Genomic DNA, 228,120 nt, shown 5'->3' on the forward strand with positions numbered 1-228,120 from the left:
TGAAAGCCTTTGCAATAGCAATCCCACTTGATGCAGCGATCCCTTGAATATTAAGAGTCATTATTCTCCTAATCCTTCGTTTTTCATAGTTTCTTCGATAGCTGCTAGTGCTTGAGCTGCATCATCACCATTTGCAGTGATTTTAATTTCTGCGTTTTGTTGAATGCCTAAAGACATAACGCCCATGATTGATTTTAAGTTAACGTTTTTTCCGTTATACTCTAAGTTAATGTCAGAACCAAATTTGCTTGCAGTGTTTACAAGTAGAGTTGCTGGACGTGCATGAATTCCTGAGTCGCTTGTTACTTTAAAGATTTTTTCCATGATAATTTATCTCCTTTAAATTACAGTTTTTTTTAGTTGTATAGACGTGAGTACTACATCATCTATTGTATATAATAGGCGATGTTCGGTCAACCACATCGCCTATTATAATTATAAACATTTTGCGTCAAATTCCTACTGAATGTCAATAATAGCGTTTTCGCCCTTCTTAACATTTCCATCTTTTTTCAATTCGACTTGTTGCCCTTGTTGTAAATTTGTAAATACAATTGGCGTAATAATAGATGGTGCATTTTCTTTTATGAATGTAAGATCTACTTTTAATAATGGTTGTCCTTGTTTCACTTTGTCGCCTTGTGCTACAAGTGCCTCAAATCCTTCACCATTTAATTTTACAGTATCAATACCAAAGTGAATTAATATCTCTTTTCCACCCTCAGATTGAATACCAATCGCATGCTTTGTAGGGAATACATTGACGATCTCACCATTAACTGGAGAAACTACTGTTCCTTCTGTTGGCTCGATTGCAAATCCGTCTCCCATCATTTTTCCTGAGAATACTTGATCAGGTACTTCTGTAATCGGTAAGATTTTCCCTTCAATTGGTGATACGATTGTTTCATTTTCATCAACTTTTTGAGGAGTTTCTTCTACCTTTACAGGCTCTTCTTTTTCAACATGAGGTGTACGGCCTGACATAATATCATGAATTTGTGATTTTAATGTGTCAGATTTTGGTCCGAAAATAGCTTGAATGTTATTTCCAACTTCAAGTACACCAGCCGCTCCAAGTTCTTTTAAGCGGTCTTTGTTTACATTCTTTTGTTCGTTAACTTGAACACGTAAACGAGTAATACAAGCATCTAAAGAAGCAATGTTTTCTTTACCACCAAGTGCTACTAATACTTCTCGAGGAAGTTCACCTGCTTCTGTTTTTCCTGCGCCGTCATTCGCATTTGCTACTTCACGACCAGGTGTTTTTAAATTCCATTTACGGATTGCAAAGCGGAATCCGAAGTAGTAAATAACTGCTAGTACAAGACCAACAATAATTACCCACCACCATGCTGTACGGCCTGGTAATACACCGAATAACATAAAGTCGATTAAACCACCAGAGAATGTCATACCAATTTTAACACCTAAAATTTGCATTGTCATAAATGATAGACCAGCAAATACAGCGTGAATTCCGAATAATACTGGTGCTACGAATAAGAATGAAAATTCAAGTGGTTCTGTAATACCTGTTAAGAAAGATGTTAATGCAGCAGAACCTAAAATACCAGCTGCTAATTTTTTATTTTCTGGACGTGCTTCATGGTACATTGCTAAAGCTGCTGCTGGAAGACCGAACATCATGAACGGATACTTACCAGTTGTAAATGTACCTGCTGTTAATTCTACACCATCTTTTAACTGTGCCATAAAGATTTTTTGGTCACCGCGGATTAATTCGCCAGCCGCATTTGTGTACTGACCAAATTCGAACCAGAACGGTGAATAGAAAATGTGATGTAATCCAAATGGAATTAATGAACGTTCAATTAAACCAAAAATAAATGCTGCTAACGTTCTATTCGCATCAATCATTTGATGTGAGAACGTATTTAAGCCACCTTGAATGTATGGCCAAATGAAGCACATGATAATACCTACTACTAAAGAGAATGTTGCAGTTGCGATCGGTACGAAACGCTTACCTGCAAAGAAACCTAGGTATGAAGGTAATTCAATATTGAAGTATTTATTATAGCAATATGCCGCTACTATACCGACGATAATACCACCAAATACTCCTGTTTGTAGCGTTGGAATTCCTAATACATTCGCATATGCTGGATCTGCAAATCCAATTTTCACTGGGTCTGCTCCAGAACTTGTTACTTTTACTAACTTATCTACTTCTAAGAACACACTCATCGTTTTGTTCATAATTAGGTAGCCAACGAATGCTGCTAAACCAGCTACTCCGTCTCCACCTGCTAAACCAATTGCTACCCCAACTGCGAATAATAATGCAAGGTTAGCGAAAATAATATCACCAGATTGTTCCATAATTTTTGCAACCATTACGAACCAATCTGCTTTTAAAGCAGGAATAACATTTGTTAACTGTGGATTTTGAAATGCATTACCAAATCCAAGTAAAATACCTGCTGCCGGTAAAATCGCTACTGGAAGCATTAACGCTTTCCCGACTTTTTGAAGAACACCAAAGATCTTCTTAAACATGGAAACCCTTCCTCTCTTATCTATATTGATACCTTCCGACAAACGCCAAAAAGGCATGAGGAAAAAAAGATAGAACGATAGCTATACAAAGGGTAGTATATCCCTTTCTCTAGCTTACATTCCTGGCTTTTCTCCACTCATGCCTGATCGAATCAGTAACACGTGTCAAAAATAGGTTTACGTATAAGTTCACTATAATTAAGGCAAACGTTTTCGTTACTTACCTTAATGTGTTTGTCGAAATTTGTATAACTTTGCAATAGTTATTATACATAACTATTGTAAGCGATTCAATGATTTTTTTTAACGTTTTCATTTTAGACAAAAATATATGTCTTTTTACACATGCTCCGCTTTCACTAATCGTTGCAAGTGCATTGTTAAATAAATACTTTCAGCTTCATATACAGGCAATTGCAATTCTTTTTGCATGACCTTAACCAGCTTCCAGGCTAAATTATAACAGACGGGATATTCTGCCTTTAATAAATCAGCAAAGCTTTGTGATTCCTCAACTTTTTCTCCCTTTTTCACCCGTTCAATAGCATATTGTAAATGACGAATAAGGCGCAAATAGTGAATACTTTCTTGGTCTAATGTAATTTGTAAGCTTGTTTCAATTAAAGATACAAGTTGTGCAATGAGACGGGAGTTTTGATTAACTGAAGATAAATCTGAATTTGTAAGTGAACTGTAAATATGGAGTGCAATAAAACCAATTTCTCCTTCTGGCAATGTAATTTGCAAACGAGAATTTAAAAGGTCTACAACACCTTCAGCAATTTCGTATTCTTCTGGATATAGCATTTTCGTTTCAACCAGAAAAGGATTATCTATTGTAAGTCCTTGTTTTAACCGCTTAACTGCAAAAGAAATATGATCTGTTAAAGCGATGTGAATATGTTCATTTAATGGCGATTTTGCCTTTTCTTGAATGTAGAACATAATGTCATTCATTAATTCAATTAATTTTTCACTCACATGCGGCACTAACAGTTTGTATTGTTCTCGATCACGTTCATTTTTTAAAACAAACATTTTTTCAATTTGTACTTGCTCCAATACATCTTTCGCTTTTTTTCCAAATCCAATTCCTTTACCAATCACTACTACTTCCTCGTGTTCAGGATGGCTAGCAATGATGACATTATTATTTAAAACTTTTTTAATTTCTAGATAATTACTCATATAACACCACCCTCGTACTTAAATAGCCTGCTTTTATGTTACAGAATATTCTTCTTTGTCGTCAATGTAAAACATCTACCATTTAATAAAAATTCATTTTTTAGACATGTTTGTATATGATGCGTATAATGTAAGGGCAACTGTACATAGAAAGGAGATTGCAACATGATTAAAATGTTTGTAAGTGATATTGATGGAACAATGATGCAACACGGAGGTTTTATCGACGAACAAGATATTATCGCTTTGCGCAGCTTAGCTGAACAAAATGTAATTCTTTGTTTCGCTTCTGGAAGACTTGATAATGAAATTGCAGACTTAATGAGAGCGGTTAATACAAATTTCCATCGCATTAGTGTAAATGGTGTTTTTGTATATACACATGAAAATAAGAAGCTATTATCTGCAACTTTCGATTCCAGCATTCTTCCAGATTTGTTAGCTATGACAAATGAAGACCCTTATTTCCGTTATGTAAGTGATGAACATAGCTACTACATTGAAGAAAAAACACCGTTTATTCATGAACTTGAACAACAAGTAACGATGACTTCTGTTGAAGAACCTAATCTATTACAGAAAATTGATGATACAATTTTTCCAAATAAAATTTCTGTCGGTGGAACGAAGGAAAGCTTACAACTCCTTCAGAAAAAAATTGATGAAAAATTTCATGGGAAAGTTAGCACCTTCATTTCAGCAGAACAATGTTTAGATGTAATGCCACCTAATATTAGTAAAGGTTCTGCTATTTCTATTTTATTAAAAGAATTTCAAATACAACCAGAGGAAATTGCTTGCATAGGGGATTCTTATAATGATATTCCAATGTTCTCTTTAACTCCTCACAGTTTTGCTATGTCTCAAGCAGATGACGCAGTAAAAGAGCACGCTCACTATGTAGTAAATACGGTTAAAGATGCTGTTAACCACGTAATTACTCATAATAAAAATACGACTCACTCCTTATAAGGATGAGTCGTATTTTTATTTCTTTACATGTTAAACACTTTAAAATTTACTGTACTTTACAAACTGAAATATATTATTTGTTACGTGCGATGTTTGTAATAAATTTATAACGATCCCCACGATAAATACATTTCACATACTCTAACGGTATCTCACCTTCTGAATATGACCATTGGCGCATTACAAGCACAGGCGCCTTTTTAGGAATATGCAGATGTTCAGCTTCATTATCCGTTGCAATGGAAGCTTCAATTGATTGAGTAGCGCTAACAAGCTTAAAGCCCAGTTTTTTCTCTAAATGTTCATATAAAGATTGTTGCAATATTTCTTCGTTAATATCTTTTACAAGAGCTGGCGACAAATATGTCGTCTCAAAAGCAATCGGTTCATCATCAGCTAAGCGAATACGCCTCACTTCATAAACCGACTCCCCCTCCTGTATTCTCAACCGGTCTGCTATTTTCGCAGTAGCTGGAACTAGGCGGAAACTAAGTAATTGACTACTTGGGTTCATCCCGCGAGAAATCATATCTTCTGTGAATCCCGTCATTCCTTGCAATTTTTGTTCCACTTTCGGAAGTTGGACAAACGTTCCAATTCCACGTTTCCGATATAAATAGCCTTGTTCCACTAAATTATTAATCGCCTGTCTGATTGTCATACGACTCACTTCGAACTTATCACAAAGTTCATTCTCAGATGGGATTTTGTCTCCCGGCTTCCATTCGCCGTCCTCAATTAGCTGTTTCACCCACTCTTGAATCTGATAATAGATCGGAAATGGTGAATACTTGTCGATGTTCATCAGCAATCGCCTCACTGCATAAAGATAGAGCTTCTTGATCAGCGATTACGGTTACATTCGGATGACGTTGTAAAACTGTAGCAGGACACGCTTCACTATATTCACCTTGCAATAACTCTTTAAGTGCTTCTGCCTTTTTAGGCCCCATAGCAACAAGTAGGATTTGTTTTGCTTTCATAATGCTTCCAATTCCCATTGTAATCGCATGAGTTGGCACATCTTCTTCTTTTTCGAAGAAACGAAGGTTTGCTTGGCGTGTAGATTCTGTTAATTCAACAATGTTAGTTGGAGAATTAAATGCTGTTCCTGGCTCGTTAAATCCGATGTGACCGTTTTCACCGATTCCAAGAATCTGTAGGTCAACTGGGTTAGCAGCTAGAATGCTCTCGTAACGTGTGCACTCTTCCTCTAAATCACTTGCCATCCCGTTTGGTACATAAGTTTGTTTAAATGGAAGATAATCAAACAACTGTTCTTGCATGAAATAGTGATAGCTGTTTTTATCTTCGTGTGGTAAATTTACGTACTCATCTAAGTTTACAGTGGTTGCATGACTTGTATCAAGTTTATTTTTTCGCATTTCTGCATAAATACCTAATGGAGAGCTTCCTGTAGCCATTCCTAATGTTGGATTTTCTTTTGATTTTACAACTTCTTCAATTAATTTATAACCTGCTTCTGCTAATTCTTCTGGAGTTTTTACAACAAGAATATTCATTTAATTACTTCCCTTCCTTCATATGAATTCCTAAACGAACGGTATCATATACATGTAAATTTTCAGTCATCACAACAAAGTCTGCATCTTTCCCTACCGCTAACGCACCTTTATTATTTAATCCAAACTCTTCTGCCTGGTTAACTGATGTCATACGTACTGCGTCTTCGATTGAACATCCTGTAAATTCAATTACATTTCGGAAAGCTTGATCCATTTTTAGAATACTACCAGCTAACGTTCCATCTTCTAATCGAGCACTACCATCTTTTACATGTACTGGCTGTCCGCCAAGTTCATATAATCCATCTTCAAGACCTTTTGCTCGCATTGCGTCAGTAATGACACTTACTTTTTTCGGTCCTTTTAATTTATATGCTAATTTCACCATATCAGGGTGAATATGAATGCCATCTGTAATTACTTCAACCATTACATCTGGATTTAATAACACATGACCAACAACTCCTGGTTCACGGTGATGTAATCCACGCATTTGATTGTACAAATGTGTTGCATGTGTAATGTTTCTATTTTTTAGTTGCGCATCAATTGCATCTGTATGCCCCATTGTGCCAACAACACCAGTTTCAGCAAGATACTGGTCAAACTCTAATGCTCCTTCTTCCTCTGGTGCATATGTTACTAACTTAATTAAATTACCGCTTGCTTCCTGCCATTGTTTAAACTGTTCAATATTCGCAGGAACGATATGTTCTAGTGGTTGTGCACCTGCACGTTTTTTTGAAACATACGGTCCTTCTAAATGAATATATTCGAAATGTGCTCCTTTTTCTTTCGCTTCCTTTGCAGCACTTAGTGCCGCTTCTATCGCTTCTGGAGCTTGTGTCATTGTTGTCGGGAAGTAAGTTGTAACCCCTTCTTTTAACATTTCTTTACCTAGAGTTACTAATCCATCGCTATTTGCATCCATCGCATCAATATCGTATCCACCATGAATATGAACATCGATCATACCTGGAATTACAATCTTCCCTGTAGCATCAATAACAGTTTCATCTTCTTGTGGTACATATTGAGCCATCAAACCAATTTCTTTAATTGTTTCTGCGTAACGAATAAATCCGTTTTCCACTACTTCTTGACCTGTGTAAATTTTGGCATTGATGACAATTTGCGTTTTCATTTTCATCGACCCTTTCCCATAAACTTTCCTACTTGTTCTTATTACCTTATTCGCCTAATTCTATCTTAATATACGCACGAGTAGTTGTCTATACATTCTAATGAAATTTCCATTTTGTTTAACGAAACATATATTATAATTACGTCTCTCGTAATTATAATATATGTTATTCATTTTTTCCAAAAAGGGACGGTCTCCATCTCTAATGTATGAATTACTTCAATAATGGCATTAATCCACTAGACCCTATCATAATATGTTCCCCATCTGTATTCACTTCTACAGTGCGTTTATTTGTTCCATATATCATTATACCGTGCCGTTTCAATCTCCTTACTACACTTTGGTGAGGATGGCCATACGGATTGCTACTCCCATACGAAAGAATAGCGAACTGTGGTTCTACTTTTTTTATAAACGTTTCACTTGTTGAAGTATATGAGCCATGATGCCCAACTTTTAATATATCTGCATGTACATCAAATTGCTTTAATATCTCATGTTCCGTCCGTACATCAGCATCGCCCATCAATAAAAAGTCAGCCTTTCCATATCGAACCTTTAAAACAATTGAGGATTCATTATTTTCATCTTTCGATTTCCCATTGTTTAATACCTGTATAGAAACATGTGGATCTAGCGGTATATATTGTCCTTCCTTTACCGAAACAAAAGGTATTCCCCTTTTCTTAATATTATTTCGATACGTATGATATGTAAAAGAGCTATATGTTTTTCCACTATCTAGTATAAGTGAGACCGGCATTTGCTCTACAATCGGAATTAGTCCACCAATATGATCCATATCAGGATGCGTACTGACAATAACATCTAAATGGTTTATCCCTTTTTCGATTAGTTTTTGAATAATAACCTCTCCTGCTTCATAAGGTCCTCCATCAATTAACATTGTTTGTCCATTTGGCAATACAATAAGTGTTGCATCACCTTGTCCAACTTTTAAAAAGTTCACTTGCATTTTACTAAGATGTTGCCGCTGCATATGTAAAGGAGACGTAGCATGAATAGACATCATATATCTTTTAGCCGAGGTACTATTTAAAGAAAAACATAATAAAACAGAAATTAACAACAAAATACTTCGTATACCCTTCATAACTCGTCTCCTTTTTTTTCACTTAGTATGGCACGGGATATAATTGATATACAAAAAAAGCTTAGCAAAATGCTAAGCTTTTATTTTGATATTTCTTGTAAAGAACCGAAGAATAAATCTGCTTCATTCATTTGTTCACTCTCTTCAGAAAGTAGCGGTAAATCATCTAATGTTTTCAATCCAAATGTGTCCAAAAATTCTTTTGTCGTTCCATATAAAATAGGACGCCCTGGACCTTCTGCTCGGCCAGTTTCTTTTATAAGTAAGTGTGAAACTAACGTTTGTAGTGCCTTGTCCGTTTTTACCCCTCGAATCTCTTCCATTTCTGTCCTTGTAATCGGTTGACGATATGCAACGATCGCTAACGTTTCAAGAGCAGCTTGAGAGAGTGAGGCAGCTGTTGGGATATCTATTAATTTCTGATAGTACGAAGCATGTTCTTTCTTTGTAGCAAAGCGATATACTTTTGCATATTGTACAATTTGCAAACCGCGATGTGCACCTTCATATTCTTTTTGCATTTCTTCTAAAATATCTATTACTTCATTCACTTCAATTTCAAGAACTTTCGCTATTTGTTCTGGATAAATCCCTTCATCACCAGAAACAAACAAAAGCCCTTCAATGATTGATTTTTGTTCTTTTCTATCCATTGTCCGAGCTCCTTCCTCCTATTTTCTCATTAAAAATACACATCAAAAAACCGAATCACAATCAATGCGTTCGGTTCAATATTTCTTTTCTTGTTCCAAACGATTCATTAAAACGTAACATGAGATAAACTGTTTCTCTATCCCATTTCCCATACAAGCTCTATGCGGATTTATTAGAACTCGATACAAAAATTTCATCAAAATTATGTTCTTGCTCAATGCTAATTTGTTGTTTTTTCATAAGCTCAAGAACCGCTAAAAATGTTACAACCATTATTTCACGTTCTTCATCAGCAAACAAATCATAAAAACTTTGACGGCCACCTTTTATTTCTAACTGTTTTAGAATATCAGTCATTCTTTGTTCAATTGGTATTTCTTGACGAGTAACTCGTGCTGTTACAGGTTTCTTTGCTTTTTTACGGCGCATTAATTTTTGAAATGCCGCTAGCATATCATATAACGTAACATCAAGAGGTAAGCTTGTCTCCTCTTCTTGTTGCAACGATGTAAAATCAATTGGCGGACGTGTATATAGCTGTGCTCTTTCTTGTTCTCTTTCTTTTAACTCAGTAGCAACTTGCTTATATTTCTTATATTCAATTAACCTCTCCATCAATTCTTGACGAGGGTCATCTATAAAGTCATCACCATTATCAAGTACATCTTCTTCATGTTTCGGCAACAACATTTTACTTTTAATTTGCAATAACGTTGCAGCCATTACTAAATACTCACTTGCAACATCTAATTGTAGTTCTTTCATCGTATGGACATAAGACAAATATTGTTCTGTAATATCCGCTACAGGAATATTATATATATCAATTTCATAACGATGTATTAAATGTAACAATAGATCTAAAGGCCCTTCAAAAGCCTCTACTTTAAAATTATACTGCACAAAGCATCCCACCACATTTTTTCTATAACAACATAAGTATAGAGCATACTCATGTTCTATCCAACCTTTTTAAGAAATTTAATTAAAAATAGACCTATGCCTATGTCATCATGCCCACAGCTTCATATGATAACAGTGTAGTAAGAACAATGTAGGAGGTCAAAAAACTATGGGTCACGTTGATTGCGGTTTTAGCGGTGGGTTCGCATTACTTGTTGTACTGTTTATTTTACTAATTATTGTAGGGGCAGCTTGCTTCTGCTAACATGAACAATAAACGACTAGGGAAAATCCCCTAGTCGTTTATTGTTCATATTTCTATGATACACTTGTATTTATAACCGTTAGATAGGGGCGAAAAATATGTATCCTACCGAATACATACAATTTTTAATTCATTTTCACGGAGACTATGACTATTTTGAATGTCACGAAATATTGGAAGAGTATTGGAAAACCAAACCGAGAGGAAATCGTGATGATTACTTAGTCGGTCTCATTCAAGTGGCAGTTTCTTTATACCACCAAAGACGCACTAACTGGAATGGCGCCACAAAGATGATGAAAAGTGCAATCACAATTTTAGAAAAAAACAGTGCACTTTTACAACGTTTAGGAATCAATCAAACGCAACTTCTACCCTTACTCAATGAAAGAGTGCAATCTATACAAAAAAAAGAAAGTTTTGTACCGTTATTTTTACCATTATCGGACACATCATTGGAAAAGAAATGTATGCAGTTATGTCAGAAACAAAACCTTCCGTGGAAAGATATGAACGCTACTCCTAGTGAATATATCCTACACAAGCACACATTACGTGATCGAACAGAAGTCATCACTGAACGCAAAGAACAATTACAAAAAAGAAAGCAGAGATAATAAACTACTTATCCCTGCTTTCATGAATGTATATTTTGTTCAAGCCCTTTACACTTTTCGCAAAAACTTGCTGTTTGCTCATTTCCGCAAATTGTAAACTCAAGAAATTTGCTCTTTAACTCTTGAACCATCATCGTCCCAATTCCCATATGACGATGAGACGGGTTCACACTCAAATGCTGAATTTCTAATACTTGATTCTCTTTTTTTACAATCCCCATTATTCCAACAAAATCTTCATTTTGCTTCCACAAATACAATTGCCAATCCTCTTTCGCTTCATACTCTTTCATTGTCAATTGTAATGTTTTCACATCTTTTTCAGTTGGCATAAACGAAAGAAGCCCCATTGCAATTTTTTCATAACTTTTTTTAAAACGAATTAACATAACCCTTATCCCTTCTTACAAAAGTTACAAACTATGAATCCCCTCAATCACTCTTTTCATATCACATTCATTTTACAATATTTTCAACAGAGTGAGAAGAGCCTAAAACAACTTGATAATCATACAAAGCGAAAAGAAGAAAGTCAAATATATGTTTCAGTACTATTTCTTTCTAAGTAGATTTAAAAAAAGACAATGCTATATGATAGTTAAAAGTAACATCCGCTACTCATTACCGCTTCATTATTAGTCACCATAGAGCAACTTAATTCTAGCAAAATTAATATAATAAAAAATGTTTATTGAAACATATAATCTAGTGTATTCTATGTAATTTGTTAAAAGTTTGTTCTCATAAGTCATATATTTTAGCAACAATTACAGTACAGTTTGTATCATGTACTGTAAAGAAAATACTCATTCCTATTTAAAAAATAAAAAAGAGAGCAAAAGCTCCCTTTTTCCATAACTTACTCTTCCCAAACTTTAACTTCTTTCATTACATCGCCTTGACGCATGTTTAATACTGTTTCAATACCGCTTGTCGCTTTACCAAATACAGTATGTACGCCATCTAAATGCGGTTGTGGCTCATGAACAACAAAGAATTGGCTACCACCTGTGTTACGGCCAGCATGTGCCATAGAAAGTGATCCTACAAGGTGTCTATGAGGATTTCCATCAGTCTCACATGGGATAGAGTAACCTGGGCCACCTGCACCTGTTCCTGTTGGGTCTCCACCTTGGCTTACGAAGCCAGGAATAACGCGGTGGAATGTCACACCATCATAAAATCCTTGCTCTGCTAATTTTTTAAAGTTTTCTACTGTTTTCGGTGCTTCTTCTGGGAAAAATTCCAATTCGATTTTTTCACCATTTTCCATTAATATGTATCCTAAAGTTTTCATATGTATATGTCTCCTTTCAAGTATCTCAGCACTATATTACCACATTCATGACTAGAAACAAAAAAGAATCCGACAATCTACATACTTCTTTTTCGAAATGTGGACAAAGCTAGGTGACAAATAAGAAATATATACTATAATAACTGTGTTGCCCGAAAATTTTAGAAAGAGAAAGGGAGCGATTTTTCGTGAAAACGAAATTACTAGCTCTGCTATTAGCTGTAACGGTATTTATGATGCCAACAGCTTCATTTGCAGACATCATTGAGGGAGAATCAATTGTTACACTAGGAGAAAACTTATCTGAACAACAAAAACAAGATCTGTTAAAAGAAATGAAAGCACCGAAAGATGCTACAATTATTACTGTGTCTAATGCGGAAGAACATAAATTTCTAGAAGGAATTGTTCCAAAAGCACAAATTGGTACGCGAGCAATTTCCTCTTCTATGATTACATACACAAAGCCAGGATCTGGTCTCATTGTACGTTCAAAAAACATTAATTCAATAACAGATGCAATGTACACAAACGCACTTATTACAGCAGGTGTGAAAGATGCAGAGATTCAAATTACTGCACCATTTAAAGTTTCAGGAACTGCTGCTTTAACAGGTTTAATGAAGGCCTATGAAACAACATCGAACAAAGCAATTCCTGAGGAAGTAAAAAAAGTAGCCAATGAAGAAATGGTGCAAACGGCCCAGCTCGGCGATAAAATTGGTGAAGAAAAAGCAGTTCAACTTGTTGCAAAAATTAAAGAAGAGATTGCAAAAGAGCAGCCAAAAACAACGGAAGATTTACGTTCATTAATTAAAAAAATTGCTGATCAACTCGGCATTACATTAACGGATGAACAGTTGGATAACTTAGTAGCGTTATTTGATAAAATGAAAAATCTTAATATCGATTGGAATCAAGTTGGCAGTCAGTTAAATAAAGCAAAAGAACACGTTTCTGCCTTTTTAGGGTCTGAAGAAGGGCAAAGTTTCCTAGATAAAGTTAAAGATTTCTTCTCAAGTATCATTGATTTTGTTAAATCTTTATTCAAGTAAAAAGAAGCTCGTCAGTGACGAGCTTCTTTTTTATACAAGTAACGGTAATTTCATAACAGCTTCTTCAACCGAACGAACAACATGATTTGCTTTCTCCTTCACATATGGATGAGCATGATGAAGAGTAAATGAATGCGGGGTTACTTCAAACATTGAAATGTCATTAAAAGAATCTCCAATGCAGGCAACTTCATTTGCTTCAATTTTTAAATGTTCCATTAGTCGCCTTAAAGCACTCCCCTTACTTACACCCCTTGGCATAATATCAACATAACGTTTACCTGATATAAAAACTTCCGCTTCACTGTGAAACGTATTTCGTAACTCTTGATCTAATACTACAATTTTCTCTTCTTCTCCAAATACAAATAATTTCGCTGGATGTACAGTCTTACCAAATTCTTCTTCTAACGCTTCTATTTCAGCAATATGTACCCCCATATACTCTTCAAAAGTATGATGATTTTCATTTTTTCTTTTTGTATATCGCTGCTCATTTGCACAAACAATATCTGCTAGTCCTTTGTTATGTATATATCGATATATTTCCTGGGCAACACTATCTTCAAAACTTGATTCATGAAATATTTTACCGTCCGGCAGTAACATTGTCGCCCCATTTAAACCTGTTGTGTAATACGGGAATGAAAACTTTTTTACGACTTCATCAATTCGGTGAGTAAAGCGGCCAGAGGCAAAACAAATATTTGTCCCTTTTTCAGCTAGCCAACAAAGTGCACGTTCATCTTCTTTTTGCATATCATTCACATTGTAAACGAGCGTGTCATCTAAATCACTTACAAATAATTTAATCATGTCCTCTTCCCCTTTCATACACAATATCTACTCTAAGTGTACACAAAAAATGTTTGGTTTTTGTTAAAAAAAAATAAATTTTCAATAAAAAAATAAACGGGAGCATAATCCCGTTTATTTTTGTCTTCTTACATTTTGAGGTCGCACAATACTAGGACGCACTTTTAAACTAGACATAGTTGGTCGGAGTAAAATTTTCGTTAACGCGCCCCAATCAAATGGTAGAAACGGCCATAAATACGGTGTTTGTAAACTTTTTATAGACGTTAAAAATAAAATCAATATCGTCATTCCAATTACAAACCCTATCTCATGGAAGAGACCTGTTAAAATAATTACAAACAATTTCCCAACCTTATTTCCTAGTCCTAATTCATAGCTCGGTGTTGCATATGCCCCAATCATCGAAACAGCTACATATAAAATAACTTCTGGTACAAACAACCCTACATCAATGGCAATTTGACCAATTAATATAGCAGAAATTAACCCCGCCGCAGACGATAACGACGTCGGAGTGTGAATGGCAGCCATTCTTAAAAACTCAAGTCCGACCTCTGCCATTAACACTTGTAATAAAATTGGTAAATGCGTCATCTTAGTCGGTCCAATAAAAGCAAGATTCGGTGGCAAAAGAGTTGGATCAAATACAAATACTAACCAAAATGGTAATAAAAATAACGAGAAAATAACACCTAAAAAACGTACCCAACGTAAAAATGTACCTACAGCTGGATTTTGTCTAAATTCTTCTGCATGCTGTAAATGGTGGAAATATGTTGTTGGAGTGATCATAGCACTTGGTGATGTATCAACAAGTACTAACACATGTCCTTCTAACAAATGGTTCGCTGCTACATCTGGCCTTTCTGTGTAGCGAATAAGCGGGAATGGATTATAACCTTGTTTGACTACAAATTCTTCCACCGTTTTATCCGCCATCGTAATCCCATCTACTTCAATATTATTTAATTCTTGTTTTATAATCTTCACTAAATCTGGATTTGCAACATCTTGTACATATGTAATACAAATATCGGTTTGTGATCTATCCCCTACTCGAACCATTTCATTTCGAAGACGTGGGTCGCGGATCCTTCTACGGATTAACGCTGTATTTACAACAATATTTTCAACAAAACCATCCCTTGCACCACGTACTACCTTTTCTGTATCTGGTTCTGTCGGTGTCCGCCCCGGATAACTACGAACATCAATTGCAAAAGCTTCCGTTTCACCTTCCACAAATATAACAATAAGCCCTGATAATACTTGGAGCATTACTTCATCCATCGTTTTTACTTTACTTACTTGTTGATGAATTAAACGATTCTCTAAAAGCTTTACTGTATCTTCTTCTACATCCCTTATTTCATTTGTATCCACCGCTTCTTCTAAAATAGGGATAATATAATTCGTATCACAAAGTCCATTTACAAATAACACACCAATTTCTTTGTTTAAAATTTGAAATTTACGAATACCAACATCATATGTGACACCCAATCCAACAGTTTGCTTTAAGTAATTTTCATTATCACTTAAAAAAGACGAAATCGGGATATTCACTTTTTTAGGCTTCGTCATAAAACCCACTCCTTTCCAAAATTAATTGAATTGCTTTTCTAGTAATAGGTGATCCTCGCTCCCATTCATCATTTCCACACATCTTGCCAATATCACCGACCCCCACAATGACTGGAACATTCAAATCATCTAAACAATAAATCGTATCCCCACTAATCCTGCCAATTTCACCATCTGGAAGTCCAAATTTATCAACACCGTATTCTGTTAAATTCCCATTCCGATCTACGCTTACATCTACACGCGCCCATTCCCAATGATGTGTATTAGATGCTACCGCTAAAATACCAAGTACATCAATTTGTTTATGTGTGGCTACATATTTTAAAGCCTTTTCACCAGATCCTTCTCCAATAAATCCACTGTCATCAAACATGACAAATACAGGGTCATATGGCGTTTGCATAATAAGCTCAACAACTTTCTTCCCTGTCAATTTGGTTGGATTACTTTGCGATGCTGAAATACACCTGCCCCCAAATTCCTTTGTTAACAGCTCAATTGTCCGCTTTGCATATTCATCTCCATCTGTTACCAAAACAACCCTTCGTCTCATTTGATTTATCCTTTCGGTTTACATATAAGTGCTACAAAAAATGAAAATAATATAGCTGCGGAAATGCCCGCAGACGTTAAACTAAACATGCCGATACCAATTCCTAAATACCCATGTTTTTCCGCCGCATGCATTGCTCCGTGTAATAGTGAATGTCCAAAACTTGTAATAGGGACTGTTGCTCCAGCACCTGAAAATTTTATAAGCTTATCATACAATCCGAATCCGTCTAAAATGGCTCCGACAACTACAAAACTTGCCATTAAATGGGCCGGTGTTAACTTTGCAAAATCTAACAATACTTGTCCAATTACACAAATCGCTCCTCCTACAAGAAATGCATATACAAAATCCACAATTCACTCTCCTTTAACTCTTTCAAACACAACACCATGCGCAATTGTTGGAATCGTTTCCTTTTGTTGCATCATCATTGGGCTCAATAAAGCCCCCGTTGCAACGACAAAAATGCGTTGTAAATTCCCTTTTTGCATTTCACGTAATAAGTGGCCGTATGTGACAACAGCGGAACAAGCACAACCACTGCCACCTGCAAACACTTCTTCTTGATTTGAATCATAAATCATTAATCCACAATCATTGTATATATGCCCAAGGTCATAACCTTCCTCAAGTAAAAGTTGTTTTGCAATTGGTGTCCCAACAGCCGATAAATCACCAGTAACAATCAAATCATAATCAGCTGCGCTTCTTCCTAAATCTTCAAAATGCTGTTGGATTGTATGAGCAGCAGCTGGTGCCATTGCCGATCCCATATCTAAAGGGTTCATAATTCCTAAATCTTGCACTTTTCCAATCGTAGCTGCCGTAATTTTAATTGCACTTTTTTCTTTGCTAATTAATATGGACCCTGCACCTGTAACAGTTGAATTTGCGGTTTCTGGCTTTTGTCCCCCATACTCTGTTGGATAACGAAATTGCCTTTCAGCCGTTGCATTATGACTACTCACCGTAGCTAAGACACGATTCGCAAATCCACCGTCTATAAATGCTGATCCAACTGCTAAAGTTTCCATTGACGTCGCACAAGCGCTAAACATTCCTAAAAAAGGAATCCCCCACTGACGCGCAACATAATTCGCTGTCACTGTTTGATTTAATAAATCGCCCGCTAAAAAGAAATCAATTTGTGATGTTTTTATATTCCCTTTTTGCACTGCTTGTTGCATTGAGTCTGACATTAATTTTCGTTCAGCAAGTTCCCAGTTTTCCTCTCCACAATGCAAGTCATTATATGAAATATCAAAATATTTTCCAAGAGGGCCTTCAGCTTCTTTCGGACCGACAGCAGTACCCGTTGCATTTACGTAAATATCATTTTGAAATACCCACGTTTGTTTTCCTGTCAACCTCATACTCGCCCCTCCTTTAAGACATAAAAATTTTAAAAGTATATCTTATTAATCCGATAATATATGCTCCAACAACGCCAAACACGATAACACTTCCTGCAAGCTTAAACATGTTTGTAGCAATCCCTAGAACAATCCCCTCACTCTTATGTTCTAGCGCAGCGCTCGCCATAGAATTTGCAAATCCTGTAACTGGTACTGCCGATCCTGCTCCAGCAAATTGACCGATTTTATCATATACACCACATCCTGTTAAAATCGCCGACAATAAAACAAGAGTTGCAACTGTCGGATTTCCTGCCTCTTGTTCACTAAAGTGAAAATAATGTATATAAAATTTCATCAATATTTCTCCGACTGTACAAATGAGCCCACCTACAAGAAATGCCTTCACACAATTTAGTAAATAGTTTGGCTTTGGATGGTACTCCTTCACTTTATTTATGTAATCATCTTTCAGTTTTCGGTTTGTCATTTATATATTGCCTCCTACTTTACGAAATAAATCCAGTGAAACAATGAGCCTATTACTTTGCCAAGTACAAGAGCAACGAGTAAAACAACAATTTTCCCCTCTACCCCGACTCGTTTCGCTAAAATAGGTAAAACATTTAATACTTCCGTTAATGCCGCAGCAAGCATTCCAATGAATGTACCACAAAATAAACCTAATATTACAAGCCAATATTGCGATGTTTGAAATGTAATGTTTTTCAAACTACACCAAGCCCCAGTTAAAGTTCCCGCAATGACAGCCCACTCAAAATATTGAATATGCTTTCCACTTCTCGTTAATTGAGCTAAACGAGGGATTATACCAAGTACAGCCAAAAAGGCAACATATCCGCTACCTACTGCAATCCCGCCAGCTAAACCAATTAATATAACAAACCCACATTCAATCATCGGCAAGCTGTTTCGTGTTATCCTTGTTTTCATTAACAATTACATATTGATCAAGCGACTGTTGATATTGAAACATCTCAACTTCTAACGGACTCGGCTCTTCATTAATTCGCTTTTGAAATACATGATTAAAAAATAAAACCATACCTAATCCAAGACCTACTGAATAGGGAACTTGAAATAATAGTGGTTGCTCCTTAAACTCTCCAGTAATCATGTAATATAACCGCTGGTGTACTTGTTGCATACTTACATCCTCATGGAAATAAATGATCGCAAGGGCCGCCCCAATGAACAACAACAACCATACAAGCCCAAAGAAAATTGGGGGCACTTTCTTTTTTTCATATATAATTTCAACAAGAGTTTGTCCAGAACCTAGTAAATTAATTTGTACATGAGATGCTTTTTGTTGAATAATTTCAATTACTTTCATAACATCAATTACAACATGCGTCTTATCATGTGCTGTTACGTTGTAAACTATTTCATTTTGTAAAGACTCAACTACAAAAGAATCTCCTGCAAGTTGAGCGACATCACTCAGCTTTATTTCATACGCAGGAGAAATTTTTAAACGATTGCGCATTTTAATATAAATCGTTCCTTCCAATTTTCATTCACCCCTTCACTCTTCCTCGTAGTTGTAGTATGGTTATTGAATTTTTTTCTAATACAATTTTTTCATAAAAAAACATCTGTACCGTTTCGGTACAGATGTTTTTAGCTTATGCCTTTTTCTTAAATAAATTTGCGATACTTAATGCAAGTCCTCCCCAAATGACTACGATACCAATAACCATCATCATGATCGCTGATCCACTCATCATGAAACACCTCGATCTTTCCATTCTTTTTCAAGCTGGGCAGAATCTGAATGTATTTGTGCATTCCATTTTTTCAAACCAATGACTAGTGCGACTAGAAGGAATGCTGCCGCTATCGACCAACCATATGTTACAACAAATTCCGTCGGATAATCTCCGTAGTTCTTTTTAATATTTTGGATTACACCATCAATTAACATATACCCTAATATGAGTGGAGTAATAACGAGTAAACTAACTCTCCAAAACGTTCCTAATTTTATATCAGATACAAAGTTAGCATGATTTTGGTAAATAGGTAGACGGCGCAAGATAAGACCTATCGTAACCACTTCAGCTAGTGCAATTGTAATTAATCCAAAATTATTAGCGAAATAATCAACAACATCTAGAAACATAAGCCCACCACGTGTTGCAAAAACAAGAGAAACTAACACGAGAAGTGTTCCCATAATTCCAATCGTCTTTTGACGACTCAAACTAAATTTTTCAGATACAGCCGCAAAGCATACTTCCGCAAGTGAAATGAGTGATGTAATTCCAGCAACAGTTAACGATAAGAAAAATAATACTCCAAATAACGGTGACATCGGTAATTCATTAATAATTTGTGGGAATACTACAAACGCAAGCCCTACGCCAGCACTCGCAACTTTATCAACTGGTACCCCCATGTTATTTGCCATAAATCCAAGAGCAGCAAAAACTCCAATTCCAGCTAATAATTCAAATCCTGAATTTGCAAACCCTGTAATAAAAGCATTATTTGTTGTATCTGAGTTTTTCGGTAAATAACTAGAATACGTAATCATAATTCCGAATGCTAGAGATAAACTAAAGAAAATTTGTCCATAAGCAGCAAGCCATACTTTCCCATCAAAAATACGACTCCAGTCTGGTTTAAAGAATGCATCTAACCCTTGCATCGCACCTTCCATCGTCACTGCACGAACAACGATAATTAAAAACATAACAACTAATAAAGGAATAAAAATGCGGTTAACAACTTCGATTCCTTTTTTAACGCCTTTGAATGCAACGCCAAGCACAATAATCCAAACGAGAGCTAACGGAATTAATACTTCTGGCACAAGCCCCCCAAATTGCCCTGGTTTATCTGCAACATGTAAATATTCTTTAAATAAAAATGATTGCGTGTCTTTCCCCCACGCTCCAGTAATTGCAAAATACGTATACGAAATAGACCAAGCGATAATTACTGCATAATATGTTGAAACGATAAACGTTACACACATTTGCCACCATCCAATAAATTCAGCACGTGGATGAATACGGAAGAATGTAAGTGGTGCAGAACCACGATGACGATGCCCAAGAGCGAATTCGAATGCTAGCAATGAAATACCAGTCGTTAATAATGCAAATAAGTACGGTAAAAAGAATGCACCTCCTCCATTTTCATACGCTGTATAAGGAAAACGCCATATGTTTCCTAATCCAACGGCTGAGCCGACCGCTGCGAAAATAAATCCAGCCCTCGTTCCCCATTGTTGCCTCGTTTCCATGTTTCCTTCCCCCTTTATGACAAGTTCATACTTGGATTATATTTTAAATTAACTAAATTATCAATAAATTCTGTTAATTTTTGCGAAAATTAACAACTCCCTCCTATTAAAGTCATAAAAAAATCGAATAGACAGTTATTCATCTATTCGATCTTTCATCTGTTTTAATATTTTCTTTTCAAGTCTTGAAACTTGTACTTGCGAAATACCTATGCGCTCTGCTACTTCTGATTGGGTTTGATCTTTATAATAGCGCAAATATACAATAAGACGTTCTCGTTCATCTAATTCTCTAATTGCTTCTTTTAAAGCTATTTTATCAAACCATTTCGTTTCAGATTGATCTGCAATTTGATCTAAAATAGTAATAGGGTCTCCATCATTTTCATACACGGTTTCATGTATCGATGAAGGAGGACGACTCGCTTCTTGCGCCAGAACAACTTCTTCAGGCGTTAGTTCTAGCGCCTCTGCTACTTCATTAATCGTTGGAGCCCTTCCGAATTCTTTCGAAAGCTCGTCTCTCATCTTTCGAATTTTGTTGCCTGTTTCTTTTAAAGATCTACTTACTTTCACTGATCCATCGTCACGTAAAAATCGTTGAATTTCTCCAATAATCATTGGAACTGCATATGTTGAAAATTTCACGTCGAAAGATAAATCAAATTTATCTACCGATTTTAAGAGCCCAATACATCCAATTTGAAATAGATCGTCTGGTTCGTATCCTCGATTCAAAAAACGCTGTACAACCGACCATACTAGACGCATATTACTTTGAACAATCGTATCTCTTGCTTGTTGATCTCCACCTTGACTTTTTTGAATTAACGCTTTTAGCTCGTGGTCCTTTAACTGAGGTTTCTTCTTCTCATTTTTGACCTCTATGTCCATAGGCTATTCTCCTTAATTGCATAGAGCGTTACTATTTGATAAGTATTTTGTCAAATGGATTGTTGTCCCGAAAGATTCGTTTGAAATAACTTCTACTTCATCCATAAAATTTTCCATGATAGTAAATCCCATTCCGGAACGCTCTAATTCAGGTTTAGTTGTAAAAAGGGGTTGTCTTGCCTCATCTAAATTAAAAATGCCAATCCCTTCATCTCGAATCGTGAGTTTCACCATTGCCTCTTCCAAAATTACAGAAATATAAACAGTACCTTCTGCATTTCCTTCGTATCCATGAATAATTGCATTTGTAACCGCTTCTGACACAACAGTTTTAATCTCCGTTAGCTCATCCATCGTTGGATCTAGTTGCGCAATGAATGCTGCCACTGTAACGCGAGCGAATGATTCATTTTGACTTAATGCTGAAAATTGAAGGTTCATTTCATTTCTCATTTATGCCACCCCCAACGTCGCGAGCGCGTGCGCTTCACTTTCTTCTAAGCGAACAATTTTGAATAAGCCCGACATTTCAAATAAACGCTTAACAGGCGGTGAAATTGCACAAACAACCATTTCTCCACCTAATCCCTTTACATGCTTATATCGGCCTAATATCACACCTAAACCAGAACTATCCATAAACGATAAGTTCTCTAGGCTCAAAACAATGTGATGAACACCATGTGTCTCAATCATATCTGTCACTTTCGTTCGCAACTCTTCAGCAGTATGATGATCTAATTCACCCGCTAGTCTCACACATAGGACGTCACGTTTTACTTCTAATTGCATGGAAAGACTCACACGATTTCCTCCTTATGCTCAAACTTTACTCATTTACATACATAAAGATTTTCGTGATACAACATAAGAATCCTTCCTACTGACAAAAGAAGAACTATTTCGCCATAAAGTGAAACCATTCAACAATTATTTACTTACATACGAATAGAAAAGCGGCAAAATGTTTGCCGCTATTTTGATGTTGAAAACATCCCAAAACTTCTTTTAAATAACTCCCACCAGCTTGCTGCAGCAACATCTTCTTTTGCTACGATTGTTTGTTTTAATAAAACCTCTTTATCTTTTTTAATAACAAGCGTGCCAAGTGCATCACCTTTTTTAATCGGTGCTTTCACTTTCTTTTCAGCAATTACTTCTTGCTTTACTTTGTCCATATTTTCGCCCTTCTTCATAAGAAGAGACACATTATCTGATGCAACTAAATCTACTTTTTCTTTTTTACCTTTTCCTACTTGTACAGTCTTAATTTTTTCACCGCGCGTATACATTTTCTTCGTCATATATTGACCAAATGCATAATCAAGAAGCTTCGTCACTTGATTGTTCCGTTCTTTAGATGTAGGTGCTCCCATAACAACTGAAATAACACGCATGCCATTTTTTTCAGCCGATGCTGTTAAGCAATATTTTGCTTCTGTTGTAAAGCCCGTTTTTACACCATCTACTCCAGGATAAAAACGCACTAACTTATTCGTATTGACGAGCCAAAACTTCTTATCCGTATCTTCTCGTAAGTAATCTTCGTATTTACCTGTGTATTTGCGAATAAGTGGATACTTCATCAATTCTCTCGCCATTATAGCCATATCATTTGCTGTAGAATAATGATCTTTAGCCGGGAGACCTGTCGGGTTTTGAAAATGTGTATTTTTCAACCCTAAATCTTTCGCTTTTTTGTTCATCATATTTACAAATCCTTCTTCTGAACCAGCGATATGCTCTGCTACTGCAACAGATGCATCATTTCCAGATGCAATGGCAATACCTTTTAGCATTTCATTTACGGTCATCTCTTCCCCAGGTTCTAAAAAGATTTGTGATCCACCCATTGAAGCTGCATGTTCACTTGCTCTAACTTTATCGTTTAGTTTTAGTTTTCCTTTTTCAACTTGTTCCATAATTAATAGCATTGTCATAATCTTTGTCATACTAGCAGGTGGTAACTTTTCATTCGGATTTTTATCAAATAAAACTTTACCTGTATCTTGCTCAATTACGATTGCTGACGATGCTTGCTCCGCTAACTTCGGCGCGGTTTCTTCTGTTTTCTCCTGCTTCGTTTTCTCAGATTGTGCAAAACTAACTGAAGTACCAGAAAGCAATAACATGAAACAAACAAGTATTCCAAAAACTCGCTTCATGACTAACCCTCCATTCTATATCAGACCTATTTTTTCCAATTTATTATTTTTTAATACCATATTCTTCTATTTTTTTCAGTTGACAAACACATTCATACCCTATATTGTATTAAGTGTATTACGCATAGTAGTACACTTAATACATATGAGGAAGGAGACATTGCTCTTGCATATTCAACTTGATCCAAGAAGCAACACTCCGATATGGGAACAAATTGTTCAAAATATAAAAGAACTCGTATTAAAAAACATGTTAGCTCCAAGTGATAAACTTCCTTCTGTACGCGAGCTCGCTTCATTACTTGTTATAAATCCAAATACAGTGAGTAAAGCGTATCAAGAATTAGAGCGACAAGGGATTATTGAAACGTTACGAGGAAAAGGAACATTTGTATCTCAATCGATTACCCCAACATTAGACGAAAGGAAAATCGCTATGGTTGAAAAGCAATTTCATCAATTATTACTAGAAGCCTCTTATCTTGGGATTACGAAAGATAAAATTCATGATTGGATAGATTCATACTATAAAGAGATTGGAGGAAATATGGATGCTGAAAGTGACAAGTTTGAAGAAAACAATTGATAATCAAACGATTTTAGACGATGTTTCTTTCACATTACAAAAAGGTAGTATCGTCGGATTACTCGGAAGAAACGGTGCGGGGAAAACAACTTTATTACGAACGATGATCGGCATTTTAGACCCAGATGAAGGCACGGTTACATATGAAGATACAGATATTCATATGCATCCTGAAATGAAACAAAAGGTCGTATATGTCCCAGATTCTACTAACATACTGAACGGATATACAGTAAAAAAAATCGTGAAATTTTATAAAGCAGTTTATACAGCATTTGATGAATCATATTTCTACGAACTGCTTGAACTTTTTAACTTACCAAACAAGCGGATTCGTAGTTACTCAAAAGGAATGAAAGCGCTGCTTGCGATCATTTTAGCCGTTGCTACAAAAGCAGAGTATATCATTTTAGATGAACCGACAAATGGGCTCGATCCTATCGTTAAAAGACAGATTTTGCAGTTTCTCGTTGGAGAAGTTGCAGAAAAAGAGATTACCATTTTCATCTCAACTCATCATTTAGATGAAGTGGAACAAATTGCAGATACAATCATTATGTTAAAAGGCCATACCGTGGCATCTATTACTTCACTTGATGATGCAAAATCACGATTTGCAAAAATACAAGTAGCTTATGAACGGTCATTACCTCAAAAACTAGAAAACTTAAGCAATATTAAAATATTAAATCAAACAGGAAAAGTATTTACGATTTTAATCGAAGGAAATGTTGCTACAACGCTTGAAAAGTTTTATAAAGAGCAACCAATACTTATTGAAGAGTTAACAATGTCACTTGAAGATGTCTTCGTTACGATACTTGAGGAGGATGGGTATGTTTCATAAGGCACTATGGATGTGGAATTGGAAACGCGGGAAATATGCTGTATTACTCTTTTTCTTGAGTACACTTTATCTTTTATCTTTCGGATACTATAAAGCAGCTCAGCAGCAACTTGCTAATTATTATGAACTCTCAGAAAAGGGGACTTTCTATTACTATTATGCTTTTTTGTCAAATACAGGTAATAGTTTTTGGCTAACTATTCTTATTATTTGTTTAGCTTGTCTATTAATAGGTTGGGAACGTAGCAACCAATCTATTACCCTACTTATGGAAATGCCATTTACAAGAAAAGATATTTTCTTCTCTAAATGGGCTTTCGGTTCACTATGGATTATAGGGTCTCTCCTTGTAAACTGGATCCTTATGTACATTATTTATAGAACAACCATTCATTTTGAGTATCAAACATTCAGTCCATTTCATCGATACTTTCTTTATGCAATTGTTTCTTATGTTGCAGTCTATACAGCTGCATTATGTATCGGTACTTTTACTGGGAGCATTGTTTCACAAATCGCTTTTTGTATTCCATGGCTACTAATGGGACTTACATTTACTCCATTATCGTACAATTTTACAATAAACCATTTACAGGCTACAGATACTACAAATACCAACTTGTATCACCAGCTTGATGAAATCAATCGAAAAACAAATATAGTTGCACCAATATATAATTTCGCGATCTATTACCAATATAATCCTGAATCGCGCAAAAAAGAAAATGACCCAACTACTTTAAGAGATCCAGCATCTTATACGTATTATTCGGCTAAATCAGTGTTAGTCCCTATTTTGTATACAATATTTTACTTACTACTTGGCTCATTTTTATATACACGATCGCCTAATGAAAACACTCAAAAGATATTTATTTTCCAAAAACATTTACGAATATGGATATGGGGAACAACCATTTACTTTGCATTACTAGGTGGCTATAAAATAAATCAATTTAGTTTCTTATTTAACTACTATATCGGTTTGTTTCTCGCTGGAATCATTACTTATATTGTATTATCACGCCTAACAAATTATAAAGTTTTTTAAAGGAGAGATCCTATGTTTCAAAAAGCACTATGGCTAAGAACGTATCAACAAAGTAAATATGTTTTATGGCTCTTTTGGTTCGTTAGCTTATACAATTTGTCATACAAATACTATTTGGCATCGATTGAACAACAATACCTTCTAAAGATGCAAAAAGAAGGGGAATATGTATATCATTACAATTTTGGTTTATTACTTATGGACCCTGTCATCTTTCAAGGTGGTGCACTTATCATTCTAGCCTGTACGTTAATAGGTTGGGAAAGGCAAAATAACTCCATCGATTTTCTTTGGTCTATGCCTTTTAAACGTTCACACCTTTTTATGACAAAATGGTTGTTTGGTATTTGTAACATTGTAGCAGCTGTTAGTATAAACTGGGGACTATTTGCTATTATGAAAAAGTTAACTTTTCATAATAAATATCAAGTATTTTCCCCATTCCATTCTTATTTTATATACATGTTAATTGTATTAATTGCTATTTATACACTTGCCTTATGTATAGGGACAATAACTGGGAATCTTATCTCGCAAGGACTTCTCACTGCAGCTATATTCATATTCCCATTATTACTTCCAACACTTATCTCAGGAGTCATCGCTGTCCACTCAAATATTGACTTTCATGAGAACAATGGCAATATGCATCGGGTTATGGAAAACATGCGGATTTCTGGTCCGGCAGAAAATTTTACTATTCGCTTTGATTACGATCCACAAAGTTCTTATATTGATGATAATGGAGTGCGTCATAACGAACCCAACTTTACAAAAATCCCTTCAGCAAAATTATTGATTGCACCTATTATATATATCATTATTTTGTTACCACTCAGTTTATATTTATATGTTCGTTCAGTCAACGAGCGAAATGGAAGTTTCTTACTATATCCGAAGTTTCAAAACATAGTTATGAGCCTTGCTATTTTCTTTATAGGAATAGTTGGTGGTTTAGTCTTGGGGAGAGACAAATCATTACTGAATTTTTACATTGGATTTTTCGTGACGAGCATAATTACCTACTTCCTTCTACCTAAAATATTAAAATGGAAAGTCTCTTGGAATTTCAAATAAAATAACCTCCTCTTCTTGAGGAGGTTATTTCACATTCTCTCTTCTTTTCCCATACTCTTTTTCTTGCTTCGTTCCAAATCCGTCACCATTTGCTACGATTTGATCTGTTGGAGCAACTATACTTTCAGCAATTCTCCATTCTCCCCCTTGTTGAATAAACACTTGCATAAAATAATTCATTCCATTTAACTGATACGGATTTTCTTTTTTCACTTCATAACGAGCTGCAACATAATACACTTGAACATTTTCAGCCTCAAACTTAGCAATATATTGTGATAATCTCGGGATGTACTGTGATGCTTTCTGAAGTGGAAGTTGTTTTACTTTTACAAGAGAAGACTTTGTCACATTGCTTATCGTATCTTCATGCCGCATGTTATCACTATGATGAAATAAAATGGCATTCTGCATAGAACGAATCCATAGTTTTGAATATAAAACAGGTTGCTTATTTGAAATATGTTGTAATTCTTTTTGAACGACATGAATTGGCGTTGCGGCATCCACGAACTTATTAAAGCAGAACATACTTCCAATCATAATGAAAAGCGTAAAAATACGTTTCATAATTTTTCACTCCGATTCTTTTTAATTAAAGTATTGGAGTTTCAAAATATTTTTATTCAAAAGAAAAAGGATAGGAAAGCTTTCGCTTCCTATCCTCATTTATTATAATACGCGGCCAAATAATTCTAATACCATTTCTATTTCTTGGTCGCTCCAACCTTTAAATCTCTCTTTATAGTATTCCTTACGCACAGCTTCAAGTTTTTCAGTTACTTCTCTTCCGTGTTCTGTAATTTCTAAGTACACGATACGACGGTCTGAATTTGAACGCTTTCTTTCTACAAACCCTTTTCGTACGAGACGATCTGTAACAGCTGTAATATGACTGGAGGTTACGTTTACTTCACTCGCAATTTGCGAAGCCATCTGTGGACTGTTTAAAAATAACGCACGTAATACAGAAAATTCATTATATGGCATATGTTCTGCAAAGCGTGTATTAATATCATTTTGTAATAAACGTATCATCTTTCGAAATGATGCGGATAAATCTAAAATCAGTGTTTCTCTTTTTTCGTTCACTAGCCTCGTCCCTTTTTTATCATATTTACACATATTATAATCTATAAATACCTATGTTGTATATGCTTTCTTTCCTCAACATTCTCATTTATGTAACTTTTTTCATATAAATTTCTTTTTTGTTCACACATATACATATAAAAAGGATGGTGATGGAAAATGCAGGGTGGAATGAATCCTTATTTACACAACGTACGCACAGCTAATACTGGTAAAGAAGCGACTATTACTGTACAAGGTGAAGGTGTTGTCAAAGCGAAACCAAATGTTGTTCTATTAACACTTGGCATTCGAACTGATAGTAAAAATGTGAAACAAGCGCAAGAAGAAAATGCAGTACAATCAAAACAATTGCTGGATGCACTTAAACAGCTTGGTATTGCTGATAAAGATATAGAAACGATTTCTTATACGATCACTCCTCAATACGAGTATGTAAATGATAAAGCGTTACTACAAGGATATCGTGTGGAACATTTGTATGAAATTACCGTTTTAAATGTACAAAAAGCAGGGGAAGTATATGATATAGCCGTTTCAAATGGAGCAAACGTAGCAAAAGGTTTACGTTTTCGAATATCTCATCCAAATAAATATTATGAGCAAGCTCTTATTCAGGCTCTGCATCAAGCGGTAGAAAAAGCTCGTGCTATTGCGAGTACATACAATTTAAATATTAATCCTGTCCCCCTCTCACTCGTTGAAGAATCTGCTCAATTACCACGGGAGATTGCTTCCTATGCTACTTTGCATGCACAAACAGCTCCACCTATTCAATCGGGAGAATTAGAAATCATTTCAACTATACGGGCTATTTTTACGTATTTATAAATAATTTCGTTTATAAGTAAACGTTATCATTTTCGTTGTTGTAAAAACATGATGTTCTGATATAATAAAGGACGGTGAGCTCTTACAAAAGAGATATCACGGGTGGGAGAGGGATATGAAAAAGAAGGTTTAACATGAAAGGAATACTTGAAAGAACATTTAAATTAGGCTTACACGAAACATCACCAAAACAAGAAGTTTTAGCTGGAGTTACGTCATTTTTCACAATCGTATATATTATGATTGTAAATGCGTCAATCTTATCGGATGCCGGCATTCCACTTGAAGCTGGAATTTTAGCAACTGTTTTCAGTTCATTTGTCGGATGTCTGCTCATGGCATTTTGGGCAAATGCACCTGCTATTCTTGTCCCAGGTATGGGTGTAAATGCATTCTTCACGTACACAGCTGTGCATACGCTCGGTTTAACTTGGCAAGAAGCATTAGCAGCTGTCTTTATCTCTGGTATTATTTTTGCAATTGCTGCGTTTACACCAATTGCTCGCGTGCTTTCAGTATCGATTCCAAAGTCATTAAAGGAAGCTATTACTGTCGGTATCGGATTGTTTTTAGCATTTATCGGATTGCAAAAAGGTGGTTTAGTCGTTTCGAATCCAAATACTGCTGTTGCAATGGGGAAATTAAGTAATCCTGTCGTTCTTGCGACATTGCTTACTCTTATCGTTGCACTTGTATTATTTATTCGTAACGTACGTGGAAACTTTTTATGGACGATTGCAATAGGAACTGGTATTGCATGGCTATTTGGTCTTGTTGATACGAGTCAAATGGGAAATAGTTCATTCTCATTCGCTAATTACGGCGATGTGTTTGGAGCTATGTCATTTGGGAAACTTTCTTCCTTACCGTTTTGGATTGCAACATTCTCCTTAAGCATGGTGCTTATTTTTGAGAACATGGGACTTCTGCACGGTTTATTAGAAGATGACCGCAAATTCCCACGTGCTTACCAAGCCAATGCGATTTCAGCAATGACATGTGGTCTATTTGGCACAAGTCCTACCGTTTCAACAGTAGAGAGTGCCGCAGGTATTACAGCAGGCGGAAAGACAGGTCTGACGTCTATCGTTACTGGGATGTTATTCTTTGCATCACTGTTCGCTCTTCCGTTTGTCAAATTAATTCCTGATAGTGCCATTGCACCAATCTTAATTATTATTGGCGGTCTGATGATTACAAGCATTCAACAAATTCCTCTGAACGACTTTTCAGAAGGATTTCCAGCGTTTTTAATTATCGTTATGATCCCGCTCACATATAGTATCGCTGATGGCATTGCGTTCGGATTTATTGCTTACCCTATCTTAAAAGTTGCACTTGGAAAGCGTAAAGAAGTCGCACCATCTATGTATATCGTTACATGCCTATTCTTAGCCATGTTTGTATTACATGCTATTGGTTAAATAAAAAAACACCGAGGTGAATACCTCGGTGTTTTTTTATTTAAACCATCCTTTTTTATAAAACCAGGCCATCATTCCGCCACCAATTAACGCCATTAACAACAAACAAATAAAATAACTATACTTCCCACCAAGCTCTGGCATATGTGAAAAGTTCATTCCATATACTCCTGCAATAAATGTTAGTGGCATGAAAATAGTAGAGAAAACAGTTAATGTTTTCATAATGTTATTCATATGATGTGAGTTTAATGAAAAGTAGCTATCCCGAATATCTGCCGTCAACTCTCGGCTCGCTTCAATCATTTCAGTTAATTTAAGCAAATGGTCATGTATATCTTTAAAGTAAATCTCATGATCACTTATGCCGTAAAAACGAGTTGAATTTAAAATACGATACAATAAATCACGCATCGGAATAATTGTCCGCCTTAGCTTAGATAAATCCGCACGTATATCAAATACCTCTTCTAACACGCTTCCTGCTGTCTCACCCGTTAAATTATCATCAATCGCATTTAAATGGTCTTCAATGTAATAAACAGGTGCGAAATAGTCATCTACAATTTGGTCAATAATTGTATGTGCCACATGCAAAGGACCTTTCTTAATACGTTTTTTTTCGCCAAGTGTTTTCCATACTCTTTCGATTGCATTGTTATGAGAAAAATGGAAAGAAACAATATAACGATCACTAATAAATAAATCGATTTCATGCGGTTCTAATCCATCCTCACCAAATCCATGGAGAACTAAAAAATTATATCCATCATAAAAATCAACCTTTGGCCTCTGTACATATTCTATACAGTCTTCAATTGCAAGGGGATGGAACTTAAAATGGTCTTGCAAAATATATGTATACTCTTCTTTCGTTGGCTTATATAAATCTAGCCAATACCATACAATATGGTCTTTCGTTGTTTCTTCTAGCGAAACGTCATATAATACTTCATCTGTTTTTGTTACTGCACATATTCTAATCATAATTTCACCCATTATTATTATAAACAAAAAATAGTAAAAAAAGCCAAGGAGAAATCTCCTCAGCCTTTTTTTATCCCATATTAACGTACAGTAAGACCCCTACCTCAACATTCAGCGAAAGCAAAGAAGTTAGGTCTGGGATCAACTGCTCATAAACGCCCGGTTAGTGAAGGGTAATAATCAGTGGGGATAAAGCCCACGCTGATTAAAGTTTCACTTTATTACTTCGTTACAATTCCGTGTACTAAAGTTGGTGCATCTACGTGTTCTTTAGAGATTTTCATGTTCTCATAAATTTTCGCTTTTACATCTTCAACATTTTCACGGTTTGCGTAAATCGTAACAAGGGAGTCACCTTTTTTCACGCTATCCCCTACTTTTTTACGAAGCATTAAGCCAACTGCTAAATCAATTTCAGATTCTTTCGTTGCACGTCCTGCTCCTAAAAGCATTGCTGCTGTTCCGATTTCATCTGCAACGATTTCCGATACATAACCGTCTTCTTTCGCTTCTACTTCAATTTTAAATTGTGCTTGTGGCAATTTAGAAGGATCATCAACAACAGATGCATCTCCGCCTTGTGCTGATAAAAACGTTTTAAAAGATTCTAACGCTTTACCGTTGTTCATCACTTCAATTAACTTTTCACGCGCATCTTCTAAAGATGAAGCTTGCCCAGCAAGGTATACCATTTGACTTCCAAGTGTTAAACATAACTCTTCTAAATCTTTCGGTCCCTTACCTTGTAATGTATCAATTGCTTCTTGTACTTCTAATGCGTTACCAATAGCCTCACCAAGTGGTTGACTCATATCAGAAATAACAGCCATCGTATTACGGCCAACGTTATTACCGATACGTACCATTGCTTCTGCTAAACGTTTTGCATCTTCATCTGTTTTCATAAATGCACCTGCTCCAGTTTTCACATCAAGAACAATTGCATCTGCACCAGCAGCAATTTTTTTACTCATAATCGAGCTTGCAATAAGCGGAATTGAGTTTACTGTTGCTGTTACATCACGAAGTGCATACAATTTTTTATCAGCAGGTGTTAAGTTTCCACTTTGACCGATAACAGCAATTTTATTTTCATTTACAAGACGCATGAATTCATCATTTTCAATTTCCACATGGAATCCTGGAACTGCTTCTAATTTATCAATTGTGCCACCAGTATGTCCTAAACCACGCCCAGACATTTTCGCAACTGGTACACCTAAAGCAGCTACTAATGGACCTAATACAAGTGTCGTTGTATCACCAACTCCACCTGTTGAATGCTTATCTACTTTTACCCCTTCAATGGCTGATAAGTCAATTGTATCACCGCTATTTACCATTGCCATCGTTAAATCTGCACGTTCTTGATCATTCATATCTTGGAAGAAAATTGCCATTGCAAGTGAACTTACTTGATAATCAGGAATATCACCATTTGTATATCCTTCAACAATAAAGTTAATTTCTTCTGTCGTTAATGCTTGTCCATCACGTTTTTTTGCAATTAGGTCCACCATTCTCATTGTGAGGTCACCCCTTCATTTGTTTTACGATAGCTTTTACTAATGCTAAGAAGTTTGCTTTGACACGTTCTGTCGTTTCAATTACTTCATCATGGTGAAGTGGCTGATCTAAAATACCAGCTGCCATGTTTGAAATACAAGAAATACCTAGTACTTTCATACCAGCATGACGAGCTACAATTACTTCAGGTACTGTTGACATACCAACTGCATCTCCACCAAGTGTACGAAGCATACGAATTTCAGCAGGTGTTTCATATACAGGACCTGTCATTCCAACGTATACACCTTCTTGTACTTTAATGTTTAAGTCTGCTGCAACTTGTTTCGCCATTTCGCGAAGTTCTGTCGTATATGATGTAGACATATCAGGGAAACGTACACCCATTTCAGAATCATTTGGTCCGATTAATGGATTCGTACCCATGAAGTTAATGTGATCTGAAATTAACATAAGGTCACCTGGCTCGAACGATGTATTTACACCACCAGCCGCGTTCGTTACAACAACAGTTTCTACACCTAACTCTTTCATAACACGAACTGGGAATGTTACTTTTTGCATGTCATATCCTTCGTAGAAATGGAAACGTCCTTGCATTGCTACTACTGTTACACCTTGAAGTGTACCGAATACTAATTGACCTGCATGTCCTTCTACAGTTGATACTGGGAATTCAGGAATTTCGCTGTAAGGCACTGTTACCGCATTTTCGATTTCATCTGCTAATACGCCTAGTCCAGATCCAAGGATTAGTCCTACTTGTGGTGTTTCTTGAAATTTCTCTTTTAAGTATGAAGCTGATTTTGTAATAAGTTCACGATTCATTTGTTTATCCCCCTATTTCTTTAGCTCGTTTAAGAAGCTTGTTCCGTATTCTGGCATTTTCACACCGAAGTTTTCTGCTACAGTTGCACCAATATCAGCAAATGTTTGACGAAGTGGTAATTCTTGTCCGCCTTCTTTCATGCTTGGGCTATATGCTAATAACGGTACATATTCACGTGTATGATCAGTACCAGGATGTACTGGATCATTACCATGGTCTGCTGTAATTAATAATAAATCATCTTCTTTTAGTTTTTCGAATACTTCTGGAAGACGTGCATCATATTCTTGCAGTGCTTCTCCATATCCTTGTGGATCACGGCGGTGACCAAATAATGCATCAAAGTCAACTAAGTTTAAGAAGCTAAGACCTGTAAAGTCCATGTTTAATGTATCTACAAGCTTATCCATTCCATCCATATTAGACTTCGTACGAAGTGATTCCGTTACCCCTTCACCATCATAAATATCAGAGATTTTACCGATAGCAATAACATCATAATCGCTATCTTTTAATTCATTCATTACTGTGCGACCAAATGGCTTTAATGCATAGTCATGACGATTTGGTGTACGTGTGAATTTCCCTGGTTCTCCAACGAATGGACGAGCGATAACACGACCTACCATGTACTTCTCATCTAGTGTTAATTCACGTGCAATTTTGCAAATTTCATATAACTCATCAAGTGGTACTACTTCTTCGTGTGCTGCAATTTGTAGTACGCTATCTGCAGAAGTGTAAACAATTAAAGAGCCTGTTTCCATTTGCTCTTGACCAAGTTCATCAAGAATCTCAGTTCCAGAAGCTGGCTTATTACCGATAATTTTACGGCCTGTTTTTTCTTCTAATTCATCAAGTAATTCTTTCGGGAATCCTTCAGGGAACACTTGGAATGGTGTATCAATGTAAAGGCCCATGATTTCCCAGTGTCCTGTCATTGTATCTTTACCAGTAGATTTTTCTTGCATCTTTGTGTAATATCCAAGTGGTTTCTCTACTTTAGAAATACCTTTCATTTCACGAATGTTACCAAGACCTAATTTCACCATGTTTGGCATTTGTAATCCATTCATATGTTCAGCAATGTGACCAATTGTGTCAGAACCTAGATCACCAAATTGTTCAGCATCTGGTGCTTCACCGATTCCTACAGAGTCCATTACGACTAGGAATATACGTTTATATTTATTCATAACTGCGACCTCCTATAAGTTCAGTTCTACTTCTTGTAGTATGTTCAAAACGCTATAAAGTGAAACTGTTATTCATAAGAATTCTCTTTCCTTCTCATTGTCAAACAGTACTTCTTTAAATCATTCTCTAACCTATTTCGTTTTACTTGAAACGACTCAAAAACATTTCTAGTTTTTTCTAAGTCAGATGTCAGACATCTGATATTGATATCATAACATGTTTACGCTTTCTTTTTAATACATTTTCGTAGAATTTCTTATTTTATTCACACTTCTATTGTAATCCATTCGGCGAAGAAGTGCTAATTATTTTATGATTTATTTCTTCATATAAAAATAAAAAGTAGCTCTAAAGAGCTACTTTTTATTTTACTTCTACTGTTTCTTCTTTATGTTCATGCAGTTCGCCTTTTCTTACATGTACTTTCACTTTGTAAGCACCGTTTTCTTTGAAAGTATGTTTACTTTCATACTCTCCTTTATTCCCTTCTTTTGCTGGAATAAATTCGTGCTTTTCAACGCCATCTTTCCAAATCTCAAGTTGCACTTCAGCACCAGTTAACGCTTCTTCTTTTTGCTTTAAATGAACTTTCATCGTTGATTCAGCATTTGCTTTTATGTCACCAGCCATAAGATGAATCATTGTGTCACTTTTATGATCACCATGTGCCTCTTCTTTTTTCGCATCTTCTACTTTTGCGTTTCCTACAGCGACTTTTACTTCTGGCATTACATGCATTTCACGTGCATTTGTATGAGCGATAATATGATATACGCCATCCGTTTCGAATGTTTTCTCTACTGCATAAACACCTTTTCCTTTATGCTTACCATTTAACATCTCGTGTTTTTCGTCACCAGTTTTCCAAATTTCAAACTTTACGTCATCAGCATCTGTTACTTTTTCTTTTCCTTGTGTAACAAGTGCTTGTACTTCTGTTTTTTCACCTGGTTTAATTTCTTTCGGATTTGTTTGGACTGCTACTTTTACAGCTTCAAGTTTCTGTTCTTTTTTCGGTTCTTCTTTGTTTGTATTACAGCCAGCCAACGCTAGCATCGCGATAAATAAAGTTATAATCAGTTTTTTCATCATCATTTCCTCCTTTATACTTTATCCCGCATTAACGGGCAGTAAGACTCCCACCTCAAAATTCCGCTGAAGCAAAGAAGTTAGGTGGTAGATCAACTGCCCGTAAAAGCCCGATTGGTTCAACTAATAATCAGTGGGAATGAACAAAAACCCCACTGATTAAAGTTTCACTTTATTTAGTATAGAGGAAATACATTGTAATATTCCAGTCTTCTGCTGAAAACAATATACGAAATGTTTGTGAAGTTTCTGTGAAACGGCTTACTCTTCTTAATCTATGAAAAAAGAGCATAGTAACTATGCTCTCGGATGAAACTGTTTATATACATCTTTTAATCTAGCTTTTGAAACGTGCGTATAAATTTGCGTCGTTGAAATATCTGCATGTCCAAGCATTTCTTGTACAGCACGTAAATCTGCCCCATTTTCTAATAAATGCGTAGCAAAAGAATGACGTAACGTATGAGGTGTAAGTTCTTTTTCAATATTCGCTTCTTTCGCTAATCGTTTTAATATTTTCCAAAAACCTTGCCTTGATAATCGATTACCGTGATGGTTTAAAAATAGTGCATCTACTACTTTTTTACCCATCAATTCTCTTCTTCCTTTTTCAATGTACTTTTGAATCGCTTCTGTCGCTAAACTTCCTAATGGAATAATTCTTTCTTTATTCCCTTTCCCAATGCAGCGAACAAATCCCATCGTTAAATGTACATCTTCTAAATTTAAAGCAATTAATTCTGAAACACGAAGTCCTGTTGCATACAATAACTCTAGCATTGCCTTATCACGAATCCCAAAAGCACTTGTCATTTTTGGTGTCTGCAGTAACGCCTCTACTTCATCGATTGATAATACTTTTGGTAACTTTCGTTCTCCTTGCGGCGTTTCGATATGTACTGATGGGTCGTGCTCTACCGCTCTTTCACGAAGTAAAAATTGGTGAAATGAACGAATTGATGCAATATGACGTGCTAATGTTTTCGAAGATTTTCCGTTTTCTTTTAAATACTGCAAAAAGTTAACAATATGCAAACGTGTCACTTCATGAAAGGTTTTCATCTGTTCTACATTTTGCAAATACTTTACATAGCTTTTTAAATCACGTTCATAAGATACTACTGTATTTTTCGCTAATCCCTTTTCGACAATCATATAATGAATAAAATCTTTTAATTGATCTTCCAATCTACACTACTCCCCATTTTCATAGAAAAACATCATTCTATTTACGAAAGCATCCTTTGCCGGTTCTTCATTCCCTGATACTTTTTCTACAGTCTCTTCTTTTGGCTTTTCATAACGATGATAGCTTTCGTATTCTTCATTTATCCATAGTATAGCGAAATAAAACAAAATCGTACAACTTGTAAATAATAAAAATACTTTTATTCCATCAAAAGTTAATTTTAAAGCTCGGCGCATTGTAAATTCCTCCAAAATATAAGTTATTACAACATATGCCAAGCTTTCACCAATTTATACCTTATTCAAATAAAAAACCTCTTCCTAGATAAATAGGAAAAGGTTATTTTTCATCCGTTTCATTTTCTTGACAGTTTTTACAAATCCCATGGAATGTTAAACGATGATCTTTCACCTTAAAGCTCCAATCTCGTTCTACTTTCCTTTCCACTTCACCAAGTAAATCTTCTTGTATTTCTTGTACAGCACCACATTGTGTACAAATCAAATGATGGTGGAAACGCTGCGCACCTTCTTGGCGTAAGTCATAGCGTGAAACACCGTCTCCGAAGTTAATCTTATCGACAACTTTTAACTCAGATAATAACTCTAAAGTTCGATAGACGGTTGCTAATCCGATCTCTGGCGACTTTTCTTTTACAAGGAGGTAAACATCTTCTGCGCTTAAATGATCTTCTTCATTTTCTAGCAGCACACGAACTGTTGCTTCACGTTGCGGTGTTAATTTATAGCTCGCTGCATGTAATTGCTTCTTAATTCGTTCAATTCTTTCTTCCATTCGGTACTACTCCCTCCTCGCCACTCTTACACCATTATATCAGAAGAAGGGCTTCTGTCAAAAGAAAAACAATAAAAACAAATTGATAATTATTCTCAAAAAATATTTATTTTTTGTTAATAGCCTCAACAACTTCTTTCATTAAAACTGGTGATGCATATGCTTCAACGCTAGAAGCAAGAGCTAACACCACTCCGATCACTAGAAAGAAGCATGTATAACGAATTAATAATGGTAATAGTGGCTCGGTTATTTTCCTAATAAACTGATGCCTAATCATACGTAAGGAAAAGCTTGCAGCAATTGTTGTCATAACGAGAAAGACTGGAATGATAATTAAATTTTGCGGCAATACAGATACAAATGCTAATAATAATCCATTCCATCCGTGCTGACTTACTAAAAAACCTACTGTAAATCCAACAACTACTCCTTTTACAAATAATAAAATAAAAATGAGGGGCAACCCAATAATTGAAATCCCTAAAATCCAAATAAAGCCGATATATTTTAATTGCGAAAAGTAACTTTCTCGAAACATTTCGCCTGCAATAGCAAATTCTCCTTTAGAAACTTGTCCAAAAAAACGTTGTAAATAAAATGATAAATCTTGCTTTTGATTCATTTGTAAACTATTCACAAGAATAGCTCCAAATATTACTCCCATCAATAATAAAACAGCATTAAATATATATAATGAAGAGTTTTCCTGTATGTGAGACATTACGCGGTTTTGCCAAGTTTTTCGCCACATTTTTCTTCCCTCCGTTCACACTCTTACTAAAAATGTATGAAAGAAAGAAAAAAAGTATGACGAATTAACATTGAAATTCCGCTCTACTTTGCTAAACTAAAAAGTAGAGAATAGGAGGGATTTCTCTTGAAACCATTATTATTAGATTTTCCAACATTATTTCAAACTGAACGCTTACAAGTTCGCAAGCCGTTTCCAGGTGATGGTGCAGAAGTATATGAAGCAATCCAAGCTTCTCTAGAAGACTTAGTACCATGGATGCCAATTGACGCTGAAACAGAAGAGAGTGCTGAAGAAATCGTTCGTAACGCTCACGGGCAGTTTTTACTTCGTGAAACACTTGATTTTCACTTATACGATAAAGTATCCGGTACATTCATCGGAGCTATTACGCTCAAGCCTGAAAACTGGGATATTCCAAAGTTTTCACTTCATTTTTGGCTCCATAGTGCTTATACAAAACAAGGCTATATGACTGAAGCTGTTAAAGGTGCCATTCAATTTGCCTTTGATAAGCTAGGTGCTAGAAGGATTGAAATTCGTACTGATGCAACAAATGCCAATGCATGTAACTTAGCAGAACGTTTAGAATTTATTCTAGAAGGTACAATGGAAAATGATTTCCTTGCGCCAGATGGTAGCTTACGTGATGCACGTGTATATGCAAAAATCAATTAAAAAACACTCGCCTTTGGCGAGTGTTTTATTTTTGTAATTGTAAATATTGCACAGCGAACATCGTCTTCGCATCATGGATACGAAGGTCTTTCATAAGATCAATCGCTTCTTCTAATGATACTTCCATTAATTCCACAAACTCATCTTCATCTAAAGCTGCTTTATTTTCTTTTTTTGTCAAACCTGTCGCTTTATATACATATAAAATTTCATCTGCAAATCCTGGAGATGTATAGAAAGAAGTAATGAGCTCCATATTTTCACATACATATCCTGTTTCTTCTTCTAATTCACGAACTGCTGTCACCTCTGGCTTTTCCCCAGGTTCTAATTTCCCAGCAGGAATTTCAATAATCGCCTTCTCAAGCGCTTTACGGTACTGCTCAACAAGCACAATTTTCCCCTCATCAGTAATAGCAATAATAGCAACTGCACCAGGGTGATTTACGATTTCACGTTTACTCATTTCTCCATTTGGTAATACTACATCATCAACACGAACTTTTATAACTCTACCATCAAAAATCGGCTCAGTTTTTACCGTTCTCTCTGCAAGATTACTCATACTATTTCATCTCCCTGTTCTATTTCCTATTCTTTCTTCATACATTTTACCACATTGAAAGGAGCGTGATAGAAATGAAAGTTTATATTTTACCAAATCGCATCACGTTAGTCGGCAAAGCATGGCAAATTCGCCATAAACTAAAACAATATGGCAAAGAGTATACAACCGTACAAGAGTGGATTACAGCGAATAAAAAGTAAACGTTTGTCAACCTCTTTTCCCTTTCGTACAATAAAGGAAAGGAGGTTGACTTATGAAAAAACGTCAATTAGGAAACTCAGATTTATTTGTGACAGAAATGGGACTTGGCTGTATGTCTCTCGGCACATCTGAAACAGAAGCTATGCGCATTATCGATGAAGCAATCGATTTAGGAATCAATTTTTTTGACACAGCGGATTTATATGATTATGGATTAAACGAAGAATTTGTTGGAAAAGCATTGAAGGGAAAACGAGACCAAATTGTTCTTACAACAAAGGTTGGAAATCGATGGACAGAAGAAAAAAACGGCTGGGCTTGGGACCCTTCTAAAGCCTACATAAAAGCCGAAGTAAAAGAAAGTTTACGTAGACTTCAAACTGATTATATTGACCTTTATCAACTTCATGGCGGAACGCTGGAAGATCCGATAGATGAAACTATTGAAGCTTTTGAAGAATTGAAAAAAGAAGGTATTATTCGCCATTACGGTATTTCTTCTATACGTCCAAATGTCATCCGTGAGTATGCAAAACGCTCAAATATCGTTAGTGTACTAATGGAATATAGCCTTTTAAATCGTCGTCCAGAAGAATGGTTCTCACTTCTTAATGAACACCAAATTAGTGTCATTGCCCGCGGACCACTTGCGAAAGGGATTTTAACTGACAACAATGCAAGAAAGATAGAAAGAGTAAAAGAAAAGGACTATCTCTCTTATTCTTACGATGAATTAAACACTACACTCGGGAGTGTAAAAGAAGTTATCGGAGAAAAATCTTTAACAGGAACAGCTATTCACTATTGCTTACATAACGAAACTGTTGCAGCTGTTATACCTGGTGCAAGCTCTATTCAACAATTACAGATAAATGTACACGCTTGCCAACAGTTACCTGTAACAAAAGAAGAATATATACAACTTCAAAAAATCGTTAAGCATGATTCATATGCCTTGCACCGTTAAAATATCGATTTACTGATAAAAACAGATGACTGCCCCCAACATTAAACATTAGGAGGCAGTCTTTTTTATAACGTATCATATTTGTCCGGATTCGTTCCTACATGTAAATTGCGATTTAACGTATTAATTTGATTCATCTCTTCTTCAGTTAATGAGAAATCAAAGATAGTAAAATTCGCCTGAATACGAGATGGTGTCACAGATTTAGGAATCGTTACTATCCCACTTTGAATATCCCATCGTAATATAACTTGTGCGGGTGTTTTTTCATATTTGTTAGCAATCCCCTGAATAATTGGGTGCTCGAATACTTCGCCGCCCCTCATTAACGGACTCCACGCTTCCATTTGAATTTGCTCGCCTTCACAGAAATTACGCAATTCAAATTGTGTTAACATGGGGTGAAGTTCCACTTGGTTTACCATAGGCTTCACTTTACAATTTGGTAATAACAGTTCTAAATGATGTTTATGAAAATTAGAAACACCAATCGCGCGTACTTTACCTTCTTCATACAATTTTTCTAAAGCTCGGTACGTTTCAATATACTTCCCTCTAATTGGCCAGTGGATTAAATATAAATCTACATAGTCCATCTGTAATTTCTTTAAGCTGTTTTCAAATGCTTCGAGTGTCTCCTCGTATCCTTGATCGTCGTTCCAAACTTTTGTTGTAATAAATATGTCTTCTCTCGGAATTCCTGATTCACGAACTGCCTCACCGACACCGCTTTCATTTTCATATACAGCTGCTGTATCAATCGAACGGTATCCAACTTCTAACGCTGTTTTTACTGCTTGCTTTACTTCGTCGCCTTCTTTCGCTTTATAGACGCCTAGACCAATCATCGGCATTTTCACGCCATTATGAAGTGTAGTTGTTGGAATATGCACAGTCGTTCTCCCTTTCATTGTTACATTTTATAAACCACTACTTTATTTCAACAAGATTCATCCAAAAAGTCAAAATATACGTATAGTTGACATAATAATTTTATACACTAAAAATACGAACTCAATTATTTACGTTTCCTTTTCTCCATTCTTTTGCTTTTTCATCAATATTACGTACAAACTCGTTTTTCCCTTCCGTATATAACGTGCCATCATATGTATATTTTTCGGCTAATTCTCTCTTTAAAACTGCATACGCCTTTGCTTCTTCACAATGCGCCATCATATAATCACGAAACGCTAAATGCCTTACTATCTCAGGATTTCCTTTTTCAAACACGTGTAAGTGATACGAGCGTTTTTCCTCCGTTCCATGAATAAAATAACGGCGTCTTGAAATACCATTTTCTCCTTTTACGATGTAACCAAGCTCTTTAAATCTTTCATTCCAACGATCTACACGATCGATACTTTCTACCTCCATAATCATATCGATAATAGGTTTAGCTGCTAGTCCTGGCACTGATGTACTGCCAATATGATGAATCTCCACTGTTTCTGGCAGCACAGACTTCAATCTTTCGGCTTCCATTTGAAATTTTTCAATCCAATGATTTTCATATGGTACGACTACAATTTTTCTCATTTTAACTCCCCTTTTCTTACAAGCTCGTCAAAAAAATGACCAGCGATATACACTGATCATTTTCGTTATTATTTAAAGTCTTTCCAAGTAAGATTACTTTCACTTAACAGTTCTTCAAATGATTTATTCTTTTCACGTTCTTTTTGCTCTTGACGCTTTCTTTCCAGTTCTGCTGCCTCTTTTTTCTCTTCTCTCACTTGCAACTCTTTCTTCTTATTCTTTAATTGCTGCATAAGTGAATCATTTAATTGATCACCTAATGTAAGTGATTCTTTCTTCGGTTGGTTCATTTGAGATTGTCTTTGCACTTGCCTTTGTTTCTTTTTCTTCATACCGCTCACCTTTTACTTTTTTCTCCATTATAGAGGATACATGCTGAAATCGACAATAAAAAAGGTTCATTACTCTATTATTCATTATTTGTAAATTTGTTAATTTTAAAAAAAAACTAAATTTTTATATAGATATAATCCTATGAATCTATTAAAATTATGTCGTATGATGTCAGATTATAAAAAAAGGAGAAATGAATTATGTGGAAAAAAATTATTCCCGCTGTCGCAGTTTTAAGCACCATTACTTTTTCAAGTGTATTCGCCGCTCCCCCATCTCAGACTCCAGCCGAACAAAACCGTTACATAGACGTACAAATGCTTGGCATTAATGATTTCCATGGACAACTAGATACTGTTAAAAAAATTAATAATAAAGAAGCCGGTGGCGCTGATTACTTAGCCACTTATTTAAAAGAACGTAAAAAACAAAACCCTAATACACTTCTCGTACATGCTGGCGATATTGTCGGAGCTAGTCCACCAGTTTCAGCATTGTTACAAGACGAACCAACGATTGAATTTTTAAATGACTTAAAATTTGATGTAGGTACAATCGGAAACCATGAATTTGATGAAGGCATCGATGAAATGAAACGACTCATTTACGGTGGTTACCACGAAAAAACAGGGAATTTCAAAGGAGCAAACTTCCCTTATGTCGCTGCAAACTTCTATAACAAATCAACTGGTCGCTTATTCTTACCACCATTTACTGTAAAAATGGTAGATGGTGTTCCTGTAGGATTCATCGGTGTCGTTACAACTGATACACCAAATGTCGTTATGCCTACTATGCTTAAAAATGTACAGATCACTGACGAAGTGGAAGCGATTAATAAATCAACGCAACAATTAAAGCGTCTCGGTGTTAAATCCATCGTCGTCCTTGCACATGTTGGCGGAACGACAGATGAGTCTGGTATAACAAATGGCGACCTTAACCGAATTGCAAATGAAGCTGATCCAGAAGTTGATGTTATTTTCGGTGGGCATAGTCATACGTATGTAAATGGTACTGTTAATAATAAACTTATCGTACAAGCGAACTCTTACGGGATGGCTTTCTCAGACGTAGATGTAACAATTGACCGTAAAACAAAAGATATCGTAAAGAAAAAAGCTGAAGTTGTTACAACATACCATGAAGGTGTCGAACCTGATAAACAAGTAAAACAAAAGTTAGATCAATATAAAGAAAAAATCGCACCTCTTGTAAATGAAGTAGTCGGAAAATCTACAGCACCTATTGACCGTAAACAAAACGATGCTGGTGAATCTACACTTGGAAATTTAGTTGCCGATGCACAGCGCCAAACGATGCAAACTCAAATCGCACTTATGAATCCTGGTGGGATTCGTAATGACTTAGACGCTGGTGATATTACATGGGGCGAATTGTACGGCATTCAACCTTTTGGAAATCAGTTAATTAAAGCAGATTTAACAGGTCAAGATATTCGTGATATTTTAAATCAACAATGGCAAAAAGGAACAACGAGAATGCTGCAAATTTCAGGTATTCAATATACTTGGGATGCAAGCAAACCAAACGGTGAAAAGGTTACGAATATACGCTTAACAAATGGAGAAGAATTATCTCCATCTAAAACGTATAGCGTAGTTGCAAATGCTTTCTTAGCTTCTGGTGGTGATGGATTCGTATCATTTAAAAATGGTAAAAATGCAGAGACTGGTCCAAATGACTTTGAAGCACTAGTCGATTATGTAAAGCAAGTAAAAGAGCCAATTCAACCAACTATTGATGGTAGAATTCAAAAAATAAATTAAGTACGCTCGAAATAAGCACTCTGTACTTTTCATTGCAAAGGATATGCACTTATCCTTTATTCTAGCCGTAATATACATGAAACAAAGAAAAGGATACTCGTTCTTATAATGAACACAGTATCCTTTTCTTCAATTATCAAAATGTGATGTGTTGTTAAAGTCATATTGCTGTAAAAATTGTTGTAATGCCTCTTCTACAAGTTTAGATTTTTGAATCCCTTTTGATTCTGATATGATGTCTAATCTTGCTAATATTTCTTTATTAATAGAGAAGGTACGTTTCTTTTTTTCTGTACTTTTACTCATAATTGGTGCACTTACTTCTTCTCTCTTTCTTAATAATTCATAAATGCTTTGTAATTGCTCATAAATTAATACTTGATAATCTGTTTTCGCATATTGAAGGGCGGTCGCTTCTTGGAGTTGTAAGTGACGTGGTTCTTCTCCATCTCCTACAAAAATACGTTTCTTCCGTTCTCCATCATACTCGTATCCAATCCACCTTAATTTCTTCGATAATGTATACGGACTTATTTCAAGGCGCTTTGCTATAATAGCGATGGATTCACGCCTATTTAAACAATCTATAATTTCTCCAATCGTCACAATTTCCCCTCCTCCCATGTTGAAATGACACTAGCATGGTATGTTACAATGATTTTCTAACAGTATATGCAAAATAAATAGCCTGTGCGATTCATACGATTTCAGAAAAGGAGGTTTTCAATATGCTTTTTCGTAGCTGTACCCCACAGTTCTATAATGAAAATAAACAACTCATTCCTAATAGTATTGCTACGATGGAAAGCGTTATGATTAACAACCGAAAACAATTCCTCCTCATGCGTGGTCAAAACGTAGAACAGCCTATTTTATTATGCTGTCACGGCGGACCTGGCATGGCACAAATCGGATTTATTCGCCATTTCCAAAAAGAATTAGAGAAGCACTTTATCGTTATTAATTGGGATCAACGCGGGGCAGGTAAATCCTTTTCAATGAAAGATTTCGGAGCAAATTTCACAATCGAACAATTCGTTTCCGATGCAAAAGAAGTGATTCAATATGTACTTAAAAGGTTCAACAAACAAAAACTATTTCTCGCTGGTCATTCTTGGGGAAGTATTATTGGGCTTAACATAGCACATCAATATCCAAAATATATCGAGGCTTACATCGGTATAGGGCAAATTGTACATATGAAACAAAATGAAGAATTGCTATATCAACATTTAATTCATTCTGCCAAAAAACATGATCATAAAAAAGCATTAGCTTCCCTTTTAAAATTAGGCAAACCACCATTTTTAGATACGAGACGTCTTATTATTCAAAGAAAGTGGCTTGGCACATTTGGAGGCGCAATCCAAAACGGATCTTCCTTTTCTTTCATACGAAAAGGTTTCTTTTCTCCTGAGTATACGCTATTAGATTGGTTCAAGTTTCTCGCAGGAAATTTAAAATCTGGCGTTTTATGGGAAGAAATGCTGACAATCGATTTTTTTTCGTCTATTTCAAGTTTATCTATTCCGGTATATTTTTGTTCTGGTCGCTATGATTATCAAACTCCGTATGCACTCGTTCAAGAATATTGTGATGTTATTGAAGCACCCATAAAGAAAATGATTTGGTTTCCAAATTCAGCACATTCTCCTGATCTAGAAGAACCAGAACTATTTGCTAATTCTTTACAATCCATCAAACAAGAGCTATCTTTTCATCATTAAATACAAAAGGCTCTTTTACATTTCATAGAAAACATTTTATAATAATATGTCGCAAGTATTATGTATAAATATAGCAAACTGCTTCATATTCACTTGCCTTAACAGAATAAAAATTAGGGAGATTATATCTATTATGAACGCTGTACTCGTCGCAGTAGCAGTCATGCTATTGCTTAGTTTGTTACGTGTCCAAGTCATTGTCGCCATTATTATTGGAGCTCTAACAGGCGGACTTATCGGCGGACTCGGTATTTCAGAAACAATTAACACTTTTACAACTGGTCTTGGAAACAGTGCCCCTATCGCATTAAGCTATGCAATGCTTGGCGGTTTCGCTATTTCTCTTTCTAAAACAGGACTTCCAGATGCCATGATTCAAACCGCATTAAAATGGATTGGCAACGAACAAGACACAAAAAAACAAGTTTATTCTAAAATACTGATTTTATTCATCATTTTAACAATGGCTTGTTTCTCACAAAATGTTATCCCTGTTCATATCGCTTTCATCCCAATCTTAATTCCTGCACTTTTAAAAGTATTAAACGAGCTGAAAGTAGATCGTAGACTTGTCACATGTATTATTACATTCGGGTTAATTACACCTTATATGTGGATCCCTGCAGGATTCGGAAAAATTTATCATGACGTATTGCAAACAAGTGCTGCCCAAAGCGGCCTTACATTTGATGTCGCGCTTATCCCAAAAGCGATGACTATTCCAGCAATCGGAATGATTATCGGATTATGTGTAGCGGTATTCATTACGTACCGAAAACCTCGTACATATGAAACAGAACAAATTCATACCGCCGAAAGTGAAATCGTTCCCTATACAAAGCGAAGCATCACTTTCGGATTATTATCTATCACAGCTACATTAACTGTTCAATTAGCAACAGAATCAATGATTTTCGGTGCCTTGGCGGGGATTATTGTCTTATCAATTAGTGGTAGTCTCCCCCTTAAAGAAGCAGATGCAATATTAACAAGTGGAATGCGTATGATGTCCTTTATCGGATTTGTTATGATTTCTGCCGCTGGATTTGGCGCTGTTCTTCGAAAAACAGGACATGTTGAATCACTTGTGCAAACGAGTGCACATTTCATCGGAAATAACAAACCGCTTGCTGCATTTCTTATGCTCGTTATCGGACTTCTCGTTACGATGGGAATTGGTTCATCCTTTTCAACCATCCCTATCTTAACAACAATTTTTGTACCCCTTTGCATTCAGCTTGGATTTAGTCCAATGGCTACAATTGCAATTATCGGTACAGCAGGAGCGCTAGGTGATGCAGGATCTCCAGCATCTGATAGTACACTTGGACCAACATCAGGTTTAAACGCTGACGGTCAACACCATCATATATGGGATACATGTGTACCGACTTTTCTGCATTATAATATACCGTTACTTATATTTGGCTTTATTGCCGCAATTACATTGTAAAAGGTGCGTATAAAACGCACCTTTTACTTTTTCATTTTCCCTTTTAATTGTTGAAAAGCTATTTTCGCTTCTTCTTCGACGTAATTTTCAATTGCTGGTAGTGATGGACCTATCCATTCACTCTCGATACTCCCATTCGGTCCAATAATTTTTAATTTTTCTGGTATATGTATATTTAGAAATTTGGCTGCTCGAATTAACTCGGTAGCAACCTTATCACTTGAAGCTACAATTCCATCTATATACGGATGAGTTTGCAATAATGTAATAAACTGTTTATTCGTATACCTTTGTACACATGCTTCTCGATAAGAGATCCCTTCATCCCAAACAGCGTCTAAAAATCCTGATATACGCTCTTCCATTTCTTCACTTTCTTCCCCCTCACCGAAATAAGCAAGAAAGTGACATGCTTTCTCTTTTAATAAAGAAACAGCCCTCTGTCCACTTTCATAATGATTTGTAAGAGGTTGTTTTTCCTCCATCACAACAAATGGGAATTCGATTTTCCCTAGACTTTTAAAAACTGATTTTGTCAAAATAACACCTGCAACGTTATTTTGCTTCAACATATGTATGTATCTATCTTTATTCTCTATATTACAAACGATTATTTGATAGCCTTCTTTATATGCTATTTCCTCAATACAATGTAGCAAAGTGATGTTTAATGGGTTACATAAATTCTCTACAAGTAATGCAATGATTGTTGAATTCTCTTTAAATAATGGCTTTGCTGCACTGTTTGGCCTATAACGTAATTCCTCAATTGCTTCCTTTACTTGTTTTACTGTTTCGTCATGAACGTATCCTTTTTCATTAATAACTCGTGAAACGGTTGCGACTGAAACACCTGCCAATTTTGCAACATCACGTATAGTTGCCACATCGTCACCCCTTAATATGGTAATAGATTACAATTTTAAGGTAACTTAAATTACAGTATTCGTCAAGATTAATAACTTATATTTCTGAAAATTGTTACATCATTTCAATAAACGATACTCCATCTGAATTTCATGTAAAATCGGGATATTATCATATCCAATGCGCGGAATTTCTTGCTTTATTTTTCGCGCCTCTTCTACTGCATTTACATATAAATTTGTCATCATGAAATTACGTTTTTGATAAAAGCGTAACGCGTTCATATTATCATTTGTTGTAATGAGCCAAACTCCTTGGCACTGTGCTTCTTGAGCAACTTGCAATACGCAATCCACAAGCTTCGTCCCGATCCCCTTCCTTTCTTGAAAACTATCTAACGATACAATTTCACACAAATTCCCAGTCACTTCATACGTTATAATTCCGATTATTCTGTCATCTAAAAACGCAACAAATCCTGGTAGCTCTTCTAACTGATGCCCCTTACCACGCGAAACCATCAATGAGCTCCCCCAGTTTTCACACATGAACATTCGGATTTTTTCTTTCATTGTTGATGTAATTTTTTTTATATGCACCATTTCCTATTTCTCTCCTTTTCTATCCTTGTGATACAATGTAAGTGTATCACATGTAACGGTATTTGGAGGATGAGGTAAAGTATGAAACGTTTTTTTGCAGCATTGTTTACTATACTAGGTGCGATAACTGCCCTTGGGATTTTCTTTACAAATAAAGTGATGTACTTGAAGAAAAAAACAGAGGAAGAAGTTCTAGAAAGAGAATCGAAAAAACATTTTCGTATAGAAGATTTTGACGCTCTTCATAAAGAAGAAATTCATATCCCTTCGCAATTCGGATATGATCTTCATGGATATTACATTCCTGCAGGTCATTCCAACAAGTTTATGGTTTTTTGTCACGGCGTAACTGTAAACAAAATGAACTCTGTAAAATATGCAAACTTATTTTTAAGCAGAGGATTTAATGTCCTTATTTATGATCATCGTCGTCATGGTAAAACCGGAGGAAAAACAACAAGCTATGGATACTATGAAAAACATGATTTAAAATCAGTAGTTGACTGGCTAAAAAGTCGTTTTGGCACAAATATAATACTCGGTATTCATGGTGAATCTATGGGCGCTGCAACACTACTTCAATACGCAGGACTTGTAGAAGATGGTGCTGATTTCTATATTGCAGATTGTCCTTTTTCTGATTTCTATGGGCAATTACAGCACCGCTTAAAGGTTGAATTCCATTTACCCAAATGGCCTTTATTACCATTAGCAAATGCTTTTTTAAAAGTTCGTGACGGGTATACAATTCGTGAAGTTTCACCAATCGACTGTATAAAAAACATTAACAATCCCGTTCTCTTTATTCATAGTAAAGATGACGATTATATTTTAGCCGATATGACAAAAGCTCTATATGAAGCAAAAGAAAATAATAAACAACTTTATATTGCAGAACACGGTGCACACGCTTGCTCTTATAACGAAAATAAAGAGGAGTATGAAGCAGCTCTTGATCAATTTTTGAACACATACGTAAAAGAAACAAAAAACAGGCTTGCATAAGCCTGTTTTTTTCATTGTGATAAAACGTCTGTAACTTGTTCCATGTTTTCAGAAATCCATTGCACAGCTTCATCTAGCGTTGGAAATTCTGTCGTTTGAAACGTTACCTCATCTTGAAGTAACCAAACATCCTTCGCTTCTTGTCCTACACCGGCAATCGACCAGTGCAATAAACTATATGGATGATTATCATTCAAAAATGATGCCCACGTGCGCTCATTTGCAATATTTCGTAATGTAAGTAATTGTTTATCCATCTTTCGTCACCTTACTCTAGTCAGTTATAAAAAACATTATAACACTCTCTTCTCTCCCAAAGAAAGTGCTCTTTTTATCCCGCGTTAACGGGCAGTGAGACTCCCATCTCAAAATTCAGCTGAAGCAAAGAAGTTAGGCGGGAGATTAACTGCCCGTAATCGCCCGATTGGTGAAGGCTAATAATCAGTGGAATGAACCCCCTCCACTAATTAAAGTTTCACTTTATATTGTCAAGTGCTTCCCTTGATTATATGATGAAATTAAGCGTTTGGGAAGGAGGGATAGCGTTGGCAAAAGTACAAATTAAAGTAAATGATAATGGCTCTTTTCGCGTTACAGGGGACGTGGAATTAGTCGACTCACAAGGGAATGTATTCCCAGCAAAACCAGCATTTTCTTTATGCCGTTGTGGTTTATCAAAAAATATGCCTTATTGCGATGCTTCGCATAAAGGTAAATTCGAATCTGTTGTTAGAGCACCAGAGGCAAAGTAATTTCGTATGTGACATGCACATTTTTTGTGCATGTTTTTTCTTTTAATCAAAGTCTGGATATTCCTTTTCCTAACAACATTTCTAACACTTTTGTCTCCATTTCAATCTCCATGTATTTTCACACAATTCTTCACATTCAAATATTTTTTGCTAGCCTTTTTTCTTTTTTGTGCTATAATTTGACCAAACAGCATCCTTCGGGGTCGGGTGAAATTCCCAACCGGCGGTGATGAAGTGAAAACTTCTAAGTCCGTGACCCGTTTTCAACTCGAAAACGGTGGATCTAGTGAAACTCTAGGGCCGACAGTATAGTCTGGATGGGAGAAGGATATGTTTCTAGTTTTTTATATAGTGAATACACTTTTATTTCAGTATGCATATTTTTATACATTCATTTTGAATTTATATATATGTTTAGTTTTCTATACTCATTTTTTATACTGAAATAAAAAAGAGACAACTAGCGTTTAAAAAATTCGATATTTTGCTAGGTTTTTTCCTTATGCAAAAATATCAATCATCGCTAGGTTTCTTTCCTGTACTTTCGTATTCGAACTATAATTCTAGAAATCACGTCTCCCAAACCCCAAGGATATTAAATCCTTGGGGTTTTTTGATTTTTTTAGGAGAGGTGAAGAGAATGACTGATCAAGAATATATGAGGATTGCCTTGCAATTAGCTAAGGGGACATCAGGACAAACGAGTCCGAATCCTATGGTTGGTGCTGTTGTTGTAAAAGATGGAAACATCGTCGGAATGGGCGCTCATTTATGTGCTGGTGAAGAACACGCGGAAGTTCATGCCCTTCATATGGCTGGTGAGAAAGCCAAAAACGCTACCGTCTATGTAACACTTGAGCCGTGTAGCCACTTTGGAAAAACACCACCTTGCTGTGAATTACTCATCGAAAAGGGAGTTAAGCGCATTGTCATTGCTACCCTTGATTGCAACCCGCTCGTTTCTGGTAATGGAAAAAAGAAATTAGAAGAGGCAGGAATCGAAGTAACTACGGGTGTTCTTGAAACGGAAGCAGTTTTATTAAATCGCTACTTTTTTCACTACATGAAAACGAAACGCCCATTTGTCACGATAAAGACCGCGATGAGCTTAGATGGCAAAACAGCCACTGTAACTGGTGAAAGTAAGTGGATTACTGGTGCAGAAGCACGCGCTGACGTTCACCAATATCGCCATACACATGATGCAATTCTTGTTGGAGTGAATACAGTTATAGCCGACAATCCACATTTAACAACAAGAATTCCAAATGGCGGGAAACATTCTATTCGCGTTATTTTAGATACCCATTTACGAACGCCACCATCTTCTCATGTCATAACAGATACTTTAGCACCGACATGGATTATTGTAGGTAAGGATGTAAATAAAGAGAAAATAGCTTCTTATGAATCTAAAAATATAGCGATATTCCAAATGAAAACGAAGCAAATTGAAATTCAAGATGTTTTAGATCTACTCGGTGAAAAACAAATCCTGTCTCTCTTCATCGAAGGTGGACAAACTGTTCATGCAAGTTTCTTACAAACAAACAATTTCAATGAAATTGTAACCTATATAAGCCCGAAATTAATTGGCGGGAAAGGTGCTCCTACTCTTTTTGGAGGAAACGGTTTTTCAAAATTACAAGATTCGCTTTCCTTGAAAATTCAAGAGATGAAACAAATTGGCGATGATATCAAAATTGTTGCGACTGCCCGAAATGAGGTGACGAAATGTTTACAGGAATTGTAGAAGAATTAGGAACGATCACAAACATGCAACAAAGCGGAGAAGCGATGAAATTAACGATCCATGCAAATGAAATTTTATCTGATGTCCATTTAGGTGATAGTATCGCGGTTAACGGGATTTGCTTAACTGTAACGAGCTTTACAACTACTTCATTTACAGTTGATGCAATGCCTGAAACGATGAAATCAACATCACTTCGCCTGCTTAAATCACACTCTAAAGTAAATTTAGAGCGAGCCATGGCTGCAAACGGGCGCTTTGGTGGACATTTCGTTTCAGGACATATCGATGGCATCGGGACAATTTTAACTAAAAAACAACATTACAATGCCGTCTATTACAAAATAGCAATTTCCGATGAATTGCTACGCTATTGTTTGCATAAAGGATCCGTTGCTGTTGATGGAACGAGTTTAACGATATTTGATATAGACGAATCTTCCATAACAATTTCACTCATCCCACACACAGTAAGCGAATCTGTCATCGGAGAAAAGAATGCCGGAGATATCGTAAACATTGAGTGTGACATGATTGGTAAATATATCGAACACTTTATTTCTAAACCTGTAAAACGAACGGGGTCAATGTCCGAAAGCTTTTTACAAGAAAACGGATTTCTATAAGGGGGAAACATAATGTTTCATCATATTGAAGAAGCTCTAGAAGATTTAAAACAAGGAAAAGTCGTTATCGTATGCGACGATGAAAACCGAGAAAATGAAGGCGATTTTATCGCTTTAGCAGAGTATATTACGCCAGAAACAATTAATTTTATGATTACACATGGTCGCGGCCTCGTTTGCGTACCGATTACGGAAGGGTACGCAGAGCGCCTACAATTAGAACCAATGGTATCTCATAATACAGATTCACATCATACTGCGTTTACAGTGAGCATTGATCATGTTTCTACAACAACAGGGATTAGCGCTCACGAACGTGCAACTACGATACAAGAATTGTTAAACCCTGCATCTAAAGGTGCTGATTTCAATCGACCTGGACATATCTTTCCATTAATCGCAAAAGAAGGCGGTGTCCTTCGCCGTTCAGGTCATACAGAAGCTGCTGTCGATTTAGCAAAACTTTGCGGAGCAGAACCTGCTGGAGTCATTTGCGAGATTATTAATGAGGACGGTACGATGGCACGTGTACCTGATTTACTACAGTGCGCAAAACAATTTGATATAAAAATGATTACGATAGAAGATTTAATTGTTTATCGCCGCCATCATGAAACACTTGTGACAAGAGAAGTGGAAATTACCTTACCTACAGATTTCGGTACTTTCCAAGCAATTGGCTATTCTAACTCATTAGATACGAAAGAACATATTGCGCTCATAAAAGGTGATATTTCAACAGGTGAACCGGTGCTTGTACGTGTTCATTCTGAATGTTTAACAGGAGATGTATTCGGTTCATGTCGCTGTGATTGCGGACCACAACTCCATGCAGCACTTGCTCAAATTGAGCGTGAAGGAAAAGGTGTTCTTCTTTATATGAGACAAGAAGGACGAGGCATCGGGCTTCTTAATAAGCTTCGCGCTTATAAATTGCAGGAAGAAGGATTCGATACTGTAGAAGCAAATGAAAAACTCGGCTTCCCTGCTGACCTTCGTGATTATGGTATCGGCGCTCAAATATTAAAAGATTTAGGCTTACAAAGTTTACGATTATTAACGAATAATCCAAGAAAAATTGCTGGCTTACAAGGTTACGATTTAGAAATAGTCGAGCGTGTACCGTTGCAAATGCCAACAAAAGAAGAGAATAAAACATATTTACAAACGAAAGTAAACAAATTAGGACATTTATTAAACTTATAATCAAAGGAGAGATTTATTATGGTATTCGAAGGTCATTTAGTTGGTACAGGATTAAAAGTTGGGGTTGTTGTTGGACGTTTTAATGAATTTATTACAAGTAAATTACTTGGCGGCGCTTTAGACGGATTAAAACGTCACGGCGTAGAAGAAAATGATATTGATGTCGCTTGGGTTCCTGGTGCATTTGAAATTCCTTTAATCGCTAAAAAGATGGCCAGTAGCGGAAAGTATGATGCTGTTATTACTTTAGGTACTGTAATCCGTGGAGCTACTACACATTACGATTACGTTTGTAATGAAGTAGCAAAAGGTGTTGCATCTTTATCACTACAAACTGACATCCCTGTTATTTTCGGTGTATTAACGACAGAAACAATTGAACAAGCGATTGAACGTGCAGGTACGAAAGCTGGTAATAAAGGATATGAATCAGCCGTTGCTGCCATTGAAATGGCTCACTTATCAAAACAATGGGCATAAAAAAAGAGGCTGCGGCCTCTTTTTATTTTTTCGCTTTTTTTCGTACATCTTTTATTAATTCATTCATCGTTTTTCCTTCTGTCTTTATACGAAGTGCTTGCGCTGTTCTCCATACATTCTCTCTTTTTTTCGCTTCTTCTATAATAGTAATTTCTTTTCGTACTTCCTTTAAATCTTTCCCTTCCGTTTTCAATCCAAAATGTTCAGCTTTCGTTCGAAAATGTTGTTCAATTCTTTGTTGCATCTCTTTTTGTTCAGGATTTTCAGCGGCCTTAACTGGATCAGTACTTATTGCTTTTATTAAAATTAGACAGGTCATAATCGCTAATATGTATTTGTGCATGTAAAATCCTCCAACCCAATATAAAATACATATTTACTATGTACAACTAGGGCTTGGAAAATTCGTCCGCAAAAATTCTTTTTCTCACTCAAAACCCATTCGTATTAAGTGATAATAGCCTTTTATTACATTTTATTTACAAAAAAAGCAAACTCTTTTACAAGTTTGCTTTTTCCTCTATCTTATAGTGCACATTCCTCAATCTCAAATCCTAAATCTTCAATCATACCCCAGTCTGCAGTTGGCTCTTGTCCAGCTGTCGTTAAGTAATCCCCGACAAAAATAGAGTTTGCTGCAAATAAGCCGAGTGGCTGTACAGAACGTAAATTAATTTCGCGACCTCCTGAAATACGAATTTCTTTTGTTGGGTTTACGAAACGCATCATCGCCAATACTTTTAAACATTCTACAGGTGTTAACTCTTTTTGTCCTTCAAGCGGTGTGCCCTTTACAGCAACGAGGAAATTACACGGAATAGAATCTGCATCTATACGTTGTAATTCAAATGCTATTTCAGCACGTTCTTCAATTGTTTCTCCCATTCCAAAAATCGCCCCAGAGCATGGTGAAATACCAGCTTGTTTCGCTTTTTGAACCGTATCAACACGATCGTCATACGTATGAGTTGAGCAAATGCTTTCATAATTGTTTTCATGTGTATTTAAGTTGTGGTTATAACGATGAACACCAGCTTCTGCTAAGCGTCCTGCTTGATCTTCGTTTAAGAAACCTAAACAGCAACAAATCTTCAAATCTGTCGTTTCACGAATTTCCTTCACAGCCCCAATTACGTGATTTACTTCTTTATCTGTCGGGCGACGGCCAGATGCTACAATACAATATGTACCCGCTTTACGGCGAATTGCTTCATGTGCTCCTTCTACAATCTTCTCCTGCGTTAACCATGCATATTTATCAATTGGTGCTTCTGAAATAATAGACTGTGAACAATACCCACAATCTTCAGGACATAAGCCAGATTTCGTATTAATAATCATATTCAATTTTATTTTCTTACCAAAATGATGATGACGAATGATGTAGGCTGCATTCATAATTTCTAAAACTTCTGTATCATCAGCTTCTAATATTGCTATTGCATCTTCTTTCGTAATCATTTTCTCTTCTACTACGTCGTATGCAAGTTTTTTCCAATCCCTTTTTGTTTGTACTTGTTTCATTTCATCTCTTCCCCTCTTTTGTTATATACGTAAATAAAGCATGATACGTTGCCATTATCCCTTCATTTCCCGTGAAGTCTCTTTCGTATATACGAAGCATCGCACGAAAGAGTGAGGGACTTTGGCAATATGATTCTTCATTACTATTGGTCGCTCCTACTTTTCGAATAGAATGCAGAAACTCTCTAACTTCTGCAAAACTCTCTATGTAACATGTTTCAGAAACATGTACATCCCCTGTTTCTATCTTGCATATATGGCGTAACTGATCTTTCGAATAAAAACGTTGACCTATCGCTATTTCATTTCGTATATTTTTTTCTTCTTTCGCCCTCCGAAACGAATTGTGAAGCTCTTGAAAAGTTTCTTGTCCAAACGTTGAAAAGAGTAGTATCCCATCTGTAGACAAATGATGAAATAGATTTCTAATCACTTGTTTTAAATCATTTAGCCATTGAAATGTAGCATTTGAAATAATGACATCATATGATTCTTCTAATCGTAATCGTTCGATATCTTCACAGTGAAACGTTACATTTTTTACATTTTGTCTAGTTTTCGCAACCGCAATCATACTTTCAGCAAAATCAATAGCTGTAATATGCGCTTTCGGAAATAAGTTTGATAATTTCTCTGTGACATAACCTGTCCCGCATCCAAGTTCTAAAATACGTATCGATGATGTTTCACTGTATCGCCGATTCAATACAGAAAGTAACGAATGGGCCATCTTTTTTTGTACATTTGCATATTGATCGTAAGATACGGCTGCCACGTTAAACCGTTTTTGCAGTAACGTTTTGTTGATCATGTCGTATCCCCTCTACAAATTGAATTACCTCATTTGCACAATATTCTAAATTCATTATACATAATGCGTGTCCTGCCTCACTTACTACCTTGAGTGTTACATTTGTATTGTCCGCCATACTATGAGCAGCAGACAATGGACATATTACATCCTGCTCTCCATGAATAAGTAGTATAGGTGCTTGAATTTCTTTCAGCTCTCCTCTCATATCTGTTTCTATTAAATAATCCAAACCTAATTGTAAAGACTGAATAGAATCCCCTTTAAAATGTTTTACAATATCTTCAAAACATTTATTCTCTTTCAGCTCATCTTTCGTAAACATATTTTCATAGAACCGCTTGAGCGTATCTTCTTTCTTTCTCACCAAATTCTTTTTCAGCCGTTCTACATGCAAAGAATTCCATCCACTTGTATAGTCACTCGTATTTGTAAATTTAGCAGTACCACCAATTAATACGATACCTTTCGCCTTAATCTTTTTATAGGCTTGAATTGCCGCTAAAGCTCCTAATGACCATCCAACTAAAATTACATTTTCATCATGCGCTACATCTATTATTCGTTCCGCAAACTCGCCTATCTCTTTCACGTTACGCCAATCTATGCATTGAACAGGATATTCTTTGAAATACGGAAGTACTAAATCCCAAACATTTTCTTCCATTCCCCATCCAGGGATAAAAATAATCTTTAGCTCTTTCATACGAAAAGCTCCTCTTCTTTCGCAATGTGAATAATTTGATCAATGGCCCATTTTAAATCAGCTATTGTATGTTGTGACGTAACAGCAAAACGGACCCGGGAACTATTAATTGGAACCGTCGGTGGACGAATTGCAATTGCTGCGATGTCTACCTCTTGTAATCTTTTACTAAACCGTAAAGCATTTTCATTTGAACCGACTACAATCGGTACAATATGAGTTGAGCTATTCCCAATATCAAAACCTGCTTCTCGTAAATGGGTTCTGAAATATGCACCATTCGCTATAAGACTCTCTCTTCTTTCGTTATCTTCTTTCACAATTTCAATTGCTTTTCGTATCGCCCCTAATATTCCTGGTGGTAAGGCTGTAGTAAAAATAAAGCTTCTCATCATATTTCGTAAATACTCTATATAAATTGCATCGCCTGTCAAATACGCACCATAGCACCCTAAAGCTTTACTAAACGTCCCCATATGTATATCAATTTTTTGAGCAATGTCTTTTTCTATATGAGATAACCCAGCTCCATCGATTCCATATATTCCACTCGCATGCGCTTCATCAACTATAATGATTGCCCCGTATTTCTCCTTAAGCTGCACTAATTCTCTCAAGTATGCAGTATCACCATCCATACTAAAAACAGTATCAGTTACGATTAATTTCCTCTTTTCAGGTGACGCTATTTTCAATAACTTCTCTAAATGATCCAAATCATTATGACGATACCTTTTATGTTCTGCGCCGCTTAATATAATTCCATCAACAATACTTGCGTGATTTAATTTATCACTAAACACAATATCGTGACGACAGGCTAAAGCAGATATAGCACCTACATTTGCTGTATATCCACTATTTACAATTAGTGCTCTTTCAGTACCTTTCCAGTTGCATACACTTCTCTCAACCTCTTCATACAATGGATAATTTCCTACAACGAGGCGAGAGGCAGTCGCACCAGTTCCATATTTTTTTGTACACGCAATAGCAGCTTCTTTTAATCTTTCATCCCCAGCTAATCCTAAATAATTATTTGATGCTAAATTTAACAACCTTTTTTTATCTCGAATAAGCCACGTCTCTTCTGCTTGCTCTGTTACATGCAAATTACGATACTGTCCTTGCTCATGTAATTGTTGTAATTTAGATTGAAGATGTGTGCGCCACGTTTGATTCATTTTGAATGAACTCCTCTAATTTTGAAATCATAATATGTTCTTTTGCTGATTCCAATAATTTTTCCCTAGTAAATTCACCTTCAAGAAATGGTAATAAACCTAAAACTGGTACTCCACTTAACCCCTCAATCATTTCTTTATTTTCTTGCACTCTTTCTTTGTCACATTCTTTACAACTAGACAAAATTACACCTGCTACTGTTAAACCGTGTGCCTGTGCATAAGAAATTGTTAAGACAGTATGATTTACTGTCCCTAGCGTAGGGCGAGCTACTATAATAAGAGGCAACTGTAATTGTTTTGCGAAATCAATTACTAAACTATCTTCAGTATATGGGACTGCAAGCCCGCCTGCCCCTTCGACAAATACGCTATTAAACTCTTTTAATAGTTCTTCATAGTGCCTCATAATGTCTTTTAACTTTACGACTCTTCCAGCTCTTTTCATCGCAAGTCTCGGAGCAAGCGGTTCTTCAATGGAATAAGGACAAATTTCATCTTCTTTTGTCGGTACACCCGATAATGCTTTTAATCTTGCTGCATCTCCCTCAGGGTTTGATGCAACATGTCCACTTTGCAACGGTTTATATACCCCTACGTTATATCCCAACTCTCTATATACACCTGCTAACGCACCTGCAACCACAGTTTTTCCAACTTCAGTATCTGTTGCTGTTATGAAAAAACCGCTCATTCTTCTCCCTCCGTAACATCTGAGATTGCTTTATATAAAATGCGTAACATATCATCTATCTCATCAATTGTAGAAGCAAGAGGAGGCATAAATACAATCGTGTTACCGAGCGGTCGTAAAATCATGCCAAGATCTCTTGAGCGTTTACATACTTGCACACCGACTCTTTCTGTCCATTCAAACGATTCTTTCGTTTCCTTATTCTTCACTAGTTCAATACCAATCATTAACCCGCACTGACGAATATCACCTACATGTTTATATGCAAAGAGCGCTTCTAATTGCTTGGCTACATATTCTGTTTTACGTGCAACATCTTCTATTAAATTTGTTTTTTCATATAATTCTAGATTCGCAATTGCTACTGCACACCCTAACGGATTACCTGTGTAACTATGACCATGGAAAAATGATTTTTGTTCCTCATATTCTCCTAAGAAGGCATTATATATTTCGTCTGTCGTTACCGTAACTGCAACCGGTAAATAACCACCTGTTAAACCTTTCCCAGCGGTTAAAATGTCTGGCGTCACATTTTCATGTTCACATGCAAACATTTTTCCAGTGCGCCCAAATCCCGTTGCTACTTCATCCGTAATAAATAAAACATTATATGTTGTACATAAATCCCTTAGCCCTTTTAAATATCCTTTCGGCATTGTAATCATACCGCCAGCACCTTGCATTAAAGGTTCTACAATAATAGCTGCAATTTCTTCATGTTTTTCTTTCAGCATTTCTTCCATTTCTTCTAAATGTTTTTTTACAATTTGTTCCTTATTATCTCCATAAGGAGAACGATATGTATATGGATACGGCATTTTAATTGCTTCAAATAAGAGTGAACTATACACTTGGTGAAACAAGTCTATTGCTCCTACTGAAACAGCACCAATCGTATCACCGTGATATGCTTCTTTTAATGTAACAAATCTTTGTTTTCTCGGTTTCCCTTTATGTTGCCAATATTGGAAAGCCATCTTAATTGCAATTTCAACAGCTGTAGAACCAGAGTCTGAATAGAACACCTTCTTCAATCCTTCTGGTACAACCTCAATAATTTTTTCTGCTAATAAAATTGATGGAACGTTAGCAAGTCCTAACATAGTAGAATGAGCAATTTTATTTAATTGCTCACGAATTGCTTCATCTAATTCTGGCACTTGATGTCCGTGAACATTCAGCCAAATAGATGAAACCCCATCCCAATATTCATTTCCATTTACATCGTATAGCTTTCTTCCCTCTCCACGTTCAATAATGACAGGATCTTCTTCTAAATAACCTTTCATTTGTGTAAATGGGTGCCATACGTAAGCTTTATTTTTCTCTGATAATTCTTCATATGTATAAGATGATTTTTCAGTCGTATTACTATTCACAGTCACAATTGTCACCCCTAATGTTAACTAGTTTATAGATATAGTTAACATTAAATCCAAAAGACTGTCAATTATTTTTAAATTAAACAGTTCTTAAAAAAGAACAACTTATCATACGATAAGTTGTTCTACTTTCCATGCTGTATCTTTCCGATTTCTAAAATAATCTCTTCATCTTTTTTTCCTTCTGTATCAATTCCCAGTTGTTTTGCATGCTCAATTAATAAATCATGACGCTTCTCAAATCTAGCTGTGTTTACTTCTTTCGTAATTTCCTCTTTTGTTTTCTCATCAGTAGAAACTCCTAGTTTCGCAGCTGCTTTTTCCATCGACTTCTTCTCTTCCGTTTCTTTCACTTTCTTCACTTCTGATTGCTGGATTTGCTTTTGCTTCACCTGCTCTGATTCAGCTGCAAAAGCTGTGTAAATTCCAGCACTTCCGCCAATGACTAGTAAGGTGGTAAAAAGAATTAGTTTTTTCTTCACTCTTTTCTCCCCTTTCGAATTCATTATAACGCACATCTTTCAATGTTAAAACCTATCTCCTTTATTTCCCTAAAAAAATATTACACATTTTTATTGACATGTATGATGAATATATGATAAAAATTTAACTAACATCATATGAATCGGCGTTGATAGGATTTAGTAGTATTTCGATTTCTGATTTCAGAGAGCTGGTGGTCGGTGCGAACCAGTACAGAGCGAATTATGAATTACCCCCTGGAGCTTCTTTTACGAAACGTAAGGAGTAGTGAAAGACGGTTATAGACCGTTATGTCTAAAGAGTGGTGAAACGACACTGTTTCACAATTTAGGGTGGTACCGCGAATTTTTCGTCCCTGCATATATTGCAGGGGCGTTTTTTATTTTATTAACGCATATCATACGACCCTTTATTTTGTGATACATTCATTTTACAAGCTAGGGTGGTACCGCGATTTCTTCGTCCCTGCATAATTATATGCAGGGACGTTTTTTTATCCAATCATTTCCGTATCATATAGAAGTATTAACAAATTACCGGTAATTTGTCAAAAAATTCTAAAATTTAAAAGGAAATATACAATATTGGCGAATTTTATATAAAAAAGACTATTCTCGATTAATTAGGAGGGGAAAACAATGGTTTCAAAAATTGAATCTGTTCTTTTAACAATTTTTATCTTTTTCTGTATTGGTTTTAGTGTTATTCAATTAGAAGTTTCACCGCATATCCCGATTTTATTCGGTATCGTTATTTTATTAGCGTTTGGGTTTATGAAAAAAATCTCTTGGTCTACTATGGAAAAAGGGATGATCAGTAGTATTTCAGCGGGGATTCCATCTATTTTTATTTTCTTACTTGTAGGCGTATTAATTAGTGTATGGATCGCAGCTGGAACAATTCCAACTTTAATGGTATACGGCTTCCAACTTGTATCTCCGAAAATTTTCGTTCCAACTGTTTTTGTTGTTTGTGCGATTGTTGGAACGAGTATCGGTAGTGCATTTACAACTGCTGCAACTGTAGGACTTGCCTTTATGGGCATGGGTAGTGCTCTTGGATACGATCCAGCGCTTATCGCTGGTGCAATTATTTCTGGTGCATTCTTTGGGGATAAAATGTCTCCTTTATCTGATACAACAAACTTAGCTCCTGCTGTAACCGGTGTAGATTTATTTGAACATATTCGTAACATGCTTTGGACGACAGTTCCAGCTTTCATTATTGCTTTTATTGCATATTTCATTTTAGGCAGTGGATCTGGAGGCAATGTTGATTTCACATCCTTTATTAGCACGTTAGAAAAAAATGCAACAATTTCTATCGTTACACTTATTCCAATTTTATTACTGTTCCTATTCGCATTCAAAAAGGTTCCAGCAGTTCCAACATTACTTGCTGGAATCGTAGTAGGAATCATTATTCTCTTTATTTTCAAACCTAGTACATCTCTAACTGATTTAATGAAAATTATGCAGGACGGTTATGTTTCTAAAACTGGTATAAAAGATATTGATAGCTTATTATCTCGCGGCGGTTTACAAAGTATGATGATGTCCGTTGCCCTTATTTTCCTAGCTCTTTGCATGGGAGGATTACTACAAGGAATGGGTATTATCGCGCAGCTGATGAATATCATCTCTAGCTTTGTTAAAAATAGTACACGCTTAATTATTTCTACTGCTTCAACTGCAATTGGTGTAAACTTCTTACTTGGTGAACAGTACTTATCCATCGTTTTAACAGGACAAGCATTTGCTAATAAATACGATGAAGTCGGTTTAGAACGTCGTAATTTATCACGAGTACTAGAAGATGCTGGTACAGTAATTAATCCACTCGTACCATGGGGTGTAAGTGGCGTATTCTTAACAAACGTCCTTAGCGTTCCAACATTCGATTACCTGCCATACGCAATCTTCTGTTTAGCTTGTCCAGTTGTAACCATTATCGTCGGCTTTACTGGATTCGGTCTTTCATGGAAAAAAGAAAAAGCAGTACCAGTTTCATAATATACAAGTAAAAAAAGGATTACCGATTGCGGTAATCCTTTTTTTATACAACACTTTACTATCTATTTGCTTTCTTTCTTCTAAATAACATAAGTAATCCCGCTCCAACAAATGCAAGACCCGCTCCAATTGTAGAAGCAACACTTGCACCTGTTTTCGGTAAATCACGTTCATCTTTGTCAGCTTCTTTATTTTCACTTACAGTTGTCGTTGTTTCTTTTGTATTTTGATCATCTGTTGTAGTTTGTCCAGATCCTGCATTGTTTCCACTATTACCTTCATTTGTTGGTGGTGTCGTTGGATTCCCTCCATTATTACCTTCACCTGTTGGTGGTGTCGTTGGATTCCCTCCATTATTGCCTTCACCTGTTGGTGGTGTCGTTGGATTTCCTCCATTATTACCTTCACCTGTTGGTGGTGTTGTTGGTTTTTCTCCACCATCGTTCTTCTTCGTTATATCAATTGCATATTTAGCAAATTCATTTTCAGATGGTCCAACATATGATATTTTCCCATCTTTCTTTATATACTTTTGTGCATTTGGTGAAGAATCGAATGTTGTATTTAATTTATCTGCAACAATCGGCTTAAATGTCCAGTTTTGATCGGCTGCTGGATTAATAACTGGTGTTTCTTGCATATACTTCACAATGATTTGACGTGTTTCATCTTGTGATTGGTATACAACTTCCCCTTTACTTACACCTGGGAACGTTTGGCTACTTCCACGATAGTTATTTGTAGCGACGATAAATTCTTGATTGTCAGCTACTGGCTTACCTTCATACGTCATATTTACAATACGATTCGCATTCGCATTTTCCTTTATAACTTTTCCATCTTTATCATATTTTGCTGGTTGCGTCACATCAATTTCGTATTTTAAACCATCTAAAATATCAAAGTTATATGTAGGATAGCCTATATTTACTAACGGCTGTTCTTTCGTTTCCTTTGGATCAATTTTATTAAACTGACCTGCAGACATTTCAAGCCATTCTTTCACTTGTGCCCCATTTACTTTTACAGCATATAAAGTATTTGGATATACGTATAAATCTGCAACGTTTTTAATTGCTAACGTTCCAGCTGGAATATCCGTATAATATGTAGCACCGTTTCGGCCACCTGCTTTAAATGGTGCGCCTGCAGATAAAACTGGTATTCCTTTATATTTACTATATTGTCCATTTTCAGCAAACAACTTTTCGACATACCATTTTTGGGCATTTGTCACAAGTTGCACAGAAGGATCATCTTGTACTAATGAGAAATAACTATTAATTGGCGCTGTCGTTTTTCCTACAGCTGTATTCACATAATCAATTGTCGCTTGATGATCATCTTTAATTTCATTAACTAAATTTTGATCAGGTCCTACATTACCTTCATTATTAACAATCGGACGAAGTTGTGGCTTCGATTGCTCTTTTTGTACTTCCCATTTTCCGCTTACCTTTTTCAATTGCATATCAATAATACCTAAGTTACTTCCAAACACACCAGGCATTACAACTGGAACACCATTAAATACATCCTTCACTTCAGTATGTGAATGTCCCATTAATACTGCATCTACACCAGTAACTTCTGTTAAATAATACGATGCGTTTTCCATGCCAACGTTGTATCCACTCTTATCAACACCAGAATGCGCTAGTGCAACGATAACATCTGCACCTTCCGCTTTCATTTTCGGCACCATTTTCTTCGCTGTTTCAACTATATCTTTCGCTTTAACTTTTCCTTCTAAATTTGCTTTATCCCAGTTCATAACTTGAGGTGGAACAAATCCCATTACCCCAATTTTCACCTTCTGTTTTTGACCTGATTCATCTTCTACTTCTTTTTCAAAAATATGATATGGTTTAAAGTAATTTTGGTCGTTCTCTTCATTATTATCTTTATCATCTTTATAGACGTTCGAGTTAATAACCGGGAACTTTGTTTTACTAATCACTTTGTTTAAATAATCTAAACCATAGTTAAATTCATGATTCCCAAGAGAGATGACGTCATACTTCATTAAATTCATTACACGATATAATGGATGTGTATAACTAGGATCCACAGGATTTTTCGGATCGTTTATTTTATTCGCTACATAATCTCCAAGCGGTGTCCCTTGTAATGCATCCCCATCATCAAATAGGACAGAGTTCTTCGCTTCTTCACGTGCTTTATTAACAAGTGTTGCCGTTTGCACGAGACCTACTTTATTATCTGTTTTCGTTTGATAATAATCGTAATTCATTAAGTTAACGTGAATATCTGATGTTTCTAGAATTCGTAAGTTAACTGTACTCTCCCCAGTATTCTCATCCGCATGAGCTGTTGTTGGCAGTACTTGCGGCGCTATTACACCTATAGCAAGAGTTGCTCCAGCTAGCATTTTTTTTGACTTTTTCACAAAAAATCCCCCTTATACAATTACCAGAAATAATGAAATGAATCCCTATCGGTCCATAATCACATACCTTTTTTCTTCTATTAGAGACACGATTTTCATTTCATCCTGCGCTAACGAGTAGTCCCCTTAAACGCTCGATTGATGAAGACTAACAATTAACGGGAGATAAAGCTCCCACTAAGTAGCATTTCACCTTATCTGACATTATCATATATAAAACTCTTTCGTATCGTCAATATTTTTTGACAAACTTCAACAAATTTTCTGTAAAGTTATTGTAAACTTTTCATAAACATATAATATGCCCTTACATTGCTAATATTGCTGAATATGATACAATTACCAATTACAAGGAGGATGAATTTATGAAAAAAGTCATCTTAATAGTTGTTTGTCTCCTCCTTCTAATCATTTCTTATTCTAATTTTGAAAAGAACGATGAGACAAAACAAAACGAACCTGAAGACAAAACAGAGAAAACCTCTGCTCCAAGTTGGATTGATAAGCAAACAAACGACTCCTTTTATCACCTCGTATTAGGTGATTCACTCGCTAAAGGATATGGATCGACACAAGGTGGATTTGCTGAATTAGCTTCCAGACAAATAGAAGCACAAATTCATAAACCAATTACAGTAGAAAATCTTGGGATAAACGGCCTTACTACAGATCGTCTCGCTAAAAAAGTTCAATCAGAAGATGTAAAGCAAAAAATTAGAGCTGCAAATATAATTACGATTAATATTGGAGGAAATAATTTATTTCGCTTAAATCGTGATGTCGGTGTTATAGATGGTATTAAAATGTTAAATAAAGAAAAAGCTCATTTTGAAGCGGATATAAAAACTATTGTAAAGACAGTTCGAGATCAAAATCCGAACGCTTTACTCATTCTCTCAGAACTCTATAACCCGTTACAACTCGATGACTCCATCGCAAGTTATGCAGACATGTTTTTAGACGGATGGAATGAATCCGTTTATTCCATTTCAAAAGCAAATCAACCGTCTATCGTTTTACCAATTCGTAAATTAATATCGAATGATAAAAAAGATTTACTATTTGACCAAGTGCACCCAAATGATAACGGCTATGCGATTATTGCTAATACATTTACAAAGCAAGTGTTATCCTACAAATATTAAAGCTGCTGTGAAACAATTCTATTTTTATACCATGTCTTTTTTGTTACAATGAAAGTGGAAGGGGGCCTTTATATGGAATCACGCGAGTGGGAACGTATTGTTGATCATCTTCTTTCGCTAGTGCCTCTTTTTTATCGCAAATTTATGCTTCCTGGAGAATTTTCTTCTCAAAGACATATGCCGCCATCACATACACAAGTATTACTACTTTTGCATGAAAATGGCACATTAGCAGTTTCCGAAATCGGCAAGCGGCTAGCGATTTCAAGGCCTAACATGACACCTCTATTAAACAAACTTATTCAAGAGGAACTAATAGAGCGTCATTATAGCGAAAAAGATCGACGGGTCATTTTAATTTCTCTAACAGCTGAAGGGAAATTATTAGTAAATCAGTATCAGCAATTCATTTTAGACAAACTAAAAGAAAATTTCCAAACATTATCTGAGGAAGAGCGCGAAAAGCTCATTCAATCTCTTCAAACCATTCAAAATTTAATTTTGAAAACAAACGCATAAAGCTGCTTCTAAATAGAAGCAGCTTTATGATTCATAATAATTACCGTAGTATACATTTGAATATGGCCATGTCGTTAAATATGGTTTTTGGTCTTGCGTAGGTTGTTGTGGTGGTATTTGTGGCAATTGCTGAAATTGTTGCTGTTGATACACTCCAACTTGCTGTCTCATATCATTTACCGGATAATAATTTGTATATGGGTATACTTGAGGTACATAGTAATAATACATCCATTCTCTCCCCCTTTTTCTTAAACATATTCAAAGGAGAAAATGAATGTGCCATTCTTTATATTTGTACAAGTGGTTCTCTCACTTTTTTCTTTCTGTTCTTCAAACGTAACTTACGATTCTTTTCATATAAATAATGCACTACGAAATATGAAACTACACCGAACACAACTCCTAAAATCGTCATTCCAATTAATACATATACTTCACTCTGTAATAAGCTCTTTAACATCGTAAAAATGTGACTTGAAAACAAGTCCGATATCGTAAATGGTTCATGATGTATTTGTTGTACATGAAATGGATAAATCATTTTCCCTAGCGCATACGCAAGCGGAAATAAAAACACTGGGAGAAACGATATTTTCCCAATAATATTGCCAATAACTGCAGCAGGAAATGATCCTTTTGCTAATCGAACGATTGGATAAAATATTACATATACGAGCGATGCTGTATAAATTACTAACATTTCTAAACCAAAACCAATAGCAAAACCTAACGACACTTTCTTTGCTCCTTCTGGCGATCGAAGCAACTTATAATATTGAAACTTTAATATTCTCCACATCCGCTGAAAAAACGAATATGTTTGCTTAGTTGTTTTCACTCTCATCATCTCTTTAACTATATTTTATATGTAGTATGTCCTTACACGCACTGAATAACAAATTTAGTTTTCTCTTTCTATTATAAATGATATAAAAATGATTAACCAAATATACATCCGACATTTTAATATAAAAAACCTTCCTTTTAGGAAGGTTCTTCTACATTATTAAATAAACTTACTAATAATGCTTTTTGAGCATGTAATCGATTACCAGCTTGCTCAAAAACGATAGACTGTGGTCCATCAATAATTTCTCCTGTTACTTCTTCTTCACGATGAGCAGGTAAACAGTGTAAGAAACGATATGTTTGCTTTGCATGCATAACAAGTTCTTTATTGATTTGATAAGGTTGAAATAAAGTATATTTCTCTTCTTCTCCATCTTGCCCCATACTCATCCAAACATCAGTATAAATAAAATCTGCTTCCTGTACCGCTAATTCAGGATTATGCAAAATTTCAATTTCAGCGCCTGTTTCTTTAGCAATCGCTAACGCTTTTTTAACAATTTCCTCATTCGGTTCATACCCTACGGGTGTTGCCACAGTCATATTCATTCCGACTTTTGCACTCGCTAACAGTAACGAATGACACACATTATTCCCATCACCTACATAAGCCAATTTAATTCCTTTAAATGTATTCACTTCTTCATATATCGTCATTAAATCTGCTAATGCTTGACAAGGATGATGATCATCCGTTAATCCATTAATAACAGGAATGCTCGATTCTTTTGCCAACTCTTCTACATCCGCGTGTGAGAATGTACGTATCATAATCCCATCAATATAATGAGACAGTACTTTCGCAGTATCAGAAACGGTCTCTCCTCTTCCGATTTGCATCTCCTTCCCACTTAAAAACATTCCATGTCCTCCGAGCTGTACCATTCCTGCTTCAAAAGATACACGAGTACGAGTTGAATGTTTATCAAAGATAAGCCCTAATATTTTACCTTGTAATAAAGGCTCTTGCTTATTCTTTTTTAAATATATAGCGAACTCAATTAAAGAAATAATTTCTTCTTTCGTTAATTCTTCTAGTGTTAAAAGATCTTTCGTATTTAATTTCGGTACTTGTACAGTTGACATGAAATTTCCCCCTTATATGATTGATACGTTTTTTGTACAAACTACTTTTTTTATCATATATACTGCCTGTTCTAACTCTTCATTCGTTACAATGAGTGGCGGTAATAGTCTTATGACATTCGGCCCTGCTTGTAATACGAGTAGCCCGTCTTTTTCAAGTTGTTCTATAAAATTTGAAACTTCATGCTTATATTCGATTCCAATCATAAGCCCCTTGCCACGAATATTTTGAATACATTCGACATGACATAACTCTTCTTGCAATCTCTTTAATACGTATTCGCCCTTTTCCTGTACGTCTTTTAAAAAGGATGGTTCCTTGCTTACCTGTAACACTTCTTTCGCAGCAGTCATCGCAATATAATTCCCTCCAAAAGTTGAACCGTGTGATCCCGCATTAAAAGAAGAGCCCAGTTCTTTCCTACCAATTACTGCTCCAACGGGAATACCATTTCCAAGAGCCTTAGCGATAGTAACGATATCAGGTTTTATTCCCATTTGTTCGTAAGCGAATAGTGTTCCGGTTCTTCCTATACCCGTTTGTACTTCGTCTATAATAAATAGAGAACCGTACTTATTACATAATATTTCGATTTCTTTCAAAAAAAACGAATCAGCTAGTATGACTCCGCCCTCTCCTTGAACAACTTCTATCATTACTGCCGCAACTTCTTCATTCATTACTTCCTCTAATGCTTGTATATCGTTAAAAGGGATATGTAAAAAAGACGGAAGTAGTGGACCAAACCCTTCTTTCACCTTATCTTGACCTGTTGCACTCATCGTTCCAAATGTTCTACCGTGAAAAGACTGCTCACATGTTACGACTAGAGATTTTCCAGTATGCTTACGAGCTAGCTTTAAAGCTGCTTCATTCGCCTCTGCCCCGCTATTACAAAAAAACACATAATCTAATGCTGTATTTTCTGTTACTAACAATGCAACCTCTTCTTGTAAGGAGTTTGTAAATAAATTCGATATATGCCATATGTCTCCAAGTTGCTTTTCAACCGCCTTTACAACAGTAGGATGACAATGTCCTAAATTACATACTCCAATACCGGAAGTGAAATCTACATATTGCTTACCATGTTTATCAATAACTTTCGTTCCATTCCCCTTTACAAACTCAACGTTTCTTCTTCCATACGTTTGAAAAAGATGACTCGTCATACAATACTCACGCCTTTCGTTACCGTCGTTCCGATACACTCGCCTGTGACCTCAGTAAAATCCTTTGTACCATTCACAATACTTACCTTTTGTACTCCCATTTTTAATGATGTAAGTGCCGCCTGTACTTTCGGAATCATCCCGCCTGTAATAACACCTTTTTCTATAAAAGTTGCAATTTCAGACTCATCTGTTTTCTTTACCAATTTCCCTTCATGTAATATCCCATCTACATCTGTAATGAAAATAAGTTCTTTTGCGGATAGCGCATCCGCAATCCCAGCTGCAGCAGTATCCGCATTTATGTTATACACCTCATTACCATTTATTCCGATTGGGGCAATAACAGGAATATAATTCATATCTATTAATTTTTTTAATAAGGTTGTTTCTACATAACTTACCTCTCCTACATATCCTATTTCTTCGCTGACAGGTTGAACTTGAAGTAAATTACCGTCACACCCTGAAAGCCCTACGGCCAGTAAATTATGCTTTTGTAAATTCATTACAAACTTTTTATTTGTACTACCACATAGCACCATTTGAACAACATCCATCACTTCTTTTGGTGTTACTCGTAATCCATCTCTTTTTTCCACTTTGATATGACACTCTTTTAATTTGGCATCAATTTCTGGGCCACCACCATGGACAATCACTACCTTATACTTCTGTTGCAATTTCTTTATACAATCAAAAAACACATCATTTAATTGATCCAACATGCTACCGCCGCATTTAATTACGATATAATCACTCATCTTCTCTCTCCTTATGTACGATAACAAGCGTTTATTTTTACATAATCATAACTTAAGTCGCATCCCCAAGCTGATCCGGTCTCTTTTCCTACATGTAAATACACATCAATAATAATTTCATGTTCTTTTAATTTCTTTTTCATTTCCTCTTCAGAAAATATTTGAGGTTCACTATTTTTTAGCACAACGATAGATTGAAGAGTAATATCAATTGTATTTGGATTAATCGTTACTTCACTTTGTCCAATACTGCTAATAATTCGCCCCCAATTTGGGTCTTCACCGTGTATTGCGGTTTTCACAAGACTTGAACCAACTATTTGCTTTGCAATTTTCTTTGCCTCTTCACTCGCTTTAGCCCCTAGCACATTTACTTCTATTAACTTCGTAGCACCTTCACCATCTTGTGCAATTTTTTTTGCTAAATCTTCACATACCTTCTGTAAAGTAAATACGAAAGTTTCCCAGTCTGTGTGTTCCATATTGATTGGTTTCGTTTCCGACAATCCACTTGCCATAACGATGACCATATCATTTGTAGAAGTATCTCCATCTACCGTAATTTGGTTAAATGTATGATTCGTAATTTGTGATAATGCTGTTTGCAATACTTCATGCTCTATATTGGCATCTGTTGTAATAAAACTAAGCATCGTTGCCATATTCGGATGAATCATTCCTGAACCTTTAGCAACACCAGCGATAGTCACTTCTTTTCCATCAATAATCATCTCATAACAAGTTTCTTTCGTTATAAGATCCGTCGTTAAAATTGCTTCACAAAAAGAATGAGCTTCACTTACCTCTTTTGTCGGTATAAGAGATGTAACTCCCTTGCGGATGCTATCCATCGGTAAAGGTACTCCAATTACACCAGTTGAACCGACCGCAACGTAATTTTCTTTTACACCAAAGTGTTCTGCCCCTAATGTTCGTATCTCGTAAGCATCTTGTAGCCCTTTCATTCCTGTACAAGCATTTGCATTTCCGCTATTAACGATAATTGCTTGTAATTTCCCTTCAGTTGCTATACTATCTTTCGTTACTTGCAGGGGTGCTGCTTGTATTTGATTTGTTGTATAAACAGCGGCGCACGATGCTGGTACGTCACAAACGATTGCACCTAAATCCTTTTTCTCCTTTTTCAAACCATTGCTAGTACCGATTGCCGAAAAGCCTTTCGGCGTTACAATTGAACCACTTTCTAATTTTGTAATAGACGCTACTTTAATCATCATGTCCCCCTTATGGATAAAGCGGCATATGCTGTAAACCTGTTGTCTCTTCCAATCCCGCTAATACATTTGCGTTTTGAATCGCTTGCCCAGCCGCACCTTTCATCATATTGTCTATAACAGAAACGACCGTAACTCTTTCTGTTCTTTCATCGTAAGCTACCCCAATATCACAATAATTTGAGCCCCTTACTTCTTTCGGACTTGGAAATTCTCCATGAGAGCGAACTCGAACGAAAGCTGAGTATTCATACGTTTCTTCATACAATTTTTGAAGCTGCTCTATTTTCATTTCCTTTTTCACTTTCGCATAAAGTGTAATCATAATCCCCCGTGATATCGGTATTAAATGTGTACTAAACGTGATTGGCTTCATTTCACTATTCCACTCTGCAAGCATTTGCTCAATCTCAGGAATATGCTGATGCTGATTAACTTTATAAATGTGTAAGTTATCATATAACTCAGGAAAGTGAGCCATTGTTGTTGGCGTTTTGCCCGCTCCAGATACTCCTGATTTCGCATCAATAATAATGGAATCTTCTTCAATTATGCCGCTACGCATTAACGGCGCTATCGCTAATAATACAGCTGTAGCAAAACATCCTGGGTTTGCAATTAAATCTGCATTTTGAACCTCAGACCTTTTCCATTCACTTAGCCCATATACTGCTTTCCTAAGAATTTCTTCTTGTGCAGCTGGCCTTTTATACCACAGTTCATATGATGAGGGATCTATCATACGAAAGTCTCCAGATAGGTCAATTACTTTTAAACCTACCTGTAATAATTTTGGAGTTAATTCTGCCGATACACCTGCTGGGGTTGCTAAAAATACAATTTCTGCTTCCTTCTCTATTTCCTCCACATCAATTTCTTGTAACGTATGGACAAGGATATTTCGAAAATGTGGATATACATTCGCTATACACTCACCAACTTGCGAAAAAGAATGGAGAGATGATATCGAAAAATACGGATGCTGCTCTAATAACCGAATTAATTCAATACCTCCATATCCAGTTGCTCCAATAATTGCGACTTTCATAAGTTCCTCCTCATATTGATTCTTTAGATTAAGTATGATTATAATATTGTATATTTATAGAGTCAATTAAATATTTATAAATTTTTAAAAATAAAAAAACTTAATTTTACTAGAAAAACAATATACTCAACCGAATTTTTATACAATAATAGTGCATGGTAGTTTTTTCATTTCACTTCAAGTACAATAAAACAATACATACGTACATACAGGCGGAGAAAAATATGAACGAAAAGTTAATTGAGAAAATGATTATAAAAAGTTTTCAGCAATATCAATGCAATCCTGTATCAAAAGAGGATCAGGAAATGTTAGTAAAACATATTCAAATGATTATTCATTCGAATAATCAAATTGACGTATACGAGGCAATTGAGGATACCGTTTACGATTATGTGACTGGAAAATAAAAAAAATAGGAGATTTCCATATGGAAATCTCCTATTTTTTACTTAATGATTTTCCTGCTACACGTTCAAATAAACCAGGGAATAACGCATAGAGCTTAGGCCCCATTCCCATCCACTTCGGCAAATTCACTTCACGTTTTTTCGTTTGCATCGCCTTTACGATTTGTTCTGCTACATATGTTGGTTTTAACATGTAACGTCCCATATTTTTTACATATGTACCAGATTGATCAGCTATTTCAAAAAAGTTCGTATCTATCGGTCCTGGGTTAATTGCTGTTACATAAATATCTGTATTCGATAATTCCATGCGCAAACTATTCGTAAACCCTAATACGGCATGTTTCGTTGCTGCATACGCACTCGATTTCGGAGTTGCAATTTTCCCAGCAAGTGAAGCTATATTAATTATATGTCCTTCATTTCTTTTTACCATATAAGGTAATACCGCTTTCGTACAAGCTACTAGTCCAAATACATTTACTTGGAACATATCCTTTACTTCATCCATTGATGCCTCTTCAAACGTTTTAAAAATACCAAAACCCGCATTGTTTACCAATATATCAATACGTCCCACTTCTTGTAATACCTTTGAAAAAACAGACTGTACTTTCGTCTCTTCACTTACGTCTAATACATAATAATAGCAAGGCGTATTATAAGTTTTTTTTATTTTGTCTGCTAACGCTTGTAGTTTCTCCTCTGTTCGAGCCATTAATACTGGAATCGCTCCCTGCTCTGCAACTTGCATTGCAACTTGCTCTCCAATTCCACTAGAAGCGCCTGTAATGACGATTACTTTTTCTTGTAAGCGTCCTGTCATTGCTGTCACCTACTTTGCATAATAAATCAATTGTTGCGAAGATTCATCAATCATCACTTGTTGATTATATGCTAAAAAGTCTAATTGTCCAACAGTTTCGGAGATAGTAAGCGGCAATTGTTCTTTATATAATACTGGAAATAGCTTCACACATACTTCAAATGCTGTCATCGGTTTTTCCTTTAATAACTCAAGTACTTTAAATGCACGTGTTTCTTGCTTTTGTAACCTCGTTTCAATAAGTTGTTTCACATTTAGAACATCTTCCCCATGCCCTGATAAAATACGTGAAATATTCATTTCACTTAAACGTTTTAACGTTTGATTGTATTGTAGCAATGGACGTGCTCTTTCCGTTTGCCCTTCATATGGTGGTTCTAATATTGGATTTGAAGAAATATGACTAATGAGAGCATCCCCACCAATTAATATCCCATCGGATTCTCTATATAAAGAAATATGAGTAGAAGCATGGCCTGGGGTTTCAATTACTGTAAACCCAGGTAAAGAATCAATACGATCCCCCTCTCTCACAGTATGTGTTAACGATCTATTACAAGAATATTTAAGTGTCCTTGTCGTCAATAATGCCTCGTCATTCAAAAATGCTGCTGGAACACCGAACTGCAAGGCTGTCTCTCTAAAAAACTCATGATACCGCTTTAAAAACTCTGGATTTTGCGTGATCCACGGCTCATTCCAAGGGTGTCCAATAATATTCGTTTTCTCAGAAAATATATTTAAAAGTCCACAATGATCCGCATGATGATGCGTAATCACTACCGTTTCAATATCTTCTATCGTATAACCTAATGCACCTAATTGACTTTCTAACGCATTTTTTGCCTCTTCTGTATTCGTCCCTGTATCAATTAATGTTAATGTCTCCCCCTCAACTAAAAACACATTCACAGTCTCAACTGCAAATGGCACAGGAATCTCCATTCGGTGAATCGCCGTCATGCTTAGCCCCCCTGACTCTTTCCGGTTCAAAAATGAATACTTCTTCAGTTTACAACTTCTACATAAATTTGTCATTATTTTCAGATAAAAAGAGGTGTTTTCTATAAAAAACCGAATGTATGTACATTTATAAGTATTTCTAACCAAGTTTAAAGGAGGAACATCATGTCTATTCAAAACATATCCTTTCTCGGTGCAGGCTCTATTGCCGAAGCGATTATTGGTGGATTGTTACACGCAAATGTAGTTAAAGGAGAACAAATTACCGTAAGTAATCGTTCTAACGAGACAAGGTTACAAGAGCTACATACAAAATATGGTGTCAAAGGTACGCATAACAAAAAAGAACTACTTGCTAATACAAATATTCTTTTTCTAGCAATGAAACCAAAGGATGTTGCAGAAGCGCTTACCCCTCTTAAAGAATATATAAATAAGGATTTGCTTATTATTTCGCTATTAGCAGGTGTTTCTACTCACTCGATTAGAAACCTACTTCAAAAAAACGTTCCGATCATTCGTGCAATGCCAAATACATCTGCCGCTATTTTAAAATCAGCTACCGCTATTTCGCCTTCAAAACATACAACAGCGGAACATATTCAAACTGCAAAATCTTTATTTGAAACGGTCGGTCTCGTCTCTGTTGTAGAGGAAGAAGATATGCATGCTGTCACTGCATTGTCTGGAAGTGGACCAGCTTATATTTATTACGTAGTAGAGGCGATGGAAGACGCCGCAAAAAAAATTGGTTTAAAAGAAGATGTTGCAAAATCGCTTATTCTTCAGACGATGATTGGTGCTGCTGAAATGCTAAAAGCAAGCGAAAAACACCCTTCTGTTTTGCGAAAGGAAATTACATCTCCTGGCGGAACTACCGAAGCAGGCATTGAAGTATTACAGGAAAATAAATTTCAACAAGCACTCGTTTCTTGTATTACACAGGCAACGAAACGATCACATGATCTTGGAAAAACATTAGAACAACTCACAAAAGAAAAATAAAAATGGAGCTCAATCTTACTTGAGCTCCATTTTTTATCATCATATACTTTTAGTTATTACTCTTTCCAAAAATCTCTTCTTGTAGACGACGACCTGTCGGTGTTGCTGCAAGCCCGCCTTCAGCTGTTTCACGAAGTGCTACTGGCATCGTTTGTCCGATTCTAAACATTGCCTCAATCACTTCATCACATGGAATTGTACTCGTTACACCAGCTAATGATAAATCCGCTGAAATCATCGCATTTGAAGCACCCGCTGCATTACGCTTTACACAAGGTACTTCTACAAGTCCTGCAACAGGATCGCACACTAAACCAAGCATATTCTTTAATGAAATTGCCATCGCTGTAGCTGCTTGATCTGGTGTTCCACCAGCCATCTCAACTGCTGCTGCCGCTGCCATTCCACTTGCTGAACCAACTTCTGCTTGGCATCCTCCTGCCGCACCAGAAATACAAGCATTATTCGCAACTACCATACCGAAAGCTCCTGCTGTAAATAAAAATTCAATCATTTCTTCACGTGTAGGTTGTAATTTTTCTTTCAGTGCAAACAGTACACCTGGCACTGTTCCAGCAGAACCTGCTGTTGGTGTTGCACAAATAATCCCCATCGCCGCGTTTACTTCATTTGTTGCAACAGCTTTACTCACTGCGTCCAAAATCGTATCTCCAGATAAGCCTTTTCCGCTCTTCATATACGCTTGAACTTTTACAGCATCACCGCCAGTTAAACCAGTTGGTGATTTCACGCCGCGAATACCACGTTCTACTGCTTGTTCCATCACGACTAAGTTCTTTTCCATACCAGCAATTACTTCTTCACGTGAAATATGTCTTGTTTCCATTTCACATTGAATCATAATTTCTGCGATTTTTACATTTTGTTCTTTAGCTTGCGCCACTAGTTCCGCTGCGTTCCGAAACATGGTGTGTCCCCCCTGCAATTAATCCATAATAGTTACTTGACAAATATTTTGTTGCCCTTTTATTTCTTCAATCACTTCATCTGCTAACAATTCATCTGTTTCAATGACCATAAGCGCTCTTCTTCCTTTTTCTTTACGAGAAACGCTCATTGTACTAATGTTAATCTCGTGTTTCGCAAGAATGGAAGCTACAGCTGCGATAGCACCAAAGCGATCGTTATTTACAATAAGTAGTGCTGGACTCGTGCCTGTTAATTGAAGATCGAATCCGTTTAATTCTACAACTTCAATTTTACCGCCACCAATTGAGCAAGCAACAACTTCAATTTCCTCTTCACCTTTATACAGACGAATTTTCGCTGTATTTGGATGCGGAGCATTTGCATCTTCTTCAATGAATTCCACTTCAATCCCGCGTTCTTTTGCAATATCTAACGCACTTGGAATACGTAAATCATCTGTTTCAAATCCAAGTATTCCACCGATTAGCGCTACATCCGTACCGTGACCACGGTATGTTTTTGCAAATGAACCATATAATGAAATGCTAACTCTCTCTGGCTCATGACGAAACAGCTGACGAGCAACTTGCCCCATTCTTGCCGCGCCTGCTGTATGTGAACTTGATGGACCAATCATAACCGGACCAATAATATCAAACACTGAGCGGTACTTCATCATAACTCCCCCTAAACCTCTATGAAAAAAATTTATTCTACTATTTTATTAAGCTGCCACATTTGTTGCTGTTCCAGTTCTACCACGAATTTGTTCCGCTGTACGAATTGGATAGTTTTTGAATAAAATGAACCAATATCCTGAAATAATACCAGATACCATAATACATAAGAAATATAGCATTACTTTCATTTAAAACGATATAAGATAACCAGCAATAAATCCTGGTAGCAATCCAAAGTTTAACACAGAAGCCATTGCAAGCATAGCATAAACAGGTGATATAACCATTGTTAATACAACTAAATTTGCACCCGCTACTCAACCTAGACTACCTGCTGATGTTCTGAACTCTTTTAAAGAGTGGTATACCAATTAAATCCCCACCAACTTATTATTAAAAAAGCTTCTACTAAACCACTTGCAACAGCTACACTAGCTAATCATACCGTTTAGCTAAAAAGTAAAAAAGACTTAGTACAAATAATGATATCTTTCCTATTATAATCTCCATATTACTCTCTCATGTTTTAGTCAACTTCACTTGTTACGACAATGACTAATATGCATGTGACTTATAATAAATTGTAATCTGCCCTCATTATAGCTTGTTTTTTATAAAACGCTTACTTTTGTTGAATTTTAAAAGTTCTGAATAAAAGTCCCTTTCTGCTATTTGTATTACTTGTATGTCATCTGACTTATATAACAGTTTTTCTAAATAATCATTATTACGTATTTTTATCCTATATATTCAAACCATTCTAAGTTTCTGTATCATCCAAGTTTAAGTATAAAATAATAACAGTTTTATTTTTAAAATTTTTTAGACATAAAAAAATGGTAACCTAATGTTACCATTTTTCCAAAAATCATTATTTTTCTACTGGAAATGATTTTAAATCTGTCGCTATTTCTGTATTAGGAAATAACTCTCGTGCCTCTTTCAATAATTCCTTATATGTATCTCCTTGATAACGAGAACTAATGTGAGTTAATATTAATCGTTTCGCATTTGCATGAAGTGCAATGCTCGCAGCTTGCTTAGATGTGGAATGAAAATAATCATGCGCTTGTTGTTCATCGTCTGCCGCAAAAGTTGCTTCATGAACAAGTACATCAGCATTTTGTGCTAGCTCTCTACTCGCTTCGCAATATCGTGTATCACCTAAAATGGTAATAATTCTTCCCTTTTGAGGCGGACCGATAAAATCTTTTCCATTTAGTATCGTACCATTCTCTAATTCAACTACTTCTCCATCTTTTAAACGCTTAAAGATTGGCCCTGGTTTCACTCCCATTTCGAGCAATTTATCGACTAAAAGAACACCTTGTATATCTTTCTCTACAATACGATATCCAAAACATTCAATGCCATGTGACAATTTTTTCGTTTCTACATAAAACTCATTATCTTCAAACACAGTACCTTCTTCTGTTATCTCAACGATTTCAAGTGGATATTTCACATGTGTCGTACTTACTGATAATGCCACTTCAATAAATTGTTTAATTCCTTTTGGTCCGTACACTGTTAATTTTGTTGTTCCACCTTGAAACGAACGGCTACCCAATAAACCCGGCAATCCAAAAATATGATCGCCATGTAAATGCGTAATAAATATTTTTTCAATGCGGCGTGGACGTACAGACGTATGTAGTATTTGATGTTGCGTCGCCTCGCCACAGTCAAATAACCAAGTCTGTCCTCGTTCTTCTAACAACTGCAAAGCAATTGCTGAAACATTCCTTCCTTTTGAAGGAACACCTGCACCAGTTCCTAAAAATACAAATTCCACTTTCTTTCCTCCAGCTCTTTATATAATCTATCTTTCATCTTACGGAATGTTATTTCAAATGGCAAATTGAATTTACATAACCAATCATCTAGACAACTATATAACACGAACGTTATACTCAAAAAATTTAGCTATCGTTCGTGTTTTGTGGTAAAATGATTGTACTACATTTTAAGGGAGCGTTTTATTATGAAAGAAGTATTTCGTTTACAAACTGATTTTTCATCTTCATTTGATCGCTGGGTAAGTTCTTTCGTGTCTGATCACCCAGCACAATTAGAATGGACGACTTTAAAAGAATTAATCCATGAATATACAACATCACATACAAATGAGACATTACCAACATATATTTCTTCAGCTTTAACATATTACGCACAACGCGTTTCAACAACAAATAACTCAGAAATTGTTATTTTTGAAAATCCTACAATCTCATAATCTATTATAAAAAGCACTGTAATGAGTGCTTTTTATTTATATTCATTATTTTTTATTTTTCCAACTTATTCTCAAAAAATACAACTTATTTCATACTATATACCCTTCATAAATCTATTTGATTTTTCAAAAAAACAGATTAAAAAGATATTGACACTACGATTTTACAGTGCTAACATTCAACATGTAATTGAATATGGTCTCTGTTAGGTGAGGCTCCTGTATAGAGAAACGCTGCTGCCCAAAAATGTCGAGAGACGCCAATGGGTCAACAGGAAAGGTCGGAATGAAGGCCTTTTTTAACGTAGCTGGTTTCAGTACCTATGCTATACAGTGCTAAAACTCAACGAGGGAGAGGTGCATGTATTTTGTCATACACAAAAACTGTTTTTAGCTATGTTTACTAACAGGCTTTCGTGTGGACGTTTTTCAACTGTGAATTCAGACCTTTACTCGTTGTGAGTAAAGGTCTTTTTTATGTCTTTATGCACCTGACTATGAAACAAACATAGCATATTCAGAAACTATTAAATTGGACGGAGGTGAGGAACAGTGGCAAGTGATGATTCGGCCCAGATACCCATATGTTTTACGTTAATATTTCATCATGTAGGTAGGAAAGAAGCTGTTCCTCCTAATTTTAAATAGTCGAGTAACAGTTTGTTTCCTCCTTCATGACAAAGGAGGAACTACCGATGTTTAATTTTCAAAGACAAGAAACAAAGCATGCTTACGATCAAGATAGCATGCAAACAAATAACAAAGTATTAGTGGAAGTTGCAACACAAGATATAAACTCTGCATTAAAACTTCTAGAAACTACAGAAAATGGACTCTCTAAACAAGAAGCGTCCCGTAGACTTTCTTTATATGGTCCGAACGAAATTGCTCATAATAAAACATTGCCGTGGTACATTCAATTTCTGCTGGCATTTAAAAATCCATTTATTTTTGTTTTATTAGCTCTTGGAGCGCTCTCTTTTTTCACAGATGACATGCAAGGAACAATTGTCGTATCTGTAATGGTACTTCTAAGTTCAACGATTCGCTTTTTACAAGAATTCCGCTCTCAAAAAGCCGCGGATAAATTAAAGGCGATGGTTCGAACAACCGCGAGCGTCTTTAGAATAGATGGATTTGTACACGAAACAAAAAACGTAACGAATTTAAATCGAAATTATACAATAGAAATTCCAATTGAAGAACTTGTACCTGGCGATATTATTTCACTTTCAGCCGGTGACATCGTTCCAGCTGATGTGCGTATTTTATCGGCTAAAGATTTATTTGTTAATCAGTCTTCATTAACCGGGGAAGCACTTCCTGTAGAAAAATACGAAAACTGCTACCATACAGAAAACAAGCATATCTTACCAAAAAATATGAAAAAAAATTTCAATCCACTCGATATGGAAAACCTTTGCTTTATGGGTACGAATATTGTAAGTGGTAGCGCAAAAGCTGTTGTCGTTTCAACAAGTACCGATACGTATTTCGGCTCTTTAGCGAATAAAGTAATCGGGAAGCGCGCAGAAACAAGCTTTGATAAAGGTGTAAACAAAGTAAGCTGGCTCTTAATTACATTCATGCTTATTATGGCGCCCATTGTCCTTCTCATTAATGGATTCACAAAAGGTGATTGGCAAGAAGCTTTCTTCTTCGCTATCGCTATTGCAGTTGGTCTTACACCTGAAATGTTACCAATGATTGTAACTGCTAATTTAGCTAAAGGTGCTGTGAACATGTCTAAGCAAAAAGTTATTGTAAAACAGCTAAATTCTATTCAAAACTTAGGCGCGATGAACATTCTTTGTACAGATAAAACTGGGACATTGACAGAGGATAAAGTTGTTCTTGTTAGACATTTAGATCCTACTGGTAATCCATGCAATCGTGTATTACAGTTTGCATATTTAAATAGCTTCTATCAAACTGGATTGAAAAATTTAATAGATAAAGCTGTTATTGAGCATACAGAAGAAAAACAAATGTTCGACCCTTCAACGTTTCAAAAACTAGATGAAATTCCATTTGATTTTGCCCGCCGTCGCATGTCCGTCATCGTCAAAGACATCTCAGGTGAACATACAATGGTTTGTAAAGGTGCCGTGGAAGAAATTTTATCCATTTGTAACTACACTGAATCAAACGGAAAGATTGTTCAACTTACCGAGGAAATGCGCTCAAATGTCAAACAACTAAGTGAGACATTGAATGGCGAAGGTATGCGTGTAATTGCTGTAGCTTATAAAAAAAATAGAAAAATAAATGATAAAGAGTACGCGGTAAAAGATGAAACTAATATGATTCTCGCTGGATATATTGGCTTTTTAGATCCACCGAAACCATCTGCATCTGTTGCTATTCAAGCATTACAGAAACATGGTGTACAAGTAAAAATTTTAACTGGTGATAATGAAATTGTTACAAAAAAAGTTTGTAAAGAAGTTGGATTGGATATTGGTGAGCCTATCCTTGGCTACGAGATCGATTCTTTACCAGATAAAGCATTAGCAAAACTAGCCGAAGAAACAACAGTGTTCGCAAAAATAAATCCAATGCAAAAATCTCGCATTATTCGTGCCTTACAAGGGAACGGTCATACAGTAGGTTATATGGGGGATGGTATTAACGATGCCGTAGCATTACGTGATGCTGACGTTGGAATATCTGTTGATACTGCAACTGATATCGCAAAAGAGTCTTCCGATATTATTCTACTTGAAAAAAGTTTAACTATATTAGAAGCGGGCATTTTAGAAGGACGCACTACGTTCGGAAATATTTTAAAATATATTAAAATGACGGCTAGCTCTAACTTTGGAAATGTATTTAGTGTGTTAGTGGCCAGTGCTTTCATTCCCTTTTTACCGATGCTTGCCATTCACCTTTTAATTCAAAACTTGCTTTACGATATTTCACAGCTGTCTATTCCATGGGACAAAATGGATAAAGAATTTTTAGAAAAACCGAGAAAATGGGATACTGCAAACTTACGGAACTTCATTATTTGTATCGGCCCAATTAGTTCCATATTTGATATTATCACATACGTAGTCATGTGGAATGTCTTCGGTGCAAATACACCTAGCGAACAATCATTATTCCAATCTGGTTGGTTTGTCGTTGGACTGCTCACACAAACTTTAATCGTTCACATGATAAGAACACAGAAGATTCCATTCATTCAAAGTACTGCATCAGCACCGGTACTGTTATTAACCGCTTGTATTATGGCAATCGGAATTTATATTCCATTCTCACCACTTGGTGCGGCTGTTGGTTTACAAGCATTACCACTTAGCTATTTCCCTTGGCTAGTAGGAATACTATTAGGCTATGCTTTCTTAACACAATTCCTGAAAAAAGTTTATATTAAAAAGTTTCATAGCTGGTTATAAAGTGAAACTTTAATCAGTGGGGGTCTTACTGCCCGCAAATAGCGGGATAAAAACGAGAATGAGTGGTACTCCCCACTCATTCTTAAAAACATCACACGTACTTATATGTATGGAGGTGACCATGATGGTATGGTATGACATTGTATTAAGATTATTTATCGCAATTATTATAGGTGCTTGCATCGGAATGGAAAGGCAATGGAGACACCGGATGGCCGGTTTACGGACAAATGCTCTCGTATCACTTGGTGCCTGTATATTTGTTTTATTATCCGTCATGCTTGATCATGATGCTAGCCCCTCACGTATTGCTGCTCAAGTTGTTAGTGGGATTGGCTTTTTAGGAGGCGGTGTGATTATCCGTGACGGTTTTAGTATTAGAGGATTAAAAAATACTGCGGCTACTTTATGGTGTGCTGCTGTCGGTACTCTTACAGGCGCTGGTTTTCTCCTTGCAGCTATATTAGGTGCAACCGGCGTTTTACTAGCAAATATACTACTTCGCCCGATCGCTCTCTTTATGAATAAAAAATCAAAAGAAGAATCACCTGAACAAACAAACTACTTCCTTTCTCTTACTTGTTCCGAAGAAAATGAAGCACATATTCGTTTTTTACTCATGCACATGGTAAGTACAGAAGGTCTCGGTTTAAAAGAGTTATATAGTGAAGATGTAGATTCTAAGCAAAAAGTCTGTATACAGGCTACATTACATTGCAAGACAAATGCGGCTATCTTAATTGAAAAAATAGTAAGTAGAATGTTATTAGAATCTGGCGTTACTGCTGCTGGGTGGAGGACTTCTTTAGATTTAGAAGCAAGTTAAATATGAAAGGTGTCATGCTATTTACTACTTCATGACACCTTCTACATAAACTTATTTTCTAACTTTTGTTGAAACGACTTCTCTTGCTTACGTAGTAGTTGACTACCTCGTTGTAAAAGCGGTGTTCCATACTTATCATTAATTTGATCAATGACAGCAAGTAGCGGTTCTTTTTTCGCATCCTCTTCAAATGAAAACAAATCTAATTGTTTCACCGATTCTGTCTTCCACTCTATTTCAGTAGCTGTAACACCTAATAAACGAACGGAATCACCGTCCCAATGTTGCTTCCATAAACGGGATGCTGCTTGAAAAATATCGCGTTCTTCCCAAATTGCATTTTTCAATTGCTTACTCCGTGTTACCGTTCGCCTATCATGGTATTTAATCATAATTTGAATATTATAGCTGACAAGAGTTCGCTTTTGTAATCTTTTACTCACTGATTTTGATAAACGTTCTAACATATCAAGTAACTCTTTCTCTTCATCCATATCCTTTGAAAAGGTCGTCGAATTACCGACACTTTTATGCTGTCCCATTTGACTCGGATCAACTTCTCTATCATCCATACCTTTTGCACGCCTTTGTAAATCAACACCGTGCTTTCCAATTTTAGCGCGAATGATATGCTCGTCTCCCTTTGCCAATTGTTCAATTGTCTGTATATGAATATCATTTAATTTTTCAGCTGTTTTCTCACCAATTCCATGCATGGCTCCAACTGGAAGTGGCCAAATCAATTCTGGAATATCACGTTTTCGAAGTACAGTAATACCAAGTGGCTTTTTCATATCTGAAGCGGTCTTTGCTAGAAAAAGATTTGGAGCAATTCCAATACTACACGGAAGCTGTAACTCTGTTAACAACGCTTGTTGAATCATCTTTGCTATTTCAAGAGGCGAACCGAGTGCATAGCAATCTGTAATATCTAAATATCCTTCATCTATAGAGACTGGTTGTATCTTTTCTGTAAAACGGGAAAGGATTTGAAACATTTGAAATGAAGCTTCACGATATAATGTAAAATTTGGATGCCTTACAACTAATTGTGGGCATAACCTTTTCGCTTCCCAAAGAGGCATCGTCGTACGTATTCCATATTCTCTCGCCTCATAACTACACGTTATAATAATTCCTTTTCTCTCTTTTTCATTTCCAGCAACCGCTAATGGCTTTCCTTGTAATGATGAATCATGAGCAATTTCAACAGATGCGAAAAAACAATTCATATCCACATGTAAAATAACACGGCCATTTTTCGGATACATTTCTCGCATAGTACTCCCCCCTCAAAAGAACATTTGTTCCTTCATTATACCAAATTCATGTACAATATAATAATTACTTATTCTTTTTATCCTTATTTTTGCTATACTTAATACGAAATATGGATATTATTGTAAAATGAGTGACTTATTATGAAATCTAATAGTAAACTTAACTCTACCTTTCTCATTATTATATTAATCCTCTTAATTAATTACTTACTACTCCCCATTTTTAATATTAATACAGCTGGACTCCTCCCTCGTTTACTAAGTATCGTAACAACTTATATACTGCCATGGATTTTCTTATATTGGTTTATCCGCCTAGTGAAAGCAGTTGAATCAAAATAAAAAAGACGTGTAAACCATAATTGGTTCACACGTCTTTTTTATTTTATTACTTCGCTACTTCTTCAATAATTGCAACAACTAATTCTGCTGTTTTCACTAATTCTTCAACAGGAATCTTCTCGTTTGTTGTATGAATTTCTTCATAACCAACCGCTAAGTTAACTGTTGGAATACCGTGTCCTGCAATTACGTTTGCATCACTTCCGCCACCACTTTGGTGAAGAGAAGGTGTGCGACCAATTTTTTCAGCTGCACGTTTTGCAACTTCTACAACGTGGTCGCCATCAGCAAATTTAAATCCTGGGTACATAACGTTTATTTCAACGTCTGCTTGACCACCCATATCTTTTGCAGTTGTTTCAAATGCTTCTTTCATTTTCGCAACTTGTTCTTCCATTTTCTCGTTGATTAAAGAACGAGCCTCTGCAAAGATTTGTACATGATCACAAACGATATTTGTTTGTGTACCACCTTCAAAACGTCCAATATTTGCAGTCGTTTCAGAATCAATACGACCAAGTGGCATCTTCGCAATTGCTTTCGCTGCGATCGTAATTGCAGATACACCTTTTTCTGGTGCTACACCAGCATGAGCTGTTTTCCCGCGAATAATTGCGTTCACTTTCGCTTGTGTTGGAGCTGCAACAACGATTTCACCAACTTTTCCATCGCTATCTAATGCGTAACCATATTTCGCTGTAATGCGCTCACGGTCTAATGCTTTTGCACCAACAAGTCCAGATTCTTCTCCAACTGTAATAATAAATTCAATTTTACCATGAGGAATATTTTTCTCTTTTAACACACGAATTGCTTCAAACATTGACGCTAATCCTGCTTTATCATCCGCACCTAAAATTGTAGTACCATCTGATACGATATATCCATCTTTAATAGAAGGCTTAATTCCCTTACCAGGAACTACTGTATCCATATGAGAAGTAAAGTAAATTGTATCCACGCCATCTTTTGTTGCTGGTAAAGTACAAATTAAGTTACCTGCACCATGACCAGTTACAGACATTGTGTCATCTTCAAATACTTCTACACCTAAATCTGTAAATTTCTTTGTTAATACTTTGCAGATTTCTGCTTCAAATTTCGTTTCAGAATCTACTTGTACTAATTCCATAAATTCATTTACTAAACGTTCTTGATTAATCATAAGACTGCGCCTCCTGCACTACCATTATGTATGTAACACTACTAATTATAACAGAATTCCGCAAAAGTTTCGAAATACAAGACAAAAAACAGACGGTTTATATGTCTAGATAACCATCTGCTTTCGATTACTCATTTAACAATACCCAGCGCATATGATCTTCCCACACTCCATTTACCATTAACATCTTCCTAGATACACCCTCATACTGGAAGCCTATTTTCGTCACTACTTGTATAGATGCTAAATTACGCGGCATAATTGGTGCTTCTATACGATGTAAATGAAATTCCTCAAAAGCAACTGCAATTGCTTTTCTAAGCGCTTCTGTCGTATAACCTTTATTTAACTCTTCCTTATCTAATTTATAACTGAGTACACAAGATTGATAAATACCACGAACGATTAAATTAAATGAAATACAGCCAATTATTTTCGTGTCATCACCTTTTTTAAAAATCCATAGCCTAATGATCTTACCTTCTGTAAACTCTTTTCTATCCTTTTGTAGCTTTTTCTTTTGATAATCTAACGTAAAAAAATCCTCCGGTCTATACTCTTCCCAAGCTTTTAAAAATTCACGATTTCTGTCGTAATATTGAAGAATTTTTTCAGCATACGACTCATCGATTTCCCTTAAATGTAAGCGGCCTGTCTCATATATTTTCATCATCGTATCTCCATTCCTCAGCTTGCAAAACAAAAACTCACAATCTATCTTTTAATATATTCTCTATGCATACTTAAATTTCCTGTTATATTTTGCAACCCCTTCCCGAAATTTGTCCTTTCTCTCCCCTTGTCCACAGTTTCATTTCTCGTTACAATGAAGGTGTACTGATTTGCAAGGAGGTTTAACGATGCATAAAAAAGCTCAAAAAGTTATGGTTTATATCATGCTAATTTCTATGCTTGTAACAACATTACTTGCTGGCGCAAGTATGTTTTGGTAAAAAGGGCGATGTGTTCGTCCTTTTTTTACGTTTTACACATAATAAAATAAACCATCTCGACATCGAGATGGTTTATTTTATATAAAGCACAACCGCTACAATACTAAAGGAAAATGCCATTACTAACGCTATCACAAAACTCGTGTACTGTTTGTGTTGAAACGCCCCAATAACAAAAGTAAGATTAAGTAATGCCATCAATACAATCGCTACAACGTAAGAGCATATATTAAAAGTTGCCAATATGAATGTAATCACAAATAGAAAGCCAATAAAAAACTGCATATACGAAATTTTTGGATTCAAGTACATATGAGCAACCCCTTTACCTATTTTTATCCCGCATTAACGGGGAATAACCTCGCACTGATTAAAGTTTCACTTTATCTTTCTATATTTTCATTAACGCATGGTTATGTACACATGTCAAGACAACTTATGATAAAAGAAAAAGCCAACCTTTGCGTTGGCTTTTTCATATGCAATGGCACCTTTTTCTTTTGCCAATTGCTGAAATGTTTTTTTCGACTTCACAATCCACACTTTTGTTCCAATTGGAATGCGATCAAACAAATATTCCACATCGTTTTTCTTCATTCTTATACATCCTTGTGAAATATACTTTCCAATTGAACTTGGTTGGTTTGTTCCATGTATTCCATATTTACTCCCATCAGTTCCTCTTGCATTAAACCCAATCCACCTTGATCCAAGTGGATTTTTTGGTGAACCACCTGGAATATCTTTTGCAATATAGTACGGGTCCTTCGCTTTCATTACAATATCAAAAGTTCCTTCTGGGGTTAATTCATTCGTTTTTCCTGTCGCTACGGGAAAAATCTTTTGAATTTTCCCATCGTCAATGTAAGCTAGTTTATTCGTCGCTTTATTTACAATAATGAAAGGATCTCCGGCACGTGGATTATCACCAAGAGGCCAAATCGGCGATAAAGAAAGACATAATATGAAAGAGAGAAGATACGGCATAAATAATTCCTACCTTCTATATAAGTTCTTTTATATTATCCTTTCCCTTAAAGCGACTTTTAATGAGTAAATATTGCTCCATTTCATATACAAGTTGAACAAGTTTTGCACGTATTTCAAATTCTTCACGTGTGACTGGTAACGGCATTTCTCTAAACAATTCTCTCATTTCTTGAAGCTGCCTTAAGGAAATAACACCTGTACTTTCAGGGCTAATTGCATTCCCAATATTTTCAACAACATCGGCAATCATATCAGCTTGTTCATATGTCCACGATAAAGAGGCTGCCAATGGTATCATTCGCTCTAAAATTTCGAATTGTTGCATGCGCATATTAAAGTAACGATAGTAATAATCATCTTCGCGCATAAATGCATTCTCAAGCTTCTTAAAAGATAAATCTCTTGCTTCATTTAGCATATTCTCGGTTTCAATGAGTTCTGCCCCGCTCCAACTACTTTCTCGATTTCGTAAATACACAACCATTTCAAACAATATCGTTTTAAAATTACTTTCTATTTTATTCCGATACTCTCTTAGCTTATTTTCACTACTTGGCATATACATGTTCACTAATAACGCCACACTAATTCCTATCGTTAATATAGCAATTTCATTTCCAACTATAAGCCATGTAATGTGTTTCAATGAATATAGATGCATAACAATAACTGAACTCGTGACGATGCCTTCTTGAATTTTCAACATAACTGCAGTCGGAATAAATGTAAGTAATAATACGCTAATTGCAAGTGGGGTATAGCCAATTGTTTCAAAAATGCAAAATGCGAATACCATTGATAATACACAAGCTAAAAATCGATGTACCGATACTTGAAGTGATTTACGCTTCGTATTTTGTACACATAATATAACTAAAATACCTGCTGAACTATAAAATTCTAACCCTAATAACTGAGCAATAAAAACTGCCGCTCCTGTCCCTATTGCTGTTTTTACTGTACGGTATCCAATTTTAAACATATCATTACTCCTATATGTATAAACGTATTTACAGTTAGTATAAAAAAAGGATGACACAATGTCATCCTTTTCTACTTATTATTCACATAACCTTTTCATATTACAATATTTTTTGTAAAAATTGTTGCGCACGTTCACTTTTTGGTGCTGCAAAAAATTGTGCTGGCGGACTGTCTTCTACAAGGTTTCCTCCGTCTAAGAAAAGAACGCGATCTGCCACCTCTTTTGCAAATCCCATTTCATGCGTAACAATCGCCATCGTCATTCCTGTCGTCACTAATGATTTCATAACTTCTAGCACTTCTTTCACCATCTCTGGGTCTAGCGCTGATGTTGGTTCATCGAACAGCATAACTTCCGGTTCCATCGCTAAAGCTCTCGCTATCGCTACACGTTGCTTTTGTCCCCCTGAAAGGCGATTCGGATACGTATCTTTTTTATTTAACAAGCCTACTTTTTCTAAAAGTTTCTCGGCTTTCTTTTCAGCCTCTTGTTTCGTTACTCCTTTTACATTGATAGGAGCATACGTAATATTTTCTAATACAGTCATATGAGGGAATAGGTGAAAATGCTGAAATACCATTCCTACATTTTCACGAACGTGCATTATATTCGTTTTCGGATTCGTTACTTCTTCCGTTCCAATCCAAATGCGACCATTTGTCGGTGCTTCTAACACATTCATACAGCGTAAAAATGTTGATTTCCCTGATCCGGACGGTCCGATAATTGCAACTACTTCCCCTTTTTCAATCGTTGTTGTAATGCCTTTTAATACTTCGTTTTTCCCGAATGATTTATGAAGGTTTTCAATTTTAATCACTTTTTTTCATTCTCCCTTCAATTGCCTTCCCGACTAATGTAAGAATAATGACTAGCGTATAGTAGATCAAACCAACAAATAGTAGCGGCTCAAGATATTTAAACGTTTCACCGCCTACAATGTAAGCGCGGCGCATTAAATCCGTCGCACCTATTACTGTGACTACAGCCGACTCTTTCGTAAGCGTCGCAAACTCGTTTACAAGTGCCGGTAATATATTTTTTAAAGCTTGGGGAAAAATAATATTTCGCATCATTTTTCCATATGGAATTCCTAAAGCCATCGCTGCTTCAGTTTGTCCTTTATCAACCGCTTGAATGCCGGCACGGATGACTTCTGACATATATGCACCTGAATTCAAACTAAATGCTAGTACAGCCGCTAAAAAGGCCGGTATCTCATAACCAATTATTTGCGGGACACCAAAATAAATAATCATTAATTGCAATACAAGTGGTGTACCACGGAAAATTGATGTATAAAGATCTGCCGCTATATTTAATGCTCGTATTCTAGCAATCTTACAAAGTGCTAATAACGTTCCTAAAATAAATCCTGCTAAAGCTGATACTGCTACAATTTTCAAAGTAACTTCTAGCCCTTTTAATATATACGGTATCGAAGGCGTAATCGCCGAAAAATCCAAGTTCATTCTTTTCATTCCCTTCACAGAAAAGTGAAAGGCAGCTTATTTTCCGCTGCCAAACCACTTCTTCACTAATTTATCCATTTCTCCGTTTTCTTGCATTTTTTTAATCACTTTATTAAATTCAGCTGTTTTATCACTGTTTTTCGGAAGGGCAATTGCTGCTCCTACTTCTTCTGGCGCTTCTTTAATTTCAATTCCTTGTAAATCTTTCATTTTCTCTAAATAATTTTTCGCTACTGTATCTTCTAAAATCGCCGCATCAAAACGACCCGCTTTAATTTCTTGTACAATTTCTGGTATACGGTCACGTCCCTCAGCTTTGAAATCAACTTGTTTTTTAAATTCCGCCGCCTTCTCTTCTTGAATAGATCCTGTTTGTACCCCTACTTTTTTCCCTTTTAAATCTTCTACTGATTTAATGTTAGAATCCTTTTTAGAAACAATCATGTTTTTCGCAACAAAATATATATCTGTAAAATCTACATTATTTTTACGCTCTGCCGTTGGCGTCATACCTGCCATTACAAAATCAACTTTTCCTGAGCTAAGAGACGCTAATAAACCACCAAAATCCATATCTTTCACTTTCACTTCATACCCAAGTTCTTTTCCGATATACTTTGCAATATCAATGTCAAAGCCAATAATTTCATCACTCTTTGAAGCTTCTACATATTCATAAGGTTTATAGTCTGCTGAAGTTCCCATTACAAGTACTTTCTTATTTCCTTTTTCTTCTTTTACGTCCCCATTACTACACGCACTAAACATACTTACAATTAAAATAAGTGCAAACGATATCGATAATAACTTCTTCATCTTTCTTCCCCCTAATAATGTATATTTAAAAGTTTAATAGAATATTTATTCGATGTTTGTATTGTATCAGCAGTTTTATTTTTATGCAATATATAAAATAAAAATAAATTAAATAACATTAAATAACGCATTCTTAATGCATAAAAAACTGCATAATAAAACAAGACGATGTATATTCCATCGCTTTGTATAATTAATAAAAAAAGGCGGTACACCCACTTAATCGTGGGCGTACCGCCTTTTCACTTATCTATAGTTCTTCACAATTCTCTTCAAAATACGATTGTAATTTCGCAATAACTTGCATCGGTTCATGACCTTCAATTTCATGACGTTCTACCATCGTTACAATTTTTCCATCTTTTAATAAAGCAAATGATGGAGAAGAAGGTGGATACCCTTCAAAATATTCACGAGCTCTTGCTGTTGCTTCTTTATCTTGACCTGCAAACACCGTTACAAGATGGTTAGGACGTTTATCATAATGTACGGAATGCGCAGCAGCAGGGCGAGCAATACCACCTGCACAACCACATACAGAGTTTACCATTACAAGTGTTGTACCATTTCTTTTAAACGCTTCTTCAACTGCTTCTGGTGTCGTTAATTCTGTATATCCAGCAGAAACGATCTCTTCACGCGCTTGACGAACAACATCATTCATAAAAAAGTTAAAATTAATCAATCTTTTCCCTCCTCTAAATCTACCTATTTGTATCTTACCAGTTAATGTTTATGAAATACAAGTAAGTTTACTTGTATTTAAGCATAGAAAAGGTGTTAGAGCTCTTGCTCTAACACCTTTTTGTCATTTTTCCATAATTTTCATATATTCAACAATCATTTTTTTATGCGATCCAACAATATAGTCAGGTAGCTCCGTTACTGGAAAGAATTTAAGCTGAACCGCCTCCTCTTTATTCATAACAAAATGTCCTTCGTATTCATCCGTATAATAAGCTGTCGTTACAGATTGAAATTCATCACCGTTTGCTAATTTTGTAAAGTAGTTCGCTCCAGAAAACACATTGATTAATCGTAAGTTCTTTACTTCTATACCTGTCTCTTCATATACTTCACGGTAAGCTGTTTCTTCTGGTGATTCACCAAGCTCCATGAGCCCGCCAGGCAGCCCCCATTTTCCATACGGTTCTGTTCGTTGTTGCAATAATACATCTCCATGTTCATTTATAACGAGTACAACAGCACCAACTAAAATTAAAGGGCGATGACCAACTATTTTTCGTAATTCTTCTACATATCCCATCGTATCGCCTCCTTTTTCGTTGTCCACACTATTGTATCATATGTATGAAACGACAAAATGCGTATATTTTTCATTTTTTTAACAAAATATTTATTTTATGTGCTTCATCTACTGTAGCTAACATAATAGATTCGACTTCTGTACTCTCCTCTAGAAATTCTCTCGCCCACGCTTCTGTTTTTCCTAATAAAGCAAGAACATCTTTCTGAATCCTCCCATCCTTTACTAATACAAAAGAAACTGGAGATTTTTTTCCCGCCACTTTAAGATCAAGTCGCGAAACTGCTTCATATTCTGGATATCTAAATATAGAAACGACACCGTTCGCTTCCCATAATGCTAATTTGATTGTTTGAATATCGCTCACATTTCGCATACGAAGTTCCGAAAATAAATATTCCACGGTAATTCTCGCTTTTTTCAAATTGCTAAAATCAATGGAACCATTGTGTATAAGAATGATAGGTGCTGGCTCTAAAAAACGTCTCCATCTATCCCATTTCAGCATTAAAACTGAGCTTATAATATGAAGTACAACGAGTATGAACGTTGTAATCATCGAACCGAGTAACCCTACTTTTTCATCAGACAATGCGTTAGAAATATTCCCACCAAGCAATAGCACTAATACAACATCTAAAAAACGAAGTTGTGCGATAGATCTTTGCCCCATCGCTTTCGTAACTAATATTAAAAATACGTATGCTATTATAGCCCGTACAACCCATTCCATATTTGAAAGGTGCCGTGCCCCTTCAAAAATATGCATATGCATCATTCGCACCCCATCTCAAACTGCTAGTCTGTTTTAGTTTGCAACGTTTAAGAGCATATATGTAAAAAAGCTAGTTCGTTTTTACACGAACTAGCTTTTTTACTTAACTGAAAACATATATTTTTTATACGTTTTCCGTACCGATAATATGAGACCCATCATAATCATATTCGAGAACAAGGAACTTCCCCCATACGATAAGAAAGGCAATGCAATCCCTTTTACAGGCATTAATCCAACGATCATACCGATGTTTTGGAATATTTGAACCGTTAATATCCCAATTGATCCAGCACATAATAATGTACCGAATAAATTATCAGCAGAATAACCAATAATAATTGTTCTATATAGTAGTAATAGGAACAAGAACACAACTAACGCTGCTACGATAAATCCACCTTCTTCGGCAATTGTAGCGAAAATAAAGTCAGTATGCTTCTCAGGGATATAGACGTTCCCTTCGCCAAATCCTTTCCCTTCCATACCGCCACTACCTACAGCTAAAATCGATTGCTGCGTTTGATAACCTTGATCTGTATGTTCAAATGGATCTAACCAACCTAAAATACGTGATTGTTGGTGAGGTTTTAGTAAAGTAACTAACTTATTAAAGAAGAAATCCTCATACCTTACGTAAATAAATATTAACGTAGTTAATATGGTGACTGGAATAACTGTACATAACGCTATCAATTTCTTCTGAATACCTGACATAAATAAAATACATGCAATGGCAGCAGCATATAAGAACACCATCCCTGTATCCGGTTGGCTATATACAACAGCCATAGGCGGGAGGGATACTAGCACGATTTTACCTACTAATTTTAAGTCCGTTTGGAATGTCCTTGCCATATACTGTGCATTATGTTTCACTGCTATACTTGCTACTACGAGAAGCAATGAAATTTTGAAAAACTCAGACGGCTGAATTTGTCCAACTAGCGGAAATACAAACCATCTTTTTGCACCTAATTTTTCAGGTGTGAAAGTGGAAACTGGTAGTATTTTCAAAAGAATAAGTGAAGCAAATCCAACGATATAAAGTGGCCAAGACAATTTTTGTAATTGATCTAGGTCAATGCTTGCAACAAGCAATAACAATACAACCCCAATTATGTAGTTCAAACCCTGTTTCATCGCAAAGTTTGCCTCTCCATATTGGCCAGTTTGCTGACTGCTATATATAGCAGCTATACTCGTAACACATAGTGCACACAAAATTAAAATTAATTTTACATCTAAACTTTTTAGAAACTCGGTACTTCTTTTCATGACATCCTCCTGAAACATTGTTACAGCAAAATAAAAAACCAGGAGTCAACATTCTTCATGTTTTGACGACTGATTACACATTATCTATAAAACACTTATATAGAATAACTCTCTTTTTCATACAATACAATATATTATACTACAGTTTCGTCAGTAAGATTTGCCAAAAAAATTATTCTTTTCTTATTTTATATCCATATACCATATATCAGCAATGTATTTTCATAAATTCCTAATACATAATCGTTCATTGTAAGATTACTGGGAAAGATATTATACATATAGTAGGTTGTAGATGAAGAAATAAGATGATAAAAAGCTCGCATAAGCGAGCTTTTTATTAATATACAGATGTATTATTTTCTGACGTATTTTCTAAAATTTCTTTTACACGTCCTAAGAACTTACCACAAATTAAGCCATCTAGTACACGGTGATCAAGTGATAAACATAAGTTAACCATGTCACGAGCACCGAACATACCGTTATCCATAATTACTGGGCGTTTTACAATTGATTCAACTTGTAAAATAGCCGCTTGAGGGTAATTAATAATACCCATAGATTGAACAGAACCAAATGATCCTGTGTTATTAATTGTAAATGTTCCACCTTGCATTTCGTCCGCTTTTAACGATTTCGTACGTACTTTTCCTGCAAGCTCTGTAATTTCACGAGCGATACCTTTAATCGTCTTCTCATCCGCGTGTTTAATTACTGGTACAAATAGTTCTTCCTCTGTTGCAACAGCGATAGAAAGGTTAATATCTTTCTTCTGAACGATTTTATCGCCAGCCCACATAGAATTGATTTGAGGATACTCTTTTAACGCTTGTGCTACTGCTTTTACGAAGAAAGCAAAGAACGTTAAGTTAAAGCCTTCGCGCTTCTTAAAGTCACCTTTAATTGAATTACGGTATGACACAAGGTTTGTCACATCTACTTCAATCATCATCCAAGCGTGTGGCGCCTCATGTTTACTACGTAACATATTCGCTGCAATTGCTTTACGCACACCTGTTACTGGAATTTCGATATCGCCAGGCATTGTCGGTACAGAAACTGGTTTCGCAGCTTCTACTTTTTGCGCTACTGGCGCTGCTTTTGATGCTTCTGGGCGCGCTTCTACTACTGCTACAGCTTCCTCTTTTTTCGCACCTACTTGCGGAATGTTTCCAGATTCCACTAGTTTTAAAATATCTTTACGAGTGATACGACCATTTGCTCCCGTACCTTCTACTAAATCTAAATCAACGTTATGCTCGCCCGCAAGTTTTAATACCGCTGGTGAAAAACGTGGTTTTCCATCAGTTGGTTGTTTTACTTTCGGCGCTTTTTCAGGCGTAGTTACTTCTGCCTTTGGTTCTTCTTTTGTTTTTTCTTCTACAGCTGTTGCTGCTACTTCATCCGCGCCTTCTACTTGAATGACACAAACTACTTCACCTACAGCTAACGTATCACCTTCACCAGCGATTAACTCTTTCACAATACCAGTGAAAGAAGATGGTACTTCTGCATTTACTTTGTCAGTCATTACTTCTGCAAGCGGATCATACTTATTTACGTGATCGCCAACATTAACGAGCCATTTACTAATTGTGCCCTCTGTAACGCTCTCCCCGAGCTGAGGCATTGTAATATTTTCTACAGCCATGTATAGTCCCCCCGATTAAAATTCCGCAAGTTCACGCATTGCTTTTTCAACTTTATCTGGATTTACCATAAAGAATTTTTCCATTGTTGGTGCATATGGCATTGCTGGAACATCTGGGCCTGCAAGACGTGCAACTGGTGCATCTAAATCAAACAGACAATTTTCAGCGATAATTGCCGCCACTTCACTCATAATGCTTCCTTCTTTATTATCTTCTGTTACAAGAAGAACTTTACCTGTTTTAGAAGCAGCTTCTATGATTGCTTCTTTATCTAATGGATACACAGTACGTAAATCAAGAATGTGTGCAGAAATGCCATCTTGCGCTAACTTCTCAGCTGCTTGAAGAGCAAAGTGAACACATAATCCGTAAGTGATAACAGTAATATCATCACCTTCACGTTTTACATCTGCTTTTCCGATTGGTAATACGTAGTCATCTTCTGGCACTTCACCTTTAATTAAGCGATAGGCACGCTTATGCTCAAAGAATAGTACCGGATCTTCATCACGAATTGCAGCTTTTAATAAGCCTTTTGCATCATATGGTGTAGAAGGGATAACAATTTTTAAACCTGGTTGGTTTGCAAACATCGCTTCTACAGATTGTGAATGATACAATGCACCGTGAACACCCCCGCCAAATGGCGCACGAATTGTAACTGGACAAGTCCAATCGTTGTTAGAACGATAACGAATTTTTGCTGCCTCAGAAACAATTTGGTTTACTGCTGGCATGATGAAATCAGCAAACTGCATTTCAGCGATTGGGCGCATACCATACATTGCCGCACCAATTGCTACCCCAGCAATTGCAGATTCTGCAAGCGGTGCATCAAGTGCACGATCTTCACCAAATTGATCATATAAACCGTGTGTCGCTTTAAACACGCCACCTTTTTTACCAACATCTTCTCCTAAAACGAATACTTTCTCATCGCGTTCCATTTCTTCGCGCATTGCTAATGTAATAGCATCAATATAAGACATTACAGCCATGAAACGTTCCCCCCTATTCTGCGTATACGTGCTTCAATGCATCTTCAGGTGCTGCATACGGAGCATTTTCTGCATATTCTGTTGCTTCATTTACGATATGCATAATTTCGTCTAACATTTGTTTTTCAAATTCCTCAGTTAACACGCCAGCTTCTTTTAAATAAGCTGCAAATGTTATAATTGAATCTTTTTTCTTTGCTTCTTCTACTTCTTCTTTATCACGATAAACACGATCATCATCGTCACTAGAATGTGCTGTTAAACGATATGATACTGTTTCAATTAAAGTTGGACCTTCACCACGTCGGCCGCGGTCTGCTGCTTCTTTTACAGCTTTATATACTGCAAGCGGATCGTTTCCGTCTATTGTATATCCAGGCATACCGTAACCAATTGCACGATCTGATACGTTTTTACATGCTAATTGTTTTTCAACCGGAATAGAGATTGCATATTTGTTATTTTCACACATGAAAATAACAGGTAGTTTGTGTACACCAGCAAAGTTTGCCCCTTCATGGAAGTCACCTTGGTTTGAAGAACCTTCTCCAAATGTAACGAACGTTACTAAATCTTTCTTCTCCATTTTTCCAGCTAACGCAATACCAACTGCATGTGGTACTTGTGTTGTTACTGGAGATGAACCTGTCACAATACGATTTTTCTTTTGACCGAAGTGACCAGGCATTTGACGACCACCAGAGTTTGGATCTCCAGCTTTCGCGAAAGCTGACAACATAAGCTCTTTAGCTGTCATACCAAACGCTAGTACAACACCCATATCACGGTAGTATGGTAATGCATAATCTTTCTCCCTATCAAGAGCGAACGCTGCTCCAACTTGCGCAGCCTCTTGTCCTTGACAAGAAATTACGAATGGAATTTTACCTGCACGGTTTAATAACCACATACGTTCGTCAATTTTACGTGCAAGTAACATCGTACGGAACATTTCTAATACTTGCTCATCACTTAAGCCAAGCTCTTCATGGCGCTTTTCTTTTACTTCTGCCATTTTTCATAACCTCCTAAATCCACATTTTTATGCGTGTAACGCTCTTCCATCTACAGCAAGTGCTGCTTCACCAATCGCCTCAGATAATGATGGATGCGGATGAATTGTATGTGCTACTTCCCAAGGTGTTGCATCAAGTACTCTTGCAAGACCAGCTTCAGAAATCATATCTGTTACGTGTGGTCCAATCATATGAACACCAAGAATGTCATTTGTTTCCTCATCAACTACAAGCTTTACAAAACCATCAGATTCTCCGTATACAAGCGCTTTTCCAATTGCGCGGAATGAGAACTTACCTACTTTTAACTTATAGCCTTTTTCTTTCGCTTCTTGTTCTGTTAAACCGACAGAAGCAACTTCTGGACTGCTATATACGCATTTTGATACCATAGAGTAATCAATTGGCGTAACTTCTTTCCCTGCAATATGTTCTACTGCAACAATTCCTTCGTGAGAAGCAACGTGAGCAAGTTGTAAGCCACCGATTACATCTCCAATTGCGTAAATATGAGATTCTTTCGTTTGATAAAACTCATTTGTTTGAATGTATCCTTTTTCCACAACGATATCCGTATTCTCTAAACCAATATTTTGCGTATTGGCTTGTCTTCCTACAGATACAAGCATTTTTTCTGCTTTAAATTCTTTATTCTCACCGTTGTGTTCAGCTTGAATTGTTACTCCATTATCTTTTACCAATGTTTCTGGTAATACTTTTGCACCAGTCACCACTTTAATACCTTTTTTCTTGAACAGACGTTGCATTTCTTTTGAAACGTCCTGATCTTCTAGTGGTAAAATCGTTTTCGCATACTCTAACACTGTAACTTCTACACCGAAGTCAGCAAGCATAGATGCCCACTCAATACCAATTACACCGCCACCAACGATAATGATCGAACTAGGAAGCGTTTCCATTTTTAGGGCATGATCTGAAGACATTACATACTCTCCGTCTAACTCTAAACCTGGTAATGAATTTGGACGAGAACCCGTTGCAACAAGTACATTTTTTGGAATTAACATTTCATTCTCTTCTCCACTTGCAAGTTCAACTGAAATTGTCCCTGGCATCGGAGAAAAAATAGACGGGCCAAGAATACGACCAATACCTTCAAACACATCAATTTTACCTTGTTTCATTAAATGTTGAACACCTTTATGAAGCTGCGTTACAATCTTCTCTTTACGCTCTTGTACTTTTGCAAAGTTTAGTTCTACATTACTTGCAATAACTCCGAACTCTTCGCTTTTTTTAGCAGTTGCGTATACTTCCGCACTACGTAAAAGAGCTTTACTAGGAATACATCCTTTATGCAAACAAGTACCACCAAGATTTTCTTTTTCAACAAGTGCTGTTTTTAATCCTAGTTGTGATGCGCGAATTGCAGCAACATATCCACCTGTACCGCCGCCAACGATGACTAAATCATATTCTCTTGCCATTATCTCAACCCCTAGCTACTGTTTGTTTTTCTCTTACCACATACTCTTTCGGCGCTTCTTCTTCACGTAATACACGAAGTGCTCCTTCTGCTAACGCTTCTAACTCATCTTCCCCTGGATGTACGATAACATCTGCAATCCAATCCACTCGTTCTTTTATTTCATCAACAAGTATTTTACTGTATGCAAGTCCACCAGTTAATACGATTGCATCGATTTTTCCGTGAAGTACAGCACTAGCTCCGCCAATCTCTTTCGCAACTTGATATGCCATTGCTTTATAAATAAGAGTTGCTTCAGGATCGCCTTTTTCAACCATTTGTTCTACTTTAATTGCATCATTTGTACCGATAAGACTTACAAGTCCACCTTGTCCGACAAGTTTTTTAACCATTTCGTCTCGGTAATACTCACCAGAGAAACACATCTCAACTAATTGTCCTACTGGTACTGTACCAGCACGCTCTGGACTAAATGGTCCTTCTCCGTTTAAGCCATTATTAACATCGATAACTTTTCCTTTTTTATGAGCACCAACTGTAATACCGCCGCCCATATGTGTAACTAATAAATTTAAATCCTCGTATTTGTGGTTTAATTCTACAGCCACTTTACGAGCAACTGCTTTTTGGTTTAATGCATGGAAAATACTTTTACGTTCCATACCAGCAATACCGCTTATACGAGCAATCGGTTCCATTTCATCTACAACGACAGGATCCACAATGAATGCTGGAATATTTAATCCAGAAGCGATTTCATATGCTAAAATGCCTCCAAGATTCGAAGCGTGATGACCGCTAAATCCATTTTTCAAATCTTCTAACATTGCATCGTTTACTGTGTATGTTCCGCCTTCTATTGGACGAAGTAATCCACCACGCCCACAAACAGCGTTCAATTTTGAAATGTTAATACCGTGAGAATGTAAAACTTCTAATATTGTTTCTTTTCGAAACTCATATTGGTCGATAATTCGTTTATATTTCCCAATCTTTTCTTCATCATGACGAATTGTTTCTTCTAAAACAGGTCTTTCATTATCAAAAACACCAATTTTTGTGGATGTACTACCCGGGTTAATAACAAGAATTCGATTTAAGGACAATGTTGCTACCTCCACTAATAAATTCAAAAGGACGTGGAAACCTCATAAGAGGTAACCACACCTTTTGTAAAAGTTATATATGAATGATTAGCGACGGCTAATAATGTCGTGACCGTTGCGTAAGTATGTGCTACGAGAGTTTTTCAAGCTTGCAATGCGCTCTTCAGCTAAACGATCTGCTGCTACATAAGTTGCTATGCCATCGCGTTTTGAAATTTCGATTACTTTTGCAATTGTGTCATAAATTGACTCAACACGTTTTAGCGCACGTTCTCTATTATATCCATATAATTCGTCTGCTACGTTAATTACGCCACCTGCATTAATTACATAGTCTGGTGCGTATACAATACCCATTTCGTGAATGATGTCGCCGTGACGATCTTCTTTTAATTGGTTATTTGCAGAACCCGCGATTACTTTTGCTTTAAGTTGTGGAATAGTTTCATCATTAACTGTTGCGCCTAATGCACATGGTGCGTAAATATCACATTCAACACCGTAAATTTCATTTGGCTCAACTGCTGTTGCACCGAATTCTTCTACTGCACGTTGTACAGCTTCTTTATTAATATCTGTAACAATTAATTTTGCTCCTTCAGCGTGTAAATGTTTGCATAGATGATATGCTACGTTACCAACACCTTGAACAGAAATTACTTTTCCTTCTAGATTATCTGTACCGAACGCTTCTTTCGCAGCTGCTTTCATACCACGGTATACACCATATGCAGTTACTGGAGATGGGTTTCCAGAAGAACCGAATGAAGGTGAAATACCTGTTACAAAGTCAGTTTCTTCATGGATAATATCCATATCATCTACTGTAGTACCAACATCTTCAGCTGTAATGTAACGTCCGTTTAATCCTTGAATATAGCGTCCTAATGCACGGAACATCGCTTCACTCTTATCTTTACGTGGGTCACCGATAATTACTGTTTTCGCTCCACCTAGGTTTAAACCAGCTGCTGCGTTTTTATATGTCATCCCTTTTGCAAGACGCAATGCATCTTCAATCGCCGCTTCTTCAGAATCATATGTCCACATTCTTGTTCCACCAAGAGCCGGTCCAAGTGTTGTATCATGAATTGCAATAATTGCTTTTAAACCTGATTCTTTATCTTGACAAAATACTACTTGCTCATAATCATATTTTTCTAAGTATTCGAAGATTTCTAATGTCATTGTCGTTTCCCCCTAATGTTTTACCCTTTTTGGTTTATTTTGAAGCAGTCGTAACTGCCAATGCTAATGAATATACTTTTGTTTCTGCTGAATCAGCACGAGATGTTAAAACTATCGGTGCTTTTGCGCCAGCAATCATCGCTCCTACTTTTGCATCTGCAAAGTAAACGAGTGATTTATAGAGCACATTTCCAGCTTCAATCGTTGGGACGAGTAAAATGTCTGCCTTACCTGCTACATCACTTACTATGCCTTTATGCTCTGCTGCGATTTGTGATACTGCATTATCTAAAGCAAGTGGTCCATCAACGATACAATTTTTAATTTGTCCGCGGCGATTCATTTGTGTTAACATCGCTGCATCAATTGTCGCCTGCATCGCTGGATTCACAACCTCTACTGCTGCAATTGGTGCCACTTTTGGCAACTCGATTCCTATTGCCCGGGCAACTTCTACAGTATTTTGTATAATAGCAGTTTTTTGTGTTACATCAGGTGCGATGTTCATCGCTGCATCTGTAACGAAAATAAGACGATCGTAATTTGGAACTTCAAATGCTGCTACATGTGAAAGCACGCTACCTTTACGTAACCCCCACTCTTTATTTAACACAGCCTTTAAAATATTCGCTGTTGGGATGTTGCCCTTCATAAGCACATCTGCTTCACCGTTTCTCACAGATTTAACAGAAAGCTCTGCAGCCTCAGCACTTGACGCTGCTGCAATCACTTCAATGTGGTCTGAAGTTTGTAAACCATGTTCTTGTAGCATCCCCATTATTTTTTCTTGATTTCCATATAGACGAAATTGAGCTAGCTGTAATTTAATCGCTTTCGCTACAGCTTCAATTACTTCATGATCTTCAGCTACTGCTACAGCTACAGTTTTTTTAGGCTGTCCTGCTGCTTGATCAATTAAGTGTTCTAACTTCATATTTTGTAATCAACCCTTTCCGTCGTCCCTCGTTTATTTATAAAGCAAATACCGTGCCAACTTTTTAAAGTGGTCTTACCAATAATGAAAACGCATTCAAAATGCAGTAAAATCAATACTTTGCAAAATAACGAAACATTCTGTCTTAATTTGTCGCTTTTTATATACCATGCAATAAATTGCACGGTACGCAATTTATTGCATGCTATTTTTTGCACACTCATACTTTTCTAGCTTGTAATATAGATTTCGAACTGAAATTCCTAATGCTTTTGCAGTTTTCGTTTTATTCCCATCAAATTTCTCTAGATATCCACGAATAATATTCCCTTCAAACTCTGTCACTAAATGTTCAAGTGGCTTTTCTTCTAATTCAGGTAATAAGTTATTTTGAGCTAACTCCGCCTGCTCTTCTTTATGCAAAGGGGGTAAATGCTGTACATCAATATATATCTCGTTATAATTCATAAAGATAATCGCTCGTCCTAAAATATTTTCAAGTTCCCTTACATTCCCTGGCCATTCATATGATTGTAGATAGGAAATAGCCGAATCAGTGAGCCCCTCTACATTCCGACCATAATCTTGGTTTATTTTTTGTATCAATCGTTCAGCAATTGCCGGTATATCTCCTTTTCGCTGACGAAGAGACGGAATTTGAATTGGAATTTTATTTAATCGATAATATAAATCCTCTCTAAACTCTCCTTCTAGAATAGCCTTTTCTAAATTCACATGTGTCGCTGCAATTACCCGAACATTAATAGGTATCGCTTTCGTTCCACCAACTTTTACAATTTCTTTTTCTTGCAACACGCGAAGGAGTTTCGCTTGCGTATTTGCAGACAACTCACCTATTTCATCTAAAAAGATACTACCGTTATTCGCTTCCTCAAAGAATCCGCGTTTCCCCCCTCTTTTCGCTCCAGAAAACGCACCCTCCTCATAACCGAATAATTCACTTTCTAACAACGTCTCCGAAATCGCCGCACAGTTTACACGGACGAACTTATTATATTTTCGATTACTTCCATTATGGATCGCATGTGCAAATAATTCTTTACCCGTCCCAGATTCTCCGCGTAACAATACTGTTGCCGGTGTATTCGCCCCAAGTTTCGCCTGCTCGATAGCTGCAGTTGTTTCATCTGAATTTCCGACAATATCATCAAATGAATATTTTGCTTCTAATGTACGAATAATCTGTCTCGCTCTATTCAACTCATTTGTTAACTTTTGAATTTCTGATACGTCACGAATTACACCGACGCTTCCTTTTAATATCCCATCAACAATAACGGGTGCTACGTTTACAATTACATCGCGCTTCTTTTGCCCAATCTTCATATGTATTCCGCGTACCGCCCTACGCGTTCGAAGTACTTTCATATGCATACTTTCACCTTCTACAATATCAGTTGTAGCCGGTTGTCCAAGAATATCTTCTTCTGTTAAACCCGTTAACTTCGTATAAGCAGGGTTTATAACTAATCCTCTTCCTTTCTCATCGACAACCGAAATTGCTTCTTCAGATGAGTTGATAATTGCCTCGAGTAACGTTTGAATTTCTTTTAAATCTGTAACTTCTTCCGCTAAATCTACAACTTCTGTAATATCTTTAAAAATCGCAAATGCCCCTTGAACCTCTCCTCCTTCTTTTAATATTGGAATACGTGTTGTAATAATTTTCTTTTCATTTTCTAACGTCAGTTCATAATTTACTTCTATTTGTTTCGTACGTATAATGCGAAGCAGCTTACTAGTTGGAATAACTTCTAAAATATATTTCCCTATCGCGTCTTCTTTTTTATATCCGATAATACGCTCTGCACTTTTATTAAAAAGACGGACTTGTCCCTCTTTATCAATTACAATCATACCGTCATGTGTAGAATTTAAAATTAATTCTCCTTGTTGCGTCTGTTCCTCTAACTGTCCAATTAAACCTTCCTTCTCATGCGCTAATTTTGTAACAATTTTCGCAATATCACCTGGAATGAGAAGAGTATCTTTATGCTTTTTCTCTAGTAAAACTTTATGTAAACCATCGTCACCTGTCATATCAAATATGACATCGATATGCATAGAAAGAAACGGAGTTACACTCTCTCCAATCACAATCCCATTTTCCTTAGCAATTTGTAATCCTTGCGCAGTCGGATTTATATCAATAACTCCTATAATTTGAAATATATTCGAACTTTGTAACAGATTCAGCAGTGTACTTCCACCTTCACCTGCACCAACAATTAAAACCTTTTGTTTCATACATTACACTTCCTCTCGAAGTATCTCTGCAAAATTTTTCACACCTTTATCTTACTCGCTCAGCCCCCTCTTGACAAACCCCCTTCTCATATAACATCATTGGAATATACTAAATAATCTGAAAAGGAGCGTTATGTATGCAGCGTTACCTTGCTCTATTATTAGCACTCATCCCTATTTCATTAGCTGTATTCGGCATTAAGTTAATGAGAGATACTGTGTTTGGGATTTTATTCCCCCCAATTTCTATACTATGGTTACAGTTTTTTATTGGCGCTCTCTGCTTCGCACTCGGGTTTTACATCTTTGGTGGCTTCGTCTTACACCGAGACCGTAAACGCAATAAAGTTCAAGCTCGCTTTAGAAGATAAAGTAAAACTTTAATCACTAGGGTTTTGTCCATTTCTAACTGATGATGAGTCCTACAACAAAGAGCTTGATAAATAAAAAATGAGACCTTTATATTAGGTCTCATTTTTTATCGGCAATAAAGTTCTTGCTGTTTCAGGATAATCGGTAATAATCGCCGAAATATTCATATCAAAATATTTACGCATAAGAGTTTCTTCATTTATTGTATAGGGGCGAACCTCTACACCACTTTCCATTGTTAGTATAGCTATGGCATCTTGAAGGTAACGATAATTAGGATGTACTGCTGTTGCGCCCATTTTTTTTGCATATGCCCACGGACTATGCAAACCTTCACGATATAAAATAGCTGTTTGAATATCCGGAGCCATCATATGACATTTTTTCATACTGTAGTGATTAAACGAAGAAAATACAACACGATCTTCTAGACTAAACTTACGTACAAGTGTTATAACCTCTTCTTCTAAACCTCTATATGGGATTTTATTATTTTTAAATTCAATATTGAGTAGCAATTTCGTTTTGGCGAGCCATTCTAATACTTCTTCTAGAAGAGGTATTTTACAAAAACCTACTTTATCACCGAATTTATAACTCGCATCCAACTTACATAAATCCTCATATAAATAATTTCGAACTGCACCTTTTCCATTTGTTGTCCGATCCACTGTTTCATCATGAATGACGACAACCTTTCCATCTTTCGTTAGTTGAACATCAAGCTCAATTCCGTCCGCTCTAAAAGCCTCCGCCGCTTCAAATGAAACCATTGTATTTTCCGGATACGTTCCCGCTGCACCACGATGTGCAAATATAAGAGTCATCCTCACTCCCCCAATCTTATGCTATACTATACGAAAAAGGAGGTACTTCTATGAGACCATTACAAATTTCTCCAGACACTGCAGTTCGCTTATCAAAAGCATTAGGTGTGCCGCTCGAACAGCTCATGCATATGCCACAACACATTTTAATTCAAAAGCTAGTTGAATTAGAAAAACAAAATAAAGACGAAGAATAATATGGTCCTGTTTTGCAGGACTTTTTAATTTATCCTTACTACATATACTATCACAAGTACATCTTCCATACAGTGAAACTTCCACCAGATAAGTTATCTTGTCTTATTCTCCTACTGATCCCACAACTAATCGCTTTCTTACAAGCATTCTTTGAACAAAAAAATGAAAGAGCGTTGCCTCATGGCACCGCTCTTTCATTTCTCTATTGGAAATATATTAAACCTTTATCATTTATCCACTTTATGATTTATCGTTGTCTTATTATGCTCTGTTTTCACCCATGTATGTTGTTGCTTCCATTTAATTAGACCAACAATTTGAGCATAAACAAACGTATATGCGTAATAAAAGATAGAAAAACTCATTTGGATAAGTTTATACTTTCTATTTGTATCTACCTTAACTGCATAATACATACAAACAACAAATTGATACAGGAATAATATTAAAGAAAGAATACTCGCACCTAAAATCATCGCAACTAAACGTTTCCCTATTGCAGGGATATCTTGATATGATTGCGTCGCAACAACATATCCTAAAGCAATTAAAATACCTATCAAGGTTATTGTCATTTGAACTGCACGAGTCATTCCGAATAGATAAAACAACTGGTCAATAATTCTTATTTTCCCTTTTTCAGTAAACAGTTTTTTTACCATAGGTTTAAAGTTTGTAAATGCAACATACCAATGCCCTTGAGACCAACGCGTACGTTGTTTAATACTAATTTTAAAGTTATCTGGTTTTTCATCGTATACTCGAACAAAGTGATTCCATAATACTCTTCCATTATCTTTAACAATTTCCATCTCTAATTCTAAATCCTCTGTTAGCGAATCAAAACGGAAACCACCATGTTTCATTAAGTACTCCATTTTAACAATGAACCCAGTTCCACCAATAGCATTCGGTAATCCCAGACGATATTTTGCCAGCTGGAAGAAACGATTTGTTAAGTAATAGCTCATAGCATAACCAAGCGATAAATTAGTCGCTGAGTTTTTTGAATCTAAATAAATTTGAATCGCTTCTGGCTTATCTTTAGCAATGTACTGTGAATTTAACTCTTGTAAAACATTCGAATCGACATGATTATCAGCATCTAAAATCATTAAACAGTCATATTTTTCAGTCAGTTTATCAAATCCTAAATGACGTAACGCATATTGTAAACCTGCTGGTTTCCCTACGCCTTCACGAGGAAATAGCTGTTCACTTGTATTAACATATTTCATTCCCTTTTCTTCACAAATAGCACCTGTTCTATCCGTACTATTATCATTTACAACATAAATATCATACAAATCATCTCGGTATTGAATTTTTCTTAAATTATCAATAGTTGAACCAATTACTTTCTCTTCATTATGTGCTGCAACTAATATTAAAAACTTTGTCTTATCTTCAATTATTTCATAATCACGTTTCGCTTTACCAAATCCAAAAAAGGAAATGATTACATAGTATACCGTATTAATATTAACATATACTGTAATGATAAAAAACAATGCTAATAACACGGTAACTACTTTTCCGCTCAAAAATTCCATGTCCATCCTCCTAAAATCTTTCCAATATACACCATTATAGACTCTTAAATAATAATAATCTAGTTCGTTTCGTATTTCAAATAGTTTTTCTTACATAACGATGAAGATTAGTATCGTAAATAATCATAAAATACAGTGGAATTTTAGTCAGCTTTTTTTATCTATCTCCACTGACTATTATCCTCTATTAATTAAGCTTTTATTGTAATCTACCTTTCGCTAACCACCAAATCCCACTTACTAACATTACGTCTAAGCAAACTGTAAATAAAAATAAATGTTTAGCGAAATCCCCTTCTCCACTTCCAACAAATGGGACCACATAAGAAATCATGCCAATTATAGCTACCGCTGTAAATATGTCAGGAATAAGCCGCTCACTATGCGTCTTAGCTCTTCTGTATTCTAGCAAAATTCCTAGTCCATATAAAACGTATAAAAGAACAATCCATATGAATCCATTTGGATGATATTGCTCTTTCACATGACTCCATAAAGAAAATGTCTCCACTTGAGTAGCGGGAACTGGATTATCTTTTTTCTCATAATTACCAAGAAAAGCAACCCCATCAACGGACGGTCGGATAGTCCAAGCATATTCAGCTGTTGCCTCTAGTTTACTCCAAAATCTTTGTGGATGCGTCAAATAAAATTTGGCGATATCAGGGAATTTTATTTTATTATATAATTCTTTGTGCAATCTCGGGTCTTCCTGTGGTATCGCTGCATTAGACCAAAAATGAGTTCCTGCATTTACAGCAAGTTCTGGATCAACTCCAAGATCACGTAAATCTTGTTCTGGGTTTGGAGAATCTTTAAGAACCCCATAAAATACTGTTTGATATATATTAATTTTATCAATCCAGGCAGGTGAGCTTTTATAACAAATGAAAGATAAAATTAAAAGTAATGCCGTCATTGATACAATTACACTTCTCCATACTTTATCCTTGCGTATAAACCATAGTCTAATAGTAAGTAATGCTGCTATAAATCCTGCTGGTGTATACTGCGTTTTAGAACAAGCTAGCATTATTGCTGATATATAAAACAAAATAACTAACCAAATAGACGGATGTTTCTGACGCGCAAGTTGTATTCCTAATGCAATTGTTAAAAATAGAAACACATACGTTACAGCTTCACCATACATAGAATTAAAATATAGTATGTATCCAATATCTGCAAAAACAACAATTGTTAACGTTACAAGAAAACCATTCACGATTTTATTATTCGTTTTATTCAGTTTGACAATTAGATATAGTGCTAGAAGAAAAATCATAATATATTCGACCGCTAGAACTCGTATATCAAACCAAGGTCCTGGTAATATTTTACCAATCCATAAAGCTGGAACCATGAGAAACAACTGCGAAGAAACATAATCACCTGCAGCTGGATTCACATAAGCATATAAATGATGGATAAATGAAAAGTATTTATCTACCCTCGCTTCATTTGGATCTGGATAAGCCAATCCAATTTGAATCATAATACGTTCAAAGTCACCATTGTCAGCGAGACCAACAATAGGCTTAATAAGTAATAAACCAATCATTACTATTGCCGCAACAACAACTGCTATAACTTCCCATTTTAACCACTTTGTCTGCATTTTTTATCTCCTTTATATGCATGCCATTACGTCATCGTTTTTTGCCAGACAAACATGCAACTAGCATTATCCTTCCAGCTCTTTTTAAGTGTAAATTACAACCTATTTTGTCATATTTTTTAAAAAAGAATCTAGAAATACGAAAGCTTATAGTAAATATACCTCTTTATTTACTATAGCTTTCACAATATAAAAATCAACAAAATTTTACATCATCTACCTTAAACTGTCAATTGTTAATCTGATCTTTCAACATAATATTTTATTTATTAATTTAAATATTAGCTTCTTTCAGCAATAAAAAATTCAATTGGCCTCTTATTAGGACGTCGTTCGCACTAATAAGAGGCGAGGGATGGATACCTCCACTACTTATAGTTTCACTTTATTACACTTGTTTTGCATCGCTGTAGTTGCTTCGCTTTCAGTAGAATTTCCAGTAACATATAGATCCCCCTCTACCTACTACCTACTACCTACTACCTACTACCTACTACCTACTACCTACTACCTACTACCAGCGATTCTCCTTTTTATCTATTTCAGCACTTGCTTGTTTATCTACTGGATAATCTGCAAGTTTTAATATCCAAAAGGTCGCCACCACCACAAGCCCCTATAACCACTACTATCCCTAGCCAAGTTAATATTTTATTTTTCCGCTCTCGTCCCCCCATCTGTATTTATTAAAACCTCTCGCAAAATATTATATAAAAGACCGTGCCCTTATAAGTAATCCTTCTAAATATAGACTTTATATCCTAGGGAGTTGAATGAGCCTTTAATTTACAAAAAAATTTTACTTCTCTACAAAATAAAAAGGCAAATGAATCATAAAATTCATTTGCCTTTGAATGAAACTTTTATTTTTTTAAAATTAGTATTGTTTCTAGATTTCATCGTCAGCTTTGCTATTTATACTCTCAGCTAGCCTTATGTTCAAGTCTCAACTTATCCGCAACCATTGCGATAAACTCAGAATTCGTAGGTTTTGCTTTTGACATGGATACTGTATAACCAAATAAGGACGAAATAGAATCAATATTTCCACGGCTCCACGCTACTTCAATCGCGTGACGGATTGCACGCTCGACACGGCTCGCTGTTGTATTATATTTCTTTGCAATATCTGGATATAATACTTTCGTAATAGACCCTAGTAATTCGATATCATTGTACACCATAGAAATCGCTTCTCGTAAGTACATGTACCCTTTAATATGAGCAGGTACACCAATTTCATGAATAATACTCGTAATACTTGCATCTAAGTTTTTCGGTTTTCCATCTATTGTTGTTGCTGATCGGAAAGATGGTAATGGACGTTTAATAGTAGCATTTGCCTTGCCACTCACTTGACGAATATGACTAGTTAAATTCTCCATATCAAATGGTTTTAATATGAAATATGAAGCACCTAGGTCAACTGCTTTTTTCGTCACATCTTCTTGTCCAAATGCTGTTAACATAATTACGCTAGGCTGTCTTAACCTTTCAATATGTCGCATTTTCTCTAGTACAGCTAAACCATCTAAATGTGGCATAATAATGTCTAAAACGAGTACATCAGGCTGCTTATCTGTTAATAAGTTTAAACACTCTTGACCATTATAAGCAGTACCGATTACTTCCATATCATCTTGAGCAGCTACATAACTCTCTAGCATTGATACTAATTCTTTATTATCATCCACAAGACATACTTTAATTTTCTCCACAGCTTTTCCTCCCTTACCGAATCGATTCTCCGACATGTGTATCCTTCTAGGCTACATGAATTGTTCGACAATTGTGTGAAAATTCCCTTTTAAAGTTTGTTACTTTCCGATAAAATCACAAAAAAATATGTTTATCGTTCATTTATTCCCTTTCGCAACACATTCCATCATAGAAATACAACGAAACGTTCAACCCTTTGCTTATATTTTACAACAAAAAACATCTCTTGCGGAGCTTTTACAAAATTTCAACGAATTTTTCAATAGAAAAGCGAGCTAATGAATAAATTAGCTCGCTTTTTTTTCTTGATCATAAATATTAATTCCAGCCTCATGTAACATCCATTCAATATGAACACCATACCCTGATGTTGGATCATTGACAAATACATGTGTAACGGCTCCGATTACTTTCCCGTTTTGTACAATTGGACTTCCACTCATCCCTTGTACGATACCACCTGTTTTTGCTAATAAACGCTTATCTGTTACTTTTATTACCATACCTTTTGTAGCTGGAAATTTTTGCGGTACCGTACTAACAACTTCAATATCAAATGCTTCTACTTTATCTTGATCAATAACTGTTAATATTTTTGCCGGTCCTTCTTTTACTTGATGAGATAATGCGATAGGCATTGCTTTATCCATTACGCCGTTTGTCATATTTGTATTTAATTTTCCAAAAATACCATACGGACTATTTATTGTAATATTGCCAATCACTTCACGATCTGGTGAGAACCTTGCTAACTTCTCTCCTGGATTCCCATGACTACCTCTTTCAATCGATGTAACTGTCGAACGCATAATTTGTCCATCTTCAACTTGAATCGGCTTTTTCGTATCATTATCAGAAATGACATGACCCAGTGCTCCGTATTTCATAGAATCTGGATGAACAAATGTCATTGTTCCGATTCCAGCTGCCGAATCACGAATATATAAGCCAATACGATAAGACGATTCCCCACTGTCTTTTTGTGGTGTTAATTTCGTGCGAATGTATTTTCCATCTCTTAACAAAACAAGGTTAAGTGGTTCACCTGTTTCACCACTACTATGAATAAATGGTGCGACATCACTCATTCTTTCAATTGTTTTACCATTAATTTCAGTAATCATATCTCCAATTTGCACACCAGCTGTTTCACCAGGAGATATTTTACCTTTTTCAGTTTGAATTAAATGATGGCCTACAACAAGTACACCTTTTGTGTTTAATTTCACACCAATTGATTGTCCACCTGGAATAACTTTAAAATCTTTTAATACTTTCACATTTACTTTTTTTACTGGAAAACCAGCGATTTGGAACACCATGTCCGCTTCACCATTTTGATGAGAATTTACCATAAGTCCTTGTTTTTGTTCATTCGAACTCACTGTAAATACATGGCTATTTGTAGATGAAGCTTTAAAAACTGGTAATGAAGCTATTTCTGATTGTTGTCCTTCAAAAACAACAAGTTGCTTCGGGGATGAAATAAACGTCCGAAGCGGCTTAAAACATCCAATAAAAACTAAAGAAACAAGGAGACAAAGACCTATTATTTTTCGAAATCTTTCTAATTTCAATTTGTTCACTCTCCTCGCTCCTACCCCACATTCAGCCTCTTGGCTTCACTTTTTAATCTCTCCTTGCAGTGCTTTATTTATAACCGGAAGAATTAAGAAATCTTCATTTGAGAAAAAAAGCTATCCATTACTGGATAGCCTCTGCTGTCTGTTTAAAATGATGCGCTTGCGTAAGTAACTCTTTCGCATGTTCTGTCGTTAAATCTGTAATTTCCACACCAGAAATCATTCGAGCTATTTCTGTTACTTTATCCTCCATAGTTAAAACGGTAACTGATGTAATTGTCCGATCATTCGCTACCTGTTTTCGAATAAATAAATGCGAATCCGCCATTGAAGCTACTTGAGGTAAGTGCGTAATACAAAGCACTTGTGAGTTTACTGATACACGATAAATTTTTTCCGCAATAGCCTGTGCAACTCGACCACTCACACCAGTATCCACTTCATCAAAAATAACAGATGCAATACCTTGATGTTTAGAAAAAATACTTTTTAAAGCTAAAATAATACGAGATAACTCTCCACCTGAAGCGACCTTTGAAAGTGGTTTTAACGGTTCACCGGGATTCGTTGAAATATAAAACTCCACGTGATCATAGCCGTCCGCCGTAAGGCGCACCGGTGCGCCTTCCACAAGAGGTTCTTCTGCATTTCCTTCTCTCTTCATGATTCTCACTTCAAATTTCGTTTTTTCCATATATAGTTCTTTTAATTCTTGATGAATAGCATTTGTAAGATGCTCTGCAAGTTCATGACGCATATTACTTAACAACGTTGCTTCTTTCAGAATAACACTTTCTAATTCCTTTAACTGCTTCTTCGTCGTTTCAATATGAACGTCTTTATTTTCAATCGTAAAAATTTCTTGCTCAATTTTATCAGCATACGCTAAAATCTCTTCTACATTATTTCCATATTTTCTCTTTAGCATACGAATTTCATTTAAACGTGTTTCAATTTCATCTAGACGATTCGGATCATATTCCATCATATCGAGATTTTCTCTAAGTTGATACGCAACTTCTTCTAATAAGTAATAGCTATTTGCAATTGAATCATGATTTTCTTGATATACTTCATCTAAATGTGTAATACTCTCCATTTGTCCCATTGCACTTCTTACATTATCTAATCCTTGTCCGTCAGCACTTAACGAACGATATGCATCACCTAACGCTTTATAAATCTTTTCAAAATTAGAAATTTGCAATCGTTCCTCATTTAATTCATTTTCTTCATCCTTCTTTAAATCAGCCTTACGGATTTCTTCATGCTGAAATTGAATTAAATCTAAGCGATGTGCCATTTGTTGTTCATTTTCACTTAACGATTTCAATTGTTTTTTTAATTTCTCATAGTCAGCGTAAACAGTTTGATATATATCCAACTGTTTAACAATACGCTCCCCATCAAAATGATCGAGCATAAACAGATGTCGCTCTTCATTCATTAAGTCTTGCGTTTCGTGCTGTCCATGAATATCAACAAGCGTTTTGCCAATCTCTTTTAATATACTAAGGGTGACAAGTTTCCCATTTACACGACATACACTTTTTCCGTTTGCAGCAATATCACGCTTCAAAATAATCATGCCGTCTTCTATTTCTATATCTAACTCTTCTGCCTTTTCAATACATGGATGCTTGTCGTCTTCCACATAAAATAACCCTTCTATCTCAGCTTTTTCTGTTCCGTATCGAACAAATTCCGCTGAACCACGGCCACCTACAAGTAAACTAATCGCATCAATAATAATCGATTTTCCAGCTCCTGTTTCACCACTTAAAACTGTTAAACCTTTTTGAAAAGAAATATTTAATGCCTCAATAATAGCAAAGTTTCTAATCGATAATTCCGATAACAATGCCCCATTCACCTCGTTATAAACTAATCCCCTACTAAGGGCTTTTCTCAGTTCTTTATTCAAATAGTCATACTATATGTTTGTATGTACTCTTCTAACCCGCTCCATTGTACCAAACATTCGTTTTACGGGTCAATCCACCTATTTTCTAATTTTATTCAAACAAAATATTATATTACAATTAAAAATTCACATTTTTAACCGCTAAAAAAATCCTGTTCACTTTCCACTTTACAGAGGAAAGCAAACAAGATTTTTTTGTTACAACATATTTAAGAAACGATCAGAGACAACACCTGTATCCTCAGGTGTACGGCAAATAATTAAGCAAGTATCATCACCACAGATGGTTCCGATGATCTCATCCCACTCTAAATGATCAATAAGTGCTCCAAGTGAATGAGCGTTACCAGGCAATGTTTTTAGCACAAGCATATGTCCTGCCGTGTCTAATTTTACAAATGAATCCACTAGATTTCGTTTTAATTTTTGTAACGGGTTAAACCGTTGATCTGCTGGCAAGCTATATTTATAGCGACCATCATGTAATGGCACCTTCACTAAGTGCAGTTCTTTAATATCGCGCGATACTGTTGCTTGCGTTACATTAAATCCCTCATTACGTAAAATATCAACTAATTCATCTTGTGTTTCGATTTCTTTGTTCGCAATAATTTCCCTGATTTTAATATGGCGCTGACCTTTATTCATACATTTGCACCTCACACTATCTCTTACCATAGTTTAAACATTGGTATACTTCACTTATTTATGTTAACTTATAATTCGTTACTTGTACACAATTGTTTTTACAATCATTATACAATTACAGCAAAAAGAGGAACAACATATGTTATTCCCCTTTTCCTTTTTGTTTTAGAACGTCATGCGCTTCTGTAACAACTTGCTCAATAGAAATTGGAGAATGATTTTTGCCACTCTCATCACGTTCACCATGCCATTTTAAATGAATTAAGAATTCAATATTACCGTCTCCACCCGTAATCGGTGAGAATGTTAAACCTTCTACATCATAGCCTTCTTTTAAAGCAAAATCGACAATCATTTCTACGACAGCTTCATGCACTTTTCTATCACGAACAATGCCTTTTTTCCCAACTTGCTCTCTTCCAGCTTCAAACTGCGGTTTAATTAACGCTGCTACATCACCGTTAAGCATAAGCATTGTTTTTAAAACTGGCAGTATTAGTTTTAATGATATAAATGAAACATCTATACTAGCAAATTGTGGTAAACCACGCTCTAAGTCTGCTGGTGTCACGTAACGGAAATTTGTACGTTCCATTACGACAACACGCTCATCTTGACGCAATTTCCACGCCAATTGATTATATCCTACATCTAATGCATAAGATAGTTTCGCTCCATTTTGAAGCGCACAATCTGTAAAGCCACCAGTTGATGAACCAATATCTATCATAACTTTATCTTGTAAATCTAGATGAAATGTCTCCAGTGCCTTTTCAAGTTTATAACCACCACGGCTTACATACGGCATAACTTGTCCCTTTACCGTAATCTCTGTATCTTGTGGGATCTTCTCTCCTGGCTTATCGAGTCTCATCTCATTCGCATATACGAGTCCAGCCATAATAGCACGTTTCGCTTTCTCACGTGTTTCTATAAGCCCTCGCTCTACTAATAGTACATCTACTCTTTCTTTTTTTGCACTCATTTGTTACGCCCTTTTTTGTTTTGATGGAATCATTGTATGAATACGGTCTACAACAGCATCTGTCGTTAAACCAATTTCTTCTAATAATTTTGTTACACTACCGTGCTCTATGAAACGATCTGGAATACCCATTCTTTCAATTAATGCACTATGGTATCCGTTCTCAGATGCAAATTCAACTACTCCAGTTCCAAAACCACCGATTAAACAAGCTTCTTCAATCGTTAAAATCGGTATATTTTTTCCTAAGAGATCATGTAAATACGCTTCATCCATTGGTTTAATAAAGCGAGCGTTCACTACTTTCACTGAAACTCCAGCCTTTTCAAGACGCTCTGCTGCTTCCATTGCCATTGGAATTGTCGTACCAAATGTTAAAATAGCTGCCTGCGTACCTTCTTTTAACGTTTCCCATGTGCCGATTGGAATTGCCTTTAATTCTTCGTCCATATGAACGCCAAGACCATTACCACGTGCATAACGTAAAGCGATTGGTCCATCTTCATATTGCATCGCCGTATACACTAAATGTTGCCCTTCATTTTCATCTTTTGGCATCATTATTACCATATTCGGTAAATGACGTAAAAACGAGATATCAAATACACCTTGATGTGTTTCACCGTCTGCTCCTACTAATCCAGAGCGATCTATTCCGATGAAAACATTTAAATTTTGACGACATATATCATGAACAACTTGGTCATATGCTCTTTGTAAAAACGTTGAATAAATTGCTAAGAATGGTTTCATCCCTTGCGTTGCCATACCTGCTGCCATTGTTGTAGCATGCTGTTCTGCAATACCTACATCGATCATACGATTCGGGAATTCCTTTTGGAATTTCTCAAGTTTCGATCCAACAGGCATTGCAGGCGTAATTGCAACAATACGCTCATCTTCTCTCGCCAACTTAAGTACTGTTTCACTAACAACAGCACTCCATGCTGGTGCAACTTCCTTCGGTTTAACGAAGTCACCTGACTCAATTTTATACGGGCCTGTTCCATGCCAAGTTCCAATTACGTCACTCTCAGCTGGTTTATAACCTTTTCCTTTTTTCGTAATCACATGAACAAGTACTGGACCTTTTGTTTTCTTTGCATATTGCAACGTTTCGAATAACTTTTCATAATCGTGCCCATCGACTGGACCTAAATATGTAAAGCCTAACTCTTCGAAAAATACGCCTGATACTAGTAAATATTTAAGACTATCTTTTATTTTCTCTGCTGTTGCAGCCACTTTCCCACCGACTGCTGGGATTTTTTTCAATATATACTCTAGTTCATCTTTTACCCAATGGTATTTTCCTGCGGTACGTAAACGACCAAGTACATTATGAAGCGCACCAACGTTTGGTGCAATTGACATTTCATTGTCATTCAAAATAACAATCATGTCTGTCTTTTCATGCCCAATATGGTTCAATGCCTCTAAGGCCATTCCACCTGTTAAAGCACCATCTCCAATGATTGGTATAACATATTCTTTCGTTTTCTTTAAATCACGTGCTAAAGCCATTCCCATTGCAGCAGATAGTGATGTCGAGCTATGACCTGTTTCCCATACATCGTGCTCACTCTCACAACGTTTTGGAAAACCACATAGACCTTGATATTGCCTTAATGTACCGAATTCTTTCGCACGTCCTGTTAAAATTTTATGTACATAGGATTGATGTCCTACATCCCATAAAAATTTATCTTTCGGACTATCAAATAATTTATGCAGAGCAATTGTGAGTTCTACTACACCTAAGTTAGGTGCAATATGTCCACCTGTTTGAGAGAGCTCTTCAATTAAAAATTTACGAATATCCTCACTCAATCCCTCTAGTTCACTGATAGACATATCTTTCAAAAAACTAGGGTTTTGAATTTGCGTTAGATCCACATGGATCACTCACTTTCATTTCATAATCTGTCAACATGTCAAATATTATAAAAAACATTTACACAACACAAGAAATTTTCTTTTCTATCCTTTATCTTACCCTGCTATCAACCAATCTATTGTGCCCTAATCCTATTATAAACCATATTTCTTTATGCGTTGAAAAAAATAGCCGCTAACACGAAGTGATAACGGCAATGTAATCTACATATATTTTTGCCAATAACAAGAAAAGAAAAACCTTTTCCTACATTTATATCATAAAATGATGAATGACTCAACAAATGAAAACGCTGTTATATTAGTTATTACGTTTTGCAATCAAATCGCAAATAGATAGTAAATATTCATCTTGTAATTGCAAGGAGCTAATCGCATCTTTTGCTTTTGCAATTGTTTCTTCTAAAATATTCTTTGCTCTATCTACAGTAAATAACGTCGTATATGTGCTCTTTTCGTTGGAAACATCACTACCAATCGGTTTTCCAATCTCTTCTTCGGTTCCTTCTACATCTAAAATATCATCTCGAATTTGGAAAGCTAGGCCAATATTTTTTGCAAACTCAAGTAACTTTTCTTCCTGCTCTTTTGTAGCATTAGAAAGTATCGCTCCTGCAAGTACAGCGAATTCAAGTAGTTTCCCGGTCTTATGCTTATGAATATACTCTAACTCATCAATCGTAAGTTGTTTCCCTTCAGCTTCCATATCCGCCACTTGTCCGCCAACCATTCCTTCCGGCCCAGCTGCTTTTGCAAGCTCAAGTACAAGTCTTACTTTTTTTTCAGCAGAGATTTCTTTTTGCTCATATGCCATAACAATTTGAAAAGCATACGTCAACAAACCATCTCCTGCTAAAACTGCCATTGCTTCACCAAATACTTTATGATTCGTGGGCTTTCCTCTTCTTAAATCATCATCATCCATACAAGGTAAATCATCATGAACTAACGAGTATGTATGTATCATTTCAAGAGCACAAGCTGCACCTACTCCAAGATTTCTTTCTTTCCCAAACGCTTGTAATGTTGCAAATAAAAGTAACGGGCGGAGACGTTTTCCACCCGCTTCCAAAGAATATGCCATCGCTTCACGAAGTACATTTGGACATTGTAATTCATTTGCATAGCTTACAAGCTTCTCTTCTACGAAAGTTTTACTTTCTTTCAAAAAAGTATCAAAAGCGATTTTCACTATGCTTCATCTCCTAAAGCAGTAAACGGTTCAAGCTCTCCATCTTCTCCAAGAATAACTGCCATTTGTTCTTGTACGTTCTTCAACTTCTCATCGCAAAGCTTAGATAATTCCATACCCTCTTTAAAATAAGAAATCGCTTCTTCTAAAGGTACATCACCTTGCTCTAGCTTAGATACGAGATGCTCAAGTTGCGAAATTGCCTCTTCAAAACTCACTTTATTTTCCATTATTCAATTCACGCTCCTCTATGCCTGATACGCTACAATCTAGTATTCCATCTTGTAATTGAACTGAAACAGCATCTCCAAGGCTGATATCTTTCACACTTTTTAACACTTGCTTCTCTTCATCATATACAAGCCCGTACCCTCTCATCATTACTTTAAGCGGACTTAATGCTTCAAGTTTTTGAGCAGCTCTTACAAAGGCAAATTCTTTCGTTTGAAGTAAAGTTTGCATTTCACGTTGTAATTGCTTTTGCAACGTTTCAATCGCTACCTTTGTTTGTATAATTTTTTGAGATGGGTGGTGCTTCTCTAAATAAAATGAAAGCTGTTTTAACTGATTCACCTTTTTATCAATGTAGCGCTCTTTCGCTAAAACAAGCTGTTCTAACGCTCTATCTAATTGCTCTTCCTTTTGTTCATATACTTGTCTTGGATAACGGAATGCATAAGATTTTTGCAATACTTGTAATTTTTCTTCTTTTTTATGTACTAACTCTCTCATTGCTCTTTGCAATCTTAGAGTTCTTTGTAATACCTTTTCTTGTAACTCTATAACGTTCGGTGCTGCTAGTTCAGCTGCTGCAGTCGGTGTTGGTGCACGTAAATCGGCAACAAAATCTGCGATTGTAAAATCTGTTTCATGCCCTACTGCTGAAATAATAGGAATTTCGCTCTTAAAGATTGCTCTTGCAACCACTTCCTCATTGAAAGCCCATAATTCCTCAATAGAACCTCCCCCGCGCCCAACAATTAATACATCTATATCTCCCATTTCATTCGCTGTACGAATCGCTTGTACAATCGAGGGAGCTGCTGACTCCCCCTGTACAAGTACTGGAAATACAATAACATTCCCAATTGGATAACGACGTTTAATCGTTGTTATGATATCACGAATCGCAGCTCCTGTTGGCGACGTAATTACCCCTATTGTTTTAGCATAAGGAGGGATTATTTTTTTATAAACTTGAGAAAACAATCCTTCTTCCTCTAAACGAACTTTTAATTGTTCGTAAGCCAAATGCAAATTTCCGACTCCGTCAGGTTGCATGTCTTGAATATAAATTTGATAAGAACCACTCGCCTCGTAAACAGAGATTTTCCCTTTTACAAGTACCTTCATCCCATTTTCAGGTCTGAATTTAATATTACGATTATGACCCGCAAACATAACCGCTGCGATTCTGGCATTTTCGTCTTTCAATGTAAAATACATGTGACCACGACTATGATTTTTAAAGTTGGAAATTTCACCTTTTAACCAAACAGACTGTAAATGCGGGTCATATTCTATTTTTGTTTTTATATAGCGTGTTAATGCTGTAACGGTTAAATATTGTTTCTCCATTTCTCTCTCCTCATAGCCGACTCAAATTATTTACAAACGACACCTGCGCGTTTGGCAGATTCAACAGTATTATGAAGAAGCATTGTAATCGTCATTGGACCAACACCCTTTGGCACAGGCGTAATGTAACCCGCAACGTCTAACACGTTGTCAAAGTCAACATCACCACAAAGCTTGCCTGTTTCTAATCGATTCACACCAACGTCAATTACAACCGCGCCTTCTTTCATATAATCAGCTGTTACCATTTTAGGTCGTCCAACAGCTACGATTAAAATATCAGCTAACTTCGATAATTCTTTAATATTTTGCGTCTTAGAATGACAATATGTGACAGTTGCATTTTCATTTAAGAACAATTGCCCCACTGGTTTGCCGACAATATTACTTCTTCCAATTATTACAACATGTTTTCCCGAAATATCAAGATTCGTTTCTTTTACTAATTCTACAATACCATGCGGTGTACATGGAAGGAATGTATCTTGTCCCGTCATCATACGTCCCACGCTGATTGGGTGAAATCCATCTACATCCTTTTCTGGTGAAATTCTTTCAATGATAGCTTTTTCTTCAATATGTTTTGGTAAAGGTAATTGCACTAATATGCCATTAATGCGGTCATCGCCATTTAAGCGATCGATTTCAGCAAGCAAACGTTCCTCAGTAATCGTTTCAGGAAGTTCAATTAGCTCAGAATAAATTCCTACTTGTTCACAGCCTTTTTCTTTTCCTTTTACGTAAGAACGAGATGCTGGATCTTCTCCCACTAAAATCACTGCTAATCCTGGTACAATCCCTTGTTCTTTCAACTTCACAACTTCTTCTGTTAATTGTGCTCGTTTTTTCTCCGCAACTTCATTTCCTTTGATGATTACTGCTACCATTTTAAGATTCCCCCTTAAAGAAATTACAGTGTATCTTTTATATTAGATAAAACGCCGTTAATAAAACGACGAGATTCCTCATCCCCAAATGTTTTAGCAATTTCAATTGCCTCGTTAATTGTTACGTTGTGTGGAATTTCTTCCATGTACTTCATTTCATACACAGCTACACGTAAAATACTGCGATCAACAATACTAATACGCTCAAGCTTCCACTTTTTTAAGTTTTGACGAATTGCTGCGTCAATCTCTTCTTTATTGTCTACAAATCCTACAACAAGTGATTCTAAAAACTCATTTGTTTCTTCACCTTCATCTAGCGTATTTTCCACCGCTACCTTCGGTTCTAATTCACCTGTAATATCCATTTGGTATAATGCTTGCATAGCTCTTTCTCTAGCCGTCCTACGTTTCATTGTAACTCTCCTTTATGCTTCAAGTCTTTCCTTATGCTTTGTTATATTATTATAATTTATAAGCCGTCAATTCACTTACTCTTACAGTTTTCATTGATTTTCCAACCTTATAATACAATGATAATAACACAATTTATCGTTTCACACACGGGTTACAAGGCTGAAAAATAATAAAAAGATTAACTTCAAGTTCCATATCTTATCACAATGTACGTTTTTTGGAAAAACGAAACATTTTCTTTTTTATTTCTTATTTTTTGAAATAGTATAACAATTAGAGGATTGTAATTTGTGAAGAAATGAAACGATAAAAAAGATGCCTATGTTACTAGGCACCTTTTTCATTCTTACACTGGTTCAATTTCTGTTTTTTGTGTTTCGAATGTTACGCCAACGATGTGAACATTCACTTCTTTTGGCTCAAGTCCTGTCATTGTAAAGAGTGCTTGGCGAATATTGTCTTGAATCTTTTGTGCAACAACTGGAATTGCTACACCAAAATACATTACAACATAAAGGTCGACGATAATATCTTCGTTTGCTAATTCAACCTTTACACCTTTACCATGATTTTTCTTACCTAACTTCTCAACAACATCTGTAGCAAAATTACCACGCATTGCCGCCACACCTTCTACCTCAGCAGCTGCAATACCTGCAATTACTTCAATTACTTCTGGTGCAATTTCTACTTTACCAAGAGTTGTATCTTGACCCATATCTAACATATGTTCAGCCATGAAAAAAACCTCCTTTAATGTATCACTGCGTCACAAGTTCATGCTCTTCCAAAAACTTCGTATTAAACTCACCTTTTACAAAATCAGGATGATCTAACAATTGCAAATGGAACGGGATTGTTGTATGTACACCTTCAATGACAAACTCACTGAGTGCACGCTTCATTTTTGCAATTGCCTCTTCACGTGTTTTTCCGTGAACAATTAATTTAGCAACCATCGAATCATAGAAAGGTGGGATTGAATATCCCGGATATACAGCTGAATCGACGCGAATACCAAATCCGCCTGGTGGTAAGTACATTTCTACTTTACCTGGAGATGGCATAAATTTTTTGGCAGGGTTTTCCGCATTAATTCGGCATTCAATTGCCCAACCATTAAATTGTACTTCTTCTTGCTGTAACGATAACTTTTCTCCAGAAGCAACAAGAATTTGCTCTTTAATTAAGTCCATTCCTGTCACCATTTCAGTAACCGGATGCTCAACTTGAATTCTCGTATTCATCTCCATGAAATAAAAGCTTTTCGTTTTATATTCATAAATAAACTCAACCGTACCAGCACCTGTATAATCAACCGCTACCGCCGCTTTAACTGCCGCTTCCCCCATCTGCTTGCGAACATTTTCATCAAGTGCAGGTGATGGACTTTCTTCTAATAGTTTCTGCAAACGGCGCTGAATTGTACAATCACGCTCTCCTAAATGAATGGCATTTCCGTGTGTATCTGCCATTATTTGAATCTCAACATGGCGGAAATCTTCAACGTACTTTTCTAAGTATACACCAGGGTTCCCAAAAGCGGTACTAGCTTCTTGCTGTGTAATTTGAATTCCTTTTACAAGCTCTTCTTCATGACGTGCAACACGAATACCTTTTCCGCCGCCACCTGCAGTCGCTTTAATAATAACTGGATATCCAATTTGATTTGCAAGCTCGATCGCTTCCTCGGTATTTTTTATAATCCCTTGTGAACCTGGTACAATCGGAACCCCTGCTTTTTCCATTGTATCACGAGCAACGTCTTTTGTGCCCATCTTTGAAATAGCTTCTGGACTTGGACCGATAAAAATTAAGTTACATTCACGGCATAACTCTGCGAAATCTGCATTCTCTGCTAAAAATCCGTATCCCGGATGGATAGCATCGCAGCCCGTTAACTTCGCAACGCTAATAATGTTCGTCAAATTTAAATAACTTTCTTTTGAAACTGTTGGTCCTACACAATACGCCTCATCTGCAATTTGTACGTGAAGTGACTCTTTATCTGCTTCTGAATAAATCGCAACTGTTTCAATATCCATTTCTTTACAAGCACGAATAATTCGTACAGCAATTTCCCCACGATTGGCTATTAATACTTTTTTTATCATCACAAAGACTCCCTTATTACGCTTTCACAAGAAATAGCGGTTGTCCATACTCAACAAGCTGTCCGTTATTAACAAGAATCTCAACAATTTCGCCCTCTACATCAGCGTCAATTTCGTTAAATAACTTCATAGCCTCGACAATACATACGATAGAATCTTTCGATACCCTGTCTCCAACACTTACATATGGAGGTGTATCAGGTGAAGATGAAGAATAGAATGTACCTACCATTGGTGAGGTAATCTTATGTAGGTTTTCATCTTGAACAGCTTTCTTCTCTTCTTGTTTTGGTGCTTCTACTTGCGCTGCCGCTACTGCTGTTTCAACTTCAACAGATGCTACTGGTTGCATAGCTTGTTTCGCTACAGGTGCTTGCATCGCAACAACTTCATTACCACGCTTTTTCATTTTGATTGTTGTACCGTCTTTTTTGTATTCAAATTCATCAATATTAGAGCTATCAATTAATTTAATTAATTCACGAACTTCTTGAATTTTAAACATGTAAAATCCACTCCCATACTCTTGTTTGTCCCGTTTTTACAGATTCTCATCACTAACACTAGATTGACTGTAAAAATACGATGTATTCTATTAGAAAATTTATTTTATTTACTAATAGAAATATTTACTATTTCCATCTTACGATAAATTTTTTAAACATTCCAATTTATATTTCTTTATAATAAATCGAAACTCCTGTAAAAATATTATTCCAATAAAAAATTTATTACCTAGTAATAATACCAAGTTTCACACGAAATTGGCAAGACCACTTCCTAAAAAACATTCCTTACCTTTTCAAAATGCTACACAGTAAACATATAATTGCCGCTCCACTCTTCACCACATCTATGGTTCATAACATATTTTTACCAAATATTATTTTTTTGTTTACACGCCGTTCATCATTCCTTCATATAAGAATAGTATGTTCAAAGTGTAGAAAATATATTGTATCGAGGTGTGGACATATGATATGGCTCATGCTCTTCTTACCTGCCGTAATGGTTTGGGCATTCGTTCTCTTCATCCACGTCAAATCTGGAAAAAGTAATCATCATCACCATGAACCGCTAATTTTTTATTCACAACGTATTTCTCCATTCCGAGTTGAACATAGTAAAAACACATACAAAGACGAAATAGAAAAAAGCTATCGAAAGTGACAGCTTTTTTCTATTATTATTTTTATCTAATTATTTTGAAGTACTCTATGTTCTTATTTACAAACAATGCGATTAGTAAAAATTAATAATCCGTGGGGGAAATCCCCCACGGATTAAAATTCTACTTATTTTGCTGATGGATCAAATTTCACACCTACATCTTTAGAACCGCCTTCACTTCTTACAAGCTGTATAATTTTATTCGCTTCTTTTTGTGAATGTTTCGCTGCCTTCACTGTTACTCTAATGTCAGTTCCATCAGCTCTTACAAGGGCATCTTTATATCCTCCTTGAGCTTTAATAACTGTTTCAAGTAAACCTTCTTTTGTTTCCATTGTAGCGATTGCATCCATACCATCTTTCGCCTTACTTCTTTCTTCAGCAGTAGCGTTAGAAGACTTTATTACATTTTGTAATTTTTCTCTTTCAGCACTACGCTTATCTTCCATTTGCATACGTAAAGCTGTGAAATTCTCATCACTCGATTGAACTGATACATTCCCCTCTTTTTTACTTGTTTCTTTTTTAGCATTTTCTTTTTTATCTGTCTCTTTATTTGTTGTCTCTTTATTTGGTGTTTCCTTGCTTGGAGTTTCTTTTGTTGTTTCTTTATTTGGCGTTTCGTTTGTTACTGCTTTGTCAGTACCTTGTTTTTCTTGTCCAATCTTTTCACCTGTTGCCGGCGATGCTGTATTCATTTTGTCAGGAGTTGTTACGTAATACACAGATAGTACAACAACTAAACTTAACATTGTTAATAGCCAAACCGTTTGTTTTTTTAACACTTTATTTCCTCCCTATCAATTTTTCGGTGAAACTGAAACACGATGGGCTGGTACATCTAGCAGCCTTATCACAGCTTCTTTTACCATTGCTTTAACTTGTATATTATCCACTCCTTTTGCTACGACGAGAACACCTCGTACTTTCGGTTTCTCTGTCCGTAAAACAACGGGAGTTTCTTTATCACCTTCACGTATAATGACAGTCTTTTCATCAAGAGACTCGTCCTCTACTTCCCTCTTACCGCCTGTTTTATCTGTTTCACCTGTTGTTTGTGAGCGTTTCACTGTATTTTTTTCTAAAATTTTTTCTTCAGATGAATCTAAATTCACCTTAATCGTTACGTCTTTTACTCCTGCTATTTCTTCTAAAGCAGCTTTTAATTCTTGTTCATACGCTTTTTCATATTTTTCTACATTTGACATACTATCATTACTTTTTTGTCCGAAAGTTGGTACGTCTTTTTCTTGGTTTTGAGTTTTTTGTTCTTTAAATACAGGTACTTCTTCTTTTTTACTTGAAAAGAGACTACTAGAAAACATAAGCAAAATTCCAAGTATGAGTAGGACAAGTAAAAACTTAGGTGTTACCTTTTTCCCCTTCTCGTTGCTTTCTTTTTGATCCCCATTCAATAAGTTTCGAAAAAATGAGAACTTCGAATTTTTATCTTTATTTTCCATTTACTCTACCTGTCCTCCCTTCCGTTTGAACTTGGATTTGTTTATTCTCTAGTTGCCACCTGCTTGAAAAGAAATCTTTCATTTCTACATTCGTTTCTTCTACCTTTTTTGGAGGTTCATTCGTATTAATTTCAATTGGCTTTACTGTTTCAATTGCGTCATTTTTACTGCGTTCTTTTTCTTTCAACGTCACAACAACAGATTGAATATCTTTGGCTGACTTTACTTCTTCTACCCTTTCCGTTGCGACTATTTGTATTTCAGAGACTGTCATACCATACTTTTTCTCAAACTCTTTTCCTACTTCTTTTTTCATTTTGGTAGCCATCTCTTCTAAACTATATGCACGTGTTAGAGCTTGTATTTCTTTTTTCTTCGAATCTATTGAATTTTTTACAGATCCCTCTGCTACATACTTTTCTTCATTAAAATTTGCGATTACTTCATTTACATCTGTTTGCAACAGTTTAAAAAGAGGTGTTAAAATTAATACAACTAATAGTAGACTTACGACGAATTTAACGTATTTTTGCAAATTCGAGTTTGGAAGAATAAGATGAAGCATTGTCGCTAAGAGTAAAAAAACGATAATATTTCTAATCCACTCTGTAACAAATTGCATACTCTTCACCTCCTATCGCATCATAAGCGTAATGTTCCCCGCAGCAATAATAATTGTGATACTTAAAAAGAACATAAATGATACGATAGCTAAGCAAGCAAACACGTAAATGATGCTTCGTCCAATGATATCTAAACATTGAATAATTGCTCCTCCGCCAACTGGTTGCAATACTGCTGCTGCGAATTTATAAATAAACGCGATACAAAAAATTTGAATCGCTGGAAAAGCGACAATTAAACATAAAATAACGAGCCCTATAATTCCGACTGTATTTTTTAATAACCCCGACGCACTAATAACAGTATCCGCTGCCTCTGTAAACATCCTTCCAACTACAGGAATAAAGTTCCCTGTTACAAATTTAGCAGTTTTCACAGCTATCCCATCAGCAACCGCTGTCGCTGTTCCTTGTACAGATAATACTCCTAAAAAAATCGTTAAAAAGATCCCGATAATCCCAACGCTAACGTTTTGCAGAAGCTTAGACAATTTCGTAACTTTATATTGATCACTCATCGTACTTACAATACTTAATATCGTTGCAAGTAATAAAAGTGGTAGAACGATGTAATTCATAAGAAGCCCACTCGTATTCATTAAGAAAATGATAATCGGATGAAAAAACGATACAGATACAACACCGCCTCCAGTTGCTATGAGTGCAAGCAAGATTGGTAATAGCGCTAATATGAAATCTACCATTGTTTGTATCGTTTCTCTTGCATATGTCATAACCACATAAAAACTATTTAAAGCAAAAATAATAAGCACCATATATACAACTGCATCGGCAATTTTACTTACACTACTCTTTGAAAAGGCAGATTGCAGTGATTGCAACAATGCACTAAAAATTGTGAGCATAATGAGTGTTCCAAGTAGCTTTCCATTTGCAGCAAGCTCGTGAAACAAATATTTTAATAAACCTAGCATCCATTCTTTTATAGAGAATTCTTTTTCTCCCTTTACAAACTCCATAAAGCTTCCTTTTTGACTCTCTGGTAAATAACCTCCATATTTTGTAACAAGCCCGTCCCAAAATTGCTTCACATCTTCAATTCCGAGCTTATCCAATTGTTGATCAACGACGTTTGTTTCTACAGGAGAAGCTTGTACAACAACCGGTAAAGAAAAGAAAAGGAAGCAAGCAAATAGCAGCTTAGCTCCAAACTTCCTCAACATTCACTCCCCCTTATCCCGTCGGTAAAAATCCGAGAATAGTTTCAATTACGACTGTCAAAATAGGAATTGCCATAACGAGAATTAAGATTTTACCAGCTAGTTCAATTTTCGAAGCGATTGCACCTTGCCCAGCATCTTTTGTAATTTGCGCTCCAAACTCAGCGATATAAGCAATCCCAATAATTTTCAGTAACGTTTCTACATAGACGTTGCTAACTTTCGCTTCACTCGCTACTCTCTCAATCATTTGTAAAATAGAGTGAATTTGATCGATTAAAATAAGAAACATTACGCTACCTACAAAAACAATAAATAACGATGTAATGCTAGATTTATGCTGATTCAAAACAGCTGCTAAAAACGTAGCAACGAGGCCTAATCCGACAATTTGTATAATTTCGATTCGAACCGCCTCCTTTACTGGAAGAGAAAGACACTTTTAATCTTGTCGAACAACGTATTAATTAAAAATGCAACATGGAATAGAATGACGACAAAACCGACAAGGATAACCCAATTTGCAATATCCTCTCGTTTTAATTCTTTTAATACGGTATGAATGAAAGCTAAAACAATGCCGATTCCGGCGATTTGAAATATTAATCCAACATCAATGGACATCGCCTTTCTCCCTCCTATAGCAGTAAAATTACGATAAGTAGCCCCGCTAGTACCCCTAAGCTCTTAATCATTTTTTCATATTGCAGTTGTAACGCTTTCGCTTCTTCTTCCTCTCTCTCTAAATGTGTAATACATAATCGAATATGTTTTTGTTGTGATTCACGATCATGTTGTCCAAGTGTTTCACCAAATTGCTGCAAGATTTCATACTCGGTTTGTTGAAATGCTGTTAACTTCCAATTCTCTTTCAAACTTTCTATCCAAGCTTCCCTTACTGTTTGTTCCCCGTTTTCTAGTTTTTTGGCGAAACTTTGAAATATCCAATTTAATGGCTTGGGCATTTGTTTAACTAATCGTTCGGCGGCTTCAGATAAAGGTGTGTGCCCATACATAATTTCTGCCTCTAATGATTGGAGTGCCGATTTTAATAGTCTAAGTTGCCGCGGCCTCTCACTATATCTTTTTGCGTATGAAAACCCGAAAAAAGTGCTGACCGCAACGATTAACACTGCACCAATTATTTTCACCATACGCCCCCAGCCTTTCGATTCGGTAGTACTGGTTTTCCATATCTATCTTTCACTTGCATAACTGTTCCTGGGCCTCTTGCTTTTGATAACTCCACAAACCTATCAAATATGCCAAGCTCCAGCACTGCCTGTAGCGATGGACGTTTCACAACATCATCATAAGAAAACCCGTGTGCACTTATAAAAAGCTGGACCCCTGCATGCACCGCCTCCATAATTGCTTCACTATCTTCTTTACGTCCAATCTCATCTACGATCAAAACATCTGGACTCATAGAACGAATCATCATCATCATTCCTTCAGCCTTTGGACATGCGTCTAACACATCTACTCGTGTACCAAATTCATACTGAGGGATTCCTTTCACACATCCAGCAATTTCTGACCGCTCATCAACAATCCCCACTTTGCAAGAAGGAATTTTCGACGTACCAACCCCTTGACTCATGCAACGTGCTACATCCCTTAAAAGTGTCGTTTTCCCCGTTTGCGGCGGGCCAATTACCATCGTGTTTAACCATCTTGATTCATACAAATACGGCAAAAGCGGCTCAGCTATTCCTATTTTTTGACGAGCAATACGAATATTAAATGAAGAGACATCACGAATCATTTTCACTGTACTTTTCTCTGTAATGACTTTTCCTGCTAGGCCAATTCTATGTCCTCCTCGAAGTGTCACATACCCACGTTTCAATTCCTCTTCCATCGTATAAATTGAGAATTGACTTAACTTATTCAATAAGTAACTTGCATCTTCTGCTGTAGCGATATAGTCATAAAAAAACACCTCTCCATGCGCAATACACTCTAGCGGTCTTCCAATTCGAACACGAATTTCCTCTAAAGTATTGTATTGCTTACAACTTTCAACTAACTGTTTCATCATTTTTGGTAAAACCTCTAATACTTCTTTCATAGGCTTCTCCCCACTATACTCGACTTACTATTTCAACAATGCGATAAAAATGCAGCCAATTCCAAGTGCCAGAAAAAAGAGTTTCAAGAAAGAAATTTCGCTCGCTACACTCGCTATGCCTATTGTCATTGTTAAAATTAATACAGTCGGTCCAACAAACGCCAACATACCATTTATAAACAATGCTTTCTTCGCATCATTCACGTAAAGCATAAGCAAAGCGGCGAATATTTCCGCGCTACCCGAAAACAACCGAAGTAACCCCATTACGAGCACGGATGTTTCCATTGCCGCTAGCCACTGTTTCATTCTCCCACCTTCTCCCGTAACGGTTACGAATTCTACATTCCAAAAAAGAATATATTTGTACAACCATATGCAGAGGTTGTCTATTTCAGAAGTAAAAACATAATTTTTCTCTAACACCTTTATTTAAATCTGAATATTCGTGTTTTTTAATGGTATATTATGGTATATTTAATTTAAAAGGGGTATAGACGATGCAGCACGTTACTTTATTACCACTTGATTTACGCTATGCAAATGTGCTTTTTGAGCTATCAAGTGAACCACACGTAAAAAATGCATTAGGAATACAGGTAGAAAAAGTCGAAGACACGAAAGCATTTCTTCTTTTTGCAATAGAAGAAGAGCGCCAAAAGAAGTCTTTATCGAGAATGATTGTAAATGAAGAGAATGAAATACTTGGCCTCACCACACTTAAACATATTAATTATGGGAAGAAACAATCTCACATTGGTAGTTGGCTTGGCTATCCATATTGGGGTAAAGGGTATAATGAGGCAGCTAAAAAAGAAATCTTTAAAATCGCTTTTTTAGACTTACAACTTACATACGTATTCACTGGTGCTAAAACGACTAACATTCGCTCGTTAAAAGCACAAGAAAAACTACCTTACATTTCATTGCATGTGAAAAACAAGTTTCCAGGCAAACATGCTGCACTGGAGAAAGAAGTAAAATCACCTTGCGTACTGCATGTCGTATCGCGTAAGAAATTTTTAAATTGGCTGGACGTACAAAATGAGGGGGGAAAATATGAAGGTTTTGAAAATTAGTTTAACAATTGTAGTAGAATTAGCTCTTATTTATCTTTTTTCATTATTGGTCGGTTGGTCATTTATAGAGACCTTTTTCCTTGGCAGTCTAGCAATATTTGCAATTATGTGGTTAATTATTATGAGTAACCATAGAAATAACATTACAGATCACGCAATAAGTAAAACATTAACTGGTGTTGAGACTGGTGAAATAAAACCATTTCAATTCATTTTCACACCATATATAGCGGGTACTCTTTCACTTGTTTTAGTTAGTTTTGTTGTCACCGCAATTTACTATATGCCCTATTTTCTATAAAAAAGCACTCGTGATAATCACGAGTGCTTTTTTACTATGCACGAGAAACGTATTTACCTTCACCAGTGTTGATGATAAGCATTTCGCCTTCGTTAATGAAGATTGGTACTTGTACAACAAGACCAGTTTCTAATGTAGCTGGTTTTGTTACGTTAGAAGCTGTGTCACCTTTAATACCAGGCTCTGTTTCTGTAACTTTTAATTCAACTGTGTTCGGAAGTTCAACACCAAGTACTTCACCTTGGTATGTCATAATAGATACTTCCATGTTTTCTTTTAGGAATTTTAATTCGCGCTCGATTTGGTTTTCACCAAGTTCGATTTGCTCATAAGTTCCGTTATCCATAAATACATGAGCCTCACCGCTCGCGTATAAGTATTGCATACGACGGTTTTCGATGTGTGCTTTTTCTACTTTTTCACCTGCACGGAATGTTTTCTCTTGAACAGAACCTGTGCGAAGGTTACGTAGTTTAGAACGAACGAATGCAGCACCTTTACCTGGCTTTACGTGTTGGAAATCAAGTACTTGCCAAAGGGCATTGTCCACTGAAATTGTTAAACCTGTACGAAAATCGTTTACTGAAATCATGTAAAAAAATCCTCCTGTGTATTACAAAATAATAAGTTCTTTTGGTGATTTCGTAATTACTTCATTACCTTCACTCGTTACAATGATATCATCTTCAATACGTACGCCGCCAATACCTGGAATATAAATACCTGGTTCTACTGTTACAGCCATACCTGGTTCAAGTACTGTATCAGAACGGAACGCTAAACCTGGCGCTTCATGGATTTCAAGGCCGATTCCATGACCAGTAGAGTGTCCAAAGTATTCACCATATCCTTTTTCCGTTATGTAATCACGCGTTAATGCATCTGCCTCGCGGCCTGTTAAACCAGCTTTAATACCGTTTACACCACGTAATTGTGCTTCTAAAACGACATTATAAATTTCTTTTAATTTATCAGATGGTTCACCGACTGCAATTGTACGAGTAATATCAGAACAATACCCTTTGTAATAAGCGCCGAAGTCTAATGTAACGAAATCTCCTGTTTCTATCACTTTTTCAGATGCCACGCCGTGCGGTAATGCCGAACGAAGACCTGAAGCAACGATAATATCAAACGAAGAAGATGTTGCTCCTTGTTTTCTCATGAAAAATTCAAGTTCATTTGACACTTCAATTTCAGATACTCCCGGGCGAATGAATGATAGAATATGCTCAAAGGCAGCATCTGCAATCTGTGCAGCTTCCTTTAATATCTTAATCTCTGAATCAGTCTTTATCAAGCGTAACTTTTCTACAAGCCCAGAAGTCGGGATAAATTCAGCTTCGATCGCCTCATTATGCGTTACGTAAGAGCTATATGTAAGAGTATCCTGCTCAAAGCCAAGCTTTTGAATTCCAAGTTCTTTCACTTGCTTTGCAACTTCATCAATAATTAATCCTGCATGCTGCACGATTTCATATCCAACAGCTTGTTTACTAGCCTGCTCTACATAACGAAAATCCGTAATAAATTGAGCACGCTCTTTTGAAATAAGTACAACCCCAGCTGTTCCAGTGAAGTTAGCCATGTATCTACGACTATGTTCATTTGTTAATAAAATACCGTCGATACCAGCCTCAGCAAATGCGCTTCTTAATCTTTCGATTTTCTCCATGACTTTATGCCTCCCTTAATTTCTCCATTAATGCAAATAACGCTAACTTATAGCCATAAAAACCAAATCCAACAATTTGTCCTGCACAAACAGCCGCCGTCACAGATTCGTGACGGAACGATTCACGCTGGTGAATGTTAGAGATATGTACTTCAATAACAGGAATCGAAATGCTCGCAATTGCATCTCGAATTGCATAGCTATAATGCGTAAATGCTCCAGGATTTAAAATGATCCCTTCATATATATCTTCAGCCTCATGAAGACGATCGATAATCGCACCTTCATGATTCGATTGGAAACATTCTAACTCCACTCCCATTGTTTTTGCTTCTTGCTTCATATCTGCTTCAAGTGTCGCTAACGTGCCCTTTCCATATACATTTACCTCACGAACACCGAGGCGATTTAAGTTAGGACCGTTTACGAGGAGTAACTTTTTCATATTCTTAAAACTCCTTAATATTAAATATCTATACAACATTTTAACATAGGAGTTACTTATTTGAATAGTTCGTCTTCTCTTCTCCTTCTTGCTCCGCTTTATTACTATTTACTGCGTAAGAAACAGAGTATGCAATAAACACACCATACAATATAAAAATACATATTGTCGTCACAATCGTCTCTTTCGGCAAATTGAACGCACTTTTAATAACAGGTGCCATTAAACCCATTCCGAAAAACAGTAACGCCCACCAAAATAGCCCATAAATAATCCCTGGAATGATTCCTTCAAATTTCGCCAAAAACGCTTTATACAAAAAGGAAATCAAGATTGAAAGAAGTCCCATGCAAACAATTCCTGACAGATTGCCCCATATCCCTTCTTTCCAACTCCCAAACGCAAATGGTAACAGTAAATAATTAGGTCCCGCTTCCGTGAATGAAAATATATGAAGGAAATACCATATTCCTCCCCAAAAAATTCCACCAAACAAACCGATTTGCACATAATTCCTTGTTCCTAATTGTTCTTGACTCACATCAACACCTCCGCTCAATAGTATGCCCGAAACTATTTTGAAGCATGTTTAAATACTGCGAAATTTGTCTATAAAAAGAATAAGAAATGTCCGACTCTCGTAACATTTTCTCTTGTCATATACTTGTATTTGTCGATAAAATAAAGGAAACTCGGTGATTGTCTTATTTCAAAACGACAGAACCCAGTATGACAATTGCCTCTTTTTCTACATAAGAGAGAAACAAATACAGGTTGGTGTTAACATGGCAGAAGAGTCAAAACAAATATATGGCGGGCAAGCAGTCATAGAAGGAGTTATGTTTGGCGGTAGAGAATATACTGTTACAGCGGTTCGTCGTAAAGATAAATCGATTGAATTTTATCGATTACCACGCGTTCGTAATAAAGCATTATCTATCCTAAAAAAAATTCCATTTTTACGAGGTATTGCCGCCATTGTGGACGCAAGTGCGAATGGAGCAAAGCATTTAAACTTCGCTTCAGAACGATTTGATGTCCACCCAGAAGATGATGAACAAATTGCAAATAAAAAAGAAGAACAATCAAAATTAACGATGGTATTAGGAGTTGCAGCAGTTGGCGTTTTATCTTTCATATTCGGTAAAGTCATTTTCACAGCAGTTCCTGCACTATTAGCTGAATTAACGAGACCGATTTTCCCATCTCATACAGGGCAAATCATTGTCGAAAGTGTCATTAAGCTCATGCTACTATTGAGCTATATATACTTTATTTCTTTAACCCCACTTATTAAACGGGTATTTCAGTATCACGGTGCAGAGCATAAAGTAATTAATGCTTATGAGAATAATCTTCCTATGACTGTAGAAAACGTCCAAAAGCAAACCCGCCTCCATTATAGATGTGGTAGTAGCTTTATTATATTTACAGTCATTATTGGAATGTTTGTTTATTTCCTCGTTCCTACAGATCCACTTTGGGCACGAGTAATAAACCGAATTTTATTAATTCCAGTCGTTCTCGGCATTTCGTTTGAAGTACTACAATTTACGAATCGATTGCGAGACATTCCTGTATTACGCATACTTGGATATCCCGGATTATGGCTGCAACTATTAACAACGAAAGAACCAACAGATGATCAAGTGGAAGTAGCTATTGCATCGTTTGAAGAATTATTACGTTTAGAAAACAAACAATAATTATTTAAAAATGGTGTTCAACTCCTCTCCTCATCGTTAATATACTAATTTTAATATATGTTTTTAGGAGGTGTTCCTTATGAACGGTCGTTCGTTTACTTTCGCTATATTTGTGCTTATAATTGGATTAGCAATATTCGGCCTTGTTTCATCTGTAATTACAAATCCAATGGGTGTATTAAGAAATATCGGGTATATGTTACTTGTTGTCGGTATCTTTTACTTGCTATACAAGATGTTTACTAATTCCAGTGGTTCTGCAAATTCGCAAAGCTCATATAAGCGCGCTGCAAAACAATCGAACCGCAAACATGGGAAACAAAATGTAGCACCCCTAAGCAATTCATTCTTGAAACGAAATACTTCTGATGACAAGGGCAAAAAGGGTAATTCTCCATCGTTGAAACGAAAAAGAAAACAATCTCATTTAACTGTCATTGAAGGTAAAAAGAACAAAAAGAAAGACCGTGCTTCCTTTTAGGAAATACGGTCTTTCTTTATACTTTCAAGCACTTCTTTCAAAGTTTTATCTATCATACTTTCAATTCGAAGGTGATGATTTTCAAATGGTAAATTTCTTGTCACATCATTTGGAACAACGACGCATTTTAATCCTGCCGCAACCGCTGCTTTCAATCCATTTAATGAGTCTTCAAATACAACAGCTTCTGATGGTTCAATTCCTAATTCCTCTATTGCAATTCGATAAAGTGCTGGATCTGGTTTTACCTTCTCAACATCTTCTCTCGTTTTAATTACTTCAAAATAATCTCGAATCTGTAGATCTTCTAAAAAACGAACAACCCATTCTCTAGATGAACTAGAAGCTAATGCGATTTTCAATCCCATTTCTTTCGCTTCTTCTAAATATTCTTTTACCCCATCACGCGCTTCTGGTATTTTCATTTTCTCTTTATGTAAAGTCGTCACCTTTTCTTTTAGTGCACGCTCGTTAAACTTTTCTTTTAATTGTTCCTTTAAATATGCATAAAGTACATTATCTGTCGTTCCAATACATTTCGCAAATTCCTCTAAAGGTAACTCTCCGCCGTACTCACGAACAGCATCTCTGAAAGAGTGAAACCATATTGTTTCTGTGTCCACAATTAATCCATCAAAATCAAAAATAATTGCTTTCATAATTCTCCCGTCCTTTTCGATTGAAATAAAAAAGGAAACGCCATCCGTTCCCCTTAATTACTTTTCTCTTCATTTGCTTTTTGAACACCACGAAGTGTTTCTACTCGAACCTCATCTTGTTCAAAATATTGTACTAAATCACCGATACGGTCAATTGCTTCCCAACTTAAATGATGTTCAATCCCTTCAACATCATTGTAAATCTTGCTTTCATCCAAACCAATAATACGCATAAACTGCTCTAGCAAGTCATGACGATATACGAGACGTTCTCCGATTTTTTTACCTTTTGATGTTAATACAAGCCCTCTATATTTTTCATAAATTAGATATTCATCTTTGTCTAATTTTTGCACCATTTTTGTTACAGAGGATGGATGTACACTAAGCGCTTCAGCAATATCAGATACGCGGGCATAACCCTTTTCATCAATCAACAAATAAATTTGTTCAATATAATCTTCCATACTAGGGGTAGGCATCGGTTTCCTCCATCCAATTTCATTTTGCTTATTCCGAACGAAGCAATCAATAAAATGATACACCAGAAAGAATAACGTGACAAGGTAGAAACGAGCCTAAATCTGCAAAAGAGAAAAGAACCCGCATTCAAATACAAGTTCCTTTCATGTGAAATATTGAATTTCTGCGTCAGGAAAAAAGTGACGAATATATCCTCGAATCGTTTCCTCCAATACTTCTGCATCATCTTTTTTATAGACGTATTTCCCAATACCGTATCGTCCCCATTTATATTTCCGCTTCTCTTCGTCCATTTCAAGTTTCGTATTCGGATAACGCGCTTGAATGACCTTTTTTGCCGGCTTCGTAAAGCGATGCTGAATTAATTCAAACGTTAAATTTGGTATCACCATATCTTTCAAGGCATTGTATAATCTCTCAAACAATTCACGATACCCCTCTTCCCATCCTTCATGCATATAAAGTGGCGCAACTATAAAGCCAAGTGGATAATTAGCCCCTGCCACTTTACGAGCAGCCTCAATTCTCTCTTCGAACGGCGATGTCCCCGGTTCAAAATTTTTAATCACATAACGTGAATTAATGCTAAATCGAAAACGCGTTTTCCCATTATGCTTTGCATCTAATAAATGATCAACGTGCGAATATTTCGTAACGAAACGTAAACGCCCATGCTCACTTTCTCCCATAAATTCGATCGTTCGCTTTAAAGCATGCGTTAAATGATCAATTCCAACGATATCTGATGTACACGCCGCTTCAAATCTTGTTATTTCTGGTGCCCTTTCATCCATATATTGCTGTGCCTTCTCAAATATTTCATCTAGATTCACATATACACGAACGTAAGGTTTACTACCAAGGGTCGTTTGCAAATAACAATAATGGCAATGTCCCATACACCCTGTTGCAAGCGGAATTGCATATTCAGCTGACGGCTTTGACGTATCAAACTTTAATGTCTTCCTCACCCCAACGACAAGCGTTGCCTTTGCATTGCGATACTTTTGCAAATCATTTTCACCTGGCAAATTTCTAATTTGATTATGGGATGTCGTTTCACGAATTTCTAATCCCATCTTCGTAAACTTCTCATACAGCTCTTTTCCAAGTGGATATTCGAGTGCCTTCGGTTCAAAGTAAACAAGTTTTGGCATAAACGGTTTCATATACTTCCCTCCTCTCGTTAGTATGGAGAACACGGAAAAATTAAAACGCATTAAAGTTTTCCACTTCAGTAACTTGCGTTGCAAGGCAAGTTACCTGAATAAAAGGTGGGGAAATCATGCATAGCCAAATGTTAAAAGGTGTACTCGAAGGTTGCATCCTATACATCATTTCGCAAGAAGAAGTGTATGGATATGAGCTGAGTACAAAATTAAATAAATACGGCTTTACATTTGTCAGCGAAGGAAGCATATATCCGTTATTGTTACGTATGCAAAAAGAGAGGCTAATTGAAGGAACATTAAAAGCTTCCTCACTCGGTCCAAAGCGAAAATATTATCATGTAACCGATAAAGGAATAGAACAGCTTGAAGAATTTAAACAAAGCTGGGGAATGGTTTCGACAACGGTGAACAACTTATTACAGGGAGAGTGATAGGGATGAATGCGCAAGACATGATTGAATTGAACAACAAAAAACGCAAACTTCTAACATTTGAAAACGAAGCTTCTTATGGCGATATGCTAGTATATCTTCGGTTATCTAACGTACCTGAACAACAAGTAGAAGAACTATTATTAGAAATATTAGATCATCTCATCGAAGCACAAAGAGAAAATAAAAATGCTTATGATATTTTCGGCAATGACTTACAATCTTATTGTGATGAACTCATATCGGCTTTACCAGCTCAAACAAAGTTAGAAAAAACTTCTTTAATCGGTTTTGTTATTAGCTTACTTCTTGCTATACAGTTTGGAATGGACGCCATTGCTTCTCTTTTCATTTTCTTTTTTGAAAAGAAAACCGAAATAATAAGTCCACCTTTTAGTATCCTGGGAACCACTTTGTCTGTTTCACTAATTGTACTAGGAATCCTACTTATTTTATATTTACTAAAGCGTTACTCCTTTAATCAAAAGATGAATTGGAAAAGACGAATTCTATTTGGTATCGCTTTTGCTACTCCATTTTGTTCAGCTGTATTCTTAAATATTTATTTTAAAAAGCAACCTTATCTCATTTACCACCTAACCTTTTGGCAAAACGCCTTAATTGCTATCTTATTTTTCATTTTATATAAATTACTATACAAAAAATCAAATTTTTAACAGCCTTTCAAAAGGCTGTTTTTCTTCTGTCTAATTTTACAAATTGAAAAATTTCATAAAGAAAATAAGAAAAATGCAAAATAATTAAAGTTAATTGTTGACGTGATGCTTTTATTATCGGTATCATAAATCTTCGTGAGCAATTATTTTTCGTTATACGATTTTTTTATTATTACTGAATTTTTGAGAGGAGAAATTAGATGTCAGTTAAGAAGAAAACGCAAGTACGCACCGGCAAAATGGTACGTGAACTAATGTTAGCAGACGAAGATGTAAATGCTTCGCTAATTATGGTATACAGTGAAAACGGTGTAAACGCAGAAATTAAAATCGAGGGCTTAACGCCGAAATGTAACGAAGAATTATTTTTGAGCGGAAACGTGGATTGGAACAAGAGTGTTATTTATAAAATTGTTGATTTCACTGGAAACGCTGAAGTTGGTAAAGTTACATTATCAGCGATGAACAAAAACAATGTTTCTCTAGAAATAGAACGCGTTATGTGGAGTAAAGAAAATAAAGAGGCTGCTGGTCAAGAAGAAACACCGGTAGAAGCCACACCGAAAAAAGAAGTAGTTGTAGAAGCTCCAAAAGCAGTTACACCTGCTCCTAAACCTATTACGCGTGTAGAAACACCTGCTATGGCCCCTAAGCCTACTCCGGTACCGACGCCGAAGCCAGTAAGCGTAGAAGCAGCTGTAGAACTAACTACTCCAGCACCTGTGAAAAAAGTAGTCCCTACTTCAGTTACAAAGCCAGAGACAGTACCGGTTGCTCCAGCAAAACCGAAACAACCTGCTTTGACTGAAACAAATTCAAAACTACAAGAAAATTATGTGAAACTCGTGAAAAAGACAATTGAAGTTTGTCAAGATTACGAGCTTGGCATCGACATAGATGATTCTATTGAAGGCTTAAAAGAAGAACTACAAAGCCAAGGTATTAGCGTTACATTCGACAAAGAAATTATGGACGTTGTAAATCGCCTTCGTTCTTTACAAGATAAAGGAATCAAAGTAGAAAAAGTACTTAATTTACTATAAAAAATAAGAGATGGCAATCGCCATCTCTTATTTTTTATAATTCCATTCCTTACTTTCATACTTTTCTTTTGCTAACGTTTGAACTTCATGTAACTGTTCTTCTGTTAATTCATATGGCACAAGCTCTATATCCAATCCTTTTTCAAACCCAACCTCGAACGCTTTAATTAACTGTTCGATCGTAAATGTACGGTCTGTCAATTTATTAATTGCTACCGCTTTAGAAGAAAACATACTTTTCATACGTTCTTTCACACGTTCATTTGGGAATAAAAATAGGTCGTATAGTTCGTCTAAATCTATTTCTAACGGAATCGATCCGTGCTGTAAAATAACACCTTTTTGACGTGTTTGAGCACTACCTGCGATTTTTCTTCCTTCAACTACAATTTCATACCAAGATGGCGCATCAAAACATACTCCTGAACGCGGATTTTTTAAATTCTCACGATCCGCCTCTGTTTTCGGAACTGCATAATACGCTTCTAATCCTAATGCCTTAAAACCGTCCAATAAGCCTTGCGAAATAACGCGGTATGCTTCCGTAACTGTTTTTGGCATATTTGGATGATCTTCAGACACAATAACACTGTACGTTAATTCTTTGTCATGTAGTACACCCCTGCCGCCTGTTTGACGACGAACGAACCCATATTTCTTTTCGTTAACTACATCCATATTTATATCTTTTTCAACACGCTGGAAATACCCGACTGTTAATGTTGGTACTTCCCATTCATAAAAACGAATTGTTGGTTGCATCTTCTTTTCACTTTGCCAATTTAATAAACATTCGTCTAACGCCATATTAAACGCTGGTGAACATTGACCAGAGTTAATATAACACCATTTTTCTTTTCCCATCCTACACCTCATATAACCAATTATTTTTCACATTCTCTAGTCTACCAAATTCGACAAAATTTGTGAAAGAATACGAAATTTCTCCTTATATACAAATGAATCTGTTGCATAAATACATATGGGCATTATAATATTGAAAGTAGGATAAGAAAAAAGGGAGCGATAGAACCGTGTCAACAACTTGGATTATTTTATTAGCCGTAATCGTAGCGTTCATCGGTTACACTGTATGGATGTATTTCTATCAGAAAAAATTAATTAAAACTCTTACAGAAGAAGAATTTCGCGCTGGCTACCGTAAAGCACAGCTTATCGATATTCGCGAAGCAGACGAATATAACGCAGGACACATTTTAGGTGCACGTAACATTCCGTTATCACAAATTCGCCTTCGTCATAAAGAACTTCGCCAAGATCAACCTGTTTACTTATACTGCCAAAGCGGATTCCGTACAGGCCGTGCAGCTCAATACTTAAAAAAACAAGGTTACAAAGATTTCTACCAATTACAAGGTGGATTTAAATCTTGGACAGGTAAAATTAAAAAGAAATAACATACAAAAACTAGCTGCATGCTGCAGTTAGTTTTTTATTTCATATTGTTTGCAATGTAATATAGATTCTTTTTTATTACATCTGCATCGTTCTCTTCTACATTACGATATAATAACTGATATTCAATCCCCTTTTCTTTCCATAGAAGCGTAGCAAATTCCTCTCCTCTCTCGAAGTCATCTTTATTTTTAAAATAAGCAGACGCTCCATTATTCAATTTCATTTGTTCTTGAAATCGCTTTTCTTCTACAAAATCCGGAAAACTGTAAGGGAAATTTGCAACAGTTAGCTCAATATACTCATGTCTACCTTGCTCCTGTTGTTTATATTTAATCGTTAAGACAGCATTCTTCTTTTCAATCGTTCTTACTTCACCCAACACATCACTCGTAATGTCATACGGTAAAAAGGTAGGAACTTTAAATTTCGCCGGAAAATATTTTGGAAGTTCTTTTAACGGAATCGGATCCGTAACGCGATCTGTAGCCCCACCTGTTGTTCCCACAAATGTTTTTTCTTCTTGCATCGTTTGCTGAAATGAACATGAGCTAAGTAATACACTAGAAAACACGAAACAAATGATTCCTTTTTTCAATTTGTTTCCGCCCTTTCATACCGCCCTCTTAACGAACAAAGCGTTTATATGTTGTTCATATTCGCTTGAATGCCACACTCCACCTTTGAAAACTTTCCTCGTTATTCTCACACATTTTGACAAAACTGCTTTCAAACAAACAGAAAGACTTCGCTATTCTTACGCCCAAACGAAATGGTTACGCGAATAATAGAAGTCCTATTTATAACATAGATTGTGAAAAGCTTTTCAGGTCAAGATTTTTTCATTCTACTTATTTTCCCTTTATAATAAGTAAAGAGGTGATCCATATGGCCAATATAAAACAAATCGCTAAAACTGCTGGTGTATCTATATCAACCGTTTCCCGTGTCTTAAATAATCACCCTTACGTAAAAGAAGACAAACGGAAACGAGTTCTAGAGGCGGTTGAAGAATTAAACTACGCAAAAAATATAAATGCTATTCATTTAATAAAGGGGAAAACATATACAATCGGGGTTATGCTCCCTTTCATTAATGTCCCTTACTTCAGTACCATTATTGAAGGAATCGGAAACGAAGCGTTAGCAGCTGGATATCACATTAATTTATGCCAAACAAATTACGATAGTATTGAAGAAATTCGTGTTCTTGAAATGATGAAAATGAAACAATTTGACGGGATGATTATTTGTTCTCGAACGAGTTCATGGGAACAAATCGAACCTTTCGCAAAATTCGCCCCTATTATTTCATGTGAAAAAATGAACCACCCCCTCATTTCATCTGTCTACGTAGATCATTATGAAGGATTCCGGCTCGGTACTGCATATTTACTAAGTAAAGGCCATGAAAAAATCGGAATTTGTTTAGCAAGAAAAACGAGTGTAAATTCTATGGAACGTGAAAAAGCGTTTGCTGATACACTTCATAACGAAGGTCAAACGTTACATCCTGAATGGATTTTTCATCAATGCTATACAATGCAGGACGGAGCACAAATACTCCACCGTATTTTACATATGAAAAATCGTCCAACTGCTATTTTCACAGCGAATGACCAAGTAGCTGCCGGTTTATTAACAGAAGCAAAGAAACATGGTGTTCGCGTCCCTGAAGATCTCGCTATTTTAGGATTCGATAACCATGAAATTTCAAAGGCGTTAGAAATTTCGACTATTGAACACCCTGGTCTTACGATGGGATCACGTGCTTTTACCTTATTCCATAAACAGATGCAGGACGAACAAATAACCGGGAACTCAGAAGAACTTCCATTCCATTTAATTGAGCGAAAAACAGTCTGAAAAGGAGCGTTAACTATAGCACTCTTTTTCAGCTTTTCACCTATTGACTTTGTGTTTTTTATCTCATATAATAAACCTAACGAACGGTAGGTAGGGGATGAAAATGACAGCAAATCGCATTAAAGCTGTAGCACTTTCTCATTTCGCACGCTACGGCTATGAAGGAACTTCATTGGCAAATATTGCCCAAGAAGTTGGGATTAAAAAACCATCGATTTACGCACACTTTAAAGGAAAAGAAGAGCTATATTTCATATGCTTAGAATCTGCTCTTCAAAAAGATTTGCAGAGCTTCACAGGCGATATCGAAAGCTTTTCCAATTCGTCCACTGAAGAATTGCTATTAAAATTATTAAAAGGCTACGCAAAACGATTTGGTGAAAGTGAAGAATCAATGTTTTGGTTACGAACTTCTTATTTTCCGCCTGATGCATTTCGCGAACAAATTATTAATAAAGCAAATGTACACATTGAAAACGTCGGAAAACTTTTATTCCCGGTATTTAAAAGAGCAAGCGAACAAGATGAGCTGCATAACATTGAAGTAAAAGACGCCTTAGAGGCTTTTCTATGCTTACTCGACGGTCTTATGGTTGAACTACTATACGCAGGTTTAAATCGTTTTGAGACACGTTTAGACGCTTCTTGGAAAGTATTTTGGCGCGGACTTTCAAACTGACGGATTGCTCCTTTGCAATGCGTCGTTTTTAAGCCCTTTACCTAACGACTGGTAGGAAGGAGAAATGACATATGGCATGGATTTATGTAATCATCGCTGGTATTATTGAAATCTTTTGGGTGATTGGACTAAAAAAAGCGGAGGCACCACTTGAGTGGGCTGGTGTTGCGCTATTAATTACAATTAGTTTCGTCTTATTATTTAGAGCTTATAAAGATTTACCTGTCGGCACTGTATACGCAGTCTTCACAGGAATCGGAGCGGGCGGAATCGTTCTTACAGAAATTTTCATCTTCGGAGAACCGTTCTCTATCGTAAAAGTTTTATTAATCGGTTTAATCTTCTTCGGAGTAATTGGTTTAAAACGAGTAACAGAAGAAAAAGAAACGAAGGAGGCCGCATAAAATGGCTTGGGTATTTTTAATTCTAGCTGGTATTTGTGAAATTATTGGTGTACTCTTTATGAAAGTAGCCACTGAAAAGAAAGGCTGGGCACCAAAAGTTATTTTAATCGCTAACTTCGGCGTAAGCTTCTTCTTCTTATCCCTTGCGATGGACACATTACCGATGGGAACTGCTTACGCGATTTGGACTGGAATCGGAACTGCCGGAAGTGCACTTCTAGGCATTCTTATTTTCCGAGAATCAGCGGATTGGCGTCGTCTTGCCTTCTTAAGCTGCATTCTATGCGGCGCTGTTGGCTTAAAACTATTAAGCTAACGTGAGGTGAATGTCATGTGGAGAGAAAAAGGAAAACAAATGTTAGCATGGATCACACTCGTGATCGCCATTCTACTGCAAGTAAGTTTTCATATAATAGAATGGTTGTTTCATAAAGTATTATCCATTCTTGCATTCCTTCCGAACATGACACTTGAAATTTTATCTATCGTTTGGTCCATTATCGCTTCCATTGCAATCGTAATTATATGGAGTATCGCCAAGCTATATAATAAGTTATTTAAAAAGGACAGTTACTCTGAAAAAGAGTAACTGTCCTTTTTTATATAGATTCAGACTTTCTATAGAAGTTTGATGTGATAAGACAAAGCAGACCAACTACGACAACACTCATACCAATTCCTTTATGCAAACTAGGAAATAGCATTGGTATATCCGAATAAAAGTTTGCTAATATGCAACCAATTGAAACTAAAAGTATTCCTATTCTATATAACCATTTTCTTTTGTTCATCATTCTCCCTCCTAAAATTTTTCATACACTCCTTCCTTTTGGACATACTACCTAAAAAAGGAGTGGATCCTATGCAAAATTCTATACATAAACAGATCCTATTTTTATTTTTCCTCTTTCTCATTCTCATTATCGTTTTCAGCTTTATATTACATACTCCAAAAGATGTTGTACCGAATAGCCTCTCTGTTTATAAACTATTACTTTCATATTGTCGATATTGAAGAAGGTGCCTTTTATGAGGCACCTTTTAAAATTCTCTCTTCTCATACAATTTCATTGAAACGAAGGCAGATACTATGAACATGCATATTGAACTAACGAATAATAAACTGTTATATAGTTGGATTTGTTCCAGGTTGATTTCAAAGAACATAGTACAAATGGCTGTCGGTGCTATTAGCATGAAAAGCGTAATAAAAATAGCTTTTTTATATGCTAGCCAAAATGATATCGGTAAAACCAAGCTTAAATATATTAAAATAAAGCTAATACTAGCAACCATTGTCGTTTCAATAAATTCAAATAGGTTAACCCCATTCTTCATTCCCATCGTGAAACAACCGACTATTACACTTATAAAAAGAATAATAATTGCTACTATATATTTCGCATACACAATTTGTTTTCTCAATATTGGTAAACTATTTACTATCACTTCACTCTCATTTTTACTATCTGCTTCAAATGTTTTTACTGTTGCCCCAATTGTAATAATTACTGACATAATTATGAACAGATTTTCCGTATCTGTTAAGGCCATATAAAAGAAAATAGGATACAGTATGTACCAAATTAAAAATTTCCATTGAATGATGAAACCTTTTAAAATTAATTGCTTAATCATGTATTACACCTCCTAACATGAAAATGCCACTTCTATAACTCTGCCTCTTGAAACATTTTCATTGAGAGTAACATTGATATGACTATACTTACTAACACTCCGATACCAAGAACACTCATCGCTACTGTAGCATCCTCAGAGTGAAGTACTTTTAACATAATTGTTTTATCACCAAAAACATTACACATAAGGCCAATCATACCTATTAAAGGAAAAATCATAATTACATACAAGACAGTAGTAGCTTTATTTCCTCCGATGTAATTAGTAGGTATCATTATCACACAATAAATCAAAGTTGCTACTATTGCTGAAAACATTGCATATCCAGGAATAACTATATCTCTGTCCAACAAAATATTTCCTAATATTACGACTATAAAAGTTGTACTCAAACCGACTATAATAAATAATGTAGTTGAAATATATTTAGCTATAACTATCTCTTTTCTCGTTATAGGCAAACTCACTAATACTTTTTCTGTTTTACTTTTTTCTTCATAATAAAAAGAAATATATATAATCATACTACATGTCATAAATAATCCTATTGCAATCCCCATCGGTTCTACAGAATTCCTAAAAATCGATAAAACGGGTATTAAAAAATAGAAAGGAATCATCTTCTTCTGTAAGAAAAACTCCTTCAAAATTAACTGTTGCATATGAATTCTCCTCTCTATAAATCACGGGCTCCATAAATTTTAATTGTTAGAAACATAGAAGCGATATAAATACTAACTAATGTAATGAATCCAACTATAAATACACCAATATGCATAGGATTCATAATCCACTCAATGAATGAAGGTGCTATTCCATTGATCTCATCACTAATAAATATCCAAAGTATCCCTCCGACTCCTATTGAGGCTGCTGATACTATACTTCTTACTACCTTCGACTTTGTACCATAATAACTAGGGAAAAACGTGACAACCAAAAATACGGCGTAAACAGCTCCATTTATTATTTCATACCACGGAATTTCAATGTATAGATTAGGATGATATGCACCGATATCACCGATGACCACAATGCCTCTTATAAGAAAAACAACTAACATCGTAGAGAGCATGCCACCTACAATAAATATTGCACAGGAAATATATCTAGCAATTATGATATCCTTTCGACTTAACGGTAAACTATTTATTACAATGTCACTTTTATTCCTTTCATCCATATAGATTAGCGTCATAACGGAGGAAAGGGTTATAAATAGACAACTCATCGGAAATAACAATTCACTCCCGGGCTCAAGTAAAAAGAACATAAGGGGCATAATAAGATTCACTAACCAAGTTACCCGAAAAAAGAACAAATCTTTATAGATGAGCTGACGCATAGGCACCTCTCCCTTTCGCAGTGTAAACGATAATATCATCTAATGTAGGCTTTTCTAGTACAACCTCATTTCCAAACCAATCGATAATTACTTGTTTATCCTTCGCTAAACCTTCAAAACCAAATTTATTTTTTCGTAATCCAACAAATAGCTCTTTTCCTTCTCGATCCAATAAATCATTACTTCCCTTTACGATTACGTAGCTCTCCATTAATTCATCTTTCTCACCAGTAAATATAATTTCCCCATCGTTGATAAAAGTAATATAATCTGCGATGCGCTCTAAGTCTGTTGTAATGTGCGTTGAGAATAATACAGATACTTCATCTTCCATTACAATTTCTTGCAATATATCAAGCAATTCACTTCGAACAACTGGGTCCAATCCTGCTGTTGGTTCATCCATAATAATAAACTCTGCATGATGCGAAAGCGCGATGGCAATCGCAAATTTCATTTTCATCCCTTTAGATAACTCTTTAATTTTTTTATACTTTGGAACTTGTAATCTCTCCATATACGATTGATACTGACATTCGTCCCACTTTTTATATAGCGGTGCAATAATACGCTTCATTTGTTCACACGTTAAATCTTCGTAGTAATGATTTTCATCATATACAAAGCCGATATTTTGTTTTATTTCCTTTTCTGCTTTCTTATTGTCCTTGCCAAAAATTTGTATATCGCCGCTCTCTTTTCTAATTAAATTCATAATCATTTTGATCGTCGTACTTTTCCCAGCACCATTCGGTCCGACAAATCCCATAATATATCCACGTGGCAGCGTAAAACTTATATTTTTCACTGCAAAATCTTGATATCTTTTACAAACGTTTTTTAGCTCTAACATTCCTTATTCCCCCTCATATAAACACGCAATCATCTGCTGTAAATCTTCAAGTGAAAGCTGCAACACTTTACTTTCTCTCACAATTTCTTCAGCCTTACTTTCCAATAAACGTAAGCGCTGTTCTTTTAATAGTTCATTGTTTTTACGTGAAACATAAGTCCCCTTCCCAGCAACAGTTTCTATATATCCTTCTTTTTCAAGTTCCTCGTACGCACGCTTCGTTGTAATTACACTAATTTGTAATTCCTTCGCTAAGCTACGAATAGACGGCAGTTGGTCTCCCCCCTTTAAACCACCATTTAAAATAAGCTGGCTTAATTGTTTCCTTATTTGTACATAAATAGGGTCTTGGGAAGAATTCGAAATAATAATATTCATGTTTTCCTCCAGTGTGTATATACTGTATATATCTTATATATACAGTATATGCACACCATCCTATTTTTGGCAAGAAAAAAAGACCAACATTTTCCTGTTGGTCTTTCGTATATGTATCACTTTTCAAAGCGATCTAACATTTCGTCTCTCATTCCGAAACTAACAACCGCAATTCCTACATACATAAACAGAAGGAATGCCGGATGAACTGTATTGTACCAGCTGCTATCAACAATTAAATAAATCGTTAACGCCACAACAAGAACAAACGCTAAAATAAACATATAAAAGTGTCTTGTACTACCCATGATAAACTCCTCTCTACTCTCTGCACCATTCAACAGTATATTTTATCGAATAATTCGATATGACTCAAGGTTAACTTTCTTTTATGTAATCAAGTTCTACCTTTACAATGTCCTCACATGCTATTGAAATGATTGTTCCTTGTTTATCAATCGCCGTCACTTCTCTATTATCCATTACACGATGTGCTACTCTTTCTAACACTTTTCCTTGGTCTCGATAGCAAAATTCTTTTACATCTTTAATTGTTTCTCCATTTTCTAAATGGTATACCATTCTATAACATCGATATCCCACACTTTCACCCCCGCCTTGCTCGTTTTTTCACATATACATAAAAATGAGTAATTTTTGCCTCATCACATCTTCTTAATTTCAATAAAATTCTAACAAAAATAAATACTTTTATCAAACCGACTTTTTCAACAAAACTACCTATAAAACTACATCTTTACACAATTATGAAACAAAAAATATAAAGTTTTAACATTTTCTTCACTATTTCTGCATAAAGTGAAACTTTAATCAGTAGGGATTTTTGTTCATCCCCACTGATTATTAGCCTTCACCAATCGGGCATTTACGGACAGTTTATCTCCCACCTGGCTTCTTTGCACCAGCTAAGTTTTGAGTTGGGAGTTTTACTGTCCACAAATAGCGGGACAAATTCTCCAAACAAAAAAAGAACCCGCATGTAGCGAGTTCTTTTTTATTCTAATCAAACTTGTACAGGAGCAAGCTTTTCATAACGTAAAACAGGTTTACGAGCAGCCATCGTTTCGTCTAAACGTTTAATAACTGTAGTGTGCGGTGCTTCTTGTACAACTTCTGGATTTTCTTCTACTTCTTTAGCGATTTGAATCATCTTATCAATGAAACCATCTAACGTTTCTTTTGATTCTGTTTCTGTCGGTTCAATCATAATACATTCTTCCACATTTAATGGGAAGTAAATTGTTGGTGGGTGGTAACCGAAATCAAGCAGACGTTTTGCAATATCTAATGTACGTACACCAAGTTTCTTTTGACGACGACCTGATAATACAAATTCATGCTTACAATGTCTATCGAACGGAAGATCATAGAACGGCGCTAATCTTCTCATCATATAATTCGCATTTAATACAGCATACTCAGTTACTGCACGTAGTCCATCTGGACCCATAGAACGAATGTATGTGTATGCACGAACGTTAATACCGAAGTTACCATAGAATGGTTTCACACGCCCAATTGCTTCTGGACGATCGTAATTGAAGTGGTAGCCATTTTCCGTTTTCTCTAAAATTGGTTTTGGTAAGTACGGAATTAAATCAGCCTTCACACCTACTGGACCAGAACCTGGACCACCGCCGCCATGCGGACCTGTAAATGTTTTATGAAGGTTTAAATGCACAACGTCAAATCCCATATCTCCTGGGCGCGCTTGGCTTAATACCGCATTTAAGTTTGCACCATCATAGTATAATTTACCGCCTGCATTATGGACGATTTCAGCCATTTCTAAAATATTTTCTTCGAATAGACCTAATGTATTTGGATTTGTTAACATAAGTGCTGCTGTTTCTTCGTTTACAACACGTTTTAAATCTTCTAAGTCAACAAGACCATGTTCATTCGATTTTACTGTAATTGTTTCAAAACCAGCTACAGTTGCAGATGCTGGATTCGTTCCGTGAGCAGAGTCAGGAACAATTACTTTCGTACGGTTAAAGTCACCATTTGCTTCATGGTAGGCACGAATTAACATTAAACCTGTCCATTCTCCGTGTGCACCTGCTGCTGGTTGTAATGTAACAGTATCCATACCTGTAATTTCAATTAAATGCTCTTGTAAGTCGTACATTAATTCCATTGCACCTTGTACTGTCTTTTCATCTTGAAGTGGATGAATATTTGCAAATCCTGCAAAACGAGCTACATTCTCATTAATTTTCGGATTATATTTCATCGTACAAGATCCAAGTGGATAGAATCCAGAATCCACGCCGTGGTTACGGTTTGAAAGTGCTGTATAGTGGCGCATAATGTCAAGTTCAGATACTTCTGGTAGCTCTGCATCTTCTACTCGAATATAATCGCTCTCAAATACATCTTCTAGTTTCACTTCTTCTACATCTAATTTGGGTAAGCTATATCCTACGCGTCCTTCTTTAGTCACTTCAAAAATAAGTGCTTGGTCTTGGTTCTTCATTGGATAGCCCCCATTTCGTTTACAAGTGTGTCAATTTCCTCTTTTGTACGAAGCTCAGTTACTGCTAACAGCATATGATTTTCTAATTCTTTATAATCACGGCCTAGATCATAACCACCGATAATATTCTTTTGTAGTAATGCGTCGTTTACTTCTTTCACTGGACGTTTGCAATCTACAACGAATTCATTGAAGAATGGTCCAGCAAATGTAGCTGTGAAGCCTTTCGCTTCGAATTGACGTTTTGCATATTGTGCTTTAGAAATATTTTGACGTGCCATTTCTTTCACACCTTGTTTTCCAAGTGCCGTCATTGCAACAGAAGCTGCTAATGCATTTAACGCTTGGTTTGAACAAATGTTAGATGTCGCTTTGTCACGACGAATATGCTGTTCACGTGCTTGTAGCGTTAATACAAATCCACGTTTACCATCTGAATCTACCGTTTGTCCGACAAGACGTCCTGGAATTTTACGCATAAATGCTTTCGTTGTTGCAAAGTAACCACAGTGTGGTCCACCAAACTGTGTTGGAATACCGAATGGTTGTGCATCACCGATTACAATGTCAGCACCGAATTTCCCTGGTGGTGTTAATGCGCCTAATGATAACGGATTTGAAGAAACGATAAATAATGATTTTTGTTGATGAACGATTTTTTCAATATCAGCTAACTTTTCAACTTGTCCGAAGAAGTTTGGATATTGAACGATTACACAAGCAACTGTATCGTCTACTTCGCTTTGTAATACGTCTAAATCTGTTACACCATCTTTATGATTAATTTCAACAACTTCTAGATGTTGACCTTTTGCATAAGTTTCAAGTACTGCTCTTGATTCTGGGTGCACTGCACTAGATACAAGAATTTTCTTTTTACGAGTATGGCCAGCCGCTAACATTGCCGCTTCAGCTAAAGCTGTACCTCCGTCATACATAGAAGAGTTTGCTACATCCATTCCTGTTAATTCACAAATCATTGTTTGGAATTCAAAGATTGCTTGTAATTCCCCTTGTGAAATTTCTGGTTGGTATGGCGTGTAAGCAGTATAAAACTCTGAACGAGAAATAACATGATCAACAATTACTGGAGCATAATGATCGTATACGCCTGCTCCTAAGAAAGAAGCATATTCTTTTAAATTAGCATTTTTACCAGCCATTTGAGATAGCTCTTTTAAAAGCTCTGGCTCTGATTTTGCTTCTTTAATTTTTAAATCCCCTTTAAAACGAACACTCTCTGGAATATCAGAGAATAATTCGTCGATCGTTTGAACGCCGATCGTTTGTAACATTTCTTTTTTGTCTTCTTCTGTCATTGGAAGATAACGATGCAACATGAAATCTACCCCTCTCCCCGTTACTTTGAACGTTTATAAAATGGTGTTGGAACAACTACTGCTTTGACGCGTTTATTACGAATTTCAATTTCTACTTCTGTATCAACTGCTGCGTATTTTACATCAATTAGTGCTAAACCAATGCTTTTCTTTAACGTTGGAGATTGTGTACCACTCGTTACTTCCCCGATTTTTTCTTCTCCTACAAATACAGGGTAATGCGTACGAGGAATACCGCGTTCGATCACTTCGATGCCGACTAATTTACGAGATGCACCGTTTTCTTTTTGCTCTTTTAACGTTTCTTTTCCAAAGAAATCTGCTTCTTTGTTTGGTTTTACCGCAAAGCCAATTCCTGCTTCAATCGGTGTAATATCTTTTGATAATTCTTGTCCGTATAACGGAAGTGTTGCTTCAAAGCGAAGTGTATCACGAGCACCTAAACCACATGCTTTTAAGCCCTCTTCTGCTCCAACTTCAAGAAGTTTCTCCCAAAGTTTTGCAGCATCTTCACTCTTACAGTAAATTTCGAATCCGTCTTCACCTGTGTAACCTGTACGAGATACAAGTGCAGGAATTCCATCTACAAGAATATCGTTTTTAAATTTAAAGAACTTAATTTCTTTCAAATCTTCTGACACAACTTTTTGTAAAATGCCTTCTGCTTTTGGTCCTTGAATTGCAAGCTGCGCAACTTCACTAGAAACATTGACTACTTTCGCATCGCCAATTACATGACTTGCTAACCATTCGTAATCTTTCTCGATATTTGATGCATTGATTACTAATAAATAGTCTTCTTCACCACGTTTGTAGATTAATAAATCATCTACTGTACCACCATTTTCGTAGCACATAGCTGTATATTGTGCGCCTCCTACCTTTAAGGTAGATACGTCATTTGTAACAACACGTTGTAAAAATGCTAAACTATCTACACCTTTTACCTCAACTTCTCCCATATGAGACACATCGAACAAACCTGCCGCTGTACGTACAGCTTCGTGTTCTTCTTTAATGCTTGAAAATTGAACTGGTAATTCCCAGCCACCAAAGTCGATTGTTTTCCCACCATACTTCGCGTATACATCAAATAACGGTGTACGTTGTAATGTAATCATGCTCTTTCCCCCTTATGCTCTGACAAATCAATAAAAGTTGCTTCCCATATCTAAACATTTTCATTCTGAAAAGATAGGATATACGGAATCTCACTATATTTTTTTATGAAAGCGTAAATAAAAAAGTACTTTCTTGGATAAAATACGAAAGATTCCACACATTTCACACCATTATCCTAACATCATTCGCTATATTTCATCAATATTCTAGCATAAAAAATAATTTAGAATTTTTCATTCTTAATCTTACTAAATACAACTTTTGAGATTTAATGCTTATTATTGTCTATCATATAGCCTTTAATAACGATAACAAAGCCTTCTTTCAAGGCGAATCATTATACATGTAAAAAATAATTACTTTAACTTATAAAAGGTGGGAGAGTCGTAATGAATGTTGATATTTCCGTAGATCGGACGTGGCAAAACAATTTTTTAAATAGAATTGAAGAAGATGGTCCTTGGACAAACTGGGATTTATACCATTTAGCTTATGAAACAGAAAAATCGTTACTTGTTCCTACTTTCGATGGACTACAAGCACCGAAGCACTTATCCCATTTCACACCGCTTCCTCATCAATTAGAAGTCGCTCAAAATGTTATTGAACAAATGAACGGTAAAGCGATACTAGCCGACGAAGTAGGGCTTGGAAAAACAATTGAAGCTGGACTTATTTTAAAAGAATATATGGTGCGTGGGCTTGTGAAAAAAGTACTCATACTCGTCCCAGCCTCTCTCGTGTCACAATGGGCATACGAACTAAATACAAAGTTTTTCATTCCAGCTGTAGCTCAAAAGAAAAGCTACTCGTGGGAGCAAGCTGACGTGATCGTATCATCAATTGATACTGCAAAACGTTCACCACATCGCGATATCGTTTTGAACTTAGAATATGATCTTATTATTATCGATGAAGCACATAAACTAAAAAATAATAAAACAAAAAACTATGAATTTGCACAGCGATTAAAAAAGAAGTTTTGTTTATTACTAACAGCTACTCCTGTTCAAAACAAGATTGATGAAATTTTCAACCTTGTTTCTTTATTAAAACCGGGACATTTGGGCAATCAATCCAACTTTGAAGAATACTACGCTTCAAAAAATCGTTCAGCCGAATCAGATGAAGACTTAAAAGCTCTCATTAACAAAGTAATGGTCCGAAATAGACGTCATAATACCGGAATTGATTGGCCGAAGAGGCATGTACGTACAATTTTTGTAGAGTTTAATAAAGAAGAGCAAGCTTTATATAATGCAATTGAACACTGGGGAGGACGAGATGCCTTCACATCTGCTTTCTCATCCTTAACATTAAAACGCGAGGCATGTAGTAGCCGTGAAGCTGTGTACTATTCATTAAAAAAGCATGTAGAAAAACGTCAGAAAGAAAATGAACAATATATAAAAGATCCATATATTGATGTACTAATGGACAATATTAATCATATTCCATTCAACTCAAAAGCAAATAAAGCTCTTGAGCTTATAAAAGAAATTGACGATAAAGTCGTCATCTTCACGGAATATCGAGCGTCACAAATGTACTTACAATGGTTTTTACAGCAGCACGGCATTTCTTCCGTTCCGTTCCGCGGTGGATTTAAACGCGGGAAAAAAGATTGGATGAAGGAACTTTTCCAAAAACACGCGCAAGTATTAATTGCAACGGAAGCTGGCGGAGAAGGAATTAACTTACAGTTTTGTAGCCATATGATCAATTATGATTTGCCATGGAACCCAATGCGTCTTGAACAAAGAATTGGACGTATTCACCGTCTTGGTCAAAAAAATGATGTTCATATTTATAACTTAGCTACAAAGCATACTGTTGAAGAACACATTTTGAAACTGTTATATGAAAAAATAAATTTATTTGAGCGTGTTATCGGTGAACTCGATGAAATTTTAACAAGAATTAATATGAAAAACATCGATGCGCATATTCAAGAAATTTTTGCGCAATCAAAAAGCGAAGGAGAAATTCGAATTAAGATGGAAAACTTAACATCTATTATCGATTTTGCGAAGCGAAATGAAGCTGAGGTGCAAGGCTATGCAGCAACATGAAATCCATAATTACTTAAACAATTTCTTTGAAGCGAATAACTGCGAAATTTTAGGACGTTCCCCTCACCTATTAGATGTGCAGTTAACAATTGAGATGGATAAATTATTAATGAACCGCCCTTTCTATTGGCACTATCTTGAAAAAACAGGAGGCGTACCGAATCCGATGCGCCTTACTCTTATTACAAATCCAGAAAACGAAGAAAACGATGGCGAACTTATTCACTACGGTTCACCACGACTACATCAAATTTTCCAGACAACGAAAGAATTAGGCTCTTACATACGTTTATATGAGGAAATAAAGCATAACGGGGCAACGCATACACCGCTCCATCCTTGGCTCGGTGTAAATATAAAAGTGTCTTATCAATGTGATCGAAAAAAAGACATCCTTCATTCCATTGGTATTCATCTCATCTCTGGAACAATGATGGCAAATTTTCATGAAACATTAACTAACATTAAACTTACACCGAAAATACCTGATTTTTGTTTTACGCTCTCTCCTATCATTAAGCCTCAAAGCGGCTTACAACGTATAGAGGACGCTTTAAAAAATATAATTGCAGAAGATGATCATGCGTGGGCGAAAGAAGCGAGGGTACGTTGGAATCACGATTTAGATCTTTTAAATCGTTTTTATGAAGATAGTGATGAACTTCCTGAAAGCTATGAAATTGAAAAACAAGCCTTGCAAGAACAATATGAACCACGTATTACAGTGCAAATTATTAACGGTGGCCTCTTTTATGTTACCGCTAATCATTTTCTATCTTAAAAAAGCTCCTTCCGTTTTTAGAAGGAGCTTTTTTTTATTTATTTTCTATCCTACTCGCTATCGTCACTACGCTCTTGCTGTTTTTTCTGTGCCATACGTTTCTGCTGTGCACGATCCTTTGCGCTCACATGATTTGCATCAGTTGGAAGGTTTTCTTTCGAACGTCCAATTCCATTGCTCATCTTTCCCACTCCTTTTTACGTTTTTCAAAACACATGTTTATTTTCAGCTAGAGTTACAATCCTTATACAAAAAAATAAGAGCAGCCATTGGCTACTCTTACTCACTCACATATTTTTGAAACATATCATGGATGCCTTTATTTACGAGGTTCGAGATCTGTTCGTCAGATTTATTCGGATAACGATCGCGCAATCTGATAGATGCCTTCACCATTAAATTTTCTAATACAGAACGGCCACCTTCTCCATAAATAATTTCAGCATACTTAACAAGCCTTCCATCCTCTACTGTTGCTGGATTATGATTGAAGAAAAATTTACTCATTGTTTCCACCTCTCTCTTTGATAACGTTTACATTTATATATTTTATTTATGTTATTTATTTCACAATATTGTATGCACGTATATTTAATTAGTTTCATTATAAAGCAACATATCGATAGTACATATGTGATTTTCCGTCCATTTTGTGAACAAACCAAAAATGAAAGCGTTTCCTTTATTATATACTAAAAAAACTTACTACGCTAGGGGCAATTTTTTCAATCTACTAATCCCTCAAAAATTGATATATTTTTTCTTTTCCAATCAAACCTTATACAATTTTCAGAAATTATATTATAAAATATATGTATGACTTAAGGAGGATTTGTATGAATCAAAATAAAAAAGCTATATTAGATCTTGTCTTTTATCTCGTAATCCCATTCCTCATTTGGAAATTTGCAAAACCTTATATTGATCCTTATTACGCGATGTTAATCTCCTCTGTTCCGGGGATTATTTATACACTGTATACCTTTAAAAAAGAAAAGCAGTTTAACGTGACAGGATTCTTTATTTTAATTACACTCATTTCTAATACGACGGTAGATTTATTATCTGGATCAGCTGAACGAATGTTGTGGAACGATGCGTATTATCACATCGTACTCGGTATTATCGTCATATGTACAATTTTTATAAAAAAACCACTTATGTTATATTTCGCAGCAGATATTGCAGCACTACAAGGGCATGACCGTGATAAAAGTCGTGAACTGTATCGTGATAGTCGTATATATCCAGCACTACAATATTTAACGCTATTTTTCGGGCTTCAATTTATATTAAAAAGCTTTTTAAAAATTTATTTCATCTCCGTTTTCGGTGTAGATGGCTACGGTGAAATGAGAGCGATTATGACTGCTGTCGGCTGGGGCATTTCAATTTGTATCGGAATAGGGTTCGTATGGGTGAACAATAAAATACATGCGGTTACTGAGGAAAAAGAGTCTGTACAGTAAATGAAAATCCCCTAGTATATAACGCTACTAGGGGATTTTCATTTTGCTAGACATATGACTAAAAGTTAACTTGATTTTTTCCTTTTATTTTTTACGTTTCGATAAAATAAAGCTGCACTAAGCGGCATAACACCAAACCATTTATTTAAAAATGGCTCTTTTTCAGAGCGGCGTTGTTCTTTCTTTTGTTTACGATCTTCTTTTGGTGCATCCATATATGACACAAACTGCTGCGTCACAAAGCGAACATAATCATTAGTAGACATATTATCATCACCTCTACTTGATTAGTATGTCCACTTTTTTATTCATTAATCTTTTCCTTTAATTCATTCATAATTTGCTTTACTGACTTATTTGTCGTGTCGATATGAATATGTGCCTCTTCATAATACGCTCGGCGCGATTCGAATTTCGTTACAAATGCCTCTATATCTTTCTTCTGAAATAGTGGTCGTGTCGTATCTTCACGAAGCCTTTCTGCAATTACATGCGGATCACAATATAAATACACGACAGTCCCGTTCTCTTTCATCCACTTTCGATTTTCCACTCGCTCAATAATCCCTCCACCAGTTGTAATGATTGCATTATGAACTGGTAGTGAACGTAACATCTCACTTTCATATTCTCGAAAAGTTATTTCGCCTTCTTCTGCAAAAATATTTCGAATTGCCTTCTCTTGCTTCTCTTCGATTTTTTGATCTGTATCTACAACATCCATTTGCAGTTCTTTACTTAACGCTTTTCCAATTGTTGTTTTCCCAGCTCCCATATAGCCGGTTATGTATATAGATTTCATTTTCTGTCCTCTCAATCGTCATGTATTAATTGTTATTATAACGAAAGATGCTACTTTGTTTAATAAAAAAACGTTTTGTTCTTCTTATACTAAGAAGAACAAAACGTAACATACTCGCTTTTACCTATAAGTACCTCTTCTCACCCACTGCGTTGCAATCCATTTCTCGCCTTTCGTTACAGGTGCCCCTCCATGTAACGTAAGCTCATTTAGTGATTGATCTTGATAAAAATACTCAAAGTATACTGCCATTCCCTTTCTAGGGTGTACAGAAAGATTTAATTTCGGGAAGAACGTTTCTCCGCCTTCTTCTACATCATTTAAGTACATTACAAGCGTGCTAATACGATTATTAGCAGCTGATCTACTATGTTCCGCAAAATAATCATAGTGCGCTTTATATTGTTGATCCACTTCATAATTTAAAATGTGCAATCCTTCTCCATGCGTCACCGGAACATTCATGATAGATGAAATACGTTTTTCAATCTTCGAAGTAAGTTCATTCTCTTCCAAAAATGCGCCGCTACTTGTTCGGATATCATTTACATCACGTGCTGAACCAATTGTAGAACGTTTTATTTTATTTTTAGACATTTCAATTAATTCGTTGCATTCTTCGTCACTTATTACATTTCCTAATACGACGATAAGAGGTTCTTCGAATTTCGAAATAATTTGTATTTCCCTATCTTCTGTCATAATCGTATTTCCTTTATGATCAAAAATAGTTTGTTCTTTATTTTCACCTATTTGATTGTTATTTGTCATTTCCCTATTCTCCCTAAAAAAAATGATTGGATAGCATGAATATATCATATTCTTTCTACCTTTCTCTTTTTTGAGAAAATTTAAACTTTTGATCGTTATATTTATCCATTTCCCAAAAGAAATTGAAGCTCTTCACAATGGAAATTCATGGTTTTACTCCGCATACTTTACCTGTCATCCTTCTATCCAATCAAATATTTTCTCATCATTTTTTCTATACCGAAAGCTCACCGTATAGAAAATTCTTTGTTTTGTCTCGCACTGCAAAGAAACGAGAATCATATCATTTTCAAATTCGTACTTTCCACTCACTTTTCCCTTTGTATATGGAAAGAAAAAGGTACCATCTCTTTCTGTTTTCTGTAAGTCTACTTTTATATCTGCAATAGCTCGATTAATCAACTCTTCCACTAAAAATTTTTTCTCTATTTCAGTATAAAATTTTTTATCAGAAAGCAACATATTCGTTTCGTATACAAAAAAAGAGGTTAATAAAATTAAAAAAATGATTGTTGCTGGCATTGTAAATCCATCTTGTTTTTTCATTCCTTTATTTCCATTTCGCTATATCTTACAACTACACCTTCATGTATTTCCCCACTAGTATCTTTCATATTTATAAAGAGCACATGAGGTGTTAGTTTGTACGAAACATTGCCAACCTTTTGTAATATAACTTCCCTTCCACGCATATTCACTTTTCTTATAAGATGATTATTCACTTTTTCATATATCACTTCATCCCCATTACGCAAACGGAAGCGTAAAATACTACCTTTATTTTCAAGGGCCATTATATGTTCCCCAAACGATACCTCACGAAACTCCAGTTGTACTTGGCCTAAAAACACATCCCACTCCCACTCATTTAATCCTTTTAAGTGTTTATTCTCCATTCCGATAAAATGAAGACTCGGTAAAAGTAAAAAGAACAGGGATACTAGAAACAAACATACGATCATTTCTATTAATGTAAATCCAACTTCTAATTTATTTTTCCTCCCACATAAAAACATTGTTCCATCATTCTTCCCTTCACATCTTTCCACATAGTACACACTTCACTTCCTCCCCAATATGTGTAATATACAAGTTCGTTTATAATTTTTTCTTTTACTCGCATTTCCTCATTCTCATACATATATAAAGCTGCTTCTTTTTTTAATAATACGAATGCCTTATAGCGGAGTTGTATATTTTTTCTTTCTTGCATGACCAATACTGTTTGCGGCAGCAGTACCGATACCGCCATCATTAGTATGCTTAACGATACAAGCATTTCAGCCATTATGGATCCTTTTTGATATTTCACGATACGTAAATCTCCCTCTTCCGAGCTGAAATACAATCTCATATTTATAACTTCGATACGAAAGTAAAATTGTACCACCTCTATTAATATTTCCGCTCGGATTATATGTCATCGGATTTGGAAATGTATGCAAATCAATTTGTATATCGTTACCGTAGTCTCTCGACACAATAAAATGATTCGTACCCGACTCCTCAATGTAATACGTGTTTTTCTCTTTATACCACCGTAGCGTATAGTATTTCTGACGATTTATCGCTAATTGTTGCATATACAAAATATCATTTGAAAATTGGCTCAAAAATTGTTCGACTTTTTGTTTTTCATATAATGAATGAACATTAAAATACGTAATCATACTTAAGACAGAAATTACAAATAAAACGAGCAACATTTCTAAAAGAGTAAATCCTTTTTGTTTCACAATGTCCCGATTGATACTGTGCCATCATCTGAAATATGAATAGATTCACCATTCGGACACTTATGAGTTGTAATATATTTTTCGTCACTTAGCTCTTTTAACGAAGGAATTTTATTATGCTGTAATTGATATACCTGTATTTGCGCTTCTATAGATTTCACATAGGCTGCGCATCCTTTTCCTTGAACTGATGAGCGCTGCTTCACTACATTCGGAATAATTAATAGTAATAATACAGTTATAACAACCATAACTAATAACATCTCTAACAGAGTAAATCCTTCCTCATTCTGCATGTAAATGCCTCCTAAATGGAATTCATCATTTGAAACATCGGCATAATCATCGCTAAATACATAAGAACAACTATTCCTCCAATGCATGTAAATAAAATCGGTTGAATGATAACTAACATACGTTTCATTTTTTGTTCCATCTTTTCTATAACAAGATCGCTATAGTCCTCTAATTCAACTGCCAAATTACCGTTTGCTTGTCCATGCCTAATAATATAAGAAAGTTCTTTTTCGTAATAACCACTTTTAGCAATGATAGATTGTAACGATTCTCCTGCAATTAATTGCCGTTCAATTCGGGCTGCTTCATACTGAAAAAATCGATTATATTTTTGCTCCATCATTATTGTGAGTGCTTCGAGCACCGATAGTCCGCCGTACAATAAACCACTCAATTGAGTGGAGAAATAATGCGAATGCTTTAAAATAAGAAATACTTTTATGAGAGGAATACGAAGCATGATTTTTACCTGTTCAATATGTGGGAGTTTCCGAAAATAAAACAAATATACGCTACATCCAATAATAAAGATAAGAATACCGCTAAAAATAATGTAAGGTATTCGTTTAATTGCACTTAAAATTTGTTCTGTAAATAGCGGCGCTGTAGAACCAAATGAACTATACACCATTTCAACCTGCGGTAATAAGATGAGATTGAAAACAGCAAGCATAATCATTAAAAAGAATGCTAATAACATAGGATACTGCATTATTTTCATCATATCTTTCCTATACTTATCCTTCTTATAAAGAAGTGCGCTCCCTTGTTGCAATGCAAAAGAAATATCACCATGTTTCTCAGCATAAAATAAATAACTTAACATCTCCTGATGAAACATTAATTGATGAAACGAATCGTGTAGACTTCTCCCCTCTTTTAATCCCTCAATCATATGCTGTAATTGTACTTTCTTTTCTAAGGGTAATTGAAACCGTAAAAATTCTAGTGCCTGCAAAAGGGAGTATCCTTTTTCTAATAGTTCTCCTAATCGTTTCAACAATACTAATTGCTCACTTAAACTCCATGTTTTCTTAAACATAAACATCTTCTTCTAAAAATCCTAAAGCATACCCTTTTCGTATCGAAGATTCTAATGTTTCATGTTTGTACGTAACACATTCTCCGTTCGCTTCTTTAATTGCTTGTTGCAAATCATATCCATCTAACAACTCGTAAACGCTTGCTTGTCTTACTTGCCGCATTGATTTACATAAAATTGAGCACTTTCCTCTGCAAAATGGACACTTTAATTCAACAAGTCGCTGTGCAGCTACAGCCAATAAAGCTTGTTCAATTTCTTGCCTCGTTATGCCATAATCCATAAATCTGAGTATCGCTCCTTTCGCATCATTCGTATGCAGGGTCGTCATTACTAAATGTCCAGTTAAACTTGCTCTTACAGCTATTTTTGCTGTTTCTTCATCCCGGATTTCACCAACTAATATAATATCTGGATCATGGCGTAAAATAGCCTTTAGTCCAGCCTCATATGTGATACCTGCTTTTTCATTTATTTGAATTTGTAATAAATCGTCTTTTCTTTTTTCAACTGGGTCTTCAAGTGTTACAATTCGACGTGTTTTCCTTTTTCTAATTACCTCTAATAATGCATACATTGTCGTTGTCTTCCCAGAACCAGTCGGTCCAGTAAATACGAGTAGACCATGTGAATAACGTAAAAAAGAGAGGAGTTTTTCCGCCGTACTTGGAAATAACGAAAGATGAGATAACGGCTGCACAGATGCTTGTAAATGAAGGCGAATCACGAGACTTTCTCGATATACAGTCGGAAGTGTTGAAAGACGTAAATACACTTCTTGTCCATCAATTTGTAAATACAATGAACCATTTTGTGGCTTCCGCCTCTCTCCTATATCCATGGATGCCAAAAATTTAAAGTGCGAAACAAGTTTTTCTCCAAACTCCTTTTCAATACATTGTTTCGTAATTAAATCTTTTCCTATACGTAGCTGAACCGCTACATCCTTCTGCCGGGGCACAATATGTAAGTCCGATGCTTGTACCCTACACGCTTCTTTCAAAATTGTATTCGCAAAAATTTCAATTCCATTCATCATTTTCCCTCCTCACTATGTATATAGCATGAAAAAATGCACAATAAAAATTGGGACTTTTGTATTTTCATCAGAATAAAAAGGAAAATTATGTTTGTGAAATTATGAACAATTTCCGAATTATTGTCTGAAATTACCTATATGGAAGTTTATCTGTATTATAATGTTATTATCTTGGATAAAGTGATAAAGGTGGAGATCCTCATGGAACAAGCTTTAAAAATTACAGGTGTATTATCTGACCCAACTCGTTATTACATTTATAAATATATTTCTCAAAAACATAGTTACGTAACTGTACAAGAAATTGCAGATGAGTTTGACATTCATCCAAACGTAGCACGCTTACATTTATCTAAATTAGAAGATGTTCATATGCTTAAATCTGAAACAAAGAAAACTGGAAAGGGTGGAAGACCAAGCAGATTATATGTATTATCTGATGATGTTATCCAATTGCAATTTCCATTCCGTGATTATCAATTATTAGCAAAAATAGCGTTCAATTCTCTCCTTAGCCTTGGAGCTGCTGGTGAAAAAGCGCTATACGAAACAGGAAAACAATTCGGGGCAGAATTAATGCAACAACATATGCACCGCTTAAATGTGAGTGAAGAAGACTTAACAGTAGAACAAAAAATTCAAATTGCAAAAGAAGCTTTCTCAACAGCTGGTTTATCACCTGCATTTGAATTAAGTGCAGATGGAACAAAAATTTTCTATGATGTACACAATTGTCCATTTAAAGAAGTTGCTGTTCATCACCCAACTGAAATTTGTAATATGCATGGGGATATGATGAAAGGGATTTTTGAAATCCTATTCCCTAACATGGAATTAACACGAAATGATAGTCTACTAGATGGATGTAAATCTTGTAATTATAAATTAACAATTTAATTTCTCATATAAAAAGAAGCCAATTATAATTGGCTTCTTTTTATATGAACGAATATTTACAATAGTAAGAAAAATAAACTATAATGAGGAGAGGTTTACTTTTTCTAGAAAAGGAGGGAGATGGCATGGAGCGCATGTTTCGCGTTCTCGGCTTTTGGACTGGAATTTTCTCGGTTATGTTTTACGTAGGGGATATGCAACAGGCTGCACTACTATTTTTAGGACAAACAGGTTTCTTCGTACTTTTAAGTTATTTAAAATTAACAGAGCGTATGTATATATACGTATTTGGGGCCTACTTAACTGTTTTCTTCATAGGATTTACATACTACACGACGTTTTTACTTGTCCCTGGGGCTGGACATTAAAAGATGGCAATTTGCCATCTTTTTTTTAATCCCGGAATTTCCTAGTTGACTTATAGGTTTTATTACCTTATATTCTATATAACATATTGGAATTAGGGGGAATCAACATGAATACACTGCTTGTCGGAATTAACGTTGCAGTCATGCTCATTTTAGTCGGCGTATTATATTATATGCAACGTAAGCATGTATCTTTTAATAAACGTGTATTTACTGCTTTAGGAGTCGGAATTTTATTTGGTCTTATATTACAATTTATTTATGAGCCTACTTCTAAAGTAATTATTGAATCAAATACTTGGTTTAGCTTAATCGGTAACGGTTATGTGAAATTGCTTCAAATGATCGTTATGCCACTTATTTTAGTATCTATTATTTCAGCCTTTACAAAATTACAATTAACGAAAAATCTTGGTAAAATCAGTGGCCTTATTATCGGAATTTTAATTCTTACTACAGGAATTGCTGCAGCTGTCGGAATCGCTGCAAGTGCAGGATTTGATGTATCAGCAACAGGCCTACAACAAGGTGATGCAGAATCTGCTCGTCTGAAACTAGTTGAAGAAAGATTTACTTCTATTGAAAAGACAACAATTCCAGACAAATTATTAGAGCTATTACCTACAAATCCATTTCTTGATTTAACAGGTGCTCGTCCAACATCAACAATTTCTGTCGTAATATTTGCAGCCTTTATCGGCATTGCCTTTATAGGTGTGAAACGAAAATATCCAGAACAAGCAGAGTTATTTAAGAAGATGCTTGATGCTGTATATGCAATCGTAATGCGTATGGTAACATTAATTTTACGCCTTACTCCATACGGCGTATTAGCTCTTATGGCAAAAACAGTTGCTGGTAGCGATATAAATGCTATTTTAAAACTTGGTAACTTCGTATTAGCGTCTTACGTAGCACTTATCGTAATGTTCGTTATTCACTTATTATTAATTGCTCTATCTGGTTTAAATCCAATTCAATATTTAAAAAAGGTATTCCCTGTATTAACATTTGCATTCACATCTCGCTCTAGTGCTGGTGCAATGCCATTAAATATTGAAGCGCAAAAAGAAAAGCTTGGTATTTCCGAAGGGATTGCAAACTTCGCAGCTTCATTCGGAGTATCTATCGGTCAAAACGGTTGCGCAGGTATTTATCCAGCAATGCTTGCAATGATGGTCGCTCCAACTGTAGGAATTGATCCGTTACAACCACAATTTATTTTAACTTTAATCGCTGTCGTTGCTATTAGCTCATTCGGTGTTGCCGGTGTTGGTGGCGGTGCAACATTCGCAGCGTTAATCGTACTATCTACAATGAACTTACCAATTGGCATTGTCGCTCTTGTTATCTCGGTTGAACCATTAATCGATATGGGCCGTACAGCTCTTAACGTAAGTGGTTCTATGACAGCAGGTCTTATTTCTAGTAAATGGCTTGGTGAATTAGATCAAGATACGTACAATCAAGATGATACAAAAACTGGTGAAATTGCTTCATAATAAGAAAAAGACGCTAACATAAAACTGTTAGCGTCTTTTTTTACATCTCATCTTGAAAAGTATCACTCCAAGCATTCTTCTAGTTGCTCTTTTAACTCCTCCTCAATCTCATAATAAGAATAATCAACAAGTTCTCCTACTTTCTTACTCCCCCAAATTCTTGATTGAGTTAGCATTCCTAAAAGGATATTTTCACATTTCCAAATTGGAATGATATAAAAGTCAATCATCTCACCTTCTTCATCTACTATCGCCATGGAAACTGATGAATAATACCCCGTTTCAAAGGGATCCTCTTTTTCTCTTTCGAATCCAATGTCTAATTCCATATTTTTCTCAATATATAAATGCGCATACTCTCTAAAAAGTTTAAGTGATATTCGCTCTATCTCCTTTTCCATACATTGAATTTTCTCTTTCAATTCCAATGTAAAATCTCGTTCTTTATACTTCATTTCCGTCTCCTTACACATAGAAAAAGAGAATACAATAACATATTCTCTTTTCTCAAATATATTTCATTATCTCACAGCCCGTCCTTTTCACAAATAACCATTCTGCTCGCACCATTTATGAAATTGTCCTACGTCCACTCCAACTAACACGATATCCTTTAGCTCGACATCAATACTTTGTTCTCCAATTATAATAGCGAAGTGTGGTTTTAATTGTTCTTCGTTTTTCTTTACAATTCCAATTCGGTTCCGATGCGGGCCATCTTTTATATATGCTTTTTGCCCTACAATATCAAAGTTCAAGATTCTCACCTCTTTTACTGCGCTCAAATTGGAAATACAATCTCCACCTCGGAAAATTTCCTTTCATTGCACTATTTCTCTATATATATGACGAAACAATAAAAGAGTCCTTCCTTCTTTACAATTATTTTTTCTTTGTTTCATTTTTATGATTGAAACGTAAAGTTTATAATAAAATACACTTGGAAGCGCTTTCTATGTAATTTTTTATGTTATAATATAAAAGTAGAACTTCGTAAAGAGGGTTAAAAAATGAATACAAAAATAATAAAAAAAGTAATTGACGCATTAAAAGTATATGGCTTTCAGGATGTATCATTCTGTGACAAAACGAAACAATTTTTATTTCATAACAAAACGGATATTATGAGCGGCTATGCAGAAATAACATATAGTAGTCAATTTGAAAAATTTAACGTACAAATTCATCCAATTGAAACACATCATCAAGCAGAGTTACAAGAGGTTGAAAGACATATACAAGCTTGTATAAGAAAAGTGGAATATTTAAACGCACTTCTTACTGGGCAGACAAAACTAGATGATAAAATTATTATTATGTAAAAAAAAGAACGTGATATCCTCACGTTCTTTTTTCATTATACGTTCATCTTTTCCTTCAGTTGTAATCCTGTAATGGATTCTAATACATCCATCGCTTCTCCAAACGTCATATCAAAAATCGTCTTATCCTCTATGTATGGAAACTGTCTGAAACGCTTTTCTAACATCTTCACAGCATCTGATGTAAAGTTTGCACTATCAACACCAAATTCTGTTTCAAGAAGCACGATCCAATCTAACACATGAAAACCTAATCCATTTACGAATGAAATCAGTTTCTCTTCTGGTTGTGAAGATAAGAATACGTATCGCTCCATCTCACTGAATAGTTCTTCGCCTAAAACTTCTGCTAATTCATCATCATGTTCGCGTTCAATAATCTCTTCATATCCGTAATCATCAGTAAGCTCTTCTACTTCTTCACTATCTGCAAAAAGCAATTGACTAAGAAGCGCATCTTTCTTAAATTCACTCTTTTGTACCACTTCTAAAAAACTTGTTTCCCAACCATTTTCTAATTTCATATTATATAGCTCCTTTATATACTTTCCTTATCATCACTGTACCCAAAAGATTATCTTTATAACCTTTTAAACATCCACATTATTCATAACGTGAGCTACAAACTCTTTTGCATCCCCTTCAAAAATATGTACTTCTGGCAAATGATAAAATGTTGTTTGCAGCGAATTTCCTTCATGATACATATATATTTTTTTCTCTAGTGCAATGGCCATTCCAAACTCTGTATGACTTCCATTTCCACCATCTAATATAAGTAAAAAGACATCGGCTTCCTTTATAGCATTCTTTTCCGCCTCACCAATTTCTCTTAATTGTTCTTGGTTAACTGCTCTTTCGTTTTTTGTCCAATCATATGTATGGTGCCATCCTGCTTCTTTTAACTGGCCTGATACAAAATGAACAATGTGTTTATTTTGAAATCCCGATGCTATATAAAATTTCATTTATGTTCATCCTTTAAATATGTATGGGGAAACTCCTTTTAGCGTTACTTGCTATAGATATAATAAAGAATGACATCAAAAAAAATCCCCATCTTTAGAACTTATTTGCGTTTAAATGATGGGTTGCTTCATGGTCTTCTTTTATTTTTTGTTTTTTATAACTTTCATCAGCTAACATTTCTAGTTCTGCTGTTATTTCTGATTTTTCAAGCTCTCGTTCTTGCGAAAATTTCCTTGAAATATAAACAATCACACTACCAACGTACAACACAAAGCATATAATAAGTGCAGTATTTTCATAGAGACTTAGCTCCAACACAGTCACTCCTAATCCATTCGTATTTTCACGCTTAATCAATTGGAATTTCCCTACTAACCATTTGTTATTGTAACATAAAAATATCAATTCTTGGAATCTTTCATCCTATTAAAAAAGACATGATTGTATAATCATGCCTCTGAAATATGTTTAATAATAGTTTTAATCGCTTCTTCTCCATTGTATTTCTTTAATGCCCTTTTATACACCTCATTATTTTGATCTAACTCTTCGACATGCTTTATAAGAGAATTCATAGTAACATCTTCTTCGTACAATACTGAGGCATAACCTTGTTTTTCGAAGGATTCTGCATTTAAAATTTGATCTCCACGACTAGCAAATTTTGATAAGGGAATTAAAACCATTGGCTTTTCTAATGTTAAAAACTCAAAGATTGCATTGGATCCCGCACGTGAAATAACAAAATCTGTTGCCGCTAATATGTCTGGTAACTCCTCATGGATATATTCAAATTGTTTATATCCTTCTTTATTTTGTAAGCTTTCATCAAGATTACCTTTTCCGCAAAGGTGAACAATTTGATACTTTTTAAGAAGTTTTGGTAACGCTTCTCGAACTGTTTCATTGATTTTCTTCGCACCCAAACTTCCACCCATAATTGTAATAATCGGCTTTTTACGTGAAAAACTTAAAAACGCTAAACCTTTTTCACGATTTCCCTTTAACACTTCTTCACGTACAGGAGCTCCCGTATATATTACTTTTTCTTTCGGTAAATGTTTCGCTGCTTCCTCAAATGTAACAAATATTTTCGAAGCAAAACGGAGCGCAATTTTGTTTGCTAGTCCTGGTGTCATATCGGATTCATGCAATAAAACTGGCACTCTATTTAACCATCCTCCAATTACGACTGGTACAGATACGAAACCACCTTTTGAAAAAATTACATCCGGTTTTAGTTTTCGAATCCTTACATACGCATCCATAACCCCCTTCATTACAAGAAAAGGATCTTTTATATTTTTCAAATCAAAATAACGACGTAGCTTTCCACTCGCAATACTATAGTACGGAATGCCCTCTTTTTCTATAATCGCTTTCTCAATCCCTTGATGAGAACCAATATAAGAGATATCCCAATGCTGTTCTTGTAAATATGGAATGATGGCTAAATTAGGTGTTACATGCCCTGCCGAACCGCCACCTGTAAAGACTATTTTCTTCATACGTCTCCCCCTTCTACACTATAGTACACTAAAATACCTTGCCTCAGGGTGAGAAAATACCATAGCCGTTACTGATGCTTCTGGTTCCATCATGAATCCTTCCGTTAATGAAATACCTATTTCCTCTGGATGAATTAGACGGAACAATTTTTCTTGATCCGCAAGTTCTGGGCATGCTGGGTAACCAAATGACACACGTATTCCTCTATATTTCGTACGGAAACGCTCTTCCATCGTCAGTTCAGGTGAATCTGGAATGCCCCAGCGGTCACGAATGAGCATATGTGTTTTTTCAGCAAGCCCCTCTGCTAATTCAAGCGCTAACGATTGAATTGCATGACTGCGTAAATAATCTCCCTTCGCCTTCCACTCCTCAGCAATATCCCGAACTCCTTCCCCAACAGTAACAGATAAGAAAGCGACATAGTCCATCTCATCTCCAATAGGGCGCAAATAATCACCTAAAGTACGGTATGGTGCTTTTCCTTGTCTAGGAAATGTGAAACGCTCTATTACGCGCGTATGATCTTCTGGATCATATATTACGATGTTTTGTCCATCGCTTTGCGCTGGGAAAAATTGATACACTGCTTTCGGTTTTAACCAAGATTGTCCTTCCACCAATAATTCGTCTATTAAATCATTTAATTCGCGCGCTCTTTTATCCCCCTCTTTCAAAAGCTTCTTCACATTTCCTTTTAATCCAAGGTGATGTCCAAGTAACATTTGTCTATTTAAAAATGGGGCAAGATGTGAGACAGGAACATCTCGTAATACAATTCGTTTTGTTGAATCAGGCACCATAACCTCTGATTTTGGTAATGGCTCAATTACTGCTGGAATTTCCACTTTCTTCTCTTCTTTTTTTACGATATGAAGATGACGTTCTTTTTTATCCTGTTTCATCTTCTCACGCTCTTCTTCTTTTTGAAGCTTATTAATAATATCAAGACCTGTCATCGCATCGCTCGCATAACATACGAGCCCTTTATACGATGGAGAAATACGATTATCTGTAAACTTTCTCGTTAACGCTGCACCACCAACAACAATTGGAATATCAATATTCGCCGCTTTTAAATCCTCAGCAGTTGTTACCATTTGTTGTGCTGATTTTACTAGCAAGCCAGAAAGACCTATAATATCAGGTTTTTTTTCTTGCACTTCTTGAACGATTCGATCCGAACGAACATTAATTCCTAAATTAATAATCTCATATCCGTTATTTGATAAAATAATTTCAACAAGATTTTTCCCAATATCATGTACGTCCCCTTTAACGGTCGCTAATAATACTTTTCCTTTTTTCGCACTATCGCTAGATTCCATATGCGGCTCCAAATAACTTACAGCAGCTTTCATACTTTCAGCACTTTGCAATACTTCAGCAACTATAAGTTCATTATTATTAAATAATCGTCCCACCTCATCCATTCCTGTCATAAGTGGACCATTAATAATATCCAAAGGTTTTCTTCCCTCTGTCAGCGCGAGACTTAAATCTTCATGTAATCCTTGCTTTGTACCTTCTACAATATAGTTGGCTAGTCGCTCATCAAGCGTTAATATTTCTTGAACAACAACCTCTTTCTTTTTAGCAACACGATAAAAATTCGTAAATTCTTCTAACGTCTCTTTCGTCGTTTCAAATAATAATGCATCTGCAAGACGTTTTTCTTCCTCTGGAATTGACGCATAGCGCTCTAATTTCTCAGTATTAACAATCGCATAATCTAATCCTGCTTTCGTTGCATGATATAAAAAGACAGAATTTAACACTTCACGTCCAGCTGGTGGTAAACCAAATGATATATTACTCACACCTAAAATCGTTAAACATTCTGGTAACGCTTCTTTAATAAGTCGAATTCCTTCGATCGTCGCTGCCGCTGAACCGATGTATTCTTCATCACCTGTCCCTACTGGAAATACAAGTGCATCAAAAATAATATCTGACGGGCGTATACCATATTTCGTCGTCAATAATTCATAACTTCTTTTCGCAATTTCTAGTTTTCTTTCAGCACTTACTGCCATACCATCTTCGTCGATTGTCCCAACTACAATTGCGGCACCATACTTGCGAAGCAGTGGCGTTACCTTTTCAAAACGCTCTTCTCCATCTTCTAAGTTAATAGAGTTAATAACAGCTTTCCCTTGAATATAAGTAAGTGCTCTCGCCATTACATTTTCATCTGTTGAATCAATCATAATCGGTACTTTTAACACTTTCGTAACTTCTGATAAGAATTTTTCCATATCTTCTATTTCATCACGGTCAGGGTCTGCCATACAAATATCAATAATATGAGCATTTTTCTTCACTTGTGCTCTTGCCACTTCAGCAGCCTCTTCAAATTTACCTTCTGCCACTAATCGTTTAAATTTACGTGACCCTATAACATTCGTTCTTTCACCTACAAATAACGGTCTCATAGACTCATCATATTGCAGCGCCTCTAATCCACTAATTCCATGTCCGGCTCGTTCATTTTGCGCACGCGGTGTAAGAGATGCTAGCGCTTCTTTCATTGCTCTTATATGTTCTGGTGTTGTGCCGCAACAACCACCAATAATATTAATCCATCCTTCTTCAGCAAATCGCTTCACTTTTTCAGCGAGAGAAGATGGAGATTCATGATAATGTCCATCTTCATCAGGAAGACCTGCATTTGGATAACAAGAAATGTAACACTCCGATAAATCAGATAAAGAACGAATATGGTCTCTCATAAACTCCGGACCAGTCGCGCAGTTTAATCCAACAGATAATGGCTTCATATGTTCTACGGATAAGTAAAAAGCCTCAATTGTTTGCCCAGCCAGAGTCGTCCCCATCGGCTCAATCGTCCCAGAGATCATAATAGGAACAATTTTATTTAGTTCTTCAAAAGCAGCTTGAATTCCAATATAAGCAGCTTTCACATTACGCATATCTTGACTCGTTTCAACGAGTAACACATCAACTTCGCCATTTAATAATCCCCTCGCCTGCCTAGTATAAGCTTCTATTAGTTCTTCAAATGTAACTCCTCCTGTAACACTAATTGCTTTCGTTGTCGGTCCCATCGCACCTGCAACATATACTTCATTCCCGCTTTCTTTAACAGCTTGTTTCGCTAATCGTGCTGCCTTTTCATTTAGTTCTTCATCTAAATGAGACAGCTCATAATCACTTAATACGATATTTGTCGCCCCAAATGTATTTGTTTCAATAATGTCAGCTCCAGCTTCAATATAAGCTTTATGAATCTTTAAAATAACATCCGGCCTTGTTTCTACTAAATATTCATTACAGCCCTCGTACTCTTCTCCTCCGAAATCTTCTGCAGTTAAGTCCTCTTGTTGTATCATTGTCCCCATTGCACCGTCTAATATTAAAATGTTATTTTGTAATTTTTCTTCTATACACTTCATCAATTAATACCTTCTTTCACTTCTTGCTTTTCTCTCACATATTTAACAAGATGTTCTGTAATTTCATATTTTAGAAATGGTGTAATTAAATAGATACCGTTAAAATATTTCATCGCTGCATCGATCAACTCTTGTGAAATACGAATCCCTTCCTCGATAGCTGCCTCTTTCGTTTCGTGTCCATCCATTCTCTCTCTTATTTCTTCAGGAAGAGTAATACCCGGCACCTCAAAATGGAGAAAGTCTGCATTCCGCTTACTTACTAATGGCATAATTCCAATAAAAATAGGTTGTTCCAAATGTTTTGTTGCTTCATATACTTCTTCTATTAAAGCAACATCATATATCGGCTGTGTTAAGAAATATTCAGCCCCAGCATCTATTTTTCGTTCCATTCGCTTTACCGCTGCTTTTAAATGCCTTACGTGAGGATTAAAAGCACCTCCGACTGAAAACCTTGTTGCCGGTCCAATGGATTTCCCTAAAATGGAACGTCCATCGTTCATTTCTTTAATCATTTTAATTAACTCTATAGAGGACAGATCATATACAGAAGTTGCTCCCGGAAAATCACCAACGCGCGCTGGATCACCAGTTAAAGCTAATACTTCCTCCATACCTAACGCTGATAAACCTAGTAAATGAGATTGTAGTCCAATGACGTTATGGTCTCTACACGTTAAATGTGTCAATACTGGAATATCGTGCTTCGTTAATAGTGCGCCCATTGCCATATTCGAAACACGAGGCGATGCTAATGAATTATCTGCTAGAGTAATAGCGTCTGCTCCCGCTCTTTTTAACGCTCTTGCTCCTTCAAAAAAACGCTGTGTATCTAACGTTTTCGGCGGATCTAATTCCACTACAACTGTCGTTTGTTTTTTTGCCTTTTCCGCAAGAGTAACCTGTGCCTTCGAACGCTTCTCGTGTGTATGAACTACTTTCGGTCTTTGAATTGTGTCTTTTTCTATTACAGGTGTAACATTCGCAACAGCGCGCTTCATACTTTGAATATGTTCTGGAGTCGTACCACAACAACCACCCAATAACCGAATACCTTGCTCAATAAATTTCGGTGTCATCGCTTCGAAATAAGCTGGGCTTCCCTCATATACGTAACGTCCCTCCACATAATTTGGGAGACCTGCATTTGGGTATGCTGATAAATAGCCATTCTGCGGAATCGATATCATTTTGAAAGCTTCCGTCATATGAAGTGGCCCTAGTTGACAGTTCAATCCAACAACATTTGCACCGTAATCTATAAGCTGTTTTAATATTTCATTGACATCATTTCCATTTTGAGTCGTACCTGCTTCATGTAACGCTACTTGAGCAACAATCGGAATATTCGTTTGCTTACGCAATACTTTAACGGCATGAAGTAATTCAAATTCATCGTAAAAAGTTTCTAATAGTAATCCATCAACCTGTTCTTCTAGTAAAGCACCTGCCTGTTCAAGTAGCATAAATTCTCGCTCCATATCAGTCGTTGTGACAGCTCCGATATGTTTCATACCACCGATTGTTCCTAAAATTGCATTTCTGTTTGTAACAGATGCTTTCGCAAGCTTCACTGCCGCTTTATTAATTTGAACAACTTGATTTTCTAAGCCATACATACGTAATTTCGCCTCATTTGCTCCATACGTATTTGTTTGAATCACATCTGCACCAGCAGCTACATATTGTTTATGAATCGATATAATTAGGTCTGGATCAGATACATTCAATTCTTCAAAACTACTTTGCAAACCATGTGAATGTAATAACGTTCCAACCGCACCATCACCTATTACAATTCCTTTTGATAATAAATCTAGTAATTTCACGAATCTCCCTCATTTCTATCAATATAAAAACCCCCTCTTCACTTTGAAGAGGGGGACATAATTGTTCCGCCTCTTATTATGCAAAACATTCGTTTTGCAGGTATTAGCACCGTTTCAAACATTTCGTTTGAAGGTTGCCGGGTTTCACAGGGCCTTTCCCTCCACCGCTCTCAATAAGAGTTGTCTTTATTATTTTATTTATGTAGCTAAAAGGAAATGCGTTCCCCTTTTAACAATGTTTGTTAATTTTTTATAAATTTAGCATGCACAAATATAAAAGTCAATGACACTTGCGGAAAAATAAAAATTATTTAAAATAAAGTTGCAATTCAATTAACTTTTGCTGTAAAGTTAAAAACATAATAAAAATTTCATACGAACATTCTTATCTAGAGAGGTAGAGGGACTGGCCCTATGACGCCTCAGCAACCATTAACATTTGTTAATAAGGTGCTAATTCCAGCAAATTGTGAAAGATTTGACAGATGAGAAGAAGACTCTATTCAATCCGAAAGCCTTCTTCTTAGAAGGCTTTTTTTTATTTTATATTCAACTACTGGTTCAATTTAAAAAGGAGGAATTTTTACATGTCAACTATCGAAACAAAACTAGCACAAATCGGAAATCGTAGCGAAACTACAACAGGAACTGTTAATCCACCCGTTTATTTCTCAACCGCTTATCGTCACGAAGGACTTGGTAAATCTACCGGCTTTGACTATTCACGAACTGGAAATCCAACTCGTGGTCTTTTAGAACAGGCAATCGCAGACTTAGAATATGGCCAACAAGGTTATGCCTGTAGTTCAGGTATGGCAGCTGTTCTCCTCGTCCTTTCATTATTCCGTTCTGGAGATGAACTTATTGTATCCGAAGATTTATACGGGGGAACGTATCGCTTATTTTCCGAACACGAAAAAAAGTGGAATGTTCGATGTAGATACGTAAATACACAATCTATTAAACAGATTGAGCAAGCTATCACAACTGAAACGAAGGCTATTTTCATAGAAACTCCGACTAATCCATTAATGCAAGTTACTGATATTGCCGCTGTCGCAACTGTAGCGAAAAGACACAGACTACTTCTTATCGTAGACAATACATTCTACACGCCTTATATACAGCAGCCATTAACAGAAGGTGCTGACATCGTACTTCATAGTGCAACGAAATATTTAGGTGGGCATAATGATGTATTAAGCGGACTTGTCGTTGCAAAAGGAAAGGAACTTTGTGAGGAAATCGCTCATTATCATAATGCCTCCGGTGCTGTCTTAAGCCCATTTGACTCATGGCTATTAATTCGTGGTATGAAAACTTTAGCGCTTCGCATGAAACAACATGAAGAAAATGCGAAAGCAGTTGTTGCTTATTTAAATGATGAGGATGGTGTGACAGATGTCTTTTATCCAGGGAGAGGCGGTATGATTTCATTCCGACTTAAAGATGAAGCTTGGATTAATCCATTCTTACAATCTTTATCCTTAATCACATTTGCCGAAAGTCTTGGTGGTGTAGAAAGTTTAATGACTTATCCAGCAACGCAAACACATGCTGATATTCCAGAAGAAATCAGAACGGCGAACGGTGTATGTAATCGTCTTCTTCGATTCTCCGTCGGCATTGAAAACAGTAATGATTTAATTCAAGACTTAAATCAAGCCATTAAACTTGTAAAAGAAGGTGTGAGAATATGAGTTATTCTATAGATACACTCTTACTACACAACCAATATAAACACGATGCACAAACAGGAGCTGTTAACGTTCCCATTTATAACACATCAACATTTCACCAGTTTGATGTAGATACTTTTGGCAAATACGACTATAGCCGATCTGGAAATCCAACTCGTGAAGCTCTGGAAGATATCATTGCTTTATTAGAAGGCGGAACAAAAGGATTCGCCTTTGCCTCAGGCATTGCAGCGATTTCTACTGCTTTTCTCCTTCTTTCACAAGGCGATCACGTTCTCATTTCAGAAGACGTATACGGAGGCACTTATCGAATTATAACTGAAGTACTCTCCCGTTACGGTGTTTCACATACATTTGTTGATATGACCAATTTAGAAGAAATAAAGCAAAATATTAAATCGAATACGAAACTCTTTTATGTAGAAACACCATCTAACCCACTTTTAAAAGTAACAGATATTCGCGAGGTTTCTAAACTCGCAAAATCTATTGGTGCTCTTACATTTGTTGATAATACTTTTTTGACACCATTATTCCAGAAGCCACTTGATCTTGGCGCCGATGTCGTTCTTCATAGTGCTACAAAATTTATTGCTGGTCACAGTGATGTTACTGCCGGATTAACGGTCGTAAAAGATGCCGAACTCGCTCAAAAGCTTGGATTTTTACAAAATGCATTTGGCGCTATTTTAGGACCTCAAGATTGTTCTCTCGTACTTCGCGGTCTAAAAACATTACATGTACGTCTTGAGCACTCAGCTGCAAATGCCAATAAAATTGCACACTATTTACAAGAGCATGCTAAAGTACAAAATGTCTATTATCCGGGATTACAAACACATCTTGGATTTAATATTCAACAATCTCAAGCAACGTCAGCTGGAGCGGTCTTATCGTTTACTTTGCAGTCAGAAGATGCACTCCGCCAATTTTTATCAAAAGTAAAATTACCTGTTTTTGCAGTGAGTTTAGGAGCTGTCGAATCGATTCTTTCCTACCCAGCTAAAATGTCCCACGCCGCACTGTCGCAAAAAGCTCGTGATGAAAGAGGTATCTCTAATTCATTACTTCGCTTATCAGTCGGTCTTGAAAATGTTAACGATTTAATATCCGATTTTGAAAATGCCCTCTCTTATGTAGAAGAACCTGTAAATGCGTAGAGAGAAAAGAAGATATGAGATTAAGTTCTCATATCTTCTTTTTATGCGGTTTAGTATATTCTTTTTAGTGTTTTTTCTTTTTGTACTCAAATTTTTTTGTCTTCTTCAACCATCCTCCTCGTTAGTCTAATGAGGGGTAGCGTCAGGAAAATGCGGATTTACAACGCTAAGGAAATATCACTTATTAAAAAAAGCCGATTCCCCTCTCAAGGAATCGACTTTTTTATTTATTCTTAATGAACTAACGCATGCGTTAGTTCATTAAGAAAGATGTTTGAAAAAATAGCCTGTATATATTTGAACGATGAATAACTTACCTATTTCCTTTTGTTTACACCGAATACAAAACAATCAGACAAACAAAACATATTATTTATCTGTTTGTTTTTGCTTCTTTTTCAAATACTCCGCACGCAATTTTTCAAGTTGCTGCTTTTTATCAAATTTGGCAGGCGTCTGTTTTTCATGAAACTTTGCCACAGCTACCTGACTTTTGTAATCCAATTGATATTTGCCCACTTTGTTCACCTACTTTTCTTGTCTTTACAGAGAATCTATTCAACAAATATAATATACCTTATTTTACTGAAGAAAATCTTATTACTTTAGTAGTTTTTCTACTTACATCTATCTTAATCCAAATATCCCTTTATCTAACTAACCTGCCCCGTTAGTCTAAGTAGGAAACTTCACAATCTCAATAGAGTAAAACCTATCGGTACATAATCCAATCACCTTTCAATTAGACCTCATAATGTCTCATAAGACTTGTATCAAAATACTTATCGTTGTAAATGCGTATTTTCTTGACTCTACCCCATCACCATCAAGTTAAGGGTGCTAAGAGGGTATATGTGAGAGTTATTTCTTTAAATTTCTACGACTGTATTAAAGATGGGCATAACAAATAAGCCTATTAAATAGGTATTTCAAAAAATATTATACAACTTTGAAACTTTGTGACAACGTATAATCATACACAACACCTAAGATATCAAAGACGGTTTTCTTTTCGTACCGGTGAGATTTCCGCCCATTTTTCTCTAAAAGATAAAACAAACGCAGTAAAACTTTTAATAATTCATGAATGTCCTTTTGTAATCCTTCATAAAACAATAGATAATAATTCTTTATCATATAGATGGATTTGTATTCACTTAGCTCTTTCTTTTTCTTATCCAAGAGTAACTGACGCATTTTAAACATCGTCGATGAACAGAGTAAAATACTAATGAGTTGCCCATATAAATGGCATTCTAAGCGTTCTTTCTTGATTTCTTTACACTGGTTAATTTGAAAGAAAGATTTCCATGTTTTAAATAAAATTTCAATTTGCCAACGTAATGAATAGAAGTCATGGATATGTTCCGTTGGAACATTTTCTGCAGAAAGATTCGTAATATACACATTGATTCCACTCAACCGTTTACTCCGTTCTTTGTAGATAATACCTTTCTTTTTTTCTCTTTTGGTTTGTTCTTTCAACCTTTTTTCTGTTTGTTCCTTTGTTAATCGATGAATAATAACACGAGCTGGTAATTTTTGATACTGTCCAATGTATACCTCTGGAATCTCCATTGTTTGACCAGGGGACAATTGATTCATGAGTTCTTCCATATCTAACTGAATATAGAGTGTTCCTTTCTTCACGGTCCCATTTCGAAAATACTCTGGCTGATCATTCTTACAATAGATTCGAGAATTTAATTTCAAACGTGAGACATAGTAAGCTCCTTTATCATGGATCTTCTGTAAGTCATGTAAGTCGAAATAGCCTAAATCTCTTATGTACAAGTCTTTTGGTTGAATGGTTTGTAGGCTTGTTGAACCAAAGGTTTTATCATTTTCTCTTCCTTCTCCTACATAAACGTGCAGGAACTTTCCACTCAATAGGTCATACTCCAATTGAATTTTAACTCCTGCCGTATGGCTACTTCCACCAGAACCTTGATAATGTGAAGAAAACTTATCTGGAAGCTGAAATGTTGTAGAGTCTAGAATCCGAATGTGCTTAAATGCCGTGGTATATTGATGAATTATTTCTTTTGTTGAATGAATTCTTTGAGTTAGAAGGTTAGCTAGAACTTGTTCAAGAAACTGTACTGCGGAAGCATTAAATCGTTGGTTAAGTCCTTCAGGGCTGATAAGAATACCTGTAGATACTTCAAGGCAGCTACATAATTGTGTGAGTGATGTACTTGCAACCTGTTGACTAAGCCATACACATAAAGCAACTAACTCCTGTGCTTGATATTTACTCTTTCGCTGAACGAATCCTTTTTCTTTGGCTAGGTGTTCTAGAACATGAGGAGACATATGTCGTTGTAATTCTTCAGCAATCGGTTGAAGTTCGTCAAGGATCGAAAGATTCATAAAGAGACGCCATCCTTTCCTATAATTCTACAGAAAGGATAACGTCTTTTTTGCTTTATGGATAGTGCAGAACCTTAGCTTTATATCGATGTGGCGGTACCCCTGGAAGCTTTGGATACAATCTGATATAGGCTTAATTTCGTGGGTTTGTCCTGGTTGTAGCTGGTATGGATTCGGCAATTGTTACGGGAAAAAGAACCGACATTCTGACAAATATGGAAAACCGAAAACGGCCGTGTATGAAACTTTCTATATTTATACTCAAAGTTGGTGCTACTTCTTTATTGCATTAGATAGTAATGTAATTTATAATACGTTTAAATGATTAAATTCTTCAACAAAAGGAAATGTGAGTGAAATGAACTGTAATGATAAAGTAATGCATCTTTTAGAAAGTTTAGGACCGTGTTTTCAAGGGCTGGGAGATCCAACACGTCGGCAAATTGTATCACTTTTAATTGATAAAGATAGCTTAAATGTGACGCAAATTGCGGAGCATATTCCTATGTCAAGGCCTACTGTATCTCATCATCTGAAAATATTGAAACAATCAGGGTTGCTTCAAGTTCAGAAAAAAGGCACTGAAATGTATTATTGCCTTGAATTTAATGAAACAATAAATCTTTTAAAAGAACTTGTTTCTTTAGTCGAAGATGAATGTAAGAATTAGATACAAATTTATAATTTAGGGACACATTTTGCCCCTTTTTTAATGGTTTTTATGTTAAAAGGTTTAAGTTTTTAATCATTTAAACTTATAAGTGAATACTAATTAAAATGGAGGTTTCAGATGAATAAGAAAACCGTATTAATTGTTGGTGGATATGGAGTTGTTGGTAGCCAAATTGCTCAAATTTTACATGATCGACATCCTGATTTGGAAATTAGATTAGGAGGAAGAACCTTAGGGAAAGCACTACCTTTTGAATCAGAGAGAGTAAAAATAGTCAAGGTGGACAACACAACAGATGATCCTTTAAGAAGTTTGAATGATAATCTCACATTAGTTGTTAATGCGGTTAATGATTCTCAAGATAGACTACTTCTATCCGCGGTCAAAAGAAGAATTCCATTGGTTGACATTACTCGTTGGACTGAACGATTTCAGAGTTCTATTGCTCGATTGAAAAATGTTGAAGTTCAATCCCCTGTTGTATTAGCTTCTGGGTGGATGGGGGGGACAGCAGCCCTTTTTTCTAAAATTTATTCAAAAGATCTTCAAGAGGTTACAGTTGATATCAACGCATTATATTCTCTTCAAGACAAAGCAGGACCAAATTCAACAGCATATATGGATCGGTTAACTATTCCATTTGAAGTCAAATCTCAAGAGGGAATGCGACAGGCCTATCCAATGACTGATCCAATCAAAGTCCGCTTTCCCAACGGTTATATAACAAAATGTTATCGTTTGGATACTCCTGATCACATAACTCTGCCAGAATCTATTCATGCTGTTTCGGCTAACTTTCGTATTGCTTTTGATAGTAAAATATCTACATATGGATTGGTTTCTCTGGTGAATACAGGAATTTGGAAAATAATTAGCGGAGAAAAATTTACCGGTTTACGGAAAAATATTCTCTATAAACCCGGAAAGGGAAGTGCACATAACATAGTTATTCACCTTAAAGGTTATGATGATACTGGTGTATTGCATAGACGATGTGTGAACATATCGGATCCGTTAGGACAGACACATCTTACTGCTTTAGGAGCATCTGTCCAAGCAGAGAATATTTTACAAACATCTGATATTGTGGTTCCGAATTCTGAAATTTACTTTCCAGAAAATCTATTAGATTTGGGTGTGAATGCATCTACAATTTTAGATTTTTATAGAGAATACGGAGTTAATATTACGACAGAAAATATATAAAAGGTACCGTTCTATACGTGGTAGTACACATATCGCTATCAAACTAAAGTTAAGAAATCGAATTCCTCACATTCATCAATTTAAGAAGTCTAGTATTCCTCAAAACGAAAAAAATGAGCTGAATTGTAAGAAACAACTGTACAGAAATAAAATTTTCGTTTTGGGGTAAATCGTCCTTGTTAGCTTGATGGCGATGTGACTCTACCCCAATTATAATAAAACAACTTTATTGTTTTTTAAAGAATTTTATTGTAAATGAAACTACTTTATTATCTCTGTACAAAAATTTAATCATTGGGGGTTTTGTTCATTCCCACTCATTATTAGCCTTCACCAATCGGGCGTTTACGGGCAGCCCGCCTCCCACAAATAGTGGGATAAAAGCACATCACTTATTTACAAATAATGGTTTTATCGATATATTAAGAAATACAAGGGGGTAAAAATAATGGATACTTGTTCTGATATTTTAATCGTTATCGATTTACAAAATGGGGTATGTTATAGCGGAGAGCATTTATTTGATTTACAAAACTTGCTTACAAAAGTAAATAAAAGAATTTCTTCATACAGAAAATCAAATAAACCAATCATTTTTGTTCAACATTGTGATGATGATTTAGTACCCGAAAAAGAACTTTGGGCTATTCATACTGATCTAGATGTTCAAGACCAAGATTTCTTTGTGAGAAAAACACATGCAAATTCATTTTATAAAACAAACTTAAAAGAAATTTTAGATCAATTATCTGTACATCGTATTGAATTTTGTGGCGCCCAAACAGAGTACTGTATGGATGCTACGATTAAATTTGCTCACGGACTAGGGTACGAAAACTTTATGGCACCTAAAATAACTTCTACATTAAACAATCCATTTATGTCCGCAAAAGAGACAATTGACTTTTATGAGAATATATGGAATCACAGATTTTTAAAGTTGCTAAAAGATGAGCTCTAGCATAAATGAAGAATGACTTGATCATTCTAAGATTGATCAGCTACACTCAAGTGTCTCATTATCCTCATAAAAAAGCTGATTACATCGGGCTTCTTTTAACCTGTTTTATATTCTATATATAGCATTATAATTCCTTTGTCATATTATTTTAAAAATTTTGTATATTCATTTGAAAGAATAAGAAAATCATGATAAAATTGTGTTACAAATATATCTATATCTTTCAATTTTTAAAATGCATCAAAATTTTCGCCCAAAAGCGTCATTTTACAAAACTGTGCTAATTTATCCATTTTATTTACATCAGGGTCTCTTTTCTTACAATTTCTTTACTTTAGGAAATTTTTTCTGCAACAACTGTTTTCTTTTCTTTAATTTTTTGGTATGTATAGTATGGTATAACAGCTCACACGGAGGTGGAAAAGAACATGTTAGAAACCTTTCAAAAAGAAATAGAACTTTATGAAAGCAATGCAGAATTATTGAAAGTACTTGCTCACCCAGTTCGTTTATGTATCGTAAAAGGATTAATCGAGCGTGGTCCAAGCAACGTTTCTACAATGTACACTGGCTTAAACATGCCACAGTCTACAATTTCACAGCATTTAGCAAAATTAAAAAGTGCTAAAATCGTTTCTAGTGAAAGAAAAGGATTAGAAATTTACTACAAAGTAGAAAACGAAACAATTATTCAACTCGTTCGCGTATTATTAGGTTAGGGACTAATAAACAGAGAAAAAGAACGTATTCTATATTTTTCATCTCATATCTTTAATATAAATATATATCATGAGAGGAAATATATAATACTACATACGTCGTATTAAAAAACAAGACACAGAAATATGCTGTGTCTTGTTTTTTATATTGTTAAATACCGATTCAGATGTAAATTCTGTATGTCTTTCGTATGTATAACAACATCAAAGGCATTCCCTAATCCTCCGTTCAAAATCATAGAACGAATTGCTCGATTTTGTTTTTGAGTTTCAGAAAAAGGATTCGTATCTTGATGACTCGTAAGCTGTTCTAATATTCCTGCAGCTAACAAAAACTCAGATTGCTTCTTATGCCATACTGCACTCATTCCCTGAAGGTTAAAAATCTCCTTTAACTCATCCCAATGAATATGAGTAGTAAGATCCATTTCCCCTGGATACGCTAAAGGATTACGTATTAACTTATGCTTATAATACCCACGTAAACTTCCTTCCCGATGCGCAGGGTACGTCCATTCTGCTTTTGTGTATCCATAGTCAACTGTAATACATATACCTTTTTGAAACCATTTTGCAATTCCCTTTACATAATCTTCCATCGCAATTGGCACCTCAAAACGCTGCCCTTCTGCAATATGAATGTTATATTTCAGTAAGTAGCGACCGATTCTTTTATCTAACGGTCTACATACTTCAGCAAGGTTCCCTTCCTCTGTATACGTAATACGTACTTCATACAACATTCCATTTCTCTTCTCAATTACTTCAACAGGAAATGCATCAAATAACTCATTCGAAAAAAGAATTCCTTCGAATGACTCTCCCATTTTACTATAAGATGTATAATACGATACATTAGAAAATGAGCACAGATTCTCTTGTTGTAATTTTCTATGAAAAGGGCTCACTTCAATCATTGAATAGTTTAAATCAATAAAGGTTTCCGGAGATAATTGCTTCCATTCTTGTAAAACATCATAGGCAAACTTTCCTGTTCCCCCGCCAATCTCACAAATATTTGGAGCGACTTCATCATTCTCAACAAGACGAATAAAAAACTTAGCAAATGTTTTTGCAAAAGCAGAGGATACATTGCTACTTGTAAAAAAATCGCCTTGTCTTCCAATCTTTTCACGGTCCTTCATATAATAGCCATGCCCTTCTGCATACAATACGAGGTTCATATACGTACTATATGAAATCGAATAATCTTTCTCTTTCCCCATCCATTCTCTTAAAATGAGCTCCATCCCCATAATGACTCCTTATTGTAAAAATGGATTATTTTCTTTTTCAAAACCGATGCTTGTTTCTGGACCATGTCCACATAGCACCGCTGTTTCATCTGGCAATACGAATAATTTCTCTTCAATACTTCCAATTAATTCAGCAAAACTTCCACCAGGTAAATCAGTTCTTCCAATACTCATTTGGAATAATACATCTCCTGAGAACACTGCATTCGCCTCTTTACTATAATAAGAAATACTTCCTGGAGAGTGTCCTGGCGTCTCAAAAATTTCAAAATTAAATGAACCGACTGTTAATGTACCTTCTGCATCAATAATATGATCCGCTGGCTTAGCTGTAATACTACGGTTCATCATAAAAATTTGAGAGCCATTTACAGTTCCATCTCCTAACCAATCTGCTTCTTCTTTATGTACGTATACAGGAATATGGAAAGCGTCTCTTACCGCATCAACAGCACCAATATGATCAAAGTGGGCATGCGTTAATAAAACCGCCAGTGGTTTTAATTGTTCTTCTTGTAAATATGTAACGAGCTTCTCTCCTTCATGACCAGGGTCAAAGATAATACACTCATTTTGATCATTCGTTAAAATATAAGCATTTGTTTGTAATGGTCCTAACGGCATTTGTGTCCATTTCATATGAAAATCTCCTCCAGTTATTAAACTTACTTTTAATGATACAACATTTCTTTCTCTTAGGAAAAGAAAGGATGCTATCTCGACAATCATTTTTAAAACATGTACAATGTAAAAGAGTAAATATTCTAAAAACTCACATTTAAGAATAGGTAGACAGAGGAGGATATTGTATGGGCCTTGTTATTATTTTTACGCTTGTCACTCTATTAGCTGTTTTTGCTACGCTTAGAACACTTCGCGAAAAGAACTTTTTCGCAGGCGGCTTTGCAATTGCGACTGTACTCGTTTTCGGATGGTTTACGATCATGACTGTTCTATATAACGGGTATCCGCCAGCAGCTTAATTCACTTACATGTTATTCTTCATCAAGATTTTACGCAAAAAGAGGAAGGGTTTCCCCCTTCCTCTTTTCACATTTCACAACTTATATCATCTTCGCTTCGTATTTGTGCTTTTTTACAAGCCAAGCTCCTCCAATAACACCTGCATCATTACCAAGTGTTGCAATGGCTAACTTCGTACTCTTTACAGCACGTGAGAAAGCATATTGCTCGAAATAACTTTGAATTGGTTCTAATAGTGCATCTCCAGCTTTAGAAACGCCTCCACCAATAACAATTTTCTCTGGGTTCAACGTACTAGAAAGATTCGCTACAGCTAATCCTAAATAAGAAGCTACTTTTTCTACTACTTCATTTGCTAGTTCATCACCTTGTCCGTGCGCTTCAAAAACATCTTTTGATGTAATACGTCCTTCTTCTGCTAACATAGAACGTAACATGCTTTCTTTATCAGTCTCTTGTATTTTCTGCATAGCAACACGCACAATACCCGTTGCAGAAGCTACTGTTTCTAAACAACCAGATTTTCCGCAATTACATGGGAAAGCATTTTCTGTAACGACTGTAATATGTCCAATCTCACCAGCAGCACCACTTACACCGTGTACAATCTCACCATTGGCGATTACACCACCACCGACACCAGTGCCAAGCGTCATACAAATTAAATCTTTTGCTCCTTCGCCAGCACCTTTCCACATTTCGCCAAGCGCTGCTAAGTTTGCATCGTTATCAATTACAACAGGTAACCCTGTTTCTACTTCTAGTAAATCTTTTAATGGATAGTTTTTCCACCCTAAATTAACCGCTTCATAAATCATTCCAGATGCCACATGCACAGGACCAGGAGCTCCCATACCAATACCAATTAACTTGCTTTTTAATTCGCCTAACTCTTCTAATTTTTTATCAATTGCCTTCGCTACGTCAAGTGTAATATGTTTTCCTTGCTCATTTGTATTCGTAGGGATTTCCCACTTATGTAAAATTTCACCGTATACATTAATAAATGCTAATTTAATCGTTGTACCACCAAGGTCAACACCAACTAACCATTTCTCTTCCATGTTGCTTACCTACCTTTATCTAATTCTTATTTAGCTCTTTTTGAATTTCTTGCTTCAATAAAAATAAAGCTGTTTGATAGTCTTGTGGATCGATTAGCTGTGACTGATTTAATTCACGTAGCTCATCTTGCATTAATTGCAAATCTGCAATTCGATCACCCGTATAAATAATCGTACCAAATTTCTTTAGCAATTGCTGAATATCATAAATAGATACCATTTCATCACCCTCTATGCTCACTTACTATAAAAAGTTATAATAAGAAAACGTTCACATATTTTATTATAATCAAGAAGAAAAAGTCTCGTCAATTTTTATTTGTCTATACAAGCCCATTTATAACCATTGTTCCTTTTTCTGTAATAATTTTTTCTACATTTTTATCAAATGGTTCCACTGGAATTTGTTTTACCATTTGAAAATCATAAGCTAATGATAGCGTTTTCCCTTTATAATGCACGAGATAACGATCATAATAGCCCCCGCCGTATCCAATCCGTTCTCCTCGCTCTGTATAAGCTACACCTGGTACGATTTGAAGGTTAATTTCATCCGCATTCACTTCTTCAGTAAGCGATGGAATCGGTTCACGCAAATGCATATACACTGTTTCTAATTGATCAAAATTACTAATTTGCCGGAAGGACATTGTTCTTGTTCCTTTATTACACTTCGGAACTACAACTTTCTTTCCTTCTTCCCAAGCTTTTTCTATAATAGGATATGTATTCACTTCATTTTCCATTGAAAGAGTGATTCCAATTGTTTCAGCTTCAACCCACTCTTTTTGCGCATACAACGAAACTGCGATTTGCTCTGATAAAGTTGCATACTGTTCTTCCGATAAAGAATTCATGTGTTCTATTATTTGTTTACGTAAACGTATTTTCTCTTCTTTCACACATCTTCCCCCCTACAGTGACACTTTACTCTATGATGATAGTGTATCACTTTTAATATAGGAATCGAATAAAAAAAGAAACAGTAGGAAAATATTCCTACTGCTTACTTTGTTTCACGGTGTAACGTAGACTTCTTGTCACGCTTGCAATACTTTTTAAGCTCGATACGCTCAGCGTTGTTACGTTTATTTTTCTTTGAGATATAGTTACGATCTCCGCATTCTGTACATGCTAGAGTAATATTCACACGCATTCTTATTTCCCTCCAGTACTAATAACTTAAATCAGACTATACCATAATACCACTTTTAAAATAAAAATTCTACACCTTTTGATATTGTCTAATTTTTTCTATAAGATTTTTCATGTTTTCCCTTGCTATCACTGGATTTCTAGCATGTGAATACACCAAAAATTTTGGTTGTTTTGTATCAGAAACGATATAAGACCATTCTTTTTCGGTATATTTGAACTGCACTCCTTCAAATATACCTTCTTCCTTTCTTTCCATATCGGCCAATAATTTCCTCATCACTTTCCCTTTTTCGTTCCATGAACACACAACTTCATCATAAAGTAAATAAAGCGGCGGTGATTGCTCTACTATGCTAAGAAACGCCTTTTCTTGCAGTGCTATTAACTCGAATAACTTTCCAATTCGATATAAAATATCTCGTTTCCACTTTACTTGAAACGCCTTTTTTTCATCATGTATATAAAATAGAAGGTAACATTCTCCTAATTTCAAAGACATTGGGTAAATATTCCCTTTTGATTCCAGTAATAAGTCAGGAAGATCTATTTCTTCAAAATCTGTACCTTGGTAAATATTACTATGATTATCATATAACTCGAAATAATTTCCTTGCTCAGAAAACATAAGCGCCATATTCGCTTTACTTGATTTCATCAAAGCTTTCACATGATCTTTTTGTTCGCCCGCATAAATCCATGTAACTGTGCACCCAAGCCTTTGAAGAAAGAGCATAAGTAAATGTTGTAACATATCATTTCTCTTATTAATAAGAAGATGAAACTTTTGTTTTTGTATTTGTTCAATATCAATGCATTCTAATACAGCTTCTATATAGTCATTTAAAGAAACGTGGACTGGCGTATTTTGTCCCATTTCTTTCTCACATACGTAATAAAACGACTCGGACATATATACTTGTTCTATTGCTTTTTGCTGCTTATACGTTAACAGCATTCCATTCTTACCATACAGCTTTATAACAACTTCTTTTTCATTTTCCACTTGAACGAAAACCCCACCTGCACATTGCAAATTATGAATGCTATACTGAAAAAGTGACTCGTTCATCTCTTTACATTCCATCGTATGAATCCCGATACCATGAATAGCATGTAAAAATAAATTTTTATAAGAAGTTGTTTCTATATGTTCTTGACTCCCAATTAGTATGCTTTCCCCTTTTCCGAAAAGAGATCCATACGCCATCGCCACTTTTACAATAAATTGCGGAGTAATCTCAACATTCCCTCTCCCTACAATACGGCTTTTTTGTAACCAGCCAGCGCTTTTTTCACTTTCTTGAACACCAGCCGATCCTACTATCGAATGACTATCAATGGCCTTATAAGGCCATAATTTTCCTTTTTGCTTAATGACCGTACTCTTCCCTATATGACAATGATCCGCTACAATACTTTTTTGAAACAACGTAACGTCATCTTCAACCATTGTATGCTCTCCTATTGTCGTTTCTAATAGCTCACAATACTCCCCAATGTGAGCATTTGCAAAAACAATACTTTTTTGAAGATGAGAGTAACTTGAAACAATACTATTTTTCCCGATAATAGAGTACGGCTCAATTACAGCCCCCTCACCAATCTTTGCTCCTTCTCCAATAAAAGATGGGCCATAAATTTTCGTCCCTTTTCCAATCGTCACACCTTCTCCCATCCATACCATCGGTAACACTTCCGTATAAGGAATAGGTACTTGCAATTTTTTCGTTAACAAATCAAATTGTGCTTGTCGATATTGATCAAATGTACCGATATCTAACCAATAACCTTCTGACAAATATGCAAATAACGCGTTCTTATTTGCTAATAATGGAAACACATCTTGACTGAAATCAAAAAATTCTCGGGGTGGTATGTAAGAAAAGATTTCTGGCTCCATAATATAAATCCCTGTATTCACAATATTGGAGATTACCTCATTCCAGCTTGGTTTTTCTATATATCGTGTAACCTCTTGCTCTTTGTTCATTACAACCAAACCGAATGAGAGTGGGTTTTCTACTTCCTTTACAAACATAGTTACCATTCTTTTCTTTTGTTCATGAAACGCAATTCCTTCTGATAATCGAAAATCAGTTAATGCATCTCCACTTATAACAACAAATGTTTCATCTAAAAAGTTTTCCGCTTGTTTAATACTTCCTGCCGTTCCAAGTGGAGGGGAGTCTTCAAAATAGTACAAGTTAACTCCCCATTTACTACCATCGCCAAAATATTGCTTAATGGCCGCACTCATATATTGAACTGTAATTGCAATTTCACGAATACCATGCTGACGTAACAATTCAATATTGTATTCCAAAACTGGTTTTTCTAATAATGGCAACATCGGCTTTGGAGTATTACATGTTAATGGTCTAAGGCGTCTTCCTTTTCCTCCAGCTAAAATAACCCCCTTCATATACTTCAGCCTCCACTTATATAATGTTCAATAAATCCATACACCATATGTATATTCTCTATCCCACATGAACTAGCAATATAAGCTTGATTGTTTCAACAAATCATTGTGCTATGGAAAATCTCTGCTTATAATCTTCTTCCATATAAAATGAAACTTTAATAAGAAGGGCTATTTTTATCACCCTCAAACAACAAAGAAAGCGCTTACTATTAACTTAGTAAAAAAGCACTGAATAAAAACCAATAATACTAATTTTCCCATTATATTATGATACATCTTATCATCATAAACTAAAGGAAACAATGAGCTTTTTTTGTCATGTTTTGACTAAAAAAAGCAGGTGATTTCTCATCACCTACTTTCCTTCCTATTCATTCAATAAATAATGCTTTCCTTTTACTAAATAAAATACATTCTCAGCAATATTTGTAACATGATCTGCTACACGCTCAATATATCTTGCAACAAAGGATAATTGTGTAATTTGTGTAATAGCCTCTGGTTGTTCAGGGATCGAGGATATAAATTCACGAATTGCCTTCCCATATATTTCATCAACTGAATCATCCATCTCAGCAATTTGTTTAGCAAAAGTTAAATTTTCTTGTTCGTATGCTTCCAATGCTAAATTTAGCATCTTATGAGCAATCGCAAACATTTCATCAAGATTTTGCAAACTAACTGTTACTTCTTTTTCTCCAAGACGAATTGTGGATTTCGCAATATTAACAGCATGGTCTGCAATACGCTCTAAATCTGTCGCTGTTTTAATTGAAATAAAAATTCTTCTTAAATCACTTGCTACAGGCTGTTGCTTCGTAATAAGCATAAGAGCAAGATCGTTTATTTCCTCTTCTAAATTATCCATGCGGTAATCACCATCAATGACCTCTAACGCTTTCTCTACATCTCTTGTATGCAGACCTTCCATAGCAATTAATAAAGCTTCCTTTGCTAATTCACCAAGCTCAATTACCTTTTGCTGTAACGTTTTTAAATCACACTGAAACTGTTCTCTTACCATCGTTTCTTCCCCCTCAATATTATGTGCCATTTTATATAAATCTCCTATCTAACCTCTTATACTCGCCATAAGCAGTAAGATAGGAGAAGTTTTAATTCTCTATTAAAATGAGGTAAAAATAAGAAATGCCCTCTGTTAAGAGGGCATTTTCTCTTAGCCTTGCTAGCGATATCAACCGAATCGTCCTGTGATATAGTCTTCTGTACGCTTATCTGAAGGGGTTGTGAATAATTTATTTGTATCTGTATACTCCACAACTTCCCCACTTAAGAAGAAAGCTGTTTTATCTGAAATACGCGCTGCTTGTTGCATGTTATGCGTTACAATTACAATACTAAAGTCTTTCTTTAACTCTTGAATTAATTCTTCTACTTTTAACGTCGAAATTGGATCTAACGCCGATGTTGGTTCATCCATTAAAATAACGTCTGGTTCAATCGCTAAGCAACGTGCAATACATAAGCGTTGTTGCTGTCCACCAGATAAACCGTATGCGTTATCATGCAAACGATCTTTTAATTCATCCCAAATTGCTGCCCCGCGTAAACTTTTTTCAACAATTTCGTCCAACGTTTTTTTATCACGAACACCGTGGATTTTCGGTCCATATGCTACATTTTCATAAATAGATTTTGGAAATGGATTTGGCTTTTGGAACACCATTCCTACATGTGTGCGTAATTCTTCAACTGGATACGATTTATCAAATATATTACGTTCTCTATATTCAATCACGCCTGTAGTTCGAACGATCGGTACTAACTCTACCATACGATTTAATGTTTTTAAGTACGTTGATTTACCGCAACCACTTGGTCCAATAATTGCTGTAACTTCATTCTCATGAATACTTAAGTTAATATCCTTTAAAGCATGGTCTTCTCCATACCATAAATTTAGGTTTTTCGTATCAAATACTACTTTTTTTGGAGCAGTCTGGATTTTCTCTTCGTTTTTCACCTGTACATTTACTACTGTTGCTACCATTTGAATTCCCCTTTCATCCACTTCCAACTTATTTTCGATTCCGTAACCATAAGACAAATATATTGATAAAGAGTAACAGACCTAGCAAAACAATCATCCCAGCTGCTGCTACATACTGAAATTCTTCTTGTGGTCTACTCATCCAATTAAAAATTTGAATTGGTAAAACTGTAAATCTATCAAACATACTAAATGGAACATAATTTGCAAACGCTAATGCTCCGATTACTAACAACGGTGCCGCTTCTCCAATTGCTCTTGATACCGCTAACGTACAACCCGTTATAATTCCTGGGAAAGCTACCGGCAATACAATTTGATACATCGTTTGCCACTTCGTAGCACCTAATCCGTAAGAAGCCTCTAATAATGAACTTGGTACAGATCGTATCGCTTCTTGACTAGCTACAACAACTGTCGGTAAGACGAGCAAACTCATCGTCAGCGCCGCTGCAACAATACTCTCGCCTAAATGAAGAGCATATACAAAAATAGTTAAGCCAAGTAATCCAAATACAACGGAAGGTACTCCTGCTAACGTTTGATTATTAATTTCTATTACCTTTTTAAATATAGATTCCTTCGCATATTGCTCTAAATAAAGGGCAGTCCCGACTCCAAATATAAACGAGACCGGTATAACAATACTCATAAATAATATTGTCCCCGACAAAGCTGCAGCAATCCCGGCTTCTTTCGGATTACGTGAAGCGAAGTTTGTAAAGAAATCTATTGAAAGATAGCTTAACCCTTTTTCAAAAATTTGAAAAAGCAAAATAAGCAAAATTACGATTGAAAACAAAATTGCTATATAAAATAACAATTTGTAAATTCGATCTTTAAAAAAACGTGATGCCATATTTTCTTGTATTTTTTTATGATTCAACATTCGCATATTATGTCACCCTCCTAAAACGGCGCACAATATACTGCGAAATGATGTTCATTATAAAAGTAAACAAGAATAACGTTGCGCCTACGGCATACATACTGTAATAAGCAATCGTTCCATGCGGAGCATCGCCTAAACTCACTTGCACAATATAGGCTGTTAACGTTTGAATAGAGTGCGTCGGATCCAGCGATACATTCGGTGTGGATCCCGCTGCAATTACAACTATCATTGTTTCACCGATTGCCCTAGAAGCCGCTAATATAATCGCTGCCATAATTCCTGTAAAAGCTGCGGGAAACACTACTTGTTTTACCATCTCAAACCGAGTCGCACCGAGCGCTAACGAGGCTTCTTTCGTTCCTTTCGCCACAGCTCTCATCGAGTCTTCAGATAAAGATGCAACTGTAGGTATCATCATAAATCCAATCACGATTCCTGGACTAATTGCATTAAAAAACTGTAAATTCGGTATCATTCGTTGTAAAAGTGGCGTGACAACTGTTAATGCAAAAAAACCATATACAATTGTCGGGATACCTGCTAATAGTTCTAACATCGGCTTTAATATTTTTCGCGCACCGTTTGAAGCGTATTCGCTCAAAAATACAGCACACGCTAAACCGATAGGAATTGCTACAAACATGGCGATTGCTGTTACAAGGACTGTTCCACATATAAGTGGTAATATACCGAATTTAGGATCTTCAAAAAACGGTAACCATTCTTTCTCCGTCAAAAAGGAGTATAATGATATTTTTTGAAAAAACATCATTGTTTCATTTGCCAACGTAAAAATAATTCCAATTGTCGTCACAATAGACACACTAGCAATTATTTTTAATAATAATGGAACTATTTGATTGATTCGTTGCATTTTTTTTCTTTGTTTTGTATTTCTTTCAATCAAATGTTGTACAGAAAATGTAATTTGACTTTTGTCATTATGAGCCAAAGATGAAAACCCCTTTCCACCCTGACATTACCTTTTGATTTCTGTTAACATTCGCAGCTGTTCATTATATTTTTCTTTTCGTAATTTTACATATCCAACCTCTTCAGCGAGGTTACCAACATGTTTGATCATAAACTCAACATAATTTGCTACATTTATTTTTTGTCGGATAGATGCATCATTCACATAAGTAAATAACGATCTAGATAACGGCTTATAATCACCTGATTGAATAGTCTCTTTCGTCGGAAATACACCGTTCACTTTTATCGCTTTCACCCTATCTCGATTGGCCATATAATAAGCATATCCTACAAAAGCAATGGCATTTTTATCATGCATTACTCCTTGCATAATAACTTGATCATCTTCAGACAAAGAGACTTTTTTTACAATGCGACGATTTTGTAAGATGACATTTTGAAAATAATCATAAGTACCAGAGTCTACACCTGGTGCATAAAACTTCACTTGTGCACGTGGCCATGTTGAATGAACTTGCGACCATCGCTTCTCTCTTCCATCTTCACTCCATAAGAGACGTAACTCGTCTACTGTCATATTGTCTACCCAAGTATTGTGACGATTTACAACAATCGTAAGACCATCATAAGCAACCTCAAAGGGTGTAAACTGAATGGAGTTATTCTTCATTTCATTTTCTTCCACTTGTTTCATTACTCTCGAAGCATTATTTATATCCACTTCTCCTTTACTGAAACGATTAAATCCTCCTCCAGTTCCAGAAACACTAATAGAAATTTTCACGTTTGGATGCTCCTTTGTATATTCCTCCGCTACTGCTTCTATAATAGGAAAAACCGTTGAGGATCCATCAACTCTCACTTCTCCCATTTCGTTCACAGCAAATGCAGTAGATATGCCAAAACAAAGGAACCATGTCGATAATATAAAAACTTTAATCGATGCACTCATCCATTTCACGTGTTCTTCCTCCTAGAAGTAACCGGAAATAACAGGATTACAGATATAAGAATACTGCTAAACTATTAATTCGGTTTTAATTGTTTGTAAAAGTTTTGTAAAGTTCCACAGGAATCAACATAAGATAAAACTTTAATCAGTAGCCGCTATTCATTTCCACCGATAATTAATTAGTCCATAAGACAGTTATCCCCCTATACACAATATAAAATTATCATTTGTGAGACCGCGTGCTTTTTCCAATATTTTATACTTGTCCACATTTATTACACGATATGCATAAACCATAAAAAAAAGCACACTATCTTTTCAGATAGTGTGCTTTTTTTACAACTTTTTTATTCCTCATCTTGATCTTCTTTTTCATTTTTATTATCTTTTGCATCTTTTGGAGCTTCACCATTTATTTCTTGGTTTTTCAAATCAAAGTAAGCATCCATAATTTCACGACTAATATATCCATTAATACCAGTCTTATCATCATGTACCCACGGAACAACAACAGAAAATGCTACTTCAGGGTCTTCAAGTGGCGCATAACCTACTAATGTTAAGTTATAAACTTGAACACGCTCACCTTTTGCATTTCTACCAATCTCTTTATCTCCGCCATACACAGTTTGGGCTGTACCGGTTTTCCCTGCAGCTTTATATTTTGCACCTGTAAAGTATTTTGTAGCTGTACCACCCGAATCGTTAAATACTTGTCTGAATCCTTCTTGAACACGTTTAATTTGTGATTCAGGCATATCAATACGATTTAGCACTTTCGGTTCCATCGAATGAACAACTTTTCCAACTTCCTCCGGTTTCACTGCCGGTTGACGAATCTCTTTCACAACTTGCGGCTGCATACGATATCCACCATTGGCAATTGTTGAAATATACTGAGCTAATTGAAGTGGTGTATACGTATCATATTGACCGATTGCATAATCAAGTAAAAACCCTGGGATATTGTCTGTTCTACCCATCTGACCAGCAGATTCATTCGGTAAATCAATTCCTGTTTTTACACCTAATCCAAACTGCCCGAAATAGTAACGCATCGTATCAAATGATTTTTGTTTTATATCTAACGTACCACCTCTCACATATGGAACATTAGCAATATTCATCGCTGTTTTAAACATATATACGTTAGAAGACATTTTTAACGCTGTAAGATCATTAATATATCCCATTGTTTTCCAAGATGATTTCGTCGGTGTACCTTTTAATTTGATTGGTTCATCTAACTGTACCGATCCTGGTTGAATTGCACCTGTTTGATACCCTGTCAGAATCGTTGCACCTTTTACTGTTGAACCTACAGGATACGAGCTTGTCATCGTACCTAAAGCGAAATCTTTCACATCAGTTTTTCCTTCATCATTCGTAACAAGCTGTTTTCCAGCCATAGATAACACTTCACCGTTTTTCGGATTCGTCATAACAACGAAAGCACGATCTAAAAGAGGTTCCGCTCCTTTAAATCTCATTAAGTTTTTCGCAAGAATATCTTCCACACGCTTTTGTAATTCCATATCAATTGTTAAGTTCAGGTCATTACCGCTTTGTCCTTGCGATACATTAATCGTTTCCAAAATATTACCATTTTTATCTGTAATATTTTTCACTTCTGCTTTCGTACCGTGCAGGCTATCTTCATATTGCTGTTCAAGATAACTTTTCCCTACTCGGTCATTTCGATTATAATCACGAACCAGATAGTAATCTAGTCTTTCTCTCGGTAAACCTTCATCCGCCGTCGACACCCCACCAAGAACACTTCGGAATAAATCATCATACGTATATTTTCGATCCCAATCAACATTCGTATCTACACCTGGTAATGTTGCTAGGCTCTCGCTAATAATCGCATATTCTTTTTCTGTAGCATCTTTTTTAATAACTTGAGGTGTCATTGCATATCCGCCGTCCATCTTACTTTTAATCGCTAGTATTTCTAAATCTTTTGCGGATAATTGATTAATCTCTTCTTCTGTTACACGACTTCGTTGACGCTCGTCTAATTCTTTATCGTCAATTTTGTTATCTTTCAATTCTTGACGATCTTTACTCGTAATTTTTGTTTTCGCTTCCTCTTTATGCATCGCAATCCAATAATCTTTTTTATCTCGATCTGTTAATTTATCTGTCGGTACTTCAATCAACTCTGCTAATTTTTTCGCTGTTTCTAAGCGATCTTCTGCAGTTGATCCTTTCATTTTTGTAAATGTAATAGTACGAACAGCTGTATTATCTACTACAGGTCGCCCATAGCGGTCAAAGATTTTCCCGCGCGGTACAGGATTACTTATCGTTGAATTCTCTTTCTTCTCTACTTCATTCTTATATTCCTCACCACGAACAATTTGTACATATCCGAGCCTTACAATAACCGCGGAGAACATTAAAAATACGCAAAAAAACAGCACGTTTAATCGAAAAGGAACGTGAGTTTTTTTCTTTTGTTGTTTCTGCTTCTTGCTCATACAAACCCCCTCTACCAACAGCTATGTAATGTGAAAGGGACACCTTCATACAGGTGTCCTCACTGCTGTCTTACATCTTTTTCTATTTTAGCATAAAACAAACGATAAGTTAACCTTCTGGTTCAGTTTGATTCTGAGTAGTTTCTTGCGCTACAACGCTGGTTTTCCCCACATTTCCCTCATCATATTTGACATTTTTAATTGCAAAATAAATAAGAAAATGTCCAGCACCTAAAATACATAGTAAGAAAGGTAAACTTTTTTCAGGCGGAAAGAATAACACAGCACATAAAAAACTTAAAACCGAACAAATCCTTCCAGCATTTAACCATAATTCCCGGACAACTACATACTCTACACGCCACTCTCTCGCATTTTTCGCTCTACCAATTACGTCATATGTCATTGACCCGTACGGAACGAGTAAAATAGGGTATGCGATCGCGATACATGCTGCATAAATAAGTAATTTTGTGTATGTAACATTGAATATAACTAAAAATACGACCGCATATAAAATAATGCCTCCAAGCAAAATCGCTTTTTTTCGCCACTCTTTCTTCAACATACGAGCAACTAAGTAGTAACATACAAATGATACAGCGGAGTTGACTAAGCTATATTTCCCTAATGCGAGCTCACTATCGGTTGCTAAGTACACATATACTGAAATAACAAAAATAAATGTTCCCTCTCTCAACCCTTGGAAAAAATGAGCACGTGTAATTCTCCCCCAATTTTTATCAATCCGTCGCTCCTTCAATACTTTTGTAATTTCATAACGCCCTTCACATTCTCTCTTAGATAAAAAAAAGCTTAAAACGACAGCAATTGCAAATAGCACTAATGAAAGAAAGAATATGACAGTATAACCACTCCATTTTGCCATACGTGAAATTGTGTATCCTGCCGCTATCGGTCCAATCATTCCAGAGAAGGATGTAAGAAGTCCAAGAAACCCATTAAAGAAATCTCTTGTTTCTGGTTCTGTAATCTCAAATGTCAATAAGTTAAACGCGAGCCAATAAAAACCATATCCGACTCCTAAAAGAGCCCCCATTAATAAAATATAGTGAGAAGCGCTTTTTCCCGCTACTAAAACAACGATAAAAAAAATTGCTAACGTGCCTACGCCTATTCGTAACAAGATTGAGCGGTCAATACGTTTCGCTAATTTCCCACCTATAAGAAATGTGAGAGGCTGCAATACAACGCTGGCCAAATTATACAAGCCAAGATTCACATAATTTTGTGTTTGTTTCCATAAATAAATATTAACAAACGTATTCGATAAAGAAATTGCGAGCGTGTATAAACCTCCAATAAGGAGCAATAACACTAAATCCCGATTCACTTCAACGTCACCAATTATATGTTTCCACTTCATACACAACTCTCCTTTACTTCATGTTCTAGTCTTCCAAAGACAAGCCCAATTATGTAAAAGGAAAGCATAGAAAAAAGCTAGGAGCATTCTCCTAGCTTTTTTCTATAATTATTATAATTATTTTGCTTCTTGGTAACGTTTTTCAGCAGCGTTCCAATCTACAACGTTCCAGAATGCACCGATGTAGTCTGGACGACGGTTTTGGTAATTTAAGTAGTAAGCATGCTCCCAAACATCTAAACCGATAACTGGAGTTTTACCTTCAGTTAGAGGAGAATCTTGGTTTGGCGTGCTTGTTACTTCTAACTCACCATTGTTTACTACTAACCAAGCCCAACCAGAACCGAAGCGAGTTGCGCCAGCTTTTGCGAATTCTTCTTTGAATGCATCGAAGCTACCGAATTTCGCTTCAATCGCAGTTGCAAGTTCGCCTACTGGTTGTCCCCCGCCGTTTGGAGAAAGAATTGTCCAGAAGAATGTATGGTTAGCATGTCCACCACCATTGTTACGTACTGCTGTACGGATTGCTTCTGGTACTTCGTTTAAGTTTGCAACTAATTCTTCAACGCTTTTGTCAGCTAGTTCTGCATGACCTTCTAAAGCAGCGTTTAAGTTTGTAATGTACGTGTTGTGATGTTTTGTATGATGGATGTTCATTGTTTCTTTGTCAAAGTGAGGCTCTAAAGCATCATACGCATAAGGTAAGTTTGGTAATTCGTGTTTTGCCATTGTTATATTCCTCCCAGTTTATGTATTGCCACCATATGTGTGACATACAACTTCATTCTACCCTAATTGCCATAGGGTGCAAACAAATAAATCACATTGTCTTGCTATCATTAAAGTAGCAAAATTCCCACTTCTTTTCAATTAAAATGCTCATATATTCCGTAAAAAAAGCTTCCTTCTACAAGGAAGCTTCCTGCTGACATAATAAACATGCGAAATGGGTATGGACCCTGTAGGACTCGAACCTACGACCGGACGGTTATGAGCCGTCTGCTCTAACCAGCTGAGCTAAGGGTCCATAATTATGTATGTAATAACATATTAAACAACTGAATTCCTATCGGATATATCCTTTAAGAAATGTAAGATAAATTTACCATATAAAAAAGAAAAGTGTCAATTGTATTTTTCTCATTTAAAAGAAGAAAATTATTAAAAAGAAATTTAGTTATCTCCACTATATGTAAATATAATATATCTTGAGATTCTCTAGATTCCTACGTTACAATGACTTTATACATACATAAAGGAAGTGAATCTATGTCCATTTTTAAACAGCTAGCAAAAAGCGTATATTCGCCTAAAGATATTGCGCTTTTCCGTTTTCAAAAAATCGGTAAAACCATTTTGTATATTATGCTTCTTTGCCTAATCACTACTATTCCAAGAACTTTCTTGTACGGTAGCGTTATTCAAGACGGTGTTAATATGGTAAATAAAGTAATCGAAAAAGATTTACCTGATTTTAAAATTGAAAATGGCGAACTAACAGCAGATATTGATCAACCTATCGAAAAAGAAGATGGAAATGCCCTTTTCGTATTTGATCCAAATTCAACAAACTTAGAAAAATATCAAAATAAAACGGGTTTATTTGTTTTAAAAGATAAAGTAGTCTCCATGGGAAATGGTCAAACACAAACGTATTCCTATAACGACTTATTAGGTGCATCTCTTGAGAAAAAAGATTTACAAGACTTTATTTCTCTATTCGATAGTATCTATCCAATTTTATTATTTGTTATCGGATTTTTAGTGTACCTATTCCAATTATTCATTACTTTTGTAGGCGTGACTTTACTTGCGTTCATCGGTTCTGCTATGAGCGGACAACGTAAATTATCCTACAAACAAGTTTGGACATTAACTGCTTACAGTTACACAATTCCAACAATCTTCTTTATGATTATGGATTTATTTAAAATCGTCGTACCTGGTTCAACATTCATTTATATCGCAGTTGTTTTAATTGTTCTATACTTAACACTTAAAGAAGTTCCACAACCGAAAGAAAAATAAGAACGATAAAAAATGCCTAAATAGGCATTTTTTTTTTGGACAAGCATATATTCCTAGCAAAGGAGTGAAGAATATGAAGAGATTAGGTATATTCTTATTCGTGCTTGTTCTCGGTTATATATTTTATTACGATATAAAAATCGGTACTTTACCGATGTTAAGTTCATACAAAAAAACAACAGCTGCTCAAACTATAAAAAAAGAAGAAACAACTACAAAACAAAGCAAAAAGGAAGAAACAGATGTTACTTATAAAGCAATTGAAGTAAAAACTGGTGAGACCGTTCTTTCGATTACAGAACAAATTAATAAGAAAAAAATCCCTTCTATTGAAAAGGTAATTGATGACTTTAAACAATTAAATAAAAGTACATCTGCTACAAAAATTCAAATTGGAAAGACTTATAAATTCCCGTTATATCAATAAGCGATCACTTAATCCTTGTCAATTACATAAAGGCGCTGATACAATAGTAAAAGTGAAACCGAGCACTTCGGTTTCTATAGCCCTATATCACGTATACTATCATTGATATGAGGGACTAAATAAGAAACTTCTTTTATAAGGAGAGCGATCTATTCGTGAATGAAATGACTCATCGTACAAAAACACGTCCAGTTAAAGTCGGTAATTTAACAATTGGCGGTAATAATGAATTAATTATACAAAGTATGACAACAACAAAAACACATGATGTTGAAGCAACAGTTGCTGAAATTAAACGTTTAGAAGAAGCTGGTTGTCAGGTTGTTCGTGTTGCCGTTCCAGATGAACGCGCAGCAAATGCTATTGCTAATATTAAAAAACAAATCAACATTCCACTTGTTGCTGATATTCATTTTGATTATCGCCTTGCTTTAAAAGCAATTGAAGGTGGCATTGATAAAGTACGTATCAATCCAGGTAACATTGGTCGTCGCCATAAAGTAGAAGCTGTTGTAAATGCAGCAAAAGAGCGTGGCATTCCAATCCGTATCGGTGTAAACGCTGGTTCATTAGAGCGTCACATTTTAGAAAAGTACGGATACCCAACTGCAGATGGCATGGTTGAGAGCGCACTACATCACATTAAAATTTTAGAGGACTTAGATTTCCACGATATTATCGTATCTATGAAAGCCTCTGATGTTAACTTAGCAATTGAAGCATATGAAAAAGCTGCTCGCGCTTTTGATTATCCATTACATTTAGGTATTACAGAATCTGGCACATTGTTTGCTGGAACTGTAAAAAGTGCCGCTGGTCTTGGAGCAATTTTAAGTAAAGGCATCGGAAACACACTTCGTATTTCATTAAGTGCTGATCCAGTTGAAGAAGTAAAAGTTGCACGTGAACTATTAAAGTCATTCGGTCTTGCATCTAATGCAGCAACACTTATCTCTTGTCCAACTTGCGGTCGTATTGAAATTGATTTAATTAGCATCGCTAACGAAGTGGAAGAATATATTTCTACACTGCAAGTACCAATTAAAGTTGCAGTACTTGGTTGCGCTGTAAACGGCCCTGGTGAAGCTCGTGAAGCTGATATCGGTATTGCCGGTGCACGTGGAGAAGGATTATTATTCCGTAAAGGGCAAGTTGTTCGTAAAGTACCAGAAGAAACAATGGTAGAAGAACTGAAAAAAGAAATCGATGTAATTGCTGCTGAAATGGCTGCTGAAAGAGATAAAGAAAAAGAAACACAAGAACAATAAAAAGAAGGTTGCCCACAATATTTGTGAGCAACCTTCTTTTTTATGCAAAAAAGCTCGTCAGTTATATAACCGACGAGTTTTTATTTTGCACACTTTGGACAACGGCCGTATATTTCAAATTTATGCCCTGTTACTTCATAACCGTTAAAATCTTTATTCATAAAATCCATTGGACAGGAAGTAATCTCTTTCGTTCCCCCGCAATCTAAACAAATAAAATGATGATGATGTTCCATAATGGAACATGTAAAACGAAAATGTTTTTCACCATTTAATTCTGTTTGTTCTAAAACGCCGATTTCAGCAAAAACCGTTAAGTTACGATAAATCGTATCAAAACTAAGACCTGGATAATCATCCTTCATATGCTCTAAAACATCTTTTGCTGTTAAATAACGATTGTGAGCTGCAAATAATCTGAGCATCTCTTCCCTTTTCCCAGTATGTTTGTATCCTTTTTCTTTCATTAGGCGTAAAGCTTCTGTTAGATTCATACCTATCCCTACTTTATGCAGTTTTTTTCTTCTTCCATAAAATCGCACCGATTAAAATAAGAACTGCTATCATAACAATTGTACCACCTGGTGCTAGATCAAGTTGATACGAAGCAAACATTCCACCAATTACTGCAATTTCACCAAATAAAATGGAAAAGAAAATTGTTTGTTTAAATCCTTTAGCAATACGAATACTTGCTGCAACTGGTAACGTCATTAATGAGGATACGAGAAGAACACCTACTACACGCATTGATACTGCAATGACAAGAGCAACTAATATAATGAAGATAAAGTGAATCCATTTTGCCCTTAAACCAGTTGATACTGCGTATTCCTCATCAAATGATAATAAAAACAGCTCTTTATATAATAAAATAATTGTCGCAATAACAACAATTGCTACAATCCCAATAATAATTAAATCCGTACTCGTTACAGCACTTACACTACCAAATAAATAACTAAATAAGTCTGTGTTAAATCCATTTGCAAGTGAAATGAAAATAACTCCAATTCCCATTCCTGCTGAAAGAATAATCGGAATTGCTAATTCTTGATAATGCTTATATACAGTTCGTAACTTTTCAATTAGTAACGCTCCCCCAATCGAGAAAATCATCCCCATATATAGGGGATTTAAAAAGCCACCTGTAAAAATTGTTTTTTCAAGTAGTAAACTTGCTGCAATACCTGATAACGTCACGTGACTTAATGCATCTGCAATAAGAGATAAACGACGAATAACAACAAACACACCGATAAGCGGTGCAACAAGTCCAATTAAAATACCTGCATATAAAGAATTACGTAAAAAGTCATATTGTAAAAAATCTTGTATCATTATATCCTCCCGTGATGCTCATGCTCGTGTTTTAAACGATGGACATGATGTCCATATAAGACGGACATTTCTGCATCTTCTAACTCTCGGAACTCCTTTACATTCCCATGAAAATGTAAATGTTGGTTTAGACATGCAACATGTGTTACTTTCTCGGTAACAGCCCCCATATCATGAGTAACAAGAATTAATGTAATCCCAAGCCTTTTGTTTAAATCCTCTAATATCTCATAAAAACTTTCCACATTTTTCACATCAATCCCAACAGTAGGCTCGTCCAAAATAAGTAATTCAGGATCACTAACGAGCGCACGAGCAATAAATACACGTTGTTGTTGTCCACCAGAAAGCTCTCCAATATTGCGACCTTGAAATTCACTCATCCCTACATCAGCAATCGCCTTTTCTACCTTCGCCTTGTCGTCTTTCGTGAAAAAGCGAAAAAGACCTTTTTTCGAAACGAGCCCCATTGACACAACTTCAAAAACAGTTGCTGGAAAACCAGAGTTGAAACTATTTGCCTTTTGGGATACATAGCCAAGTTTGTTCCATTCTTTAAACTTCTTGCTATCAACACCAAACAAGCGAATACTCCCTTGTTTAGGCTTTAAAACGCCTAATAAACATTTTAGTAAAGTGGATTTCCCAGAACCATTTGGCCCAACTAAACCTAAAAAAGCTCCCTTCGGAACTTGCAAATTAATATTTTCTAACACATTTCGATCTTCATATCGAAACGTTAATCCTTCTATTTCCAATATATTATTCATAGCATCTCACCTATTTTAATTCAGAATGATTCCGATTTATATCTATTTGAATTATAGTACAGCTTATTATAGTTGTAAACCAATCTGCCTAAATTATATCTATTTTTTCAAGAAACCTTACTATTATAACAAAAAGCAGAGAAAAATTCTCTGCTTTCGAAAAATATTCCAAGTAACTTTTTAGTGGATAGCTGATTTAAACTTACCACCATTTGTTTCTTGTGTACTCATAATCGTAACAAATGCATTTTCATCAATTTCATGCACAATTGATTTTAACTTCGTCACTTCCAAACGCGTTACAACTGCATAAATAACTTCTTTTTCTTTATCCGTGTAACCACCTTTGGCTACAAGCTTTGTAGTTCCACGACCGAGACGATGCAAAATGGCATTTGATACTTCCTCATACTGATCTGATACAATTAAAACTGCTTTCGTTTCATCTAAACCTTGAATTACCGTATCAATTGTTTTGAATGCAATATAGTACGTCATAACAGAATACATAGCTTGTTCGACACCAAATACAAATGCTGCCCATGCAAAAACAAATAAGTTCACAAACATTACGAATTCACCAACAGAAAACGGTAATTTCTTCGTTAATAAAATCCCCATAATTTCTGTTCCGTCCATTGATCCGCCATGACGAATAACAAGTCCTACACCAAGCCCCAAAATAAGGCCACCAAAAACTGTTGCTAAAATGGGCTCAGTTGTAAATGGTGGAACAGCATGTAATGTCGATTCAATAAATGCTAAAGCTACAATCCCAAATGCTGAGGATAACATAAATGTTTTTCCGATTTGCTTATACCCAGAGTACATAAACGGAATGTTGAGGATAACAACTAAAGTAGAAAAACTTAACCACCAAATATTAGGAGTAAGATAATCTAATATAAGAGAAATACCAATAATTCCACCATCAATAATTTTATTTGGCATTAAGAATAATTCAATCGCTACCGCCGCGCACGCTGCCCCAAAAATAATCATTACTAAACGATAAATGAGATGGATAACGCTTTCTTTTCGATGTTGCTTTTGTTCCATAAGTCCTCCTTATATTCTTTTTCTGTAGTTTTGTCCTTACATTATAACATACGCTTCTTTTCCTCATGAAAAAAGAAACTCTATAAGAATATGTACAAGCTACGCACTCATATATTTCGATAGAAGAACGTATGAAGGAGGATAACTCGATGAATCTCATTAAACAAATTGTGAATAAAAAATTAAATCATATTTCTACAAAAGAGTTATTGAAATATAGTAAAGAATATGAAGTTTCAATTACAACTGCACAAGCTGATCAAATTGTTTTACTTATGAAAGGAAAGAATATTAACATTTATGATAATAATGAGCGACTAGAACTCTTAAAACAAATCGCAAAAGTAACTTCCCCTGCTACCGCGCAACAAGTAAACACTTTATTTCAGCAACTACTAAAATAAGGAGGGGATACCCCCCTCCTTATTGCGCTTTAATTTTTTCAAGAATCCCCTCATCAAAAGTACCGTTTTTCAGCATTTCGATTTCTAATTTATATGGTGGCTTCTTATCTTTTTTATCTTCACCTACATATGGTGTTTCAAGAATTTTTGGCACGTTCATTAACTGCGGATGATGTACAATATGATGCAATGCTTTATAACCGATATGACCAAAACCGATATTTTCGTGACGGTCCTTTCCGGCCCCACGCACATTTTTACTATCATTAATATGAAGCACTTGTAATCGATCTACACCAACAATCTTGTCAAATTCGTTCAATACACCGTCAAAATCATTTACAATATCATAACCCGCATCATGCGTATGACACGTATCAAAACATACAGATATCTTTTCATTATATTTTACACCATCAATAATCTTTGCAATTTCCTCAAAGCTACGACCACACTCTGTTCCTTTTCCAGCCATCGTCTCTAGCGCAATGTTAACCGTCTGTTCAGGCGTTATTACTTCATTAAGCCCTTTAATAATTTGTTGAATACCTGCATCTGCTCCAGCACCAACGTGCGCTCCTGGGTGAAGAACAATTTGTTTCGCAACACCTAATGCCGCTGTTCTTTCAATTTCCATGCGCAGGAAGTCTACACCTAATTGGAATGTTTCTGGCTTCGTCGTATTACCAACGTTAATAATATATGGTGCATGGACGATAATTTCCTCAATACCATTCAGTTCCATATGTTTACGTCCTGCTTCTATGTTCAATTCTTCAATTGGTTTTCTTCGTGTATTTTGCGGTGCACCTGTATAAATCATAAACGTCGTTGCACCGTATGAAACAGCCTCTTCACTTGCTGCTAATAACATTTTCTTACCACTCATTGAGACATGAGATCCAATCTTTAACATACAATCACCTCTTCAATATACAATAGTTATAATGATAGCATAATTTGTAGAAATATGTAGTGAATTGTTTGTTCACAAAAAACGCACTACACAAATTTATATGACTATTTAAACAGACTATACTCTTCATTTAAATGAACTGGATTAAGTGAAGCTTTAATCCATATTTTTCTACCCATATTGATTACGACTCTCACAAATAGCTGCAATAAAAAAAGATAAGGGAAATCCCTTATCTTTTTTTATTGCTATATTTTTTCTTCACTTTGTCACGTTCTGTTGCAAGTTTTCGCTTATAGTTTGGTTTTACTTTTTTCGGCTTTTTAACAACTTTTGTTGCCATAACATCTAGTCCATCATTTGGTTTTTTACGACTCTTACGACGACGACGGTCACCTAAATCCGCCCACTCATCTCCGCGTAAATCTACATGCTTAAATTCGATATGACGTTGTTTTTCCAAACTATCTAACGCTTCTTCATTTGCTGGATCATAAATTGTCACTGCAATCCCTGAATGACCCGCACGTGCAGTTCTTCCAACGCGGTGAACGAAGAAATCTAAATCTGATGGAAGTTCATAGTTAATAACATGGCTAATTCCTTCAATATCAATACCGCGTGCCGCTAAATCTGTTGCGACAATGTATTGGAACTCTAAATCACGAACTTGTTTCATCATTTTTTTACGATCACGTGGTGATAAATCACCGTGTATACGCCCTACTTTTAACCCACGTTCAGCTAATCCATCGGCTACTTCATCAGCCTTCTTCTTCGTGTTTGTAAACACAATTGCTAAGTACGGTTTAAATTGAAGTAGCATATTTTTCACTAATTCAATTTTATTACGGTGTCTTGAAGGCACAAGGTAATGCTCAATATTTCCTGCTGCAACTTGTTTCGGATTAATATGAATATGTTCTGGATTCTCCATATATTTCTTCAAAAATGGTTTTAATTTTTGAGGAATTGTTGCAGAGAAAACTAGCATTTGCAAGTTTTTAGGCATACGTGCTGCAATTTTATCTACATCTTGAATGAATCCCATATCAAGCATTAAATCCGCTTCATCGACAATAATAGTATCCGCTTTATAAACAAATAGCGCCTTTTCTTCTACTAAGTCTTTAATACGTCCTGGTGTTCCAACTACAATATGTGGTTGTTTTTTCAACTTTTCAATCGATCGTTGTTTATCAGTTCCACCAATTAAACAACGTGCTGTAATCATTTGATCTTCTGCACAGAACTTTGTTAATTTCACGATTTCTTCGTAAATTTGTTGTGCTAACTCACGAGTAGGAGCTGTAATAACAAGCTGTACTTCTTCACGACTTGGATTAATTCTGTTTAATGTAGGAAGTAAGTATGCATGTGTTTTCCCAGAACCTGTTTGGGATTGTCCAATTACACTTACACCTTTTTTCACGACCGGGAAAATTTTCTGTTGAATTCCTGTCGGCTCTGTAAAGCGTAGTTCACGAATTGCATCTATTAAAAATGGTTTAAAATCATACTGTGTAAAAGTTTGTTGTGTCATAAGTTACACCTTCTTTCTAAATTTCTACTGCGCGCACAAATCAGTCAAGTCTACATTATATCGAAATCTACAAGTAAAATCCATCTTTAGTTTAGGTTTTTACTTCAAAAACTAACCTTCTTCACTCTTATTGCATATTGTATGTGTATATACCTAACTGAAGAAAGGAGGATTTCTCACATGTTTCCAAAATCTCCCGTAAGGCAAATGTATCCGAATCCAGGCCAACAACCTTATACACCATACCCCATTCCACAACTACCACCGATGGCACAAAAAAAGAAAGGATTCCTTGCTAAACTCTTTAAAAAACACGATCCAACCGAACCTTTCATGCAAATGGTTCCGCCTTATCGACAAATAGAAGGACAGCCGCCAATGATGCACCAACAACAGCCACCCCAATATCAACAGCAATATCAACAGCAACAGCAATATCAACAGCAATACCAACAACAATACCAACAACAATACCAACAACAATACCCGCATCAATACTCACAGCAATATCAACCATACATGCAGCAGTATCCAGAGCAAATGATTCCCCCTCAAATGTATGAATCAAACGAAACGCGCGGCGGTACAGCCACTACAGCAGCATCTAGCAGCGGCATCGGCAGTTTTTTTTCGAATTTAATTTCGAATCCAACTAATATGATAAACAATATCGAAAAAGTATCACAAGTCGTTCAATCTGTAAGCCCTGTCGTCGAACAGTACGGTCCCATTATGCGTAACCTACCAAGCATTGTTAAAATCCTCACCTCTGGAAAAAGTACGGAAGAAGATCAAACTGAAGATCTAACAGAAAAGGTTGAGGTAGCAACTCCCCCTCCTCCACAAAAAAAAAGAAAAAGAAAAAAAATAGTGATTGAGCCAGCCATAGAAACAGAAGTACGAGAGGAGCCTGTTCAAAAAATAGCAACAAAACCCAAACTATATGTGTAACAATCCTTTGTTTTCTATCCTCTCCTCCTTTATAATGTAAAGGACTATGCACAAAAGTATCCCTTGTTTAGAAGGAGAGGATTACTCATATGAAAATTGTTAAAATTTCCCCTCGTGGTTATTGCTACGGTGTTGTCGATGCAATGGTAATTGCACGTAACGCTGCATTAGATAAATCATTACCGAGACCTATTTATATTTTAGGTATGATTGTTCACAATAAACATGTTACAGACGCTTTTGAAGAAGATGGAATCATTACGTTAGACGGACCAAGTCGCTTAGATATTTTAGATCAAATCGATTCTGGTACTGTTATATTTACTGCTCACGGTGTTTCTCCTGAAGTTAAACAACGTGCAAAAGAAAAAGGTTTAACGACAATCGATGCAACTTGTCCAGATGTTACAAAAACACATGACCTTATTGAAGCAAAAAAAGCTGAAGGATATCATGTCATTTATATCGGCAAAAAAAACCATCCAGAACCAGAAGGCGCGGTTGGTATTGCACCTGATATCGTTCACCTTATCGAAAGAGCGGATGATTTAGAAACATTAGAAATCCCAACGGATAAAATTTTAGTTACGAATCAAACAACGATGAGTCAATGGGATGTTCAACATTTAATGGAGGACATTCAGAAAAAATTTCCAACAGCAGAATTCCATAAGGAAATTTGTTTAGCAACTCAAGTTCGTCAAGAAGCTGTAGCTAAACAAGCGGATGTTGCAGATTTAACAATCGTTGTTGGTGATCCAAAAAGTAACAATTCGAATCGCTTAGCGCAAGTATCACAAGAAATTGCTGGTACGAAAGCTTACCGTGTTGCGGATGTAAGTGAAATTCAATTAGAATGGCTACAAGGTGTAGAAAACGTAGCTGTTACAGCAGGTGCTTCTACTCCAACACCAATTACAAAAGAGGTTATCGCTTTCTTAGATCAATATGACCCAATGAATCCGGCTACGTGGGAAAGAATTCGAAAAGTACCACTTCAAAAAATCTTACCTCGTGTAAAAGTGAAAAAAGAACAATAATAAAAACCGTTGCCTACATGAGCAACGGTTTTTATTATTCTTATACAAATGTGAATGGATCTGTATGTAACTGCGAAGCATGAATTTGTACATTGAATTTTTTCGCATCTACTTTTTCTTGCAGTTGCTTTTGCACAGCTTGCTTCATTACCTTTTCAACGTTATGTCCTGGATCAACTATATTTAAACCGAGCATCATCGCATCATGAGCGACATGATAATACATGTCACCTGTTACATATACATCTGCCCCTTTAAATTTCGCTTGGTTTATATATTTATTACCGTCCCCACCAAGTACAGCAACTTTACGCACTTTATCACCTAACTTGCCGACAACTCTTGCGCCCTTCACGTCTAATGATTGTTTCACATGTTCAGCAAACTGGCCAAGTGTCATTTCTTCTTGTAAATAGCCTATTTTTCCAAGCCCTAACGTTTCACCTTTATTATCAAGAGGATATACATCATATGCCACTTCTTCGTATGGATGAGCTGCCAACATCTCTTTCATAACTTTTCTTTGTAGTGAAGCTGGAATTATCGTTTCGATACGTACCTCTTCCACACGTTCTAACCGCCCAGTTTCCCCGATATAAGGATTTGTTCCCTCCTGAGGTACAAACGCGCCTGCTCCCTCACTACTGAACGTACAGTGGCTATAATTGCCGATATGACCCGCACCTGCGTCTCCTAATGCTTTACGAACCTCTTCTGCATGAGTTACTGGCACAAACACAACAATTTTTTTCATTTCTTCTGCGTATGTTGGAGCTAATACTTCTGTATTTTGTAATCCTAACGCATCAGCGAGTAAATCGTTTACTCCACCTTTAGCAACGTCTACATTTGTATGAGCGGCATAAACGGCAATATCATTCTTAATACACTTTTCAATAATTTTCCCATACGCTTTCTCTGTATGAATCGCTTTTAACGGATTAAAAATTAAAGGGTGATGCGCAATAATGACATTCGCTCCTAATTGAATTGCTTCATCTACAACCTCCTCCGTTACATCTAAAGCAATCAATACGTGCTGCACGGGTTTATTAAGCGCCCCGATCTGCAGGCCAATCTTATCCCCTTCCATCGCTAAATGCTTCGGGTACATACTTTCAAATAAAGAAATAACCTCATGGCCATTTGGAATTTTACTCATGATAAAATCTCCCCTATCATTTTCATTTTCGCTTCTACTTCTACACGTTTCGTTTTTGTCTCTTCAGAATCTGCTGCACGTTCTAATTGTTTTAAGATATTTTGGAAGTTTTTCAATTCTCCTTCCCACTTTTCAACAAAAGCCTCACCTTTTTCTTTTATTAAAAATGGACCCATAAATAATTCAGCTTGTTTATTATCCGAGTAAGGTGCTGCAATATTTCCTCGTTCCCCAACTAAAATTTCGTAAATTTTCCCGTCTTCTTTTACGATTTTCTCACGGATAAGCTCCCAGCCATTTTCAATAAACCATTCACGTATGTGATGTGCTGCAATGTTCGGCTGTAAAATTAAACGTGTTACACCTTCTAACTTTTCTTTACCACTTTCTAAAATGTCACGAATTAGTGCTCCACCCATACCAGCAACTGTAATTACATCTACTTCCCCTGGTGTAATTACTTCTAATCCATTCCCTTTACGAACGTCCACTTTATCTTGTAAGCCACTTTCAGCTACAGTTGCTTGCGCAGAACGAAACGGCCCATCTACAACTTCTCCTGCAACTGCTTTTGTAGCAATATTATTTATAATTGTATAACACGGTAAATACGCATGATCCGATCCAATATCAGCTACTGTAGATCCTACTGGAATCTCGCGCACAACTTCTTCTAATCGTTTTGAAAGCTTTACTTCATTCATGTATTTCCATTACTCCTTCTCTTGTCAGTCTGTCTCCATGATAATGAATTTATAGTAGTTGTTGCAAGCCCATAACAACAATTCCATTCTCTATTACTCATCGTATTTTAGAAAGTATAGAAAAACAAGCCTTTTGCAAAAGCAAAAGGCTTGTTTTATGGAACCTTATTTTTTCTTAGATAGCCAATCAGCTACTTTAGCCGCTTGATCAGCTGGAACTAAATTTGGCGGCATATTTCCTTTTCCTTTCGAAAGAATTTCTTTAATTTCATCCTTTGAAAGTTTTCCACCAATTTTTTGTAAATTAGGCCCTACCGCCCCTTGTAACTGATCGCCATGGCAGCTCGTACAGCTTTGCTTCACAATATCTTCTGGCTTTGATGCTGTTTGCGCTGGCTTCCCGCCATTTTTTGTATCAGCTAACTCTTTAGATTTATTTAGCCCCTGAAATGAAAATACAAACATAACGATAATACCTAATGCTGCAATAAGAGCGAACGGAATCAGCGGATTACGTTTCATATCTCTTCTCCCCCCTCTATACCCCTAAATAGTTAGATGATTCAGTCATTTCCATTGTACTTGAAAACGCTCTATCCGAAAAGAGTAAACTATCACTTGTTGAAAATATTACATAAATTCAGTTTATTGTTTTTTATTGTTATATCGCTTATTATTTCGATAATTATTAACGTTTCTCATCATATTTTTCGCTTTTCTACATATTTTTTTGTATAGAATAAACAAAATTAATCGAAAAATCGAAAAATGAGCATTTGCAAATCAAAAGACAATTCTGTAAAATAAATTACAAGAAATTGTAATCGTTGCCGATAGCTAAATTTTAACAAAATTTAACAAAACAAAAAAGTTTACTTCACAAAAGTGAAGTAAACTTAAAGTTAGCCTATTCTAAGAAATCCTTAAGACGCTTACTACGACTTGGATGTCTTAATTTGCGAAGTGCTTTCGCTTCAATTTGACGGATACGTTCTCTCGTTACGCCGAATACTTTCCCAACTTCTTCAAGCGTACGAGTTCGTCCATCATCTAAACCGAAACGAAGACGTAGAACATTTTCTTCACGATCTGTTAGTGTATCTAACACATCTTCTAATTGTTCTTTTAGCAATTCATACGCTGCATGGTCCGCAGGCGATGTTGCTTCTTGGTCTTCAATAAAGTCACCTAAATGGGAGTCGTCTTCTTCACCAATTGGTGTTTCAAGAGAAACTGGCTCCTGTGCAATTTTTAAGATTTCGCGTACTTTTTCTGGCGCAAGATCCATTTCTTCACCAATCTCTTCAGGAGATGGTTCGCGTCCTAAATCTTGTAACAATTGACGTTGTACACGAATTAACTTATTAATCGTTTCAACCATATGAACTGGAATACGAATTGTTCGCGCTTGGTCTGCAATCGCACGTGTAATTGCTTGGCGAATCCACCAAGTTGCATACGTACTAAATTTGAAACCTTTACGATAATCGAACTTTTCAACCGCTTTAATTAGACCCATATTTCCTTCTTGGATTAAGTCTAAGAAAAGCATACCACGGCCCACGTAACGCTTTGCAATACTTACTACAAGACGTAAGTTCGCTTCCGCAAGACGGCGTTTTGCTTCTTCATCGCCTTCTTCAATACGCGTCGCAAGTCGAATTTCTTCTTCAGCGGATAGTAAGTCAACGCGACCAATTTCTTTTAAGTACATACGAACAGGATCATTGATTTTCACACCTGGTGGCACACTTAAATCATTAAGGTCGAATTCTTCTTCCGTTTTTGTAATTTGGCGATTATTAGGACCTTCTTCGTTGTCGTTATCGCCAACTAAGTCAATCCCTTGTTCACCTAAATATTCATAGTATTCATCCATTTGATCGGATTCAATTTCAAATCCATTCATGCGTTCTGCGATCTCTTCATATGTAAGAACGCCACGTTTTTTTCCGACCTCAGTGAGTTGTTCTTTCACTTGCTCAAGGGTCATTTCAGTTTCAATTTGTTTAGAACGAGCTGGTTTGTCAGCCATCTGTTCCCCTCCTTACGCGAGATACAAACATTCATTATACTAAATCTTTACCAAAAAAGCTATTTTCTCGCTTTTTGATTTTGTAAATATGCTACATAATATTTAGCAGCCTCTACAGGATCTGTTTTTTCCATCTGTTTTACTTTAAAGATGATTTCCATCTTTACAAGTTTTTCCTTATGACGTCTAAGCGTCTCTAAATGGCCTTGTAACACTTCTTCTGTGTATTCTGGATTAATAAATTCATCCGTCGAAATATCAGTGATAATGTTTTTCAACTTTTCATCAGAGAGCCAACTTAAAAATGTTCCGACTGAAGGTTCATTTCCCTTTTCATAATATGCGTATAGTTCATATAAAATCCCTTTATGTTCTTCTGTATGAAAATCTTCTATATGGGATTCCATGCGAACGGCTACTTCTGCACTTTGCAACATATGATAAATAATTTCTCTTTCTGCCCTTTCAAAACCTGTTAACTTCGGTTTTGTTTGAACAACTTGAGACGGCTTAGAAACCTGCTTTATTTGTTTTTGCTGTACCTTTTGTTCTTTGCGATATTGGTGCAATTGATTCAAAAGTGTTTCCATTGAATAAGAAAACTCTTGCGATAACGACTTCAAATATGATTCTGCCTGCATCGCGTCTTGTAACAACGACAACTCTTTTAAAACACTTTTCACATATTCTTCTTTGCCAGACTCATCTTGCAAATTTTTCCCTAAACGCAAATAATTTATTTTAAAACCAACAAAACTTATACTTGATTTCACAAGATTTTCAAAAGCGGTTGTCCCATATTGTTGCACATATTCATCAGGATCAAGCTTATCTGGCAAGGATGTGACTTTCACTTGGCAACCAACTTTTAACAGTAATTGCCCTGCTTTCATCGTCGCTTCTCGTCCTGCTTTATCACCATCATAGCAAAGAACAACAGTTTCAACGTTACGTCGCAGAAGTTTTGCTTGTTCTTCAGTTAAAGCTGTTCCCATTGTCGCAACAGCTTCTTCCACACCACTCTTTACCGCAGCTAGTACATCGGCATACCCTTCAAAAAGGACTACTTGCCCACGCTTTCTAATAAACGGCCTTGCTTGGTGGAAGTTATACAACAATTTACTTTTGTGAAAAATCGGTGTTTCAGGGCTATTTAAATATTTCGGAGTGTCATCTCCTAAAGCCCTTCCACTAAACGCTATCACCTTACCTTGTAACGTATGGATTGGAAACATAACTCTTCCACGGAAGCGATCATAATGACTACCATCCTTCTCACTTCTTATTAGAAGACCGGCTTGTTCCATACTAGACAGCGATAAACCTCTTTTTTGTAAAATTTTCGTTGCAGCATCCCAAGCAAGTGATGCATAACCAATTTCAAACTTCTCAATCATCTCTTTCGTAATACCACGGTTTAATAAATATGAAAGTGCTTCATTTCCCTCTTCTGTATTTACTAATAAATGATGATAATACTTTTTCAAAAGTTCGTGAGCCTGTTGCATGATGACAGTGTCATCAGATATGTCTTCTTGTTGTACTTGCCCTGATGTATACTCTGCAACCGCAATTCCATTTCTTTCACCTAACTTTTGAACAGCCTCGGTAAAAGCAAGTCCTTCCATTTTCATTAGAAAGGAAAATACATTTCCACCTTCTCCACATCCGAAGCAATGAAAAATTTGCTTATCAGATGAAACAGAGAATGAAGGAGAATTCTCACCATGAAATGGACAAAGGCCGAAATAGTTACGTCCCTGCTTTCTAAGTTGAACGTATTCACCAATCACTTCTACAATATCGGATGACGTCCGAATCTGTTCAACAACTTCTTCGGGAATTCTGTTGCCCATAACTCCATCTCCGTGTCGTATTTTGTATTCGATATAAATTAAAAAATTCCTTTATAATTCGACAATATTTTTTCTAAACTTGTTAGAAAGTATTGTCGATCACATTGTGTAAACGACTTCGGACCTCTTATATAGGCCCTTTGTCTGCGTAACTTCGCAGATACATACTACTATATAAAATTGTATTCATATGCTCATCTATTACAAATGCACCTCTTGAAGACAATACATATACACCTTTTTTACAAGAAGACTAGCAAGCCTCATATACTGTATGATCATGAGATCTGTTACCTTTGCAAGTTGATAGATATAAATCAACTTCATCTTGTCCAGAATCTACATAAATCCAATTGCCTTGCTGTTTTCTTGAACGATGAGTATACGATGCGACAAACACAATTTCGACATGAAATTCAGTTCCAACTTGCACAATCTCATCCTTCACGGGATATGCATCTGCATCAACTAATACGTTATTGATGTTTTGCATATTTCTGTATTCTACATCCCTTCTGTGAATCCTTCCATAATGTGCGTTTTCTTGTATAGATTTTGTCGATTTAATGTAATTACATGTCTTTTTTGTAAATCCTATCCCTAGTTTATTCTGAAAAATTAAAGTCTAAACGTAAAATATAGGTTTTTATCACAATTTTTTATTATAATATATTTTCTTCAACTACGCTACATATCCCTTTATTTTTTCATCTTCTACTTTAGGATAACTAAACCATGCTTTTCACATAATAAAAAAACAGAAGAATATAAGTATAACCACTCCGCTATAATCTATTACTAATCCAACAAGTATCGTATTTCATATGAGCGAAAAAAGCACATTCACCTTCGGTAAATGTGCTAAAACATTTTTTGGTTTTGCACTGCATTCACAATAATATTTGCTGTTTCTTCAATCGCTTTATTCGATACATCAATTACTTGACAATTTATTTTACTAATTACTGCTTCAAAGTGATCAATCTCTTCTTGAATACGATTAATATTGGCATATGTTGCGCCGTCACTTAATCCAAGTGATTTTAATCGTTCTTTTCGAATATGATTTAACTTATCCGGTGTAATTTTCAAACCGAAACATTTCTCTTTTGCCACTTGATATAATTCCTCAGGTGGATCCACTTCTGGTACAAGCGGCACATTGGCAACTTTCAACCGTTTGTTATGAGCTAAGTATTGAGAAAGTGGTGTTTTTGATGTACGTGAAATTCCAATTAACACGATATCCGCTTTTAAAATACCTCGTGCATCTCTACCATCATCGTACTTTACAGCAAACTCAATTGCTTCAATCTTTTTAAAGTACTCTTCATCTAATCTACGAACAACACCCGGCTCATATCTCGGCACTTGCCCTGTAATTTCTTCAATTTGATCGATAAGAGGTCCGATAATATCGTATGCCTCTACCCCTTCTTTTGCAGCCTCTTTCACTAAATACTGGCGCATTTCCGGCTTTACTAACGTAAAACAAATAAGCGCTTGATTACTCTTAGCAATCGAAATCACTTCTTTTAATGTCCCTGTATCTTCTACATACGGTACACGTCTAATATCAGGAGCAAATGGGAATTGCCCCATTGCTGCTCGAACAACTAAATCAGCCGTTTCTCCTACAGAGTCAGATACGACATATACGATTTTATTATCCATTACATTACCTCACTTTAAACAAATTACACTTATTCGTTATTTACTAGGTTTACAAACGCACGTGTAATATTTGTTTTTGTAATTCGTCCAATTACTTCTAAACCTTGCTTCGTATCTTTCACAACCGGCATCGCATCAATCTGTCTTTCTATTAATTCCATCGCAATATCATATAAAGAATCTTCTCTACGACACATGGCAATGTTTGGCATCCTTGTCATGATAATATTAACCGGAAGAGAGGTTAAATCCTGCTTCCCTAAGCTAGCTCTTAATAGATCTTTTCGAGACACAACACCAACTAATAGTGTAGATTGATCTACAACAAACAATGTACCAACATCCTCTAAAAACATCGTACAAATTGCATCGTATACTGATACATTTTTATCAATTACAGCCGGTCTAGATTGATAATCTTGCACTTTAATTTTCTTAACAGCTTCAGATAATAGCTGCCCCCCAGTTTTCCCCGTATAAAAATAACCTACGCGTGGACGCGCTTCTAAATAACCAGCCATCGTTAAAATTGCTAAGTCTGGTCTTAGCGTTGCACGTGTTAAACCCAATTGCGCAGCAATTGACTCCCCTGTAATAGGACCGTGATCTTTTACAATCTGAATGATATGTTCTTGCCGTTTATTCAGCTCTATGATAATCACCACCTTTAATGCACAACGAAAAAAGTTATACTATCTCTTAAATATTATATACTAAATATGCTATTCGAAAAAGAAAGTATGTAAAAAGGACCGTATACGGCCCCAAATTATATTTGAAACTTATCAAGTTGCTCTAGGAAACGTCTTGATTTCAAATAAATTCCGCAATATTCATCATAATATGTATTCAATACTAAGCGCATTTGTTTTTTTGTGCTATCCTTCACTGATACATTGCCGAGCCTATGTAAATCGAAATGGAAGAAAAGACGTAACAATTTATGTACAGCTTCTCCCACCGGTATACGATACGGATCTTGCTCCGCATGACGTGAGCACAGAAAACCGCCTTCCCTGACAGAGAAGGCGACAAAATCTGTTTCTTGATGACAAATCGCACATGTATCAAAATACGGGCGCATCCCTAATACCGGAAGCATTTTCGTTTGATAAATTAATGATAATACTTCTGGATCAACACCCTCACACATATAATGCAACGTTTGATATAACATTTCAAATAAGTACGGATTATGTTTTTTATCTTCTGTTGCTTTATCAGTTAACTCAACAACAAATGATGCATAAGCAGTTAAAAATATATCCTCGCGAATTTCTTTCATAGTTGAAATAATCTCGCCTTGTTGCAAAGTTCCAAGCCCAGATCCCACTTGAATAAGAAAATGCCCATGTGTCATAAGTTGCGAAACAGATGCTAACCGACTTTTCGGTTTTTTCGCTCCTCTTGCCATTGCACTTATCTTACCGAATTCTCTTGAGAATATTGTAACAATCTTATTCGTTTCTCCGTAATCTGTCGTACGGATAACGATGCCCTCAACTTTTTGAAACATGTTCGTCACCATCCAAGGTTTGAACAAAACGGGTCAAGAAATTGGAGAGTCTAGATGCGCTAGCTCCTCATCATGTTGATCCATCTCATCGTTTACGTCTTTTTCCATCTCTTTTAAAAGCAAATACGTTTCAATGCTTCCTGTTTTGGAGAAAAACTTCCAGGTAAAATCTAGCATAAGAATCCACCTTTCTCAATAAGCGTAGCCTATAAACCAATTTCCTTTGTTATTAAATTGACCCATTTTGTCCATTTTCATGTGAGAAAAATTTTTCCTAATTTATTAAAGTTTACAAAAACCAATAATCAGCGGATGAGCAAACATCCACTGATTACAGCCTTACTTTATTTTAGTACTCGTCTTCGCGGAAACCAAGATCACGAAGCTGAGACATCTTATTGCGCCAATCTTTTTGTACTTTTACCCATACCTCTAAAAATACTTTAGAACCAAGAAGTGCTTCAATATCAAAACGAGCTCGTTTCCCGACTTCTTTTAACATCTTCCCTTGTTTCCCAATAATAATTCCTTTTTGTGACGCACGTTCAACAACAATCGTTGCATTTATATAAACTGCACCGCCCTCACGCTTCTGAATTGCATCAATAACAACCGCTACAGAATGTGGCACTTCTTCACGTGTTAAATGTAGTACTTTTTCACGAATAAGCTCTGCAATAATAAATCGCTCCGGATGATCCGTTACTTGATTATCTGGGTAGTATTGCGGTCCTTCTGGTAAATATTTTTTAATTGCTCCAATTAACGCTTCTACATTATTACCGTCTAATGCAGAAATTGGTACAATTTCTGCAAACTCATGTAGTTTACGATATTGATCAATTAACTCTAATAATTGCTCTGGATGAACTTGGTCAATTTTATTAATTACCAAAAATACCGGTTGTTTCGTTTCTTGTAATTTCTCAATAATGAATTCCTCACCACGACCAAATCCTTCAGTTGCATTGACCATAAACAGCACAATATCAACTTCTTTCAATGTCGTTTGAGCCATCTTCACCATGAAGTCACCTAGTTTATGTTTCGGTTTATGTATTCCTGGTGTATCAATGAAAATTACTTGTGAATCATTTTCTGTATATACGCCTTGAATTTTATTACGAGTCGTTTGTGGCTTGTCACTCATAATGGCAATTTTTTGGCCGATAATACGATTTAAAAATGTAGATTTCCCAACATTCGGTCTGCCAATAATAGAGACAAAACCTGATTTATAACCTTTTCTATTCATGTAAATCCTCCGCTAAAAATGCTCCTGGTAACAATTCTCCGACTGTCGTCTCTTGAACGTCACCATGTAAATTTGATAGGTATACTTTCGTATCCTGTTTACATAATTCTACCATAACTTGTCGACATGCTCCACAAGGAGGTACTGGGCGTTTTGTATCTGCTACAACCGCAATAGCTACAAACTCTTTATCCCCTTCAGAAACTGCCTTAAATAAAGCAGTTCTTTCTGCACAGTTGCATAAGCCATATGATGCATTCTCAACATTACAGCCACGATATACTTTTCCATCGTGCGTTAATAATGCTGCACCTACTTGAAATTTTGAATATGGTACGTACGCTTGTTTACGCGCTTCGATTGCTTCTTGAATTAATTGTTTACTATTCATATCCCGCATCCTTCCTGTTCACAGCTGTGAATAGATACACTCTCTCACTAAAGGCCTTTATAGCACTTCCTAGGCTTAATAAAAGCTTCGGAATGCAACTATACCACATACGGTACAAAGATAATAGCACCAATTATAACGGCTATAACTGCAAAGAGTAAAACCGCTCCTGCTGCGACATCCTTTGCAATTTTCGCAAATGGATGTATATCAGCAGTCACTAAGTCTACTGTTTTTTCCACAGCCGTATTTACCATCTCTAAACCCATTACAATCCCTATCACAATAAGTAATACCACCCACTCTATTTTCGTAATATGGAAATAAAAGCCGCAGCATATAACAATGACTGCGGCTAAATAATGAATTCTCATATTTCTTTCATGACGAAGACAAAAGAATATACCAGCTATAGCATATCCAAAACTATCTAAAAGTTTTCCTTTTTTCATCGTCCTAATCCAAATGCTTCTAAAATTTCTTTTTGTCTTCCAAACATTTCTTTTTCATCTTCTTCTGTCATGTGATCATAACCAAGCAAATGTAAAAAGCCATGTAACGCTAAAAACCCAAGTTCCCTATCAAAAGAGTGTCCATATTCTTCAGCTTGCTCTTTCGCTCTTGGAATAGAAATAATAAGATCTCCTAACATACGCGGCATCTCCGCACCGACAATTTCCATTTCACCTTCTCCCATTTCTTCCATAGCGAAAGAAATAACATCCGTAGGCTGATCCTTATCTCGGTAATCACGGTTTATTTCACGAATACGTTCATTATCTACAAACGTAACCGATAATTCTGCCCCTTCTTCTATGTTTTCCATTTGAGCCGCTTTCTCTACCAGCTCTCGAATCAAACTTATATAATCGTCTTTCACTTCTTCTGTTTCATCAATAAAATCAATTAATAAACTCATTCTTTCTCCTTCTCTTCCGGTAGTTCCGGATATGTAATACGCGAATGGAAAATACCATTTAACGTCTCGCATAACGTTTTTCCAACGATTTGTAGCTCTTTAAATGTCAAATCACATTCACTAAATTGTCCATCTTGCAAACGATCTTTAATAATACTTTGCACTAAATTATTAATTTGATCTGGCGTTGGATGATTCATAGAACGCACCGCGGCCTCTACACTATCAGCAATACCAACAATCGCCGACTCTTTAGAAGTTGCTTTGGATCCTGGATAACGGAACATCTCTTCTGTATATTTTTCTTTATCTTCTTTAATCGCCTTATAGTAAAAATATTTAAGTAACGTTGTACCATGATGTTGTCCAGCAATATCAATAATTTCTTGCGGAATATGGTACTCTTCTAGCATCCTCACCCCGTCCGTTACATGAGCGATAATAATATCTTTACTCGTTACAGGGGCGAGTTTATCATGTGGGTTTTCAATCCCCATCTGATTTTCAATAAAGAACTGTGGTTGTACCGTTTTTCCTACATCATGATAATACGCCCCTACACGGGCTAATACACCATTTGCCCCGACTGCTTCACAAGCAGCTTCAGAAAGATTCGCTACCATTACACTATGGTGATATGTCCCTGGCGCTTCTAGCAAAATCTTACGCAAAAGCGGATGATTTGGACTTGATAGTTCCATAAGCTTCATACTTGATACAATGCCAAGTCCACTCTCTAAATATGGTAAAATCCCCATAGCTAACACCGAAGAGATAATCCCTGAAACAGAAGCCATCAATAATTGTGTACCAATTTCAAGAGGCGAAAAATTCCCATTACGCAACAATAATAACGCTGCCAATACGACCACATTTAACACAGAAACGAGTATACCCGCTTGTAAAATCATCGTACGACGATTTTTTTCTCTCAAGAAAATACTAACTGATAGTGAACTTAGTAACACATAGATCCCCACACTATAATTCAGGG

261 protein-coding genes, 1 tRNA gene, 4 riboswitches and 1 other annotated feature (2 of these 267 cut by a window edge) are annotated in these 228,120 nt (G+C 35.9%); of the genes, 69 read left to right on the forward strand and 193 right to left on the reverse strand.

Annotation, left to right across the window (positions count from 1 at the left end; all coding sequences use genetic code 11):
• The 4 genes from ptsP to glcT all read right to left on the reverse strand — a co-directional run.
• Positions 1 to 61 carry the 5' end (the start) of a phosphoenolpyruvate--protein phosphotransferase gene (gene ptsP, locus ACUN26_RS16850; protein WP_000174209.1) on the reverse strand. Its footprint begins 1,652 nt before the window's first position, so the window shows 61 of its 1,713 coding nt (coding positions 1–61); its start codon is at positions 59 to 61; its stop codon lies beyond the left edge, outside the window.
• Positions 61 to 324 carry a phosphocarrier protein HPr gene (ptsH, locus tag ACUN26_RS16855; protein ID WP_000411080.1) on the reverse strand — a complete coding sequence of 88 codons (264 nt, stop codon included), beginning with the start codon at positions 322 to 324 and terminating at the stop codon, positions 61 to 63. The genes ptsP and ptsH overlap by 1 nt, the downstream gene beginning before the upstream one ends.
• Before the next feature lie 135 nt (positions 325 to 459).
• Complete coding sequence (gene ptsG / locus ACUN26_RS16860; RefSeq protein ID WP_000473188.1) at positions 460 to 2,523, reverse strand: PTS glucose transporter subunit IIABC; 2,064 nt, start codon at positions 2,521 to 2,523, stop codon at positions 460 to 462.
• 339 nt (positions 2,524 to 2,862) lie between these two features.
• Positions 2,863 to 3,711 carry a glucose PTS transporter transcription antiterminator GlcT gene (gene glcT / locus ACUN26_RS16865; RefSeq protein ID WP_000073870.1) on the reverse strand — a complete coding sequence of 283 codons (849 nt, stop codon included), beginning with the start codon at positions 3,709 to 3,711 and terminating at the stop codon, positions 2,863 to 2,865.
• Between the two features lie 165 nt (positions 3,712 to 3,876).
• Between glcT and ACUN26_RS16870 the strand changes: the two genes are divergently transcribed.
• Complete coding sequence (locus ACUN26_RS16870) at positions 3,877 to 4,683, forward strand: Cof-type HAD-IIB family hydrolase (RefSeq protein WP_000594219.1); 807 nt, start codon at positions 3,877 to 3,879, stop codon at positions 4,681 to 4,683.
• 73 nt (positions 4,684 to 4,756) lie between these two features.
• Here the strand turns inward: ACUN26_RS16870 and phnF are convergent, their stop codons facing one another.
• From phnF to scpA, 6 genes are all read right to left on the reverse strand, one after another.
• Entirely contained in the window at positions 4,757 to 5,488 is a 732-nt protein-coding gene (phnF, locus tag ACUN26_RS16875) for a phosphonate metabolism transcriptional regulator PhnF (protein WP_073990542.1), read from the reverse strand.
• Positions 5,418 to 6,206, reverse strand: coding sequence for a glucosamine-6-phosphate deaminase (gene nagB / locus ACUN26_RS16880; RefSeq protein ID WP_001024199.1), 789 nt, complete (start codon positions 6,204 to 6,206; stop codon positions 5,418 to 5,420). The genes phnF and nagB overlap by 71 nt, the downstream gene beginning before the upstream one ends.
• Before the next feature lie 4 nt (positions 6,207 to 6,210).
• Positions 6,211 to 7,353, reverse strand: coding sequence for an N-acetylglucosamine-6-phosphate deacetylase (gene nagA / locus ACUN26_RS16885; protein ID WP_000856950.1), 1,143 nt, complete (start codon positions 7,351 to 7,353; stop codon positions 6,211 to 6,213).
• Between the two features lie 214 nt (positions 7,354 to 7,567).
• Positions 7,568 to 8,470 (reverse strand): ComEC/Rec2 family competence protein, encoded by a 903-nt coding sequence (locus ACUN26_RS16890; protein ID WP_000676377.1) that lies wholly within the window; start codon positions 8,468 to 8,470, stop codon positions 7,568 to 7,570.
• 80 nt (positions 8,471 to 8,550) lie between these two features.
• Positions 8,551 to 9,123, reverse strand: coding sequence for a segregation/condensation protein ScpB (gene scpB, locus ACUN26_RS16895; protein ID WP_000375175.1), 573 nt, complete (start codon positions 9,121 to 9,123; stop codon positions 8,551 to 8,553).
• Between the two features lie 160 nt (positions 9,124 to 9,283).
• On the reverse strand, positions 9,284 to 10,027 hold the full coding sequence (gene scpA, locus ACUN26_RS16900) for a segregation/condensation protein A (protein ID WP_001199750.1): 744 nt from the start codon (positions 10,025 to 10,027) through the stop codon (positions 9,284 to 9,286).
• Between the two features lie 169 nt (positions 10,028 to 10,196).
• On the opposite strand from scpA, the gene ACUN26_RS16905 reads away from it, so the two are divergent.
• Together ACUN26_RS16905 and ACUN26_RS16910 are read left to right on the forward strand one after the other, a co-directional pair.
• Positions 10,197 to 10,292, forward strand: a complete 96-nt coding sequence (locus ACUN26_RS16905; RefSeq protein WP_000510194.1) for a YjcZ family sporulation protein — start codon at positions 10,197 to 10,199, stop codon at positions 10,290 to 10,292.
• Positions 10,293 to 10,390: 98 nt separating this feature from the next.
• A complete protein-coding gene (locus ACUN26_RS16910) occupies positions 10,391 to 10,909 on the forward strand; it encodes a DUF309 domain-containing protein (protein WP_000283584.1) in 519 nt (172 codons plus the stop codon).
• Positions 10,910 to 10,929: 20 nt separating this feature from the next.
• Here ACUN26_RS16910 and ribT read toward each other — a convergent pair whose 3' ends face one another.
• Positions 10,930 to 11,298 (reverse strand): GNAT family N-acetyltransferase RibT, encoded by a 369-nt coding sequence (ribT, locus tag ACUN26_RS16915; RefSeq protein WP_000908405.1) that lies wholly within the window; start codon positions 11,296 to 11,298, stop codon positions 10,930 to 10,932.
• Between the two features lie 470 nt (positions 11,299 to 11,768).
• Positions 11,769 to 12,206 carry a peptidylprolyl isomerase gene (locus ACUN26_RS16920; RefSeq protein WP_000853789.1) on the reverse strand — a complete coding sequence of 146 codons (438 nt, stop codon included), beginning with the start codon at positions 12,204 to 12,206 and terminating at the stop codon, positions 11,769 to 11,771.
• 188 nt (positions 12,207 to 12,394) lie between these two features.
• Here ACUN26_RS16920 and ACUN26_RS16925 point away from each other — a divergent pair, with 188 nt between their 5' ends.
• Complete coding sequence (locus tag ACUN26_RS16925) at positions 12,395 to 13,261, forward strand: DUF1002 domain-containing protein (protein WP_000850510.1); 867 nt, start codon at positions 12,395 to 12,397, stop codon at positions 13,259 to 13,261.
• 30 nt (positions 13,262 to 13,291) lie between these two features.
• Here ACUN26_RS16925 and ACUN26_RS16930 read toward each other — a convergent pair whose 3' ends face one another.
• The 14 genes from ACUN26_RS16930 to dacF form a co-directional block, all read right to left on the reverse strand.
• Positions 13,292 to 14,095: a Cof-type HAD-IIB family hydrolase gene (locus ACUN26_RS16930; RefSeq protein ID WP_002039528.1), complete on the reverse strand. Its 804-nt coding sequence runs from the start codon at positions 14,093 to 14,095 to the stop codon at positions 13,292 to 13,294.
• A 96-nt stretch (positions 14,096 to 14,191) separates the two neighbouring features.
• Positions 14,192 to 15,664, reverse strand: coding sequence for a spore germination protein SpoVAF (gene spoVAF, locus ACUN26_RS16935; protein WP_000165603.1), 1,473 nt, complete (start codon positions 15,662 to 15,664; stop codon positions 14,192 to 14,194).
• Positions 15,651 to 16,220: a stage V sporulation protein AE gene (locus tag ACUN26_RS16940; RefSeq protein WP_001254416.1), complete on the reverse strand. Its 570-nt coding sequence runs from the start codon at positions 16,218 to 16,220 to the stop codon at positions 15,651 to 15,653. Before ACUN26_RS16940 ends, spoVAF begins: the two co-directional genes overlap by 14 nt.
• A gap of 5 nt (positions 16,221 to 16,225) precedes the next feature.
• Entirely contained in the window at positions 16,226 to 16,576 is a 351-nt protein-coding gene (gene spoVAE / locus ACUN26_RS16945) for a stage V sporulation protein AE (RefSeq protein ID WP_000348323.1), read from the reverse strand.
• Between the two features lie 3 nt (positions 16,577 to 16,579).
• Complete coding sequence (gene spoVAD / locus ACUN26_RS16950) at positions 16,580 to 17,596, reverse strand: stage V sporulation protein AD (protein WP_001241169.1); 1,017 nt, start codon at positions 17,594 to 17,596, stop codon at positions 16,580 to 16,582.
• A gap of 13 nt (positions 17,597 to 17,609) precedes the next feature.
• Positions 17,610 to 18,068 (reverse strand): stage V sporulation protein AC, encoded by a 459-nt coding sequence (gene spoVAC / locus ACUN26_RS16955; protein WP_000184907.1) that lies wholly within the window; start codon positions 18,066 to 18,068, stop codon positions 17,610 to 17,612.
• Positions 18,069 to 18,082: 14 nt separating this feature from the next.
• Positions 18,083 to 18,499, reverse strand: coding sequence for a stage V sporulation protein SpoVAB (gene spoVAB, locus ACUN26_RS16960; RefSeq protein WP_000568664.1), 417 nt, complete (start codon positions 18,497 to 18,499; stop codon positions 18,083 to 18,085).
• Positions 18,492 to 19,112, reverse strand: coding sequence for a stage V sporulation protein AA (locus ACUN26_RS16965; RefSeq protein WP_000399262.1), 621 nt, complete (start codon positions 19,110 to 19,112; stop codon positions 18,492 to 18,494). Before ACUN26_RS16965 ends, spoVAB begins: the two co-directional genes overlap by 8 nt.
• Before the next feature lie 115 nt (positions 19,113 to 19,227).
• The gene (locus tag ACUN26_RS16970) at positions 19,228 to 19,329 is read right to left on the reverse strand and encodes a methionine/alanine import family NSS transporter small subunit (RefSeq protein ID WP_002093318.1); all 102 of its coding nucleotides are present in this window, start codon (positions 19,327 to 19,329) and stop codon (positions 19,228 to 19,230) included.
• The gene (locus ACUN26_RS16975; protein ID WP_000450074.1) at positions 19,326 to 20,852 is read right to left on the reverse strand and encodes a sodium-dependent transporter; all 1,527 of its coding nucleotides are present in this window, start codon (positions 20,850 to 20,852) and stop codon (positions 19,326 to 19,328) included. Before ACUN26_RS16975 ends, ACUN26_RS16970 begins: the two co-directional genes overlap by 4 nt.
• Before the next feature lie 135 nt (positions 20,853 to 20,987).
• Complete coding sequence (gene sigF, locus ACUN26_RS16980) at positions 20,988 to 21,746, reverse strand: RNA polymerase sporulation sigma factor SigF (RefSeq protein ID WP_000350732.1); 759 nt, start codon at positions 21,744 to 21,746, stop codon at positions 20,988 to 20,990.
• A 12-nt stretch (positions 21,747 to 21,758) separates the two neighbouring features.
• Positions 21,759 to 22,199 (reverse strand): anti-sigma F factor, encoded by a 441-nt coding sequence (gene spoIIAB, locus ACUN26_RS16985; RefSeq protein ID WP_001243394.1) that lies wholly within the window; start codon positions 22,197 to 22,199, stop codon positions 21,759 to 21,761.
• Positions 22,200 to 22,550, reverse strand: a complete 351-nt coding sequence (spoIIAA, locus tag ACUN26_RS16990) for an anti-sigma F factor antagonist (RefSeq protein WP_000059133.1) — start codon at positions 22,548 to 22,550, stop codon at positions 22,200 to 22,202.
• Positions 22,551 to 22,720: 170 nt separating this feature from the next.
• On the reverse strand, positions 22,721 to 23,911 hold the full coding sequence (gene dacF, locus ACUN26_RS16995; protein ID WP_000831987.1) for a serine-type D-Ala-D-Ala carboxypeptidase DacF: 1,191 nt from the start codon (positions 23,909 to 23,911) through the stop codon (positions 22,721 to 22,723).
• Between the two features lie 166 nt (positions 23,912 to 24,077).
• Here dacF and ACUN26_RS17000 point away from each other — a divergent pair, with 166 nt between their 5' ends.
• The 4 genes from ACUN26_RS17000 to ACUN26_RS17015 are packed head-to-tail and all read left to right on the forward strand — an operon-like array spanning position 24,078 to position 27,472.
• Entirely contained in the window at positions 24,078 to 24,497 is a 420-nt protein-coding gene (locus tag ACUN26_RS17000) for a GntR family transcriptional regulator (protein ID WP_000548026.1), read from the forward strand.
• Positions 24,463 to 25,344, forward strand: a complete 882-nt coding sequence (locus ACUN26_RS17005) for an ABC transporter ATP-binding protein (protein ID WP_000922133.1) — start codon at positions 24,463 to 24,465, stop codon at positions 25,342 to 25,344. Before ACUN26_RS17000 ends, ACUN26_RS17005 begins: the two co-directional genes overlap by 35 nt.
• Complete coding sequence (locus tag ACUN26_RS17010; RefSeq protein WP_445540882.1) at positions 25,334 to 26,395, forward strand: ABC transporter permease; 1,062 nt, start codon at positions 25,334 to 25,336, stop codon at positions 26,393 to 26,395. The genes ACUN26_RS17005 and ACUN26_RS17010 overlap by 11 nt, the downstream gene beginning before the upstream one ends.
• A gap of 12 nt (positions 26,396 to 26,407) precedes the next feature.
• Entirely contained in the window at positions 26,408 to 27,472 is a 1,065-nt protein-coding gene (locus ACUN26_RS17015) for an ABC transporter permease subunit (protein WP_000486531.1), read from the forward strand.
• 24 nt (positions 27,473 to 27,496) lie between these two features.
• Here the strand turns inward: ACUN26_RS17015 and ACUN26_RS17020 are convergent, their stop codons facing one another.
• Together ACUN26_RS17020 and ACUN26_RS17025 are read right to left on the reverse strand one after the other, a co-directional pair.
• Positions 27,497 to 28,042: a hypothetical protein gene (locus tag ACUN26_RS17020; protein WP_000821091.1), complete on the reverse strand. Its 546-nt coding sequence runs from the start codon at positions 28,040 to 28,042 to the stop codon at positions 27,497 to 27,499.
• Between the two features lie 102 nt (positions 28,043 to 28,144).
• Positions 28,145 to 28,564, reverse strand: coding sequence for a MarR family winged helix-turn-helix transcriptional regulator (locus ACUN26_RS17025; protein WP_001003306.1), 420 nt, complete (start codon positions 28,562 to 28,564; stop codon positions 28,145 to 28,147).
• A 159-nt stretch (positions 28,565 to 28,723) separates the two neighbouring features.
• On the opposite strand from ACUN26_RS17025, the gene ACUN26_RS17030 reads away from it, so the two are divergent.
• Together ACUN26_RS17030 and ACUN26_RS17035 are read left to right on the forward strand one after the other, a co-directional pair.
• Positions 28,724 to 29,395: an SIMPL domain-containing protein gene (locus tag ACUN26_RS17030; RefSeq protein WP_001161464.1), complete on the forward strand. Its 672-nt coding sequence runs from the start codon at positions 28,724 to 28,726 to the stop codon at positions 29,393 to 29,395.
• A gap of 134 nt (positions 29,396 to 29,529) precedes the next feature.
• Complete coding sequence (locus tag ACUN26_RS17035) at positions 29,530 to 30,819, forward strand: NCS2 family permease (RefSeq protein WP_000676245.1); 1,290 nt, start codon at positions 29,530 to 29,532, stop codon at positions 30,817 to 30,819.
• Positions 30,820 to 30,855: 36 nt separating this feature from the next.
• On the opposite strand, the gene corA is transcribed toward ACUN26_RS17035, so the two are convergent.
• From corA to spoIIM, 9 genes are all read right to left on the reverse strand, one after another.
• Positions 30,856 to 31,818 (reverse strand): magnesium/cobalt transporter CorA, encoded by a 963-nt coding sequence (corA, locus tag ACUN26_RS17040; protein WP_002039517.1) that lies wholly within the window; start codon positions 31,816 to 31,818, stop codon positions 30,856 to 30,858.
• Between the two features lie 209 nt (positions 31,819 to 32,027).
• A complete protein-coding gene (locus tag ACUN26_RS17045) occupies positions 32,028 to 33,332 on the reverse strand; it encodes a pyrimidine-nucleoside phosphorylase (protein ID WP_001243091.1) in 1,305 nt (434 codons plus the stop codon).
• Between the two features lie 7 nt (positions 33,333 to 33,339).
• Complete coding sequence (locus ACUN26_RS17050; RefSeq protein ID WP_001078444.1) at positions 33,340 to 34,161, reverse strand: purine-nucleoside phosphorylase; 822 nt, start codon at positions 34,159 to 34,161, stop codon at positions 33,340 to 33,342.
• Between the two features lie 12 nt (positions 34,162 to 34,173).
• Positions 34,174 to 35,358 carry a phosphopentomutase gene (gene deoB, locus ACUN26_RS17055; RefSeq protein ID WP_001046072.1) on the reverse strand — a complete coding sequence of 395 codons (1,185 nt, stop codon included), beginning with the start codon at positions 35,356 to 35,358 and terminating at the stop codon, positions 34,174 to 34,176.
• Between the two features lie 364 nt (positions 35,359 to 35,722).
• Positions 35,723 to 36,451 (reverse strand): FixH family protein, encoded by a 729-nt coding sequence (locus tag ACUN26_RS17060; protein WP_016109062.1) that lies wholly within the window; start codon positions 36,449 to 36,451, stop codon positions 35,723 to 35,725.
• Between the two features lie 294 nt (positions 36,452 to 36,745).
• Positions 36,746 to 37,636 carry a site-specific tyrosine recombinase XerD gene (gene xerD, locus ACUN26_RS17065; protein ID WP_000390076.1) on the reverse strand — a complete coding sequence of 297 codons (891 nt, stop codon included), beginning with the start codon at positions 37,634 to 37,636 and terminating at the stop codon, positions 36,746 to 36,748.
• Positions 37,637 to 37,642: 6 nt separating this feature from the next.
• Positions 37,643 to 37,873 carry a YqzK family protein gene (locus tag ACUN26_RS17070; RefSeq protein WP_001250432.1) on the reverse strand — a complete coding sequence of 77 codons (231 nt, stop codon included), beginning with the start codon at positions 37,871 to 37,873 and terminating at the stop codon, positions 37,643 to 37,645.
• Positions 37,874 to 37,976: 103 nt separating this feature from the next.
• Positions 37,977 to 38,432 carry a ferric iron uptake transcriptional regulator gene (gene fur / locus ACUN26_RS17075; RefSeq protein WP_000392657.1) on the reverse strand — a complete coding sequence of 152 codons (456 nt, stop codon included), beginning with the start codon at positions 38,430 to 38,432 and terminating at the stop codon, positions 37,977 to 37,979.
• Between the two features lie 106 nt (positions 38,433 to 38,538).
• Complete coding sequence (spoIIM, locus tag ACUN26_RS17080; protein WP_000269108.1) at positions 38,539 to 39,186, reverse strand: stage II sporulation protein M; 648 nt, start codon at positions 39,184 to 39,186, stop codon at positions 38,539 to 38,541.
• Positions 39,187 to 39,312: 126 nt separating this feature from the next.
• Here spoIIM and ACUN26_RS17085 point away from each other — a divergent pair, with 126 nt between their 5' ends.
• Entirely contained in the window at positions 39,313 to 39,864 is a 552-nt protein-coding gene (locus ACUN26_RS17085; RefSeq protein ID WP_000803486.1) for a GNAT family N-acetyltransferase, read from the forward strand.
• A 25-nt stretch (positions 39,865 to 39,889) separates the two neighbouring features.
• On the opposite strand, the gene ACUN26_RS17090 is transcribed toward ACUN26_RS17085, so the two are convergent.
• On the reverse strand, positions 39,890 to 40,429 hold the full coding sequence (locus tag ACUN26_RS17090; protein ID WP_000067046.1) for an NUDIX domain-containing protein: 540 nt from the start codon (positions 40,427 to 40,429) through the stop codon (positions 39,890 to 39,892).
• A gap of 74 nt (positions 40,430 to 40,503) precedes the next feature.
• Between ACUN26_RS17090 and mciZ the strand changes: the two genes are divergently transcribed.
• Together mciZ and ACUN26_RS17100 are read left to right on the forward strand one after the other, a co-directional pair.
• Positions 40,504 to 40,632: a Z-ring formation inhibitor MciZ gene (gene mciZ, locus ACUN26_RS17095; RefSeq protein WP_000870289.1), complete on the forward strand. Its 129-nt coding sequence runs from the start codon at positions 40,504 to 40,506 to the stop codon at positions 40,630 to 40,632.
• Between the two features lie 53 nt (positions 40,633 to 40,685).
• Positions 40,686 to 41,600 carry an aldo/keto reductase gene (locus ACUN26_RS17100; RefSeq protein WP_000747221.1) on the forward strand — a complete coding sequence of 305 codons (915 nt, stop codon included), beginning with the start codon at positions 40,686 to 40,688 and terminating at the stop codon, positions 41,598 to 41,600.
• A 65-nt stretch (positions 41,601 to 41,665) separates the two neighbouring features.
• Here ACUN26_RS17100 and ACUN26_RS17105 read toward each other — a convergent pair whose 3' ends face one another.
• The 3 genes from ACUN26_RS17105 to ACUN26_RS17115 form a co-directional block, all read right to left on the reverse strand.
• The gene (locus ACUN26_RS17105; RefSeq protein WP_000547982.1) at positions 41,666 to 42,493 is read right to left on the reverse strand and encodes an aldo/keto reductase; all 828 of its coding nucleotides are present in this window, start codon (positions 42,491 to 42,493) and stop codon (positions 41,666 to 41,668) included.
• A 121-nt stretch (positions 42,494 to 42,614) separates the two neighbouring features.
• Positions 42,615 to 43,139 carry a GrpB family protein gene (locus ACUN26_RS17110; protein WP_001227193.1) on the reverse strand — a complete coding sequence of 175 codons (525 nt, stop codon included), beginning with the start codon at positions 43,137 to 43,139 and terminating at the stop codon, positions 42,615 to 42,617.
• Positions 43,140 to 43,207: 68 nt separating this feature from the next.
• The gene (locus ACUN26_RS17115; RefSeq protein ID WP_000727568.1) at positions 43,208 to 43,471 is read right to left on the reverse strand and encodes a YqkE family protein; all 264 of its coding nucleotides are present in this window, start codon (positions 43,469 to 43,471) and stop codon (positions 43,208 to 43,210) included.
• A 201-nt stretch (positions 43,472 to 43,672) separates the two neighbouring features.
• Between ACUN26_RS17115 and ACUN26_RS17120 the strand changes: the two genes are divergently transcribed.
• Positions 43,673 to 45,262, forward strand: coding sequence for a bifunctional metallophosphatase/5'-nucleotidase (locus ACUN26_RS17120; RefSeq protein WP_000265571.1), 1,590 nt, complete (start codon positions 43,673 to 43,675; stop codon positions 45,260 to 45,262).
• A 129-nt stretch (positions 45,263 to 45,391) separates the two neighbouring features.
• Here the strand turns inward: ACUN26_RS17120 and ACUN26_RS17125 are convergent, their stop codons facing one another.
• The gene (locus ACUN26_RS17125; protein WP_000151924.1) at positions 45,392 to 45,868 is read right to left on the reverse strand and encodes a ribbon-helix-helix domain-containing protein; all 477 of its coding nucleotides are present in this window, start codon (positions 45,866 to 45,868) and stop codon (positions 45,392 to 45,394) included.
• 122 nt (positions 45,869 to 45,990) lie between these two features.
• Here ACUN26_RS17125 and ACUN26_RS17130 point away from each other — a divergent pair, with 122 nt between their 5' ends.
• Entirely contained in the window at positions 45,991 to 46,989 is a 999-nt protein-coding gene (locus ACUN26_RS17130) for an alpha/beta fold hydrolase (protein WP_000898945.1), read from the forward strand.
• Positions 46,990 to 47,122: 133 nt separating this feature from the next.
• Positions 47,123 to 48,442 (forward strand): Na+/H+ antiporter family protein, encoded by a 1,320-nt coding sequence (locus ACUN26_RS17135; RefSeq protein ID WP_445540883.1) that lies wholly within the window; start codon positions 47,123 to 47,125, stop codon positions 48,440 to 48,442.
• Between the two features lie 23 nt (positions 48,443 to 48,465).
• On the opposite strand, the gene ACUN26_RS17140 is transcribed toward ACUN26_RS17135, so the two are convergent.
• Positions 48,466 to 49,329, reverse strand: a complete 864-nt coding sequence (locus tag ACUN26_RS17140) for a LacI family DNA-binding transcriptional regulator (RefSeq protein ID WP_000201332.1) — start codon at positions 49,327 to 49,329, stop codon at positions 48,466 to 48,468.
• Between the two features lie 99 nt (positions 49,330 to 49,428).
• Positions 49,429 to 49,911, reverse strand: a complete 483-nt coding sequence (locus tag ACUN26_RS17145) for a GNAT family N-acetyltransferase (RefSeq protein ID WP_000233395.1) — start codon at positions 49,909 to 49,911, stop codon at positions 49,429 to 49,431.
• An 81-nt stretch (positions 49,912 to 49,992) separates the two neighbouring features.
• Between ACUN26_RS17145 and ACUN26_RS17150 the strand changes: the two genes are divergently transcribed.
• Entirely contained in the window at positions 49,993 to 50,916 is a 924-nt protein-coding gene (locus tag ACUN26_RS17150) for an alpha/beta hydrolase (RefSeq protein ID WP_000819220.1), read from the forward strand.
• An 11-nt stretch (positions 50,917 to 50,927) separates the two neighbouring features.
• Here the strand turns inward: ACUN26_RS17150 and ACUN26_RS17155 are convergent, their stop codons facing one another.
• Positions 50,928 to 51,173, reverse strand: coding sequence for a DUF2552 family protein (locus ACUN26_RS17155; RefSeq protein WP_000360799.1), 246 nt, complete (start codon positions 51,171 to 51,173; stop codon positions 50,928 to 50,930).
• Positions 51,174 to 51,425: 252 nt separating this feature from the next.
• On the opposite strand from ACUN26_RS17155, the gene ACUN26_RS17160 reads away from it, so the two are divergent.
• The 5 genes from ACUN26_RS17160 (at position 51,426) to ribH (ending at position 55,733) form a co-directional block, all read left to right on the forward strand.
• Positions 51,426 to 51,668, forward strand: a complete 243-nt coding sequence (locus tag ACUN26_RS17160; RefSeq protein WP_002039507.1) for a CDGSH iron-sulfur domain-containing protein — start codon at positions 51,426 to 51,428, stop codon at positions 51,666 to 51,668.
• A 189-nt stretch (positions 51,669 to 51,857) separates the two neighbouring features.
• Positions 51,858 to 52,001, forward strand: a riboswitch (FMN riboswitch).
• Between the two features lie 307 nt (positions 52,002 to 52,308).
• Positions 52,309 to 53,421, forward strand: coding sequence for a bifunctional diaminohydroxyphosphoribosylaminopyrimidine deaminase/5-amino-6-(5-phosphoribosylamino)uracil reductase RibD (ribD, locus tag ACUN26_RS17165; protein WP_000132001.1), 1,113 nt, complete (start codon positions 52,309 to 52,311; stop codon positions 53,419 to 53,421).
• On the forward strand, positions 53,403 to 54,047 hold the full coding sequence (ribE, locus tag ACUN26_RS17170) for a riboflavin synthase subunit alpha (RefSeq protein WP_000493924.1): 645 nt from the start codon (positions 53,403 to 53,405) through the stop codon (positions 54,045 to 54,047). Before ribD ends, ribE begins: the two co-directional genes overlap by 19 nt.
• A gap of 12 nt (positions 54,048 to 54,059) precedes the next feature.
• Positions 54,060 to 55,253, forward strand: a complete 1,194-nt coding sequence (ribBA, locus tag ACUN26_RS17175) for a bifunctional 3,4-dihydroxy-2-butanone 4-phosphate synthase/GTP cyclohydrolase II (RefSeq protein WP_000468378.1) — start codon at positions 54,060 to 54,062, stop codon at positions 55,251 to 55,253.
• An 18-nt stretch (positions 55,254 to 55,271) separates the two neighbouring features.
• On the forward strand, positions 55,272 to 55,733 hold the full coding sequence (gene ribH, locus ACUN26_RS17180) for a 6,7-dimethyl-8-ribityllumazine synthase (RefSeq protein WP_000230897.1): 462 nt from the start codon (positions 55,272 to 55,274) through the stop codon (positions 55,731 to 55,733).
• A 22-nt stretch (positions 55,734 to 55,755) separates the two neighbouring features.
• Here ribH and ACUN26_RS17185 read toward each other — a convergent pair whose 3' ends face one another.
• The 8 genes from ACUN26_RS17185 to ACUN26_RS17220 form a co-directional block, all read right to left on the reverse strand.
• A complete protein-coding gene (locus tag ACUN26_RS17185) occupies positions 55,756 to 56,076 on the reverse strand; it encodes a hypothetical protein (RefSeq protein ID WP_000549775.1) in 321 nt (106 codons plus the stop codon).
• A 182-nt stretch (positions 56,077 to 56,258) separates the two neighbouring features.
• Positions 56,259 to 57,257, reverse strand: coding sequence for a biotin synthase (gene bioB, locus ACUN26_RS17190; protein ID WP_000815851.1), 999 nt, complete (start codon positions 57,255 to 57,257; stop codon positions 56,259 to 56,261).
• Between the two features lies 1 nt (position 57,258).
• The gene (bioC, locus tag ACUN26_RS17195) at positions 57,259 to 58,068 is read right to left on the reverse strand and encodes a malonyl-ACP O-methyltransferase BioC (RefSeq protein WP_000608939.1); all 810 of its coding nucleotides are present in this window, start codon (positions 58,066 to 58,068) and stop codon (positions 57,259 to 57,261) included.
• Positions 58,034 to 58,774, reverse strand: a complete 741-nt coding sequence (locus ACUN26_RS17200) for an alpha/beta fold hydrolase (protein ID WP_000661290.1) — start codon at positions 58,772 to 58,774, stop codon at positions 58,034 to 58,036. The genes bioC and ACUN26_RS17200 overlap by 35 nt, the downstream gene beginning before the upstream one ends.
• Positions 58,771 to 59,958, reverse strand: coding sequence for an 8-amino-7-oxononanoate synthase (gene bioF / locus ACUN26_RS17205; protein ID WP_001077303.1), 1,188 nt, complete (start codon positions 59,956 to 59,958; stop codon positions 58,771 to 58,773). The genes ACUN26_RS17200 and bioF overlap by 4 nt, the downstream gene beginning before the upstream one ends.
• Entirely contained in the window at positions 59,924 to 60,652 is a 729-nt protein-coding gene (gene bioD, locus ACUN26_RS17210; RefSeq protein ID WP_000012509.1) for a dethiobiotin synthase, read from the reverse strand. Before bioD ends, bioF begins: the two co-directional genes overlap by 35 nt.
• Positions 60,649 to 62,040: an adenosylmethionine--8-amino-7-oxononanoate transaminase gene (gene bioA, locus ACUN26_RS17215; RefSeq protein ID WP_000217835.1), complete on the reverse strand. Its 1,392-nt coding sequence runs from the start codon at positions 62,038 to 62,040 to the stop codon at positions 60,649 to 60,651. Before bioA ends, bioD begins: the two co-directional genes overlap by 4 nt.
• Before the next feature lie 122 nt (positions 62,041 to 62,162).
• Positions 62,163 to 62,519 (reverse strand): hypothetical protein, encoded by a 357-nt coding sequence (locus ACUN26_RS17220; protein WP_000727842.1) that lies wholly within the window; start codon positions 62,517 to 62,519, stop codon positions 62,163 to 62,165.
• A 140-nt stretch (positions 62,520 to 62,659) separates the two neighbouring features.
• Positions 62,660 to 62,880, forward strand: a binding site (T-box leader).
• Between the two features lie 278 nt (positions 62,881 to 63,158).
• Between ACUN26_RS17220 and nhaC the strand changes: the two genes are divergently transcribed.
• Positions 63,159 to 64,532, forward strand: a complete 1,374-nt coding sequence (nhaC, locus tag ACUN26_RS17225) for a Na+/H+ antiporter NhaC (protein WP_000253727.1) — start codon at positions 63,159 to 63,161, stop codon at positions 64,530 to 64,532.
• 58 nt (positions 64,533 to 64,590) lie between these two features.
• Here the strand turns inward: nhaC and cpdB are convergent, their stop codons facing one another.
• Positions 64,591 to 66,942, reverse strand: coding sequence for a bifunctional 2',3'-cyclic-nucleotide 2'-phosphodiesterase/3'-nucleotidase (cpdB, locus tag ACUN26_RS17230; RefSeq protein WP_000748632.1), 2,352 nt, complete (start codon positions 66,940 to 66,942; stop codon positions 64,591 to 64,593).
• 365 nt (positions 66,943 to 67,307) lie between these two features.
• Here cpdB and ACUN26_RS17235 point away from each other — a divergent pair, with 365 nt between their 5' ends.
• A complete protein-coding gene (locus ACUN26_RS17235; protein ID WP_000755809.1) occupies positions 67,308 to 68,087 on the forward strand; it encodes a GDSL-type esterase/lipase family protein in 780 nt (259 codons plus the stop codon).
• 72 nt (positions 68,088 to 68,159) lie between these two features.
• Positions 68,160 to 68,606 (forward strand): MarR family winged helix-turn-helix transcriptional regulator, encoded by a 447-nt coding sequence (locus ACUN26_RS17240; protein WP_000445820.1) that lies wholly within the window; start codon positions 68,160 to 68,162, stop codon positions 68,604 to 68,606.
• 24 nt (positions 68,607 to 68,630) lie between these two features.
• Here the strand turns inward: ACUN26_RS17240 and ACUN26_RS17245 are convergent, their stop codons facing one another.
• The 7 genes from ACUN26_RS17245 to argC all read right to left on the reverse strand — a co-directional run bounded on the left by ACUN26_RS17245 (position 68,631) and on the right by argC (position 74,764).
• A complete protein-coding gene (locus ACUN26_RS17245; protein WP_000291941.1) occupies positions 68,631 to 68,837 on the reverse strand; it encodes a hypothetical protein in 207 nt (68 codons plus the stop codon).
• 58 nt (positions 68,838 to 68,895) lie between these two features.
• Positions 68,896 to 69,456, reverse strand: coding sequence for a DUF2062 domain-containing protein (locus ACUN26_RS17250; RefSeq protein WP_002044856.1), 561 nt, complete (start codon positions 69,454 to 69,456; stop codon positions 68,896 to 68,898).
• 137 nt (positions 69,457 to 69,593) lie between these two features.
• Complete coding sequence (gene argF / locus ACUN26_RS17255; protein ID WP_000108847.1) at positions 69,594 to 70,544, reverse strand: ornithine carbamoyltransferase; 951 nt, start codon at positions 70,542 to 70,544, stop codon at positions 69,594 to 69,596.
• A gap of 12 nt (positions 70,545 to 70,556) precedes the next feature.
• Positions 70,557 to 71,717 carry an acetylornithine transaminase gene (locus ACUN26_RS17260; protein WP_000200526.1) on the reverse strand — a complete coding sequence of 387 codons (1,161 nt, stop codon included), beginning with the start codon at positions 71,715 to 71,717 and terminating at the stop codon, positions 70,557 to 70,559.
• Entirely contained in the window at positions 71,714 to 72,481 is a 768-nt protein-coding gene (argB, locus tag ACUN26_RS17265; RefSeq protein ID WP_001286769.1) for an acetylglutamate kinase, read from the reverse strand. The genes ACUN26_RS17260 and argB overlap by 4 nt, the downstream gene beginning before the upstream one ends.
• 11 nt (positions 72,482 to 72,492) lie before the next feature.
• Positions 72,493 to 73,716 (reverse strand): bifunctional glutamate N-acetyltransferase/amino-acid acetyltransferase ArgJ, encoded by a 1,224-nt coding sequence (gene argJ, locus ACUN26_RS17270; protein ID WP_000598404.1) that lies wholly within the window; start codon positions 73,714 to 73,716, stop codon positions 72,493 to 72,495.
• Positions 73,717 to 73,726: 10 nt separating this feature from the next.
• The gene (gene argC, locus ACUN26_RS17275) at positions 73,727 to 74,764 is read right to left on the reverse strand and encodes an N-acetyl-gamma-glutamyl-phosphate reductase (protein ID WP_000861262.1); all 1,038 of its coding nucleotides are present in this window, start codon (positions 74,762 to 74,764) and stop codon (positions 73,727 to 73,729) included.
• Positions 74,765 to 74,988: 224 nt separating this feature from the next.
• On the opposite strand from argC, the gene ACUN26_RS17280 reads away from it, so the two are divergent.
• A complete protein-coding gene (locus tag ACUN26_RS17280; RefSeq protein WP_001003214.1) occupies positions 74,989 to 75,174 on the forward strand; it encodes a YqzH family protein in 186 nt (61 codons plus the stop codon).
• 31 nt (positions 75,175 to 75,205) lie between these two features.
• On the opposite strand, the gene ACUN26_RS17285 is transcribed toward ACUN26_RS17280, so the two are convergent.
• Positions 75,206 to 76,000 (reverse strand): SDR family oxidoreductase, encoded by a 795-nt coding sequence (locus ACUN26_RS17285; RefSeq protein WP_000147784.1) that lies wholly within the window; start codon positions 75,998 to 76,000, stop codon positions 75,206 to 75,208.
• A 9-nt stretch (positions 76,001 to 76,009) separates the two neighbouring features.
• On the reverse strand, positions 76,010 to 76,963 hold the full coding sequence (locus ACUN26_RS17290) for an MBL fold metallo-hydrolase (protein WP_000125110.1): 954 nt from the start codon (positions 76,961 to 76,963) through the stop codon (positions 76,010 to 76,012).
• Positions 76,964 to 77,128: 165 nt separating this feature from the next.
• Here ACUN26_RS17290 and proI point away from each other — a divergent pair, with 165 nt between their 5' ends.
• Positions 77,129 to 77,968 (forward strand): pyrroline-5-carboxylate reductase ProI, encoded by an 840-nt coding sequence (gene proI, locus ACUN26_RS17295; RefSeq protein ID WP_000027277.1) that lies wholly within the window; start codon positions 77,129 to 77,131, stop codon positions 77,966 to 77,968.
• Positions 77,969 to 78,017: 49 nt separating this feature from the next.
• Here proI and sdaAA read toward each other — a convergent pair whose 3' ends face one another.
• The 4 genes from sdaAA to rnz all read right to left on the reverse strand — a co-directional run bounded on the left by sdaAA (position 78,018) and on the right by rnz (position 81,373).
• A complete protein-coding gene (sdaAA, locus tag ACUN26_RS17300) occupies positions 78,018 to 78,896 on the reverse strand; it encodes an L-serine ammonia-lyase, iron-sulfur-dependent, subunit alpha (protein WP_000489451.1) in 879 nt (292 codons plus the stop codon).
• 18 nt (positions 78,897 to 78,914) lie between these two features.
• A complete protein-coding gene (gene sdaAB / locus ACUN26_RS17305; RefSeq protein WP_000877455.1) occupies positions 78,915 to 79,574 on the reverse strand; it encodes an L-serine ammonia-lyase, iron-sulfur-dependent subunit beta in 660 nt (219 codons plus the stop codon).
• Between the two features lie 48 nt (positions 79,575 to 79,622).
• Entirely contained in the window at positions 79,623 to 79,766 is a 144-nt protein-coding gene (locus ACUN26_RS17310; protein WP_000867046.1) for a hypothetical protein, read from the reverse strand.
• A gap of 683 nt (positions 79,767 to 80,449) precedes the next feature.
• Positions 80,450 to 81,373, reverse strand: coding sequence for a ribonuclease Z (rnz, locus tag ACUN26_RS17315; RefSeq protein WP_000397436.1), 924 nt, complete (start codon positions 81,371 to 81,373; stop codon positions 80,450 to 80,452).
• Between the two features lie 189 nt (positions 81,374 to 81,562).
• On the opposite strand from rnz, the gene ACUN26_RS17320 reads away from it, so the two are divergent.
• The 3 genes from ACUN26_RS17320 (at position 81,563) to ACUN26_RS17330 (ending at position 86,041) form a co-directional block, all read left to right on the forward strand.
• Entirely contained in the window at positions 81,563 to 81,814 is a 252-nt protein-coding gene (locus ACUN26_RS17320; protein ID WP_000665711.1) for a DUF3932 family protein, read from the forward strand.
• A 195-nt stretch (positions 81,815 to 82,009) separates the two neighbouring features.
• Positions 82,010 to 82,177: riboswitch (M-box (ykoK) riboswitch) on the forward strand.
• A 332-nt stretch (positions 82,178 to 82,509) separates the two neighbouring features.
• Complete coding sequence (gene mgtA, locus ACUN26_RS17325; RefSeq protein ID WP_000481705.1) at positions 82,510 to 85,215, forward strand: magnesium-translocating P-type ATPase; 2,706 nt, start codon at positions 82,510 to 82,512, stop codon at positions 85,213 to 85,215.
• 124 nt (positions 85,216 to 85,339) lie between these two features.
• Complete coding sequence (locus tag ACUN26_RS17330; protein WP_000262351.1) at positions 85,340 to 86,041, forward strand: MgtC/SapB family protein; 702 nt, start codon at positions 85,340 to 85,342, stop codon at positions 86,039 to 86,041.
• A gap of 41 nt (positions 86,042 to 86,082) precedes the next feature.
• Here the strand turns inward: ACUN26_RS17330 and ACUN26_RS17335 are convergent, their stop codons facing one another.
• Entirely contained in the window at positions 86,083 to 87,321 is a 1,239-nt protein-coding gene (locus ACUN26_RS17335; RefSeq protein WP_001208869.1) for a DNA polymerase IV, read from the reverse strand.
• Positions 87,322 to 87,462: 141 nt separating this feature from the next.
• Between ACUN26_RS17335 and ACUN26_RS17340 the strand changes: the two genes are divergently transcribed.
• Positions 87,463 to 87,663 carry a hypothetical protein gene (locus tag ACUN26_RS17340; RefSeq protein ID WP_002093303.1) on the forward strand — a complete coding sequence of 67 codons (201 nt, stop codon included), beginning with the start codon at positions 87,463 to 87,465 and terminating at the stop codon, positions 87,661 to 87,663.
• Positions 87,664 to 87,709: 46 nt separating this feature from the next.
• Here ACUN26_RS17340 and ACUN26_RS17345 read toward each other — a convergent pair whose 3' ends face one another.
• Together ACUN26_RS17345 and ACUN26_RS17350 are read right to left on the reverse strand one after the other, a co-directional pair.
• Positions 87,710 to 88,828 carry a tripeptidase T gene (locus tag ACUN26_RS17345; RefSeq protein ID WP_000609818.1) on the reverse strand — a complete coding sequence of 373 codons (1,119 nt, stop codon included), beginning with the start codon at positions 88,826 to 88,828 and terminating at the stop codon, positions 87,710 to 87,712.
• Between the two features lie 127 nt (positions 88,829 to 88,955).
• Positions 88,956 to 89,501, reverse strand: coding sequence for a GNAT family N-acetyltransferase (locus ACUN26_RS17350; protein WP_002044843.1), 546 nt, complete (start codon positions 89,499 to 89,501; stop codon positions 88,956 to 88,958).
• 187 nt (positions 89,502 to 89,688) lie between these two features.
• Here ACUN26_RS17350 and prli42 point away from each other — a divergent pair, with 187 nt between their 5' ends.
• Positions 89,689 to 89,781: a stressosome-associated protein Prli42 gene (prli42, locus tag ACUN26_RS17355; RefSeq protein ID WP_000549039.1), complete on the forward strand. Its 93-nt coding sequence runs from the start codon at positions 89,689 to 89,691 to the stop codon at positions 89,779 to 89,781.
• A gap of 72 nt (positions 89,782 to 89,853) precedes the next feature.
• On the opposite strand, the gene ACUN26_RS17360 is transcribed toward prli42, so the two are convergent.
• The 18 genes from ACUN26_RS17360 to ACUN26_RS17445 all read right to left on the reverse strand — a co-directional run bounded on the left by ACUN26_RS17360 (position 89,854) and on the right by ACUN26_RS17445 (position 107,979).
• Positions 89,854 to 90,093, reverse strand: coding sequence for a DUF3894 domain-containing protein (locus ACUN26_RS17360; protein ID WP_000281158.1), 240 nt, complete (start codon positions 90,091 to 90,093; stop codon positions 89,854 to 89,856).
• Positions 90,094 to 90,207: 114 nt separating this feature from the next.
• Complete coding sequence (locus ACUN26_RS17365; protein ID WP_001146537.1) at positions 90,208 to 90,768, reverse strand: L,D-transpeptidase; 561 nt, start codon at positions 90,766 to 90,768, stop codon at positions 90,208 to 90,210.
• Between the two features lie 16 nt (positions 90,769 to 90,784).
• Positions 90,785 to 91,753 (reverse strand): aromatic acid exporter family protein, encoded by a 969-nt coding sequence (locus ACUN26_RS17370; RefSeq protein ID WP_000472694.1) that lies wholly within the window; start codon positions 91,751 to 91,753, stop codon positions 90,785 to 90,787.
• A gap of 100 nt (positions 91,754 to 91,853) precedes the next feature.
• Positions 91,854 to 92,576 (reverse strand): amino acid ABC transporter ATP-binding protein, encoded by a 723-nt coding sequence (locus ACUN26_RS17375; protein WP_000590222.1) that lies wholly within the window; start codon positions 92,574 to 92,576, stop codon positions 91,854 to 91,856.
• Complete coding sequence (locus tag ACUN26_RS17380; RefSeq protein WP_001046918.1) at positions 92,569 to 93,228, reverse strand: amino acid ABC transporter permease; 660 nt, start codon at positions 93,226 to 93,228, stop codon at positions 92,569 to 92,571. The genes ACUN26_RS17375 and ACUN26_RS17380 overlap by 8 nt, the downstream gene beginning before the upstream one ends.
• A gap of 36 nt (positions 93,229 to 93,264) precedes the next feature.
• Positions 93,265 to 94,044, reverse strand: a complete 780-nt coding sequence (locus ACUN26_RS17385; protein WP_000735464.1) for a transporter substrate-binding domain-containing protein — start codon at positions 94,042 to 94,044, stop codon at positions 93,265 to 93,267.
• Between the two features lie 250 nt (positions 94,045 to 94,294).
• Entirely contained in the window at positions 94,295 to 94,708 is a 414-nt protein-coding gene (locus tag ACUN26_RS17390) for a BrxA/BrxB family bacilliredoxin (protein WP_001979317.1), read from the reverse strand.
• 144 nt (positions 94,709 to 94,852) lie between these two features.
• Positions 94,853 to 95,311 (reverse strand): NUDIX hydrolase, encoded by a 459-nt coding sequence (locus tag ACUN26_RS17395; protein WP_000542538.1) that lies wholly within the window; start codon positions 95,309 to 95,311, stop codon positions 94,853 to 94,855.
• Between the two features lie 70 nt (positions 95,312 to 95,381).
• Positions 95,382 to 96,086 (reverse strand): DUF421 domain-containing protein, encoded by a 705-nt coding sequence (locus tag ACUN26_RS17400; protein WP_000550952.1) that lies wholly within the window; start codon positions 96,084 to 96,086, stop codon positions 95,382 to 95,384.
• A 99-nt stretch (positions 96,087 to 96,185) separates the two neighbouring features.
• Positions 96,186 to 97,364, reverse strand: a complete 1,179-nt coding sequence (locus ACUN26_RS17405) for an FtsW/RodA/SpoVE family cell cycle protein (protein WP_000831187.1) — start codon at positions 97,362 to 97,364, stop codon at positions 96,186 to 96,188.
• A gap of 340 nt (positions 97,365 to 97,704) precedes the next feature.
• On the reverse strand, positions 97,705 to 99,018 hold the full coding sequence (locus ACUN26_RS17410; protein WP_000257669.1) for a dihydrolipoamide acetyltransferase family protein: 1,314 nt from the start codon (positions 99,016 to 99,018) through the stop codon (positions 97,705 to 97,707).
• 15 nt (positions 99,019 to 99,033) lie between these two features.
• Positions 99,034 to 100,017 carry a 3-methyl-2-oxobutanoate dehydrogenase subunit beta gene (bfmBAB, locus tag ACUN26_RS17415; RefSeq protein ID WP_000290072.1) on the reverse strand — a complete coding sequence of 328 codons (984 nt, stop codon included), beginning with the start codon at positions 100,015 to 100,017 and terminating at the stop codon, positions 99,034 to 99,036.
• Between the two features lie 13 nt (positions 100,018 to 100,030).
• Positions 100,031 to 101,032, reverse strand: a complete 1,002-nt coding sequence (gene bfmBAA, locus ACUN26_RS17420) for a 3-methyl-2-oxobutanoate dehydrogenase subunit alpha (protein WP_000852549.1) — start codon at positions 101,030 to 101,032, stop codon at positions 100,031 to 100,033.
• Between the two features lie 27 nt (positions 101,033 to 101,059).
• The gene (gene lpdA, locus ACUN26_RS17425) at positions 101,060 to 102,481 is read right to left on the reverse strand and encodes a dihydrolipoyl dehydrogenase (RefSeq protein WP_000090439.1); all 1,422 of its coding nucleotides are present in this window, start codon (positions 102,479 to 102,481) and stop codon (positions 101,060 to 101,062) included.
• A gap of 4 nt (positions 102,482 to 102,485) precedes the next feature.
• Positions 102,486 to 103,589 (reverse strand): butyrate kinase, encoded by a 1,104-nt coding sequence (gene buk / locus ACUN26_RS17430; protein ID WP_000056190.1) that lies wholly within the window; start codon positions 103,587 to 103,589, stop codon positions 102,486 to 102,488.
• Between the two features lie 87 nt (positions 103,590 to 103,676).
• A complete protein-coding gene (locus ACUN26_RS17435) occupies positions 103,677 to 104,777 on the reverse strand; it encodes a leucine dehydrogenase (RefSeq protein WP_000171363.1) in 1,101 nt (366 codons plus the stop codon).
• A gap of 34 nt (positions 104,778 to 104,811) precedes the next feature.
• Positions 104,812 to 105,711 (reverse strand): phosphate butyryltransferase, encoded by a 900-nt coding sequence (yqiS, locus tag ACUN26_RS17440; protein WP_000763063.1) that lies wholly within the window; start codon positions 105,709 to 105,711, stop codon positions 104,812 to 104,814.
• Between the two features lie 195 nt (positions 105,712 to 105,906).
• Entirely contained in the window at positions 105,907 to 107,979 is a 2,073-nt protein-coding gene (locus ACUN26_RS17445; protein WP_000811004.1) for a sigma-54 interaction domain-containing protein, read from the reverse strand.
• Between the two features lie 137 nt (positions 107,980 to 108,116).
• Between ACUN26_RS17445 and ACUN26_RS17450 the strand changes: the two genes are divergently transcribed.
• Positions 108,117 to 108,350, forward strand: coding sequence for a DUF2627 domain-containing protein (locus tag ACUN26_RS17450; protein ID WP_001190186.1), 234 nt, complete (start codon positions 108,117 to 108,119; stop codon positions 108,348 to 108,350).
• 93 nt (positions 108,351 to 108,443) lie between these two features.
• Here the strand turns inward: ACUN26_RS17450 and ACUN26_RS17455 are convergent, their stop codons facing one another.
• Positions 108,444 to 109,178: a glycerophosphodiester phosphodiesterase gene (locus ACUN26_RS17455; protein ID WP_000172599.1), complete on the reverse strand. Its 735-nt coding sequence runs from the start codon at positions 109,176 to 109,178 to the stop codon at positions 108,444 to 108,446.
• Between the two features lie 50 nt (positions 109,179 to 109,228).
• Between ACUN26_RS17455 and ACUN26_RS17460 the strand changes: the two genes are divergently transcribed.
• The gene (locus tag ACUN26_RS17460; RefSeq protein WP_001247671.1) at positions 109,229 to 109,375 is read left to right on the forward strand and encodes a YycC family protein; all 147 of its coding nucleotides are present in this window, start codon (positions 109,229 to 109,231) and stop codon (positions 109,373 to 109,375) included.
• A 228-nt stretch (positions 109,376 to 109,603) separates the two neighbouring features.
• On the opposite strand, the gene ACUN26_RS17465 is transcribed toward ACUN26_RS17460, so the two are convergent.
• The 16 genes from ACUN26_RS17465 to accB form a co-directional block, all read right to left on the reverse strand.
• On the reverse strand, positions 109,604 to 110,929 hold the full coding sequence (locus ACUN26_RS17465; RefSeq protein ID WP_000395075.1) for a glycosyltransferase family 2 protein: 1,326 nt from the start codon (positions 110,927 to 110,929) through the stop codon (positions 109,604 to 109,606).
• Between the two features lie 199 nt (positions 110,930 to 111,128).
• Positions 111,129 to 112,547 (reverse strand): glycan biosynthesis hexose transferase WsfD, encoded by a 1,419-nt coding sequence (wsfD, locus tag ACUN26_RS17470; protein ID WP_001193753.1) that lies wholly within the window; start codon positions 112,545 to 112,547, stop codon positions 111,129 to 111,131.
• A gap of 923 nt (positions 112,548 to 113,470) precedes the next feature.
• On the reverse strand, positions 113,471 to 114,265 hold the full coding sequence (spo0A, locus tag ACUN26_RS17475) for a sporulation transcription factor Spo0A (protein WP_000411416.1): 795 nt from the start codon (positions 114,263 to 114,265) through the stop codon (positions 113,471 to 113,473).
• Positions 114,266 to 114,553: 288 nt separating this feature from the next.
• Positions 114,554 to 115,852, reverse strand: coding sequence for a SpoIVB peptidase (gene spoIVB / locus ACUN26_RS17480; protein WP_002048975.1), 1,299 nt, complete (start codon positions 115,850 to 115,852; stop codon positions 114,554 to 114,556).
• A gap of 118 nt (positions 115,853 to 115,970) precedes the next feature.
• On the reverse strand, positions 115,971 to 117,710 hold the full coding sequence (gene recN, locus ACUN26_RS17485; protein ID WP_000947737.1) for a DNA repair protein RecN: 1,740 nt from the start codon (positions 117,708 to 117,710) through the stop codon (positions 115,971 to 115,973).
• Between the two features lie 261 nt (positions 117,711 to 117,971).
• Positions 117,972 to 118,421 carry an arginine repressor ArgR gene (gene argR / locus ACUN26_RS17490; protein ID WP_001032581.1) on the reverse strand — a complete coding sequence of 150 codons (450 nt, stop codon included), beginning with the start codon at positions 118,419 to 118,421 and terminating at the stop codon, positions 117,972 to 117,974.
• A gap of 142 nt (positions 118,422 to 118,563) precedes the next feature.
• Entirely contained in the window at positions 118,564 to 119,406 is an 843-nt protein-coding gene (locus ACUN26_RS17495) for a TlyA family RNA methyltransferase (RefSeq protein ID WP_001274740.1), read from the reverse strand.
• A 3-nt stretch (positions 119,407 to 119,409) separates the two neighbouring features.
• Positions 119,410 to 121,302, reverse strand: a complete 1,893-nt coding sequence (gene dxs, locus ACUN26_RS17500; protein ID WP_000366442.1) for a 1-deoxy-D-xylulose-5-phosphate synthase — start codon at positions 121,300 to 121,302, stop codon at positions 119,410 to 119,412.
• A 301-nt stretch (positions 121,303 to 121,603) separates the two neighbouring features.
• A complete protein-coding gene (gene ispA, locus ACUN26_RS17505; protein ID WP_000683954.1) occupies positions 121,604 to 122,494 on the reverse strand; it encodes a (2E,6E)-farnesyl diphosphate synthase in 891 nt (296 codons plus the stop codon).
• Positions 122,494 to 122,724, reverse strand: a complete 231-nt coding sequence (gene xseB / locus ACUN26_RS17510; protein ID WP_000428977.1) for an exodeoxyribonuclease VII small subunit — start codon at positions 122,722 to 122,724, stop codon at positions 122,494 to 122,496. The genes ispA and xseB overlap by 1 nt, the downstream gene beginning before the upstream one ends.
• Positions 122,714 to 124,072, reverse strand: coding sequence for an exodeoxyribonuclease VII large subunit (gene xseA, locus ACUN26_RS17515; RefSeq protein ID WP_000415263.1), 1,359 nt, complete (start codon positions 124,070 to 124,072; stop codon positions 122,714 to 122,716). The genes xseB and xseA overlap by 11 nt, the downstream gene beginning before the upstream one ends.
• 26 nt (positions 124,073 to 124,098) lie before the next feature.
• On the reverse strand, positions 124,099 to 124,959 hold the full coding sequence (gene folD / locus ACUN26_RS17520; RefSeq protein ID WP_000226729.1) for a bifunctional methylenetetrahydrofolate dehydrogenase/methenyltetrahydrofolate cyclohydrolase FolD: 861 nt from the start codon (positions 124,957 to 124,959) through the stop codon (positions 124,099 to 124,101).
• A 23-nt stretch (positions 124,960 to 124,982) separates the two neighbouring features.
• Positions 124,983 to 125,375 (reverse strand): N utilization substance protein NusB, encoded by a 393-nt coding sequence (gene nusB / locus ACUN26_RS17525; RefSeq protein ID WP_000830246.1) that lies wholly within the window; start codon positions 125,373 to 125,375, stop codon positions 124,983 to 124,985.
• 347 nt (positions 125,376 to 125,722) lie between these two features.
• A complete protein-coding gene (locus tag ACUN26_RS17530; protein ID WP_000807630.1) occupies positions 125,723 to 126,115 on the reverse strand; it encodes an Asp23/Gls24 family envelope stress response protein in 393 nt (130 codons plus the stop codon).
• A gap of 22 nt (positions 126,116 to 126,137) precedes the next feature.
• Entirely contained in the window at positions 126,138 to 127,490 is a 1,353-nt protein-coding gene (gene accC / locus ACUN26_RS17535) for an acetyl-CoA carboxylase biotin carboxylase subunit (RefSeq protein WP_000592880.1), read from the reverse strand.
• 16 nt (positions 127,491 to 127,506) lie between these two features.
• Positions 127,507 to 127,995 (reverse strand): acetyl-CoA carboxylase biotin carboxyl carrier protein, encoded by a 489-nt coding sequence (gene accB, locus ACUN26_RS17540; protein ID WP_000472854.1) that lies wholly within the window; start codon positions 127,993 to 127,995, stop codon positions 127,507 to 127,509.
• A 470-nt stretch (positions 127,996 to 128,465) separates the two neighbouring features.
• On the opposite strand from accB, the gene ACUN26_RS17545 reads away from it, so the two are divergent.
• On the forward strand, positions 128,466 to 128,660 hold the full coding sequence (locus ACUN26_RS17545) for a hypothetical protein (RefSeq protein WP_000638008.1): 195 nt from the start codon (positions 128,466 to 128,468) through the stop codon (positions 128,658 to 128,660).
• Between the two features lie 125 nt (positions 128,661 to 128,785).
• On the opposite strand, the gene ACUN26_RS17550 is transcribed toward ACUN26_RS17545, so the two are convergent.
• Genes ACUN26_RS17550 through ACUN26_RS17590 form a run of 9 tightly spaced genes read right to left on the reverse strand, consistent with a single transcriptional unit; the run spans position 128,786 to position 134,310 of the window.
• The gene (locus ACUN26_RS17550) at positions 128,786 to 129,445 is read right to left on the reverse strand and encodes a SpoIIIAH-like family protein (protein ID WP_000914719.1); all 660 of its coding nucleotides are present in this window, start codon (positions 129,443 to 129,445) and stop codon (positions 128,786 to 128,788) included.
• 15 nt (positions 129,446 to 129,460) lie between these two features.
• Complete coding sequence (gene spoIIIAG, locus ACUN26_RS17555) at positions 129,461 to 130,123, reverse strand: stage III sporulation protein AG (RefSeq protein WP_000428106.1); 663 nt, start codon at positions 130,121 to 130,123, stop codon at positions 129,461 to 129,463.
• Entirely contained in the window at positions 130,113 to 130,745 is a 633-nt protein-coding gene (spoIIIAF, locus tag ACUN26_RS17560) for a stage III sporulation protein AF (RefSeq protein ID WP_001161042.1), read from the reverse strand. The genes spoIIIAG and spoIIIAF overlap by 11 nt, the downstream gene beginning before the upstream one ends.
• 12 nt (positions 130,746 to 130,757) lie before the next feature.
• Positions 130,758 to 131,930: a stage III sporulation protein AE gene (gene spoIIIAE / locus ACUN26_RS17565; protein ID WP_000944633.1), complete on the reverse strand. Its 1,173-nt coding sequence runs from the start codon at positions 131,928 to 131,930 to the stop codon at positions 130,758 to 130,760.
• 10 nt (positions 131,931 to 131,940) lie between these two features.
• Entirely contained in the window at positions 131,941 to 132,324 is a 384-nt protein-coding gene (gene spoIIIAD / locus ACUN26_RS17570) for a stage III sporulation protein AD (protein WP_077393170.1), read from the reverse strand.
• 23 nt (positions 132,325 to 132,347) lie between these two features.
• Complete coding sequence (gene spoIIIAC, locus ACUN26_RS17575; protein ID WP_000020914.1) at positions 132,348 to 132,551, reverse strand: stage III sporulation protein AC; 204 nt, start codon at positions 132,549 to 132,551, stop codon at positions 132,348 to 132,350.
• A 14-nt stretch (positions 132,552 to 132,565) separates the two neighbouring features.
• Entirely contained in the window at positions 132,566 to 133,081 is a 516-nt protein-coding gene (spoIIIAB, locus tag ACUN26_RS17580; protein WP_015000953.1) for a stage III sporulation protein SpoIIIAB, read from the reverse strand.
• Positions 133,075 to 134,001, reverse strand: coding sequence for a stage III sporulation protein AA (gene spoIIIAA / locus ACUN26_RS17585; protein ID WP_000665879.1), 927 nt, complete (start codon positions 133,999 to 134,001; stop codon positions 133,075 to 133,077). The genes spoIIIAB and spoIIIAA overlap by 7 nt, the downstream gene beginning before the upstream one ends.
• Positions 134,002 to 134,028: 27 nt before the next feature.
• A complete protein-coding gene (locus tag ACUN26_RS17590) occupies positions 134,029 to 134,310 on the reverse strand; it encodes a YqhV family protein (protein ID WP_000816054.1) in 282 nt (93 codons plus the stop codon).
• Between the two features lie 191 nt (positions 134,311 to 134,501).
• On the opposite strand from ACUN26_RS17590, the gene ACUN26_RS17595 reads away from it, so the two are divergent.
• Both ACUN26_RS17595 and ACUN26_RS17600 read left to right on the forward strand, forming a co-directional pair.
• Positions 134,502 to 135,080 carry a GNAT family N-acetyltransferase gene (locus ACUN26_RS17595; RefSeq protein ID WP_001164999.1) on the forward strand — a complete coding sequence of 193 codons (579 nt, stop codon included), beginning with the start codon at positions 134,502 to 134,504 and terminating at the stop codon, positions 135,078 to 135,080.
• Complete coding sequence (locus ACUN26_RS17600; protein WP_000866179.1) at positions 135,061 to 135,381, forward strand: hypothetical protein; 321 nt, start codon at positions 135,061 to 135,063, stop codon at positions 135,379 to 135,381. The genes ACUN26_RS17595 and ACUN26_RS17600 overlap by 20 nt, the downstream gene beginning before the upstream one ends.
• A 34-nt stretch (positions 135,382 to 135,415) precedes the next feature.
• On the opposite strand, the gene efp is transcribed toward ACUN26_RS17600, so the two are convergent.
• The 4 genes from efp to ACUN26_RS17620 are packed head-to-tail and all read right to left on the reverse strand — an operon-like array spanning position 135,416 to position 138,042.
• Positions 135,416 to 135,973: an elongation factor P gene (efp, locus tag ACUN26_RS17605; RefSeq protein WP_000626519.1), complete on the reverse strand. Its 558-nt coding sequence runs from the start codon at positions 135,971 to 135,973 to the stop codon at positions 135,416 to 135,418.
• Positions 135,974 to 135,994: 21 nt separating this feature from the next.
• Positions 135,995 to 137,056, reverse strand: coding sequence for a Xaa-Pro dipeptidase (gene pepQ / locus ACUN26_RS17610; RefSeq protein ID WP_000411034.1), 1,062 nt, complete (start codon positions 137,054 to 137,056; stop codon positions 135,995 to 135,997).
• 4 nt (positions 137,057 to 137,060) lie between these two features.
• Complete coding sequence (gene aroQ, locus ACUN26_RS17615) at positions 137,061 to 137,501, reverse strand: type II 3-dehydroquinate dehydratase (RefSeq protein ID WP_000735144.1); 441 nt, start codon at positions 137,499 to 137,501, stop codon at positions 137,061 to 137,063.
• Positions 137,502 to 137,553: 52 nt separating this feature from the next.
• Positions 137,554 to 138,042 (reverse strand): YqhR family membrane protein, encoded by a 489-nt coding sequence (locus ACUN26_RS17620; protein WP_000076902.1) that lies wholly within the window; start codon positions 138,040 to 138,042, stop codon positions 137,554 to 137,556.
• 244 nt (positions 138,043 to 138,286) lie between these two features.
• Here ACUN26_RS17620 and ACUN26_RS17625 point away from each other — a divergent pair, with 244 nt between their 5' ends.
• Positions 138,287 to 139,207: a DUF1385 domain-containing protein gene (locus tag ACUN26_RS17625; RefSeq protein WP_000797102.1), complete on the forward strand. Its 921-nt coding sequence runs from the start codon at positions 138,287 to 138,289 to the stop codon at positions 139,205 to 139,207.
• 79 nt (positions 139,208 to 139,286) lie between these two features.
• Positions 139,287 to 139,688, forward strand: a complete 402-nt coding sequence (locus ACUN26_RS17630; protein ID WP_001014465.1) for an SA1362 family protein — start codon at positions 139,287 to 139,289, stop codon at positions 139,686 to 139,688.
• On the opposite strand, the gene ACUN26_RS17635 is transcribed toward ACUN26_RS17630, so the two are convergent.
• The 3 genes from ACUN26_RS17635 to splB all read right to left on the reverse strand — a co-directional run bounded on the left by ACUN26_RS17635 (position 139,685) and on the right by splB (position 141,999).
• Positions 139,685 to 140,347, reverse strand: a complete 663-nt coding sequence (locus ACUN26_RS17635; RefSeq protein ID WP_000643926.1) for an HAD family hydrolase — start codon at positions 140,345 to 140,347, stop codon at positions 139,685 to 139,687. The two genes, ACUN26_RS17630 and ACUN26_RS17635, sit on opposite strands and share 4 nt — an antisense overlap.
• A gap of 53 nt (positions 140,348 to 140,400) precedes the next feature.
• Complete coding sequence (gene mntR, locus ACUN26_RS17640; RefSeq protein ID WP_001143071.1) at positions 140,401 to 140,829, reverse strand: transcriptional regulator MntR; 429 nt, start codon at positions 140,827 to 140,829, stop codon at positions 140,401 to 140,403.
• 144 nt (positions 140,830 to 140,973) lie between these two features.
• Positions 140,974 to 141,999, reverse strand: coding sequence for a spore photoproduct lyase (gene splB / locus ACUN26_RS17645; RefSeq protein ID WP_000802126.1), 1,026 nt, complete (start codon positions 141,997 to 141,999; stop codon positions 140,974 to 140,976).
• A gap of 116 nt (positions 142,000 to 142,115) precedes the next feature.
• On the opposite strand from splB, the gene ACUN26_RS17650 reads away from it, so the two are divergent.
• The 3 genes from ACUN26_RS17650 (at position 142,116) to ACUN26_RS17660 (ending at position 144,153) form a co-directional block, all read left to right on the forward strand.
• Positions 142,116 to 142,433, forward strand: a complete 318-nt coding sequence (locus ACUN26_RS17650; RefSeq protein WP_000556090.1) for a PadR family transcriptional regulator — start codon at positions 142,116 to 142,118, stop codon at positions 142,431 to 142,433.
• A 5-nt stretch (positions 142,434 to 142,438) separates the two neighbouring features.
• Entirely contained in the window at positions 142,439 to 143,110 is a 672-nt protein-coding gene (locus ACUN26_RS17655; RefSeq protein WP_000993594.1) for a DUF1129 family protein, read from the forward strand.
• Between the two features lie 200 nt (positions 143,111 to 143,310).
• A complete protein-coding gene (locus tag ACUN26_RS17660; protein ID WP_000111888.1) occupies positions 143,311 to 144,153 on the forward strand; it encodes a hypothetical protein in 843 nt (280 codons plus the stop codon).
• 27 nt (positions 144,154 to 144,180) lie between these two features.
• On the opposite strand, the gene ACUN26_RS17665 is transcribed toward ACUN26_RS17660, so the two are convergent.
• Entirely contained in the window at positions 144,181 to 145,017 is an 837-nt protein-coding gene (locus ACUN26_RS17665; protein ID WP_000514090.1) for a lipoate--protein ligase family protein, read from the reverse strand.
• A 170-nt stretch (positions 145,018 to 145,187) separates the two neighbouring features.
• Here ACUN26_RS17665 and ACUN26_RS17670 point away from each other — a divergent pair, with 170 nt between their 5' ends.
• Complete coding sequence (locus ACUN26_RS17670) at positions 145,188 to 145,571, forward strand: rhodanese-like domain-containing protein (RefSeq protein ID WP_000108653.1); 384 nt, start codon at positions 145,188 to 145,190, stop codon at positions 145,569 to 145,571.
• 35 nt (positions 145,572 to 145,606) lie between these two features.
• Here ACUN26_RS17670 and ACUN26_RS17675 read toward each other — a convergent pair whose 3' ends face one another.
• A complete protein-coding gene (locus ACUN26_RS17675) occupies positions 145,607 to 146,143 on the reverse strand; it encodes a hypothetical protein (RefSeq protein WP_002048959.1) in 537 nt (178 codons plus the stop codon).
• A 314-nt stretch (positions 146,144 to 146,457) separates the two neighbouring features.
• On the opposite strand from ACUN26_RS17675, the gene ACUN26_RS17680 reads away from it, so the two are divergent.
• The 5 genes from ACUN26_RS17680 (at position 146,458) to ACUN26_RS17700 (ending at position 149,107) form a co-directional block, all read left to right on the forward strand.
• Positions 146,458 to 147,435: a LacI family DNA-binding transcriptional regulator gene (locus tag ACUN26_RS17680; protein ID WP_001273954.1), complete on the forward strand. Its 978-nt coding sequence runs from the start codon at positions 146,458 to 146,460 to the stop codon at positions 147,433 to 147,435.
• A gap of 97 nt (positions 147,436 to 147,532) precedes the next feature.
• Complete coding sequence (locus ACUN26_RS17685) at positions 147,533 to 148,114, forward strand: TetR/AcrR family transcriptional regulator (RefSeq protein WP_002005730.1); 582 nt, start codon at positions 147,533 to 147,535, stop codon at positions 148,112 to 148,114.
• Positions 148,115 to 148,185: 71 nt separating this feature from the next.
• Positions 148,186 to 148,518 carry a DMT family transporter gene (locus tag ACUN26_RS17690; RefSeq protein WP_000312340.1) on the forward strand — a complete coding sequence of 111 codons (333 nt, stop codon included), beginning with the start codon at positions 148,186 to 148,188 and terminating at the stop codon, positions 148,516 to 148,518.
• A 1-nt stretch (position 148,519) separates the two neighbouring features.
• Positions 148,520 to 148,834, forward strand: coding sequence for a DMT family transporter (locus ACUN26_RS17695; protein WP_000312621.1), 315 nt, complete (start codon positions 148,520 to 148,522; stop codon positions 148,832 to 148,834).
• Between the two features lie 15 nt (positions 148,835 to 148,849).
• Positions 148,850 to 149,107 (forward strand): DUF3975 family protein, encoded by a 258-nt coding sequence (locus ACUN26_RS17700; RefSeq protein WP_000267969.1) that lies wholly within the window; start codon positions 148,850 to 148,852, stop codon positions 149,105 to 149,107.
• 10 nt (positions 149,108 to 149,117) lie between these two features.
• Here ACUN26_RS17700 and ACUN26_RS17705 read toward each other — a convergent pair whose 3' ends face one another.
• From ACUN26_RS17705 to gcvT, 11 genes are all read right to left on the reverse strand, one after another.
• Positions 149,118 to 149,309, reverse strand: coding sequence for a hypothetical protein (locus ACUN26_RS17705; RefSeq protein ID WP_001042435.1), 192 nt, complete (start codon positions 149,307 to 149,309; stop codon positions 149,118 to 149,120).
• A 250-nt stretch (positions 149,310 to 149,559) separates the two neighbouring features.
• On the reverse strand, positions 149,560 to 150,156 hold the full coding sequence (locus ACUN26_RS17710) for an ABC-2 transporter permease (protein WP_000595355.1): 597 nt from the start codon (positions 150,154 to 150,156) through the stop codon (positions 149,560 to 149,562).
• Positions 150,157 to 150,188: 32 nt separating this feature from the next.
• The gene (locus tag ACUN26_RS17715) at positions 150,189 to 150,821 is read right to left on the reverse strand and encodes an ABC-2 transporter permease (RefSeq protein WP_001186575.1); all 633 of its coding nucleotides are present in this window, start codon (positions 150,819 to 150,821) and stop codon (positions 150,189 to 150,191) included.
• 14 nt (positions 150,822 to 150,835) lie between these two features.
• Positions 150,836 to 151,504, reverse strand: a complete 669-nt coding sequence (locus tag ACUN26_RS17720) for an ABC-2 transporter permease (RefSeq protein ID WP_001249435.1) — start codon at positions 151,502 to 151,504, stop codon at positions 150,836 to 150,838.
• Positions 151,485 to 152,357 carry an ABC transporter ATP-binding protein gene (locus tag ACUN26_RS17725; RefSeq protein ID WP_000891283.1) on the reverse strand — a complete coding sequence of 291 codons (873 nt, stop codon included), beginning with the start codon at positions 152,355 to 152,357 and terminating at the stop codon, positions 151,485 to 151,487. The genes ACUN26_RS17720 and ACUN26_RS17725 overlap by 20 nt, the downstream gene beginning before the upstream one ends.
• A gap of 3 nt (positions 152,358 to 152,360) precedes the next feature.
• The gene (locus tag ACUN26_RS17730; protein ID WP_001021357.1) at positions 152,361 to 152,735 is read right to left on the reverse strand and encodes a GntR family transcriptional regulator; all 375 of its coding nucleotides are present in this window, start codon (positions 152,733 to 152,735) and stop codon (positions 152,361 to 152,363) included.
• A gap of 116 nt (positions 152,736 to 152,851) precedes the next feature.
• On the reverse strand, positions 152,852 to 153,043 hold the full coding sequence (locus tag ACUN26_RS17735) for a hypothetical protein (protein WP_000535934.1): 192 nt from the start codon (positions 153,041 to 153,043) through the stop codon (positions 152,852 to 152,854).
• Between the two features lie 70 nt (positions 153,044 to 153,113).
• Positions 153,114 to 153,317: a DUF3929 family protein gene (locus ACUN26_RS17740; RefSeq protein WP_002039587.1), complete on the reverse strand. Its 204-nt coding sequence runs from the start codon at positions 153,315 to 153,317 to the stop codon at positions 153,114 to 153,116.
• A 442-nt stretch (positions 153,318 to 153,759) separates the two neighbouring features.
• Positions 153,760 to 155,235, reverse strand: coding sequence for an aminomethyl-transferring glycine dehydrogenase subunit 2 (gene gcvPB, locus ACUN26_RS17745; RefSeq protein ID WP_000795710.1), 1,476 nt, complete (start codon positions 155,233 to 155,235; stop codon positions 153,760 to 153,762).
• On the reverse strand, positions 155,232 to 156,575 hold the full coding sequence (gcvPA, locus tag ACUN26_RS17750; protein ID WP_000903224.1) for an aminomethyl-transferring glycine dehydrogenase subunit 1: 1,344 nt from the start codon (positions 156,573 to 156,575) through the stop codon (positions 155,232 to 155,234). The genes gcvPB and gcvPA overlap by 4 nt, the downstream gene beginning before the upstream one ends.
• 20 nt (positions 156,576 to 156,595) lie before the next feature.
• Positions 156,596 to 157,696 carry a glycine cleavage system aminomethyltransferase GcvT gene (gene gcvT / locus ACUN26_RS17755; protein WP_000631761.1) on the reverse strand — a complete coding sequence of 367 codons (1,101 nt, stop codon included), beginning with the start codon at positions 157,694 to 157,696 and terminating at the stop codon, positions 156,596 to 156,598.
• A gap of 390 nt (positions 157,697 to 158,086) precedes the next feature.
• On the opposite strand from gcvT, the gene ACUN26_RS17760 reads away from it, so the two are divergent.
• Together ACUN26_RS17760 and ACUN26_RS17765 are read left to right on the forward strand one after the other, a co-directional pair.
• Entirely contained in the window at positions 158,087 to 159,769 is a 1,683-nt protein-coding gene (locus ACUN26_RS17760; protein WP_001100044.1) for a DEAD/DEAH box helicase, read from the forward strand.
• Positions 159,756 to 160,550, forward strand: a complete 795-nt coding sequence (locus ACUN26_RS17765; protein ID WP_001183954.1) for a YqhG family protein — start codon at positions 159,756 to 159,758, stop codon at positions 160,548 to 160,550. The genes ACUN26_RS17760 and ACUN26_RS17765 overlap by 14 nt, the downstream gene beginning before the upstream one ends.
• 50 nt (positions 160,551 to 160,600) lie before the next feature.
• Here ACUN26_RS17765 and ACUN26_RS17770 read toward each other — a convergent pair whose 3' ends face one another.
• Complete coding sequence (locus ACUN26_RS17770) at positions 160,601 to 160,732, reverse strand: hypothetical protein (protein ID WP_000064664.1); 132 nt, start codon at positions 160,730 to 160,732, stop codon at positions 160,601 to 160,603.
• A 97-nt stretch (positions 160,733 to 160,829) separates the two neighbouring features.
• Entirely contained in the window at positions 160,830 to 161,057 is a 228-nt protein-coding gene (locus ACUN26_RS17775; RefSeq protein ID WP_000032702.1) for a hypothetical protein, read from the reverse strand.
• A gap of 72 nt (positions 161,058 to 161,129) precedes the next feature.
• Between ACUN26_RS17775 and ACUN26_RS17780 the strand changes: the two genes are divergently transcribed.
• Together ACUN26_RS17780 and ACUN26_RS17785 are read left to right on the forward strand one after the other, a co-directional pair.
• Positions 161,130 to 161,246, forward strand: coding sequence for a GTP pyrophosphokinase (locus ACUN26_RS17780; RefSeq protein WP_073990725.1), 117 nt, complete (start codon positions 161,130 to 161,132; stop codon positions 161,244 to 161,246).
• Positions 161,247 to 161,386: 140 nt separating this feature from the next.
• Positions 161,387 to 162,019 carry a VC0807 family protein gene (locus ACUN26_RS17785; RefSeq protein WP_001073100.1) on the forward strand — a complete coding sequence of 211 codons (633 nt, stop codon included), beginning with the start codon at positions 161,387 to 161,389 and terminating at the stop codon, positions 162,017 to 162,019.
• Positions 162,020 to 162,084: 65 nt separating this feature from the next.
• On the opposite strand, the gene ACUN26_RS17790 is transcribed toward ACUN26_RS17785, so the two are convergent.
• The 10 genes from ACUN26_RS17790 to comGA all read right to left on the reverse strand — a co-directional run bounded on the left by ACUN26_RS17790 (position 162,085) and on the right by comGA (position 167,703).
• On the reverse strand, positions 162,085 to 162,285 hold the full coding sequence (locus tag ACUN26_RS17790; RefSeq protein WP_000106086.1) for a YqzE family protein: 201 nt from the start codon (positions 162,283 to 162,285) through the stop codon (positions 162,085 to 162,087).
• Between the two features lie 38 nt (positions 162,286 to 162,323).
• Complete coding sequence (locus ACUN26_RS17795) at positions 162,324 to 162,821, reverse strand: shikimate kinase (protein ID WP_000836652.1); 498 nt, start codon at positions 162,819 to 162,821, stop codon at positions 162,324 to 162,326.
• 120 nt (positions 162,822 to 162,941) lie between these two features.
• Positions 162,942 to 163,592 carry a 2OG-Fe(II) oxygenase gene (locus ACUN26_RS17800; protein WP_000183875.1) on the reverse strand — a complete coding sequence of 217 codons (651 nt, stop codon included), beginning with the start codon at positions 163,590 to 163,592 and terminating at the stop codon, positions 162,942 to 162,944.
• Positions 163,593 to 163,766: 174 nt separating this feature from the next.
• Entirely contained in the window at positions 163,767 to 164,138 is a 372-nt protein-coding gene (comGG, locus tag ACUN26_RS17805) for a competence type IV pilus minor pilin ComGG (RefSeq protein WP_000743702.1), read from the reverse strand.
• Entirely contained in the window at positions 164,135 to 164,608 is a 474-nt protein-coding gene (gene comGF / locus ACUN26_RS17810; protein WP_000477944.1) for a competence type IV pilus minor pilin ComGF, read from the reverse strand. Before comGF ends, comGG begins: the two co-directional genes overlap by 4 nt.
• Positions 164,578 to 164,880: a hypothetical protein gene (locus tag ACUN26_RS17815; RefSeq protein ID WP_000829525.1), complete on the reverse strand. Its 303-nt coding sequence runs from the start codon at positions 164,878 to 164,880 to the stop codon at positions 164,578 to 164,580. The genes comGF and ACUN26_RS17815 overlap by 31 nt, the downstream gene beginning before the upstream one ends.
• Positions 164,873 to 165,328, reverse strand: coding sequence for a competence type IV pilus minor pilin ComGD (gene comGD, locus ACUN26_RS17820; RefSeq protein ID WP_000810404.1), 456 nt, complete (start codon positions 165,326 to 165,328; stop codon positions 164,873 to 164,875). The genes ACUN26_RS17815 and comGD overlap by 8 nt, the downstream gene beginning before the upstream one ends.
• Positions 165,325 to 165,624: a competence type IV pilus major pilin ComGC gene (gene comGC, locus ACUN26_RS17825; RefSeq protein WP_001178691.1), complete on the reverse strand. Its 300-nt coding sequence runs from the start codon at positions 165,622 to 165,624 to the stop codon at positions 165,325 to 165,327. The genes comGD and comGC overlap by 4 nt, the downstream gene beginning before the upstream one ends.
• Before the next feature lie 11 nt (positions 165,625 to 165,635).
• Positions 165,636 to 166,673 carry a competence type IV pilus assembly protein ComGB gene (gene comGB, locus ACUN26_RS17830; protein ID WP_002093281.1) on the reverse strand — a complete coding sequence of 346 codons (1,038 nt, stop codon included), beginning with the start codon at positions 166,671 to 166,673 and terminating at the stop codon, positions 165,636 to 165,638.
• Positions 166,660 to 167,703: a competence type IV pilus ATPase ComGA gene (gene comGA / locus ACUN26_RS17835; protein WP_001013172.1), complete on the reverse strand. Its 1,044-nt coding sequence runs from the start codon at positions 167,701 to 167,703 to the stop codon at positions 166,660 to 166,662. Before comGA ends, comGB begins: the two co-directional genes overlap by 14 nt.
• Before the next feature lie 204 nt (positions 167,704 to 167,907).
• On the opposite strand from comGA, the gene ACUN26_RS17840 reads away from it, so the two are divergent.
• From ACUN26_RS17840 to ACUN26_RS17850, 3 genes are all read left to right on the forward strand, one after another.
• Positions 167,908 to 168,603 carry a helix-turn-helix transcriptional regulator gene (locus tag ACUN26_RS17840; protein WP_000434112.1) on the forward strand — a complete coding sequence of 232 codons (696 nt, stop codon included), beginning with the start codon at positions 167,908 to 167,910 and terminating at the stop codon, positions 168,601 to 168,603.
• Positions 168,604 to 168,728: 125 nt separating this feature from the next.
• Positions 168,729 to 168,971: a DUF2626 domain-containing protein gene (locus ACUN26_RS17845; RefSeq protein ID WP_000440717.1), complete on the forward strand. Its 243-nt coding sequence runs from the start codon at positions 168,729 to 168,731 to the stop codon at positions 168,969 to 168,971.
• Between the two features lie 107 nt (positions 168,972 to 169,078).
• Positions 169,079 to 170,473: an L-cystine transporter gene (locus tag ACUN26_RS17850; RefSeq protein WP_001094349.1), complete on the forward strand. Its 1,395-nt coding sequence runs from the start codon at positions 169,079 to 169,081 to the stop codon at positions 170,471 to 170,473.
• Between the two features lie 62 nt (positions 170,474 to 170,535).
• Here ACUN26_RS17850 and ACUN26_RS17855 read toward each other — a convergent pair whose 3' ends face one another.
• Positions 170,536 to 170,928, reverse strand: coding sequence for a hypothetical protein (locus ACUN26_RS17855; protein WP_000875405.1), 393 nt, complete (start codon positions 170,926 to 170,928; stop codon positions 170,536 to 170,538).
• A gap of 87 nt (positions 170,929 to 171,015) precedes the next feature.
• Complete coding sequence (locus tag ACUN26_RS17860; protein WP_001008324.1) at positions 171,016 to 171,231, reverse strand: DUF3912 family protein; 216 nt, start codon at positions 171,229 to 171,231, stop codon at positions 171,016 to 171,018.
• Positions 171,232 to 171,483: 252 nt separating this feature from the next.
• Here ACUN26_RS17860 and ACUN26_RS17865 point away from each other — a divergent pair, with 252 nt between their 5' ends.
• Positions 171,484 to 171,795 (forward strand): hypothetical protein, encoded by a 312-nt coding sequence (locus ACUN26_RS17865; protein WP_001092834.1) that lies wholly within the window; start codon positions 171,484 to 171,486, stop codon positions 171,793 to 171,795.
• A gap of 35 nt (positions 171,796 to 171,830) precedes the next feature.
• On the opposite strand, the gene ACUN26_RS17870 is transcribed toward ACUN26_RS17865, so the two are convergent.
• The 6 genes from ACUN26_RS17870 to ACUN26_RS17895 form a co-directional block, all read right to left on the reverse strand.
• Positions 171,831 to 172,319: a hypothetical protein gene (locus tag ACUN26_RS17870; RefSeq protein ID WP_000764243.1), complete on the reverse strand. Its 489-nt coding sequence runs from the start codon at positions 172,317 to 172,319 to the stop codon at positions 171,831 to 171,833.
• Positions 172,320 to 172,385: 66 nt separating this feature from the next.
• Positions 172,386 to 172,763 (reverse strand): nucleoside 2-deoxyribosyltransferase, encoded by a 378-nt coding sequence (locus ACUN26_RS17875; RefSeq protein ID WP_000675235.1) that lies wholly within the window; start codon positions 172,761 to 172,763, stop codon positions 172,386 to 172,388.
• 94 nt (positions 172,764 to 172,857) lie between these two features.
• Positions 172,858 to 173,118 (reverse strand): DUF3966 domain-containing protein, encoded by a 261-nt coding sequence (locus ACUN26_RS17880; RefSeq protein ID WP_079519680.1) that lies wholly within the window; start codon positions 173,116 to 173,118, stop codon positions 172,858 to 172,860.
• Between the two features lie 95 nt (positions 173,119 to 173,213).
• Positions 173,214 to 174,272 (reverse strand): undecaprenyldiphospho-muramoylpentapeptide beta-N-acetylglucosaminyltransferase, encoded by a 1,059-nt coding sequence (locus ACUN26_RS17885; RefSeq protein ID WP_000724783.1) that lies wholly within the window; start codon positions 174,270 to 174,272, stop codon positions 173,214 to 173,216.
• An 18-nt stretch (positions 174,273 to 174,290) separates the two neighbouring features.
• Positions 174,291 to 177,689: a methionine synthase gene (gene metH / locus ACUN26_RS17890; RefSeq protein WP_000649701.1), complete on the reverse strand. Its 3,399-nt coding sequence runs from the start codon at positions 177,687 to 177,689 to the stop codon at positions 174,291 to 174,293.
• Positions 177,689 to 179,521, reverse strand: coding sequence for a bifunctional homocysteine S-methyltransferase/methylenetetrahydrofolate reductase (locus ACUN26_RS17895; protein ID WP_000770362.1), 1,833 nt, complete (start codon positions 179,519 to 179,521; stop codon positions 177,689 to 177,691). Before ACUN26_RS17895 ends, metH begins: the two co-directional genes overlap by 1 nt.
• 70 nt (positions 179,522 to 179,591) lie before the next feature.
• Positions 179,592 to 179,701, reverse strand: a riboswitch (SAM riboswitch).
• Between the two features lie 202 nt (positions 179,702 to 179,903).
• A riboswitch (SAM riboswitch) is annotated at positions 179,904 to 180,013 on the forward strand.
• 95 nt (positions 180,014 to 180,108) lie between these two features.
• On the opposite strand from ACUN26_RS17895, the gene metI reads away from it, so the two are divergent.
• Positions 180,109 to 181,221, forward strand: coding sequence for a cystathionine gamma-synthase/O-acetylhomoserine thiolyase (metI, locus tag ACUN26_RS17900; protein WP_000103906.1), 1,113 nt, complete (start codon positions 180,109 to 180,111; stop codon positions 181,219 to 181,221).
• Positions 181,218 to 182,381, forward strand: a complete 1,164-nt coding sequence (metC, locus tag ACUN26_RS17905; protein WP_000122270.1) for a cystathionine beta-lyase — start codon at positions 181,218 to 181,220, stop codon at positions 182,379 to 182,381. The genes metI and metC overlap by 4 nt, the downstream gene beginning before the upstream one ends.
• 369 nt (positions 182,382 to 182,750) lie before the next feature.
• Here the strand turns inward: metC and ACUN26_RS17910 are convergent, their stop codons facing one another.
• Complete coding sequence (locus tag ACUN26_RS17910) at positions 182,751 to 182,900, reverse strand: hypothetical protein (protein ID WP_000521653.1); 150 nt, start codon at positions 182,898 to 182,900, stop codon at positions 182,751 to 182,753.
• A 420-nt stretch (positions 182,901 to 183,320) separates the two neighbouring features.
• The gene (locus tag ACUN26_RS17915; RefSeq protein ID WP_001053925.1) at positions 183,321 to 184,754 is read right to left on the reverse strand and encodes an IS4 family transposase; all 1,434 of its coding nucleotides are present in this window, start codon (positions 184,752 to 184,754) and stop codon (positions 183,321 to 183,323) included.
• Between the two features lie 358 nt (positions 184,755 to 185,112).
• Here ACUN26_RS17915 and ACUN26_RS17920 point away from each other — a divergent pair, with 358 nt between their 5' ends.
• The 4 genes from ACUN26_RS17920 (at position 185,113) to ACUN26_RS17935 (ending at position 188,313) form a co-directional block, all read left to right on the forward strand.
• Positions 185,113 to 185,424 (forward strand): ArsR/SmtB family transcription factor, encoded by a 312-nt coding sequence (locus ACUN26_RS17920; RefSeq protein ID WP_000995772.1) that lies wholly within the window; start codon positions 185,113 to 185,115, stop codon positions 185,422 to 185,424.
• Between the two features lie 120 nt (positions 185,425 to 185,544).
• Positions 185,545 to 186,633 carry a saccharopine dehydrogenase NADP-binding domain-containing protein gene (locus ACUN26_RS17925; RefSeq protein WP_001036803.1) on the forward strand — a complete coding sequence of 363 codons (1,089 nt, stop codon included), beginning with the start codon at positions 185,545 to 185,547 and terminating at the stop codon, positions 186,631 to 186,633.
• Between the two features lie 448 nt (positions 186,634 to 187,081).
• Positions 187,082 to 187,594 carry a cysteine hydrolase family protein gene (locus tag ACUN26_RS17930; protein ID WP_000379181.1) on the forward strand — a complete coding sequence of 171 codons (513 nt, stop codon included), beginning with the start codon at positions 187,082 to 187,084 and terminating at the stop codon, positions 187,592 to 187,594.
• 428 nt (positions 187,595 to 188,022) lie between these two features.
• Positions 188,023 to 188,313 carry an ArsR/SmtB family transcription factor gene (locus ACUN26_RS17935; RefSeq protein ID WP_000894375.1) on the forward strand — a complete coding sequence of 97 codons (291 nt, stop codon included), beginning with the start codon at positions 188,023 to 188,025 and terminating at the stop codon, positions 188,311 to 188,313.
• A gap of 143 nt (positions 188,314 to 188,456) precedes the next feature.
• Here ACUN26_RS17935 and ACUN26_RS17940 read toward each other — a convergent pair whose 3' ends face one another.
• Both ACUN26_RS17940 and ACUN26_RS17945 read right to left on the reverse strand, forming a co-directional pair.
• Positions 188,457 to 189,569 carry a class I SAM-dependent methyltransferase gene (locus tag ACUN26_RS17940; protein ID WP_000525128.1) on the reverse strand — a complete coding sequence of 371 codons (1,113 nt, stop codon included), beginning with the start codon at positions 189,567 to 189,569 and terminating at the stop codon, positions 188,457 to 188,459.
• 9 nt (positions 189,570 to 189,578) lie between these two features.
• Positions 189,579 to 190,208: an MBL fold metallo-hydrolase gene (locus ACUN26_RS17945; protein WP_000872319.1), complete on the reverse strand. Its 630-nt coding sequence runs from the start codon at positions 190,206 to 190,208 to the stop codon at positions 189,579 to 189,581.
• A gap of 170 nt (positions 190,209 to 190,378) precedes the next feature.
• Between ACUN26_RS17945 and ACUN26_RS17950 the strand changes: the two genes are divergently transcribed.
• Entirely contained in the window at positions 190,379 to 190,552 is a 174-nt protein-coding gene (locus ACUN26_RS17950) for a DUF2759 domain-containing protein (protein ID WP_000524850.1), read from the forward strand.
• A gap of 81 nt (positions 190,553 to 190,633) precedes the next feature.
• Here the strand turns inward: ACUN26_RS17950 and glcK are convergent, their stop codons facing one another.
• The 14 genes from glcK to ACUN26_RS18020 form a co-directional block, all read right to left on the reverse strand.
• Positions 190,634 to 191,617, reverse strand: coding sequence for a glucokinase (glcK, locus tag ACUN26_RS17955; RefSeq protein ID WP_000391710.1), 984 nt, complete (start codon positions 191,615 to 191,617; stop codon positions 190,634 to 190,636).
• Between the two features lie 19 nt (positions 191,618 to 191,636).
• Positions 191,637 to 191,837 carry a YqgQ family protein gene (locus tag ACUN26_RS17960; RefSeq protein WP_000253699.1) on the reverse strand — a complete coding sequence of 67 codons (201 nt, stop codon included), beginning with the start codon at positions 191,835 to 191,837 and terminating at the stop codon, positions 191,637 to 191,639.
• Between the two features lie 103 nt (positions 191,838 to 191,940).
• Positions 191,941 to 192,519: a 5-formyltetrahydrofolate cyclo-ligase gene (locus ACUN26_RS17965; protein WP_000656840.1), complete on the reverse strand. Its 579-nt coding sequence runs from the start codon at positions 192,517 to 192,519 to the stop codon at positions 191,941 to 191,943.
• 104 nt (positions 192,520 to 192,623) lie between these two features.
• Complete coding sequence (gene rpmG, locus ACUN26_RS17970) at positions 192,624 to 192,773, reverse strand: 50S ribosomal protein L33 (protein ID WP_001265616.1); 150 nt, start codon at positions 192,771 to 192,773, stop codon at positions 192,624 to 192,626.
• Positions 192,774 to 192,842: 69 nt separating this feature from the next.
• Positions 192,843 to 195,197: a sugar phosphate nucleotidyltransferase gene (locus ACUN26_RS17975; protein ID WP_000679288.1), complete on the reverse strand. Its 2,355-nt coding sequence runs from the start codon at positions 195,195 to 195,197 to the stop codon at positions 192,843 to 192,845.
• 370 nt (positions 195,198 to 195,567) lie between these two features.
• Positions 195,568 to 196,224 carry a phosphate signaling complex protein PhoU gene (gene phoU / locus ACUN26_RS17980; RefSeq protein ID WP_033657342.1) on the reverse strand — a complete coding sequence of 219 codons (657 nt, stop codon included), beginning with the start codon at positions 196,222 to 196,224 and terminating at the stop codon, positions 195,568 to 195,570.
• 171 nt (positions 196,225 to 196,395) lie between these two features.
• Complete coding sequence (gene pstB, locus ACUN26_RS17985) at positions 196,396 to 197,211, reverse strand: phosphate ABC transporter ATP-binding protein (protein ID WP_000226691.1); 816 nt, start codon at positions 197,209 to 197,211, stop codon at positions 196,396 to 196,398.
• A gap of 28 nt (positions 197,212 to 197,239) precedes the next feature.
• Positions 197,240 to 198,106, reverse strand: a complete 867-nt coding sequence (pstA, locus tag ACUN26_RS17990) for a phosphate ABC transporter permease PstA (RefSeq protein WP_001242538.1) — start codon at positions 198,104 to 198,106, stop codon at positions 197,240 to 197,242.
• Position 198,107: 1 nt separating this feature from the next.
• On the reverse strand, positions 198,108 to 199,058 hold the full coding sequence (gene pstC / locus ACUN26_RS17995; RefSeq protein WP_000940896.1) for a phosphate ABC transporter permease subunit PstC: 951 nt from the start codon (positions 199,056 to 199,058) through the stop codon (positions 198,108 to 198,110).
• A 27-nt stretch (positions 199,059 to 199,085) separates the two neighbouring features.
• Complete coding sequence (locus ACUN26_RS18000) at positions 199,086 to 200,003, reverse strand: PstS family phosphate ABC transporter substrate-binding protein (protein WP_000871833.1); 918 nt, start codon at positions 200,001 to 200,003, stop codon at positions 199,086 to 199,088.
• 338 nt (positions 200,004 to 200,341) lie between these two features.
• Complete coding sequence (locus ACUN26_RS18005) at positions 200,342 to 202,480, reverse strand: peptidoglycan D,D-transpeptidase FtsI family protein (protein WP_000038999.1); 2,139 nt, start codon at positions 202,478 to 202,480, stop codon at positions 200,342 to 200,344.
• A 109-nt stretch (positions 202,481 to 202,589) separates the two neighbouring features.
• Positions 202,590 to 203,867 (reverse strand): MFS transporter, encoded by a 1,278-nt coding sequence (locus ACUN26_RS18010; RefSeq protein ID WP_000871363.1) that lies wholly within the window; start codon positions 203,865 to 203,867, stop codon positions 202,590 to 202,592.
• 117 nt (positions 203,868 to 203,984) lie between these two features.
• Positions 203,985 to 204,596 carry a superoxide dismutase [Mn] gene (gene sodA / locus ACUN26_RS18015; protein ID WP_001052031.1) on the reverse strand — a complete coding sequence of 204 codons (612 nt, stop codon included), beginning with the start codon at positions 204,594 to 204,596 and terminating at the stop codon, positions 203,985 to 203,987.
• A gap of 224 nt (positions 204,597 to 204,820) precedes the next feature.
• Positions 204,821 to 204,894: transfer RNA gene (locus ACUN26_RS18020), tRNA-Ile, on the reverse strand.
• 242 nt (positions 204,895 to 205,136) lie between these two features.
• On the opposite strand from ACUN26_RS18020, the gene ACUN26_RS18025 reads away from it, so the two are divergent.
• The 3 genes from ACUN26_RS18025 to ispG all read left to right on the forward strand — a co-directional run bounded on the left by ACUN26_RS18025 (position 205,137) and on the right by ispG (position 207,590).
• A complete protein-coding gene (locus tag ACUN26_RS18025) occupies positions 205,137 to 205,895 on the forward strand; it encodes a DUF1189 domain-containing protein (protein WP_000021678.1) in 759 nt (252 codons plus the stop codon).
• A 73-nt stretch (positions 205,896 to 205,968) separates the two neighbouring features.
• A complete protein-coding gene (locus ACUN26_RS18030) occupies positions 205,969 to 206,322 on the forward strand; it encodes a hypothetical protein (RefSeq protein ID WP_000825413.1) in 354 nt (117 codons plus the stop codon).
• Positions 206,323 to 206,486: 164 nt separating this feature from the next.
• Complete coding sequence (ispG, locus tag ACUN26_RS18035; RefSeq protein ID WP_162148120.1) at positions 206,487 to 207,590, forward strand: flavodoxin-dependent (E)-4-hydroxy-3-methylbut-2-enyl-diphosphate synthase; 1,104 nt, start codon at positions 206,487 to 206,489, stop codon at positions 207,588 to 207,590.
• Positions 207,591 to 207,670: 80 nt separating this feature from the next.
• Here ispG and ACUN26_RS18040 read toward each other — a convergent pair whose 3' ends face one another.
• From ACUN26_RS18040 to ACUN26_RS18055, 4 genes are all read right to left on the reverse strand, one after another.
• Positions 207,671 to 208,084 (reverse strand): Fur family transcriptional regulator, encoded by a 414-nt coding sequence (locus tag ACUN26_RS18040; protein WP_001054515.1) that lies wholly within the window; start codon positions 208,082 to 208,084, stop codon positions 207,671 to 207,673.
• A 13-nt stretch (positions 208,085 to 208,097) separates the two neighbouring features.
• Positions 208,098 to 208,931, reverse strand: a complete 834-nt coding sequence (locus ACUN26_RS18045) for a metal ABC transporter permease (protein WP_000613814.1) — start codon at positions 208,929 to 208,931, stop codon at positions 208,098 to 208,100.
• Positions 208,931 to 209,701: a metal ABC transporter ATP-binding protein gene (locus tag ACUN26_RS18050; RefSeq protein ID WP_001059665.1), complete on the reverse strand. Its 771-nt coding sequence runs from the start codon at positions 209,699 to 209,701 to the stop codon at positions 208,931 to 208,933. The genes ACUN26_RS18045 and ACUN26_RS18050 overlap by 1 nt, the downstream gene beginning before the upstream one ends.
• Before the next feature lie 180 nt (positions 209,702 to 209,881).
• Positions 209,882 to 210,760: a YitT family protein gene (locus ACUN26_RS18055; protein ID WP_000435959.1), complete on the reverse strand. Its 879-nt coding sequence runs from the start codon at positions 210,758 to 210,760 to the stop codon at positions 209,882 to 209,884.
• 149 nt (positions 210,761 to 210,909) lie between these two features.
• On the opposite strand from ACUN26_RS18055, the gene ACUN26_RS18060 reads away from it, so the two are divergent.
• Positions 210,910 to 211,164: a DUF2624 domain-containing protein gene (locus ACUN26_RS18060; RefSeq protein ID WP_001048958.1), complete on the forward strand. Its 255-nt coding sequence runs from the start codon at positions 210,910 to 210,912 to the stop codon at positions 211,162 to 211,164.
• A 19-nt stretch (positions 211,165 to 211,183) separates the two neighbouring features.
• Here ACUN26_RS18060 and ACUN26_RS18065 read toward each other — a convergent pair whose 3' ends face one another.
• Together ACUN26_RS18065 and ACUN26_RS18070 are read right to left on the reverse strand one after the other, a co-directional pair.
• Positions 211,184 to 212,080 (reverse strand): deoxyribonuclease IV, encoded by an 897-nt coding sequence (locus ACUN26_RS18065; RefSeq protein WP_000912445.1) that lies wholly within the window; start codon positions 212,078 to 212,080, stop codon positions 211,184 to 211,186.
• Between the two features lie 232 nt (positions 212,081 to 212,312).
• Positions 212,313 to 213,623 carry a DEAD/DEAH box helicase gene (locus tag ACUN26_RS18070; RefSeq protein WP_000194009.1) on the reverse strand — a complete coding sequence of 437 codons (1,311 nt, stop codon included), beginning with the start codon at positions 213,621 to 213,623 and terminating at the stop codon, positions 212,313 to 212,315.
• Positions 213,624 to 213,803: 180 nt separating this feature from the next.
• Here ACUN26_RS18070 and vrrA point away from each other — a divergent pair, with 180 nt between their 5' ends.
• Positions 213,804 to 214,574: a VrrA/YqfQ family protein gene (vrrA, locus tag ACUN26_RS18075; RefSeq protein WP_000484188.1), complete on the forward strand. Its 771-nt coding sequence runs from the start codon at positions 213,804 to 213,806 to the stop codon at positions 214,572 to 214,574.
• Positions 214,575 to 214,663: 89 nt separating this feature from the next.
• On the forward strand, positions 214,664 to 215,614 hold the full coding sequence (locus tag ACUN26_RS18080; RefSeq protein WP_000706652.1) for a 4-hydroxy-3-methylbut-2-enyl diphosphate reductase: 951 nt from the start codon (positions 214,664 to 214,666) through the stop codon (positions 215,612 to 215,614).
• Between the two features lie 40 nt (positions 215,615 to 215,654).
• On the opposite strand, the gene ACUN26_RS18085 is transcribed toward ACUN26_RS18080, so the two are convergent.
• The 15 genes from ACUN26_RS18085 to ACUN26_RS18155 form a co-directional block, all read right to left on the reverse strand.
• A complete protein-coding gene (locus ACUN26_RS18085; protein ID WP_000036258.1) occupies positions 215,655 to 216,776 on the reverse strand; it encodes a Nif3-like dinuclear metal center hexameric protein in 1,122 nt (373 codons plus the stop codon).
• On the reverse strand, positions 216,773 to 217,480 hold the full coding sequence (locus tag ACUN26_RS18090; RefSeq protein ID WP_001006556.1) for a tRNA (adenine(22)-N(1))-methyltransferase: 708 nt from the start codon (positions 217,478 to 217,480) through the stop codon (positions 216,773 to 216,775). Before ACUN26_RS18090 ends, ACUN26_RS18085 begins: the two co-directional genes overlap by 4 nt.
• A gap of 165 nt (positions 217,481 to 217,645) precedes the next feature.
• A complete protein-coding gene (cccA, locus tag ACUN26_RS18095) occupies positions 217,646 to 218,002 on the reverse strand; it encodes a cytochrome c550 (protein WP_000828151.1) in 357 nt (118 codons plus the stop codon).
• Between the two features lie 385 nt (positions 218,003 to 218,387).
• Positions 218,388 to 219,515 (reverse strand): RNA polymerase sigma factor RpoD, encoded by a 1,128-nt coding sequence (gene rpoD, locus ACUN26_RS18100; protein ID WP_000764067.1) that lies wholly within the window; start codon positions 219,513 to 219,515, stop codon positions 218,388 to 218,390.
• Between the two features lie 59 nt (positions 219,516 to 219,574).
• On the reverse strand, positions 219,575 to 221,371 hold the full coding sequence (gene dnaG / locus ACUN26_RS18105) for a DNA primase (RefSeq protein WP_000528230.1): 1,797 nt from the start codon (positions 221,369 to 221,371) through the stop codon (positions 219,575 to 219,577).
• Positions 221,372 to 221,624: 253 nt separating this feature from the next.
• Entirely contained in the window at positions 221,625 to 221,864 is a 240-nt protein-coding gene (locus ACUN26_RS18110; protein WP_002039621.1) for a DUF188 domain-containing protein, read from the reverse strand.
• A gap of 368 nt (positions 221,865 to 222,232) precedes the next feature.
• Complete coding sequence (locus ACUN26_RS18115; protein ID WP_000368950.1) at positions 222,233 to 223,045, reverse strand: pyruvate, water dikinase regulatory protein; 813 nt, start codon at positions 223,043 to 223,045, stop codon at positions 222,233 to 222,235.
• A 29-nt stretch (positions 223,046 to 223,074) separates the two neighbouring features.
• Entirely contained in the window at positions 223,075 to 223,707 is a 633-nt protein-coding gene (locus tag ACUN26_RS18120; protein ID WP_000583755.1) for a helix-turn-helix transcriptional regulator, read from the reverse strand.
• A 107-nt stretch (positions 223,708 to 223,814) separates the two neighbouring features.
• Positions 223,815 to 224,561, reverse strand: a complete 747-nt coding sequence (gene recO / locus ACUN26_RS18125; protein WP_000487005.1) for a DNA repair protein RecO — start codon at positions 224,559 to 224,561, stop codon at positions 223,815 to 223,817.
• 33 nt (positions 224,562 to 224,594) lie between these two features.
• A complete protein-coding gene (locus ACUN26_RS18130) occupies positions 224,595 to 224,738 on the reverse strand; it encodes a YqzL family protein (RefSeq protein ID WP_000883923.1) in 144 nt (47 codons plus the stop codon).
• A 172-nt stretch (positions 224,739 to 224,910) separates the two neighbouring features.
• Positions 224,911 to 225,816 (reverse strand): GTPase Era, encoded by a 906-nt coding sequence (gene era / locus ACUN26_RS18135; RefSeq protein ID WP_001080234.1) that lies wholly within the window; start codon positions 225,814 to 225,816, stop codon positions 224,911 to 224,913.
• The gene (locus ACUN26_RS18140) at positions 225,809 to 226,207 is read right to left on the reverse strand and encodes a cytidine deaminase (RefSeq protein WP_001086291.1); all 399 of its coding nucleotides are present in this window, start codon (positions 226,205 to 226,207) and stop codon (positions 225,809 to 225,811) included. Before ACUN26_RS18140 ends, era begins: the two co-directional genes overlap by 8 nt.
• A 98-nt stretch (positions 226,208 to 226,305) precedes the next feature.
• Positions 226,306 to 226,659: a diacylglycerol kinase family protein gene (locus ACUN26_RS18145; protein WP_000715513.1), complete on the reverse strand. Its 354-nt coding sequence runs from the start codon at positions 226,657 to 226,659 to the stop codon at positions 226,306 to 226,308.
• The gene (ybeY, locus tag ACUN26_RS18150; RefSeq protein WP_000054674.1) at positions 226,656 to 227,126 is read right to left on the reverse strand and encodes an rRNA maturation RNase YbeY; all 471 of its coding nucleotides are present in this window, start codon (positions 227,124 to 227,126) and stop codon (positions 226,656 to 226,658) included. The genes ACUN26_RS18145 and ybeY overlap by 4 nt, the downstream gene beginning before the upstream one ends.
• Positions 227,123 to 228,120, reverse strand: partial view of an HD family phosphohydrolase gene (locus ACUN26_RS18155; RefSeq protein WP_000091505.1) — the 3' portion only. It continues 1,147 nt past the right edge of the window; only the last 998 of its 2,145 coding nucleotides appear in the window; its start codon lies off the right edge, out of view; it ends in the stop codon at positions 227,123 to 227,125. The genes ybeY and ACUN26_RS18155 overlap by 4 nt, the downstream gene beginning before the upstream one ends.

Source organism: Bacillus sp. WC2503, from assembly GCF_052682895.1.

What these genes read in the sequence shown, in the direction of transcription:
- ptsH (WP_000411080.1), bottom strand. Translation starts at nt 324, where the DNA reads ATGGAAAAAATCTTTAAAGTAACAAGCGACTCAGGAATTCATGCACGT.
- ptsG (WP_000473188.1), bottom strand. Translation starts at nt 2,523, where the DNA reads ATGTTTAAGAAGATCTTTGGTGTTCTTCAAAAAGTCGGGAAAGCGTTA.
- glcT (WP_000073870.1), bottom strand. Translation starts at nt 3,711, where the DNA reads ATGAGTAATTATCTAGAAATTAAAAAAGTTTTAAATAATAATGTCATC.
- ACUN26_RS16870 (WP_000594219.1), top strand. Translation starts at nt 3,877, where the DNA reads ATGATTAAAATGTTTGTAAGTGATATTGATGGAACAATGATGCAACAC.
- phnF (WP_073990542.1), bottom strand. Translation starts at nt 5,488, where the DNA reads ATGAACATCGACAAGTATTCACCATTTCCGATCTATTATCAGATTCAA.
- nagB (WP_001024199.1), bottom strand. Translation starts at nt 6,206, where the DNA reads ATGAATATTCTTGTTGTAAAAACTCCAGAAGAATTAGCAGAAGCAGGT.
- nagA (WP_000856950.1), bottom strand. Translation starts at nt 7,353, where the DNA reads ATGAAAACGCAAATTGTCATCAATGCCAAAATTTACACAGGTCAAGAA.
- ACUN26_RS16890 (WP_000676377.1), bottom strand. Translation starts at nt 8,470, where the DNA reads ATGAAGGGTATACGAAGTATTTTGTTGTTAATTTCTGTTTTATTATGT.
- scpB (WP_000375175.1), bottom strand. Translation starts at nt 9,123, where the DNA reads ATGGATAGAAAAGAACAAAAATCAATCATTGAAGGGCTTTTGTTTGTT.
- ACUN26_RS16905 (WP_000510194.1), top strand. Translation starts at nt 10,197, where the DNA reads ATGGGTCACGTTGATTGCGGTTTTAGCGGTGGGTTCGCATTACTTGTT.
- ACUN26_RS16910 (WP_000283584.1), top strand. Translation starts at nt 10,391, where the DNA reads ATGTATCCTACCGAATACATACAATTTTTAATTCATTTTCACGGAGAC.
- ribT (WP_000908405.1), bottom strand. Translation starts at nt 11,298, where the DNA reads ATGTTAATTCGTTTTAAAAAAAGTTATGAAAAAATTGCAATGGGGCTT.
- ACUN26_RS16920 (WP_000853789.1), bottom strand. Translation starts at nt 12,206, where the DNA reads ATGAAAACTTTAGGATACATATTAATGGAAAATGGTGAAAAAATCGAA.
- ACUN26_RS16930 (WP_002039528.1), bottom strand. Translation starts at nt 14,095, where the DNA reads ATGAAAGGGGAAGAGGACATGATTAAATTATTTGTAAGTGATTTAGAT.
- spoVAF (WP_000165603.1), bottom strand. Translation starts at nt 15,664, where the DNA reads ATGACGAAGCCTAAAAAAGTGAATATCCCGATTTCGTCTTTTTTAAGT.
- ACUN26_RS16940 (WP_001254416.1), bottom strand. Translation starts at nt 16,220, where the DNA reads ATGAGACGAAGGGTTGTTTTGGTAACAGATGGAGATGAATATGCAAAG.
- spoVAD (WP_001241169.1), bottom strand. Translation starts at nt 17,596, where the DNA reads ATGAGGTTGACAGGAAAACAAACGTGGGTATTTCAAAATGATATTTAC.
- spoVAC (WP_000184907.1), bottom strand. Translation starts at nt 18,068, where the DNA reads ATGACAAACCGAAAACTGAAAGATGATTACATAAATAAAGTGAAGGAG.
- spoVAB (WP_000568664.1), bottom strand. Translation starts at nt 18,499, where the DNA reads ATGATTGAATGTGGGTTTGTTATATTAATTGGTTTAGCTGGCGGGATT.
- ACUN26_RS16970 (WP_002093318.1), bottom strand. Translation starts at nt 19,329, where the DNA reads ATGATGAGTGGATCAGCGATCATGATGATGGTTATTGGTATCGTAGTC.
- ACUN26_RS16975 (WP_000450074.1), bottom strand. Translation starts at nt 20,852, where the DNA reads ATGGAAACGAGGCAACAATGGGGAACGAGGGCTGGATTTATTTTCGCA.
- sigF (WP_000350732.1), bottom strand. Translation starts at nt 21,746, where the DNA reads ATGGACATAGAGGTCAAAAATGAGAAGAAGAAACCTCAGTTAAAGGAC.
- spoIIAB (WP_001243394.1), bottom strand. Translation starts at nt 22,199, where the DNA reads ATGAGAAATGAAATGAACCTTCAATTTTCAGCATTAAGTCAAAATGAA.
- dacF (WP_000831987.1), bottom strand. Translation starts at nt 23,911, where the DNA reads ATGAAGCGAGTTTTTGGAATACTTGTTTGTTTCATGTTATTGCTTTCT.
- ACUN26_RS17005 (WP_000922133.1), top strand. Translation starts at nt 24,463, where the DNA reads ATGCTGAAAGTGACAAGTTTGAAGAAAACAATTGATAATCAAACGATT.
- ACUN26_RS17010 (WP_445540882.1), top strand. Translation starts at nt 25,334, where the DNA reads ATGTTTCATAAGGCACTATGGATGTGGAATTGGAAACGCGGGAAATAT.
- ACUN26_RS17015 (WP_000486531.1), top strand. Translation starts at nt 26,408, where the DNA reads ATGTTTCAAAAAGCACTATGGCTAAGAACGTATCAACAAAGTAAATAT.
- ACUN26_RS17020 (WP_000821091.1), bottom strand. Translation starts at nt 28,042, where the DNA reads ATGAAACGTATTTTTACGCTTTTCATTATGATTGGAAGTATGTTCTGC.
- ACUN26_RS17030 (WP_001161464.1), top strand. Translation starts at nt 28,724, where the DNA reads ATGCAGGGTGGAATGAATCCTTATTTACACAACGTACGCACAGCTAAT.
- ACUN26_RS17035 (WP_000676245.1), top strand. Translation starts at nt 29,530, where the DNA reads ATGAAAGGAATACTTGAAAGAACATTTAAATTAGGCTTACACGAAACA.
- corA (WP_002039517.1), bottom strand. Translation starts at nt 31,818, where the DNA reads ATGGGTGAAATTATGATTAGAATATGTGCAGTAACAAAAACAGATGAA.
- ACUN26_RS17045 (WP_001243091.1), bottom strand. Translation starts at nt 33,332, where the DNA reads ATGAGAATGGTGGACCTAATTGCAAAAAAACGTGATGGACAAGCATTA.
- ACUN26_RS17050 (WP_001078444.1), bottom strand. Translation starts at nt 34,161, where the DNA reads ATGAATCGTGAACTTATTACAAAATCAGCTTCATACTTAAAAGAGAAA.
- deoB (WP_001046072.1), bottom strand. Translation starts at nt 35,358, where the DNA reads ATGAATAAATATAAACGTATATTCCTAGTCGTAATGGACTCTGTAGGA.
- ACUN26_RS17060 (WP_016109062.1), bottom strand. Translation starts at nt 36,451, where the DNA reads ATGATGAAAAAACTGATTATAACTTTATTTATCGCGATGCTAGCGTTG.
- ACUN26_RS17070 (WP_001250432.1), bottom strand. Translation starts at nt 37,873, where the DNA reads ATGCGCCGAGCTTTAAAATTAACTTTTGATGGAATAAAAGTATTTTTA.
- fur (WP_000392657.1), bottom strand. Translation starts at nt 38,432, where the DNA reads ATGGAAGAAAGAATTGAACGAATTAAGAAGCAATTACATGCAGCGAGC.
- spoIIM (WP_000269108.1), bottom strand. Translation starts at nt 39,186, where the DNA reads ATGTGGCGAAAAACTTGGCAAAACCGCGTAATGTCTCACATACAGGAA.
- ACUN26_RS17090 (WP_000067046.1), bottom strand. Translation starts at nt 40,429, where the DNA reads ATGAGTAATCTTGCAGAGAGAACGGTAAAAACTGAGCCGATTTTTGAT.
- mciZ (WP_000870289.1), top strand. Translation starts at nt 40,504, where the DNA reads ATGAAAGTTTATATTTTACCAAATCGCATCACGTTAGTCGGCAAAGCA.
- ACUN26_RS17100 (WP_000747221.1), top strand. Translation starts at nt 40,686, where the DNA reads ATGAAAAAACGTCAATTAGGAAACTCAGATTTATTTGTGACAGAAATG.
- ACUN26_RS17110 (WP_001227193.1), bottom strand. Translation starts at nt 43,139, where the DNA reads ATGAGAAAAATTGTAGTCGTACCATATGAAAATCATTGGATTGAAAAA.
- ACUN26_RS17115 (WP_000727568.1), bottom strand. Translation starts at nt 43,471, where the DNA reads ATGAAGAAAAAGAAACAAAGGCAAGTGCAAAGACAATCTCAAATGAAC.
- ACUN26_RS17120 (WP_000265571.1), top strand. Translation starts at nt 43,673, where the DNA reads ATGTGGAAAAAAATTATTCCCGCTGTCGCAGTTTTAAGCACCATTACT.
- ACUN26_RS17130 (WP_000898945.1), top strand. Translation starts at nt 45,991, where the DNA reads ATGCTTTTTCGTAGCTGTACCCCACAGTTCTATAATGAAAATAAACAA.
- ACUN26_RS17135 (WP_445540883.1), top strand. Translation starts at nt 47,123, where the DNA reads ATGAACGCTGTACTCGTCGCAGTAGCAGTCATGCTATTGCTTAGTTTG.
- ACUN26_RS17145 (WP_000233395.1), bottom strand. Translation starts at nt 49,911, where the DNA reads ATGGTGCATATAAAAAAAATTACATCAACAATGAAAGAAAAAATCCGA.
- ACUN26_RS17150 (WP_000819220.1), top strand. Translation starts at nt 49,993, where the DNA reads ATGAAACGTTTTTTTGCAGCATTGTTTACTATACTAGGTGCGATAACT.
- ACUN26_RS17155 (WP_000360799.1), bottom strand. Translation starts at nt 51,173, where the DNA reads ATGGATAAACAATTACTTACATTACGAAATATTGCAAATGAGCGCACG.
- ACUN26_RS17160 (WP_002039507.1), top strand. Translation starts at nt 51,426, where the DNA reads ATGATGAAATTAAGCGTTTGGGAAGGAGGGATAGCGTTGGCAAAAGTA.
- ribD (WP_000132001.1), top strand. Translation starts at nt 52,309, where the DNA reads ATGACTGATCAAGAATATATGAGGATTGCCTTGCAATTAGCTAAGGGG.
- ribE (WP_000493924.1), top strand. Translation starts at nt 53,403, where the DNA reads ATGTTTACAGGAATTGTAGAAGAATTAGGAACGATCACAAACATGCAA.
- ribBA (WP_000468378.1), top strand. Translation starts at nt 54,060, where the DNA reads ATGTTTCATCATATTGAAGAAGCTCTAGAAGATTTAAAACAAGGAAAA.
- ribH (WP_000230897.1), top strand. Translation starts at nt 55,272, where the DNA reads ATGGTATTCGAAGGTCATTTAGTTGGTACAGGATTAAAAGTTGGGGTT.
- ACUN26_RS17185 (WP_000549775.1), bottom strand. Translation starts at nt 56,076, where the DNA reads ATGCACAAATACATATTAGCGATTATGACCTGTCTAATTTTAATAAAA.
- bioB (WP_000815851.1), bottom strand. Translation starts at nt 57,257, where the DNA reads ATGAAACAAGTACAAACAAAAAGGGATTGGAAAAAACTTGCATACGAC.
- bioC (WP_000608939.1), bottom strand. Translation starts at nt 58,068, where the DNA reads ATGATCAACAAAACGTTACTGCAAAAACGGTTTAACGTGGCAGCCGTA.
- ACUN26_RS17200 (WP_000661290.1), bottom strand. Translation starts at nt 58,774, where the DNA reads ATGAAAGAGCTAAAGATTATTTTTATCCCTGGATGGGGAATGGAAGAA.
- bioF (WP_001077303.1), bottom strand. Translation starts at nt 59,958, where the DNA reads ATGAATCAAACGTGGCGCACACATCTTCAATCTAAATTACAACAATTA.
- bioD (WP_000012509.1), bottom strand. Translation starts at nt 60,652, where the DNA reads ATGAGCGGTTTTTTCATAACAGCAACAGATACTGAAGTTGGAAAAACT.
- nhaC (WP_000253727.1), top strand. Translation starts at nt 63,159, where the DNA reads ATGGTTTCAAAAATTGAATCTGTTCTTTTAACAATTTTTATCTTTTTC.
- ACUN26_RS17235 (WP_000755809.1), top strand. Translation starts at nt 67,308, where the DNA reads ATGAAAAAAGTCATCTTAATAGTTGTTTGTCTCCTCCTTCTAATCATT.
- ACUN26_RS17240 (WP_000445820.1), top strand. Translation starts at nt 68,160, where the DNA reads ATGGAATCACGCGAGTGGGAACGTATTGTTGATCATCTTCTTTCGCTA.
- ACUN26_RS17245 (WP_000291941.1), bottom strand. Translation starts at nt 68,837, where the DNA reads ATGTATTATTACTATGTACCTCAAGTATACCCATATACAAATTATTAT.
- ACUN26_RS17250 (WP_002044856.1), bottom strand. Translation starts at nt 69,456, where the DNA reads ATGATGAGAGTGAAAACAACTAAGCAAACATATTCGTTTTTTCAGCGG.
- argF (WP_000108847.1), bottom strand. Translation starts at nt 70,544, where the DNA reads ATGTCAACTGTACAAGTACCGAAATTAAATACGAAAGATCTTTTAACA.
- ACUN26_RS17260 (WP_000200526.1), bottom strand. Translation starts at nt 71,717, where the DNA reads ATGACGAGTCATCTTTTTCAAACGTATGGAAGAAGAAACGTTGAGTTT.
- argB (WP_001286769.1), bottom strand. Translation starts at nt 72,481, where the DNA reads ATGAGTGATTATATCGTAATTAAATGCGGCGGTAGCATGTTGGATCAA.
- argJ (WP_000598404.1), bottom strand. Translation starts at nt 73,716, where the DNA reads ATGATTAAAGTAGCGTCTATTACAAAATTAGAAAGTGGTTCAATTGTA.
- argC (WP_000861262.1), bottom strand. Translation starts at nt 74,764, where the DNA reads ATGAAAGTCGCAATTATTGGAGCAACTGGATATGGAGGTATTGAATTA.
- ACUN26_RS17280 (WP_001003214.1), top strand. Translation starts at nt 74,989, where the DNA reads ATGAACGAAAAGTTAATTGAGAAAATGATTATAAAAAGTTTTCAGCAA.
- ACUN26_RS17285 (WP_000147784.1), bottom strand. Translation starts at nt 76,000, where the DNA reads ATGACAGGACGCTTACAAGAAAAAGTAATCGTCATTACAGGCGCTTCT.
- ACUN26_RS17290 (WP_000125110.1), bottom strand. Translation starts at nt 76,963, where the DNA reads ATGACGGCGATTCACCGAATGGAGATTCCTGTGCCATTTGCAGTTGAG.
- proI (WP_000027277.1), top strand. Translation starts at nt 77,129, where the DNA reads ATGTCTATTCAAAACATATCCTTTCTCGGTGCAGGCTCTATTGCCGAA.
- sdaAA (WP_000489451.1), bottom strand. Translation starts at nt 78,896, where the DNA reads ATGTTTCGGAACGCAGCGGAACTAGTGGCGCAAGCTAAAGAACAAAAT.
- sdaAB (WP_000877455.1), bottom strand. Translation starts at nt 79,574, where the DNA reads ATGAAGTACCGCTCAGTGTTTGATATTATTGGTCCGGTTATGATTGGT.
- ACUN26_RS17310 (WP_000867046.1), bottom strand. Translation starts at nt 79,766, where the DNA reads ATGAAAGTAATGCTATATTTCTTATGTATTATGGTATCTGGTATTATT.
- ACUN26_RS17320 (WP_000665711.1), top strand. Translation starts at nt 81,563, where the DNA reads ATGAAAGAAGTATTTCGTTTACAAACTGATTTTTCATCTTCATTTGAT.
- mgtA (WP_000481705.1), top strand. Translation starts at nt 82,510, where the DNA reads ATGTTTAATTTTCAAAGACAAGAAACAAAGCATGCTTACGATCAAGAT.
- ACUN26_RS17330 (WP_000262351.1), top strand. Translation starts at nt 85,340, where the DNA reads ATGGTATGGTATGACATTGTATTAAGATTATTTATCGCAATTATTATA.
- ACUN26_RS17335 (WP_001208869.1), bottom strand. Translation starts at nt 87,321, where the DNA reads ATGCGAGAAATGTATCCGAAAAATGGCCGTGTTATTTTACATGTGGAT.
- ACUN26_RS17340 (WP_002093303.1), top strand. Translation starts at nt 87,463, where the DNA reads ATGAAATCTAATAGTAAACTTAACTCTACCTTTCTCATTATTATATTA.
- ACUN26_RS17345 (WP_000609818.1), bottom strand. Translation starts at nt 88,828, where the DNA reads ATGATTAATCAAGAACGTTTAGTAAATGAATTTATGGAATTAGTACAA.
- ACUN26_RS17350 (WP_002044843.1), bottom strand. Translation starts at nt 89,501, where the DNA reads ATGATGAAAATATATGAGACAGGCCGCTTACATTTAAGGGAAATCGAT.
- prli42 (WP_000549039.1), top strand. Translation starts at nt 89,689, where the DNA reads ATGCATAAAAAAGCTCAAAAAGTTATGGTTTATATCATGCTAATTTCT.
- ACUN26_RS17360 (WP_000281158.1), bottom strand. Translation starts at nt 90,093, where the DNA reads ATGTACTTGAATCCAAAAATTTCGTATATGCAGTTTTTTATTGGCTTT.
- ACUN26_RS17365 (WP_001146537.1), bottom strand. Translation starts at nt 90,768, where the DNA reads ATGCCGTATCTTCTCTCTTTCATATTATGTCTTTCTTTATCGCCGATT.
- ACUN26_RS17370 (WP_000472694.1), bottom strand. Translation starts at nt 91,753, where the DNA reads ATGTTTAAAATTGGATACCGTACAGTAAAAACAGCAATAGGGACAGGA.
- ACUN26_RS17380 (WP_001046918.1), bottom strand. Translation starts at nt 93,228, where the DNA reads ATGAACTTGGATTTTTCGGCGATTACGCCTTCGATACCGTATATATTA.
- ACUN26_RS17385 (WP_000735464.1), bottom strand. Translation starts at nt 94,044, where the DNA reads ATGAAGAAGTTATTATCGATATCGTTTGCACTTATTTTAATTGTAAGT.
- ACUN26_RS17390 (WP_001979317.1), bottom strand. Translation starts at nt 94,708, where the DNA reads ATGAATGATGTTGTTCGTCAAGCGCGTGAAGAGATCGTTTCTGCTGGA.
- ACUN26_RS17395 (WP_000542538.1), bottom strand. Translation starts at nt 95,311, where the DNA reads ATGGGATATGTAGAAGAATTACGAAAAATAGTTGGTCATCGCCCTTTA.
- ACUN26_RS17400 (WP_000550952.1), bottom strand. Translation starts at nt 96,086, where the DNA reads ATGCATATGCATATTTTTGAAGGGGCACGGCACCTTTCAAATATGGAA.
- ACUN26_RS17405 (WP_000831187.1), bottom strand. Translation starts at nt 97,364, where the DNA reads ATGAAAAGAAGTACCGAGTTTCTAAAAAGTTTAGATGTAAAATTAATT.
- ACUN26_RS17410 (WP_000257669.1), bottom strand. Translation starts at nt 99,018, where the DNA reads ATGGCTGTAGAAAATATTACAATGCCTCAGCTCGGGGAGAGCGTTACA.
- bfmBAB (WP_000290072.1), bottom strand. Translation starts at nt 100,017, where the DNA reads ATGGCTGTAATGTCTTATATTGATGCTATTACATTAGCAATGCGCGAA.
- bfmBAA (WP_000852549.1), bottom strand. Translation starts at nt 101,032, where the DNA reads ATGGCAGAAGTAAAAGAAAAGCGCCATGAAGAGCTTGGCTTAAGTGAT.
- lpdA (WP_000090439.1), bottom strand. Translation starts at nt 102,481, where the DNA reads ATGGCAAGAGAATATGATTTAGTCATCGTTGGCGGCGGTACAGGTGGA.
- ACUN26_RS17435 (WP_000171363.1), bottom strand. Translation starts at nt 104,777, where the DNA reads ATGACATTAGAAATCTTCGAATACTTAGAAAAATATGATTATGAGCAA.
- yqiS (WP_000763063.1), bottom strand. Translation starts at nt 105,711, where the DNA reads ATGAAGTTAGAACACTTAATTGATCAAGCAGCAGGACAGCCTAAAAAA.
- ACUN26_RS17445 (WP_000811004.1), bottom strand. Translation starts at nt 107,979, where the DNA reads ATGAAACAAAAGGTTTTAATTGTTGGTGCAGGTGAAGGTGGAAGTACA.
- ACUN26_RS17450 (WP_001190186.1), top strand. Translation starts at nt 108,117, where the DNA reads ATGCAGCGTTACCTTGCTCTATTATTAGCACTCATCCCTATTTCATTA.
- ACUN26_RS17455 (WP_000172599.1), bottom strand. Translation starts at nt 109,178, where the DNA reads ATGACTCTTATATTTGCACATCGTGGTGCAGCGGGAACGTATCCGGAA.
- ACUN26_RS17460 (WP_001247671.1), top strand. Translation starts at nt 109,229, where the DNA reads ATGAGACCATTACAAATTTCTCCAGACACTGCAGTTCGCTTATCAAAA.
- ACUN26_RS17465 (WP_000395075.1), bottom strand. Translation starts at nt 110,929, where the DNA reads ATGGAATTTTTGAGCGGAAAAGTAGTTACCGTGTTATTAGCATTGTTT.
- wsfD (WP_001193753.1), bottom strand. Translation starts at nt 112,547, where the DNA reads ATGCAGACAAAGTGGTTAAAATGGGAAGTTATAGCAGTTGTTGTTGCG.
- argR (WP_001032581.1), bottom strand. Translation starts at nt 118,421, where the DNA reads ATGAATAAAGGTCAGCGCCATATTAAAATCAGGGAAATTATTGCGAAC.
- ACUN26_RS17495 (WP_001274740.1), bottom strand. Translation starts at nt 119,406, where the DNA reads ATGAGTGCAAAAAAAGAAAGAGTAGATGTACTATTAGTAGAGCGAGGG.
- xseB (WP_000428977.1), bottom strand. Translation starts at nt 122,724, where the DNA reads ATGGAAAATAAAGTGAGTTTTGAAGAGGCAATTTCGCAACTTGAGCAT.
- xseA (WP_000415263.1), bottom strand. Translation starts at nt 124,072, where the DNA reads ATGGAGAAACAATATTTAACCGTTACAGCATTAACACGCTATATAAAA.
- folD (WP_000226729.1), bottom strand. Translation starts at nt 124,959, where the DNA reads ATGGTAGCAGTAATCATCAAAGGAAATGAAGTTGCGGAGAAAAAACGA.
- nusB (WP_000830246.1), bottom strand. Translation starts at nt 125,375, where the DNA reads ATGAAACGTAGGACGGCTAGAGAAAGAGCTATGCAAGCATTATACCAA.
- ACUN26_RS17530 (WP_000807630.1), bottom strand. Translation starts at nt 126,115, where the DNA reads ATGGCTGAACATATGTTAGATATGGGTCAAGATACAACTCTTGGTAAA.
- accC (WP_000592880.1), bottom strand. Translation starts at nt 127,490, where the DNA reads ATGATAAAAAAAGTATTAATAGCCAATCGTGGGGAAATTGCTGTACGA.
- accB (WP_000472854.1), bottom strand. Translation starts at nt 127,995, where the DNA reads ATGTTTAAAATTCAAGAAGTTCGTGAATTAATTAAATTAATTGATAGC.
- ACUN26_RS17545 (WP_000638008.1), top strand. Translation starts at nt 128,466, where the DNA reads ATGATATGGCTCATGCTCTTCTTACCTGCCGTAATGGTTTGGGCATTC.
- spoIIIAG (WP_000428106.1), bottom strand. Translation starts at nt 130,123, where the DNA reads ATGGAAAATAAAGATAAAAATTCGAAGTTCTCATTTTTTCGAAACTTA.
- spoIIIAF (WP_001161042.1), bottom strand. Translation starts at nt 130,745, where the DNA reads ATGCAATTTGTTACAGAGTGGATTAGAAATATTATCGTTTTTTTACTC.
- spoIIIAE (WP_000944633.1), bottom strand. Translation starts at nt 131,930, where the DNA reads ATGTTGAGGAAGTTTGGAGCTAAGCTGCTATTTGCTTGCTTCCTTTTC.
- spoIIIAC (WP_000020914.1), bottom strand. Translation starts at nt 132,551, where the DNA reads ATGTCCATTGATGTTGGATTAATATTTCAAATCGCCGGAATCGGCATT.
- spoIIIAB (WP_015000953.1), bottom strand. Translation starts at nt 133,081, where the DNA reads ATGGTGAAAATAATTGGTGCAGTGTTAATCGTTGCGGTCAGCACTTTT.
- spoIIIAA (WP_000665879.1), bottom strand. Translation starts at nt 134,001, where the DNA reads ATGAAAGAAGTATTAGAGGTTTTACCAAAAATGATGAAACAGTTAGTT.
- ACUN26_RS17590 (WP_000816054.1), bottom strand. Translation starts at nt 134,310, where the DNA reads ATGAAACAGTGGCTAGCGGCAATGGAAACATCCGTGCTCGTAATGGGG.
- ACUN26_RS17595 (WP_001164999.1), top strand. Translation starts at nt 134,502, where the DNA reads ATGCAGCACGTTACTTTATTACCACTTGATTTACGCTATGCAAATGTG.
- ACUN26_RS17600 (WP_000866179.1), top strand. Translation starts at nt 135,061, where the DNA reads ATGAAGGTTTTGAAAATTAGTTTAACAATTGTAGTAGAATTAGCTCTT.
- efp (WP_000626519.1), bottom strand. Translation starts at nt 135,973, where the DNA reads ATGATTTCAGTAAACGATTTTCGTACAGGTTTAACAATTTCAGTGGAC.
- pepQ (WP_000411034.1), bottom strand. Translation starts at nt 137,056, where the DNA reads ATGGAGAAAATCGAAAGATTAAGAAGCGCATTTGCTGAGGCTGGTATC.
- aroQ (WP_000735144.1), bottom strand. Translation starts at nt 137,501, where the DNA reads ATGAAAAAGTTACTCCTCGTAAACGGTCCTAACTTAAATCGCCTCGGT.
- ACUN26_RS17625 (WP_000797102.1), top strand. Translation starts at nt 138,287, where the DNA reads ATGGCAGAAGAGTCAAAACAAATATATGGCGGGCAAGCAGTCATAGAA.
- ACUN26_RS17630 (WP_001014465.1), top strand. Translation starts at nt 139,287, where the DNA reads ATGAACGGTCGTTCGTTTACTTTCGCTATATTTGTGCTTATAATTGGA.
- ACUN26_RS17635 (WP_000643926.1), bottom strand. Translation starts at nt 140,347, where the DNA reads ATGAAAGCAATTATTTTTGATTTTGATGGATTAATTGTGGACACAGAA.
- mntR (WP_001143071.1), bottom strand. Translation starts at nt 140,829, where the DNA reads ATGCCTACCCCTAGTATGGAAGATTATATTGAACAAATTTATTTGTTG.
- splB (WP_000802126.1), bottom strand. Translation starts at nt 141,999, where the DNA reads ATGAAACCGTTTATGCCAAAACTTGTTTACTTTGAACCGAAGGCACTC.
- ACUN26_RS17650 (WP_000556090.1), top strand. Translation starts at nt 142,116, where the DNA reads ATGCATAGCCAAATGTTAAAAGGTGTACTCGAAGGTTGCATCCTATAC.
- ACUN26_RS17655 (WP_000993594.1), top strand. Translation starts at nt 142,439, where the DNA reads ATGAATGCGCAAGACATGATTGAATTGAACAACAAAAAACGCAAACTT.
- ACUN26_RS17660 (WP_000111888.1), top strand. Translation starts at nt 143,311, where the DNA reads ATGTCAGTTAAGAAGAAAACGCAAGTACGCACCGGCAAAATGGTACGT.
- ACUN26_RS17665 (WP_000514090.1), bottom strand. Translation starts at nt 145,017, where the DNA reads ATGGGAAAAGAAAAATGGTGTTATATTAACTCTGGTCAATGTTCACCA.
- ACUN26_RS17680 (WP_001273954.1), top strand. Translation starts at nt 146,458, where the DNA reads ATGGCCAATATAAAACAAATCGCTAAAACTGCTGGTGTATCTATATCA.
- ACUN26_RS17685 (WP_002005730.1), top strand. Translation starts at nt 147,533, where the DNA reads ATGAAAATGACAGCAAATCGCATTAAAGCTGTAGCACTTTCTCATTTC.
- ACUN26_RS17690 (WP_000312340.1), top strand. Translation starts at nt 148,186, where the DNA reads ATGGCATGGATTTATGTAATCATCGCTGGTATTATTGAAATCTTTTGG.
- ACUN26_RS17695 (WP_000312621.1), top strand. Translation starts at nt 148,520, where the DNA reads ATGGCTTGGGTATTTTTAATTCTAGCTGGTATTTGTGAAATTATTGGT.
- ACUN26_RS17700 (WP_000267969.1), top strand. Translation starts at nt 148,850, where the DNA reads ATGTGGAGAGAAAAAGGAAAACAAATGTTAGCATGGATCACACTCGTG.
- ACUN26_RS17705 (WP_001042435.1), bottom strand. Translation starts at nt 149,309, where the DNA reads ATGAACAAAAGAAAATGGTTATATAGAATAGGAATACTTTTAGTTTCA.
- ACUN26_RS17710 (WP_000595355.1), bottom strand. Translation starts at nt 150,156, where the DNA reads ATGATTAAGCAATTAATTTTAAAAGGTTTCATCATTCAATGGAAATTT.
- ACUN26_RS17715 (WP_001186575.1), bottom strand. Translation starts at nt 150,821, where the DNA reads ATGCAACAGTTAATTTTGAAGGAGTTTTTCTTACAGAAGAAGATGATT.
- ACUN26_RS17720 (WP_001249435.1), bottom strand. Translation starts at nt 151,504, where the DNA reads ATGCGTCAGCTCATCTATAAAGATTTGTTCTTTTTTCGGGTAACTTGG.
- ACUN26_RS17725 (WP_000891283.1), bottom strand. Translation starts at nt 152,357, where the DNA reads ATGTTAGAGCTAAAAAACGTTTGTAAAAGATATCAAGATTTTGCAGTG.
- ACUN26_RS17730 (WP_001021357.1), bottom strand. Translation starts at nt 152,735, where the DNA reads ATGAATATTATTATTTCGAATTCTTCCCAAGACCCTATTTATGTACAA.
- ACUN26_RS17735 (WP_000535934.1), bottom strand. Translation starts at nt 153,043, where the DNA reads ATGGGTAGTACAAGACACTTTTATATGTTTATTTTAGCGTTTGTTCTT.
- ACUN26_RS17740 (WP_002039587.1), bottom strand. Translation starts at nt 153,317, where the DNA reads ATGGTATACCATTTAGAAAATGGAGAAACAATTAAAGATGTAAAAGAA.
- gcvPB (WP_000795710.1), bottom strand. Translation starts at nt 155,235, where the DNA reads ATGAAGAACCAAGACCAAGCACTTATTTTTGAAGTGACTAAAGAAGGA.
- gcvPA (WP_000903224.1), bottom strand. Translation starts at nt 156,575, where the DNA reads ATGTTGCATCGTTATCTTCCAATGACAGAAGAAGACAAAAAAGAAATG.
- gcvT (WP_000631761.1), bottom strand. Translation starts at nt 157,696, where the DNA reads ATGATTACATTACAACGTACACCGTTATTTGATGTATACGCGAAGTAT.
- ACUN26_RS17760 (WP_001100044.1), top strand. Translation starts at nt 158,087, where the DNA reads ATGAATGTTGATATTTCCGTAGATCGGACGTGGCAAAACAATTTTTTA.
- ACUN26_RS17765 (WP_001183954.1), top strand. Translation starts at nt 159,756, where the DNA reads ATGCAGCAACATGAAATCCATAATTACTTAAACAATTTCTTTGAAGCG.
- ACUN26_RS17770 (WP_000064664.1), bottom strand. Translation starts at nt 160,732, where the DNA reads ATGAGCAATGGAATTGGACGTTCGAAAGAAAACCTTCCAACTGATGCA.
- ACUN26_RS17775 (WP_000032702.1), bottom strand. Translation starts at nt 161,057, where the DNA reads ATGAGTAAATTTTTCTTCAATCATAATCCAGCAACAGTAGAGGATGGA.
- ACUN26_RS17780 (WP_073990725.1), top strand. Translation starts at nt 161,130, where the DNA reads ATGCACGTATATTTAATTAGTTTCATTATAAAGCAACATATCGATAGT.
- ACUN26_RS17785 (WP_001073100.1), top strand. Translation starts at nt 161,387, where the DNA reads ATGAATCAAAATAAAAAAGCTATATTAGATCTTGTCTTTTATCTCGTA.
- ACUN26_RS17790 (WP_000106086.1), bottom strand. Translation starts at nt 162,285, where the DNA reads ATGTCTACTAATGATTATGTTCGCTTTGTGACGCAGCAGTTTGTGTCA.
- ACUN26_RS17795 (WP_000836652.1), bottom strand. Translation starts at nt 162,821, where the DNA reads ATGAAATCTATATACATAACCGGCTATATGGGAGCTGGGAAAACAACA.
- ACUN26_RS17800 (WP_000183875.1), bottom strand. Translation starts at nt 163,592, where the DNA reads ATGACAAATAACAATCAAATAGGTGAAAATAAAGAACAAACTATTTTT.
- comGG (WP_000743702.1), bottom strand. Translation starts at nt 164,138, where the DNA reads ATGAAAAAACAAGATGGATTTACAATGCCAGCAACAATCATTTTTTTA.
- comGF (WP_000477944.1), bottom strand. Translation starts at nt 164,608, where the DNA reads ATGTTTTTATGTGGGAGGAAAAATAAATTAGAAGTTGGATTTACATTA.
- ACUN26_RS17815 (WP_000829525.1), bottom strand. Translation starts at nt 164,880, where the DNA reads ATGGCTGAAATGCTTGTATCGTTAAGCATACTAATGATGGCGGTATCG.
- comGC (WP_001178691.1), bottom strand. Translation starts at nt 165,624, where the DNA reads ATGCAGAATGAGGAAGGATTTACTCTGTTAGAGATGTTATTAGTTATG.
- comGB (WP_002093281.1), bottom strand. Translation starts at nt 166,673, where the DNA reads ATGTTTATGTTTAAGAAAACATGGAGTTTAAGTGAGCAATTAGTATTG.
- comGA (WP_001013172.1), bottom strand. Translation starts at nt 167,703, where the DNA reads ATGAATGGAATTGAAATTTTTGCGAATACAATTTTGAAAGAAGCGTGT.
- ACUN26_RS17840 (WP_000434112.1), top strand. Translation starts at nt 167,908, where the DNA reads ATGGAACAAGCTTTAAAAATTACAGGTGTATTATCTGACCCAACTCGT.
- ACUN26_RS17845 (WP_000440717.1), top strand. Translation starts at nt 168,729, where the DNA reads ATGGAGCGCATGTTTCGCGTTCTCGGCTTTTGGACTGGAATTTTCTCG.
- ACUN26_RS17850 (WP_001094349.1), top strand. Translation starts at nt 169,079, where the DNA reads ATGAATACACTGCTTGTCGGAATTAACGTTGCAGTCATGCTCATTTTA.
- ACUN26_RS17855 (WP_000875405.1), bottom strand. Translation starts at nt 170,928, where the DNA reads ATGAAGTATAAAGAACGAGATTTTACATTGGAATTGAAAGAGAAAATT.
- ACUN26_RS17865 (WP_001092834.1), top strand. Translation starts at nt 171,484, where the DNA reads ATGAATACAAAAATAATAAAAAAAGTAATTGACGCATTAAAAGTATAT.
- ACUN26_RS17870 (WP_000764243.1), bottom strand. Translation starts at nt 172,319, where the DNA reads ATGAAATTAGAAAATGGTTGGGAAACAAGTTTTTTAGAAGTGGTACAA.
- ACUN26_RS17875 (WP_000675235.1), bottom strand. Translation starts at nt 172,763, where the DNA reads ATGAAATTTTATATAGCATCGGGATTTCAAAATAAACACATTGTTCAT.
- ACUN26_RS17885 (WP_000724783.1), bottom strand. Translation starts at nt 174,272, where the DNA reads ATGAAGAAAATAGTCTTTACAGGTGGCGGTTCGGCAGGGCATGTAACA.
- metH (WP_000649701.1), bottom strand. Translation starts at nt 177,689, where the DNA reads ATGAAGTGTATAGAAGAAAAATTACAAAATAACATTTTAATATTAGAC.
- metI (WP_000103906.1), top strand. Translation starts at nt 180,109, where the DNA reads ATGTCAACTATCGAAACAAAACTAGCACAAATCGGAAATCGTAGCGAA.
- metC (WP_000122270.1), top strand. Translation starts at nt 181,218, where the DNA reads ATGAGTTATTCTATAGATACACTCTTACTACACAACCAATATAAACAC.
- ACUN26_RS17915 (WP_001053925.1), bottom strand. Translation starts at nt 184,754, where the DNA reads ATGAATCTTTCGATCCTTGACGAACTTCAACCGATTGCTGAAGAATTA.
- ACUN26_RS17920 (WP_000995772.1), top strand. Translation starts at nt 185,113, where the DNA reads ATGAACTGTAATGATAAAGTAATGCATCTTTTAGAAAGTTTAGGACCG.
- ACUN26_RS17925 (WP_001036803.1), top strand. Translation starts at nt 185,545, where the DNA reads ATGAATAAGAAAACCGTATTAATTGTTGGTGGATATGGAGTTGTTGGT.
- ACUN26_RS17930 (WP_000379181.1), top strand. Translation starts at nt 187,082, where the DNA reads ATGGATACTTGTTCTGATATTTTAATCGTTATCGATTTACAAAATGGG.
- ACUN26_RS17935 (WP_000894375.1), top strand. Translation starts at nt 188,023, where the DNA reads ATGTTAGAAACCTTTCAAAAAGAAATAGAACTTTATGAAAGCAATGCA.
- ACUN26_RS17940 (WP_000525128.1), bottom strand. Translation starts at nt 189,569, where the DNA reads ATGGGGATGGAGCTCATTTTAAGAGAATGGATGGGGAAAGAGAAAGAT.
- ACUN26_RS17945 (WP_000872319.1), bottom strand. Translation starts at nt 190,208, where the DNA reads ATGAAATGGACACAAATGCCGTTAGGACCATTACAAACAAATGCTTAT.
- ACUN26_RS17950 (WP_000524850.1), top strand. Translation starts at nt 190,379, where the DNA reads ATGGGCCTTGTTATTATTTTTACGCTTGTCACTCTATTAGCTGTTTTT.
- glcK (WP_000391710.1), bottom strand. Translation starts at nt 191,617, where the DNA reads ATGGAAGAGAAATGGTTAGTTGGTGTTGACCTTGGTGGTACAACGATT.
- ACUN26_RS17960 (WP_000253699.1), bottom strand. Translation starts at nt 191,837, where the DNA reads ATGGTATCTATTTATGATATTCAGCAATTGCTAAAGAAATTTGGTACG.
- rpmG (WP_001265616.1), bottom strand. Translation starts at nt 192,773, where the DNA reads ATGCGTGTGAATATTACTCTAGCATGTACAGAATGCGGAGATCGTAAC.
- ACUN26_RS17975 (WP_000679288.1), bottom strand. Translation starts at nt 195,197, where the DNA reads ATGAAGGGGGTTATTTTAGCTGGAGGAAAAGGAAGACGCCTTAGACCA.
- phoU (WP_033657342.1), bottom strand. Translation starts at nt 196,224, where the DNA reads ATGGTAAGAGAACAGTTTCAGTGTGATTTAAAAACGTTACAGCAAAAG.
- pstB (WP_000226691.1), bottom strand. Translation starts at nt 197,211, where the DNA reads ATGGTAGCAACAGTAGTAAATGTACAGGTGAAAAACGAAGAGAAAATC.
- pstA (WP_001242538.1), bottom strand. Translation starts at nt 198,106, where the DNA reads ATGCGAATGTTGAATCATAAAAAAATACAAGAAAATATGGCATCACGT.
- ACUN26_RS18005 (WP_000038999.1), bottom strand. Translation starts at nt 202,480, where the DNA reads ATGAGCAAGAAGCAGAAACAACAAAAGAAAAAAACTCACGTTCCTTTT.
- ACUN26_RS18010 (WP_000871363.1), bottom strand. Translation starts at nt 203,867, where the DNA reads ATGAAGTGGAAACATATAATTGGTGACGTTGAAGTGAATCGGGATTTA.
- sodA (WP_001052031.1), bottom strand. Translation starts at nt 204,596, where the DNA reads ATGGCAAAACACGAATTACCAAACTTACCTTATGCGTATGATGCTTTA.
- ACUN26_RS18025 (WP_000021678.1), top strand. Translation starts at nt 205,137, where the DNA reads ATGTCCATTTTTAAACAGCTAGCAAAAAGCGTATATTCGCCTAAAGAT.
- ACUN26_RS18030 (WP_000825413.1), top strand. Translation starts at nt 205,969, where the DNA reads ATGAAGAGATTAGGTATATTCTTATTCGTGCTTGTTCTCGGTTATATA.
- ispG (WP_162148120.1), top strand. Translation starts at nt 206,487, where the DNA reads ATGACTCATCGTACAAAAACACGTCCAGTTAAAGTCGGTAATTTAACA.
- ACUN26_RS18040 (WP_001054515.1), bottom strand. Translation starts at nt 208,084, where the DNA reads ATGAATCTAACAGAAGCTTTACGCCTAATGAAAGAAAAAGGATACAAA.
- ACUN26_RS18045 (WP_000613814.1), bottom strand. Translation starts at nt 208,931, where the DNA reads ATGATACAAGATTTTTTACAATATGACTTTTTACGTAATTCTTTATAT.
- ACUN26_RS18050 (WP_001059665.1), bottom strand. Translation starts at nt 209,701, where the DNA reads ATGAATAATATATTGGAAATAGAAGGATTAACGTTTCGATATGAAGAT.
- ACUN26_RS18055 (WP_000435959.1), bottom strand. Translation starts at nt 210,760, where the DNA reads ATGGAACAAAAGCAACATCGAAAAGAAAGCGTTATCCATCTCATTTAT.
- ACUN26_RS18060 (WP_001048958.1), top strand. Translation starts at nt 210,910, where the DNA reads ATGAATCTCATTAAACAAATTGTGAATAAAAAATTAAATCATATTTCT.
- ACUN26_RS18065 (WP_000912445.1), bottom strand. Translation starts at nt 212,080, where the DNA reads ATGTTAAAGATTGGATCTCATGTCTCAATGAGTGGTAAGAAAATGTTA.
- ACUN26_RS18070 (WP_000194009.1), bottom strand. Translation starts at nt 213,623, where the DNA reads ATGACACAACAAACTTTTACACAGTATGATTTTAAACCATTTTTAATA.
- vrrA (WP_000484188.1), top strand. Translation starts at nt 213,804, where the DNA reads ATGTTTCCAAAATCTCCCGTAAGGCAAATGTATCCGAATCCAGGCCAA.
- ACUN26_RS18080 (WP_000706652.1), top strand. Translation starts at nt 214,664, where the DNA reads ATGAAAATTGTTAAAATTTCCCCTCGTGGTTATTGCTACGGTGTTGTC.
- ACUN26_RS18085 (WP_000036258.1), bottom strand. Translation starts at nt 216,776, where the DNA reads ATGAGTAAAATTCCAAATGGCCATGAGGTTATTTCTTTATTTGAAAGT.
- ACUN26_RS18090 (WP_001006556.1), bottom strand. Translation starts at nt 217,480, where the DNA reads ATGAATGAAGTAAAGCTTTCAAAACGATTAGAAGAAGTTGTGCGCGAG.
- cccA (WP_000828151.1), bottom strand. Translation starts at nt 218,002, where the DNA reads ATGAAACGTAATCCGCTGATTCCGTTCGCTCTTATTGCAGCATTAGGT.
- rpoD (WP_000764067.1), bottom strand. Translation starts at nt 219,515, where the DNA reads ATGGCTGACAAACCAGCTCGTTCTAAACAAATTGAAACTGAAATGACC.
- dnaG (WP_000528230.1), bottom strand. Translation starts at nt 221,371, where the DNA reads ATGGGCAACAGAATTCCCGAAGAAGTTGTTGAACAGATTCGGACGTCA.
- ACUN26_RS18110 (WP_002039621.1), bottom strand. Translation starts at nt 221,864, where the DNA reads ATGCAAAACATCAATAACGTATTAGTTGATGCAGATGCATATCCCGTG.
- ACUN26_RS18115 (WP_000368950.1), bottom strand. Translation starts at nt 223,045, where the DNA reads ATGGATAATAAAATCGTATATGTCGTATCTGACTCTGTAGGAGAAACG.
- recO (WP_000487005.1), bottom strand. Translation starts at nt 224,561, where the DNA reads ATGTTTCAAAAAGTTGAGGGCATCGTTATCCGTACGACAGATTACGGA.
- ACUN26_RS18130 (WP_000883923.1), bottom strand. Translation starts at nt 224,738, where the DNA reads ATGCTAGATTTTACCTGGAAGTTTTTCTCCAAAACAGGAAGCATTGAA.
- era (WP_001080234.1), bottom strand. Translation starts at nt 225,816, where the DNA reads ATGAATAGAAAAGGTTATAAATCAGGTTTTGTCTCTATTATTGGCAGA.
- ACUN26_RS18140 (WP_001086291.1), bottom strand. Translation starts at nt 226,207, where the DNA reads ATGAATAGTAAACAATTAATTCAAGAAGCAATCGAAGCGCGTAAACAA.
- ACUN26_RS18145 (WP_000715513.1), bottom strand. Translation starts at nt 226,659, where the DNA reads ATGAAAAAAGGAAAACTTTTAGATAGTTTTGGATATGCTATAGCTGGT.
- ybeY (WP_000054674.1), bottom strand. Translation starts at nt 227,126, where the DNA reads ATGAGTTTATTAATTGATTTTATTGATGAAACAGAAGAAGTGAAAGAC.